177 protein-coding genes, 2 pseudogenes and 1 riboswitch (2 of these 180 cut by a window edge) are annotated in these 230686 nt (G+C 69.9%); of the genes and pseudogenes, 110 read left to right on the top strand and 69 right to left on the bottom strand.

Going from position 1 to position 230686, the window contains the following annotated elements:
• The 3 genes from zwf to BpN12_RS06510 form a co-directional block, all read right to left on the bottom strand.
• Positions 1-244: the beginning of a glucose-6-phosphate dehydrogenase gene (gene zwf, locus BpN12_RS06520; RefSeq protein WP_246794464.1), read on the bottom strand. The gene continues 1448 nt to the left of window position 1, outside the view; the window shows 244 of its 1692 coding nt (coding positions 1-244); the start codon lies at positions 242-244; its stop codon lies beyond the left edge, outside the window.
• 148 nt (positions 245-392) lie between these two features.
• Complete coding sequence (locus BpN12_RS06515; RefSeq protein WP_246794463.1) at positions 393-947, bottom strand: hypothetical protein; 555 nt, start codon at positions 945-947, stop codon at positions 393-395.
• Between the two features lie 368 nt (positions 948-1315).
• The gene (locus BpN12_RS06510) at positions 1316-3223 is read right to left on the bottom strand and encodes a DUF3857 domain-containing protein (RefSeq protein ID WP_246794462.1); all 1908 of its coding nucleotides are present in this window, start codon (positions 3221-3223) and stop codon (positions 1316-1318) included.
• A 239-nt stretch (positions 3224-3462) separates the two neighbouring features.
• On the opposite strand from BpN12_RS06510, the gene BpN12_RS06505 reads away from it, so the two are divergent.
• A complete protein-coding gene (locus BpN12_RS06505; RefSeq protein ID WP_425306294.1) occupies positions 3463-3942 on the top strand; it encodes a 2,4'-dihydroxyacetophenone dioxygenase family protein in 480 nt (159 codons plus the stop codon).
• A gap of 224 nt (positions 3943-4166) precedes the next feature.
• Here the strand turns inward: BpN12_RS06505 and BpN12_RS06500 are convergent, their stop codons facing one another.
• Complete coding sequence (locus BpN12_RS06500) at positions 4167-5849, bottom strand: acyl-CoA synthetase (RefSeq protein WP_246794460.1); 1683 nt, start codon at positions 5847-5849, stop codon at positions 4167-4169.
• Between the two features lie 128 nt (positions 5850-5977).
• Here BpN12_RS06500 and BpN12_RS06495 point away from each other — a divergent pair, with 128 nt between their 5' ends.
• From BpN12_RS06495 to BpN12_RS06470, 6 genes are all read left to right on the top strand, one after another.
• Positions 5978-6784, top strand: coding sequence for a Crp/Fnr family transcriptional regulator (locus BpN12_RS06495; RefSeq protein ID WP_246794643.1), 807 nt, complete (start codon positions 5978-5980; stop codon positions 6782-6784).
• 138 nt (positions 6785-6922) lie between these two features.
• On the top strand, positions 6923-10117 hold the full coding sequence (locus BpN12_RS06490; protein ID WP_246794459.1) for an efflux RND transporter permease subunit: 3195 nt from the start codon (positions 6923-6925) through the stop codon (positions 10115-10117).
• A 30-nt stretch (positions 10118-10147) separates the two neighbouring features.
• Positions 10148-11548 carry an efflux RND transporter periplasmic adaptor subunit gene (locus BpN12_RS06485; RefSeq protein WP_246794458.1) on the top strand — a complete coding sequence of 467 codons (1401 nt, stop codon included), beginning with the start codon at positions 10148-10150 and terminating at the stop codon, positions 11546-11548.
• A gap of 227 nt (positions 11549-11775) precedes the next feature.
• Complete coding sequence (locus BpN12_RS06480) at positions 11776-13314, top strand: efflux transporter outer membrane subunit (RefSeq protein ID WP_246794642.1); 1539 nt, start codon at positions 11776-11778, stop codon at positions 13312-13314.
• Complete coding sequence (locus BpN12_RS06475) at positions 13311-14006, top strand: heavy metal response regulator transcription factor (RefSeq protein WP_198253708.1); 696 nt, start codon at positions 13311-13313, stop codon at positions 14004-14006. The genes BpN12_RS06480 and BpN12_RS06475 overlap by 4 nt, the downstream gene beginning before the upstream one ends.
• A gap of 8 nt (positions 14007-14014) precedes the next feature.
• Positions 14015-15451 (top strand): heavy metal sensor histidine kinase, encoded by a 1437-nt coding sequence (locus BpN12_RS06470; protein ID WP_246794457.1) that lies wholly within the window; start codon positions 14015-14017, stop codon positions 15449-15451.
• A gap of 66 nt (positions 15452-15517) precedes the next feature.
• Here BpN12_RS06470 and BpN12_RS06465 read toward each other — a convergent pair whose 3' ends face one another.
• Entirely contained in the window at positions 15518-16987 is a 1470-nt protein-coding gene (locus BpN12_RS06465) for a GGDEF domain-containing protein (RefSeq protein ID WP_246794456.1), read from the bottom strand.
• Positions 16988-17096: 109 nt separating this feature from the next.
• Positions 17097-18086 carry a pca operon transcription factor PcaQ gene (pcaQ, locus tag BpN12_RS06460; protein WP_246794455.1) on the bottom strand — a complete coding sequence of 330 codons (990 nt, stop codon included), beginning with the start codon at positions 18084-18086 and terminating at the stop codon, positions 17097-17099.
• Positions 18087-18188: 102 nt separating this feature from the next.
• Between pcaQ and pcaH the strand changes: the two genes are divergently transcribed.
• From pcaH to BpN12_RS06425, 7 genes are all read left to right on the top strand, one after another.
• Positions 18189-18893 carry a protocatechuate 3,4-dioxygenase subunit beta gene (gene pcaH / locus BpN12_RS06455; RefSeq protein WP_246794454.1) on the top strand — a complete coding sequence of 235 codons (705 nt, stop codon included), beginning with the start codon at positions 18189-18191 and terminating at the stop codon, positions 18891-18893.
• Between the two features lie 2 nt (positions 18894-18895).
• A complete protein-coding gene (gene pcaG, locus BpN12_RS06450; RefSeq protein WP_246794453.1) occupies positions 18896-19486 on the top strand; it encodes a protocatechuate 3,4-dioxygenase subunit alpha in 591 nt (196 codons plus the stop codon).
• Positions 19487-19894: 408 nt separating this feature from the next.
• Positions 19895-20611, top strand: coding sequence for a response regulator transcription factor (locus BpN12_RS06445; RefSeq protein ID WP_246794452.1), 717 nt, complete (start codon positions 19895-19897; stop codon positions 20609-20611).
• Positions 20608-22056 (top strand): sensor histidine kinase, encoded by a 1449-nt coding sequence (locus BpN12_RS06440; protein WP_246794451.1) that lies wholly within the window; start codon positions 20608-20610, stop codon positions 22054-22056. The genes BpN12_RS06445 and BpN12_RS06440 overlap by 4 nt, the downstream gene beginning before the upstream one ends.
• 292 nt (positions 22057-22348) lie before the next feature.
• Positions 22349-23164 carry a MipA/OmpV family protein gene (locus BpN12_RS06435; RefSeq protein WP_246794450.1) on the top strand — a complete coding sequence of 272 codons (816 nt, stop codon included), beginning with the start codon at positions 22349-22351 and terminating at the stop codon, positions 23162-23164.
• A 94-nt stretch (positions 23165-23258) separates the two neighbouring features.
• Positions 23259-24074: a response regulator transcription factor gene (locus BpN12_RS06430; protein WP_246794449.1), complete on the top strand. Its 816-nt coding sequence runs from the start codon at positions 23259-23261 to the stop codon at positions 24072-24074.
• A 102-nt stretch (positions 24075-24176) separates the two neighbouring features.
• The gene (locus BpN12_RS06425) at positions 24177-25538 is read left to right on the top strand and encodes a sensor histidine kinase (RefSeq protein ID WP_246794448.1); all 1362 of its coding nucleotides are present in this window, start codon (positions 24177-24179) and stop codon (positions 25536-25538) included.
• 175 nt (positions 25539-25713) lie between these two features.
• On the opposite strand, the gene BpN12_RS06420 is transcribed toward BpN12_RS06425, so the two are convergent.
• A complete protein-coding gene (locus BpN12_RS06420) occupies positions 25714-26880 on the bottom strand; it encodes a serine hydrolase domain-containing protein (protein ID WP_246794447.1) in 1167 nt (388 codons plus the stop codon).
• A 257-nt stretch (positions 26881-27137) separates the two neighbouring features.
• Between BpN12_RS06420 and BpN12_RS06415 the strand changes: the two genes are divergently transcribed.
• Together BpN12_RS06415 and BpN12_RS06410 are read left to right on the top strand one after the other, a co-directional pair.
• The gene (locus BpN12_RS06415) at positions 27138-27467 is read left to right on the top strand and encodes a hypothetical protein (protein ID WP_246794446.1); all 330 of its coding nucleotides are present in this window, start codon (positions 27138-27140) and stop codon (positions 27465-27467) included.
• A gap of 201 nt (positions 27468-27668) precedes the next feature.
• Positions 27669-29294, top strand: coding sequence for an NYN domain-containing protein (locus BpN12_RS06410; RefSeq protein WP_246794445.1), 1626 nt, complete (start codon positions 27669-27671; stop codon positions 29292-29294).
• 141 nt (positions 29295-29435) lie between these two features.
• Here BpN12_RS06410 and BpN12_RS06405 read toward each other — a convergent pair whose 3' ends face one another.
• Complete coding sequence (locus BpN12_RS06405) at positions 29436-30548, bottom strand: zinc-binding metallopeptidase family protein (protein ID WP_246794444.1); 1113 nt, start codon at positions 30546-30548, stop codon at positions 29436-29438.
• A 53-nt stretch (positions 30549-30601) separates the two neighbouring features.
• Positions 30602-31825, bottom strand: a complete 1224-nt coding sequence (locus BpN12_RS06400; RefSeq protein ID WP_246794443.1) for a DUF2252 family protein — start codon at positions 31823-31825, stop codon at positions 30602-30604.
• A 554-nt stretch (positions 31826-32379) separates the two neighbouring features.
• On the opposite strand from BpN12_RS06400, the gene BpN12_RS06395 reads away from it, so the two are divergent.
• From BpN12_RS06395 to BpN12_RS06375, 5 genes are read left to right on the top strand one after another with little or no spacing between them, the layout of a single operon-like run.
• Positions 32380-32832 carry a MarR family winged helix-turn-helix transcriptional regulator gene (locus tag BpN12_RS06395; RefSeq protein WP_246794442.1) on the top strand — a complete coding sequence of 151 codons (453 nt, stop codon included), beginning with the start codon at positions 32380-32382 and terminating at the stop codon, positions 32830-32832.
• Complete coding sequence (locus BpN12_RS06390; RefSeq protein ID WP_246794441.1) at positions 32829-35027, top strand: FUSC family protein; 2199 nt, start codon at positions 32829-32831, stop codon at positions 35025-35027. The genes BpN12_RS06395 and BpN12_RS06390 overlap by 4 nt, the downstream gene beginning before the upstream one ends.
• Before the next feature lie 32 nt (positions 35028-35059).
• Positions 35060-35278, top strand: coding sequence for a DUF1656 domain-containing protein (locus BpN12_RS06385; protein WP_246794440.1), 219 nt, complete (start codon positions 35060-35062; stop codon positions 35276-35278).
• Positions 35275-36330 carry an efflux RND transporter periplasmic adaptor subunit gene (locus tag BpN12_RS06380; RefSeq protein ID WP_246794439.1) on the top strand — a complete coding sequence of 352 codons (1056 nt, stop codon included), beginning with the start codon at positions 35275-35277 and terminating at the stop codon, positions 36328-36330. Before BpN12_RS06385 ends, BpN12_RS06380 begins: the two co-directional genes overlap by 4 nt.
• Positions 36327-37946: an efflux transporter outer membrane subunit gene (locus tag BpN12_RS06375; protein WP_246794438.1), complete on the top strand. Its 1620-nt coding sequence runs from the start codon at positions 36327-36329 to the stop codon at positions 37944-37946. Before BpN12_RS06380 ends, BpN12_RS06375 begins: the two co-directional genes overlap by 4 nt.
• A 173-nt stretch (positions 37947-38119) precedes the next feature.
• On the opposite strand, the gene BpN12_RS06370 is transcribed toward BpN12_RS06375, so the two are convergent.
• From BpN12_RS06370 to BpN12_RS06355, 4 genes are all read right to left on the bottom strand, one after another.
• On the bottom strand, positions 38120-38971 hold the full coding sequence (locus tag BpN12_RS06370) for a hypothetical protein (RefSeq protein WP_246794437.1): 852 nt from the start codon (positions 38969-38971) through the stop codon (positions 38120-38122).
• A gap of 13 nt (positions 38972-38984) precedes the next feature.
• Positions 38985-41513 (bottom strand): TonB-dependent siderophore receptor, encoded by a 2529-nt coding sequence (locus BpN12_RS06365; RefSeq protein ID WP_246794436.1) that lies wholly within the window; start codon positions 41511-41513, stop codon positions 38985-38987.
• Positions 41514-41752: 239 nt separating this feature from the next.
• On the bottom strand, positions 41753-42745 hold the full coding sequence (locus BpN12_RS06360; protein WP_246794435.1) for a FecR domain-containing protein: 993 nt from the start codon (positions 42743-42745) through the stop codon (positions 41753-41755).
• 4 nt (positions 42746-42749) lie between these two features.
• Positions 42750-43259 (bottom strand): sigma-70 family RNA polymerase sigma factor, encoded by a 510-nt coding sequence (locus BpN12_RS06355; RefSeq protein WP_246794434.1) that lies wholly within the window; start codon positions 43257-43259, stop codon positions 42750-42752.
• Positions 43260-43423: 164 nt separating this feature from the next.
• Here BpN12_RS06355 and BpN12_RS06350 point away from each other — a divergent pair, with 164 nt between their 5' ends.
• Both BpN12_RS06350 and BpN12_RS06345 read left to right on the top strand, forming a co-directional pair.
• Positions 43424-44497 carry a helix-turn-helix transcriptional regulator gene (locus tag BpN12_RS06350; RefSeq protein WP_246794433.1) on the top strand — a complete coding sequence of 358 codons (1074 nt, stop codon included), beginning with the start codon at positions 43424-43426 and terminating at the stop codon, positions 44495-44497.
• A 227-nt stretch (positions 44498-44724) separates the two neighbouring features.
• Positions 44725-45438 (top strand): fumarylacetoacetate hydrolase family protein, encoded by a 714-nt coding sequence (locus BpN12_RS06345; RefSeq protein WP_246794432.1) that lies wholly within the window; start codon positions 44725-44727, stop codon positions 45436-45438.
• A 217-nt stretch (positions 45439-45655) separates the two neighbouring features.
• Here BpN12_RS06345 and BpN12_RS06340 read toward each other — a convergent pair whose 3' ends face one another.
• Together BpN12_RS06340 and BpN12_RS06335 are read right to left on the bottom strand one after the other, a co-directional pair.
• Positions 45656-46180, bottom strand: coding sequence for a GNAT family N-acetyltransferase (locus BpN12_RS06340; RefSeq protein ID WP_246794431.1), 525 nt, complete (start codon positions 46178-46180; stop codon positions 45656-45658).
• A gap of 96 nt (positions 46181-46276) precedes the next feature.
• Positions 46277-46927, bottom strand: a complete 651-nt coding sequence (locus BpN12_RS06335; RefSeq protein ID WP_246794430.1) for an FMN-dependent NADH-azoreductase — start codon at positions 46925-46927, stop codon at positions 46277-46279.
• 124 nt (positions 46928-47051) lie between these two features.
• On the opposite strand from BpN12_RS06335, the gene BpN12_RS06330 reads away from it, so the two are divergent.
• Both BpN12_RS06330 and BpN12_RS06325 read left to right on the top strand, forming a co-directional pair.
• Positions 47052-47903: a LysR family transcriptional regulator gene (locus BpN12_RS06330; protein ID WP_246794429.1), complete on the top strand. Its 852-nt coding sequence runs from the start codon at positions 47052-47054 to the stop codon at positions 47901-47903.
• 287 nt (positions 47904-48190) lie between these two features.
• Positions 48191-49054, top strand: a complete 864-nt coding sequence (locus BpN12_RS06325; protein ID WP_246794428.1) for a CPBP family intramembrane glutamic endopeptidase — start codon at positions 48191-48193, stop codon at positions 49052-49054.
• 22 nt (positions 49055-49076) lie between these two features.
• Here BpN12_RS06325 and BpN12_RS06320 read toward each other — a convergent pair whose 3' ends face one another.
• Entirely contained in the window at positions 49077-49745 is a 669-nt protein-coding gene (locus BpN12_RS06320; RefSeq protein ID WP_246794427.1) for a MarC family protein, read from the bottom strand.
• Between the two features lie 320 nt (positions 49746-50065).
• On the opposite strand from BpN12_RS06320, the gene BpN12_RS06315 reads away from it, so the two are divergent.
• The gene (locus tag BpN12_RS06315; protein ID WP_246794426.1) at positions 50066-51151 is read left to right on the top strand and encodes a calcium:cation antiporter; all 1086 of its coding nucleotides are present in this window, start codon (positions 50066-50068) and stop codon (positions 51149-51151) included.
• A gap of 106 nt (positions 51152-51257) precedes the next feature.
• Here BpN12_RS06315 and BpN12_RS06310 read toward each other — a convergent pair whose 3' ends face one another.
• Positions 51258-52214 carry a LysR family transcriptional regulator gene (locus BpN12_RS06310; RefSeq protein ID WP_246794425.1) on the bottom strand — a complete coding sequence of 319 codons (957 nt, stop codon included), beginning with the start codon at positions 52212-52214 and terminating at the stop codon, positions 51258-51260.
• A 298-nt stretch (positions 52215-52512) separates the two neighbouring features.
• Between BpN12_RS06310 and BpN12_RS06305 the strand changes: the two genes are divergently transcribed.
• The 7 genes from BpN12_RS06305 (at position 52513) to BpN12_RS06275 (ending at position 61356) form a co-directional block, all read left to right on the top strand.
• Positions 52513-53679, top strand: a complete 1167-nt coding sequence (locus tag BpN12_RS06305; protein WP_246794424.1) for an HPP family protein — start codon at positions 52513-52515, stop codon at positions 53677-53679.
• A 106-nt stretch (positions 53680-53785) separates the two neighbouring features.
• A complete protein-coding gene (locus BpN12_RS06300) occupies positions 53786-54199 on the top strand; it encodes a MarR family winged helix-turn-helix transcriptional regulator (protein WP_246794423.1) in 414 nt (137 codons plus the stop codon).
• Between the two features lie 33 nt (positions 54200-54232).
• Complete coding sequence (locus BpN12_RS06295; protein WP_246794422.1) at positions 54233-56029, top strand: chloride channel protein; 1797 nt, start codon at positions 54233-54235, stop codon at positions 56027-56029.
• 523 nt (positions 56030-56552) lie between these two features.
• Positions 56553-56906: a hypothetical protein gene (locus tag BpN12_RS06290; protein WP_246794421.1), complete on the top strand. Its 354-nt coding sequence runs from the start codon at positions 56553-56555 to the stop codon at positions 56904-56906.
• Positions 56907-57145: 239 nt separating this feature from the next.
• On the top strand, positions 57146-58468 hold the full coding sequence (locus tag BpN12_RS06285) for an IS4 family transposase (protein WP_246794420.1): 1323 nt from the start codon (positions 57146-57148) through the stop codon (positions 58466-58468).
• A gap of 242 nt (positions 58469-58710) precedes the next feature.
• Positions 58711-59892 carry a M20 aminoacylase family protein gene (locus BpN12_RS06280; RefSeq protein ID WP_246794419.1) on the top strand — a complete coding sequence of 394 codons (1182 nt, stop codon included), beginning with the start codon at positions 58711-58713 and terminating at the stop codon, positions 59890-59892.
• A 165-nt stretch (positions 59893-60057) separates the two neighbouring features.
• Complete coding sequence (locus BpN12_RS06275) at positions 60058-61356, top strand: UDP-N-acetylglucosamine 1-carboxyvinyltransferase (RefSeq protein WP_246794418.1); 1299 nt, start codon at positions 60058-60060, stop codon at positions 61354-61356.
• Positions 61357-61461: 105 nt separating this feature from the next.
• Here the strand turns inward: BpN12_RS06275 and BpN12_RS06270 are convergent, their stop codons facing one another.
• The gene (locus tag BpN12_RS06270; protein WP_246794417.1) at positions 61462-62571 is read right to left on the bottom strand and encodes a porin; all 1110 of its coding nucleotides are present in this window, start codon (positions 62569-62571) and stop codon (positions 61462-61464) included.
• A gap of 477 nt (positions 62572-63048) precedes the next feature.
• Between BpN12_RS06270 and BpN12_RS06265 the strand changes: the two genes are divergently transcribed.
• The 7 genes from BpN12_RS06265 to BpN12_RS06235 all read left to right on the top strand — a co-directional run bounded on the left by BpN12_RS06265 (position 63049) and on the right by BpN12_RS06235 (position 79510).
• On the top strand, positions 63049-69180 hold the full coding sequence (locus tag BpN12_RS06265; protein ID WP_246794416.1) for an alpha-2-macroglobulin family protein: 6132 nt from the start codon (positions 63049-63051) through the stop codon (positions 69178-69180).
• A 332-nt stretch (positions 69181-69512) separates the two neighbouring features.
• Positions 69513-71783, top strand: coding sequence for a penicillin-binding protein 1C (gene pbpC / locus BpN12_RS06260; RefSeq protein WP_246794641.1), 2271 nt, complete (start codon positions 69513-69515; stop codon positions 71781-71783).
• A gap of 610 nt (positions 71784-72393) precedes the next feature.
• Positions 72394-73116, top strand: a complete 723-nt coding sequence (locus tag BpN12_RS06255) for a glycine zipper family protein (protein ID WP_246794415.1) — start codon at positions 72394-72396, stop codon at positions 73114-73116.
• A 123-nt stretch (positions 73117-73239) separates the two neighbouring features.
• Positions 73240-74574: a caspase family protein gene (locus BpN12_RS06250; protein WP_246794414.1), complete on the top strand. Its 1335-nt coding sequence runs from the start codon at positions 73240-73242 to the stop codon at positions 74572-74574.
• Positions 74575-74620: 46 nt separating this feature from the next.
• Positions 74621-75610: a DUF4384 domain-containing protein gene (locus BpN12_RS06245; protein ID WP_246794413.1), complete on the top strand. Its 990-nt coding sequence runs from the start codon at positions 74621-74623 to the stop codon at positions 75608-75610.
• Between the two features lie 40 nt (positions 75611-75650).
• Positions 75651-78671, top strand: a complete 3021-nt coding sequence (locus tag BpN12_RS06240) for a tubulin-like doman-containing protein (protein ID WP_246794412.1) — start codon at positions 75651-75653, stop codon at positions 78669-78671.
• Between the two features lie 41 nt (positions 78672-78712).
• Positions 78713-79510 carry a TPR end-of-group domain-containing protein gene (locus BpN12_RS06235; RefSeq protein ID WP_246794411.1) on the top strand — a complete coding sequence of 266 codons (798 nt, stop codon included), beginning with the start codon at positions 78713-78715 and terminating at the stop codon, positions 79508-79510.
• Here BpN12_RS06235 and BpN12_RS06230 read toward each other — a convergent pair.
• The gene (locus BpN12_RS06230) at positions 79492-79683 is read right to left on the bottom strand and encodes a hypothetical protein (protein ID WP_246794410.1); all 192 of its coding nucleotides are present in this window, start codon (positions 79681-79683) and stop codon (positions 79492-79494) included. The two genes, BpN12_RS06235 and BpN12_RS06230, sit on opposite strands and share 19 nt — an antisense overlap.
• Before the next feature lie 89 nt (positions 79684-79772).
• Between BpN12_RS06230 and BpN12_RS06225 the strand changes: the two genes are divergently transcribed.
• Positions 79773-80795 (top strand): lipase family protein, encoded by a 1023-nt coding sequence (locus tag BpN12_RS06225; protein WP_246794409.1) that lies wholly within the window; start codon positions 79773-79775, stop codon positions 80793-80795.
• Between the two features lie 53 nt (positions 80796-80848).
• Here the strand turns inward: BpN12_RS06225 and BpN12_RS06220 are convergent, their stop codons facing one another.
• Positions 80849-81019, bottom strand: a complete 171-nt coding sequence (locus BpN12_RS06220; protein WP_246794408.1) for a hypothetical protein — start codon at positions 81017-81019, stop codon at positions 80849-80851.
• Between the two features lie 204 nt (positions 81020-81223).
• Positions 81224-83401: a hypothetical protein gene (locus BpN12_RS06215; protein ID WP_246794407.1), complete on the bottom strand. Its 2178-nt coding sequence runs from the start codon at positions 83399-83401 to the stop codon at positions 81224-81226.
• A gap of 585 nt (positions 83402-83986) precedes the next feature.
• Here BpN12_RS06215 and BpN12_RS06210 point away from each other — a divergent pair.
• Complete coding sequence (locus tag BpN12_RS06210; protein ID WP_246794406.1) at positions 83987-84700, top strand: glutathione S-transferase family protein; 714 nt, start codon at positions 83987-83989, stop codon at positions 84698-84700.
• Between the two features lie 377 nt (positions 84701-85077).
• Here the strand turns inward: BpN12_RS06210 and BpN12_RS06205 are convergent, their stop codons facing one another.
• On the bottom strand, positions 85078-85368 hold the full coding sequence (locus tag BpN12_RS06205; RefSeq protein WP_042627825.1) for an H-NS histone family protein: 291 nt from the start codon (positions 85366-85368) through the stop codon (positions 85078-85080).
• A gap of 633 nt (positions 85369-86001) precedes the next feature.
• Complete coding sequence (locus tag BpN12_RS06200; protein WP_246794405.1) at positions 86002-87801, bottom strand: methyl-accepting chemotaxis protein; 1800 nt, start codon at positions 87799-87801, stop codon at positions 86002-86004.
• 283 nt (positions 87802-88084) lie between these two features.
• Here BpN12_RS06200 and BpN12_RS06195 point away from each other — a divergent pair, with 283 nt between their 5' ends.
• Positions 88085-88960 (top strand): ProQ/FinO family protein, encoded by an 876-nt coding sequence (locus BpN12_RS06195; RefSeq protein WP_246794404.1) that lies wholly within the window; start codon positions 88085-88087, stop codon positions 88958-88960.
• Between the two features lie 87 nt (positions 88961-89047).
• Here BpN12_RS06195 and poxB read toward each other — a convergent pair whose 3' ends face one another.
• Positions 89048-90772 carry a ubiquinone-dependent pyruvate dehydrogenase gene (gene poxB / locus BpN12_RS06190; RefSeq protein ID WP_246794403.1) on the bottom strand — a complete coding sequence of 575 codons (1725 nt, stop codon included), beginning with the start codon at positions 90770-90772 and terminating at the stop codon, positions 89048-89050.
• A 316-nt stretch (positions 90773-91088) separates the two neighbouring features.
• Positions 91089-92111 (bottom strand): VTT domain-containing protein, encoded by a 1023-nt coding sequence (locus BpN12_RS06185; RefSeq protein WP_246794402.1) that lies wholly within the window; start codon positions 92109-92111, stop codon positions 91089-91091.
• A 613-nt stretch (positions 92112-92724) separates the two neighbouring features.
• Between BpN12_RS06185 and BpN12_RS06180 the strand changes: the two genes are divergently transcribed.
• Together BpN12_RS06180 and BpN12_RS06175 are read left to right on the top strand one after the other, a co-directional pair.
• Complete coding sequence (locus BpN12_RS06180; RefSeq protein WP_246794401.1) at positions 92725-95010, top strand: PAS domain S-box protein; 2286 nt, start codon at positions 92725-92727, stop codon at positions 95008-95010.
• A complete protein-coding gene (locus BpN12_RS06175) occupies positions 95007-95651 on the top strand; it encodes a response regulator (protein WP_246794400.1) in 645 nt (214 codons plus the stop codon). The genes BpN12_RS06180 and BpN12_RS06175 overlap by 4 nt, the downstream gene beginning before the upstream one ends.
• 142 nt (positions 95652-95793) lie before the next feature.
• On the opposite strand, the gene BpN12_RS06170 is transcribed toward BpN12_RS06175, so the two are convergent.
• The 4 genes from BpN12_RS06170 to BpN12_RS06155 all read right to left on the bottom strand — a co-directional run bounded on the left by BpN12_RS06170 (position 95794) and on the right by BpN12_RS06155 (position 99525).
• Complete coding sequence (locus BpN12_RS06170) at positions 95794-96069, bottom strand: DUF1488 family protein (RefSeq protein WP_246794399.1); 276 nt, start codon at positions 96067-96069, stop codon at positions 95794-95796.
• A 190-nt stretch (positions 96070-96259) separates the two neighbouring features.
• Positions 96260-96649, bottom strand: a complete 390-nt coding sequence (locus BpN12_RS06165) for a DUF488 domain-containing protein (RefSeq protein WP_246794398.1) — start codon at positions 96647-96649, stop codon at positions 96260-96262.
• A 245-nt stretch (positions 96650-96894) separates the two neighbouring features.
• A complete protein-coding gene (locus tag BpN12_RS06160) occupies positions 96895-98097 on the bottom strand; it encodes an amino acid aminotransferase (protein ID WP_246794397.1) in 1203 nt (400 codons plus the stop codon).
• A gap of 39 nt (positions 98098-98136) precedes the next feature.
• The gene (locus tag BpN12_RS06155; protein WP_246794396.1) at positions 98137-99525 is read right to left on the bottom strand and encodes an amino acid permease; all 1389 of its coding nucleotides are present in this window, start codon (positions 99523-99525) and stop codon (positions 98137-98139) included.
• 223 nt (positions 99526-99748) lie between these two features.
• Between BpN12_RS06155 and BpN12_RS06150 the strand changes: the two genes are divergently transcribed.
• The 13 genes from BpN12_RS06150 (at position 99749) to BpN12_RS06090 (ending at position 124156) form a co-directional block, all read left to right on the top strand.
• Positions 99749-100153, top strand: a complete 405-nt coding sequence (locus tag BpN12_RS06150) for a hypothetical protein (protein ID WP_246794395.1) — start codon at positions 99749-99751, stop codon at positions 100151-100153.
• A 285-nt stretch (positions 100154-100438) separates the two neighbouring features.
• Entirely contained in the window at positions 100439-102166 is a 1728-nt protein-coding gene (locus BpN12_RS06145) for a phospholipase C (RefSeq protein WP_425306293.1), read from the top strand.
• Positions 102167-102264: 98 nt separating this feature from the next.
• Positions 102265-103689: a cytochrome-c peroxidase gene (locus tag BpN12_RS06140; RefSeq protein ID WP_246794394.1), complete on the top strand. Its 1425-nt coding sequence runs from the start codon at positions 102265-102267 to the stop codon at positions 103687-103689.
• Between the two features lie 375 nt (positions 103690-104064).
• Positions 104065-104604, top strand: a complete 540-nt coding sequence (locus tag BpN12_RS06135) for a GNAT family N-acetyltransferase (protein WP_246794393.1) — start codon at positions 104065-104067, stop codon at positions 104602-104604.
• Between the two features lie 284 nt (positions 104605-104888).
• Positions 104889-105239, top strand: coding sequence for a DUF6916 family protein (locus tag BpN12_RS06130; RefSeq protein WP_246794392.1), 351 nt, complete (start codon positions 104889-104891; stop codon positions 105237-105239).
• A gap of 66 nt (positions 105240-105305) precedes the next feature.
• Entirely contained in the window at positions 105306-105920 is a 615-nt protein-coding gene (locus BpN12_RS06125) for a phage tail protein (protein WP_246794391.1), read from the top strand.
• Positions 105921-106014: 94 nt separating this feature from the next.
• Entirely contained in the window at positions 106015-115890 is a 9876-nt protein-coding gene (locus BpN12_RS06120; RefSeq protein ID WP_246794390.1) for a DUF4347 domain-containing protein, read from the top strand.
• Positions 115887-117533, top strand: coding sequence for a TolC family protein (locus tag BpN12_RS06115; RefSeq protein ID WP_246794389.1), 1647 nt, complete (start codon positions 115887-115889; stop codon positions 117531-117533). Before BpN12_RS06120 ends, BpN12_RS06115 begins: the two co-directional genes overlap by 4 nt.
• Positions 117530-118366, top strand: coding sequence for an efflux RND transporter periplasmic adaptor subunit (locus BpN12_RS06110; RefSeq protein WP_246794388.1), 837 nt, complete (start codon positions 117530-117532; stop codon positions 118364-118366). Before BpN12_RS06115 ends, BpN12_RS06110 begins: the two co-directional genes overlap by 4 nt.
• 4 nt (positions 118367-118370) lie before the next feature.
• Complete coding sequence (locus tag BpN12_RS06105; protein WP_246794387.1) at positions 118371-119825, top strand: efflux RND transporter periplasmic adaptor subunit; 1455 nt, start codon at positions 118371-118373, stop codon at positions 119823-119825.
• A 16-nt stretch (positions 119826-119841) separates the two neighbouring features.
• Entirely contained in the window at positions 119842-121956 is a 2115-nt protein-coding gene (locus tag BpN12_RS06100) for an HlyD family efflux transporter periplasmic adaptor subunit (protein ID WP_246794386.1), read from the top strand.
• A 630-nt stretch (positions 121957-122586) separates the two neighbouring features.
• Entirely contained in the window at positions 122587-123042 is a 456-nt protein-coding gene (locus tag BpN12_RS06095) for a hypothetical protein (protein WP_246794385.1), read from the top strand.
• Positions 123043-123064: 22 nt separating this feature from the next.
• Positions 123065-124156, top strand: coding sequence for a GNAT family N-acetyltransferase (locus tag BpN12_RS06090; RefSeq protein ID WP_246794384.1), 1092 nt, complete (start codon positions 123065-123067; stop codon positions 124154-124156).
• 13 nt (positions 124157-124169) lie between these two features.
• Here the strand turns inward: BpN12_RS06090 and BpN12_RS06085 are convergent, their stop codons facing one another.
• The 5 genes from BpN12_RS06085 to BpN12_RS06065 form a co-directional block, all read right to left on the bottom strand.
• Positions 124170-125252 (bottom strand): porin, encoded by a 1083-nt coding sequence (locus BpN12_RS06085; protein ID WP_246794383.1) that lies wholly within the window; start codon positions 125250-125252, stop codon positions 124170-124172.
• A 188-nt stretch (positions 125253-125440) separates the two neighbouring features.
• Positions 125441-127978 carry a glucose/quinate/shikimate family membrane-bound PQQ-dependent dehydrogenase gene (locus tag BpN12_RS06080; protein WP_246794382.1) on the bottom strand — a complete coding sequence of 846 codons (2538 nt, stop codon included), beginning with the start codon at positions 127976-127978 and terminating at the stop codon, positions 125441-125443.
• A 676-nt stretch (positions 127979-128654) separates the two neighbouring features.
• Complete coding sequence (gene cydB / locus BpN12_RS06075) at positions 128655-129662, bottom strand: cytochrome d ubiquinol oxidase subunit II (RefSeq protein WP_246794381.1); 1008 nt, start codon at positions 129660-129662, stop codon at positions 128655-128657.
• Positions 129663-129666: 4 nt separating this feature from the next.
• Positions 129667-131064 carry a cytochrome ubiquinol oxidase subunit I gene (locus tag BpN12_RS06070; RefSeq protein WP_246794380.1) on the bottom strand — a complete coding sequence of 466 codons (1398 nt, stop codon included), beginning with the start codon at positions 131062-131064 and terminating at the stop codon, positions 129667-129669.
• Positions 131065-131477: 413 nt separating this feature from the next.
• Complete coding sequence (locus BpN12_RS06065) at positions 131478-132815, bottom strand: chloride channel protein (protein ID WP_246794379.1); 1338 nt, start codon at positions 132813-132815, stop codon at positions 131478-131480.
• 329 nt (positions 132816-133144) lie between these two features.
• On the opposite strand from BpN12_RS06065, the gene BpN12_RS06060 reads away from it, so the two are divergent.
• From BpN12_RS06060 to BpN12_RS06045, 4 genes are all read left to right on the top strand, one after another.
• On the top strand, positions 133145-133855 hold the full coding sequence (locus tag BpN12_RS06060; protein WP_246794378.1) for a GntR family transcriptional regulator: 711 nt from the start codon (positions 133145-133147) through the stop codon (positions 133853-133855).
• 136 nt (positions 133856-133991) lie between these two features.
• Entirely contained in the window at positions 133992-134789 is a 798-nt protein-coding gene (locus BpN12_RS06055) for an SDR family oxidoreductase (RefSeq protein WP_246794377.1), read from the top strand.
• A gap of 59 nt (positions 134790-134848) precedes the next feature.
• Positions 134849-135781 carry a 3,5-dioxohexanoate:acetyl-CoA acetone transferase gene (kce, locus tag BpN12_RS06050; RefSeq protein WP_246794376.1) on the top strand — a complete coding sequence of 311 codons (933 nt, stop codon included), beginning with the start codon at positions 134849-134851 and terminating at the stop codon, positions 135779-135781.
• 179 nt (positions 135782-135960) lie between these two features.
• Positions 135961-137262, top strand: a complete 1302-nt coding sequence (locus BpN12_RS06045; protein WP_246794375.1) for an MFS transporter — start codon at positions 135961-135963, stop codon at positions 137260-137262.
• 53 nt (positions 137263-137315) lie between these two features.
• Here BpN12_RS06045 and BpN12_RS06040 read toward each other — a convergent pair whose 3' ends face one another.
• Positions 137316-138563 (bottom strand): porin, encoded by a 1248-nt coding sequence (locus tag BpN12_RS06040; RefSeq protein ID WP_246794374.1) that lies wholly within the window; start codon positions 138561-138563, stop codon positions 137316-137318.
• A gap of 283 nt (positions 138564-138846) precedes the next feature.
• Between BpN12_RS06040 and BpN12_RS06035 the strand changes: the two genes are divergently transcribed.
• From BpN12_RS06035 to BpN12_RS06015, 5 genes are all read left to right on the top strand, one after another.
• Positions 138847-139806 (top strand): LysR family transcriptional regulator, encoded by a 960-nt coding sequence (locus tag BpN12_RS06035; protein WP_246794373.1) that lies wholly within the window; start codon positions 138847-138849, stop codon positions 139804-139806.
• Positions 139807-139903: 97 nt separating this feature from the next.
• Positions 139904-140566, top strand: a complete 663-nt coding sequence (locus BpN12_RS06030) for a DUF4286 family protein (RefSeq protein WP_246794372.1) — start codon at positions 139904-139906, stop codon at positions 140564-140566.
• A gap of 49 nt (positions 140567-140615) precedes the next feature.
• Positions 140616-141956: an MFS transporter gene (locus BpN12_RS06025; RefSeq protein WP_425306292.1), complete on the top strand. Its 1341-nt coding sequence runs from the start codon at positions 140616-140618 to the stop codon at positions 141954-141956.
• Positions 141957-142135: 179 nt separating this feature from the next.
• Positions 142136-142843 (top strand): DUF2848 domain-containing protein, encoded by a 708-nt coding sequence (locus tag BpN12_RS06020; RefSeq protein ID WP_246794370.1) that lies wholly within the window; start codon positions 142136-142138, stop codon positions 142841-142843.
• A gap of 86 nt (positions 142844-142929) precedes the next feature.
• Positions 142930-144297, top strand: coding sequence for an amidase (locus BpN12_RS06015; RefSeq protein WP_246794369.1), 1368 nt, complete (start codon positions 142930-142932; stop codon positions 144295-144297).
• 69 nt (positions 144298-144366) lie between these two features.
• Here BpN12_RS06015 and codA read toward each other — a convergent pair whose 3' ends face one another.
• Positions 144367-145614: a cytosine deaminase gene (gene codA / locus BpN12_RS06010; RefSeq protein WP_246794368.1), complete on the bottom strand. Its 1248-nt coding sequence runs from the start codon at positions 145612-145614 to the stop codon at positions 144367-144369.
• A gap of 302 nt (positions 145615-145916) precedes the next feature.
• Here codA and BpN12_RS06005 point away from each other — a divergent pair, with 302 nt between their 5' ends.
• The gene (locus tag BpN12_RS06005) at positions 145917-146216 is read left to right on the top strand and encodes a DUF4148 domain-containing protein (protein WP_246794367.1); all 300 of its coding nucleotides are present in this window, start codon (positions 145917-145919) and stop codon (positions 146214-146216) included.
• Positions 146217-146226: 10 nt separating this feature from the next.
• Here the strand turns inward: BpN12_RS06005 and BpN12_RS06000 are convergent, their stop codons facing one another.
• Positions 146227-147243, bottom strand: coding sequence for a LysR family transcriptional regulator (locus BpN12_RS06000; protein WP_246794366.1), 1017 nt, complete (start codon positions 147241-147243; stop codon positions 146227-146229).
• A 222-nt stretch (positions 147244-147465) separates the two neighbouring features.
• Between BpN12_RS06000 and BpN12_RS05995 the strand changes: the two genes are divergently transcribed.
• From BpN12_RS05995 to BpN12_RS05980, 4 genes are all read left to right on the top strand, one after another.
• Positions 147466-149700 (top strand): FUSC family protein, encoded by a 2235-nt coding sequence (locus BpN12_RS05995; protein ID WP_246794365.1) that lies wholly within the window; start codon positions 147466-147468, stop codon positions 149698-149700.
• A 136-nt stretch (positions 149701-149836) separates the two neighbouring features.
• Positions 149837-150034, top strand: coding sequence for a hypothetical protein (locus tag BpN12_RS05990; protein WP_246794364.1), 198 nt, complete (start codon positions 149837-149839; stop codon positions 150032-150034).
• Between the two features lie 90 nt (positions 150035-150124).
• The gene (locus tag BpN12_RS05985; protein ID WP_425306303.1) at positions 150125-151696 is read left to right on the top strand and encodes a histidine-type phosphatase; all 1572 of its coding nucleotides are present in this window, start codon (positions 150125-150127) and stop codon (positions 151694-151696) included.
• A 221-nt stretch (positions 151697-151917) separates the two neighbouring features.
• Positions 151918-152106 (top strand): hypothetical protein, encoded by a 189-nt coding sequence (locus BpN12_RS05980; protein WP_198253897.1) that lies wholly within the window; start codon positions 151918-151920, stop codon positions 152104-152106.
• A gap of 94 nt (positions 152107-152200) precedes the next feature.
• Here BpN12_RS05980 and BpN12_RS05975 read toward each other — a convergent pair whose 3' ends face one another.
• Positions 152201-153610 (bottom strand): LLM class flavin-dependent oxidoreductase, encoded by a 1410-nt coding sequence (locus BpN12_RS05975; RefSeq protein ID WP_246794362.1) that lies wholly within the window; start codon positions 153608-153610, stop codon positions 152201-152203.
• Between the two features lie 563 nt (positions 153611-154173).
• Positions 154174-154431: pseudogene (locus BpN12_RS05970) on the bottom strand (hypothetical protein); the annotation flags it as partial.
• 408 nt (positions 154432-154839) lie between these two features.
• Here BpN12_RS05970 and BpN12_RS05965 point away from each other — a divergent pair.
• Positions 154840-155757, top strand: coding sequence for a LysR family transcriptional regulator (locus BpN12_RS05965; RefSeq protein WP_246794361.1), 918 nt, complete (start codon positions 154840-154842; stop codon positions 155755-155757).
• Here BpN12_RS05965 and BpN12_RS05960 read toward each other — a convergent pair.
• Both BpN12_RS05960 and BpN12_RS05955 read right to left on the bottom strand, forming a co-directional pair.
• The gene (locus tag BpN12_RS05960) at positions 155754-156977 is read right to left on the bottom strand and encodes a cyanate transporter (protein ID WP_246794360.1); all 1224 of its coding nucleotides are present in this window, start codon (positions 156975-156977) and stop codon (positions 155754-155756) included. The genes BpN12_RS05965 and BpN12_RS05960 overlap by 4 nt on opposite strands.
• A gap of 64 nt (positions 156978-157041) precedes the next feature.
• Positions 157042-157497 carry a hypothetical protein gene (locus tag BpN12_RS05955; RefSeq protein WP_246794359.1) on the bottom strand — a complete coding sequence of 152 codons (456 nt, stop codon included), beginning with the start codon at positions 157495-157497 and terminating at the stop codon, positions 157042-157044.
• Between the two features lie 222 nt (positions 157498-157719).
• On the opposite strand from BpN12_RS05955, the gene BpN12_RS05950 reads away from it, so the two are divergent.
• From BpN12_RS05950 to BpN12_RS05925, 6 genes are read left to right on the top strand one after another with little or no spacing between them, the layout of a single operon-like run.
• Positions 157720-158334: a thermostable hemolysin gene (locus BpN12_RS05950; RefSeq protein ID WP_246794358.1), complete on the top strand. Its 615-nt coding sequence runs from the start codon at positions 157720-157722 to the stop codon at positions 158332-158334.
• Positions 158331-159923, top strand: coding sequence for an AMP-binding protein (locus BpN12_RS05945; RefSeq protein WP_246794357.1), 1593 nt, complete (start codon positions 158331-158333; stop codon positions 159921-159923). The genes BpN12_RS05950 and BpN12_RS05945 overlap by 4 nt, the downstream gene beginning before the upstream one ends.
• The gene (locus tag BpN12_RS05940; protein ID WP_246794356.1) at positions 159895-160779 is read left to right on the top strand and encodes a TauD/TfdA family dioxygenase; all 885 of its coding nucleotides are present in this window, start codon (positions 159895-159897) and stop codon (positions 160777-160779) included. Before BpN12_RS05945 ends, BpN12_RS05940 begins: the two co-directional genes overlap by 29 nt.
• A 10-nt stretch (positions 160780-160789) precedes the next feature.
• Positions 160790-161935: an aminotransferase class III-fold pyridoxal phosphate-dependent enzyme gene (locus tag BpN12_RS05935; RefSeq protein WP_246794355.1), complete on the top strand. Its 1146-nt coding sequence runs from the start codon at positions 160790-160792 to the stop codon at positions 161933-161935.
• A complete protein-coding gene (locus tag BpN12_RS05930) occupies positions 161916-163244 on the top strand; it encodes an aspartate aminotransferase family protein (protein WP_246794354.1) in 1329 nt (442 codons plus the stop codon). Before BpN12_RS05935 ends, BpN12_RS05930 begins: the two co-directional genes overlap by 20 nt.
• Positions 163245-163252: 8 nt before the next feature.
• Positions 163253-164653 carry an amidase gene (locus BpN12_RS05925; RefSeq protein WP_246794353.1) on the top strand — a complete coding sequence of 467 codons (1401 nt, stop codon included), beginning with the start codon at positions 163253-163255 and terminating at the stop codon, positions 164651-164653.
• A gap of 136 nt (positions 164654-164789) precedes the next feature.
• Here the strand turns inward: BpN12_RS05925 and aptA are convergent, their stop codons facing one another.
• Positions 164790-166142: an omega-aminotransferase AptA gene (gene aptA, locus BpN12_RS05920; RefSeq protein WP_246794639.1), complete on the bottom strand. Its 1353-nt coding sequence runs from the start codon at positions 166140-166142 to the stop codon at positions 164790-164792.
• 103 nt (positions 166143-166245) lie between these two features.
• On the opposite strand from aptA, the gene BpN12_RS05915 reads away from it, so the two are divergent.
• A complete protein-coding gene (locus BpN12_RS05915; protein ID WP_246794352.1) occupies positions 166246-167328 on the top strand; it encodes a LysR family transcriptional regulator in 1083 nt (360 codons plus the stop codon).
• An 84-nt stretch (positions 167329-167412) separates the two neighbouring features.
• Here the strand turns inward: BpN12_RS05915 and BpN12_RS05910 are convergent, their stop codons facing one another.
• The 3 genes from BpN12_RS05910 to BpN12_RS05900 form a co-directional block, all read right to left on the bottom strand.
• Positions 167413-169314: a S9 family peptidase gene (locus BpN12_RS05910; protein ID WP_246794351.1), complete on the bottom strand. Its 1902-nt coding sequence runs from the start codon at positions 169312-169314 to the stop codon at positions 167413-167415.
• Between the two features lie 164 nt (positions 169315-169478).
• Positions 169479-170855 carry a hypothetical protein gene (locus tag BpN12_RS05905; protein WP_246794350.1) on the bottom strand — a complete coding sequence of 459 codons (1377 nt, stop codon included), beginning with the start codon at positions 170853-170855 and terminating at the stop codon, positions 169479-169481.
• Positions 170856-170982: 127 nt separating this feature from the next.
• Positions 170983-171942, bottom strand: a complete 960-nt coding sequence (locus tag BpN12_RS05900; RefSeq protein WP_246794349.1) for a LysR family transcriptional regulator — start codon at positions 171940-171942, stop codon at positions 170983-170985.
• A 290-nt stretch (positions 171943-172232) separates the two neighbouring features.
• On the opposite strand from BpN12_RS05900, the gene BpN12_RS05895 reads away from it, so the two are divergent.
• Positions 172233-172970, top strand: a complete 738-nt coding sequence (locus tag BpN12_RS05895) for a class I SAM-dependent methyltransferase (protein WP_246794638.1) — start codon at positions 172233-172235, stop codon at positions 172968-172970.
• Between the two features lie 78 nt (positions 172971-173048).
• Here BpN12_RS05895 and BpN12_RS05890 read toward each other — a convergent pair whose 3' ends face one another.
• Together BpN12_RS05890 and BpN12_RS05885 are read right to left on the bottom strand one after the other, a co-directional pair.
• A complete protein-coding gene (locus BpN12_RS05890) occupies positions 173049-174185 on the bottom strand; it encodes a branched-chain amino acid ABC transporter substrate-binding protein (RefSeq protein WP_246794348.1) in 1137 nt (378 codons plus the stop codon).
• Positions 174186-174507: 322 nt separating this feature from the next.
• On the bottom strand, positions 174508-174909 hold the full coding sequence (locus tag BpN12_RS05885; RefSeq protein ID WP_246794347.1) for a lysozyme inhibitor LprI family protein: 402 nt from the start codon (positions 174907-174909) through the stop codon (positions 174508-174510).
• Between the two features lie 563 nt (positions 174910-175472).
• Between BpN12_RS05885 and BpN12_RS05880 the strand changes: the two genes are divergently transcribed.
• The 9 genes from BpN12_RS05880 to BpN12_RS05840 all read left to right on the top strand — a co-directional run bounded on the left by BpN12_RS05880 (position 175473) and on the right by BpN12_RS05840 (position 184485).
• Positions 175473-176153: a CDP-alcohol phosphatidyltransferase family protein gene (locus tag BpN12_RS05880; protein WP_246794346.1), complete on the top strand. Its 681-nt coding sequence runs from the start codon at positions 175473-175475 to the stop codon at positions 176151-176153.
• Complete coding sequence (locus BpN12_RS05875) at positions 176150-176959, top strand: 2OG-Fe(II) oxygenase family protein (RefSeq protein ID WP_246794345.1); 810 nt, start codon at positions 176150-176152, stop codon at positions 176957-176959. Before BpN12_RS05880 ends, BpN12_RS05875 begins: the two co-directional genes overlap by 4 nt.
• Positions 176956-177954 (top strand): HpnL family protein, encoded by a 999-nt coding sequence (locus BpN12_RS05870; protein WP_246794344.1) that lies wholly within the window; start codon positions 176956-176958, stop codon positions 177952-177954. Before BpN12_RS05875 ends, BpN12_RS05870 begins: the two co-directional genes overlap by 4 nt.
• A 47-nt stretch (positions 177955-178001) precedes the next feature.
• Complete coding sequence (locus BpN12_RS05865) at positions 178002-178769, top strand: phosphocholine cytidylyltransferase family protein (protein WP_246794343.1); 768 nt, start codon at positions 178002-178004, stop codon at positions 178767-178769.
• Positions 178766-180451 carry a phosphoenolpyruvate mutase gene (gene aepX, locus BpN12_RS05860; protein ID WP_246794342.1) on the top strand — a complete coding sequence of 562 codons (1686 nt, stop codon included), beginning with the start codon at positions 178766-178768 and terminating at the stop codon, positions 180449-180451. The genes BpN12_RS05865 and aepX overlap by 4 nt, the downstream gene beginning before the upstream one ends.
• Positions 180448-181599: a phosphonopyruvate decarboxylase gene (gene aepY / locus BpN12_RS05855; RefSeq protein WP_246794341.1), complete on the top strand. Its 1152-nt coding sequence runs from the start codon at positions 180448-180450 to the stop codon at positions 181597-181599. Before aepX ends, aepY begins: the two co-directional genes overlap by 4 nt.
• Complete coding sequence (locus BpN12_RS05850) at positions 181599-182666, top strand: 2-aminoethylphosphonate aminotransferase (protein WP_246794637.1); 1068 nt, start codon at positions 181599-181601, stop codon at positions 182664-182666. The genes aepY and BpN12_RS05850 overlap by 1 nt, the downstream gene beginning before the upstream one ends.
• A gap of 290 nt (positions 182667-182956) precedes the next feature.
• Complete coding sequence (locus BpN12_RS05845) at positions 182957-184027, top strand: FUSC family protein (protein WP_246794340.1); 1071 nt, start codon at positions 182957-182959, stop codon at positions 184025-184027.
• A gap of 32 nt (positions 184028-184059) precedes the next feature.
• On the top strand, positions 184060-184485 hold the full coding sequence (locus tag BpN12_RS05840) for a DUF1801 domain-containing protein (protein ID WP_246794339.1): 426 nt from the start codon (positions 184060-184062) through the stop codon (positions 184483-184485).
• A gap of 110 nt (positions 184486-184595) precedes the next feature.
• On the opposite strand, the pseudogene BpN12_RS33360 reads toward BpN12_RS05840, so the two are convergent.
• Positions 184596-185153, bottom strand: a pseudogene (locus BpN12_RS33360) (outer membrane lipoprotein); the annotation flags it as partial.
• Between the two features lie 908 nt (positions 185154-186061).
• Here BpN12_RS33360 and pip point away from each other — a divergent pair.
• Positions 186062-186997, top strand: a complete 936-nt coding sequence (gene pip, locus BpN12_RS05830; RefSeq protein ID WP_246794337.1) for a prolyl aminopeptidase — start codon at positions 186062-186064, stop codon at positions 186995-186997.
• A gap of 125 nt (positions 186998-187122) precedes the next feature.
• Positions 187123-187743 (top strand): PAQR family membrane homeostasis protein TrhA, encoded by a 621-nt coding sequence (gene trhA / locus BpN12_RS05825; protein WP_246794336.1) that lies wholly within the window; start codon positions 187123-187125, stop codon positions 187741-187743.
• A 42-nt stretch (positions 187744-187785) separates the two neighbouring features.
• Here the strand turns inward: trhA and BpN12_RS05820 are convergent, their stop codons facing one another.
• Entirely contained in the window at positions 187786-188520 is a 735-nt protein-coding gene (locus BpN12_RS05820) for a FadR/GntR family transcriptional regulator (protein WP_246794335.1), read from the bottom strand.
• Positions 188521-188626: 106 nt separating this feature from the next.
• Positions 188627-189484 carry a LysR substrate-binding domain-containing protein gene (locus tag BpN12_RS05815; protein WP_246794334.1) on the bottom strand — a complete coding sequence of 286 codons (858 nt, stop codon included), beginning with the start codon at positions 189482-189484 and terminating at the stop codon, positions 188627-188629.
• A 117-nt stretch (positions 189485-189601) separates the two neighbouring features.
• On the opposite strand from BpN12_RS05815, the gene BpN12_RS05810 reads away from it, so the two are divergent.
• Positions 189602-190234 (top strand): LysE family translocator, encoded by a 633-nt coding sequence (locus tag BpN12_RS05810; protein ID WP_246794333.1) that lies wholly within the window; start codon positions 189602-189604, stop codon positions 190232-190234.
• 167 nt (positions 190235-190401) lie between these two features.
• Here BpN12_RS05810 and BpN12_RS05805 read toward each other — a convergent pair whose 3' ends face one another.
• The gene (locus BpN12_RS05805; RefSeq protein ID WP_246794332.1) at positions 190402-190926 is read right to left on the bottom strand and encodes a BON domain-containing protein; all 525 of its coding nucleotides are present in this window, start codon (positions 190924-190926) and stop codon (positions 190402-190404) included.
• A gap of 290 nt (positions 190927-191216) precedes the next feature.
• Here BpN12_RS05805 and BpN12_RS05800 point away from each other — a divergent pair, with 290 nt between their 5' ends.
• The 3 genes from BpN12_RS05800 (at position 191217) to BpN12_RS05790 (ending at position 193615) form a co-directional block, all read left to right on the top strand.
• On the top strand, positions 191217-191798 hold the full coding sequence (locus tag BpN12_RS05800) for a type 1 glutamine amidotransferase domain-containing protein (protein WP_246794331.1): 582 nt from the start codon (positions 191217-191219) through the stop codon (positions 191796-191798).
• Entirely contained in the window at positions 191798-192955 is a 1158-nt protein-coding gene (locus BpN12_RS05795; protein ID WP_246794330.1) for a DNA topoisomerase IB, read from the top strand. Before BpN12_RS05800 ends, BpN12_RS05795 begins: the two co-directional genes overlap by 1 nt.
• A gap of 131 nt (positions 192956-193086) precedes the next feature.
• Positions 193087-193195: riboswitch (SAM-I-IV-variant riboswitch) on the top strand.
• A gap of 42 nt (positions 193196-193237) precedes the next feature.
• On the top strand, positions 193238-193615 hold the full coding sequence (locus BpN12_RS05790) for a hypothetical protein (RefSeq protein ID WP_246794329.1): 378 nt from the start codon (positions 193238-193240) through the stop codon (positions 193613-193615).
• A 134-nt stretch (positions 193616-193749) separates the two neighbouring features.
• On the opposite strand, the gene BpN12_RS05785 is transcribed toward BpN12_RS05790, so the two are convergent.
• The 7 genes from BpN12_RS05785 to BpN12_RS05755 form a co-directional block, all read right to left on the bottom strand.
• A complete protein-coding gene (locus tag BpN12_RS05785) occupies positions 193750-194631 on the bottom strand; it encodes a PhzF family phenazine biosynthesis protein (protein WP_246794328.1) in 882 nt (293 codons plus the stop codon).
• Positions 194632-195099: 468 nt separating this feature from the next.
• A complete protein-coding gene (locus BpN12_RS05780) occupies positions 195100-196059 on the bottom strand; it encodes a transglutaminase family protein (RefSeq protein ID WP_246794636.1) in 960 nt (319 codons plus the stop codon).
• Positions 196060-196397: 338 nt separating this feature from the next.
• Positions 196398-199013, bottom strand: coding sequence for a circularly permuted type 2 ATP-grasp protein (locus BpN12_RS05775; RefSeq protein WP_246794635.1), 2616 nt, complete (start codon positions 199011-199013; stop codon positions 196398-196400).
• A gap of 206 nt (positions 199014-199219) precedes the next feature.
• Positions 199220-202711 carry a transglutaminase family protein gene (locus tag BpN12_RS05770; RefSeq protein ID WP_246794327.1) on the bottom strand — a complete coding sequence of 1164 codons (3492 nt, stop codon included), beginning with the start codon at positions 202709-202711 and terminating at the stop codon, positions 199220-199222.
• A gap of 313 nt (positions 202712-203024) precedes the next feature.
• Positions 203025-203969 (bottom strand): transglutaminase family protein, encoded by a 945-nt coding sequence (locus BpN12_RS05765; protein ID WP_246794326.1) that lies wholly within the window; start codon positions 203967-203969, stop codon positions 203025-203027.
• Between the two features lie 10 nt (positions 203970-203979).
• Entirely contained in the window at positions 203980-204921 is a 942-nt protein-coding gene (locus tag BpN12_RS05760) for an alpha-E domain-containing protein (RefSeq protein ID WP_042627735.1), read from the bottom strand.
• 76 nt (positions 204922-204997) lie between these two features.
• On the bottom strand, positions 204998-206413 hold the full coding sequence (locus BpN12_RS05755) for a circularly permuted type 2 ATP-grasp protein (protein WP_042627734.1): 1416 nt from the start codon (positions 206411-206413) through the stop codon (positions 204998-205000).
• Between the two features lie 529 nt (positions 206414-206942).
• On the opposite strand from BpN12_RS05755, the gene BpN12_RS05750 reads away from it, so the two are divergent.
• Positions 206943-207566: a nitroreductase family protein gene (locus tag BpN12_RS05750; protein WP_246794325.1), complete on the top strand. Its 624-nt coding sequence runs from the start codon at positions 206943-206945 to the stop codon at positions 207564-207566.
• A gap of 123 nt (positions 207567-207689) precedes the next feature.
• Positions 207690-208178: a hypothetical protein gene (locus BpN12_RS05745; RefSeq protein ID WP_246794324.1), complete on the top strand. Its 489-nt coding sequence runs from the start codon at positions 207690-207692 to the stop codon at positions 208176-208178.
• 143 nt (positions 208179-208321) lie between these two features.
• On the opposite strand, the gene BpN12_RS05740 is transcribed toward BpN12_RS05745, so the two are convergent.
• Together BpN12_RS05740 and BpN12_RS33290 are read right to left on the bottom strand one after the other, a co-directional pair.
• Entirely contained in the window at positions 208322-209041 is a 720-nt protein-coding gene (locus BpN12_RS05740; protein ID WP_246794323.1) for a YecA/YgfB family protein, read from the bottom strand.
• Positions 209042-209110: 69 nt separating this feature from the next.
• Positions 209111-209239: a hypothetical protein gene (locus BpN12_RS33290; RefSeq protein ID WP_280529129.1), complete on the bottom strand. Its 129-nt coding sequence runs from the start codon at positions 209237-209239 to the stop codon at positions 209111-209113.
• A 582-nt stretch (positions 209240-209821) separates the two neighbouring features.
• Between BpN12_RS33290 and ahpC the strand changes: the two genes are divergently transcribed.
• Both ahpC and ahpF read left to right on the top strand, forming a co-directional pair.
• Positions 209822-210385 carry an alkyl hydroperoxide reductase subunit C gene (gene ahpC, locus BpN12_RS05735; RefSeq protein ID WP_042627730.1) on the top strand — a complete coding sequence of 188 codons (564 nt, stop codon included), beginning with the start codon at positions 209822-209824 and terminating at the stop codon, positions 210383-210385.
• Between the two features lie 119 nt (positions 210386-210504).
• Positions 210505-212097: an alkyl hydroperoxide reductase subunit F gene (gene ahpF, locus BpN12_RS05730; protein ID WP_246794322.1), complete on the top strand. Its 1593-nt coding sequence runs from the start codon at positions 210505-210507 to the stop codon at positions 212095-212097.
• Between the two features lie 236 nt (positions 212098-212333).
• Here the strand turns inward: ahpF and BpN12_RS05725 are convergent, their stop codons facing one another.
• On the bottom strand, positions 212334-213317 hold the full coding sequence (locus tag BpN12_RS05725) for an aldo/keto reductase (RefSeq protein WP_246794321.1): 984 nt from the start codon (positions 213315-213317) through the stop codon (positions 212334-212336).
• Between the two features lie 168 nt (positions 213318-213485).
• Between BpN12_RS05725 and BpN12_RS05720 the strand changes: the two genes are divergently transcribed.
• Positions 213486-214391: a LysR family transcriptional regulator gene (locus BpN12_RS05720; RefSeq protein ID WP_246794320.1), complete on the top strand. Its 906-nt coding sequence runs from the start codon at positions 213486-213488 to the stop codon at positions 214389-214391.
• 19 nt (positions 214392-214410) lie between these two features.
• Here BpN12_RS05720 and BpN12_RS05715 read toward each other — a convergent pair whose 3' ends face one another.
• Positions 214411-214782, bottom strand: a complete 372-nt coding sequence (locus BpN12_RS05715; protein WP_246794319.1) for an MAPEG family protein — start codon at positions 214780-214782, stop codon at positions 214411-214413.
• A 255-nt stretch (positions 214783-215037) separates the two neighbouring features.
• Here BpN12_RS05715 and BpN12_RS05710 point away from each other — a divergent pair, with 255 nt between their 5' ends.
• From BpN12_RS05710 to BpN12_RS05685, 6 genes are all read left to right on the top strand, one after another.
• Positions 215038-215997 carry an AraC family transcriptional regulator gene (locus tag BpN12_RS05710; RefSeq protein ID WP_246794318.1) on the top strand — a complete coding sequence of 320 codons (960 nt, stop codon included), beginning with the start codon at positions 215038-215040 and terminating at the stop codon, positions 215995-215997.
• A gap of 142 nt (positions 215998-216139) precedes the next feature.
• Positions 216140-216706, top strand: a complete 567-nt coding sequence (locus BpN12_RS05705; RefSeq protein ID WP_246794317.1) for a carboxymuconolactone decarboxylase family protein — start codon at positions 216140-216142, stop codon at positions 216704-216706.
• A gap of 14 nt (positions 216707-216720) precedes the next feature.
• Complete coding sequence (locus BpN12_RS05700) at positions 216721-217836, top strand: acyl-CoA dehydrogenase family protein (RefSeq protein ID WP_425306302.1); 1116 nt, start codon at positions 216721-216723, stop codon at positions 217834-217836.
• Positions 217833-218612 carry an ABC transporter ATP-binding protein gene (locus BpN12_RS05695; RefSeq protein ID WP_246794315.1) on the top strand — a complete coding sequence of 260 codons (780 nt, stop codon included), beginning with the start codon at positions 217833-217835 and terminating at the stop codon, positions 218610-218612. The genes BpN12_RS05700 and BpN12_RS05695 overlap by 4 nt, the downstream gene beginning before the upstream one ends.
• Before the next feature lie 46 nt (positions 218613-218658).
• Positions 218659-219849: an ABC transporter substrate-binding protein gene (locus tag BpN12_RS05690; RefSeq protein WP_246794314.1), complete on the top strand. Its 1191-nt coding sequence runs from the start codon at positions 218659-218661 to the stop codon at positions 219847-219849.
• Positions 219842-220714 carry an ABC transporter permease gene (locus BpN12_RS05685; protein ID WP_425306291.1) on the top strand — a complete coding sequence of 291 codons (873 nt, stop codon included), beginning with the start codon at positions 219842-219844 and terminating at the stop codon, positions 220712-220714. The genes BpN12_RS05690 and BpN12_RS05685 overlap by 8 nt, the downstream gene beginning before the upstream one ends.
• Positions 220715-220822: 108 nt before the next feature.
• On the opposite strand, the gene BpN12_RS05680 is transcribed toward BpN12_RS05685, so the two are convergent.
• The 3 genes from BpN12_RS05680 to BpN12_RS05670 all read right to left on the bottom strand — a co-directional run bounded on the left by BpN12_RS05680 (position 220823) and on the right by BpN12_RS05670 (position 223884).
• Positions 220823-221893 carry an L-idonate 5-dehydrogenase gene (locus BpN12_RS05680; RefSeq protein ID WP_246794313.1) on the bottom strand — a complete coding sequence of 357 codons (1071 nt, stop codon included), beginning with the start codon at positions 221891-221893 and terminating at the stop codon, positions 220823-220825.
• A 57-nt stretch (positions 221894-221950) separates the two neighbouring features.
• Entirely contained in the window at positions 221951-222724 is a 774-nt protein-coding gene (locus BpN12_RS05675; protein WP_246794312.1) for an SDR family NAD(P)-dependent oxidoreductase, read from the bottom strand.
• A 143-nt stretch (positions 222725-222867) separates the two neighbouring features.
• Complete coding sequence (locus BpN12_RS05670; RefSeq protein ID WP_246794311.1) at positions 222868-223884, bottom strand: 1-aminocyclopropane-1-carboxylate deaminase; 1017 nt, start codon at positions 223882-223884, stop codon at positions 222868-222870.
• 193 nt (positions 223885-224077) lie between these two features.
• Between BpN12_RS05670 and BpN12_RS05665 the strand changes: the two genes are divergently transcribed.
• Positions 224078-224587, top strand: coding sequence for an Lrp/AsnC family transcriptional regulator (locus tag BpN12_RS05665; protein WP_246794310.1), 510 nt, complete (start codon positions 224078-224080; stop codon positions 224585-224587).
• A 223-nt stretch (positions 224588-224810) separates the two neighbouring features.
• Entirely contained in the window at positions 224811-224939 is a 129-nt protein-coding gene (locus BpN12_RS05660) for an HHHH-motif protein (protein ID WP_246794309.1), read from the top strand.
• Between the two features lie 166 nt (positions 224940-225105).
• Here BpN12_RS05660 and BpN12_RS05655 read toward each other — a convergent pair whose 3' ends face one another.
• The gene (locus BpN12_RS05655; RefSeq protein ID WP_342346200.1) at positions 225106-226005 is read right to left on the bottom strand and encodes a DMT family transporter; all 900 of its coding nucleotides are present in this window, start codon (positions 226003-226005) and stop codon (positions 225106-225108) included.
• A 113-nt stretch (positions 226006-226118) separates the two neighbouring features.
• On the opposite strand from BpN12_RS05655, the gene BpN12_RS05650 reads away from it, so the two are divergent.
• On the top strand, positions 226119-226970 hold the full coding sequence (locus BpN12_RS05650; protein ID WP_246794308.1) for a LysR substrate-binding domain-containing protein: 852 nt from the start codon (positions 226119-226121) through the stop codon (positions 226968-226970).
• A gap of 62 nt (positions 226971-227032) precedes the next feature.
• Here the strand turns inward: BpN12_RS05650 and BpN12_RS05645 are convergent, their stop codons facing one another.
• The 3 genes from BpN12_RS05645 to BpN12_RS05635 form a co-directional block, all read right to left on the bottom strand.
• Positions 227033-227884 (bottom strand): oxidoreductase, encoded by an 852-nt coding sequence (locus BpN12_RS05645; protein WP_246794307.1) that lies wholly within the window; start codon positions 227882-227884, stop codon positions 227033-227035.
• Positions 227885-228236: 352 nt separating this feature from the next.
• Positions 228237-229247: a hypothetical protein gene (locus BpN12_RS05640; protein ID WP_246794306.1), complete on the bottom strand. Its 1011-nt coding sequence runs from the start codon at positions 229245-229247 to the stop codon at positions 228237-228239.
• 666 nt (positions 229248-229913) lie between these two features.
• Positions 229914-230686: the 3' portion of a TRAP transporter large permease gene (locus tag BpN12_RS05635; protein ID WP_246794305.1), read on the bottom strand. The gene runs 580 nt beyond the window's last position; the window shows 773 of its 1353 coding nt (coding positions 581-1353); its start codon lies beyond the right edge, outside the window; the stop codon is at positions 229914-229916.

Below are 230686 nucleotides of genomic sequence, written 5' to 3'. Positions count from 1 at the left end.
GATTGACGCCGATGATCCTGGTACCGCCGTCGAGCAGGCCGTCCACCGCGAGGTTGTAGAGCGCGGGCATCAGCAGCCGGCTCGTCAGGTCGCCGCCGGCGCCGAAGATCACCAGCGTGCATGGCGGCGCGGGGTGCCGGCCGGCCGGCGACGCGGGTTCGCCGCGCGACGGCGCGGGCACTTTCGTGCTGGCCGGTTGACGCGATTCGTCGGAGGGTTCGCGGTTGGCATCGTTCATCGGCATGATCTCGTCCGTGTGGCTGAAACAGGATGAGGTAGCAAGCGCGATGCCTGTACGGCGAGCGGCGGCGGCCGACCGGTTGCGTCGGGTCGGCGGGGAGGGTGCGCGAAGCTGACGCGCATGGCGCGGGCGTGGCGGCCGCGCCGCCGCGCTAGCGCATCGCGAGCCGCCGCCGGCCGCCCGCCACGCCCGCGCCGTCCCGATCGCGCGGCATCACGAAGCGGCGCTCGCCCTCGCCCGCCGCCTCGAAATAGACCGGCGCGCTCGAACGCAGATCGACGATCCGGAACGCGCCGGACGGATTGAAGACGATCGCGTGCGCGATCAGCATGATGCGGCGCGAGCCGTCCTGGTAGGCCAGCGCGTCGGCGTCGTCGAGCGCCGGGATCGTCCAGCCGGCGAGATTGGCGCGCGCCATCGCGGCAAGGATCGCCGCGCGCGCCGCTTCGGCCGTGGCGGGCGGCGGGCTGATCCGCGCGAGTTCGGTGCGCAGCCGGCCGAGGCGCTCGCGCGTGGCCTCGCTGCGCACGGCGGTGAGCGCGCCACGCGTGCGCTTGCCGTCCGCCGTGATGGTCCGCAGCCCCGCGATCGTGCCGCCCTGCGCGCTCGCCGGGCCGGGCGCGTCCGCTGCCGGGCCGCGCGCGGGGTCGTCGGCCGCGGGCGGTGCGTAGGCGGACGGCAGGTTCGGGGGCGGGATTCGGGTCATACGCGTCGGATCGGAGAGAAGCCGACAGGCACGCTCGTCGCGGCGACGCCGCGCGCGCCCTGTCGTTGCGCGTTGGTATACGCCCGAACGCGGCGGCCGGGCGCGGCAAATCCGAACGCCGGGCGCACGAGGCGAAGCGGGCACCGGATCGGCCGCCGCGAGGCGTCAACCCGCCACCGGTCTCGCGCCTGGCGTCGGATCGGGCCCCGAGCGCCACCGGCGTCCTTATCCGGCCGCACCGGCGATCAGGTGATCCGGCAAGCAGGCGAGCCGCCGCCGTTACCGCGCGACGGCTTGCGCAAAACCTCGGCGGTCGGCCCCATCCACACCGGCAGCCATGCACCACGGCGCGCCGGCGCCGCCGCTGGTCAATACACGAGCTGCGTGCGCAGATCGCGCTTCACGGCCAGCCCCAGCTTGCGGAACGCCGGATAGTCGGCCGGCGTGATCACCGGCCCGGGCGGCGTGAGCCACAGGTCGCGCGTGACGGTCACGGTCGCCCCCTTCGCGCGATAGGTGGCCGTATAGGTGCCGAGCGGCGACGACACCGACACCGGCTTCGGCAGGCGCGGCACGCGGATCGCGGCCGGCAGCGTGATGATCGAGATCTCGGTCAGGTGGCGGCCCAGCACGGCGATCGGGAACTGCCGCGTGTCCGGCCCGGCCGCCATGAAGGTGCCGCTGATGCCCTCGAAGCTGCCGAGGCCCGGCGGCACCTTGAACGCGCCCGGCCCGGGAAACAGCGCGTAGTCGGGCAGCCTGAAGTCGGCGCCGTAGTCGAACGGCACGGTCAGGTCGCGCACGTCGCCATCGTGATAGGTGCCCGAGCCGTCCTGGCCGGTGACGAACAGCACGCGCTCGGCGAGCTGCTCCTCCATGCCGGGCGGCACGGACGCCATCAGCTGCCGCGCCGCCAGATCGAAATAGCCGCCGTTCTCGATCCGGGCGCTGCCGGTCACGGTGCCGTCGCGCGCGACGTTCATGCGCGTCGTCACGGTCACGCGCGCCGTATCCGGGTTCGCGAGCGGCAGCGTGCGCAGCCCGCCCGGGCTTGCCTCGCCGCCGGCCACGAGCGCCACCTTGCCGAGCTCGCTCGGCGGCAGCACGCCGAAGCGCGCGAACCCGGCGGTCGAATCGACGTACAGGCCGAACTCGGGCAGCCAGCTGATGGCGTGATCGAACACGCCGAGCGGCAGCGCCACCTTCGGCACCCAGTAGGCGCCGCCGAGGTTGATCAGCACCGGCTCGCTGCGAATCGACTTCGCGGCGAGCAGCGCCTCCAGCAGCGTGACGTGATCCTTGCAGTCGCCGTAGCCGGCGGCCAGGATCGCGTCCGCATCGTGCGGCACCACCCCGCCGAAGCCGAGATGGATCGCCACGTAGCGGATCTGCGTGCTGACCCAGTCATAGAGGATCTCGGCCTGCCGGCGGCGGTCGCTCACGCCCTGCGTGAGCTGCTCGGCGAGCGCGCGCACGCGCGGCGTCACGGCCGCCTTGTCGAGCGCGCGCTGCTGGTAGGCGGCACCGATCTGCGCATAGTCGGCGAAGCTCGTGATCGCCACGCGCGGGCTGTGATCGAGGTTGGCCGTCGCCGACAGCTCCGGCGTGCGTGCCGGCTGCCCGGACAGCGACCAGCGCCACACCTGCGTGTCGGGCCGGTCGGACCCGGCGCGCCCGCCCGGCAGGTCGACGGCGTCGACGTGCAGCGGCATGGCGGCCGGCGCGCGCACCGTCAGCTGCATCGATTCGCGGCGCACGTCGTCGGTGAAATAGTTGAGCGCCGAGAACTGGCCCGGGAAGATCGGCACCTTCTGCGTGAGCCGCGAATGCAGCACCAGCGTCGCGCCCACCTCGACGGCCGGGAACACCACGACCTTCACCTTGTTGTCGTCGAACATCGGTGCCCGCGCGCTCTCGGGGCTCTGCTGCTCGCGGATCTGCCCGGCACCGACGGCCACGCGCCGGCCGTCCTTCGTCAGCGTGTAGGCCTCGGTCACCTCGAGCGCCTGCAGCGAGGTGCTGTAGGAAAGCCGCCCCTCGCCGTCCTCGCGCACGCCCTTCTCGGTGTCGATCCGCCAGCTTTCGGTCACGTCCTTCGTGTAGGTGCCGTCGGCGTGGACGTCGTAGACGATGTCCTGCGTCAGCATCGTGGTGTCCGGGCGGTAGGCGGCCGCGTGCGCGGCCACGCACGATGCCGCCAGGGCGAACGAAACGAACGAAACGAACGAAACGCGTGGCACGGCTGCCGCCATCCGGCAGCGAGTGATTCGGGTCATTGTTGTCCTTGTTGGCTGAAGCCGGCACGCCGCCCGATGTTCTGCATACCGAAACATGAGGGCTGTGATGCGGGCCGGCCAGGCGCAGCCCGCGGGCTGCCTCGATGACGCGGCCGCCGCGCGCCGCGATGAGCCTGGCCAGGACGGAGCCGCGGCGCCGGCTCGCTCGCGGCGGGCGACGGTCTGCCATAATAGCCGCCCCGTGGCCGTTTCGCGCCATCGCTACAATGATCCCCGTCATGATTCCAGCCGATTCCGCGCTGCCGCCGATCCATTGCCTGCAACGCGACGATCTGCCCTGGCTGCCGATGGCCGACGCGCTGCCGGGACTCGCGATCCAGTATCTGCATATCGACGCCGCGCGCGACGAGCTGACCGTGCTGCTGCGGATGCCGGTGGGCATGGCGCTGCCGAGGCACCGGCACGAGGGCACGGTGTTCGTCTATACGCTGGAAGGCGAGTGGCGCTATCGCGAATACGACTGGATCGCGCGCGCCGGCAGCACGGTGCTGGAGCCGGCCGGCTCGGTCCACACGCCCGAGACGCTGGCCTCGCCGAGCGGCCAGGTGATCACCCTGAACGTGATGCGCGGCGACCTCGTGCTGCTCGACGACGACGGCCGCGACGTCGCGCGCGAGAACTGTCGCGTGGCGCTGCTGCGGCAGCGCCGGGCCGCGCGCGGCGCGCCGGCCGCCGGCACGCCGTTCGTCACGCGCTGAGCCAGGGAAGGCGGCCGGCTTTCGTCCGGCGCACCGCGTCACGCCGGACGGTATCCGTGTGGATCGGGCCACGCGCCGCCGCGTGGATACGTCCGTCGCTCCGCAAGCGAATCGGGCCATCCGAATCGCACCGGACCACGGATGCGAAGCCGGCACCTCGTCGCGCCGAAGCGAATCGCCCCGCCTCATCCGGCTTGCCTCGGCCGAACCGACGGCACCCCCGCTCAACCACCGCGCCCCGCCGCCAACGTCGCATCTCCCACCTGCCCGACCTCGCCCGCGTCCCACTCCGCCCGCACCTGCGTGCGCAGCTGGAACTTCTGGATCTTGCCGGTGGACGTCTTCGGCAGCTCGCCGAAGCGGACCGCCTTCGGCATCTTGTAGCCGGCCAGCAGCGTGCGGCAGTGCGCGAGGATCTCGGCCTCGCTCGCCTGCATGCCCTCGCGCAGCTCGACGAACGCGCACGGCACCTCGCCCCACTTCGGGTCCGGCAGCGCCACCACCGCGGCCACGGCCACCGCAGGATGCCGGTACAACGCATCCTCCACCTCGATGCTCGAGATGTTCTCGCCGCCGGAGATGATGATGTCCTTGCGGCGATCCTTGATGCGGATGTAGCCGTCCGGCGTCAGCACGCCGAGATCGCCGGTATGGAACCAGCCGCCCGCGAACGCCTCGTCGGTCGCCTTCGGATTCTTCAGGTAACCCTTCATGCAGAGGTTGCCGCGAAACATGATCTCGCCGAGCGTCTCGCCGTCGGCGGGCACGCTCTGCATGGTGTCGGGATCGAGCACGGTGGCGCCGGCCTGCAGGTGGTAGCGCACGCCCTGCCGCGCCTTCATCCGCGCCACCTCCTCGTCGGGCAGCGTGGCCCAGTGCTGCTGCTCGGCGCAGACGGTGGCCGGCCCGTAGATCTCGGTCAGGCCATAGACGTGCAGCAGCTCGAAGCCGATCGCCTTCATCTTCGCGATCACGGCCGGCGCGGGCGCGGCGCCCGCCACCTGCGCGTGGACCACGTGCTCGATGCCGGCGCGCCATTCGGCCGGCGCGTCGGCCAGCGCGCCGTGGACGATCGGCGCGCCGCTGTAGTGCGTGATGCGCTCGCGGCGGATCAGCTCGAACACGGTGCGCGGATCGAACCTGCGCAGGCAGACGTTCACGCCGGCGCGCGCCGCCACTGCCCACGGGAAGCACCAGCCGTTGCAGTGGAACATCGGCAGCGTCCAGAGGTAGACGGCATGCTTGGGCACGTCCCATTCGAGCAGGTTCGAGAGCGCCGCGAGATAGGCGCCGCGATGGTGGTAGACCACGCCCTTCGGCTCGCCGGTGGTGCCGGAGGTGTAGTTGAGCGCGATCGCGTCCCACTCGTCGGCGGGCGGCGCCCAGGCGTAGTCGGGGTCGCCGCCGGCGAGGAACGCCTCGTAGTCGGTCGCGCCGCCGAAGCTGGCGGGGTCGGCCGGCAGCGCGTCGGCCACGCAGACGATGCGCACCGCCGGCAGCTCCTGCGCCACGCGCCGCGCGAGTTCGGCGTATTCGGTATCGACGATCAGCAGCTTCGCCTCGCCGTGGCGCAGCATGAACAGGATCGAGGCCACGTCGAGCCGCGTGTTGATGGCGTTGAGCACGGCGCCCGCCATCGGCACGCCGAAGTGCGCGTCGATCATCGCCGGGATGTTGGGCAGCACGGCGGCCACCGTATCGCCGCGGCCGATGCCGGCGCCGGCCAGCGCGCCGGCCAGCCGCCGCGCGCGCGCGTAGGCCTCGCTCCAGGTGTAGCGCTGCGCGCCATGCACCACCGCGAGCCGGCTGCCGTACACCTCGGCCGCGCGCGCGATGAAATCGATCGGGGTGAGCGCTACGTGGTTCGCCTCGCGCCGGCCCAGCCCGGTCTCGAACAGCTGCGTCATGTCGTGTCTCCGTGTTGCTCGTTGGCGTCGGGCGGGGCCGCTCGTGCCGGCCGCGCCCGCTCGTTATTCGCGATTTCGATGTCGTTCGAATTGCGATAGGCTACCGCCGGCATTGTGGGCCGTCTGTCATCGAAACGACAGACTCGCCCGATTCGAACCCGCGTTATCCCTCTGCTCGCAAACCCTGCCCCATGACCGACGCCGCCCTCGCGACTCCTCCCGCCGGCACCGCGCCGCCCGCCGTGCCGGCGCTGCCCGCGCTCGCCGTGCTGTTCGGGCGCTGCGGCTGGTTCCGCGCGCTCGCGCCCGAGCATCAGGCGCGCGTGCTGGCCGACGCGCGGGCCGAGTGGCGCGAGGCGGGCGAGGCGGTGGCGCGCCGCCACGCGCCGTCCGGCGACTGGATCGGCGTCCACGACGGGCTCGTCAAGCTCGCGATCCACAACGCGCAGGGGCGCGGCTGCACGCTTTCGGGCGTGCCCTCGGGCGGCTGGTTCGGCGAGGGCAGCGTGATCAAGCGCGAGCTGCGCAAGTACGACGTGATCGCGATCCGCCGCTCGCTGATGCTGTTCGTGCCGTCGGACACGTTCCATGCGCTGCTCGACACCAGCCTGCCGTTCACGGGCTTCGTGATCCGCCAGCTCAACAACCGGATGGGCGAGTTCATCGCCTCGATCCAGAACGCGCGGCTGCTCGACGTGGACGCGCGCGTCGCGCAGGCGCTCGCGCAGCTGATGAACCCCGACCTCTATCCCGACACCGGCGCCACGCTGCCGATCTCGCAGGAGGAACTCGCGATGCTGGTGGGCGTGTCGCGGCAGCGGATCAACCCCTCGCTGCGGCAGCTGGAACGCGAAGGATTGCTGCGGATCGCCTACAACGAGATCGCCGTGACCGACCTGGCGCGGCTGCGCACGATCGGCACCGACCAGATCTGATGCCATGCCCTGCCACATCGCGCCGACCGCTTCCTGACAATTCAGCCATTTTGGTGTCAGGAATGCGCCCCGCGTGATTCACTATCATCCAGACCCGACCTCTCGCCCCGCCTCCCGAGCCGCCCGCCCCCTGCCTCCATGTGGATCGTCAATCTAGCGCTGCGCCGCCCGTACACGTTCATCGTGATGGCCATCATGATCCTGCTCGCGACGCCGCTCGCGCTGGTCAGGACTCCGACCGACGTGCTGCCGTCGATCGACATCCCCGTGATCAGCGTGATCTGGACCTACAGCGGATTCTCGGCGCGCGACATGGCCGACCGCATCACCTCGGTCCATGAACGCACGCTGACCACCACCGTCGGCAACATCGAGCACCTCGAATCGCAGACGCTGCCCGGCATCGCGATCGTCAAGGTGTTCCTGCAGCCGGGCGCGAATACGCAAACTGCGATCGCACAGACGGTCTCGTCGGCCCAGTCGATCGTGCGGCAGATGCCGCCCGGCGCCACCCCGCCGCTGATCATCAGCTATTCGGCGTCGAGCATCCCGGTGCTGCAGCTCGGGCTGTCGAGCCAGTCGCTGCCGGAAGAGTCGCTGGCCGACATCGCGCAGAACTTCCTGCGCCCGCAGCTGGTCACGGTGCGCGGCGTGCAGATCCCGGCGCCCTACGGCGGGCGCACGCGCGTGATCTCGGTCGACCTGGACATGCAGGCGCTGATGGCCAAGGGCCTCACGCCGTCCGACGTGGTCAACGCGGTGGGCGTGCAGAACCTGATCCTGCCCACCGGCACCGCGAAGATCGGCCCCACCGAATACCGGGTCGGCACCAACGCCTCGCCCGACACGGTGGCCGAGCTGAACCGCCTGCCGATCCGCACCCAGAACGGCGCCACCATCTACCTGTCGGACGTGGCCCACGTGCGCGACGGCTTCACGCCGCAGACCAACGTGGTGCGCCGCGACGGCCAGCGCGGCGTGCTGATGTCGATCATGAAGAACGGCGACGCCTCGACGCTGCAGGTGGTGGGCGCGCTCGAGGCGCTGCTGCCCTCGGTGGAGGCGACGCTGCCGGCCGACCTGAAGATCAGCGCGCTGTTCGACCAGTCGGTGTTCGTGAAGGCGGCCGTGCAGGGCGTGATCCGCGAGGCGCTGATCGCGGCGCTGCTGACCGCGATGATGATCCTGCTGTTCCTCGGCAACTGGCGCAGCACGCTGATCATCGCGGTGTCGATCCCGCTGTCGATCTTCACCTCGATCCTGGCGCTGGCCGCGCTCGGCCAGACCATCAACATCATGACGCTGGGCGGCCTCGCGCTGGCGGTCGGGATCCTGGTGGACGACGCCACCGTGACGATCGAGAACATCGAGCGCCACCTGCACCTGGGCACCGGGCTGCGCGAGTCGATCCTCGATGGCGCGGGCGAGATCGCGGTGCCGGCGCTGGTCTCCACGCTCTGCATCTGCATCGTGTTCGTGCCGATGTTCTTCCTCACCGGCGTGGCGCGCTTCCTGTTCGTGCCGCTCGCCGAGGCGGTGGTGTTCGCGATGCTGGCCTCCTACGTGCTCTCGCGCACGCTGGTGCCGACGCTCGCGATGCTGCTGTTCCGCGTCAAGTCGCCGGCCGGCGCGCACGCCGCGGGCCACGACGCCGCGCCGGCGCGCCGCCCGTCGCGCTTCGCGCGCATCCATCACGGCTTCGACCGCGGCTTCGAGCGGCTGCGGGCCGGCTACATCGTGCTGCTCGGCATGCTGATCGTGCGGCGCCGGGTGGCCGCGATCGCGTTCCTCGGCTTCTGCCTGCTGTCCACCGGCCTGGTGTTCGCGCTCGGCCGTGACTTCTTCCCGAGCGTCGATTCCGGCAACATCCGGCTGCACATGCGCGCCCAGACCGGCATCCGCATCGAGGAAACCGCGCGGCTCGCCGACGAGGTGGAAAAGGTGATCCGCGAAGTGGTGCCGCGCGACCAGCTCGACACCATCGTCGACAACCTCGGCCTGCCCTCCAGCGGCATCAACCTGTCCTACAGCAACGCCGGCACGATCGGCACGCTCGACGGCGAGATCATGATCGCGCTGAAGGACGGCCACCCGAGCGCGCACCGCTACGTGGCGGCGCTGCGCCGGATCCTGCCCGAGCGCTTCCCGGGCGTGGAGTTCTTCTTCCAGCCCTCGGACATCGTCACGCAGATCCTGAACTTCGGCCAGCCGGCGGCGATCGACGTGCAGGTGCAGGGCAACGACGCGGCCTCGAACATGCGGATCGCGAGCCAGCTGCTCAAGGCGGTGCGCACCGTGCCCGGCGCGGTGGACGCGCACATCCTGCAGCGCAACGACGAGCCGCTGCTGACCGCCTACATGGACCGCACGCGGATGCAGGAGCTGAACCTGTCGGCGCAGAACGTCGCGCAGAACATGCTGATTTCGCTGGCGGGCACCTCGCAGACCAGCCCCACGTTCTGGGTCAACCCGCGCACCGGCGTGCAGTACCCGCTGACGATCCAGACCCCGCAATACCAGATCCATTCGGTCGGCGACCTGCTCTCCACGCCGGTGGCCGCGTCCGGCAGCCCCGGCACGCCGTACCAGCTGCTCTCGAACCTCGCCGAGATACGCCGCGACGTCGATCCGGCGGTGGTCACGCACTACAACATCCGGCTCGTCACCGACCTCTACGTCAGCGTGGACGGCCGCGACCTCGGCGGCGTGGCCTCCGACATCGACGCGATCGTCGCCAAGGCGCGCGCGACGCTGCCGCGCGGCACCTCGGTCACGCTGCGCGGCCAGGTGGAGACCATGCGCAGCTCCTACTTCGGGCTCGGCGCCGGCGTGGCGATGGCGATCGTGCTGGTGTACCTGCTGATCGTGGTGAACTTCCAGTCGTGGATCGACCCGCTGATCATCATCAGCGCGATGCCGGCCGCGCTGGCCGGGATCGCCTGGATGCTGTTCGTGACCGGCACCCACCTGAGCGTGCCGGCGCTGACCGGCGCGATCATGACGGTGGGCGTGGCCACCGCCAACAGCATTCTGGTGGTGGCGTTCGCGCGGCAGCGGCTCGATGCCGGCGTGCCGGCGCTGTCGGCCGCGCTGGAGGCCGGCGCCACGCGGATTCGCCCGGTCATGATGACCGCGCTGGCGATGATCATCGGCATGATCCCGATGGCGCTCGGCTTCGGCGAGGGCGCCGAGCAGAACGCCCCGCTCGGCCGCGCGGTGATCGGCGGCCTGCTGTTCGCCACCGTCTCGACGCTGTTTTTCGTGCCGCTCGTGTTCGCGGGCGTGCATCATCGGCTGGCGAAGCGGCGCGAGCATCGCGCCGAAGCGTCCTGACCCCTGGATTCGTATAGACCGGTTGAACTCATGGAAGAGAAACGTCACAGCTCCGTCGGGCTCCACGTCGACGAATCGTCGGGCCTCGATCTGCCGGCCCGCGCGCAGGTCCGGCGCCGCGCGAAGCTCGCGCTGATCGTGGTGGGCGTGCTGCTGGCCGCGCTGGCGGTGCGCACGCTGGTGGCCGACCACCTGAACGACCACCAGCTGGAACAGCTCGCGCAGCAGAACGCGCGCCAGTACGTGAGCGTGGTGCGGCCGAGCCGCGCCACCGGCGACACGCGGCTCGCGCTGCCGGGCACGCTGCGCGGCTACGTGGAAGCGCCGATCTACGCGCGCGCGAGCGGCTACGTGAGCCGCTGGGACGTGGACATCGGCACGCGCGTGAAGGCCGGCCAGGTGCTGGCCGAACTCGACACGCCCGAGGTGGACCAGGAATTCGCGCAGGCGGTGGCGCAGCGCCAGCAGGTGCAGTCGACGCTGGCGCTGGCCAGGACCTCGTTCGATCGCGCCCAGCAGCTGCGCCAGCGCGACGCCGTCTCGCAGCAGGAACTCGACGACCGCCAGGGCGCCTACCACCAGGCCGTGGCGAACCTCTCGGCGGCCGACGCGAACGTGCGCCGCCTGACCGAGCTGAAGGGCTTCCAGAAGATCGTCGCGCCGGTGGACGGCGTGGTCACCCAGCGCAACCTCGACATCGGCGACCTCGTCAACGCCGGCAACGGCGGCGCCGGCCGCGCGCTGTTCGTGGTGACCCAGGCCGACCGGCTGCGCCTGTACGTGCGCGTGCCGCAGACCTACGCGCAGCAGGTCAGACTCGGCCAGCACGTGGCCGTCACGCAGTCGGAGCTGCCGGGGCGCACCTTCGACGGCACCATCACGCATACGGCGCAGGCGATCGACGTGGCCACCCGCACGCTGCAGATCGAGATCACGCTGCCCAACGGCGACGGCCGGCTGCTGCCGGGCGCCTACGTGAAGGCCACGCTGCCGATGGCGGCGGTCGGCACGCTGTCGATCCCGGCCAACACGCTGCTGTTCCGCGCCGAGGGGCCGACGGTGGCGGTGGTCGGCGCCGACGGCAGGATCACGCTGCACCCGGTGCGGATCGCGCGCACGCTCGGCAAGACGCTCGAGATCGACGAAGGCGTCGAGGCCGGCGACCGGCTCGTGCTGAACCCGAGCGATTCGCTCGCCAACGGCGACGCGGTGATCGTCAAGGCGGCGGCGCCGGCGGGTGGGGCTTCGGCTTCTTCGGCTTCTTCGGCTTCTTCGGCTTCTTCGGCTTCTTCGGCTTCTTCGGCTTCTTCGGCTTCTTCGGCTTCGGCAGCTTCTTCAGCTGCGGCGTCGGCTCGGGCGGCTTCGGCCACCTCGTCCGCCGCGCCGGACGCCGCCTCGGCCACCAAGGCCGGCCCGGGGGCCGGATCGTGATCCGGATCCGTTTCCCGGCACGGCGCGCCGGACGGGCGACCGCGGCCGTTGCCGGTTCGTCCGCCTGCGCGGCCCGTGCCGCTCAGGCCGCCGACGCCGGTCAGGCGAGCGGCGCGACGACGCTCGCCGTTCGCGGCACCTCGAACCCGGCCGCCTCTCATACGCCCGCTTGTTCCCAAGCACCACGCCCGCGGCGCGCCCCGCTCGCGCGACCCGCCGCGCTCGCGCTGGCCGCGTTCGCGCTGGCCGGCTGCGCGGTCGGCCCCGACTACCACCGCCCGGGCGTGAGCGACACGCCCGCCGCCTGGCAGCCGCCGCCCGGCGACGCCGACTGGCAGCGCGGCACGCCCTCGCACGCGCCGCTCGCGCCGGACTGGTGGCAGGCGTTCAACGATCCGCTGCTCGACGCGCTGGAGACGCGCGCGCTGGGCGCGAACCAGACGCTCGCCGTGGCCGCCGCGCACTATGCGCAGGCGCAGGCCACGCTGGCCTCGACCTCGGCCTCGCTGCTGCCGTCGATCGGGCTCGGCGCCAGCGCGGCGCGCGAGCGGATCTCGGCGGACCGGCCGCTGACGAACTACGCCCAGCGCAACATGTCGACGGTGCAGAACGACACGCAGATCGGCGCCAACGCCAGCTACGAGCTGGACCTGTTCGGCCGGATCCGCCGCACCGTGGAGGCCGCGCGCGCCAGCACCGAGCAGTCCGGCGACGATCTCGTCAACGCGCGGCTGGTGCTGACCGCCGATCTGGCCACCGCCTACCTGGCGCTGCGCGAGACCGACGCCGAGATCGACGTGCTGAACCGCTCGGTCGCGCTGCAGCAGAAAGCGCTCGATTTCGTCACCGCGCAGCACGAGCTGGGCGCCGTGTCGGGCCTGAACCTGCTGCAGCAGCGCTCGCAGCTCGACGCGACGAAGACCCAGGCGCAGCTGCTCCTCAATACGCGCCAGCAATACGAACACGCGATCGCGACGCTGGTGGGCACGCCCGCGCCGTCGTTCTCGATCGCGCCGCGCGTGCAGCCGCTCAGCGCCCCGCGGCTGCCGACCGGCGTGCCGAGCGAGCTGCTGCAGCGGCGCCCCGACGTGGCCTCGGCCGAGCGCGCGATGGCCGCCGCCAACGCGCAGATCGGCATCGCGCGCGCCGCCTATTTCCCGCGCATCACGCTGTCGCCCGACATCGGCTGGGAGGCCACGCGCTTCGCGAGCCTGTTTACGGTGCCGGCGCTGGTATGGTCGGTGGGCGCCTCGGTGTCCCAGCCGCTGTTCGAGGACGGCCGCCTCAAGGCCGGCGTCGAGGTCGCGCAGGCCGGCTACGACGCGGCGCGCGCCAACTACCGCCAGACCGTGCTGACCGCGTTCCAGGAAGTGCAGAACGCCGTGACCGGCCTGTCGGCGCTCGACGAGGCCGAACGGCGCGCGCGCGCGGCCGTGGACGATGCGCGCCAGCTCGTCTCGCTGGCCCAGGACCGCTACGGCGGCGGCCTGACCGCCTACATCGACGTGATCAGCGCGCAACAGCAGCTGCTCACCAGCGAGCGCCAGGAAGTGCAGATCCGTGGCCAACGGGCCGCACTGGTGGTATATCTCGCAAAAGCACTCGGCGGCGGCTGGTCGGGCGCCGCGCCCGTCGCGGCCAATGGCACGAACGGCGACGCCCAGGGCGGCGCGGCGCTCGCGCCCGCCGCCGCGCCCGCGCCCCGCCTGGCGGCCGACTCCGCGGCCCGGCCGGCCGCCGGCATCGCAACCGGAACTCGCGAATGAAAGTACTGATAGTCGAAGACGAACCGAAAGTGGTCGATTACCTGAAGAGCGGCCTGGCCGAGGAAGGCTGGGTGGTCGACACCGCGACCGACGGCGAGGACGGCGCCTGGAAGGCGGTCGAATACGACTACGACGTGGTCGTGCTCGACGTGATGCTGCCGAAGATCGACGGCTTCGGCGTGCTGCGCGCGCTGCGCGCCCAAAAGGACACGCCGGTGATCATGCTGACCGCGCGCGACCGCGTGGACGACCGCGTGCGCGGCCTGCGCGGCGGTGCCGACGACTATCTGACCAAGCCGTTCTCGTTCCTGGAACTGATCGAGCGGCTGCGCGCGCTGACGCGCCGCGCGCGCGTGCAGGAATCGACGCTGATCTCGATCGGCGACCTGCGGGTGGACCTGATCAGCCGCCGCGCCACGCGCAACGGCATCCGGCTCGACCTGACCGCCCAGGAATTCCAGCTGCTCGGCGTGCTCGCGCGCCGGCGCGGCGAGGTGCTGTCGAAGACCACCATCACCGAACTGGTGTGGGACGTCAATTTCGACAGCAACGCGAACGTGGTGGAAACCGCCATCAAGCGGCTGCGCGCCAAGCTGGACGGGCCGTTCTCCGACAAACTGCTGCATACCATCCGCGGGATGGGCTACGTGCTCGAGGTGCGCGACGAGCCGGAAGCCGACCTGCGCCGTTGAGGTCCGCGATGAAGCGCTCGATTTCGCTGCGGCTGTCCCTGATGTTCGGCATCACCTCGCTGCTGGTGTTCTCGCTGGTCGGCATCGGCCTGTTCGCGATGATGGAGCGGCAGCTGTTCGCCGAACTGCGCGCCACGCTGGAAACACGCGCCAAGGTGGCCGAGCTGATCGTCTCGCACGCCACCACCGCCGCGCGCTGGCACATCACGCAGGAGAAGCTCAACGACCTGCAGCCGCTCGACGGCTCGACGCGCTACATCGTGACGAGCCCCGACCCGGCGTTCCGGCTCGGCACGCCGGTGAAGGGCGAGACCGAGGGCATGCCGGTGGGCGCGTTCCGGCTGATCCACTGTGTCGGCAGCGGCTACGACGTGATGACCCGCACCACCGTGCTCCCGCCGAACGGCGTGCGACCCGAGCTGACGCTGGTGGTCGCCACCACCTGCGAGCGCACCCAGAAGATGCTGCGCTTCATCGCGCTGACGCTGGCCGGGCTGATCGGCGCGGCCACCGTGATCGCGCTGCTGCTGAGCCGCGCCGTCACGCGCTTCGGGCTCGAACCGCTGGTGCGGCTGTCGAAGGAGGCCGCCGCGCTGAGCCCCGCGAACCGCAAGCAGCGCCTGCGGACCGACGCGCTGCCGAGCGAGCTGCACGATCTGGCCAGCTCGTTCAACGGCGCGCTGGAACGGATCGAGCACGCCTACGACCGGCTCGAATCGTTCAACGCCGACGTCGCGCACGAGCTGCGCACGCCGGTCAGCATCCTGATCGGGCAGACCCAGGTGGCGCTGACCTCGCGCGACCGCAGCGTCGAGCGCATGCAGCGCACGCTGCAGTCGAACCTGGAGGAATTCGAGCGGCTGCGCGTGATCGTCAACGACATGCTGTTCCTGTCGCGCAGCGACCGCGGCGAGCGCGCCACCAACCTCTGCGACGTGTCGCTGGCCGTGGAGGTGTCGCGCATGCTCGACTTCCTGGAGATCTCGCTCGACGACGCGCAGCTGCGCGCCGAGCTGGCCGGCGACGCGCGCGCGAGCGTCGACACCTCGCTGTTCGGCCGCGCCATGACCAATCTCCTGATCAACGCGATCCAGCACTCGCGGCCCGGCGGCACCCTGCGCGTGAAGATCCGCGCGGCCGGCGAGCAGGTCGAGATCGCCGTGTCGAACCCCGGCGCGCCGCTCGATCCCGCCGTGCGCGCGCAGATGTTCGAGCGCTTCTACCGCCGCGAGGAAGCGCGCAGCAACAGCAACGAGAACCACGGGCTCGGCCTGTCGATCGTCAAGGCGGTGGCCGAGATGCATGGCGGCTCGGTGTTCGTGGCCAGCGAGGACGGCTGGAACACGTTCGGCTTCTCGGTGGCGGCCCAGCCGACCGCGCCGCCGGCCGATACGCGCGCGGCTGCCACGGGTATGCCGCACCACGCGGCGCTGCGGCCGTCTTGAGCCGCACGGGTTGCGCGTCCCGGCCGCCGACGAGAACGAAGGCGATATCGAAAAACCGCTGCGCGCTCAGGCCAGTTCGGCCTCGAACACGCGGTCGCGCCCGCTCTCCTTCGCGCGATAGAGCGCCTGGTCGGCCGCGTCGACCACCACCGCCACGTCCGAGGCGAAGCCCGCATCGGGCCGCCAGGTCGCCACGCCGACGCTGACCGTCACGTAACCCGACTCCGAGCCGGCATGGGCGATCGCCAGCTCGCGCACCGCGTCGCGAATCCGCTCGCCAATGGCGCGCGCGCCGGCGCTGTCGGTCTCGGGCAGCACCACCACGAACTCCTCGCCGCCGTAGCGCGCCACCACGTCGTGCGAGCCCAGCGCCTGCCGCGCGATGCTGGCCGACACGCTGGCCAGCACCTCGTCGCCGACCGTGTGGCCGTATTCGTCGTTGTAGCGCTTGAAGTGGTCGATATCGACGAACAGGATCGCGAGCGGCCGCCGCGCCCGCACCGCGCGGCGCCATTCGCGTTCGAGCGAGGCGTCCAGCGAGCGGCGGTTCGGCAGGCCGGTCAGGCTGTCGGTGCCGGCCAGCCGCGCCAGCGCGGCCTCGGCCTCCGACTGGCGCCACAGCGAATGCGCGAGGCAGGCGCTCAGCACCACGAACGCGATGCCGAACGCGCCCGTGAGAATCCCGAAGCGCCAGGCGCGCCGCCGCCATTCGGCGTAGACGTCCTGCTCGGCCACCGCCACCTGGACGATCACCGGCAGCCGCGGCAGGCGCTGGAACAGGTAGCTGCGGCGCACGCCGTCGATCGAGGCGACGTCGACGAACGAGCCGCTGCCGCCCGCCAGCATCCGCGTGTAGGGGCCGGTGCCGCGCAGGTCGCGCCCGATCAGCGTGGCGTCGCTCGGCGCGCGCATGATCAGCCGTCCGTTGGCGTGGATCAGCGCGATCGTGCCGTGCGCGCCGAGCGCGAGCCCCGCGAACAGCCGGCGGAAATACTCGAGCCGCACCGACAGCACCACCACCCCGGCGAACCGCCCGTCCGGGCCGTTGAGCCGGCGCGACAGCGCGATGCTCGGATCGTCGCCGTGCAGCACCGACGTGTAGGGGCTGCTGACGAACAGGCCGGTGTCGGGGTCGTCGCGCTGCGCCGCGAAGAAATCGCGGTCGTCGAAGCGTTCGTCGCCAGTGTCGAGGTCGGTGGAGGACACCATCAGGCGGCCGTCGGCGTCGAGCACGTAGATTCCGCCGATGTCGTTGGCCACCGCCGCGCGGTCGAACAGCAGGCGGCGGCGCAGCGCCGCCGGCAGCGCCGCCAGCGCCGGATCGCGCAGGCCGGCGGCCACGCCCTGCAGCGCGAGATCGTCGATGTGCAGGCTGCGCGCCACGTCGCGCTCGATCATCAGCAGCGTGTTGCGCGCGCTGTCCTGCGCGCGCTCGAACGCATCCACGCGGCTGTCCCGCAGGATCGCCGCGCAGATCGTCATCATCACCAGCGCGATCGCCACACCCGCGGCGATCACGAGATAACCCAACGGCATCCGGGGCGACGGATCTCTCCATCCGCGCCACCCGGCAGTACTCTCGTTCATCGTTGTCATGCGGACCGTGCCGCGGGCCGGTTCCGTGAAGTGTGCCGAGCGGCCATTATCACCGATGCGGCGCCGCGGAACCACGCCGTTTACGCGCCGCCGGGCGGCGCGGCGCGAAACTCGCGAAACGATCGCGCGCGACGTTGCGCACCGCGTCGATCAACGCCTGCGCGGCCGGCGACGGCCGCGCGTCGGTGCGCAGGACCAGCCCCACCAGTTCGTCGGCGCCCTCGGCCGGCAGCGCGAGCCGCACCAGCGTGCGCGCGGCCAGATCGTACTCGGCCGCGTAGCGCGGCACGAACCACACCGCGTCGTTCTCGAGCGCCAGCGCGCGGCCGACCGATACCGACAGTACCTCCACGAACGCCTCGAGCGGCGGCGCCCCGCAGGCCGCCAGCAGCTGCTCGGCCGACTGGCGGATCAGCGTGCCGTAAGGCGGCAGCACCACCGGGAAGCGGCCCAGCTCGCCGGCCGGCGCGGCATGCGTCGCGAGCGGATGGCCCGCGCGCACCAGCGCGACGAGCGGCTCGTTGTAGAGTTGCTCGAACGACAGCCCCACCATGCGCTCCGGCTCCGAGAGCCGGCCGATCGCGCACTCGATCTCGCCCGACTTGAGCCGTTCGAGCAGCCGCGCGTTGGCGTCGGTCGCGATCCGCACGATCACGCGCGGCAGCCGCGCCGTGAGCGCCTTGAGCACCGCCGGCGCGAGCGAGGCCGCCACCGTCGGCAGCATGCCGAGTTCCAGCGTGGCCGCCGCGCCGCTGCTCTCGCCGGCCAGCAGCCCCACGCCCTGGCGCAGCGCCAGCACGCTCGCGCTCGCGTGCGGCAGGAACAGCTGCCCCTCGCGGGTGGGCTGCGCGCCCTGCCGGCCGCGCTCGAACAGCTTCACGCCGAGGATCGATTCGAGTTCCGCGATCGTCTTCGACACCGCCGGCTGCGTGATCGACAGGCTTTCGGCCGCCTTCTGCACGCCGCCCAGCTGCGCCACCGCGAGGAAACACTGCAGGTGCCGGAACTTGACGCGGCCGTCGGCGATTCGGTTGGACATAACGAGCGGTTATACGAGATGAGAAGAAACGTCATTTTGCATAACTTTCCGGATTGGCTAAAGTCTTGCCATTCCCTCCAATACGAAACAGGAGACACCGCGATGGACGATTCCATCCTCAGCCCGCGCGACTGGCCCTCGCATCCCGCCTACGTTCACCCCGAATACCGCTCGTCGGTCAAGCGCGGCCCGACCCAGCCGCTCGTGCCGCTGAAGGAACGGCTGCGCAACCAGCGCGTGCCCGTGTACGGCAGCGACGATCTGGGCGCGCTCGACCACGACCTGACCCGCAACGCCGTGAAGAACGGCGAGCCGCTCGGCGAGCGCATCATCGTGACCGGCCGCGTGCTCGACGAAGGCGGCAGGCCGGTGCGCAACACGCTGGTGGAGGTCTGGCAGGCGAACGCCGCCGGGCGCTACGTCCACAAGGCGGACCAGCACGACGCGCCGCTCGACCCGAACTTCCTCGGCGCCGGGCGCTGCCTGACCGACGGCGAGGGCCGCTACCGCTTCCTGACCATCAAGCCCGGCGCCTATCCGTGGGGCAACCACACCAACGCGTGGCGCCCGAATCACATCCATTTCTCGCTGTTCGGCGACGACTTCGGCTCGCGCCTCGTCACGCAGATGTATTTCCCCGGCGACCCGCTGCTGCAACACGATCCGATCTTCCAGGGCACGCCCGAGGCCGCGCGCGAGCGGCTGGTGTCGCGCTTCTCGCTCGACGTGACCGAGGAAAGCTACGCGCTCGGCTACGAATTCGATATCGTGCTGCGCGGCCGCGACGCCACCCCGATGGAGCGCTGATCATGACGACCCTGAAACAGACCCCTTCGCAGACCGTCGGCCCGTACTTCGCCTACGGGCTGTGCCCGCAGCAGTACAACTTCGACATGAAGAGCCTGTTCTCGCCGGAGATCGCCGCGCCGCATACGCCGGGCGAGCAGATCCTGCTGGTCGGGCAGGTGTTCGACGGCGACGGACAGCCGATCCTCGACGCGATGCTCGAGTTCACGCAGGTGGACGCGGCGGGCCGGTTTCCCGGTTCGCGCGCGGAGATCGCCGAGAGCGGCTTCACCGGGTTCGCCCGCGTGGGCACCGGCACGGACCCGCAGCACTGCTTCGTGGTGCGCACCGTGAAGCCGGCCGCGACCGACGCCGGCGCGCCGCATGTGGACGTGACGGTGATGATGCGCGGCGTGCTCACGCACGCGTTCACGCGGCTCTACTTCGAGGACGAGGCGCAGGCGAACGCGGCCGACGCGGTGCTGGAAAGCGTGCCGGCGGCGCGGCGCGAGACCTTGATCGCGCGGCGCGAGGCATGCGGGAACGGCCTCGTCGTCTATCGCTTCGACATCCGCATGCAGGGCGATCGGGAGACGGTGTTTTTCGATCTGTGAGAGATCCCTGAGGCCGGATCGGCCGCTTCGATCGCCGTCACGAAAACGGCCGGAAGGATTTCCGGCCGTTTTTTTCGTCCATTTTTTTGTCCGCTGTACCGTCCGCTTTTCCGTCGCTCCCGCTCGCGATCGACTACCGCTGGTTTTCGCCGTTCCGACCATGCAAGGCATGCGCCGCCCTTTGGTAAGTGAACGGTAAGTCTCGGCACCTTAGAATCGCGATGCTTTCGGTCCCGTCGCTTCCGGCTGCCGCGCGATGATCAGACGAATCGACACTCGCACCGTCGCCCGGGACGGCTTCGCGCGCGCCGCCGATCGGCGCCGTCTCCCGGATGCCCCGCCCATGACTCCTGCGCCAGCCCGCTGCACCAGCCCATTACCCACCCATCCACCTATGACACCGCGATCATGTCGAGAGTAGCCGTCGTCGAGGATCATGAGCGGCTGGCCGCGATGGTCCGCCAGGCCCTGTCGGCGGCGGGCATCGAGGCCGACCTGTTCGGCAGCGTGTCCGCCGCCGCCTACGCGGTGGCACGCGAGGAATATGCGGTCGTGGTCGTCGATCGCGGCCTGCCCGATGCCGACGGCCTGACGCTGGTTCGCGACCTGCGCCGCGCCGGCGTGATGACGCCGTGCCTGATGCTTACCGCGCGCGACGCCCTGCACGATCGCGTGGAGGGGCTCGAAAGCGGTGCCGACGACTATCTCACCAAGCCGTTCGCGATGAGCGAGCTGGTTGCCCGGGTCCGCTCGCTGATGCGTCGCTCCGCCGTGCTCACCGACCTGACGCTGTCGCTGGGCGGGCTCGAGGTCGATCCGCAACAGCAGACCATGCGTTGCGACGCGCGCGTCACCCGGCTCGCGTCGGCCGAGCTGCAGATCCTGCTGAGCCTGATGCGGGCCGGCGGCCGTACCGTGCGGCACGGCGTGCTCGAACACGCGGCCTGGGGATTCGGCGAAAGCGTGACGCCGAACGCGCTGGACGTGACGCTGCACCGGCTGCGCAAGAAGCTGCAGGCCATGCAGGCGCCGGTGAAACTGGAAAACGTCCGGGGCGCCGGCTTCGTGCTGCGCGTCGGCCAGGCCGACGGCACGCCCGGCGCGACCGCGGAGGACACACCATGAAAGCGCCGGCCGATCCGACCGGCGGGCAGTCCGGCTGCCCGGTACGCGGCCCCTGGCTGCAGACCCTGTCCGGGCGGCTGTGGCTGACCAACGTGCTGGGGCTGGCCTTGAGCCTGGCCTGTCTGGCGAGCCTGGTGCTGTGGATCTATGACAGCAACCCCGAGCGCGCCCTCGGGCATATCGAGCGGATGGAGTCGGCCAACGACGTCGTGCGGGGCCTGCGCTTCGATGCCGGCGGCACGCCCGTGGCGGTCCACCTGTCCGAGCGCGAGACCTGGCTATACCAGATCGCGCCGACCGAGCTGCACTATCGCGTGTTCGACGCGAACGGCGCGATCGTGGCGGCCTCGGGCACGCACGCGTTCGACGGCGGCTGGCAGCCGGCACCGCTCGATACGGTACCGGACGGCTACCGGCGCACCGACATCGAGGGACGGCCGTTCATCGTCGCGACGCTGCGGGTGCCGTGCGGCGCCAGGACCTGTTTCGTGCAGACGGCCACCAGCGTGCAGTTCCTGGTGGCGCTGTCGAGCCTCAAGATGCGGCCGATCCCGCGCGTGGTCGCGGTGATCGTGGTGATCGCGACCCTCGTGTTCGGCCTGACGCTGCCGTTGACGATCCGCTACGTGCTGCGGCCGTTGCGCGACGTGTCGGCGGCCGCCTCGAACATCACGCCGCACAACCTGCAGGCACGGCTGCCGGTGGCCGCGGTGCCGGGCGAGATCCGGCCGCTGATCGACGCCTTCAACGACGCGCTGGCCCGCCTCGAGGCCGGCTTCAACGCCCAGCAGCACTTTCTCGCGTCGGCCGCCCACGAATTGCAGACGCCGCTGACGCTGCTGCGCGGCCAGATCGAGCTGCAGCCGGAGATCGCGGATCAGGCGCTGCTGATCCGCGAGATCGACGGCATGGCGCGCCAGGTCCGGCAACTGCTGCATCTGGCCGAAGTGCGCGAAACCCAGAACTTCAGCTTCGCGCCGATCCGGATCGGCGACGTGGTCCACGACGTGAAGGCCTATCTGGCGCGCAAGGCCGACGCCAGGCAGGTCGCGATCGGCATCGACGACGTGGACGCGCCGCGGCACACCCTGGCCGATCGCAGCGCGCTGTTCATCCTGCTGAAGAATCTGGTGGAAAACGCCGTCAACGTCTCGCCCGACGCCTCGGTCGTGCTGATCCGCTGCACGGCGGACGGCCTGCACGTGATCGACGAAGGCCCGGGCATCGATGACGCCCACCTGCCGAGGCTGTTCGAACGCTACTGGCGCGCGCCGGGCGCCGGCTACGAAGGCGCCGGCCTCGGCCTCGCGATCTGCCAGGAGATTGCCCAGGTGCATGGCTGGGCCATCTCGGTCCGCAGCTCGCCGACGGGCAGCTGCTTTTCCGTCCGCTTCGCCGCCGAAGCGCGGACCGAACGGCGCGAGACCGAACCGGCCCCGGCATGAACGCCGGGGCCGAGCGCGGCGGCGGCGCGGCGGGCGCGGTCACCAACGCGGCCGCCGCCATGCCTCGCAGCACGCCCGACCTCGCAAGGCTCGCCGGCGCACGTCGGTGGCGGGCCGGCCGCCGGCCTCGACGCTGCCGGGCCTGCGAGTTTCCAGTGGCCGTCGCGTGCTTCGCGCCCGGCGTCGCGCGGCCGGTTCGCGATCGACCCCGATCGCCCGACCGGTAAGTAGCGGGTAAGTGGACTCTTTTTACAGTCACGGTGTTGCCACTCGACACCATGGATACGACACCGTGACCGCCCTTTCCCTTCGTTCGATCAGTCTTCAATTCGGCGCGATCTGCTTCGCGCTCGCCACCCAGTCGGCCTCGGCGCAGTCCGCCCCGGCCGATGAAGACGACGGCAATGCCGGACTCACCATCCTCAACAACGCCACGAACGTCACGCATTGGGGGCTCGGCGCCGGCGTGGGCATCGAATCCTCGCCGTATCGCGGCGACGGCTCCAAGGTTTCGCCGATTCCGCTGCTGTATTTCGACGACAAGTGGGTGCATGTGCTCGGCACCACCCTCGACCTGAAGGCGGGCGAATGGCATCACGTCAGCGTCGCGCTGCGCGCCCGCTTCGGGCTGTTCGACGGCTACAAGGAGTCCGACGCGCCGGCCCTGAACGGCATGCAGAATCGCAACGGCGCGCTCTGGTACGGCCCGGCGCTGGCCTGGAAGACCGCGTTCGGCACCCTGTCCGGCGACTTCCTGCTGGGCGGCAACAAGGGCGAACAGGCGAAGCTCGAATTCGGACGCTCGTTCGAGGCGGGCCGGTTCTCGATCGAGCCTCACATCGGCGCGCAGTGGTACAGCAGCAAATACGACAACTATTACTACGGCGTCATGCCGTCCGAGGCGCGCATCGGGCGCCCGGCCTACACGAGCGGCGCGAGCTGGGCCTTCACGGTGGGCTCGCGGGTCAACTATCGGCTTACCGAACACCAGCGCATCCTGTTCGACGTCGGCGTGGCCCACCTCGGCAGCAACGTGACCAACAGCCCGATCGTCGGCAGGCGCTACGTGCCCGAAGCCAGCGTCGGCTACCTCTACCAGTTCAAGTGATGGCACGGCCGCGCGAGGCCCGCGCCTCGCTGCCTGCCTCGACCTTGGCGCTGGCCTTCCCGGCCCGGCCGCAACCTGACAAGGAAGGTACGACGTGAAGCACTCCATCCTGATCGTCGATGCCGACCAGGCATGGCAAACAGCCATGCGAGCCTGCCTGAGCGCGGTCGACTTCGAAGTCCGCGCGGTCGATTCGCCGGCCTGCCTGGTCCGGGAAGTGGCCGACCTCCCTCCCGATCTCGTGGTCCTCGCGAACGACACCGATCCAGCGCCCGGCCTCGCGGCGCTCGGCGCACTGCGCGAGGCCGGCATCACCGTGCCCGTGATCATGCTGGGCGGGAGCCTGGACGTGGACGAGTGCGTGGCCGGACTGCGGGCCGGAGCGGACGACTTCGTCTTCAAGCCCGTCAACCCGCGGGAGTTGCTGGCCAGAGTGCGACGCGTGATGGCGCGGACCTCCGGACCGATGCCGATCGACCCATGCGGGCGGCCGAACTTCGCGTTCGACCGCTTCGTGCTGAACTTCGCCGCGCGCGTGCTGACGCTCGACGGCAAACGCGTGCCGCTGAATCAGGGCGAATTCGCATTGCTGAACGTCCTGTCGCGTTCGCCGGGCCGGGTGGTGACGCGGGCCGCGCTGGCGGAACGCCTGTCGCCGCACGTCCTGCGCGAACCCGGGACCATCAACGTCATGGTGTCGCGCTTTCGCAAGCGGCTCAAGCAGCACTGGCACGGCCCGGAACTGATCGGCACCCGTTGGGGGCGCGGCTATGTCTTCCTGCCCGACTTCCACGAGTCCGACGTCTGGCGCGTCAAGCCGGCCGCTGCCCGGGGCGTGCGCGCCGAGGCGAGCCAGTCGAAGCGGGGATTCTCCGTGGGCCGCGGGTATGACGATGCGAGAGCACGATGATCGGCCGCCCGTTCGCGGCGGGCCGACGAGGTTCGACCACGACCAGACCGCCGCCCCGGCCGGCTTCATGAGCCTTGCACCGCAATCCGCGACGGGCGGGCCATGAGGGCGGTCTGGAAGAACAGTCTCGCCGCGAGGCTCTGGCTGATCAACGTCGCGGTGCTCGCGCTGAGCCTGGGGGGCCTGGCGGAAATGGTCGTCCGGGCCTACGACGCCAATCCCGAGCACATCATCACGCGGAACGAGCGCCTCGACACCGCCTACGACGTGGCGAACGGCCTGCGCTTCGACGAGGCCGGCATGCCCCGCGCGGTCTCGCTGACGCGGCAGCATGGCTGGCTGTTCGGGGTGGCGCCGGGCGAATTCCGCTATCGCGTCCTCGATTCGCGCGGCGGCGTGCTGCTGAGTTCGATGCCGGCGCAACCGCCGGGCGCGTGGCCGCTGCCGGCAAGCGGCCTCGCCGACGCCAGCACCGGACATTCGACCGTCGCGGGCCGGCCCTTTGCCGTCGCGACCGTGAAGGTCATGCACGGCGGCGTCCCGTACTTCGTGCAGACGGCGGCCAGCCTGCAGTTCATCGATGCGCTGGCAAGCCTGCGAATCCAGCCCGTTCCCCGGATCGTCGAAATCATCGTCCTGATCTCGGCACCGGTGTTCGGGCTTACGCTGCCGCTGACGATCCGGCACGTGCTGCGCCCGCTGCGCGACGTGTCGCGAGCGGCGGCCGGGATCACGCCGAAGCACCTCGAGGCCCGCCTTCCGCTGCGCAACGTGCCGGGCGAGATCCGGCCGCTCATCGGCGCGTTCAATGCCGCGCTCGCGCGCCTCGAGGACGGCTTCGAATCGCAACAGCAGTTTCTTGCCTGCGCGGCGCACGAACTCCAGACGCCGCTGACGCTGCTGCGCGGCCACATCGAGCTGCAGGCCGATATCGGCGGCAGGGCCGACCTGCTCGGCGAGATCGATCTGATCGCGCGACACGTTCGCCAGTTGCTGCATCTGGCCGAAGCCGGCGAGGCGCATAATTTCCAGTTCGAGGAGATCGACGCGCTCGACGTGATGAAAGATGCCGTCGATTACCTCGCGCAACGGGCCGACGAGAAAGCGGTGCGGCTGCATATCGTGGAGTGCGAGAGCCAGCCGACGGTCGTGGCCGACCGGGGCGCCCTTTTCATCCTGCTCAAGAATATCGTCGAGAACGCGATCGATGCCTCGCCGAAACGCGGCATCGTGCTGCTTCGGCTCGACGCCGACGGGCTGCACGTCTGTGACAGCGGCGCCGGAGTGCCCGCCGCCGACATCCCGAACCTGTTCCGCCCTTTCTGGCGCGCGCCGAATTCGGCCGGGCATGGGTCGGGGCTGGGGCTGGCGATCTGCGGTGAAATCGCGGCCGCTCACGGCTGGGAGATCGCGGTGCGGTGCAGCCTTGTGGGGACGAGGTTCAGTGTCGGGGTGTACGGGTAGGGATGGATTCCCGAGGCCACCCACCTCGTCACATGTCGTCTATCCGTTTAGCGTGAGCGCGCGGCATCCGTCTCGACATCGCACGTACCACAAACCGGCGCGGACCCAGCCCTGAACGGCCCGCCCGGTTCGCCGCCAACCGCACGCCGCGCGAAGATCTCACCCGGCCGGCCGCTCACCCCGCATAAACCGCCTCGCCAAACTCGACCTTCAACGCCCCGGACATCCCTTCATACGCGGTATTCGTCAGCAGCAGCACGCTCAACCCCCACGCCGGATCGACGAACCACGCATGCCCGTACACGCCGCCCCAGGCCAGCGCCCCGGCCGCCATCGGCGTCTGCGCCAGCGCCGGCTCGCTCAGCACCGCGCCGACGTACCCGAAGCCCCAGCCCGGCCCGCGCGTCTCGGCCGCGGCGCCTACCTGATCGCGCCGGGCCGCCGCGGCCAGCGCCTCGGGCAGGAAACGCCCGCCGTCGCGAATCGCCTCCAGCACTCGCAGCACGTCGTCGGCGCAGCCGTACATCCCCGCGCCGCCCGACGGATACGCGTCGCGCTCGAACACGCGCGAGGGCGCGAAGCGCACCGCCGCGCCGTGCCCGTCGGGCAGCGGCACGTCCACGCCGTCCGTCATCCGCACCGGCTCCGGGCTGCCGTAGTAATAAGGCGTCGCGAAGCGCTCGGGCTGGTTCGACACGAACCCGCTGTCGCGCAGGCCGAGCGGCTCGCCCACCAGCGTCGCCACCGCCTGCGCCAGCGTCGTGCCGGTGGCGCGCTCGATCACCGCGCCGAGCACGTCGAGCGCGAGCGAATACTGCCAGCCCGCGCCCGGCGCGAACGCGAGCGGCGCCGCGGCCAGCCGCTGCAGGTTCTCGTAGAGATCGAAATCGCGCAGGTCGAGCCCGTCGGAAATGCCGAGCCGGTCGTAAAGCGAGCCCGGCCCGTCGAGCAGCCAGTAGCCGAGGCCGGCCGTATGCGTGAGCAGGTGATGGATCGTCAGTTCCGGCGCCTCGCCGTTCGCCAGCGTCGGCCGGAACCCGGGCAGCCAGCGCGTGACGGGCGCGTCGAGCGCCAGCGCCCCGCTCGCCACGAGCCGCAGCGCCGCGAGCGCGACGATCGGCTTGGTCACCGAGGCGAGCCGGAACAGCGTGTCCTCGCGCATCAGCCGCCGCGCCTCGCGGTCGGCCAGGCCATGCGCGCGCCGGTACAGCAGCTTGCCGTGCTGCGCGACGACGCCCACCGCGCCCACCACGCGCCGCTCGCTCAGCGCCCGTCCGAACACGGCGTCGAGGCGGCCCGACAGGGCGACGGGATCGATCGAGGCGGGCGGGGTCTGCGTCATGGCAACGGTCTCGGAACGGGAAAAGACTCGATTCTAAACAGGCGCGTGCCAACCACGATCTGTTTTTGATATCTCGTTTCGGACGCGGGGCGACGACCGCCAAGCCGCTCGGGCTGACGAAGCCCGATGCCGCCCGCCTCGCGTCGCTTGCGTTTCCGGCACCGTCGCCGCTACAGTCTCGGCTGTCGGCGCTGTCCGTCGCCGCGTCGGCCTCCCACGCTTGTGCCGCCCTCACCGCTCCAGCCCGCCTCATCGCCATGCCCGCTTCCGCCGTCCTTGCCCAAGCCTCCCCCGTCACCGATCTGGTCGCGCTCGGCGTGCTCGCGCTGCTCTGCGTCTGCGGCCTCGGCTGGGCGGGCTGGCAGACGCTGCGCGCGACGCGCGGCCGGCTCTACTGGGTGATCTGCGTGGCGCTGCTCGTGGCCGGCGCGCTGGCGATGGCGATCGCGCGCCCCGACACGCCCGACAGCGGCGAGATGCCCGCCGGGTTCGCGCTCGGCGTGCTGGTGGCGTTCGCCGGCCTCGTCGCAACGGCGGCCGGCTGCGCGTGGCAGGCGATCCGCAAGCTGCGCGACCCGCGAAGCTGACGGCGCGCAGCCGCGCGCGCCAGCGCCCGCGGGCCGTGCAACGCGCGCTCGACACCGCGCCCTGGCCGATCGCAGCGCAACATCCGGTTACGCAAACGGCCCGCCGCCCGCCGCGCTTTTTCCGTTAGCGCGCCGCACAACCGCTATCATGTCCGCAATTTCAGCGCTCGCCGCCTTGGCGAGCCTTCGGTTGGAGAACTCATGGCCTTGCCTCAGGACAGCGTCAACATGGCGCTTTTTTGCGACTTCGAAAACATCGCGCTCGGCGTGCGCGATACGAAGTTCGAAAAATTCGACATCAAGCCGGTGCTCGAAAAGCTGCTGCTCAAGGGCAGCATCGTGGTGAAGAAGGCGTATTGCGACTGGGATCGCTACAAGACGTTCAAGGGCTCGATGCATGAAGCGAGCTTCGAGCTGATCGAGATTCCGCACGTGCGCCAGTCGGGCAAGAACTCGGCCGACATCCGCCTGGTGGTGGACGCGCTCGACCTCTGCTACACGAAATCGCACGTGGACACGTTCGTGATCATCAGCGGCGATTCCGACTTCTCCCCGCTCGTCTCGAAGCTGCGCGAGAACGCGAAGCGCGTGATCGGCGTGGGCGTGAAGAACTCGACCTCGGACCTGCTCGTGGCGAACTGCGACGAGTTTATTTTTTACGACGATCTCGCCCGCGAGCAGCAACGCGAGCTGGCCAAGCGCGATGCCCGCGCCGCCGCGGCGGCGGCGCCGGGCAAGCGCGCCGACGACGAGCGCCAGCGCAAGCAGGACGGCGACGCGCGCAAGCTCGAGGCAATCACGATCGCGGTGGAAACGTTCGACGCGCTCGCCTCGGAGCGCAGCGACAGCGGCAAGATCTGGGCGTCGGTGCTGAAGAGCGCCATCAAGCGCCGCAAGCCGGGCTTCAACGAGAGCTATTACGGCTTCCGCGCGTTCGGCAACCTGCTCGACGAAGCGCAGGCACGCGGGCTGCTCGAAATCGGTCGCGACGAGAAGTCGGGCACCTACGTGTCGCGCGGCGGCGTGGCCGTCGATCCGGCCTTGACGGGCGACGCGGCCAAGGGCAATGAGGAAGGCTTCACGGCGGATGCGCCGGCCGAACCGGCACGCGCCTCGCGTCATGGCGAAGGCAAGCACGGCTCGCGGCGCCGCGATCGCGACGCGCAACGCGGCGGCGACGAAGCACGCCACGCCGACAAGGTGGGCAAGCCGGACGAAGCGGCCGAGCCGGCGGAGGCAGTCGACGCGATCGAGGCGATCGACACCACCGCGCCGGCGCAGGCCGAAGCACCGGCCGCCGCGAAACCGCATCGCGACGGCCGCCAGCCGCGCCACGGCGACGAGCGCCGCCACGCGAAGCGCGACGACGCGAAACACGGCAAGGGACGCGGCTCGCGCAAACCCGAGCAGATGCCGCTGATCGACGACACGCCGGCCGAGGTCGATACGATCGCGCCGGCCATGCCGGCCGACGCGGCCGAACCGGCGGCGTTCGAACCCGCCGTGGCGCCCGAGGCAGCGGTGTGGGAAGTGGTGGATGCGCAGGCTGAGCCCGCGCGGAAAACCGCGAAGGCGAAGAAGACGCCGGCCCGCACGCGCAAGCCGGCGGCCAGGAAGGCCGGCGCCTCGGCCGATGATGCCGCGCATGACGCCGGACCGGCATCGGCACCCGCCGCCGATTCGTCTACCGCAGACGCGCCCGCCAGCCTGCTGCCGGCCGACGACGCACCGGCTCCCGCCGCCGCGAAACGCGCGCGCTCGCCCCGCAGCGGCGCCGCGCGCGCCCGCCGCCCGCGCGGCACGGCCGGCACCGCCGACGAGTCGTAACATTGCGGCGCACCGCTCCGGCGGTGCGCCGAACCAGCCTGTCTATCCCGATACACCCGCCGATACACCCGCCGGCACGCTCGCCACCCTGCGATCCGGCAGCGCCATCACCGCGCACCGCCGCCCCCGTCCCTCGCACGCTCACCCCGCTTCCCCTTCACTGCCCACGGCCCGCGCACCGGCGCCGTCGTCAGGCGTCACCTCGCGCGTGGCCGTCACCACGCGATGCACGAACCGCAGCTTCGCCACCACCGTCGCCGACAGCGCGAACGGATAGGCGTCGGCCACGCCCATGCTGCGGTTCAGGCTGTTCAGCGCATAGGTCAACGGGAACCAGCGCCGCATCAGGTTGCCGAACGAAGCCTCGTCCACCGAGGTCTGGTCGTCCAGGCGCGGCAGGCTCTCGTCGTCGGGATCGAGCACGAGCCCGCAGGCGTTGGCGGTGTCGAGCGTATCGACGATGTGCAGGTAATGCGCCCAGGTCTCGGCCCAGTCCTCCCACGGATGCATGGTCGCGTATTCGCTGACGTAGGCATCCTCCCAGCCGGCCGGCGCGCCATGCTGGTAGTGCGCGTCGAGCGCCGCCTGATAGTCGGCGCGCTCGTCGCCGAAGCGCTCGCGGAACGGTTCGAGCCAGGGCGTGCCGACGATCAGGCGATCGAAATAGTAATGGCCGATCTCGTGCCGGAAATGCCCGACCAGCGTGCGGTACGGCTCGCGCATCGCGGCCCGCACGCGCTCGCGTTCGGCGTCGTCGGCCTCGGCCAGGTTCAGCGTGACGAGGCCGTTCGCGTGGCCCGTCATCACCGGCTCGGTCTCGGTGGCGGCCTTGAACGCGAAGCTCATGCCGCGCTCGGGAAACGCGCTGCGCGATTCGATCGGCAGCCCCAGCATGGAAAGCGTGTAGAGCAGCCGCCGCTTGGCCACCTCGGTGCGATACCAGAGCGGGCGATTGTCGGGGTTCGACAGATCGGGAATCGTCTCGGTCAGCGCGCAGGCTTCGCAATAGGTGGCGTCGGACTCGGCCGGAATCATCCAGTTGCAGACGTTCTCCACCGCGTAGTTGTGGCATTGCCGGTAGCGCCGCCCGAGCGCGGCCGGATGCAGGCTGCGCCAGCTGCCCGACGCGTCGGGCTCGAACGCGCCGACCTCGCCGACGTCGGGCAGATAGCCGAGCGGCGCCTCGCAGCGCTCGCAGCGGACGTTTTCGAAGAACACCAGCTGCGTGCAGTTACCGCAATGAAACGTTTTCATGACCTGATCACCCTCGCGTCTTTACCGCCTTCCTTGCCCGCCTGCCGCCCGTCTCATGCCTCGCCGTGCTGCGCGGCCACGCGCCGGCAGTGTTCGAGGTAGCCGACCTCGTGGCTGCCCATCAGCTCGAGCACGCTGCGCCAGAGCCAGAACGGCGCGTCGATCGTCTTCGAGCGCACGCGCTTCAGTTCGGCATGCCAGCGCGTGCGCGTCGCCGTATCCATCTGCCGGGCATGCGCGACGCCCACCACGTAGGCCAGGTAGCGCGCGATGCGGCGCGCCTCCACCTCGTCGACGCTGCCGATCTCGAGCTTCAGGTCGGCCGGCAGCAGCTCGCGCACGATCACCGAGCGATCGGCCAGCGTGGCCGCGCACATCCGGTTGCCCAGATGCGGCGACAGGTGGCGCGCGCCTTCCACCACGCGCTTGCCGTTGTCGCGCGGCATCTCGCTGTCGCGGTAGCGCGGCGCGAGCGCGGTGGTGCCTTCCTTGATGTCGATGAGGCAGAGGTCGTCGCCGTCGGAGGCGGCGCCGTCCACGTCGAGCAGTACGGCGTAGCGCAGCCGCCCGAGCGAGCTGCAGCCTTTCACCCAGTAAGCCGCATCGAGCAGTTCGACATGCTCGCCGGGCCGGTGGCCGCGCAGCCCGATCGCGAGTTCGGCGACGGCGGGCGTGCCGACCAGCGACGCGATCCCGCGCGACTCGGCCGCCGACAGCGGCCAAAACCGCTTGCCGAGCGGCAGTTCGGGCTTCACGCCCATCAGCCGCTCGCGCGCGAGGTGCTTCCAGGTGCGTTCGAGCGCGTCGCGCATCACGATCCGCACCACGTCGGGCTTCTGGATCGCCGCGGCGCGCCGCTTGCCGCCCGCCAGCGCATGCGTATAGCCCTCGTGGACTTCCTCGATGATGCGGGCCGTGACGATGCCGGGCAGGTCGGAACTGCGCGCGGCGGTGGCCAGCGACAGGCTGAGCCGGATCAGATCGTGGACCGGGTTGCCGATCACGGTCTGGTCGAGATCGCGGATCTGGATTTCGATCTCGCCGGCATCGTTCGCCACCGGGCCGAGGTTGCCGGTATGGCAGTCGCCGCAGATCCAGATCGCGGGGCCTTCCGGCAGCGTGCCCACCTTGGCGTTCTCGAGCCACTCGTAATAGCGGGCCGTGTTGCCGCGCACGTAGGCGTGGACCGAGCGCGCCATCTTCCGGTTGCGCCGGGCGGCGAGTTCGCCGGCGCGACGGCGCGGGCGAACGAACATCGCAAGCGATTTCTTCTTCATTCTGTTGCCTCGATGCAGGGCGTCATGGGAAGGATCACATGCCGCGCGCCGACGGCGCGAAGCATCCGGAAATATAAGCACATCCGACCCGATTCGGCGGAGGGCGGCCGCGTGCGTGTGCCCGGCACCGAAGCTTGCGGGCCGGCGTTCGCCACGGCGGCACGCGTTGGCGCCGTGGCCGCCGCGCCAAGTGCCGTGGCGCGCGCTCGCCGCGCCGCAGCATCGGGGAGCAGCGATCGTGCCCGCACCGCCAAGGGTGGCAAGGTCCTGCCCGGCATGACGCGGCGCGGTGGGCCGACCGCACGCCGGCGGTATGCCGGCATGCCCGACGCGCGCCGGCGTGGGCCCGGCCAACCGGCCGCGCCGCGGCATCGAAGTGGTACGAAAACGACATCGCCCCGCCATCGGGCCGGCATCACCCTGCCGGCATGCGGCGGCCCGGACCGGCCGCCCGAGCCCGCCGCCCCGCTCCCGTCCCGCCCGCACGATCGCGTCATGCATCGACGAAAACAAGATAGTTTGCTATCGAATTGATTTCCGCTATCATGCCGGCCATGACAAATCTGCATGATCTGCGCCTTGCCGTCAGCAGCACGCTGACCATCGCCGCGCGCAAGTGGCGGCGCACCAGCGACTCGGTGCTGACCGCCTACAACGTGTCGGAGGCTTGCGCCACCCCGCTGCTGATCGCCGGCCGGCTCGGCGAGGCGGTGCGTCAGGTCACGCTGGCCGAGTACGTCGGCATCGAGGGGCCGTCGCTGGTGCGGCTGCTCGACCAGCTTTGCGCGGCGGGCCTCGCGCGCCGCGACGAGGATCCCGCCGATCGCCGCGCGAAGACGATCACGCTGACCGACGAAGGCCGCGCGGTCACGGAAAAGATGGAAGACGACCTGCGCGCGCTGCGCGGCAGGGTGCTGAAATCGGTCAGCCGCGCCGATCTGGAAGCGACGCTGCGCGTGTTGAACGCCTTCAACGAAGCGGGCAGCCAGGATCACGCCGCATCATGACCTACCCGTCGGTCCGCGACTGGCTGTTTTCGACCAAGACGTTCGCCGCGTCGATGCTCGCGCTCTATCTCGGCCTCTACTTCCAGCTGCCGCGCCCGTACTGGGCGATGGCCAGCGTCTACATCGTCTCGAACCCGTTCGTCGGCGCGACGCGCTCGAAGGCGCTGTATCGCGCGCTCGGCACCGCGCTCGGCGCGGCCGCGGCGATCCTGCTGGTGCCGCCGTTCGTCGAGACGCCGTTCCTGTTCAGCGTGATCGTCGCGCTGTGGACCGGCACGCTGCTCTATCTGGCGATCTCCGATCGCACCGCGCGCAGCTACGTGTTCATGCTGGCCGGCTATACGATGCCGCTGATCGCCTTGCCCACCGTGACCGATCCCACCACGGTGTTCGACGTGGCGATCGCGCGGACCGAGGAGATCACGCTCGGCATCGTCTGCGCGAGCGTGGTGGGCAGCGCGATCCTGCCGAACCGGCTCGCGCCGACGCTGATCGAGCGCACCGATGCGTGGTTCCGCGACGCCGCGTTCTACGGCCGCGAAACGCTGTCGGGCCATCTGGCCGGCAAGGCGCTGTCCGCCTGCCGGCAGCGGCTCGCCTCGACCATCTCGGCGCTCGAATTCCTGCTGAGCCAGCTCGGCTACGATCACTCGTCGCCGCGCGTGCTGGCGCGCGCCGAGGCGCTGCGCGGGCGCATGCAGCTGTTCCTGCCGCTGATGTCGGCGCTGGCCGACCCGCTCGTCGCGCTGATGCAGGAGCTCAAGCAGCTGCCGGCCGAGCTGGAGACGCTGCTGGCCGACGCGGCCCGCTGGTTCGACGCGCCGCTGCCGAACGCGTCGGATGCCGCCGGCGGCGTCGACGAGCCCGAGGCCGACCGGCTGCGCGCGCGGATCGCGGCGCTGCAGCCGCGTGGCGAGGCGCTCACGCGCTGGGACGGCGCGCTGCTGTCGAACGCGCTGTGGCGGCTGCGCCAGGTGATCGACGTATGGCAGGACTGCCGCGCGCTGCGCGCGCTGATCGCCAACGAAGCGGGCGTCTGGCAGCCGCGCTACCGGCACTGGCGGATCGGCGGCACCGAGCGCTATTTCGATCGCGGCATGATGCTGTTCTCCACGCTGACGGCGGGCGGCGCGATCGTGTTCGCGTGCTGGCTGTGGATCTCGTCGGGCTGGGCCGACGGCGCCGGCGCGGTCACGCTGGCGGCGGTGGCCTGCTGCTTCTTCGCCGCGCTCGACGAACCGGCGCCGATGGTGTTCCGCTTCTTCGCCGCGACCTGCGCGAGCGTGGTGCTGGCCGGGCTCTACCTGTTCCTGGTGCTGCCGCACGTGCATGACTTCGCGATGCTGGTGGTGATGTTCGCCGGGCCGTTCATCCTGATCGGCACGCTGATCCCGCGCCCGCAGTTCAATCTCGTGACGATGCTGGTGGCCGTCAACACCGCCACCTTCATCAGCATCCAGGACGCCTACCAGGCCGACTTCCTGATCTTCCTGAACAGCAACATCGCCGGCGTGGCGGGGCTGCTGTTCGCGTTCGTCTGGACCCGCGTGACGCGCCCGTTCGGCGCCGAACTCGCGGTGCGGCGGCTGCTGCGCTCGAGCTGGGAGGACGTGGCGAAATCGGCTTCGGCGCAGCCGATCCGCGACCAGCGCAACCACGCCTCGCGGATGCTCGACCGCGTCACCCAGCTGCTGCCGCGGCTGGCCGCCTCCGACGACCACCGCCACCCGTCGATCGAATCGTTCCGCGACCTGCGCGTGGCGCTCAACGCGCTCGATCTGCACCGTTCGCGGCGCCGGCTCGACGGCGACATGCCGGCCGCGATCGACCGCGTGCTCGACGGCGTCAACGCGCACTTCACCGCCTGCGCCGATGCGAACGCGCGCCAGCCGGTGCCGCCCTCGCTGCTCGAATCGATCGAGGAGGCGCTCGACCGCCTGTCGCTGCGCCAGCCGGCCCAGGGCGGCACGCCCGCCGGCGCGGAGAATGCCGACGCAGCCAGCGCCGGCGTTGAAACCGATACCGACGCCGACACCATCCCCGGCGCCGTACTGCCGCCCAACGACGAGCGCCCGGCCGCCGCGCTGCAGCGCGGGCTGCGCGACGCGCTGCATGCGCTGGTGGGCCTGCGGCTGTCGCTGAATCCCGTGCTGATGCAGCCGAAGCCGCCCGCGCCCGAGGCCGCGCAGGCCTGACCCGACGCTCCCATGTCCAACCTCACGCAACCATGATCGGCGAACTCGACATCTTCGGCGTCTACGTGCCCGCACCGCTAGTGCTGATGCTGATCGCCTATCTGCTCAACATCGTCGTGCGCGCGATCTTCACGCGCGTCGGCCTCTACCGTTTCGTCTGGCACCGCTCGATCTTCGACCTCGGCATCTACGTGTTCCTGCTGGCCGGCGTCGTGCTCGTCTCCCACCATTTCGTGGCTACCTTAACGTGAAAAGAACCTGGTTCTCGGCGGGGCAGATCCTGCTGACCCTGATCGTCGTCGTCGTCGCGGCTCTCGTGCTGTGGCGCATCGTCAACTACTACATGTTCTCGCCGTGGACGCGCGACGGCCACGTGCGCGCCGACGTGATCCAGGTGGCGCCCGACGTGTCGGGCCTCATCACCGACGTGCGCGTGGTGGACAACCAGGCGGTGCGTCAGGGCCAGGTGCTGTTCGTGATCGACCAGGCGCGCTACACGCTTGCGCTGCGGCTGGCCGAGGCCACGCTCGAACAGCGCCGCGCCACGCTCGCGCAGGCGCGCCGCGAATACGCGCGCAACCTGAAGCTCGGCAACCTGGTGGCCAGCGAGCAACTGGAGGAAAGCCGCACGCGCGTCGACCAGGGCGAGGCGGCGGTGGCCGACGCGCAGGTCAACGTCGATACCGCGAAGCTGAACCTGCGGCGCACCACCATCGTGAGCCCGGTGGACGGCTACCTGAACGACCGCGCGCCGCGCGTGGGCGAATACGTGCCGGCCGGCCGCGCGGTGCTGTCGGTGGTGGACCAGCATTCGTTCCGCGTCGACGGCTACTTCGAGGAAACCAAGCTGAGCGGCATCCACATCGGCCAGCCGGTGGACATCACCGTGATGGGCGAGCCGCGTCCGCTGCGCGGCCACGTGCAGAGCATCGTCGCCGCGATCGAGGACCGCGACCGCTCGCAGAGCGCGAACCTGCTGCCGAATGTCAATCCGGCCTTCAGCTGGGTGCGGCTCGCGCAGCGGATTCCGGTGCGCGTCGCGCTCGACGAGGTGCCTGACGATTTCCGCATGATCGCCGGACGCACCGCGACCGTGGCGATGCGCGCGCCGGGCTCGCCCGCGGCGCCGCGCCGGCTTGGCGGCGCGGCGTCGGGGGCATCGAGCGCGTCGGCGGCATCCGGTACGGCGAACCCCACGAACGCCACCAACACGGCTAGCGTCGCCGCGGCGCCCGGTGCCTCGGCATCCATCTCCCCCGTGGCGCCGGCATCGCACGCGGCCTCGGCCGGAGCCGCGCGATGAAGCGCCGCTTCGCGCTCGCGGCAGCTTCGGCGGCATCGGCATCGGCATCGATCTCGCGCCGCGCCGCCGCCCTCACGCCGCTTGCGGCCGCGCTCGTGCTCGCGGCCTGCACCACCGTCGGCCCGAACTACCAGCTACCGAAGCAGGCGCTCGTCAACGCGCCGCTCGCGAACGCCCCGCTCGACGGCGCCGGCAACGGCAGCGCGCTGGTCTCGCACGACACGGTCCCCGCCAACTGGTGGCGGCTCTACGACGACCCCGTGCTCGACGGCCTCGTGCAGCAGGCGCTCGGCTCGAACACCGACCTGCGCGTGGCGGCGGCGAATCTGGCGCGCTCGCGTGCGGCGCTCGACGTCGCGAACGCGCAGGGCGGCTTCGCCGGCAACTTCGAGGGCGGTGCGCAGCGCGCCCAGGAGTCGGCCGAACAATATCTGCTCTCGGGCAAGCTGCCGGTGGTCAACGAAGGCGCGTTCAACTTCAACGTGTCCTACGAATTCGACCTGTTCGGCAAGCTGCGGCGCGGCGTCGAGGCCGCGCGCGCCGACAGCGACGCCGTCAAGGCGGCCGGCGATCTCGCGCGCATCACGGTGGTGGCCGACGTGGTGCGCGCCTACGTGGAAGCATGCTCGGCGGGCGAGGAACTCGAGATCGCGAAACAGTCGCTCGACCTGCAAAGGCAGCGCGTCACGCTCTCGCGGCGGCTGCGCGACGCCGGACGCGGCAACCAGCCCGACGTCACGCGCGGCGTGACGCAGGTGCAGACGCTCGCCGCCGACATCCCGCGCTTCGAGGGCCGCCGCCGCGTCGCGCAGTACCAGCTGGCCGCGCTGCTGGCGCGCTCGCCGGCCGAGCTGCCGGCCGCCGCGCTCAGCTGCAGGAAACTGCCGCGCCTGAAGCAGGCGATCCCGGTGGGCGACGGCGCCGCGCTGCTGCGGCGGCGCCCCGACGTGCGCGAGGCCGAGCGCCAGCTGGCGGCAGCCACCGCGCGGATCGGCGTGGCGGTGGGCGCGATGTATCCGACGGTCAGCCTCGGCGCCTCGGTGGGCACCACCGGCATCTTCGGCGACCTGCTCTCGTCGGAGACCAACCGCTGGGCGTTCGGCCCGCTGATCAGCTGGACCTTCCCGGCCAACGGCCAGCGCGCCCGCGTGCGCGAGGCCGAGGCCGCGACGGGCGGCGCGCTCGCGCACTTCGACGGCGTGGTGCTGAACGCGCTGCGCGAGACGCAGACGAGCCTCGCCACCTACGCGGCCGATACGCAGCGCGCGGACGCGCTGCGCACCGCCTACCAGTCGGCGCGCGACTCGGCCGACGAAACGCACCGGCTCTACGCGGCGGGCCGCGAATCGTTCATTTCGGATCTCGATGCAACACGCACGCTGACCAGCGTGCAGGCGCAGGTCGCCGCCGTGGAAGGCCAGGTCGCGGCCGACCAGGTGCGTTTGTTCCTGGCGTTGGGCGGGGGTTGGGAGGATGAACCTGCTGCTGCGGCGGGGAATGCCGCCGCGTCGGAGGCGGTGGCTACCTCCGGTACCGAGGCAGCGACGGTGGGCGCGCCGATGTCGTCCAACACGCCGACCAGCACGACACTGCCGGCCAGGGCCGGCGCGCGCTGAACGGATCGGCGCGGCGTCGAACCAGGAATGACGCCCGGCGAAGGCGGCCATAACGGACGCCTCGCCGACCACAAGGCGCAAACCGCGCGAGAACCTTCCGGCGCCGCTGCTCAGCGTCATCGAACACGGCTTCACCCCTGCTTCCGCGCTCAGCGCGCCGCCCGCCCCTTCCCTCAACGCCGTCCTGCCGCCCAATCCACGGCCGCGTCGAACAGCGCGACACCGGCCGTCGACAGGTCCGGGAACGTGTCGTTGTCGAGGAACAGCATCACGCGGCGTGCCGGCGCGAGCGCTTCGTAGTCCATCGTCGCGCCCTGCTCGTAGGCGAAGATCGCCGCCTTTTCCGGCTGGCCGTAGACGGTGGCGATGATCGACGCGCCGAGGCCGGGCTTGCCCCAGCTCATCGGCGCCTGCTTGCCGTACACGTCGGTGGTGCCGGCCGGCAGCCCCGCCGCGATCGGATGCGGCGCGTTCACGAGCCACAGATGACGCTCCTTGCCGGTCTCGCCGAAATCGACGTCGTGGCGCTTGCCCGTCATCGCGAGATCGTCGAGCAGGTCGTTCTCCCAGGTCACGAGCGGCTTGGCCAGGTGACGCCAGTCGGCCGGCACCGCCTTGGCCGAGACCGTCGACGAGATCATCACGAGATCGGCGTCGTCCGCCGCCGACACCGGCGCGGCCTGATCGACGAGCCGCACCGCGTAGCCGCGCTCGCCGAGATGCGCGGCGATGCGCTGATCGACGGCGAGGTCGGGGCCGCCGGACTGCACCAGCATCGTCACGCACGTGGCGTCGCCCTGCACCGCCGCCGCGGCTTGAGTCGATCGAGCCGCCTCCGCGGCCCGCGCATCACCGGCGGCCACCGCGCCGCCGAGCCCGCAGGCCACGGCGCCCGCCGCCGCGCGCAGCCACGCGCGGCGCCGCGCGTCGTGCGCCGCGCCGGCCCCGCGCGAGCCGGCGGTCGGCTCCACGGCGTGCTCGACCACGCGGCCCCGCGCCGCCTCGTTTCGCCTGAACGTCGTCATCGCGGGCTCCGGATCAGAATTGCAGCGTGGTGGTCAGCAGCACCTGCCGCGCGTCGCCGAGCGAGACGAAATAGCGGTTCGCGCTCGACGGGTAATAGGTGCGGTTGAACAGGTTCTTCACGTTCAGCTGGAACGACAGGTTCTGCTTGCCGATGCGCGTGTCGTAGGTGGCGAACGTGTCGAACAGCACGTAGGACGGCAGCGTGAAGCTGTTGGCCGAATCGCCGGGCCGCGCGCCCACGTAGTGCGTCGCGCCGCCGATGCGCAGGTCGTCGCCGCCGAACAGCGTGCCGACGTCGTAGACGGCCGACAGCGACGCCGTGTTGCGCGCCACGTTCCAGAGCCGGTTGCCGGCGTAGAGCGGATCCTCGGTGGTCTTCGCGTCGATGTAGGCGTAGCTCGCGATCAGGTCCAGGTGCGCGCCGATCCGGCCCGACACGTCGAGTTCGACGCCGCGCGAGCGCGCGCGGCCCGAGGTGCGCCAGTCGGTCAGCTTGGTCACGTCGTTGAACTGCGAGACCAGCACGTTCTTCTTGTCGATGTCGAACAGCGCGAGCGTGCCCGTCAGGCCGCCCGGCATGTCGAGCTTCGCGCCCGCCTCGTAGGCGGTGGACTGCTCGGGCGGCGTGGCGCCATCGATGATGTAGCCCGACGAGAGCGCCGCGATCGACGAGGTCGGCCGCAGCGACTGCGAATAGCTGCCGTACAGCGAGAACGTGCTGGTGGCCTGGTAGACGATGCCGGCGCGCGGCAGCCACTTGGTGCCGTCGAGATCGGTGTTGGCGACGAACGGGCGGCCCTTGCCGGCCACCTGGTTGAAGCGCATGAAGCGCACGCCGCCGCTCACGATCCACTTGTCGGTCAGCTGCACGGCGTCCTGCGCGAACAGGCCGAGGCTGTGCAGCTTGTCGGTCTGGTCGCTGTCGGCGGGCGACACCGTGGAGGACGGCGGAATCAGGCCGTACACCGGGTTCAGGTAGCTGAACGGCGCGGACACGGCCTGGCGCAGCAGGTCGGCGCGATAGATGCGGCGGTATTCGCTGTCCACGCCGAACTGCAGGTCGTGCTGCATGCCGCCCAGCCGCAGCTTGCCGTTCACGTAGGCCACGCCGTAGCTGTCGGTGCTGAGCGAGCCGTGGGTGGCGTCGTCGCTGCGCGTGAGCGTGCCCGTGGCGGTGTTCACGCCGGCGATGCGCACCTGGTTCGCGTCGTAGGTCTCGCGGTTATAGCTGTAGCCCGCGTGGACGCTCCAGTCCGGGCTGAACTGGTGGTCGGCCTGCAGCTGGAACAGGTTCGAGGCGCCGACCATGTTGTTCCAGGGCTCGTCCAGCCGCTCGCGCGCGGGAATCGCGAGCGGCGTGCTGGTACGTGGATCGAGCGCCGTGCCGCGATCGAACGGATAGAGGAAATCGCGATGCTCGTAGGACAGCACCACCTGCGTGTCGCGGCCGTACCAGGCCAGCGACGGCGACACCAGCGTCTCGCGGCTGGTGCCGAAGTTGCGCCAGTAGGCCTCGTCGGAATGATCGACCACCAGCCGGTAGGCCAGCTTGGTGTCGCCGATCGGGCCGGTCAGGTCGAGCATCATGTCGCCGCCGTTCTTGCCGTGCCCGTAGGTCTCGCCGGTCACCGACACCGTGTTCGAACGCACCAGCTGCGGCACCTTGCTGACCACGTTGATCACGCCGCCCGGGTCCATGATCCCGTACAGCAGCGAGGTCGGCCCCTTCAGCACCTCGACGCTGTCGACGGTGGCGTTCAGCGCCCGGCCCTGCACCACCGGCATGCCGTTGCGCATGATCGAGCCGTCGCGGTTGTCGCCGAAGCCGCGCTTCATCACGGTGTCCTGCGTGCCGGCCAGCGTGTTGCCCTGGGTGATGCCGCTGACGTTGGCGAGCGCGTCGTCGAGGTTGCGCGGTTTCTGGTCGCGCAGCACCTGCGCCGGCACGATGTTGACGGCCTGCGCCGTGTCGAGCACCGGCTCGTTCGAGCGCGTGACGTTCGCCTCGCGCTGCGGCCGGTAGCTGTCGGCCTTCACCGCCTGCCGCTCGACCACGATGGTGCTGAGCGCGGTGGCCGGCAGCGGCGCCGCGTCGGCCGCGGCCCCCTCGGCATGCACCAGCGTGTAGCCGCCGCCCGGCTGGCGCACCGCGCTCAGGCCGCTGCCCGACAGCAGCTGGTCGAGCGCCTGCCGGACCTCGAAGCGGCCGTGCAGCCCCGGGCTGCGCAGGCCGGCCACCTGATCGGCCGGGAACGCGAGCAGGATGCCGGCCTCGTGGCCGAAGCGGTTCAGCGCGCCCTCCAGCGGGCCGGCAGGAATCTCGTAGCCGCGCGGCGCGGCGGCGGGTGCGTCGGACCGGGCGCTCGCGCCGGCGCTCGCGTCGGCGGCCATCGCGACGGGCGGCACCAGCGCCGTCAGCAACGCGGCGGCCGCGAGCCGGCCGGCCACGCGCCGTGGCACCCGCGCGGCGAAATCGGGCGCGCGGCACGGGGAGAAAACGGAGGAACGGCGCGGCGGCCGGGCGGTACGGGTCGGTTGCATGATCGGAGAATCGGAAACGAGGGCAAAGAGAGTGGCTTTCCTGTTTCCTGTCACGCGAGCCAGGCCAAACAGCTCAGGTTTTCTCGAAAATTTTTGCGAAGTGGATGAAAAGGCGGATGGCGGGATCGATCAGGGACCGCCGACAGGTGCCGATATCCGGCGACACGCGCCGCCGGGACCGGCTGAAACCGGCCGGCGGGGCCGCGCGGCAGGCCGGGCAGGCGCGTGTCAGGTACGTATCAAGCGCGCGACGGCACGATCCGCACCCAGTAACGCGTGACGTATTCGATGTCGATCGGCAGCGTCGCGCGCAGCGTCTCGAATACGCGCGCGGTGTCGTCGAGCGGATAGCTGCCCGACACGCGCAGCCCGGCCACGGCCGGATCGCACTGCACGTAGCCGTGCCGGTAGCGCGCCAGCTCGGCGACGAGGTCGCCCAGGCGCAGCTTCGACGCCACCAGCGTGCCGTCGGTCCAGCTGCCGGCGTAGGCGCCGAGCGGCTGCGGCTCGCTGACCGCCGTGAGCGTGACGGCCGCGCGCTGGCCGGCCGCGATCACGCGCGACGCCGCGCCCGGTTCGCCCGGCTGGGCGCGCACGGCGCCCTCGAACACGCCGACGCGCAGCGCGGCGCCGTCGAGCCGCACGCCGAAGCGCGTGCCGAGCGGCATCAGCTCGCCCGGCGCGGCGGCCACCACCAGCGCTCGCGCCGGCAGGCGCCGCTCGTGGCCGCTCGTCACCATGATCTCGCCGCGCAGCAGCACGATCCGGCGCGTGCTCGCGTCGAACCGCACGTCGATCGCGCTGTCGGTGTTGAGCACCACCTTCGTGCCGTCGGCCAGCGTCATGCGGCGCCGCTCGCCCACGGCGGTACGCGCGTCGGCGGTCCAGACGGCCCACTGCCGCGCCGGATCGAGCGTCCAGACGCCGCCGCCCGCGAACACCAGCAGCGCCAGCGCCTTGATCGCGGCGCGCCGCTTCGGCGAGCGCGCCGGCAGCAGCGCGGCGCGCGCGGCGCCGGCGTCGAGCCCGGCGGCCAGCTGCGTGAAGCGCCCCTGCACGGTTTCGATATGGCGCCACGCGGCGTCGTGCAGCGGATGTTCGGCGCGCCAGCGGGCCAGGCCCGCGCGGGCCGCCGCGTCGGCTGAAGCACCGGCGCCCTGCATTTCCACCCACCACTGCACGGCGCGCTGGGCGACTTCCGGCGGAATCGCCGGTTTCGGTTCGGATTGCATCGGGTCAGAGCGCCAGCGCGAAGAAACACTGGGCGGCGGCGCGCGTCAGGTGGCGCTTGACCGTGGACAGCGACACGCCAAGCTCGGCGGCGATCTCGGCCTGCGAGAGCCCGTCGAGCTGCGAGAGCAGGAACGCGCGCCTGGCGGCCACCGGCAGGCCGTCGAGCAGCCGGTCGATCTCGACCAGCGTCTCGAGCAGCAGCGCGCGTGTTTCGGGCGACGGCGCATAGGGCTCGGGCTGCGCGGCCAGCGCCTCGAGATAGGCCTGCTCGATGCGCTCGCGGCGCCAGTGGTTGTAGAGCACGCGCTGCGCGACGGTGGTCAGGAACGCGCGCGGCTCGTCGGCGCCGATCGGCTCCTCGCGGGCCAGCAGCCGCATGAACGTGTCGTGCGCGAGGTCGGCCGCGCGGTGCGCGCAGCCGAGCCGGCGGCACAGCCAGCGCTGCAGCCATGCATGATGGCCGCTGTAGAGCGCATCGATTTCGCGGTGTTGAAGCAGTGTATTGGCCGACATCGAACCTTCTCCCCGGCGCTCACGCCGGGTTTCTTCATCTAAATGAGAATGATTATTATAAACAACAACAAAAACATTTCATGTCCTTGCGAACGATCCGTGACACCCTCCGCCCCAACCGCTGTACCATCCCGGCTCGACCAGCAAGACCCCGCTTCACCGCCATGCCAGCCAATCCGCAGCCGCGCACCTACGCGATGCCCGAGCGCAGCGACCGCCTCGATTTCTACGTTCGCGACCAGACCACCCGGCAGCCGATCACCGAGCCGCACCGGCACGCGTATTTCCAGATCCAGTTCAATCTCGGCGGCGACACCGAGCAGCGCATCGGCGGCGTGACGCGGCCGTTTCCGCGCGGCGCGCTGGCGTTCATCCTGCCGTTTCGCGAGCACCTGATCCCGCACCCGCCCGGCGCGCACTTCATCGTCATCAACTTCTCGCAGACGTTCCTGCGCGCCGATCTCGACGTCGATCCGCTCGACCTGGACGAGGTGCCCGTGCAGCGCGTGCCGGAACTCGCGCCGTTCCGCTTCCAGGAGCGGCTCGACTACATCCTGACCGGCGACGCGTTCGACGACGCGCGCCGCCTGGCCCAGCGCATGCTCGACACCGACCGCGAGCGCGGCTTCGGCTCGGCCACGCTGCTGCGCGGCTACCTGCTGCAGCTGATCGGCCTGGTCAGCACGCTGTACGCCGGCGCGCTCGGCCGGCTCGCGCACAGCCACGGCGCGCAGAAGGCCGGCCGGCGCGATGCGCTCGCGCGCGTGATGCGCCACATCCGCGCGAACCTGACGAGCGGCGAACTCACGCTGACCGGCACCGCCGAGGCCGCGTTCCTGTCGCCGAACTACCTCGCGCACCTGATCCGCAAGGAAACCGGCAGCACCTTCACCGAACTGGTCACCGGGCGCCGCATCGCGCTCGCGCAGTCACTGCTCGCGCATACCACGCGGCGCATCGCCGACATCGCGCACGAGGTCGGGTTTCGTGACGAGGGGTATTTCTCGCGGCGCTTCCGGGCCTGCGTGGGGATGTCGCCGAAGGACTATCGCGAGGCGAACGGCGAGGCCGGGGCGCCGCGTGGCGAGCCGGCGAACGTGGCGGGTGCGCTGAGCGCGGCGAGTGGTGCGGGGGGGGTGGCGGCCGGGCCGGCGGTGGACGGCGGCCCGGCAGTAGACTGCGGCCCGGCGGGTAATCCGGCCGGAAACGGCATGTCCGAAGCCGGCGGCGAACGGTAAGACAAAAACGGCAGGACGGCGCGGCAGGCTGAAACGGCAGGAGAAAGCGCCGGCCGCGAACCAGGCCGCCCCCGCCGCGATGGCGCGGGTAGGCAGGCAGCGTAGATTTGTCCAGAATGTCGACAGCTGCGTCGCATCGCGACACGGCCGCGCTTGTTATCTTGTCATCGGGCCGTGCCGACACGGCCGCCGGTTTCCGCTTCCCCGCCTTCGACCCGAGTTCCGACATGACCGATCATTCCGCTTCCTACGCCATCCAGCCGCCCGCCGTCGCCAGCATCGCGATCGCCGGTTCGCCGGCGCGCTTCCCGCTGCGCCGCGTGTTCTGCGTCGGCCGCAACTACGCCGAGCACGCGCGCGAAATGGGCGCCGATCCGACCCGCGAGCCGCCGTTCTTCTTCTCGAAGCCGGCCGACGCCGTGGTGCCGGCCGAAGGCACCGTCCCCTACCCGCCGCTGACCTCGGACCTGCACCACGAGATCGAACTCGTGATCGCGGTGGGCACCGGCGGTACCCACATCGACCCGGCTAAGGCGCTCGACCACGTCTGGGGCTACGCCGTGGGCGTCGACCTCACGCGCCGCGACCTGCAGGCCGAGGCGAAGAAGCTCGGCCGCCCGTGGGACTGGGCCAAGGGCTTCGACGCGTCCGGGCCGGTCACGCCGCTGCACCCGGCCGCCGCGGTCGGGCACCCGAAGGGCGGCCGGATCTGGCTGTCGGTGAACGGCACGGCGCGCCAGCAGGGCGACCTGGCCGACATGATCTGGCCGGTGCCGGACATCATCGCGTATGTGTCGCGCTCGATCGAACTGCAGCCGGGCGACCTGATCTTCACCGGTACGCCGGCCGGCGTCGCGGCGCTGCAGCCGGGCGATCGCGTGGAAGGCGGCGTGGACGGCATCGCGTCGTTCGCGTTCACGGTTGGCGCGAAGCCGGAGTAAGGCTGGCGAGCGCGGCGGGTTCGGGTGAACGATTGCGCGTGCCCGTGCGCGGGATTCCAGGCGGCCGCCCGAACGCGGCCCGCGCCGCCGACGCCTGACGCGTCTTGCCGCGCATCAAAACAAGGCAGCGGCACGCCAGTTCGGCGGTGCGTTCCATGCAGGCGGCCTGGCCCGCCATCGCCGGGCGCCACGCCGAACGGAATCGTCGAAGCGCCGCTCAGCAATTGCGCCGGTCCCACCCGTCCCGACTCAACACGAACGCCACCTCTTGCGCTCCGTCCGTGCCGACGGGTTTCCGTCCGCTCTCACGCATGCCGAGTCTTTCGGCTATTTTTCTCGACGCCATGTTTTCGGCCAGGCAGTGCGCCGTGACCTCGCCGGCGTGGCGGATCTCGAAACACCAGACCAGCAGCCGTCGCGCCGCCTCGGTGGCATAGCCGTTTCCTCGAAACGGCGCGGCCAGCCACCACCCGATATCGATCACGAGGGGATCTCCCTCATGAACGAATCCCCCGACCTCGCCGATCATGTCGTCGTGGCCGTCGCGGCAAATCGTAAACATGCGCCAGCCGGGATCGGCGTCCGTTTTCACGGCCTGCGCCTCGAGCAGACGCGCCGCGTCCTCCCCGGACATGAGGTCGGTTGAATCGGGCGACAAGCCCGTATTTCGACAAGCCAACAGCCCGCGCAAATCATGGAGGGACGGCTGTCGTATCTGGATTCGTTGAACGCTTTCGCTCATGCGTGTCGCGACCTGGCTGTTGATTAAAAACACACCGATTGAACCACCCCAAAAATCGCGGCGGCAGGCAAACGAGCGCGGCGGCCACGCCGTCTGTCATTGCCCGGCCGGAACGGCCGCCTTCGCAGCCAGCCTCACGGCGAGATCGCGCGCGGCCTGCCTGGCCGCCTCATCGATCTCGGGGCCAAGCAGCGTTTTCTCGACGACGATCGATTCGATGTCCGTCACGCCGACAAAACGCAGCCACGCTTCCATGAACGGCCGCTGAAAATCGAACGAATGGGCCGGTGTGCCCGACTCCATTGAATAGTCGAGGCCTCTCGCATAGACCAGCACCGCGTGCTTGCCGTTCAGCAATCCCGCGCTGCCCCGCTCATCCAGCGAAAACAGGACGTTGCGCTGCGAGACGGCATCGATGAAATGCTTGAGCCGGTAGGGAATGGAAAAATTCCAGAGCGGCACGGAAAACAGCAGGGTATCGGCGTCGTGCAGCCGCTGCGCGAGGCTTCGGATCGCCGCCCACGCCTGCTGTTGTCCGGCGTTCAGCGCCGTGCCGCTCAGTTCCGCATATTTGGCGTCGAGCGCGTCGCCGTCGAATTCCGGCAATGCGACGGCCCATAGATCGAGCACGTCGATCCGATGATCCGGATGTGCCTTCCGGTATGCGTCCAGATACGTGCGCGCGACGTCGAGCGACGCCGACCGCAGTTTCCGCGGCGACGCTTCGATATGCAGCAAAGTGGGCATGGCTGACTCCTGCGTGGTGGATGAGTCGCCATCACAACATATTTCAATTCAAAATATAAACAAAGTATCATCGCGAGATTCAGTGCTTTTCGCACTTAAATGATTCAACGAACGGAAACCTCGCGTGTTCGATACCGTCCTGCTGCGCTCTTTCGTGGCGATCGTCCAGGAGGGCGGCTTCACGAACGCCGCCCTCCGTCTGAACCTGACGCAGTCCGCGGTCAGTGCGCATCTGCGGCGCCTGGAAAAGCAAATCGGCCGCGATCTGCTCGCGCGCACGACACGTTCGGTCGCGCTGACCCCGGACGGCGAGTTGCTGCTGGGATACGCACGCGCGATCCTGGCGCTCAATCACGATGCGCGCGCGCAGCTATCGCGCGGGCCGAGCGAGGGCGTGGTCCGCGTCGGGCTGTCGGAAGATCTCGCCGGCCCGCGGCTCATGAACGTCATGCAGGCATTCGCCGTTCGGTATCCGCGTATCGAGTTCAGCGCCCGGGTGGGTATCCCGGCCGAACTGCTGCATTCGCTGGACCAGCTCGAGCTCGACGTGGTGATCGGCGGACGCTGTCACGACGCCCGTCCCGGACGTGTCATGTGGCGCGAGCCGCTGGTATGGGCCGGCGCGGAGTGGGCATCGCTCGCGTCCCATCTGCCGGTGCCGCTCGCCCTGTCTCCCGAGCCCTGTCCGTATCGCGAGGCGGCACTGGCCGCACTCGCGCGCGCCGGCGTCGATTACCGGATCGTGCTGGTGTGCGCGAGCGGTGCCGGCCTCTGCGCGGCCGCGCAGGCCGGCTTCGCGGTGACGCCGATCACGCAGACACAACTGATCAACGGCCTGCGCGTGATCCCGCCGGATGCCGGCTTGCCGGCGCTGCCCGATGTCGAATTCACGATGTTCGCCGCGGCGGGGGCTTCGGCGGATGTCGTCGACGAACTGGGCGACGCGATTGCGCTGGCATTCGCTCACAAGGGATGACTCGGTGAGGCCAGCCGGATTTTTCATGGCGCCGAGCTCGTGGGACGACGCGGGCCAAACGGCCCCTTGACCGATGCGGCGCCCGTTGCCGGCATCGATGCGATCGAACCACGCGGCGCCCACGCGAGCCATGCTCGCGATCCGGCGACGCCTCGAATCCGCGCCGCAACGACCGATGCCGGCAGCCCTGTCCATCCGCCCCGCCTCCCTTTCACGACGATGACATCCGCGCATCACCATCCAGCCCAAGCTATGATGTGCGCCCGTCGGCTCCGTCGCCCCCCGATATGTCCAACCTCCCGCCCCTGCTGCCCTGGGCCGCGATCTTCGCCGCCGCGCTGCTCGTCTGGTGTCCCCGCCTTCGCTTGGCCAGCGTCGCGCTGGCCGCGATCGGCTACGCCGCCGCGTTCGCGGCCGGCCAGCTCGCCCCGATCGCGCTCGCCCCGCTCGCGGGCCTCGCGCTGGCCGCCTGGGCGATCCGCCCGGGTCGCGCCTGGCCGCTGCGCATCGCCGGCGGCGTGCTGTTCACGATGCTGGCCGTGGCGCTCTCGCTGCACCTGCTGCCCGGCTTCCACAACCCGCGCGTGATCGCCGCGATCCGTTTCACGCCGGACGCGGTGCCGTTCACGATGTATCTGAACGCCGACAAGGCACTGGTCGGCTTCTGGCTGCTGTGGGTGCTGCCCTCGGCCGTGCGGCCGGTGCGCTGGAGCAAGTCGCTGCCGATCGGCGCGGCGGCCGCGCTCGGCACGGCGCTGGTCTGTCTCGCGCTGGCGGCCGCGCTCGGCGCGGTGGGCTGGGCGCCGAAATGGCCGGCGGCCGGCTGGCTCTGGCTCGCCAACAATCTGCTGATCGTCGCGCTCGCCGAGGAAGCGCTGTTTCGCGGCTGGCTCCAGCGCGGCCTCGAGATCGGCCTCGCGCGCGCGCCGGGCGGCCAGTGGCTCGCGCTGCTCGCGGCCTCGCGCGTGTTCGGCGCGGCCCACGCGCAGGGCGGCGCCGCGTTCGTCGCGCTGGCCACGCTATCGGGCCTCGGCTACGGCCTCGCCTACCGCTTCGGCGGCCTGCGCGCGGCCTGGATCGCCCACGCCGGCCTCGACATCGTGCATTTCGCGCTATTCACCTACCCGCTGCGCGCGGCGACGGGCGCCTGAGCGTCAGGCACGGCGCGCGGTCTCACTTCGCCTGATCGGCCAGCGGCTGCAGGAACGCGGAGAACCCGGTCAACATGATCTGCACGCCCACGCACAGCAGCAGGAACGCCGACACGCGCTGCGCGACCTTGGTGCCCTCGGCGCCGAGGTAGCGCGCGAGCACTTCGGCGCGGCTGTAGGTCTGCCAGATCACGAGCGCGGCCAGCGCCGACACGGCCACCGAGACGATGCTCGACATCAGGAACTCGGAGAGCTTGTGGGTGCGGTTCGCGTTCAGCGCGATCGCGGTGGCGACCGAGCCCGGCCCGACCGTCAGCGGAATCGTCAGCGGGAAGAAGGCGCGCGCCATCACGTTGTGCGGGTTGAGCGGCTTGACCTCGGCCTCGCCGCCGGGCACGTCCGGCGCGTTCAGCATCTGCCAGCCGGACACGGCCACCGCGAAGCCGCCGCCGATGCGCAGCGCCTCCATCGAGATACCGAAAAAGTGCAGCACCGGCGTGCCGAAGAAAAACGCCACCATCAGCACGATGAACGCGTTGATCGCCACCTTGCGCGCGAGCGCGGCGCGCTGGCGCTCGTTGAGCGAATCGGTGCGCTCGAGGAACAGGAACGCGATCCCGAACGGATTGAGGATGCCCATCAGGCCGGTGAAGCCGAACAAGATTTCGGAAATCAGACGGTGGAAGATCATCGGTCGAAAAAGAAAGACGACGGCGTCCGGGCACGCGGACGGGATCGGGCCGGCGCCATTGTAGTGCAGCCGTTCACGCTCGCGGCGGCGGTGCGAACGAATCGATGACGAGGCCGGCACGGCGCCCGCTGCCGCCCCCGTTCATGCATGTCTTTACACGTCCCGGCATGCGCCGCCACGCGGGCCGCCGCGCCAATACGCGGCGGCCACCAGAAGGGCCGGAACGACCCGCCCGCCTGCTAGAATCGGGCACGCGCGAACCCGCCCGGGCCGAGCGCCGGGACAGAACACCCGATCAACAAAGCAACCATGGATCGCCGATGCCGAACTCCTCTCACGCCCTGCCCCGCTGGACGCTCGTGGCCCCGATCGCGGCCTGGCTGGTACTCGCGGTGGCGGGCTTCATCCCGTTCGAGTGGCTCGCGATCACGCTGATCGCGGTGGCGCTGGCCGGCGCGGTGTTCGCGGCGGTCCATCACGCCGAGGTGGTCGCGCATCGCGTCGGCGAGCCGTTCGGCACGCTGGTGCTGGCGATCGCGGTGACCGTGATCGAGGTGGCGCTGATCGTCTCGGTGATGCTGTCGGCCGGCCCCGAGAAATCGGGCCTCGCGCGCGACACGGTGTTCGCGGCGGTGATGATCGTCTGCAACGGCATCGTCGGGCTCTGCCTGCTGGTGGGCGGCTGGAAGCACGGCGAACAGGATTTCCAGGGGCGCGGCGCGAGCAAGTCGCTGGCGGTGCTGGCTTCGCTGTCGGTGCTCTCGCTGGTGATGCCGAACTACCTGAACGCGGCGCCCGGCCCGCAGTTCTCCACCTCGCAGCTGGCCTTCGCGGGGGTCTCCTCGCTGGTGCTCTACGGCGTGTTCGTGTTCGTGCAGACGGTGCGCCACCGCGATTACTTCCTGGTGGCCGAAAGCACCGACGAATCGATCCACGCGGCGCCGCCCACGGCGCGCGTCGCGCTGACGAGCGTGGTGTTCCTGCTGATCGCGCTGGTGGCGGTGGTGCTGCTCGCGAAGCTGCTGTCGCCGGCCGTCGAGCGCGGCGTGGCGCATCTGGGCGCGCCCGAGGCGGCGGTGGGCATCGTGATCGCGGCGCTGGTGCTGCTGCCCGAGGGGCTCGCGGCGGTGGGCGCGGCGCGTGCGAACCGCCTGCAGACGAGCCTCAACCTCGCGCTCGGCTCGGCGCTCGCGAGCATCGGCCTGACGATCCCGACCGTGGCCGCCGTGTTCATCTGGACCGGCCAGCCGCTCACGCTCGGCATCGGCTCGATGGAAACGGTGCTGCTCTCGCTCACGCTGCTGGTCAGCACGCTGACGCTGAGCGCGGGCCGCACCACCGTGCTGCAGGGCGTGGTCCACCTCTCGCTGTTCGCCGCCTACCTGTTCCTGTCGGTCACGCACTGAGTCGCGCAGCAGGTCGCGCACCGACGGCCGCACGCCGGTTCCGGACCGGCCGGCGCGAACGCGCCGGCCACATCACCCGACTCACTCCAGATCGCTGAGACTACGCTCAGGCGCCGGCCGGCACCGTGCCGGCCAGCCGTTCCAGCTCGACCAGATCGTTGGCGAGCGCCGGCGTGAGCGTCGTGCGCAGATGGTCGAGGAAGGTGCGCGTCTTCGCGTCGAGATAGCGGCGCGTCGCATACACGGCATAGACGTGGATCGTGTGCAGCCGGTAGTTCGGCAGCACCCGCACGAGCCTGCCGGAGCGCAGGTCGTCGAGCGCCGTGTAGAGCGCGATCGAGCCGATGCCGCGGCCGAGGCGCAGCGCCACCGCGAGCGCGTCGGGCACGTTGACCTGGAACGGCGAGGTCGGCAGCTCGAAGCGCCGCTCGTCGCCGTCGTCGCTCTCGAGCCGCCATTCGCCGCCCGGCGACGACGGCGTGTCGAGCCGCAGGCAGGTGTGCTTGAGCAGATCGTCGGGCGTCTTCGGCACGCCGTGGCGCGCCAGGTAATCGCGCGACGCCACCAGCACGCTGCAGCTCTCGCCGCAGGTCTGCGCGACGTAGCCGGAATCGGGCAGCTGCGAGGCCGTGACGATCGACACGTCGTAGCCCTCTTCCACCAGGTTCGGCATGCGCTGCGCGAGCGTCAGCTCGATCGACACCTCGGGGTTGTCTTCCTGGTAACGCGCCACGGCCGGCACCACGTGGCTCTGCCCGAGCCCCGTCATCGCATGGATGCGCATCCGTCCGCTCGGCTTCAGCAAGGCGTTGCGCGCCTCGGCGTTGGCGTGGTCGATCTCGGCCAGGATCGACTTCGACCGTTCGAAATAGCGCTGTCCGCTTTCCGTCAGACCGAGGTGGCGGGTGGTGCGGTGCAGCAGGCGCGTCTGCACGTGGGCCTCGAGATTCGAGACGGCACGCGACACCTGCGCGGTCGTGGCGGCGATTTCCTTGGCGACGGCGGTGAAGCTGCCGGCCTCGACGACGCGCACGAACAGCCGCATGTTTTCGAGCATGTCCATGGGGGATCAGGGATACGGAGGAGCTGGCGATGCCGCGGCCCCTCGGGGCCTGGCGGCGCAGGCGGCAGACGCGCGATCCCGGCCGGAAGCTGGACTGGGGATCGGCATCGCGCGCGGCATCTTGTCGGATTCGAATTTGATTTGAAGCAATCGGGGCTGCGGCGAATTGTACGCCCATGATCGGTCGAACGCTCGTTTGAATCGCACGCCCCTACACGCAATACAGGGATGCATCATGATAAATATCATATTGCGATATAATTCGCGGCCATCCGATCGTCGCACCCCAGATCCGCTCATGTCGCCGCTGCCGTCGCACTCCTCCCTGTCGTTCGCCGCCCGCCTGCGCGCCTGGCTGCTCGGTTTCGCGCCGGCCCCGGTCGTGCTCAGCTCGCGCGAGCGGCTGCGCTCGTGCCTCGGCGCGCTGGTCGGCATCGCCTGCGTGGGCCTGACGATGAGCATGCTGCCGGGCATCCCCGACGCGGTTCCGCTGCTGGTCGCGCCGATGGGCGCGTCGGCGGTGCTGCTGTTCGCGGTGCCGGCCAGCCCGCTCGCGCAGCCGTGGTCGCTGATCGGCGGCAATCTGGTGTCGGCGGTGGTGGGCGTGGCCTGCGCGCGGTGGATTCCGTCGCCGGTCGCGGCCGCCTCGCTCGCGATCGCCTGTTCGGTCGGCGCGATGCTGGCGCTGCGCTGCGTCCACCCGCCGTCCGGCGCGGTGGCGCTGACCGCCGTGGTGGGCGGGCCGTCCGTCCACGCGCTCGGCTTCGGTTTCGTGTTCGAGCCGATCGCGCTGCAATCGGCGGCGCTGCTGGCCGCCGCGCTCGGCTATCACGCGCTGACGGGCCACCGTTATCCGCACCGTGGTGCAGCCCAGCGCGAGGCCGACCGGCCGACCGCGCGCGGCTTCTCGCGTGAAGACCTGGAGGCGGCACTCGAACGCCGGACCGAATGGCTCGACGTCTCGACCGACGATCTCGACGCGCTGCTGCGGGAAACCGAACTGCACGCCTACGCGCGCACGTTCGGCGCGCTGAGCTGCGCCGATCTGGTCGCGCATCCACGCGTCGGGCTCGACGCCGGCACGCGCGTCTCGGCCGCGCTCGCGCTGCTCGACCGGCTGCGCACCGACGCACTGCCGGTGGTGGACGCGGCGCGTCGCGTGCTCGGCGTCGTCACGCGCGCGCGGCTCGCGCCGCTGGCCGCCGCGGCGCAGCGGCCAGGCGCCCGGCACGCCAGCCCCATCGTTGATGCGCGACACGATCCGCCGATCGCCGACGCGATCGTGGCGGGCGCACCGAGTATCCTGTCCACCGAGCCGATCACCGATCTCGTGCCGCTGTTCGCCGAGGCCGGCGAGCCGGTGATCGTGGTGGTCGACGCGGGCGAGCAGGTGGTCGGGCTCGTCACGCAGGCCGACCTGATCGCCGGGCTGTACCGGGGCACGCGGGAGCGCAAGGCGGCCTGAGCGGCGCCCGGCAGACACGATGCGAAACCTCAATATTTCCGCTGTCTCACGGCCATATATGTCACGACGTGATATATTTATCGATTCCGCCCGACCTGGAATCATGATGACCGACTCGCCCCAACTCCTGCAGAAATCCGATTTCGAACAGCTGTCCGAGTTCCGCTACCAGATGCGGCGCTTCGAGCGCTTCTCCGAGCGCGCGGCGCAGAGCGAGGGCGTGACGCCGCTGCAATACCTGATGCTGCTGCACATCAAGGGCTACCCGGCACGCGAATGGGCCACTATCGGCGAGCTGGCCGAGCGGCTGCAGGCGCAGCATCACGGCGTGGTCGCGCTGGTCTCGCGCTGCGAGGCGGCCGGGCTCGTCAAGCGCCGGCCCAGCGCGAGCGACCGGCGCCAGGTGGAAGTCCATCTGCTGAAGGCCGGCGAGACGGTGCTGGCGCGGCTCGCCGCGCTGCATCGCGCCGAGATCAAATCGCTGCGCGGCACGTTCCAGGTGCCGCAGATCGACTATTAGCCCCGTTTTCCCACTCTTCTTCCCCCGACCATCATGCATGCCGCCCCGCCGCACCAGCGCGATTTCGCGCCGAACCTCCGCCTGCCCCGCATCGCCGTGCTCGCCGCCGCGATCGGCGTGACCAGCACGCTCGCGGCGGTCGTGCTGCTGAACCTGATCCACCTGTTCACGAACCTGTTCTTCTTCGGCCGCTGGTCGTTCGCCGACCGCGCGCCGGCCGGCCACGCGCTCGGCGCCTGGGTGATCGCGGTGCCGGTGATCGGCGGCCTGATCGTGGGCCTGATGGCGCGCTTCGGTTCGGAGAAGATCCGCGGCCACGGCATTCCCGAGGCGATCGAGGCGATCCTGTTCGGCAAGAGCCGCATGTCGCCGAAGGTGGCGATCCTCAAGCCGCTCTCGTCGGGCGTCGTGATCGGCAGCGGCGGGCCGTTCGGCGCCGAGGGGCCGATCATCATGACGGGCGGCGCGCTCGGCTCGCTGATCGCGCAATGCTTCAAGGTGACGGCCGCCGAGCGCAAGACGCTGCTGGTGGCGGGTGCCACGGCCGGCATGACCGCCGTGTTCGGCACGCCGGTCGCGGCGGTGCTGCTGGCCGTCGAGCTGCTGCTGTTCGAATGGCGCCCGCGCAGCTTCCTGCCGGTGGCGCTGGCCTGCGCGGTGGCCGGCTTCGCGCGCGCGCTCTGCTTCGGCACCGCGCCGCTGTTCCCGCTGACGACGGCCGCGCCCTCCACCTCCGCGCTGTTCGTCTGCCTGCTGGCCGGGCTGCTGTCGGGCGCGCTCGCGAGCGGCCTGTCGGCCGCGCTCTACCGCACCGAGGACGCGTTCGGCAAGCTGCCGCTGCACTGGATGTGGTGGCCCGCGCTCGGCGGCGTGGTAGTGGGCATCGGCGGCTGGCTGGAGCCGCGTGCGTTCGGCGTCGGCTACGACGTGATCGGCGACCTGCTGCACGGGCACCTCGCGCTGCACGTCGTGCTCGCGCTGCTCGCGGTCAAGGCGGTGATCTGGGTGGTGGCGCTCGGCTCGGGCACCTCGGGCGGCGTGCTGGCGCCGCTGCTGATGCTCGGCGCCGGGCTCGGCACGCTGCTCGGCGCCGCGCTGCCGGGCACCGATCCCGCGCTGTGGCCGCTGGTCTGCATGGCGGCGACGCTCGGCGCCACGCTGGGCGCGCCGCTCACGGCCGTGGTGTTCGCGTTCGGCCTGACCCACGACGCCACCGCGCTGCTGCCGCTGCTCGCGGCCACGCTGGTCGCGCACGGCTTCTCGGCGGTGGTGATGCGGCGCTCGATCATGACCGAGAAGATCGCGCGGCGCGGCTATCACATCTATCGCGAGTACGGCGTCGATCCGCTCGAACGGCACGAGGTGGCCGACGTGATGACGCGCGAGACGATCGCGATCGACGCGGCCATGCCGCTCGCCGAGGTGCGGCGCGCGTACTTCGGCGCGGACCAGAAGCATCGCGCGTACCCGGTGCTGCGCGACGGCCTGCTCGTGACCATGCTCGACCGCGCCGCGCTCGAACGGCTCGACGCCGAACACGGCCCGCACGCCGGCCTCGGCGCAGCGCTGCGCGGCGTCTCGCGCGGCGCCTGGGCGCTGCCGCACGAGACCTGCCGGCTGGTCGCGACGCGGCTCGCCGTGCATGGGCTCGAGCGGTTGCCGGTGATCGCGGACGAGGCCTCGCCGCGACTCGTCGGCCTCGTCGCGCGCAGCGATCTGGTAAAGCCGGCGCTGCGCCACTTCGACGAGGAACACAAGCGCGAGCGCTTCCACGGCATGCGCCTGCCGCGCGCCTCGCGCTCGCGGCGGCGCATCGTGCGGCCCGGTTGACGGCCTCCACGGCCTCGATAAATGCGGGGTTCGGAGTGATCCGCCAGGCTCGCGGCGAAACCGCCGCTGTCACAATCCGTCACGAATTTAAATCTGCTTAACAGATTTCGGCCGCGTTTTGCGCCATCATGAAGGCAAATGCGATGGGGCCACCGCTCAGCACGCACACTACGCCAGCGGTCATAGAACCGCGGCGTAGGCTGACGGCTACCTCGCTCGAGCAGTCCGATCGTGCCGGCCCCGTCCGCGCCGATCTCGTCACCCGCCGCCCCGCGACCGCGTCGCGAAGCGGTCTCCCATGCCACGTCGCAAGACCAGCGATCAGGGCAAGCGCCTCGTCGGACGCGACCGGATACACCCGGGAACGTCTCGACACGTTTCGCCACGCAACGCGATGACCGTTGCGCAATCGCCGGAACCCCGGCGCGAAACAGGCGATCCGACATTTTCGTAGCTCTCGCCGGCATCGGCATCGCAGGTGCCCGGCATGTGTTTTTACTGAAGACCGAAGAAGGAGATAAACGTGAAGAAACTGCTGCCGCTTATCGCACTGACCGTCGCTGCTTCCGCTTTCGCGCAACAGCAACAACCGCAGTGGACGATCCAGAACGTCGGTCAAAGCCAGAAGCCCGCTCCGCAGGTTGCCGCCTGCATCGCCAAGAGCTGGGCCGACAAGTCCCAGCAACAGGTGATCTCGCAGGACGTGCTCGCCAACGACATGGCGATGGACGTCTACGTGCCGGGCCAGCAGCCGCCCAATGGCGCGGCCGCGATGGTACGCCCGGCCCGCTCGGCCGGCGCCACCACCTGGGTGGGCTTCCGCTCGGTCGGCGACGCCGCGAACCCGGCCGCCGCGGACCTCAGCACCTGCCTGTAAAGCCGCAAGCGAAGCACCCGGGCGCGCCGGCGTCTGGCCACGACACGCACCGCTCTCCCCTGGCCGGTGCGCGTCGCGGCCGGACGCCGCCGCCACGGATCGCTTCGGTCCGCTGCGTCGGACATCCCGCACCCCGCCCCGGCGGGGTAATGCCGTTCAGTTAAGCAACTGAACGGCATTTTTGTTTTGGGGAAGGAGTGGTTGTAAACGCTGCGCTGAAGTGTTAACTTTTCGGCGCGATGCTGACCGACCACCTGACCTTCATGCTGGATACCGGACCAACCGAGTTGAGCCGGTTGGCGGAGCATCTGCCGCATGCATGGATCGAGCAAGCCATCGAAGCGACCGGCACGGCGAGCATTCGTCGCCGTCGCTTGCCGGCTGAACAGGTGGTCTGGCTAGTGATTGCGCTGGCGATCTATCGTCATTGGTCAGTCAGCGAAGTGGTGGACAGTCTGGAACTGGTGCTGCCCAACGAATCCGCGTTCGTCAGCAAGAGCGCCGTCACTCAAGCCCGGCAGCGCTTAGGCCAAGCCCCGATAGCTTGGCTGTTCGAGCAAACCGCGCAGGCATGGTGCAAGCAGGACGCGGTTCGTCATGGCGTCAAAGGCCTCAGTCTATGGGCCATGGATGGCACCACGCTACGCACGCCGGACAGTACCGCGAATCGGGAACATTTCGGGGCCCAAAGCTACGCGAGCGGCAAGGTGGCCAGCTATCCGCAGGTGCGTGCCGTCACGCTGAGCTCGATCCCGACGCATCTCGTGGCGAACATCGCGTTTGGCCGCTACGACACCAACGAGATGATCTACGCCAAGAGCCTGTTGGCGCAGATCCCCGACCATTCGCTCACGGTCTTCGACAAAGGCTTCCTGGCTGCCGAGATCCTGTGGGGCCTGAGCTCGGGCGAACGCAATCGCCACTTCCTGATTCCGGCAAAGTCCAATACGCGTTGGGAGGTATTGTCGGGCAAACCGGACGATGCACTGGTGCGCATGCGCGTCTCGCCTCAGGCTCGGCAGAAATGCCCCGATTTGCCGGAGTGGTGGACCGCGCGTGCAGTGCGCATTCAAGATGCACGAGGGCGCGAGCGGGTACTACTGACATCCTTGACCGATCGGCGTCGCTTCAAGTTGGCCGATCTGGCTGCGTGCTACGAGCGGCGCTGGCAGATCGAGACCAGCTACCGCGAACTGAAGCAGTCCATGCTCGGTAGCGAGCTGACGCTACGCAGCCGAACCGTCGATGGCATCTATCAGGAGATCTGGGGTGCGCTGATCGCCTACAACCTGATTCGTCGCGAAATGGCTAGCGCGGCCTTTGAGGCCAAGTGCGAACCGACCGAATTGAGCTTTGTTCGCTCGTTCCATCTCATCCAGCACGAGATGATGTGGGCCGCGCGCACGCCCGCCTTCGCCAAGCTGCCCACCGTCCTCAAGCGACTTCGCGAACACCTCAAACTGCTCATCAATGTAAAACGGCCCGACCGCAAATGCGATCGGGCCGTCAAGTCCCGTCCTGCTCGTTATGCCGTTCGGTTCCTCAGAAAGAACCTTAACTGAACGGCATTAGCCCCGGCGGGGTGTTTTCCTATCGGCGGGCCATTCCTGCATCCGGCCACTCTTCCGCCGTGCCGCCGTCGCGCGTCACGCCCACTGCCGTCCAACGCGTCGCGCAGGCGATCCTCCAGCATGGCTGGCGGGACAATTTAACAACTTATGGCGAGCGGCAGCACGGCCTATGCTGGGCTGAACTTGCGCCCCACGGGCTCCGCGTTCGCGAGCCCCGCTAACCAGGAGTTGTCATGTCCGCCACCCAGCCCGTCATCGCCGGCATCGCCGAGCTCGCGCCCGAATTCATCGAACTGCGCCACCGCCTTCACGCCCACCCCGAACTCGCTTTCCAGGAAACCCGCACCAGCGACCTGGTCGCGCAGCTGCTGACGCAATGGGGCTATGCCGTCCATCGCGGAATCGGCAAGACCGGGCTGGTCGGCGTGCTGCGCGAGGGCCGCGGCGGCAAGACCCTGGGCCTGCGCGCCGACATGGACGCGCTGCCGATCCGCGAAGCCACGCGCCTGCCCTACGCGAGCGTGAACGAGAACACCATGCACGCCTGCGGCCACGACGGCCATACCGCGATGCTGCTTTGCGCCGCGCGCCACCTCGCCGCCACGCGGCGCTTTTCCGGCACGCTGAACCTGATCTTCCAGCCGGCCGAGGAGAACTTCGGCGGCGGCAAGGCGATGCTCGACGACGGCCTGTTCGAACGCTTCCCGTGCGACGCGATCTTCGCGCTGCACAACATGCCGGGGCGGCCGGCCGGCGACATGGCGTTCCGCGCCGGCCCGGCCATGGCCTCGTGCGATCGCGTGACGATCACGCTGCGCGGCATGGGCGGCCACGGCGCGCTGCCGCATCTGGCGCGCGACCCGATGTCGGCGGCCGGCGGCCTGATGGTGGCGTTGCAGACCATCGTCGCGCGCGACATCGATGCGCGGCAGGCGGCGGTGATCACGGTCGGCAGCGTGCGCGCCGGCGAGACCTTCAACGTGATTCCCGAGACGGTCGAGATGAAGCTGTCGGTGCGCGCGCTCGACGCCGAGGTACGCAGGCAGCTGGCCCTGCGCATCACGCAGCTCGCGCAGGGCCACGCCACCGCCTACGGCCTCACCGCCGTGGTCGACTACGACTACGGCTACCCGGTGCTCGTCAACCACGCGGCGCCCACCGAATTCGCGCGCGGCATCGCCCGCGAGCTGCTCGGCGACGCGCGCGTGGAAGCGCAGGCGCCGCCGCTGATGGGCAGCGAGGATTTCGCCTACATGCTGGAGGCACGGCCCGGCTGCTATGCGCTGCTCGGCAACGGCGTGGAAGGCTGCCACGGACGGATGGTCCACCACCCCGGCTACGACTTCAACGACGAAATCCTCGCGATCGGCGCGAGCTACTGGGTGAGGATCGCGCAGGGCTGGCTCGCCGCTTGAGACGCGGCACGGCGCCCGGCAAGGAACGGCGCGGCGCCCGCCGACGAGGGCCGGATACGCGAACGCCGCGTGAAACCGCGGCGCCGGGCGGTCCGGCTCGCGCCCGCCCCGCAAACGATGGCATGATACGAACTTGCGCCACCTTCATCCCTACCGCGCCGAACCATGTCGAATCTGATCGTCCACGGCGGCACCCCGCTACGCGGGGAAATCACGCCGTCCGCCAACAAGAACGCCGTCCTCCCGATCCTCTGCTCCACCCTGCTGTCCGACCAGCCGCTGCGGCTCGTCGGCGTGCCCGACATCACCGACGTGCGCAAGATCCTCGAGATCTTCCGCACGCTCGGCAGCGACGTGTCGATCGATTTCGCCACCGGCGTGCTCGATCTGCATCACCGCGCGACGCAGTTCGATCCGGCCGTGCATCGGCTGCCCGAGGAAATGCGCTCGTCGATCATGCTGGTGCCGCCGCTGCTCGCCCGCTTCGGCGTGGCGCGGCTCGAGAACGACGTGAAGGGCTGCACGCTCGGCGTGCGCGAGATCGATCCGCACGTGGAAGTGTTCGAGCGTTTCGGCGCGAGCATCGAGCGCACCACCGATTCGCTGATCGTGCGCGCCACCAAGCTGACGCCGAACGACCACTGGCTCGACTACGCGTCGGTCACCACCACCGAGAACTTCGTGCTCTGCGCGGCGGCGGCCGGCGGCGTGTCGACGCTCGTGAACGCCGCCTCGGAGCCGCACGTGCAGGAGTTCTGCCGCTTCCTCGCGATGCTCGGCGTGCCGATCGAAGGCATCGGCACCTCGCACGTGCGCGTGCAGGGCGGCGTGAAGCTGGCGGGCGGCGAGCACCGCTTCGCCGAGGATTTCCACGAGATCGCCACGTTCCTCGCGCTCGGCGCGATCACGGGCGGCGATATCGCGGTGCGCAACAGCGGCCCCGAGCAGTTCCCGCTGATCGACCGCACGTTCGCCAAGCTCGGCGTGCAGGTCACGCACGCGAACGGCTGGTCGCGCGCCACGCGCGACGGCGCGATGAAGGTGAAAAAGCCGTTCACGCAGAACATCCTGACCAAGATCGAAGCCGCGCCGTGGCCGTACCTGCCGGTCGACCTGCTGCCGATCTTCATCGCGCTCGGCGTCAAGGCCGAGGGCAGCGTGATGTTCTGGAACAAGGTGTACGACGGCGCGATGGGCTGGACCGGCGAGCTCTCGAAGTTCGGCGCGCACGTGTTCCAGTCCGATCCGCACCGGCTGATCACGTTCGGCGGGCTGCCGCTCACGCCGGCGCGCGTCGAGAGCCCCTACATCATCCGCGTCGCGATCGCGCTGCTGATGGTGGCCGCCAGCATCGAGGGCCGCTCCGAGATCCTCAACGCGCAGCCGATCCGCCGCGCGCATCCGCACTTCGTCGAGAACCTGCGCTCGGTCGGCGCGAACGTCGAGTGGACGGCCGGCGACTGATGCGCCGGCGCTGAATGCGCCACCGCCCGGGACGACGCGAGCCGTTCCGGGCGGTGCTGCGATGTTCGGGTGATGGCCGGCCGCGCGCGGCGGCCGGCTCCCGCATCAGAAGTTGTGCATGATGCCGACGTAGGCGCCGGTCTGCGACTCGCCCGTCAGCGGGTTGGTGCCGCTGGTCGAATCGCGCGAGGTCGCGATCAGCGAGAAGTCCGAGTTGCCGCTGTTGCGCATGTAGGCGACCGTGCCGTACAGGAACGTGCGCTTCGACAGGTTGTAGGTGGTGCCGAGCACGTACATGATCGCGTGGCCCGACGGATCGTGCGTGGCGTCGCCGCCGCCGCTGCCCACCCGCACGTAGAAGCCGCCGGCCGTGACGGCCCAGGCCGGCGTCGCCGTGTAGGTCGCGCCGAGCCAGACGTGATCGGCGCGATCGGCGAGGCCGGTGGGCGTATCGGGCGCCGAGTAGTGCGTGTAGGCGGCCTGGATCTTGAACTTCTGCACGTAGACGTTGGTGCCGACGAAGTACTCGCGCGAGGCCGTGAACACGTTGTCCATCTTGCCGTTGCTGTTGCGCAGTTCGTCATAGATGCCGCGCACGTCGAACAGCGGCGAGTGGTACGACAGCATGATGCCGTCGGAGCGGCCGAAGTCGTTGTTCGGGCCGGTGTTGAAGCTGGTCTGGTTGCCGAACGCGAACTGCCCCTGCACGTCGAAGCCGTTCCACACCGGGCTGTGGTATTCGATGTTGTTGCTGGTCTGCTGCCAGTTGCGGCCGCGCACCAGCGAGGCCGACGAGAACGCCTGCTGCACGAACGGATCGAATTCCCACACGCCGTCGCTGTCGATGAACAGGTTGCGCCCGGCCTGCAGCGTGCCCCAGTCATTGTTCTTCAGGCCCACGTAGGCGCGCCGCGAGAACATCCGGCCGCCACCCGTGGTGCCGTTCATCACCTGGAACGCGGTCTCGAGGTCGAAGATCGTCGACGTGCCGCCGCCCAGGTCTTCCACGCCCTTCAGGCCGAACATGCTGGTGCCCCAGTCGCCGCCTTCCGCGCTCCAGAGGTTGCTGGTGCCGGTGCGCGTCGCGTTGGCGACGTGGTTGATGTACTGGATGCCGCCGTCGATCCGCCCGTACAGCGTGACGCTCGACTGCGCGAACGCGGCGGCCGGCATGGCAAAGCTCAGCGCCGCGATGGTTCTGATTCGAAGTTTCATATCCCCTGCCTGTATCTCTCTCAGATTGACTGGCACTTCCGGCGCGCCGCCGCGCTGCTGGATGCGGCCGTGAAGCGTCCCGGGCCCGCACCGCCGGCGCAGCGAAGCCGCCCGCGGATACGGTGTTCTTGTGTGGTCGGCGAACCCATCGCCGGATGCCGCGTGCGTGGGCCGTCTCGCTCGAGGCCGCCCGGATCGTGATGCAACGGGGCGGCCGGATCGTTCAGAGGGTTGACCGTTTGCGCGGACCGGCAATGTACGCGTTCGCGGCCTGACGGACAATCTCTTTATAGTGCATGAAGCATTCGCCGATTCGCGATAATCCCGCGCCTGGCCCGAGATGTCGGATCGGCGCGACAGCGCTTCCCAGCGCGGCCCAATCGTGTTATTGCACGGCAAAATCCCGTCTGACCGTGAAAGGGCTCGGTTAGAATCGCAGGCATTCCGAAATGCTTCCCCCTCCAGGAACGGCCAGCGATGAAGCAGATCACATCAAAAAAAATCGTGCGTTGGAGTGCCCTCTCGGCACTCGTCGTGGGCCTTGGCGCCGGCTTCGGCTGGCGCGCCGATGCCGCCAGGACGGTCAGCGTCTCGCCGCAGGGCACCTCGCCCCAGGTCAGCCAGGCGGTGGTGAAGTTCGACGAGCCGATGGTGGCGTTCGGCTCGGCCGCGCAGCCCGACCCGGCGCACCTGAGCTGCAACGATGCCGCTGCCGCGAAATACGACGCGAGCTGGAGCGACGCGCGCACCTGGCTCGTCAATTTCCGCCAGGACCTGCCGCCCGGCGTGTCCTGCACGATCGAACTCGACGACACGCTGCGCTCGGTGGCCGGCCACGCCGTCACCGGCCCGCGCCGCTTCACGTTCCAGACGGGCGGCCCCTACCCGGCCACGGTGCGCCCCGGCGGCGGACGCATCGAGGAGCGCCAGCTGTTCGTGCTGAAGCTGACCGGCCCGGCCACCGAGGCTTCGGTGCGCGAGCATGTCTGGTGCGAGGCCACCGGCATCGGCAACCGGATTCCGGTCACGCTGGCCGATGCCGATACGCGCAGCAAACTGCTCGATCATTTCAAATGGAAGGCCGACGCGGCCCGCGTGCTGGTGCTCGGCTGCGCGCAGGCGCTGCCGCCCGGCGTGAAGATGCAGCTGGTGTTCGGCAAGGGCGTGGCGAGCCCGAGCGGCATCGCCAACGACAACGAGGCGCGCTACGACTACGAGGTGCGCGAGCCGTTCGCCGCCTCGTTCAGCTGCGAGCGCGAGAACGCCAAGGCGCCCTGCACGCCGCTGCGGCCGGTGCGCATCGAGTTCAACGCGCCGATCGCGCGCGCCGACGCCGAAAAGCTGCGCCTGCAGGGCCCCGGCGGCGCGCTCGCGCCCACCTTCAAGCCCGATGACCAATCCGCCCAGACGCGCACCGTGGAGTTCGCCGCGCCGCTGCCCGCCAGCGCCGACCTGACCGTCACGCTGCCGGCCGGGCTGACCGACGACAGCGGCCGGCCGCTCGACAACGCCGACCTGTTCCCGCTCAAGACCCGCACCGCCGCGATGCCGCCGCTCGCGAAATTCTCGTCGTCGACGTTCGGCATCATTGAGCGCTACGCGGAGCCCGATTCGCCGGCGCTGGTGCCCGTCACGCTGCGCAACGTCGAGGCCGACCTGAAGATCGCCGGGCTCGACGCCGGCCGTGCCGAGTTCGCGAACATCCGCGTCGAGGACGACAGCGCGATCCGCGACTGGATGCGCACCGTCGAGCGGCTCGACGGCATCGCGATGTCGGTGCATGAGCTGGACGCGGTGCGCCCCGGCCTGTTCGAACACGCGGCGCACCCGGTGTTCGTGCCGCCCGCCGAGGGCGAGAAGCCGCCCACCGGCCAGCACCGCATCGTCGACCTGCGCTCGCTGTCGCTGCTGGCCGGCGAGCCGAACCAGCAGCGGCTGGTGCTGCCGAAGGCCGACCCGGCCACGCTGCGGCCGTTCGAGGTGGTGGGCGTGCCGATCGCCAAACCCGGCTTCTACGTGCTCGAACTCGCCTCGCCCGCGCTGGGTCGCTCGCTGATGGCCAAACCCGCGCCGATGTACGTGCGCACCACCGTGCTGGTCACCAATCTCGGCGTCCATTTCAAGCAGGGCCGCGACAACAGCCTGGTGTGGGTGACCACGCTCGACAAGGGCAAGCCGGTGCCGAACGCGGAGATCCGCGTGTCCGACTGCAACGGCGAGACGATCGCCTCGGGCCGCACCAACGCGCAGGGGCTGCTCGCCATCGACGGCACGCTCGCCGCGCGGCGCTCGTGCGACTACGAACACGGCTATCGCAATACGTTCGTGTCGGCGCGCGTGAACGACCCCGTCACCGGCCCGGACATGGCGTTCGTGATCGACGACTGGAACCGCGGCATCGAGCGCTGGCGCTTCGACGTGCCGACCGAGTACGGCAGCGGCTCGCGCGCGATCGCCCATACCGTGTTCGACCGCACGCTGGTGCGCGCCGGCGAGACGGTTTCGATGAAGCACTACCTGCGCGTCGAGCAGCTCGCCTCGCTCGGCTTTCCGAAGCAGTATCCGAACCGCGTCACGATCCGCCATCTCGGCAGCGGCGACACCTATCACCAGCCGCTCGTCTGGGCCGCCGACCACACCGCCGATTCGTCGTTCACGCTGCCGCCCGCCGCGAAGCTCGGCGAATACGCGGTGACGCTCGACAACGGCAGCGCCGATGCCGACAAGGACGACAAGGACGGTGACGGCGGCAGCGACGACGACGCCTCGCGCGCCAGCTACGACAGCGGCTCGTTCCGCGTCGAGGCGTTCCGCCTGCCGGTGTTCAAGGGCGCCGTGGGCGTGCGCGACGCGAAGACGAGCCCGCTCGTCGGCGCGAGCGAGGCGCCCGTCACCGTGCAGCTCGACTACGTGTCGGGCGGCCCGGCGTCGAACCTGCCGGTGCGCGTATCGGCGCTGGTGCGCCCCGCCACGCCGGCCTTCCTCGATCGCTATCCCGACTTCTCGTTCAACCCGTATCGCGCGCAGCAGCCGGGCGCCGATGCCGGCGCGAGCGACGACGACGACGGTGACAGCAACAGCGCCGACACCGCGTCCGCGCCCGATCCCGACGCGCCGAAGCTGGTGGCCGACAAGCTGCCCGTCACGCTGGACCGCAACGGCGCCGGCAATCTCGCGCTGAAATCGCTGCCGAAGGTGGACACGCCGCGCCAGCTCTCGCTCGAGGCCACCTTCGCCGATCCGAACGGCGAGATCCAGACAATCCGCGGCGACACCACGCTGTGGCCCGCCGCGCTCGCGGCCGGCATCAAGGCCGGCCACTGGGTCGCGGTGGGCGACACGGTGCCCGTCACCGCGCTCGCGATCGACCTCGACGGCAAGCCGCACGCCGGCGCCGAAGTGGAGATCCACGGCTACGCGCGCGTCACCACCTCGTCGCGCAAGCGCATGGTGGGCGGCTTCTACGCCTACGACGACCGCAGCGAAACCAGCGACCTCGGCACGCTCTGCAGCGGCAAGACCGACGACAAGGGGCGCCTCGCCTGCGACGCGAAGCTCAAGACCGCCGGCGAGATCTCGCTGGTGGCCGTGGTCAAGGATGGCGCCGGGCGCGCCGCCACCGGCAGCACCTCGGTGTGGGTGGTGCGCGAGGACGAACTCTGGTTCGGCGGCAACAACACCGATCGCATCGACCTGATTCCCGAGAAGCCCGCCTACGAGCCCGGCGAGACCGCGCGCTTCCAGGTGCGCATGCCGTTCCGCTTCGCCACCGCGCTGGTGGCCGTGGAGCGTTCGGGCGTGATGGAAACGCACGTGGTGCAGCTGAACGGCCGCGATCCGAGCGTCGAGCTGAAGGTGGAGCCGGACTGGGGGCCGAACGTCTACGTGTCGGTGCTCGCGCTGCGCGGGCGGCTGCGCGAGGTGCCGTGGTACTCGTTCTTCACCTGGGGCTGGAAGACCCCGATCGAATGGGCGCATGCGTTCTGGAACGAGGGCCGCCACTACGTGCCGACCACCCCGCTCGTCGATCTGTCGAAGCCCGCGTTCCGCTACGGCGTGGCCGAGATCAAGGTGGGCATCGCCCCGCACCGGCTCGGCGTGACGGTCACGACCGACGCGGCCAGCTATCCGGTACGCGGCACCGCCCACGTGAAGGTGGCCGTCAGGCTGCCGGACGGCAAACCCGCGCCGGCCGGCACGCAGGTGGCCGTGGCCGCGGTGGACGAGGCGCTGCTCGAACTGATGCCGAACGACAGCTGGGACCTGCTCGGCGCGATGCTGCAGCGGCGCGGCTACGGCGTGGAAACCGCCACCGCGCAGATGGAGATCGTCGGGCGCCGCCACTTCGGCCGCAAGGCCGTGCCGGCCGGCGGCGGCGGCGGTGCCGCGCCCACCCGCGAGCTGTTCGACACGCTGCTGCTGTGGAACCCGCGCGTGACGCTCGACGCGCGCGGCGAGGCCACGCTCGACGTCAAGCTCAACGACGCGCTGACGCGCTTCTCGATCGTCGCGATCGCCTCGACCGGCGCCGACCGCTTCGGCACCGGCCGCGCCAGCGTGCGCAGCACGCAGGACCTGCAGCTGATCTCGGGGCTGCCGCCGCTCGCGCGCGAGGGCGACGCGCTGGTCGCGCCGTTCACGCTGCGCAACACCACCTCGCGCGCGATGAAGGTGGTGGTCACGCCGAACGCGCCGGGGCTCGCGCTCGCCGCGCAGACGGTCGATCTCGCGGCCGGCGCCTCGCATGAAGTGTCGTGGCGCGTGGCGATCCCCGACGGCATCGCCGACGCGGGCGGCGCGCTGCCGTGGAGCGTCGCGGCCGTCGAACAGGGTGGCGCGCATGCCGCCGACGCGCTGAAGATCACGCAGCGGATCGTGCCGTCGCTGCCCGTCACCGTGCAGCAGGCCACGCTCACCCAGGTGGACGGCAGCTTCTCGCTGCCCGTCGCGGCACCGGCCGGCGCCGCCGCCGATCGCAGCGGCGTGCCGCGCGGCGGCATCTCGGTGGCATTGCAGGCACGGCTCGCCGACGGCCTGCCCGGCGTCACGCGCTGGTTCGAGCGCTATCCGTACCGCTGCATCGAGCAGCAGACCTCGCGCGCGATCGGGCTGCACGATCCGAAGATGTGGCAAGCCGTGGTCGCGCAGATGCCCGCCTACCTCGACCGCGACGGCCTCGCGAACTACTTCCCGGCCGACGCCGACAGCGGCCCGACCGGCAGCACCGCGCTGACCGCCTATCTGCTGTCGGTCACCGACGAGGCGGCCAGGCTCGACCCGCGCTTCGCGATCCCCGACGCGCTGCGCTCGCAGCTCGAGGCCGGGCTCGCGAGCTTCGTCGACGGCCGCATCACGCGCGACAGCTGGGCGCCGCGCCAGGATCTCGAACTGCGCAAGCTCGCCGCGATCGAGGCGCTGTCGCGCCACGGCGCGGCGCAGGCCCGCATGCTCGGCTCGCTGACGATCGCGCCGGAACGCTGGCCGACCTCGGCGCTGCTCGACTATCACGCGATCCTCTCCCGCGTGGCCGACATCCCGCAGCGCGACGAGAAGCGCGCGCAGGTCGAACAGCTGCTGCGCGCGCGCATCACCTATCAGGGCACCCAGCTGGTGTTCTCGACCGCGCGCGACGACGATCTCTGGTGGCTGATGAGCGGCACCGAGACCAACGCCGCGCGGCTCGCGCTCGAGTTCAACGGCGACGCGGCCTGGAAGGACGAGATGCCGAGGATCCTGGCCGGCCTGCTCGCGCTGCAACGCAACGGCGCGTGGCAGACCACCACCTCGAACGCGCTCGGCCAGCTTGCCGTCGAACGCTTCTCGAAGACCTATGAAAGCACGCCGGTGACGGGCCAGACGCTGCTGCAGTTCGGTGACACGCAGCGACGCATCGGTTGGGGCGGCGCCGCGGTGTCGGCGGCCGCCGCTGCCGCGCCTGCTTCGGGCGCATCGTCCTCGACCGCTTCGGCAACGGCGGCCGCCGCGCCGTCGAACGCGGCCTCCTCGGCCTCCGCCACGCGCGCGGCCGGCGCGCGCCAGGCGCTGCTGCCGTGGCCCGCCGCGCAACCGGCACCGGTCACGCTGGCGCTGACGCAGGACGGCACCGGCAAGCCGTGGGCGACGATCCAGAGCCTCGCGGCGGTCGCGCTGAAGGCGCCGTTCGCGGCCGGCTATCGCGTGGTGAAGACGGTCACGCCGGTCGATCCGGCCGTCAAGGGCGTGCTCACGCGCGGCGACGTGCTGCGCGTGAAGCTCGACATCGACGCACAGGCCGACATGACCTGGGTGGCCGTCAACGATCCGGTGCCGGCCGGCGCGACGATCCTCGGCTCGGGCCTCGGCCGCGACTCGGCCGCGGCCACGCAGGACGAGAACGCGCCGAAGGGCAGCTGGCCGGTGTTCGTCGAGCGTGACTTCGACGGCTATCGCGCCTACTACGACTACCTGCCGAAGGGCCACGCGACGCTCGAATACACGGTGCGGCTCAACGCGGTCGGCAGGTTCGGCCTGCCGCCGACGCGCGTCGAGGCGCTCTACGCGCCGTCGGCGTATGGCGTGACGCCGAACGTGCCGGTGGTCGTGCAGCCGGCGCCGGACGCGCGGCCGTGAGCGGTTCGCGTTCGGGGGCACGGGCCAGGCTGTCGGGCGGGTTGCCCGAAGGCCTGCCCGGGCGGGCGCCCGGTGGGCCGATCAGCGGATTGATCAGCGGGTCGCTCGGTGAGCCGCCTGGTGAGCCGCTCGATCAGTCGATCGACGCGTCGTTCGATCGGCCGCTCGCGGCACGGCAGCCGCCGCGGCTTGCCTCGGCGGCACCCGCCTCGCCGAACGCGGCCGGCCGCGCAGGCGCCGGCTGGCGTTCGCCGACACCCGACGCATTCCCCGCAGCGTCCGGCCGCCCGCCGCGCGAGCCGCATCCCGGCGCTGCGCCCGGCCTCGCGCGCCTGCTGCGCGTGATCGCCGGCGCGCTGTGCCTCGGCACGGCCACGCTCGCCTGCGCGGTGCCGAGCTACGATGCCGTGCGCCGCGACTGGCGCAGCTCCGACTGGATCCTGCTCGCGCGCGACGGCACGCCGTTGCAGCGCACGCGGATCGACGACGGCGAGCGGCGCGGCGACTGGGTCGCGCTCGCCGACGTCTCGCCGGCGCTGCGCGAGGCCATCGTGGTGTCCGAGGACAAACGCTTCTACGCGCACAGCGGCGTGGACTGGCGCGGCATCGCCGGCGCCGCCTGGGCGAACCTCTGGAACGCGCGCACGCGCGGCGCGTCCACCGTCACGATGCAGCTGGCCGGCCTGCTCGGCGACGGCGCGCGCCACTCGGGCCAGCGCTCGCTGCCGCAGAAGGCCAGCCAGGCGATCGACGCGCTCTGGCTCGAACGCGGCTGGCGCAAGGACCAGATCCTCGAGGCCTACCTGAACCTCGTGCCGTTCCGCGGCGAGACGGTGGGCCTCTCGGCGCTGTCCTACACGCTGTTCGGCAAGGCGCCATCCGGCCTCGACGAGCGCGAAGCGGCGGTGGCCGCCGCGCTGATCCGCGCGCCGAACGCGCCCTATCCGAAAGTGGCCGAGCGCGCCTGCCGGATCCTGCGCGACATGCAGGCCGCGCCGCGCTGCGCCGGCCTCGACGGCTTCGTGCAGCTCGCGTTCGCGCGGCCGGCCACGCCGTCGTCGGCGTTCCTCGACGGCGAGGCGCTCGCGCCGCATTTCGCGCGGCGCGTGGCGGCGCAAGCGCGGCCGCAAGCCGGCGCGCGCGTGCGTTCGACGCTCGACGCCGGCCTGCAGCGCTTCACGCGCGACACGCTCACGCGCACGCTGACCGAACTGAACGCGCCGCCGCAATCGCGCGACGTGCAGGACGGCGCCGCGATCGTGATCGACAACCGCAGCGGCGAGATCCTCGCCTGGGTCGGGTCGTCGGGCGCGCTGTCGGCCGCGCGCGAGGTGGACGCCGTGCTGGCGCTGCGCCAGGCCGGCTCCACGCTCAAGCCGTTCCTCTACGCGCAGGCGATCGACGAGCGGCGCGTGACGGGCGCCACGCTGCTCGACGATTCGCCCGTCGATCTCGCCGCCGGCGGCGGCCTCTACGTGCCGCAGAACTACGATCACGACTTCAAGGGCTGGGTCAGCGTGCGCAGCGCGCTCGGCTCGTCGCTGAACGTGCCGGCCGTGCGCACGCTGGTGCTCGTCACGCCGCACCGCTTCTCGAAGACGCTGACCGCGCTCGGCCTGCCGCTGACCGAACAGGGCGACTACTACGGCTACAGCCTCGCGCTCGGCAGCGCCGACGTCTCGCTGCTCACGCTCGCCAACGCCTACCGCGCGCTCGCCAACGGCGGGATCGCGCGGCCCACCTTCGACCTGCCGCGAGGCCCCGCACCGGGCACCACACCGGCCGGCCGGCGCGTGTTCAGTGCCGACGCGAGCTTCATCGTCACCGACATGCTCGCCGACAACAACGCGCGCACACGCACCTTCGGCTTCGACAGCCCGCTCGCCACGCACGCGTTCTCGGCCGTCAAGACCGGCACCAGCAAGGACATGCGCGACAACTGGACGGTCGGCTTCACGTCGCGCTACACGGTGGGCGTGTGGGTGGGCAACGCCGACGGCACGCCGATGCGCAACGTGTCGGGCGTGACGGGCGCCGCGCCGGTATGGGCCGCGATCGTCGCGCGGTTGCATCGCGCCGGCGGCAGCGTCGCGCCGCCGGCGCCGCCCGGCGTGGTGCGCGAGCGCGTGAGCTTCGAGCGCGCGATCGAACCCACGCGCGACGAGTGGTTCCTGCGCGGCACCGAGACGGCCGAGGTGCGGCTCGCGGCCGGCGCCGGCGGCGAGCCGGCCGCGCCGGCACGCGGCGACGCGATGCCGGCGGGACGCCTGCACGCCGTGTCCGCCGGCACGGCGCCGCGCGCGCCGCTCGCGATCGCCGCCCCCACCGACGGCACGATCTTCGCCGTCGATCCCGACATCCCGCCGCGCAACCAGCGCGTCTGGTTCGAGCGCGTGGCCGGCAACAGCGGGCGCGGCAGCTGGCGGCTCGACGGCCGCGTGATCGGCCGCGGCGAGCGCGTCGCGTGGCTGCCGTGGCCCGGGCGGCACGAGCTGGCGCTGCTCGATGCCGGCGGCAAGGTGGCCGACCACGTGGCGTTCGAGGTGCGCGGCGCGGTGGCGAAGCCCGGTGCGGGAGCGGCGGCGGCGCGCCGCGCGCCTTGACCGGGCACCATGCCATGCCGCGCGCGGCCCGCGGATAAACGGCGGGTCCGCCGACTGCCATCGATACGCCGCGGTCGGGCGGTCGGGCGGCCGGCCATCGCCGCCCGCGAATGACATGTTGCCGGCGTGCCCGGACGCGCCGGCAATACCGCCCCCGGACCATTCGTTTTCATCGCTCCGAACCGGGGATCGCACGCCCGCCGACTCGTGCGACAGTTCGATGAAAATTCGATGTTCATATTTAATAAAGCGAATTCATTTTGATATCGTCATTAAATTACAACATCCCGGCATCGCTCGCCCGGTGATTCCGTTCATTTTTCCTCGATTTACTTACAGGGCAAACGATTGCATTGCATAAATTAATTAACCCGACTTCCCCGCCTGCCGCGAGCACGCTTCCGGGTATTTAAAAATTCATCCGGTGAACGGAAGCCTGATGCTAAAGTTTATCAGCGGCGCGTCGAGAATATCTTGACGGCGGAGCGTCCGGAGGGGCCGGACGTTGCTTCCGCAGGCACGCGCGGTGGGGTCCGCGCGTCACGCCGGTGCGATCAGAAAGACGTATCTGCCACGACCAAGAAGCGAGACCATGAAAACACGAGAGAAAATGACTGCAACGGTCTGCATGACCGTTGCCGCGGGGTTGCTATTGTCATCTTCCGGCGCACTGGCGCAGGAGTCGGCCAACGGCGATTTGAATTCCTGCGTGAAGAAGGAGCAGGTCCTGACCACCGTCAAGGGCGTCGGCATTGGCGCATTGGCCGGCGTTTCAGCCATGTTCGTCGCGCACAAGAGCCAGGATGCCGGCAAGGCCGCATTGATCGGCGCGGTGGCAGGCGGTATTGCGGGATTCGCCACCGCCTATTACACCGCCGTCGATACCTGTTTCAAGAAGAACCCGTCGTGGCTGCCCGAATCGGATATTCAGCGCACCAGGGATTACGACAACGTCCGCAACGCCATCCACTACAAGAAGAGCCAGGGCGTGGTGACGCGCGTCGAGTCCGTCGATGTCGCCGGCCCCGTGAAGCCCGACAGCCAGGCCGAGGTCAACAGCACCTTCATCCTGATGACGCCGGACGGCGCCGAGGCGCCCGTCACGGTCGAGCGCAAGCTCTACGTGGTCGACAAGGACAAGCAGACCGAACTGCCCTTCCCGGGCCGCAACGCCGAGCAGCGCACGTTCGAGCCGGGCGAGCAGAAGGACGTCGTGCATATCCCGATCCCGCACGACGCCAAGCCCGGCAGCGTCTACCGCGTGGAGTTCCGCGTCACCGCGAACAACCTGCCGCCGGCCTCGGCGTCGAGCCAGTTCACCATTGCGGAGTGAGTTCCGGCCGGGTGCCGCTCCGCGCGGCATCCGGCTGCCCGCATGTTCGCCCCCGTTGAAACAGGCGGTGGACGGCATGCGCCTGCCGGGCGCATGCCTCACCGTCACGCGCCGCTCCATTCGATGAACACGATTCTTGCACGCCTCGCCATCCTGGCCGGCACCCTGTTGCTCACGGCCTGCGCGGCCAGCGACCTGCCGGGATACCGTAACGCCTATCACGGCTACGACGTTCCGCAGCCGCTCGTCGAGCAAATCAAGGCCAAATTCCGCCAGCACGGCCTCGATGGGGCCAGCGTCGCCCGGGACAGCACGGGACGCATCGAGCTGACCGGCACGTACCGCAACGAGGACGAGGTCGACGACGCGTTCACGATCGTGCAGTCGATCGTCGGCATCAAGTCCACCTCGCCGTTCTATCCCGAACATATCCTGCAGAAGCGTTGGGAAGCGGCCGCGGGCAAGGCGCTCGCCAGCTACGCCCACGAGCGGCGCAAGGCGGCGGGCGCACCGGTGAAGCGCGCGCTGGTGATCGGCATCAATCATTTCGTCGACCATGTCCATACGCCCGACATCCAGGGCGCCGACGACGCGGTGGTGGTGCAGAACTACCTGCAGCGCGCGGGCTACCGGGTCACGGCGCTGCTCGACGAGCGCGCCACCCAGGCGGCCGTCAAGGCCGCGATCGCCCGGCTCGACAGCGAGATCGGCCCGAACGACGACGTGTTCCTCTACGTGTCGAGTCACGGCAACCTGCCGGTGCCGACGCCGGGCGGCCAGGACCAGCGCAGGATGTCGATCCTCGTCTACGACTCCGGCAGCGCGCAGACGATGCGCTCGCACGACCGCGCCGACGTCATGCTGTATTACCAGCGCCACTCGGTACCCGACACGCTGGTGCAGAACCTCGCGAAGAAGCCGAGCCACACCACGCGCGTGGTGATCGACACCTGCTACAGCGGCGACATGCTCGACGACATCCACGACGAAAGCAGCACCTACATTCGCGCCGCCAACGGCGGCAGGCGCGAGGAACAGGGCATTTCGCTCGCGTCGTGGACCGGGCCGGCCTACACCACCAAGGGCATCCGGTTTTCCGCCGACGACGCCGACGACGCCGACGCCCCCGCCGGCGCGAAGGGCGTGCACGCCGCGATCGACCGCAGCCGCAGCGGCTACATGCTGATCACCGCCACCAGCCCGGACGAGGAATCGCTCGCGCCGACTTCGGGCACGTTCCGCAGCCCGGTCTCCGCCGATCGCGTGCTGAAGGGTTCGTACTTCACACAATCGCTGTTCGATTATCTGGGCCACTACAACGGCCAGCTCGACCCGGCGTTCAACGACGCGCGCAGCTTCACGTCACGCATCGCGATTCAGGTGTCGGACGGTCAGGCGCATCAGATTCCGCGCCAGTACTCGACCATCCCTTCGCAACAGAACGATCTGCTGCGGTAAGCCCCGGATCGCGTCCGACCGACCCAAGTTCATTTGGAGAACCACCATGCGATACCCCCTCGCCGCCCTGACCGTCGCCGCTCTCGCCAGCCATGCGTGGGCCGGAGAAGGTTATACGGCGAAATCCCTGTTCTTCGCGCAGGACGACTCGCTGGTCACCGTCAGCACGGCCGGCGCCAAGGAGGCGAGCCCGCTGGTGGCCTCGCGCGACACGACCGCGACGCATGCCCCGAGCCAGGACGCCGGCAGGATCGTCAAGGCGGCCCACAAGCGCAAGGCCACCGCCCTCGGCGCGAGCTATTTCGTGCGCCTGAAAAACGCCGACGGCACCACGCAGGACGTGCTCGCCAAGCGGATTTTCCGCAGCGGCGATCGCTTCCAGCTCGGCGTGAAGGTGAATCGCCCGTCCTATGTCTACATCCTGAACCAGGCACCCGACGGCAAGGTCACGCAGATCTACCCGCAGCCGTCGCAGGACAACTTCGTCGACGCGATGGGCGTGGTGTTCCTGCCGGCAAAGGGCGCGTTCCAGTTCGACGACCAGCCCGGCATGGAAAAACTGCTCGTGTTCGTTACCTCGCAGCGCGAGCACGACGACGTGTCGCGACGCCTCGACCACCTCGCACCGGACCTGATTTCGACCGCCCCCGCGCAGAAGTCCGCCGACGCGGGCGCATGCCCGGCCGCCTCGAACCTGACCGCCGCTACACCCGCGGCGGCGTCCGCGCCGGACGGCGGCGAACCGCTCCGGCTGACCGACCAGCCGGCATCGGCACCGGCCGGCGGCGAGCCGCTGCAACTGGCCGATGCCGGGACCGGTTACGTCAGCAAGGGCATCGCGTTCGCGCCGGACCAGGACGCCTCGTGCGCGGCCAGCCTCGCGCAGGACCCGTCGCCGGGCTACAAGGCGAAGGGCATCGTGTTCACGGACGATGCGGCGCCGGCGGCCGGCGGCCAGGTGGCCTCGTATGTCGTCAAGCCGACCACGCGCGCCGACGCCGACCTGTACCTGAAGATCAACCTCTTGCACGAGTGAGCATGCCGGTACGGCTCTCTGAACAGACAGGATCCCGAACATGGAACACAACAACCACCTGATCATCGGTCTCGGCGGCTCCGGCGGCAAGATCATCCGCAACCTGCGCAAGATCCTCGAGCGCGGCCGCGACGCCCGGGGCGGCAGCGCGTCGACGGCGCGCTTCGAATACCTCTACGTCGATACCTCCAGCGACGAGATGGACAAGCGCGACGAATGGAAAGTGCTCGGCAAGGACATCGATCTCGCGCGCAGCCAGTACCTGATCAACACGGCCAGCAACGTGCGGCCCGTGCTCGACGATCCGGCCTCGTTCCCGGGACTGCGCGACTGGATCGAGCCCAAGAGCATCTTCGATTTCGTCAAGCCCGGTATCGCCGGCGCAGCGCAGCGCCGCAAGCTCGGCCGCCTCGTGTTCGCCCAGAACGCCACGCAGTTCGTGCGGGCCCTCGAGGATCGCATGCACGTGCTCGAACAGAGCCCGGGCCGCAAGGGCGCCGTCATCCATGTCGTCTGCGGGCTCGCCGGCGGTACCGGCAGCGGCTCGGTGGTCGACGCGGTCGCGCTGATCCGCAACAAGTACACGGACCCGGACCTGCACCGCATCGTGATCTACGCGCTGCTGCCGGAGAAGGACTCGCGCCGCGTGCGCGACGTGGCGGGCTTTTCGAACTACTACGCGAACGGCTACGCGGCACTCGCCGAACTCAACGCGATGGCGGTCGGCAAGTACCATCCGGCGAACGTGCTGGACGGTTCGCGCATGAATCACGACATCTACTTCAACGGCTGCTACCTCGTCAGCAACGTCAACGAGCACAACCTGCAGTTCGACATCGAATCGGAAACGCCGCGCATCGTCTCCGAATTCATCTATCAGAAGACCCTCAACCAGCAATGGGAAGGCCTGAACCGGGCCGAGAAGGGCGAGAATGACATCAAGAACTTCGAGAGCGAAGACGATGGCGGCAAGGCGCGCGCGAAGCTGTTCCTGTCGTTCGGCGTCGAGCGCATCGTGGTGCCCGAGGAGGAGATCAAGGAATACCTCGCCTACGGCTTCGCCGAGCAGGCCACCCGCCAGCTCATGTTCAACAACTTCCGCCAGGGCGAGGGCTACGCCGACGAGCCGGTCCAGAAGGACTGGGGCTCGGAGGTGCGCAAGCCCGAGGTGGTGCAGCAGTTGCTGGTCAGCGACGCACATCTGATGCTCGAGGCCGGCATCCTCGACGAAGACGCGCAGAACGCCATGTGGAAGCCCGCGCGCGAATACTGGAAGCAGGTCGTGAGCGGACTCGGCCCGGAGATCCAGGCCGACCAGACGCTCGAGCAGACCCAATGGAGCCACGCGCTGAACACGCGGTTGTCCAAGATTTTCGACGAGACCTATCGCCGGATGGGCGGCGTGCGCAAGTTCTACGAAATCAAGGGCAACGCGCGACTCGAGATGGCACGCCACATCAGCCGCCGCATCGAGAAGGAGCTGTTTGCGCAATGGAAGGTGGGCCAGCGCTCGCTGATCCAGTTGCGCCTGTTCATCGACGCGCTCGTGATCTCGCTGGACGAACGGCTGGCGGTGTTCAACGAGGAGCTCACCAAGGCGCCGGCCACCGAACAGACCGTGCTCGCGCGCATCGATGCCTTGACCAAGGAATTCAACGACGTCGGCTTCTTCCGCCAGCATCTGACCGACAGGCGCGGCTCGCTGTTCGCGAACGTCGCCACCCACTACCAGGATCTCTACGCGCTGCGCACCCTGGTCGAAGGCCAGCGCTTCGCCGCCGGCCTGATCCCGTTCGTCAAGGACGAACTGGCCTCGCTGCGCGGACACATCGATGCGCTGCACCAATACCTCGCCGCGGCCGCCGAGAAGGTGCATCAGGAGCAGGCAGCGCGCCTCGCCGGCAAGGACGCCGTGTACCAGCAGCGCATCTTCGACCGCGGCGCGATCGAGAGCGTGATGAAGTCGGTGATCGTGGACGAGCAGGCACAGATCACGCGCACGCAGAGCGTGCGCCAGTCGATCATCAATCTGGCCGGCACCGAGGTCGATTCGTTCGACAAGCTCGCCCGCAGCGTCTCGCTCGGCTCGATCCTCTCGACCATCTCGCAGGCGTCCGCGACGATCGTCGAGATGGCGCACGCCGAGATCGCGAAGTCGCTCGCGCCGGTGCTGCACGTGAACATCGTCGAGCGCCTGCAGAAGCAGTACGACGCGAACCCGAGCGGACTGAAGGACTTCGTCTCGCAGCTCTACGAGAAGTCCGGCACGATGCTGCAGTACAACAAGACCGAGGTGGATCGCACGGTTTCGAACAACGAGGGCGGCTCGCGCGGCACGGAGAAGACGATCGCGGTGTTTCTGCCCGAGTGCGAGAGCCAGAAGAATTTCCATGCCTCATTGACGGCGATGTTCGAGGAGCAGAAGGACCCCGCGTCGAACACGGTGGTGGCAACCGGCCGGCTGTCCAACGAGATCGTCATCATGAAGGTCGCCTCCCTGATGCCGGTGCGCTTCATCGAGCCGCTCGCGCTGCTCAAGCGCCACTACGACGGCCTGCTCGGCGACCGCAACGAATCGTTCCTGCTGCATGGCGACGGCAACGGCAAGCAGCTGCCGCCGCTCTTTGCGCGCACCGCGACCGAGATCGCGATACAGGCGAGACGCAAGCCGTACCGGCTCGTGGCGCGCCTGCTCGGCATGCTCAAGGGGCGTGCGAACCGGACCACCGGCGAACCGGAATGGGTGCTGACCTACGAGTCCGATGGCCTGCCCGCCTCCAAGGCCCTGAGCGGGGGCACCTGGGATCGCGTGTTCGACGGCGATCAGCCCGAGGCGCTCCAGGCGCTGCTCGAGAAGGAAGTGACGCGCCGGCTCGGTGCCGACTACCAGCATCTCGAACGGAAGAACGCGCTGCTAGACGAGTTCAATGCCTTCGCGCGCGCGCGGCTCGAGGAGCTCGGCGACGATACCGACCACCCGGCCTACCAGGAGCTCGTCCGGATGAAGGTAGCGGTACGCGAGATCGTCGGGCTGCCGGCCGCGTCGACCGAATACGCCTGAACCGGGCCAGGAAACATCCATCCATAGGGAACAGCAAGACCATGGCGAACTACAAATGCCGCGCCCGCGGCGACTGCGATCGTGCCGAGCGCGGCGAGGTTTTCGTACTCTCGCCGGGCGAGAACCTGAATTGCCCCGGCTGCGGCTTGCCGCTCGAACTGCTGGACACCGAGACAAGGAAGCCGACCAGCAAGGTACCGATCGCGGCGGCCGTGGCCGGGATCGCGGTGCTGGCCCTCGCGGGCGGCGGCTACTACTACAGCGCTCATCGCGCCGAAACCCGGGCCGACACGCGGCAGGCGTCCACGGCCGCGATGCCGGCATCGACGCCCGCCGCCCCGCTCGCTTCCGCTCCGGTCGTGCCGGTCGTGACGGTCGCGGGCCAGGCACCGGCCGCTCCCGCCGCGCCGGTCATCGCCTCGGGGCCGAGCGGCATCGCGCCGACCGACGCGGACATCGCCGCGCTGCGCAAGCAGGGCGACGAGAAGCTGGCGAAAGCCGACGCGGCCGGCGCCGAAACCGCCAGCAACGACGCCGCCGCGAAGGAGATGATCAAGGTGGCGATCGCGGACATGACGCAAGGCAAGCTCGATGACGCCGACAAGGCCTTGAGCGATGCGGCCACGCGCGCGCCGAAGCAGTCGCTCGTCTATTACAACCTGGGCGTGCTGCGGCTCAAGCAAGGCCGGACCGACGACGCGCTGAAGGCGCTGGACGAAAGCTTCCAGCTCGGCTTCGCCTACTTCGACCAGATGGCGAAGGACACCGACCTCGACAGCATTCGCAACGATCCGCGCTTCGTTGCCCTGCTGAAGAAATATCACCCGGCGACGGTGTGATGCGGCTCGCCGGCGTCGCGGCGACGGCTGGTTGCGCGAACCGCAGCCACCGGCGCCCGGAGCGCCTCGCGTTTGTGGTAAGCGGCGAGCCCGATCGGGTGTGAAAAGGCGGCGTGGGCATCGGTATTGAGCGGTGGTTCTATCCGGATCAACGTGATTTTCAATGCGAGCATTTTGGCATGGACGATGACAGCGCCATGCGCGATCGCTAGTTCTCTCTCCCAACAGGCGCAGTTGCCGTATCGGCAATATCGACTCGAAGATGACGAAAGATCCGGCAGTGGAAAACGATGTCTACGAACGATATGGATTGAAGTGGGCTGACTTCCCACATCTCATTACCCCCTCGGCACATAGCGATGAAGCAGAACTGTTTTGCGCCAAGCAATCGCTGGCCGTCTATGCTGCCTATCCGAACTCGCCGCATGCGCCGGGCCAAGATTACATCCCCTGCCGCCAGCGAAACGCCATTGCCAGCCGCACCCTCGCAATCGAGAGAATGATCGAGGGCGGTGCCGATGGCCAGTCTCGAAGCTTCGACGCGGAGCGCGGTTATCGCGTCGTCGTCACTGATCAGGCAAGCGCACTGCTGACGTGGAAAAACGATCATCTCGTCATTGCGTTCAGAGGGACTGCCAATTGGCAAGATTGGATTCACAACTTCACCGGCGGCACTATCGATATGGAGGCCGCCTTCTCGAGCCACGGCGCGCAGCTACACAAAGGATTCACCGGTCTCGCCGAAAATCTCGCTCCCGCGATCCTGGAACTCATCATCGAGTTTCTGCAATACCGCGAAAGCAACGAGCCGGCACCGCCATTGACCCTTTGCGGCCACAGCCTCGGCGGCGCGCTGGCTCTCAACTTTGCCGCTTGGCTGCATCGCCACGCTAAGTACAATCATTGGCCCAACGCCCGGCGCGCCGATCGGCATGACTTCCGCTTGGGGGCGACCTATACCTTCGGGGCGCCGCGCATCGGCAAAGGGGAGATCTGGCAATACATCCACCGCCCGCATTATCGGCTGATCGTTCAAGGAGATCCGGTTCCCTCGACCCCACCCGGATTCGCGTCTGATTTCCAGGCCACCTATCTTTCGAAACCGGGCGGATCGGTGCAGCAGTCCGGGAATTCCGTCCGGAAACTATTGAAGGGGGCGTGGACGAGCCTCAAGCCGAATCTGGATTTTGGTGCTCACGACATCGAGTCCTACATCGATGCGATCGGGTCGAAGATCGAAGAAAAAAAGAAGCCGACCGTGGCGCCGCCCAACCGCGAGCGATGACGCAGTGCCGCGAGACGCCTGCCTGCAGGACAGCCTCGCGGCAGTTCCACCACCTACCGCCCGCGCCCCATCCGCACCCACAGCATCCGCCCCGCGATCACGCCGGCCACCACCGTCGCCGCATAGCCGGCCGCGAGCACGACGCTCACGTCGTCGCCCGCACTGCGCGCGGCCACCGCCGCCGTGCCGACCAATCCGATCAGCAAGATCACCAGCCACTTCATCGCGGGCCTCCCCGTCCGAACGACGTTCCCGACGTTATAGCGGCTTGCGGCGCCTCGTGCATACCGGGAAAACACCGCGTCGGTCGCGAATCGCCAAGCGGCTGTCGCGTCATGACCACTCGTGCCGCCCGCCGACGGCACATGCCCGGCGAGACGCGATTCATCGGACGGATCGAGGCCCGGGCGCTTCGGATCAGCCCCCCGTCACGACCCGCGCGCCCCCGCCAGCGCAACAGCGCGCGCCGCCCCCGCCCCCGCCCGCGCCGACGCATCGCTCGCACCGCCCGCCGCCTGCCACCAGAACTTCCCGGCCCGCAGCCCCGGATCCTGAATCGCCAGATACGTCGTGCTCCAGAGCTGCGCGGCGTTCGCCTCGGTCGCGTCGGCGCTGCGCGTGCCGAACGCGTCGGCCTGGTACTGACCGTTCAGATAGGACCAGGTCCACATCTCCTGCGTGCGCATCTCGCGCGCGTTCGAGATCACCTGCCAGATCTGCTGCCGCGCCTGCGTGAGCAGCGTGCGCGTGGTGTCCGACAGATCCTGCCGCGCCAGCTGCCGGTCCAGCCCGGCCACCCACATCGCCTGCTGCCACGACCACACCACGGTGCCGTGATAGGCCGAACTCGTGAACTTCGGCCACAACGACGGATCGGCATACGCCGGATTCGCGATCAGCATGCCGACGTCGGTGATCAGCCCGTTCGGAAACGGCCGCGTGGCGTCGGTCACGATCCGCTGCAGCGCATCCTCTGGCGGCGTGCCGAGCAGCAGCGCAAACCCGCCATCGGAATTCATCACCGGAATCGGCGCGCCGTTCGCATCGAGCGACAGCGCGTAGAAATCGAGCGGCGCGGTGGGCGCGCTGCCGGCCGGCACGCCGGCGGCCGCAGCGTAGGTGGACGCGTCGGCGGCGGCCTGCGCGGCCGGCACGCTCACCTGGAACAGCGGCGGCGCCTGCTGCTCCCAGGCCGCGGCCTCGGCGGTCGCGTTCTGCAGCACGGCGCGCTGGTCCGCGCTCAGGTACGGATCGAGCAGCCCGCGCGCGAGGAAGTTGCCCGCGGCGCGCAGCGCGGCCGGCACCAGCACGGCGTTGACGTCGTAGGGCACCACGCCGCCCGCGAGCCCGTCGGTGCTGTCGCGCCAGTTGCCGACGATCTCGCCCGGCCGCAGGTGGATCAGGTTCGCGGCGGACGGCTGCTGCACGAACGGCTGGGCGGTGTTCACCACGTGCAGCAGGTTGGTCACGAACAGGCTGCCGTTGGTCGCGCCGCCGCCGGCGGCCTGCGCGAGGAACGCGGCGGCGCGCGCCTGGCCACGCGTGTCGTCGAGCAGCCAGGCGGCCATCACGGGCGCGAGCAGATAATCGCCGTCGATCATCTTGTAGTCGTAAGTGGGCGTGGGATCGTTGGGCCGGCCGTTCTTCGCGTTGTCGATCAGCGCGAATTCGCCGATGCCCTCCTCGTGCGCGACCTTGCCGTCCGACGACAGGCGGTCGAGCACCGAACGCAGGCCGGCCTCGATCGCGGGCGGCTGCAGCACCGGCATCAGCATCTGCACGGAGATCAGCGTGTCGCGTCCGAAGTAGGTGTCGTACTGCCACGAGCCGGCCAGCAGCTTGTCGTCGAAGCTGAGGAATTCGACCACGTTCTGGCTCACCGGATCGGCGCCCGCCTGCGCGTCGAACAGCGCGTCGTGCGCGATCGGCGAGAGCGGCGTCTCGCCGGTCAGCGCCTCGACGTGCAGTTTCAGCGTGCCGGCGCCGGATGCCGCCTGCAGCACGACCTTGCCGTCCGGCGTGGCGGTGACGGTGCCGCCCTGGCGCAGCGAGATCCGCAGCGCATAGCCGGGCGCGCCGTCCACTCGGTCGCGCTGCCATTGCGCGCCGGCGTCGCGCACCACGGGCGCCGTGATGATCTGCTGCGGCACCGTCGCGCCGCCGTTGTAGTCGCGCAGGAAGCGCACGCTGCTGGCCAGCCCCTGATGGATCGTCAGCGTGCCGGTGTCGACCGACACGTCCGACGCGATCCCGTAGAGCGGGCGCCCGAGAGGGTCCTGCTGCGAGATCGGCGCGGGCGGCGTGTCGATGCTCCAGTTCACGGCCTGCGCGGTGTCGTCGAACCAGAGGCCGGTGCCGCTGTCGCCGGCCGGGAACACCACCAGCAGGCGCGGTTTGGTCGACGAACGCATCAGCAGATGCGCGGCCACCTTGTCCTGCCGCAGGAACGCGTTCACCTGCCCGCCCGCGTCCATGCGGAACGCGAGCGCCGAGGCGCTGGCCGGCGTGCCGCCCGGCGGCGTGCCGTCGTCGTCATGGCAGGCGGCCAGCAGGCCCGCGCAGATGCAAGACGCGATCAGCGATTTCACGAAACGGCGTGCTGTCATGCCCCCTCCTGTTGGTGGTGTTATCGAGCGGACTGGCGCGCGCCCGGCGGTGACGGCCATGCACCGCGCAACATGGGACGCAAGGCCCGGCAACGTGATTTGCCGGAGCAGCCCGCGAGGCGACCCGGGCAGGATCGCGTGAGGAGCGTAGAGCAAACGACGGCAGATGGCGGCCGGAGGTTGTGGCGGTGTAAGCGGGCAAAACGGCGGCCGTAAGCTTCGCGGCCGCGCCGCATGCGGCACCGCACACGGCACAGGCCGAAACCGGGAACACCGGCCGGCGGCACGGCGGCGGTCATGCCCGCCCTGCCCGGCGCCACCGTGTGCGGCGGCGCAGCGAGCCGCGCGCCTAGCAAGCCCTGTTCCGCTACCGGCGCAGCCGGCACACGAACATGGCGGCCACGATCACCGCCACGATTGATGCGCCGGATCGATCACTGATATCCGCCCATCGGGATAGGCAGCCCGCCGACACCTGATTATAGTCGCGTCATCCGTGGCCGCCATGCCGGCCCGGCCGTGCAGCCGGCGCTCACCCGATGCGCTCGGCGCATGAATCGCCAAACCGGAACCCCAGGAGCTGAAGTGAAGATCTACGATTCAGAAGGTGCCCCGAACGCCGCCCGCATCCGCATCGTGCTGGCTGCGAAAGGCCTCGAGCCGGGCGTCGAATTCATCCCCGTCGACCTGCTGTCCGCCGGGCAGAAGCAGGACGGCTATCTCGCGAAGAACCCGATCGGCAAGATTCCACTGCTCGAGCTCGACGACGGCCTCGTGATCTCGGAATCGACCGCGATCACCGAATACCTCGACAACCTCGACGGCCGCCCGCTGCTCACGGGCACGACGCCGCGCGAGAAAGCGCTGATCCACATGATGCAGCGGCGCGTCGAGCAACTGCTGCTGGAACCGATCGACGACTACTTCCATTACGGCACGCCGGGCCTCGGCCGCGCGCTGGCGCCGTGGCGCATGCCGGACTGGCCCGGTCGCGGCGAATGGGGCAAGCGGCGTGGCGAGGCGGCGCTGCGCGGCCTGCGCTACTGGGACGAGGTGCTGCAGGAACGCGCGTTCCTGGCCGGCGACACGTTCTCGATGGCCGACATCACGCTCTATGCGGCGCTGCTGTTCCTGCCGTTCACGGGCCTGCAGATCGCACCGGAGCTGAGCGCGCTCACGGCGTGGCAGGCGAAGGTGGATGCGCTGCCGGCGGTGCGCTCACGCAGCGGGCAGTCGCCCTCGGCGCATGACATCGAGCGCTTCACGGCCGAGTGGGAAGCGGCGGCGCAGGCGGCCTGACGGTCGATCGGCAGCTGGATGGGTCATCACGCCTGCAAGGCGGCCGCGGTCAAATCGCGGCCGCTTTTTATCGTCGTCGGCGCGGCCTCGTATTTTTTGCGATTGACGCAATCCGTTGACGCAATCCGGATGCGCAAACGTTTGATCTGTGTTTCAAACGCGGCCGCGTGCGAATTCGCGCCAAAAACACCACTCCCGTGATCGGTCGATCACATTTTTTTCAGGCTGCCGCGGCAGCCCGGCTACCGCTACGTGGCGCCGGTATCGCGACCGCCGTCTGGCACGGCGCCGGTCGCATCCGGTTCAGCGCCCCCACCCGGCCCGGTGCTGCCTCGGCCCGGTGTGGCGCGGTCTCCCCGCCCCGTCGGCAATCCCGCTCAGGAGATCAGGAAGCGCTCGCGATCCTGTCCGGCGATCCAGCCCGGCACGCGGCCGCGGCCCGTCCACGTCGCGCCCGTCTCCGGGTCGCGGTAGCGGGGCTTCGGCTTCTGGTCCTCCTTGCGCGGACGGCCGAGCCGCGGCGGGAACAGGTCGCGTTCGGTCAGCCCGTATTCGGCGATCGCGCGACGAATGTCGGCGATCACGGCCTTGAGCTCCGTTTCGCGGGCCTCGCTGGCCTGGCGGGTCAACTCGTTCAGTTGAGCGAGCAGCTCGTGGTAATTCGACATGACAGCTTCCTCGTAGGACACCGAAGTCCCCGCGCGATCGACCGGCAACGATGCGCCGCTTGAGGGCGAAACGCTCGATCCACGCATGGCAACGGTTTATAACGCTCAAACAGGTCTCAACCCACTATTCTGAGATAGTGGCTCGCTTTTTTACATGCTCCCGTTCCCCACCTTCGTCTCGCCGGCAGCGCGGGCGAGGCGCTCCCGGCACGAGGAGCACCACGACGAACGGCTGAACGGCCGGCGTCGCGCTGCGATACGCGACACGGGTTCAACCGGAGTGGCCGCGGCGATTATGCGCCGCGCGCGGTGCGATCGCATCAGGCAGGCGAACTCCCATGCAAGCGAACCGAACTCTTTAGGTATACGGCAGGCGCGGCGCGGCCTGAAGCGCCCGCTCCCATCATTTTTGAAATGACGGGAGAAAGCGTCGCCGGGCGGCCGCGCCGCACCCTCACGTCCCTGCTCCTGACGCGCCCGCCGCGCCTTGCCGTCCCGGCCGGCCAAGACGGCCGGCACGCCCCGGAGGCGCCGCCGTCCTCGCACGTCGCCAAACCGCCCGCCCGCCGCGCCGCGGCTGCGCGACCGTCACGGCCGGCGCACGCGCCCGCCATGCGTTCCGTTCCGCGCCGCTCAGGCGACCCGGAAGCGCCCGACCGTCGCCGTCAGCATCTTCGCCTGCGATTGCAGCGCGGCCGCGGCGGCCGTGGACTGCTCGACCAGCGCCGCGTTCTGCTGGACCATCTCGTCGAGCTGCGTGACGGCGCGATTGACCTCCTGGATGCCGCGCGTCTGCTCGCCCGACGCGTGGCGGATCTCGGAGATGATGGTCGTCACGTTCGCGACATTGCCGACGATCTCGTCCATCGTCGCGCCGGCGGTGCGGACCTGCGCGGCGCCTTCGCCGACGCGCTCGACGGTCGTTTCCACCAGCGTCTTCACTTCGCGCGCGGCCTGCGCGCTGCGCTGCGCGAGGCTGCGCACTTCCTGCGCGACCACTGCGAAGCCGCGTCCCTGCTCGCCGGCGCGCGCTGCTTCCACGGCCGCGTTCAGCGCCAGGATGTTGGTCTGGAACGCGATGCCGTCGATCACGCCGATGATGTCGCCGATCCGGCTCGAGGCGCCCTCGATCTTCTCCATGGTCGCGACCACCTTCGACACCACTTCCCCGCCGTGCGAGGCGATCTGCTGCGCGGCGCCCGCGCGTTCGTCGGCCTGCTGCGCGGCGCTGGCCGACTGGCCGACGGTGGCGGTGATCTGCTCCATCGAGGCGGCGGTCTGCTCCAGGCTCGCGGCGGCCGATTCGGTCCGCGACGACAGGTCGACGTTGCCGGCCGCGATCTCGTCGGCGGCCGCGCGCACCGATTCGGCCGCGTCGCGCACCTCGCGCATCACGTCGTGCAGCTTGCCCACGAACGCATTGAACGAACGCGCGATGTCGGCCACCTCGTCGCGGCCGTCGGCGGGCAGCCGCTGCGTGAGGTCGCCCGAACCCGAGCCGATCGCCGTCATCGCGTCGCGCACCTGCGAGAGCCGCCGGAACGCGGTGCGCGTGATCGCCACCACGATCACCGAGGCCAGCAGCACGATCACCACGAACACGATCGCGAACGTCACCAGCAGCGAGCGCGTGGCGGCGGTCGCCTCCTCCTCGTCGAACGCCACCACGAGCCGCCAGTCGGTGCCGGCGATCGGTTGCGCGCGCAACCACTCGTCACGCCCGCCGATGCGGGCCACGAACGGCCTGCTCGCGTCGTCGAGCGTGGCGAGCGGCACGTTCGCGAGATCGGGCGAGAGGTCGGCCAGCGGCTTGCCCACCAGCGACGCGTCGGGGTGCGCGACCAGGTGGCCGGTGCCGTCCACCAGCATCGCGAAGCTGCCCGGCGTGGGATGGATCGATTTCACGTTCGCGACCACGTCGTCCATCGTCACGTCGCCGCTGACCACCGCCTTCAGCTGGCCGTCGCGCAGCACCGGCACGGCCACCGTCACCACTACCTTGGAGGTTCGCGCGTCCACGTAGGGCGTGGTGACCACGGTGTGCCCGGCCTCGGCCGCCTGCCGGTACCATGGGCGGGCGGTCGGATCGTAGCCGGCGGGCACGCCGTCCGCGTCCGAGAACTTCCAGCTTTTGTCCGGGTAGCCGGCATAGACGTTCAGGAAGCCGCCCGCCGCCACGATCTGCCTGAACGTCGGCACCGGGTCGGCCGACGTCGCCACGTCGGTCAGCGATTCGATCATGCGCCGCTTCGAGGCGACCCAGTCGCGCACGCCGCTGCCGTTGTCGGCGGCGGTCGCCGACAGGTTGACGTTGAGGTTGTCGAGATTCGAGGAACGGGTGACGACGTAGCCGATGATCGTGCTGGCGCAGAGCGCGAACGCCACGATGGCGACGCTGGCGGCGACGATACGGGTACGGAGGGACGAAAGCATGGTGAAAGCTCGGTCGAGCGGGCTTGTGGCCCACGGTTTTTCAGCCCTGGATCAGGGGCTGGAACGGTAAACGGCGTGCGCTCAGAAAACTTGAGGGTTACTGGAAAAAATTGAGGATCGGGCCGGATAAATCCACGCGGATACCGGTATGGGCACGGCCCGTGGCGCCGTCATGACGTTTTCGCGCGGCGGCGGCGTGCGCGGTAAAGTTCTTTCAACGGCGACCGGCGAAACCCGATGCCGGGCTGTTACAATCGCCGTCCAACCTGAATGATCGTGCGAAATGGGTTTCGAACAACTCGCAGAATTGAAGAAGCAACTCGCGAAGCAGCGAGCCGATGCCAAACCGCAGGGCCGGCAGGGCAAGCCGTCTGGCCAGCCCGCCGCGAAACCGTCCGGCGGCAAGCCGCCGGCGAAATCGTCGAAGCCGGCGCATCACCAACAATCCACCGGCAAGCCGGCAGCCGCGCATGGCGGCGGCAAGCCGTCGTCGGGCAAGCCGCAGCAGCATGCGCGCCGCCCGGCCCCGGCCCCGGCCGCCGACGCGAAGCCGGTCAATCCGACCGTGCTGGCGATCGGCAAGCTGCAGCGCCGTTTCCCGGTGGCGTTCCCGAAGAGTCCCGCGCCGAAGGTGCCGCTGAAGATCGGCATCTTCAAGGATCTGGTCGCCCACACGGCCGAACTCGGCCTGGACGAAGCGCAGCTGCGTGACGCCATCAAGGAATGGTGCCGCGGCAGCCGCTACTGGGCCTGCCTCGTCGACGGCGCGGCGCGCGTCGACCTGACGGGCGCCGAAGCCGGCACCGTGACGGCCCAGCAGGCGGCCGGCGCGGTCCGCCTCGACGCGGCACGCCGTTCGCGCGCGTCCGGCAGGGGCAAGGCCGGCGACGCGAAGCGCGGCGACGGCGCGAACGCCAAGGGCGTCCCGGAGTCGAACGCGGCCAGCGAGCAGGACGCGGCCGCCGCCGCGCTGCCCGAAGCGGCCGAGGCCACACCCGAAGCCGAAGCGCCGGCAGCCGAGGTGACGGCGGACGCCGCCGTGGCTCCAGCCGCGCCGGCACCGGACGCGACCGAAGCCGTCGAGACGGCCGCCTCGGGCACCGACGCGGGCCAGGCCGACCACGGCGACCACGCCGGGCACGACGCCGAACCGAAGTAAACCGAAGCGGGCCGGCACGCCTCGCGCGTGCGGCCCGGCCTCGCGCCGGCGGCCTTCGCCGCCGGCCACCCTCTCCCGCCGTCCGCTTCAGCGGAACATCGTCGTCGCCAGTTCCACCACCTCGTTGCCCTTCGCATTCAGCACCGCCTTCAGCATGTAGAGGCTGAAGCCCTTGGCCTGCGCCCATTCGATCTTCGGCGGCAGCGCGATCTCCTGCCGTGCCGTCACGACGTCGACCAGCACCGGCTTGCGTAGCGCGAACGCTTCCTTCAGCGCGCCCTCCAGATCCTCGGCCTGCTCGACGCGGATCGCCTCGATCTCGGCGCCGCGTGCGATCGCCGCGTAATCGGTGTCGGCGAGCCGCGTATCGTCGTCGAGATAGCCGCCCGCCTTCATCTCCATCGACACGAAGCCGAGCGAGCTGTTGTTGAACACCACCAGCGTGAGCGGCAGCTGCTGCTGGCGCGCCGTGAGCAGCTCGCCCATCAGCATCGAGAGCCCGCCGTCGCCGCACAGCGCGACCACCTGGCGGTCCGGCAGCGCGGCCTGCGCGCCCAGCGCCTGCGGCAGCGCGTTGGCCATCGAGCCGTGGTTGAACGAGCCGAGCAGGCGCCGCTTGCCGTTCATCTTCAGGTAGCGCGCGGCCCACAGCGTGGGCGTGCCCACGTCCACGCTGAAGATCGCGTCGTCGTCGGCCAGCTCGCTGACCAGCTTCGTCAGGTATTGCGGATGGATCGGCCGGCCGGCCGGCGACGGCCGCGCGAGGCTGTCGAGCCCCTCGCGCGCCTCGGCGTAATGGCGCCGCGCGGCATCGAGGAAATGGCGGTCGGTCTTGCGCGCGAGGCGGCCGTGCAGCGCCGCGAGCGTCGCCTTCACGTCGCCGACGAGCCCCAGGTCGACGGCCACGCGCTTGCCGATCGCCGAGCCGCGCCGGTCGATCTGGATCACCTTCGCGTCGGTCGGATAGAAGTTGCGGTACGGGAAATCGGTGCCGAGCATCAGCAGCGTGTCGCACGATTTCAGCGCGTGGTAGCCGGAGCTGAAGCCGATCAGCCCGGTCATGCCGACGTCGAACGGGTTGTCCCATTCCACGTGCTCCTTGCCGCGCAGCGCGTGGACGATCGGCGCGCCGAGCGTGTCGGCCAGCGCCACGATCTCGTCATGCGCGCCCGCGCAGCCGCTGCCGCACAGCAGCGCCACCTTGCGCGACGCGTCGAGCAGCTTCGCGAGCGCGTCGAGCTGCGACTCGGGCGGCACCGCCGCGCCGGTCTCGTAGCTGACGTGGCCGGCCACCGCGGCGTCGGGCACCACCTCGAGCGCGACGTCGCCAGGCAGCACGATCACGGCCACGCCGCGCTCCTCCACCGCGGTGCGGATCGCGCGGTCGAGCACGCGCGGGAACTGCTTCGGGTTCGATACGAGCTCGACGTAATGGCTGCATTCGCGGAACAGCTCCTGCGGATGCGTCTCCTGGAAATAGCCGAGTCCGATCTCCGAGGACGGGATGTGCGCGGCGATCGCCACCACCGGCACATGGTTGCGATGGCAGTCGAACAGGCCGTTGATCAGGTGCAGGTTGCCGGGGCCGCAGCTGCCCGCGCAGACCGCCAGCCGCCCCGTGACGGCCGCCTCCGCGCCGGCCGCGAACGCCGCGGTTTCCTCGTGGCGCGTATGTGCCCACTCGATCTTGCCGAGCCGCCGCAGGCTGTCCGAGAGGCCGTTCAGGCTGTCGCCCGTCACCCCCCAGATGCGTTCGACACCGGCTTCCGCCAGCGTGTGGGCCAGATAATCTGCGATGGTTTTGCTTGCCATGGGCGCTCCGTTCGAAGTGAAGGGAGTCCGCGCGCCGCCCTCGTGAGGCAGACGCGCGAACGTCGGGATACGCGACGGCGCGACGCCGCGCGGTCGCGCGTTCGGATGAGGCAGAACGGTCGATTGTGCCCGGTTGTGGCGGAACGTGTATTTAGGCGGGGATGGCGGCGGCGGCGAGATGGGCGCGAAAGCTTGCGCGGAGGCGCGGTGACCGGAGCGGGTAATCGGGCCGTGTGGCGGGTCGGCGGCGCGTGCCAAACCGAGGTTCGTCATCGCATCGGATGCGCGAGGCGCCGGGCAGCGCCTCGCTGGCGTATCAGGTATCCGACAGCCGCGCCCGCACCGTATATTCCCCCTCCATCTCCAGCTCGGGCTTCACCGTATACCGCGCCGCGTCGAAATCCACCGGCAGCGGCTCGACCGGATAGCCATGCTTCTCCCACGCATCGAGCCCGCCCTTCAATGCCCGCACCTGGTGGATGTTCTTGCGCTGCAACTGCTGGATGATCTTCTTGGCCGTCGCCTCGTTCGGGCACACGCAGTACACCACGAGCGGCCGGTTCAGCAGCGCCGGATCGAGCTGGTCCGACGAATCGAGATCGAGCGGGTAGGCGCCGGCAATCCGGTACGCATCCTTCTGGCGAATCGCGCGCGGCCGCGCGTCGAAGATCAGCGGCGGCTCGGTCGACCTCATCATCGCGTCGAGCTGGGCCGGCTCGATGCGCACCTTCGCGAGCCAGCGGCGGAACTGGATGCGCCGCACCCAGCGATAGAGCAGGAACGTGATGAAGATCGCCGCGAACGCGTCGAAGATCGTGCCGCCGCTGCTGCGCACCCACAGCACGATGCGCACGATCTCATGGTCGAGCGCGGCACCGCCGAGCAGCCAGACGCTGGCCCACGTCGTCGCGCCGGCCAAATCCCAGAGCAGGAACACGGGCACCGCGATCGAGGTGGTGCCGAGCAGCGGCGCCGACATCAGCCCGAGTCCGGGCAGGAACTTCGCGACGATCAGGATCGGCGCGCCGTAGCGCTCGAACACGTTGCGCGCGATGCGCAGCGTGGTGTCGAGCGACAGCGAGTAGCGCACCAGCCCGTTCAGCAGCCGGCGCCCGCGCAGGCGCCCGGCGCTGAACCAGAGCGAATCGGCGAGCAGCGTCGCGCTGATCGCGGCCACGAACATGCTCGTGTACGACGCCTGCCCCATCGCCGCCATCGTGCCGCCCAGGATCAGCATCGGCGCAGCGGGCACGGGCAGGCCGAGCTGCGTGACGAGCACGCTCAGAAAGACGGCCCACGGGCCGAGCGACGAAGGGATTGCAACGGGAAAGTGCCACACGGCGCCGCTCCTGAATCACGATCAGCCGGGCTGCGCGGGTCGGAACCGCCCGGCGGCGGCGTGCCGACTGCGGCGCCCGGCCGCACGACCGGGATGGCGCATTTTAGACGGTTTCGGTTACAGAACGTTAGCAAAGGATCGTTGCAGATTTCAGACGGCATGCGTGCGGGCCGTGCATCGCAGGCGGCGTGCCCGGCCCGCCGCGTCGGTCGAGCGGCGAAGCGGCAGCCGGATCGCTTCCGAACACATCCTCGGTTCACGGCCGCCGTTCACGCATCGCTCGTTCATCGACCGCAGGATTTCCGGATGCGACCGGTATTAAGCGATCGCGCCATTCCGTTGCCCCACGATCGAACCCGGCAAGCCGCCCGGAAATCACAGCGCCGCGTTTTCCCGATGCACCGCCCCCGGGCGCGCGATGCGTCAATATAATCTGACAACCGCACCAACTGCGCTCGATTGTCTCTTCCCATTAGCCAAAGGCAGGGAAACCGATCACAATTTCATCTCGATAAGAAAGAACGTAGATCACCGCAACGGACCGTTCGATGGACGCGTGCGCGATTCGCGCACACGGATACGCTCCGGCACGCGACGCCAACGACAACTCGCCATGATTGCTAGCGGCTCTTCCCGCTTTCCTTCCGGCCAGCCGCGCGCGCCCCGCTCGCGGCTGGCGGCTGCGCTGGCCCGCCCGGCCGCCGCCGGCTTCGCCGCGTTCGCCGTGGGCGCGGTGCTGTCCGTCGGTGTCGCGTGGTTCGTCGGCCAGGCGTGGCAGGACTCGATGACGGCGCGCTTCGAGCGCCGCGCAAGCCTCGTCACCACCAACCTGCGGCGCGAGCTGCAGGCGAGCGGCGCCGTGCTGAGCAGCGCGCGCGGCGTGCTGCAGCTGGCGCCGGGCCTCGCCCCTGCCGCGTGGCGCGACTACGTCGCGACGCTCGATCCGGACGGCGCCCGAGCGCCGCTCGCCGCGCTCGGCTATGCCGCGGCCGGCGCCGCGAGCCTTGATGCTGGCCCAAGCGCCGGCCCCGGTACCGGCTCGGCGAGCACGGCGATCGTGCCGGACGTGACGCGCGCCGGCCGCGTGAGCCTCGAACAGGCGCGGGCCCCGCTCGCGGCAAGCGATGCGCAAGCCGTTCTCTCCGCTCCAACGGCAGCGGCCTCGTCTGCCTCCGTCGCCTCATCCACCGCCTTTCCCCCGCCCGCCTCGATCACGCTGTTCGCGCCGATCACGCGCGGCGCGCAGCCCACGCCGCCGGCCGCCGATGCCGGCGCCCTGCAGCGCGCGCGAGAGAGCGGCCAGCTCGCGCTCGCCGCGCGCCCCGCGCAAGGCGGCCGGCCCGCCGCGCTCACGCTCTATCTGCCCGTGGACGCCGCGCCTGCCCCCGACGACGCCACGCCCGCGCCGGCTCCCGGCACCACCACCGCCGCGCGCCGCGCGCCGGCCGGCTACCTGTTCGCGCCGCTCGACGTCACGCGCCTGTTCGAACTGGCCAGCGCCGACGATCGCAACCTCGGCCTGCAGGCCTTCGCCGCGCCCGGCACCGCGCCGCTCTACGCCACCGATACGCCGCCCGCCGACGATTCGCCGCTCGCGCGCGCGAACTTCCGGCGCACCGACACGCTCGCGTTCGGCGGCGTCACGCTGACGCTCGCCTACACGGCGGTGGACGCCACCGCCGGCGCCCGCACGCTCGCCTCGATCGTGCTCGCGGCGGGGCTGGTCGCCTCGCTGTCGCTGGCCGCCGCGCTGGCCGGCTGGTCGCGCGCCCGCGCGGCGGCCCGCACGGTGCCGAGCGGCAGCCGGCTCAACGAGGCGCGCATGATGGGCATCATCCGCTCGTCGATGGAGGCGATCATCACGGTCGACGAGGAGCAGAAGATCGTCATCTTCAATCCGATGGCGGAAAAGGTGTTCGGCGTCTCGGCGATGGACGCGATCGGCGCGCCGCTCACGCGCTTCATCCCGCCGCGCTTTCGCCACGCGCATTCGAGCCACATCGCACGCTTCGGCGTGACCGGCCAGTCCGAGCGGCACCTGGGCAGCCAGCGGCTGCTGTACGGGCTGCGCGCGAACGGCGACGAATTCCCGATCGAGGCCTCGATCTCGCAGATCCACGACGGCGACGGCAAGCTCTACACGGTGATGATGCGCGACGTGACCGAACGCGTGCAGGCCGAGAACGCGCTGAAGGCTTCGCGCGAGGAGCTGCGCGAACTGTCCGCGAACCTGCAGCGCGTGCGCGAGGAGGAAAAGACCCGCATCGCGCGCGAGCTGCACGACGACCTCGGCCAGCAGCTGACGGCGCTGAAGATGGACCTCTCGGCCGTCGAGCACCGGCTGCTGCGCGACGGCACCGGCGACGCCCACGCGAGCGTGGTGGAGCCGCTGCGCGAGATGCGCCGCCTGATCGACGCGACGGTGGCCTCGGTGCGCCGCATCGCGGCGGACCTGCGGCCCGTGATGCTCGACGATCTCGGCCTCGTGCCGGCCATCGAATGGCTCGCGAACGACTTCACGAACCGCTACGGGATCGACGTCGAGCGCCGCATCGAACCGGGCGACGTGCGGTTCCCGAACGCCACCGCCACCGCGCTGTTCCGCATCGTGCAGGAAGCGCTGACCAACGTCGCGCGCCACGCGGAAGCCTCGCGCGTCGAGCTCACGCTCGGCATCGAGGATCGCCAGTGCCTGCTGCGCATTGTCGACGACGGCGTGGGCGCCGATCACGCCGACGGCCGCCGCGCGCCCGACGACAAGTCGTTCGGCCTGCTCGGCATCCGCGAGCGCGCGCACATGCTGGGCGGCACCGTGCGCATCGAGACGGCGCGCGACCGCGGCTACGCGCTCACGATCACCATCCCCCTGCCTTCGACACAGGACCCGAACCTGCCATGATCCATGTGCTGATTGCCGACGATCACGCGCTCGTGCGCGACGGGCTGCGCCACATCCTGCGCGACGCCACCGGCTTCGAAGTGGCCGGCGAAGCCTACGACAGCGCCTCCACGATCGCCCTGATCCGCGCCACGCCGGCCCAGGTGCTGGTGCTCGACCTGTCGATGCCGGGCCGCAACGGCGTGGAGCTGATCCGCCAGATCAAGGACGAGAAGCCGACGCTGCGGATCCTCGTGCTGACCATGCACGCCGAACAGCAATATGCGCTGCGCGCGTTCCGCGCCGGCGCATCCGGTTATCTCACGAAGGAAAGCGCGAGCGCCGAACTGGTGGGCGCGGTCGCGAAGGTCGCCTCGGGCGGCGTGTACGTGAGCCTGTCGATGGCCGAGCGATTCGCGCAGAGCCTCAACGAGCCGGCCGACACGCTGCCGCACCAGCGGCTGTCGGACCGCGAGTTCGACGTGTTCCGCCGCATCGCGGCGGGCCAGACGCTGACCGAGATCGCCAACGCGCTATGCGTGAGCGCGAAGACGGTCAGCACCTACAAGACGCGGATTCTGGAAAAGATGCAGATGCCGCATGAAGCGGCGCTGGTGCGCTACGCGCTGCGGCACCGGCTGGTCGACGACCCGGACGATTGACGCGCCCGCGGCACGAAGCCGGGACAGGAAACGAGGAACGGAGAGCAAGCGAAAACATGCGGGGCTACCGTGCGCAGCGCACTCGTGAAACCCGAAGACGGCCGGCGCGGCGGCCGAACGCCACCGGCCGGCGCGGCGCGACTCAGCCGCAGAAGCGGAAATAGCCGCTGTTCAGCTTCACGGGCTTGCCGCCCGCCGCCTCGATCATGCGCCGCGCGGCTTCCTCGATTTCGTCGCGATGCGCGCTGAACGCGTGGCGCAGGTCGCCCTCGCCGGCCGACGCCGCGCCGAAATGGCTTTCGAGCGCCTCGGCACTGATTTCGCAACGCAGGCGCGTGGTGTCGATCAGCACCGGAAACGCGATGGCGGGATCGGCCGGCGTGTACTGCGGGAGTTCCTGCGGAAACGAGATGTGCATGGCAGCCTCCTGATCTGGCGATGCGGCACGCATCGACACTCCAGAATAGTCGGCGGATCGCGCCGCCGCTTGCGCACGATCAAGGCGCCACGTCGTACCGTGAACCACGCACCGCTGCTTACACCGGCGCCTCATCGCACCGCTCGCAAGCGCCGTACCGCCTCGGCCGCCCACCGGAGCGGCGCGCCGCTCAGGGCAGCACCGCCGCGCCGCGCGATTCGAGCAGCCGCCGCAGCACGCTGCGATGGCAGTGCGCCTCGTTCTCGCAATAGCAGCCGACCGAGAAGTCGCTCGTGTGCGACAGCGCGGCGAGCAGGTCGAGCACCTTGCCGGCATCGCCCCTGGCCATCTCGGCGCGGAAGCTGCGCTCGCAGGCGTGCCACTGCGCGTCGGTGGTGACGGCATGGATCGCCTTGACGAGCGTGTCGCTCGGCGCGAGCACCGGCAGCCAGACGTCGTAGTAGTCGCGCGTCGCGAATTCGGCCTTCGGCACGCCGCGCGGCGGGCGCCGCACCGTGCCGATGCGCACGCCCTCGTCAGGCGCGCGCGGCGCGCCGAGCCGAACCACACGAATGCTCATCCGGACCTCCAGGCAGCGTGCCGGCCGCACGGCGGCGGCATCGGCACGAGAGACGTCATGAAGAAATCGCCGCGAAAAAAGCAGGCATGAAAAAGGGCCGCCGTGCGCCATTCGCCTGAAGCGAACGACCACGGCGACCCCGCCGACGATACGACAATCCTCCCGGCCCGGCGAGCGCCGGCTGCGCGACGAAACCGCACCGCGGCCCGTCACCGGCGCCGTCTCATGCGCAATCTACAAGCCGCTTACACGCCGCTCGCGATCACCTCGCCGATCGCATCGGCCACGATCGAGACGTTCGACTCGTTGAGCCCGGCCACGCACATGCGGCCCGAGCGCAGGATGTAGACGCCGTACTTCTCGCGCAGCACGTCCACCTGCGTGCCGGTCAGGCCGCTGTAGGTGAACATGCCGCGCTGCTTGACGTAGCGCGACAGCGCCTCGGCCGGCACGTGCTCGCGCAGGCCGTCGTGGATCGCGGTGCGCATCCGGGCGATGCGGCGGCACATCGAGGCCAGCTCCTCCTCCCACTGCGCGCGCAGCTCCGGCGAGCCCAGCACCGCCGTGACGATCTTCGCGCCCTGCGTCGGCGGGTTGCTGTAGATCGCGCGGACGTTGCTGGCCAATTGGCCCAGCACGCGCCCGGCGATGGCCGCGTCGTCGCAGATCACCGACAGGCTGCCGCAGCGCTCGCCGTAGATCGAGAAGTTCTTCGAGAACGAGGTGGCGACGAGCGCCGGCATCCCGCGCCGCGCCAGCTCGCGCACCGCGAACGCGTCGGCGTCGAGGCCCGCGCCGAAGCCCTGGTAGGCCATGTCGATGAACGGCAGCAGCTCGCGCGCCTGCAGCACGTCGATCACCTTGAGCCATTGCGCGTCGTCGAGATCCACGCCGGTGGGGTTGTGGCAGCAGGCATGCAGCAGCACCGCGCTGCGCGCCGGCAGCGCGTCGAGCGCCGCGAGCATCGCCTCGAAGCGCAGGCCGCCCGTGGCTTCGTCGTAGTACGGGTAGGTTTCGACCGTCAGGCCCGAGCGCTCGAACACGAAGCGGTGGTTTTCCCAGCTCGGGTCGCTGACCCAGATCGGCGTGTCGGGGAAATAGCGCTTGATGAAATCGGCGCCGACCTTCAGCGCGCCCGAGCCGCCCACCGTCTGCACCGTGGCGATGCGGCCCGCATCGCGCACCGCGCAATCCTTGCCGAACACGAGCGTCTGCACCGCGTCGCGATAGCCGGCGATGCCTGCCATCGGCAGGTACGGCTTCGGGCCGACCGAGGCCGCGAGCTGCCGCTCCGCCTCGCGCACGGCGCCCATCACGGGAATCCTGCCGGCTTCATCGAAATAGATGCCGATGCTCAGGTTGACTTTCCGCTCGCGCGGATCGTGCTGGAAGTTCTCGTTCAGCGAGAGAATCGGGTCGCCCGGGAAGGCATCGATGTGTTCGAACATGGTGAGTCCTGGTCAATCGGAGGAAGCGGGAAAGCTGAACTATTGCATGGAAATGCCGGACGCCGCATCGTTCGCGCGCCGCCCCCGCAGACGATACCCGATTCCGAGCACGACCAGCCACACCGGGATCAGGTAAACCGACAGTCGCAGGTCCGGGTCCAGGTACATCACGACCAGGATCGCCGCCAGGAACGCGAGGCAGAGCCAGTTCGTGAGCGGATAGCCGAGGCTGCGGAACAGCGTGGTCTGGCCGGCCGCGCGCTTGGCCTGGCGGAAGCGCAGGTGGATGTAGCTGATCATCGCCCAGTTGATGATCAGCGCCGACACCACCAGCCCCATCAGGAAGCCGAACGCCTTGCCCGGCATCAGGTAGTTGATCAGCACGCAGATCCCGGTGGCCACCGCCGACACGCCCAGCGCCGCGAGCGGGATGCCGCGCCGGCTCACCGACAGCAGCGCGCGCGGCGCGTTGCCTTGTTGGGCGAGGCCGAACAGCATGCGGCTGTTGCAGTACACGCCGCTGTTGTAGACCGACAGCGCGGCCGTCAGCACCACCACGTTCAGCACGTTCGCCACCAGGTCGCTGCCGAGCGCGTGGAAGATCAGCACGAACGGGCTGCCGCCCGTGACCACCTTCTGCCACGGGAACAGCGAGAGCAGCACGCCGAGCGCGCCGATGTAGAAAATCAGGATCCGGTAGATCACCTGGTTGGTCGCGCGCGGGATGCTGCGGGTGGGATCGTCGGCCTCGGCGGCCGTGATGCCCACCAGCTCGAGCCCGCCGAACGAGAACATGATGACCGCCATCGAGGTGACGAGGCCGCCCACGCCGTTCGGGAAGAAGCCGCCGTTGCGCCAGAGGTTGGTCACGCTCGCCTGCGGTCCCGCGCCACCCGACAGCAGCAGCCAGGCGCCGAAGCCGATCATGCCGACCACCGCGGCGACCTTGACGATCGCGAACCAGAACTCGGTCTCGCCGTAGGACTTCACGCTGACCACGTTGAGCAGGTTGATCAGCGCGAAGAACACCAGCGCCGACACCCAGGTCGGCACGCCCGGCCACCAGTACTGCACGTAGATGCCGACCGCCGACAGCTCGGCCATGCTGACCAGGATGTAGAGCACCCAGTAGTTCCAGCCGGACAGGAAGCCCGTGAAGTGGCCGCAGTATTTGGCGGCGAAGTAGCTGAACGAGCCGGCGACGGGCTCGTCCACCACCATCTCGCCCAGCTGCCGCATGATGAAGAACGCGATGATGCCGGCCACGGCGTAGCCGAGCAGCACGGCCGGCCCGGCCGTTTGGATGGTCTGCGCGATACCGAGGAAAAGGCCCGTGCCGATCGCGCCGCCCAGGGCGATCAGCTGGATGTGGCGGTTCTTGAGCCCGCGCTTCAGGCCACCGTTGTCGTTGTCAGTTGGTTCTACCATGTTGTCTCCGTAGCATGCGCGTCTCCGCTCCGTGGATGGATGGATCGGCCGCACCTCTCTCGCCCCCATCGACGACGCCGGTTCGCGGGCGCTCCCCGGCCCTCGGGGTGGCGCGCCGCCGGCGCGTCGGCAATCCGCAATTGTAATGGTTTGCGGCTCGGCGACTTTGCCGTTCGCGCCGACCCGCGCAGGGAACACATAAAAATCTGGCAGGCGCTGTGGCGTGGGCGCGACGAAACCGGCGCGTTCGCGGCATGTCACGCACGCATGCAACGTGATCGTGCGGGAGGCCGCGCTCGCGGCGCCGCGGATTGCACATCGGCGGCGCGCGTCAGCGGCCGGCGTCGCCGCGAAAACCGCCGCGCGGGCCCACCTTGCGACTCGAATCGTGAATCGTCACGCGCCGCGGCTTTCGTCAGACCACGGCTTTCGTCCGACTTGTCGCCAGCCTTCATTTTGTTATCGACGCGCGGCACGCCATCGTGCCGCCGATCGTCCGCCGCGCGGCGGCACCCGCCTAGACCGGCCTTTCATCATCACGAGAATGATTTCGACAGCATCGAAAAATGGAATCGAAACCATTTCTTCGCATGATTTTCATCTGGCCGTCGAGTTTCCGTCATGGTGAAGAAATCCGCTCCATCGGCCCTGCGCGCCGGCCCGGCACGCCGCGCCTTTCCATGCCTTCATGATTCTTTCTTTATCAAATTTCGCGTAATGCTTCAGATACACATGCGTAACTATTGCGAAAGTAACTCTTCCCGCCAGCTTCATACCGACCTGTTCCAATGCTCGCACTTCGAAGCTCGGGGGGGTATCCCGCTTCGAAGACCCCGCCCGCTACCAAAAATGGTCCGCGCCGTCCCGCACGGGGAATGAAACAACCGACGGCCTTCCAATGGAGTCTCACACAATGCTGCTTCGTCGAACCTTGATTGCCACTGCATGCGCCGCGTCCGCGATCGCGCTGTACGCCTGTGGCGGCAATGATGATAGTTCCCCGTCCACCTCGACCTCGACCACGCCGCCGACGACCACGACGGTCTCGGCTCAGGACGCCCTGCAGACCAAGACGCCGATCAAGCATCTGGTCGTGATCTACGGCGAGAACGTCTCGTTCGACCACTACTTCGGCACCTACCCGAACGCTACCAACCTGCCGGGCGAACCGGCCTTCACGCCGGCCGCGAACACGCAGACCGACATCGACAACCTCGGCGTCGCCACCAGCACGCTGCGCACCGCCAACGGCAACCAGACGAACCCGGCCAACGGCGCGAACGCCTCGGGCCCGTTCCGCCTGGACCGCACGCAGGCCGCCTCAGCCGACCAGAACCACTCGTATACGCCGGAACAGCAGGCCTACGACAACGGCGCGGCCGACCTGTTCCCGCTCTACACCGGTACGGCGACGCCGGGCGGCGTGGGCGGCTTCGGCACGAAGGGCCAGGTGATGGGCTACTACGACGGCAACACCGTCACGGCCCTGTGGAACTACGCCTCGCACTACGCAATGAGCGACAACGCGTTCTCGGACACCTATGGTCCGTCGACGCCGGGCGCGCTTGAAGTCGTGTCGGGCAACACCAACGGCATGCAGATCGTGAAGACGTCGAAGTCGCCGTCGACGCTCGCCGCCAGCTCGTACTACATCAACGACGGCCAGAGCGGCTACACGATGATCAACGACGTGGACCCGGGCTATGACACCTGCTCGAGCACGACCGATCAGGCGATGATGCAGGGCAAGAACATCGGCGACCTGCTGAACGCGCAGAAGATCACGTGGGGCGGCTTCATGGGCGGCTTCAACCTGTCGACCAAGAACGCCGACGGCTCGACGGGCTGCACGCGCAAGACGACGGCCGTGGCCGTCGGCGCCGCGACGAACGACTACGTTCCGCACCACAACTGGTTCCAGTACTTCGCTTCGACGGCGAACCCGAACCACACGCGCCCGAGCTCGGTCGCCGCAATCGGCTCGAGCCTGGAAACGGATGGCAAGACGGCCGAGCCGGCGAACCACCAGTACGATTCGGACGACTTCTTCGCGGCCGTCCAGGCCGGCAACTTCCCGTCGGTCTCGTTCCTGAAGGCACCGGCCGCGCAGGATGCGCACGCCGGCTACTCGGACCCGCTCGACGAGCAGCTGTTCGTCACGAAGGTCGTGAACTTCCTGATGCAGCAGCCGGACTGGAAGAACACGGCCGTGGTCGTCACGTATGACGATTCGGACGGCTGGTACGACCACAAGTACGCCACGCCGACGCACGCTTCGTTCGACGCGGTCGACCAGTTGAACGGCAACGGCATCTGCGGCACGGGCTCGACCACGGCACCGCTCGGCGTCACGGGCAAGGCCGTCAACGGCCGCTGCGGTCCGGGCACGCGTATCCCGTTCGTGCTGATCTCGCCGTGGGCCAAGACGAACTACGTCAGCCACGTGCAGATCACGCAAGCATCGGTGGCGCGCTTCATCGAAGACAACTGGCTCGGCGGCGCGCGCCTTGGCGGTGGTTCGTTCGACGCGACGACCGGCGACATGAGCGACATGCTGAACCTGACGGGTACGGCCAACACGACGGCGCTGTTCCTCGATCCGTCGGCGGGTACGCAGTTGAGCGCAGCACCGGCTAACTGATCCGGCACGATGTAACGAAACCGGCCGGCGCGCACGCGCCGGCCTTTTGCCTGTGCGGCCGCCTTCGCGGGCGGCCCTCCCGAATCGACCACACCAGCATGAACGAGCTTTCCGCCACGCCTGTCGTCCCTCCCTCTTCCCCGGCGCCCCGCCGCCCTCTGTTGCGCACGATCGTGCTGACGATCGTCGGCGCCGCCGCGCTGGCCGCGGTGGGCTATGCCGGCTACGCGGTCGCGTTCCCGGCCGACGTGCCCGACGCCGTGGGCGAGATCGTCGAGAACCTGACGGGCGCGAATCCGCACCCGGTCGTGCTGAAACGTCCGGTCGATCACCCGCTTTCCACCGTCGCGCTGCTCGGCAAGTCGCTGTTCTTCGACCCGATGCTGTCGGCCTCGGGCAAGATGTCGTGCGCGTCGTGCCACAGCCCGGCGCACGCCTTCGGGCCGCCGAACGACCTAGACGTGCAGCTCGGCGGCAAGAACCTGGACCAGCAGGGCTACCGCCCGCCGCCCTCGCTGATGTACCTGAACCGCCAGCCGAACTTTAGCATCGGCCCGGACGCGGGCGAGAACGACGCCGCGCCCACCGTGCAGCAGCTCGCCGCGCAGAACGCGGGCGTGGTGAAGGCGCAGAAGACGGCCGGCGGCCCGGCCGCGGTGCAGATGGTGCCGCAGGGCGGCCTGTTCTGGGACGGCCGCGCCGACACGCTGCAGCAGCAGGCATTCGGGCCGCTGCTGAACTCGGTCGAGATGGCGAACCCGAAAATCGAGGGCGTGGTCACGCGCGTGGCCGGCAGCAAGTACGCGACGACGCTCAAGCAGATGTTCGGCGAGAACGTCTTCAACGATCCGCGGCTGGCCGCCTCCGAGATCGTGTTCGCGATCGCGCGCTACCAGTTCGAGGACCCGTCGTTCCATCCGTACAACAGCAAGTACGACCGCTGGCTGGAAGGCAAGGCGCGCCTGAGCCATGCCGAGTTGAACGGGCTGCGGCTGTTCAACGACCCGAACAAGGCGAACTGCGCGGGCTGCCACCTCTCGCAGCCGAGCCCGGAAGGCCTGCCGCCGATGTTCACCGACTACCAGTACGAGGCGCTCGGCGTGCCGCGCAACCACGCGCTCGCGCAGAACAAGGACCCGGCGTTCTACGATATCGGCGTGTGCGGCCCGTTCCGCACCGACCTGAAGGACCAGTCGCAGTACTGCTCGATGTTCCTCACGCCGACGCTGCGCAACGCCGCCACGCGCCAGGTGTTCTTCCACAACGGGGTCTACCACGACCTGCAGCACGTGATGGACTTCTACAACGCGCGCAACACGGACCCGGGCAAGTTCTACCCGCGCGGCCCGGACGGCAAGATCGAGAAATACGACGACGTGCCGGCCAAGTACCAGGCCAACGTCGACGTGACCGATGCCCCGTTCGACCGCAAGTTCGGCGATACGCCCGCCATGACGCAGGCGGACATCCAGGACATCATCGCGTTCCTGCACACGCTCGACGACGATCCGAAGCCGCAGTAACCGCGCCGGCGACCCGCCCCGGGGCCGGCCGCATCCGCATCCGCATCCGCGACGCCCCTGGTCATCCAGGGGCGTTTTTTTCTCCGCCTATACTTTCAATTAGCTTTCGCAAAAAGACACACATTTTCACAATTTCCGTTTTCTACCTGATTCACCAGAGAAAGCATATGAAAAAGAATCGGAGAATGCGCGCGCAAACGTATTCGTGCAATTACTGAATTCCCCCGAATAAAATCCTGTTGCCGCTCATCTGACATTTGGTTAGGATCTCGTCTGTCATTTTTTTTCCAACCATTTCAACTATTTGGTTCCATGACAGCCGAATTGGTGCCAGCCTCGGAAACCGCGGCCGCAAACATTTGCGCGAGTCCCGAATTGACATTGCGCGCCGCCTTGCCGGCTGATCGGTCGTTTCTGCGCGAGGTATTCGCCAGCACGCGCCGTGAGGAATTCACGCGCGCCGGCCTTGGGGCCGAACAGGTCGAGGCACTGCTGCGGGACCAGTTCCAGCTTCAGCATCAGCACTATCACGAGCATTATCGGCAGGCGCATTTCGAGGTGGTCGAGTCCGGCGGCACGCCGGTCGGACGGCTTTATCACGCCTGGCGCCCGCCTCAGCTCGGCGACGAGGTGCGCGTGATCGACATCGCGCTGCTGCCCGCCTGGCGCGGCCGCGGCATCGGCACGCGGCTGCTGCATGCGCTGCTGGCCTCGGCCGCGGCCGAGGGCCTGCCGGTGAGCCTGAACGTGGAAGCCAATAATCCGGTGCAGCGTTTATATCAACGGCTCGGCTTCGTGAAAATCGGCAGCAGCGGCATCTACGACACGATGCGCCGCGCCGCCGCGCGATTCGATTTGCCGGCCACCCCGCTGGACCAGTTGCGTCGCGAGCCGCTGGTCGTGCCGGCAGCTTAAAAGCAGCCTATATAAGTCAAGCTCGTATACCCTGCCTTCAGAAAACCGGGACAGTGTCGTAAACACGGCCAGCAGCGGGATGGGGATACGGTTTTTGTTTAAGTCTTAATTAAATCCGGCATGGCAGGTGAATTCCGTGCCGCGGGTTTAAATATGAATCCGGGCGCGGCGCGTGGAATCCATTCCGCAGCCCGGCGATGAAATAACGAAGGATCGGCCGTTCGCGCGGGTAGAGGTGGGGCGCGGCGGACGGGCGTACAGACCAACGCCAAGGAAAATCAGACGTGTCAGTTCTACCTTCCCATGAAGAGTTGCAGGCGCTGGTCGGCCAGATGCTGATCATCGCGACGGCCGACGATGCCGCCGTGCCGCTGACCCAGACGCGTCTCTTGAGCGCGCCGGCAGGCCGCTCCGCCGACGACGAACACACCTGCTATCGCGCCAACTTCGAACTGCCGGAGAACCTGCGGCTGCCCCAGGACACCTATCGCTTCTGCGCGCCGGACGGCCGCGCGTGGCTGCTGTTCGCCGCGCCCGCGCGCCCGCTCGAAAGCGGCGCCGGCGTGCTCTGCGTCGTGATTCATCGCCGCCTCGACGACGCACCGGCCACCGCCGGCGCCTCGACGGGCGAATAACGACAAGCGGCCGCGTTTCGAGCCGCGTGACCGCTTTCCCCCACCTGACCTCTCTCAGGAGTCAACATGTCTGAACCGTACATTGGCGAAATCCGGACCGTCGCATTCGATTTCGCCCCTCCCGGCTGGGCATTCTGCCGTGGCCAGTTGATGTCGATCGCGCAGTACACCCCGCTGTTCGCGCTGCTCGGCACCAACTTCGGCGGCAACGGCGTCTCGACCTTCGGCCTGCCCGACCTGGCCGGCCGCTCGGCGATCGGCACCGGTACCGGCCCGGGCCTCGCGCCGGTCTCGATCGGCCAGAATTCGGGCGCCGAGACGATCACGCTGCTGCTCTCGCAGATGCCGGCGCACAACCACCAGGCCGTCGTGAGCGCCCCCGGTGCCGCCCACGCGTCGATCGCCGTGCCGGCGACCTCGAGCGTTGCCGGACCGGAGTCGGTGCCGACCACCGCCACGGTGCTTGGCCCGGGCGCATCGGGTGGCCACACGGCGACGATCTACAGCACGTCGGCCTCCACCACCACGCTCAAGCCGTTCGACGCGGCCGTGGCGTTCACCACCAACCCGACCGTCATGATCGGCGTGTCGGGCAGCAACATGCCCGTCAACATCCGTAATCCGTACCTCGGCCTGTCGTTCATCATCGCGCTGGAAGGCATCTTCCCGTCGCGCGGCTGACCGTTTCAAGGCTTCAATCATCACGCCGGGGGCCGGTACGGCCCCGGAGCCGCAAGCGCGGCATCGGGCAGGCAGCAGCAAGGAGAATATCGCCATGAAGATCGTCAAGCAGTGGTTCGCGCGCCAGAAGCAAAGCGCCAATCGGCCCGGCCCGCGCGTCGCGGCCTCTCCGCTGTTGCTCGCCCTCGAGCCGCGCGTCGTCTACGACGCATCGGTGGCCGCCGTGGCCGCCCAGCCGCACGCGCACGAACACGCGCACTCGGAAATCCATCGCACCGAGACGCATACCGACACGTCCACGGCCGCGACGTCGAACAACGCCGGCAACGCCCCGGTCGACAAGCCGGTGCGCAGCGCCTCGCGCGCGGCGAGCGACCCGACCTCGACGGCTGCGGCCGCGCAGAACCAGCAGCCGACGCAGGCAACGCAACAGGACACGCAGCATGCCACCGCGAACGACATAAGCGTCGCGATGCCGGCCACGCAGACCCAGGTCGTGTTCATCGACCCGAGCGTCGCGAACTACCAGGTCCTGATCGCGGGCCTGCCCGCCGGCACGCAGTACGTGGTGCTCGACGCGAACACGGACGGCCTTGCGCAGATCGCGCAGTACCTGCAGGCCCACCACGGCGTCGAATCGATCAGCCTGATCTCGCACGGCAGCGACGGCATGATCCAGGTCGGCTCGACCTGGCTCACCAACAACGACCTGTCCGCCTACACCACGCAGCTCGCGCAGATCGGCGCGGCGATGAACGCCGGCGGCGACTTCCTGATCTACGGCTGCGACGTGGCCCAGCAGGCCGACGGTCAGGCGCTGGTGCAGAAGATCGCCGGCATCACGCATCTGAACGTGGCGGCCTCCACCGATGCGACCGGCGCGACCGCGCTCGGCGGCAACTGGACGCTCGAATACCAGGTCGGCAACGTCCACACCGCGCTGAACGAATCGGCCAGCGCCCAGGCGCAGTTCAACGAACTGCTCGGCGTGACGACGGAGACCTACGACGACGCGGCCGCCAACAATTTCCAGGCGGTCGGCCAGTCGCAGTTCGTGCTCGACGGCATCGTCTACTCGATGGACCAGACCAACAACACGTTCGCCTACAACGCGTCGAACTGGCCGGCCCCGAGCGACATCTCCGTCTCGCCCACCGACGGCGTGCTGGAGATCAACGCCGACGGCGCCTCGACGCTGCGCAACGTCACGATCTCGCTCGCGAACGGCCACCTGTTCAGCCTGCAGAGCTTCGACCTCAGCTCGTTCAACGGCGACCTGTACATCCAGGCCAACTACGCGGACGGCTCGAAGAGCCAGCTGATCCAGCTCGCCACGGCCACCGTGGGCGGCTTCGAGGGCAGCGTGTCGAACACGAACCAGCTCGGCACCGCGTTCAACAACATCGTCTCGTTCTCGCTGATCGACCAGAACGACACCGGCAGCTTCGAGCCGACGCTCAACAACCTCGCCTACATCGACAACGGCCCGACCGTGACCACCAGCAGCGGCAGCGCGTCGTGGACCTCGGGCAACAACGGCGTGGGCGGTACCCCGGTGGCGGTCGACTCGGGCATCACGCTGACCGACCCCGGCTCGGCCTCGGCGGTCACCGCCACGGTGCGCATCACCAACGTGCAGACCGGCGACCTGCTGTCGTTCTCGGCGCAGAACGGCATCACCGGCAGCTACGACGCCACCACCGGCATCCTGCTGCTGACCGGCTCCGGTTCGCCGACCATCGCCCAATGGCAGACCGCGCTGCGGTCGATCTTGTTCTCCAGCGAAGCCACGCCGGGCCTGAACACCGCCACGCGCTCGGTGACCTTCTCGTTCAACGACGGCATCGAGTCGAGCAACATCGCGACGCGCACCATCACCATCACGGCCACCAACCAGACGCCGCAAGTGACCGAGGGCGGCGCGGCCAGCACCGGCTACATCGCCGGCACGGCCGCGGTCGCGGTCGACGCGAACCTGCACGTCAGCGACGCCGACACGCCGAAGCTGACCTCGGGCACCGTCTCGATCGCGAGCGGCTACAACGCCGGCGACACGCTCGCGTTCAACAACTCGAACGCGACGCTGTACGGCGACATCGTCGGCAGCTACGACCCGACCTCGCACCAGCTCACGCTGACCTCGGTGAGCAACAATGCCACCGCCGCGCAATGGCAGAACGCGTTCGAGGCCGTCACGTTCTCGAGCGCGACGGGCACGCCGGGCGGCACGCGCGACATCACGTTCGCGGTCAGCGACGGCAGCACTACCAGCGCGCTGCTGCACCACAGCATGGTGGTCACGCTCGGCCCGACGGTCAGCACCGACGTCGGCTCGGCGCAGTTCGTGAGCGGCGACAACGCCACCTCGACGCCGGTCGCGGTCGATGCGGGCGTCCTGCTCGCCGACGGCAACAGCTCGACGCTGGTCAGCGCGACCGTCTCGATCACCGGCAACTTCCAGATCAACCATGACGAACTGGTGTTCATCGGCAACCCGTCGACGATGGGCAACATCAGCGGCGTCTACGACAGCGGCACGGGCATCCTGACGCTGACCGCGGCCGGCGGCGCGTCGCTGCTGCAGTGGCAGAACGCGCTCGCCTCGATCAAGTTCACCAACGACCTGGTGGTGCCGTCCACCCTGACCCGCACGGTCAGCTACCAGATCAACGACGGCACGCTGACCAGCGCGGTAGCCACGCGCACCGTGGCCGTGACGGCCACCGACCAGACCCCGTTGCTCGGCGGCGGCGGCAACACCGCCGCGTTCGTGGCCGGCGACAACGCGGCCTCGACGGCGGTCGCGGTCAACAGCGCCATCGCCGTCACCGACCTGGACGGCGGCCCGCTGCAGCAGGCCGTGATCAGCATCACGGCCCACTACGAGGCAACCGACGTCCTCGCCTTCAACAACAACAACACCGCGCTGTACGGCAACATCTCGGCCACCTACGTGAACGGCGTGCTGACGCTGACCTCGTCGGGCAACCAGGCCACGCTCACGCAGTGGCAGAACGCGCTGCAGGCCGTGACCTACAACTCGACAGCCGTCACGCCCGGCAACGGCGCGCGTACCGTCACTTTCTCGGTCAGCGACGGCACCAAGACCAGCACGGCGATCACCTCCACCGTGACGGTGACCGACACCGACCAGACGCCGATCATCCACGGCTCGACGGGCAACGCAACGTTCACGCAGGGCGACAACGCCTCGTCCACGCCGATCGTGATCGATCCGGCCATCACGCTCTCGGACCTCGACAACACCACGCTGGCGCAGGCCCACGTCGTGATCTCGTCCGGCTACGACTCGAACGGCGACTTCCTGCTGTTCACCAATGACGGCTCGACGATGGGCAACATCGTGGGCTCGTATTCGAACGGCATACTGGTGCTGATCTCGCAGAACAGCACGGCCACGCTCGCGCAATGGCAGGCCGCGCTGCGCTCGCTCACGTTCACGGACGCCGCCTCGAGCCCGAGCACCACGCAGCGTGTCATCAGCATCACCGTCAGCGATGGCGTGGAATTTAGCGCCAGCTTCAACCGCACGGTCAACGTCCTGCTGACCGAGCAGTCGCCGATCGTCACCGACAGCGGCGGCACCGTCACCTTCACCTCGGCCGATAATGCGCCGTCCACGCCGATCGTGGTCGATGCCGGCGTGACGCTGACCGACACCGACTCGTCGACCATGGCGTCGGCCTCCATCGCGATCACCGGCAACTACCAGAACGGCGAGGACGTGCTCGCGCTCGGCGGCGGCTCGTTCGGCGACATCCAGGCAAACTTCGACGCCAGCACCGGCACGCTCACGCTGACCTCGGCCGGCGAGTCGACCATCGCGCAGTGGCAGGCCGCGCTGCGCTCGGTCACCTACACCGACACGGCCGCCGTGCCGCAGACCGCGAACCGCACCATCAGCTTCAGCGCCAATGACGGCTTCAAGTCCAGCATCGGCTCGAGCAAGGTCATCACGGTGAACGCGACCCACCAGACCCCGGTGCTCGGCGCCTCGGACAACAGCCTCACCTACCTGCCGGGCCAGGCCGCCACCTCGATCGACAGCGGCATCACGCTGACCGACCTGAACGTCAGCGGCTCGACGCTGGTGTCGATGACGATCACGGTGCAGTTCACGTCCGGGATGCAGATGGGCGACACGCTCGGCTTCAGCCTGCCGACGTCGACGCTGACCAACGGCATGAACATCAACTACGACAGCACCACCGGCACGCTGACGATCAGTTCGACCGGCGGCACCATTGCGCAATGGCAGACGGTGCTCGACAACCTGCAGTTCTCGGGCGCCGCCGACGCCCCGCTCGGCACGCGCACGCTCGCCATCGTCATCAACGACGGCGTGAAGGCCAGTTCCCCGATCAACTACAGCGTGGACGTGATCAGCTCGGCCCCGGCGCTGGACACCACCAGCACCGGCAGCGTGAGCTTCGTGGCCGGCGACAACGCCAGCTCGACGCCGGTGGCGGTCGACTCGAACCTGACGGTCGCGGACCCGCTCGGCAACGTGGTCGACAGCGCGGTGGTCGCGATCACCGGCAACCTGCACAGCGGCGAGGATCAGCTCTCGTTCATCAACGACGGCCTGACGATGGGCAACATCACCGGCAACTACAACCAGTTGACCGGCGTGCTCACGCTGAGCTCGAGCGACGGCTCGGCCACGCTCGCGCAGTGGCAGGCCGCGCTGCGCTCGGTCACCTACACCGACACGCTCGTCACGCCGAACAGCGCGACGCGCACCGTCGCCTTCTCGCTGAACGCCGGCGCGCAGTTCAGCAACGTGCTGACGCGCACCATCACCGTCACCGACACCGACCAGACGCCGCTGCTGTCCACCAGCAGCACCGGCAGCGCCGCGTTCGTGGCCGGCGACAACGCGCCGTCCACGCCGGTCGCGATCGACGCCAACATCGTGGTGGCCGACCTCGACACCCCCACGCTGAGCACGGCCACCGTGCAGATCGGCACCGGCTTCAACGCCGGCGAGGACGTGCTCGGCTTCATCAACGACGGCACGATGGGCAACATCACGGCCACCTACGACGCCGTCCACGGCACGCTGACGCTGAGCTCGGCCGATTCGAGCGCGACCCAGCTGCAATGGCAGAACGCGCTGCGCGCGGTCACCTACACCGACACGGCCGTCACGCCCGACAACACGCAGCGCTCGATCCAGTTCACCATCAGCGACGGCACCAAGTCGAGCACCGCGCTGACACGCACCGTCAGCGTGACCGACACCGACCAGACCCCGGTGATCTCGACCAACAGCACCGGTGACGCCGCGTTCGCGGCCGGCGACAACGTCGCCTCCACGCCGGTCGCGATCGACGACGGCATCACGCTGTCCGATCTCGACAACACCACGCTGGCCTCGGCCACCGTGCAGATCGGCGCCGGCTTCCATGCCGGCGAGGACGTGCTCACGTTCATCAACGACGGCACGATGGGCAACATCACGGGCATCTACAACCCCTCCATCGGCACGCTCACGCTGACCTCGCAGAACCACTCGGCCACGCTCGCGCAGTGGCAGGCCGCGCTGCGCTCGATCACCTATCTCGACACGGCGATCACGCCCGACACGACCACGCGCACCATCAATTTCGCCGTCAACGACAACGTGAAGACGAGCGCCGTCTACTCGCGCGACGTGACCGTGGCCGGCACCGACCAGACGCCGCTGATCTCGAGCAGCAGTACCGGCAGCGCCGCGTTCGTGGCCGCCGACAACGCGCCGTCCACGCCGGTGGCGATCGACGCCGGCATCACGCTGAGCGACGCCGACAACACCACGCTGGCCACGGCCGTCGTGCAGATCGGCACCGGCTTCCACGCCGGCGAGGACCTGCTCACGTTCACCAACGACGGCACGATGGGCAACATCACGGCCAGCTACGATGCCGCCACCGGCACGCTCAGGCTGACCTCGCAGGACGGCACGGCCACCGTCGCCCAATGGCAGGCCGCGCTGCGCGCCGTAACCTACGTCGACACGGCCGTCACGCCCGACACGGCCACCCGCACCGTCAGCTTCCTCGTCAACGACGGCACGAAGGACAGCGTGGCGTACACGCGCACCGTCACCGTGGCCGACACCGACCAGACCCCGATCACCAGCAGCACCAGCACCGGCCCGGCCGCGTTCGTGGCCGGCGACAACACGGTGTCCACGCCGGTCGCGATCGACAGCAACATCGTGCTCGGCGATCTCGACAACACCACGCTGGCCTCGGCCACCGTGCAGATCGGCGCCGGTTTCCAGATCGGCGAGGACGTGCTCGGCTTCATCAACGACGGCACGATGGGCAACATCACGGCCACCTACGACGCCGTGCACGGCACGCTCACGCTGACCTCGGCCGACGCGACGGCCACCATCGCGCAATGGCAGGCCGCGCTGCGCGCCGTCACCTACACCGACACCGCCATCACGCCCACCGCGGTGTCGCGCACCATCAGCTTCACCGTCAACGACGGCACCAAGACCAGCGCGCCGCTCACGCGCGACGTCAGCGTGGCCGACACCGACCAGACGCCGATCGTCGATTCCACGAGCGGCGGCCCGGCCGCGTTCGTGTCGGCCGACAACGGCCCGTCCACGCCGATCGCCGTCGATACGGGCATCGTGCTCAGCGATCTCGACAACAGCACGCTGGCCTCGGCCACCGTGCAGATCGGCGCCGGCTTCCATGCCGGCGAGGACGTGCTCGGCTTCATCAACGACGGCCTGACGATGGGCAACATCACGGCCAGCTACGACGCCACCACCGGCACGCTCACGCTGAACTCGTTCGGCGCCAGCGCCACGCTGCTGCAATGGCAGAACGCGCTGCACGCGGTCACCTACCTCGACACGGCCGTCTCGCCGAACCCGGCCACGCGCACCATCGGCTTCACCGTCAACGACAACCTGAAGACCAGCGCCGTCTACTCGCGCGACGTGACCGTCACGGTCACCGACCAGACGCCGCTGATCTCGACCGGCAGCACCGGCAGCGCCGCGTTCGTGGCCGGCGACAACGTCGCCTCCACGCCGGTGGCGGTCGATACCGGCATCGTGCTGTCGGACGCCGACAACACCACGTTCGCCTCGGCCACCGTGCAGATCGGCACCGGCTTCCATGCCGGCGAGGACGTGCTCGGCTTCATCAACGACGGCACGATGGGCAACATCACGGCCAGCTACGACGCCGCCGCCGGCACGCTGACGCTGAGCTCGGCCGATGCGACGGCCACCATCGCGCAATGGCAGGCCGCGCTGCGCTCGGTGACCTACACCGACACGGCCATCACGCCCGACACCGCCACCCGCACCATCGGCTTCAGCGTCAACGACGGCGTGAAGAACAGCACGACGATCACGCGCACCGTGACGGTGGCCGACACCGACCAGACGCCGGTGATCTCGACCGGCAGCAGCGGTGACGCCGCGTTCGTCTCGGGCGACAACGTCCCCTCGACGCCGATCGCGATCGACGCCGGCATCACGCTCGGCGATCTCGACAACGGCACGCTGGCCTCGGCCACCGTGCAGATCGGCGCGGGCTTCCACGCCGGCGAGGACGTGCTCGCGTTCACCAACGACGGCACGATGGGCAACATCGCGGCCAGCTACGACGCCGCCACCGGCGTGCTCACGCTGAGCTCGCTGGACGGCACGGCCACCGTCGCGCAGTGGCAGGCCGCGCTGCGCTCGATCACCTACCTCGACACGGCGATCACGCCCGACACGGCCACCCGCACCATCAACTTCAGCGTCAACGACGGCGTGAAGACGAGCGCCGTCTACACGCGCGACGTGAGCGTCACGGCCACCGACCAGACCCCGCTGATCTCGACCAGCAGCACCGGCGGCGTCGCGTTCGTGGCCGGCGACAACGTCGACTCCACGCCGGTCACGATCGATACCGGCATCACGCTGTCGGATGCCGACAACACCACGTTCGCCTCGGCCACCGTGCAGATCGGTGCGGGCTTCCACGCCGGCGAGGACGTGCTCGCGTTCACCAATGACGGCACGATGGGCAACATCACGGCCAGCTACGATGCCGCCACCGGCACGCTGACGCTGAGCTCGGCCGATGCGACGGCCACCATCGCGCAATGGCAGGCCGCGCTGCGCTCGGTGACCTACACCGACACGGCCGTCACGCCCGACACGGCCACCCGCACCATCGGCTTCAGCGTCAACGACGGCGTGAAGAACAGCACGGCGATCACGCGCGACGTGAGCGTGGCCGACACCGACCAGACGCCGGTGATCTCGACCGGCAGCACCGGCAACGCCGCATTCGTGGCCGGCGACAACGTCACCTCGACGCCGGTCGCGATCGACGCCGGCATCACGCTGTCCGACCGCGACAACGCCACGCTGGCCTCGGCCACCGTGCAGATCGGTGCGGGCTTCCACGCCGGCGAGGACGTGCTCGCGTTCGCCAACGACGGCACCATGGGCAACATCACGGCCAGCTACGACGCCACCACCGGCACGCTCACGCTGAGCTCGGCCGATGCGACGGCCACCATCGCGCAATGGCAGGCCGCGCTGCGCTCGGTGACCTATACCGACACGGCGATCACGCCCGACACCGCCAACCGCACCGTCAGCGTCAGCGTCAACGACGGCACCACCACCAGCGCCGTCTACTCGCGCGACGTGACCGTCACCGCCACCCACCAGACGCTCGTCGTCGGCGTGAGCGACACGGCCCCGCCGCTGACCTACACGGGCGACGGCAAGGCCACCACGGTGGCGCAGATCGGCGACGGCATCACGCTGACCGACCGCAACGGCACGCCGCCGACCCTGGCGACGGTGGCGATCGGCGCCGGTTTCGATCCGGCGCACGACCTGCTGGCCTTCAACGCCAGCGCCGCGACGGGCGACATCACGGCCAGCTACAACGCCGCCACCGGCACGCTCACGCTGAGCTCGGCAAGCGGCACGGCCACGCTCGCGCAATGGCAGGCGGCCATCACGGCCGTGACCTACCGCGACACGCAGATCCAGAACAAGTCCGGCTCGCGCACGCTGACCTTCACGCTCAGCGACGGCACCACCACCAGCCAGCCGCTCACGCGCACGCTGCATATCCAGGCCGGCCAGGACCAGGTCGGCACGCCGATCCTGCCGTGGCCGCAGCCGAACCGCCTGGAGCCGCCGGTGATCGCGCCGCCGCCGCTGTTCTCGGGCCGCGGCAACCCGCTGATCGTCACCGACGTCAACGGCCATAGCGACGGCATCTCGAACCCGGTGATCGTGCTCAACGAACTCGTGGCGCCGGACGGGCTCGGCGCGATCGCGCCGCGCACCACCTTCACGTTCGCGCCGCACGGCCATCGCGACGATTCGCTCGGCGACACCCATGTGAGCGCGCTCGATTCGATCGTGCCGCGCGGCGTGGAAGCCGCGCCGGCCGTCACGCACACGCTGCCGACGGCCGACGTGCATCCGCTGCAGCAGGCGGGCAGCCGCTTCGCTCTGCCGGTCGCGCCGCTGCTGCGCGCGCCGGCCGGCCAGGACGTTGCGCACGGCGAAGCCGGCAACGTGGCCGTGACGCTGGCCGGCGGCGCGCCGCTGCCCGCCTGGCTGCACTACGACGCGGCACGCGGGGTGCTGACCGGCACGCCGCCCGCCGGCGTGCATTCGGTACACGTCACGCTGCTGGTGCGCGACGCGGCCGGCAACGTCACGCGCCGCGACGTGGTGGTGCGCTTCGACGCACCGGCCGGCCAGCGCGCGAACGGCCACGGCCACGACGCGGCGAAGCCGTCGCCGCGCCCGGCCAACGGCCCCGCCGCGCCGCAGCCGCATGCCGCGCTGCCCGCCTCGAAGGCGTCGCTGGCCGCGCAGTTCGCCAGCGCGCACGCCGTCTTGCACGTGGCCCGCCATGACGCGGTGCCGTTCGAAGCCCTGCAGGCCACCACGGAGCGCCGCTCATGAATTCCGGTTTCCTTACCCAACTCGCCCAATCCAACAAGAGATCCGCCGAAGTGAAAACCCTGTCGCTCCGTGGACGCGCACCGCGTCCCGCCCTGCTCGCGGTCGCGCTCGCCGTCGTGTGGCTGTCCGGCTGCGCGGTCAAGCCCGCCCCGTTCTCCGACGCCGAACGTGCCGAAACGGCACGCACCGACCGCACGACGATGTTCGCGAACCAGCAGCCGGTGAGCGGGCCGATCACGCTCGACGAGGCGATGGCGCGCGCGATCCGCTACAACCTCGACCATCGCCTGAAGATGATGGAAGAGGCGCTCGCGCAGCGTCAGCTCGACCTGTCGAACTTCGACCTGCTGCCGAAGCTGACCGCCGCGGCCGGCTACACGAACCGCAACCACGAGCTCGCGTCGGCCTCCGAAGGCCTCTATACGCACGAGGAATCGTTGATTCCCTCGTACTCGACCGACAAGAACAGCCGCACCGCGGACCTGAACCTGTCCTGGAACATCCTCGACTTCGGCGTCAGCTATTTCGAGGCCAAGGAGCAGGCCGACCACGTGCTGGTGCTCGAGCAGCGCCGCCGCAAGGTCGTGCAGTTGATGATGCAGCAGGTGCGCGAGGCGTACTGGCAGGCGGAGGGCGCGCAGCGCCTGCATGACCGCATCGGGCCGCTGCTCGACCAGGCGAAGGGCGCGCTCGACGATTCGCGCGCGGCCCAGCAGCAGGGCCTGCGCTCGCCGGTGGAAACGCTCAACTACCAGCGCTCGCTGCTCGACCTGATGCGCCAGCTCGAAGCCGTGCGCGACCAGCTCGAGGAAGCCAAGCCGCGCCTCGCCTCGCTGATGAACCTCGAACCGGGCAAGGACTTCACGCTCGCCGCGAGCGACGACTTCCGCGTGCCGAACTTCGACATGGCGATGCCGCAGATGGAAGACATGGCGCTGCAGCGCCGCCCGGAACTGGTCGAGGCCAGCTACAACGAGCGCATCAGCGTCAACGAAACGCACAAGGCGATCGCCAAGCTGCTGCCCGGCATCGAGTTCAGCCTCGGCGCGCACTACGACAGCAACAGCTTCCTGGTCTACAACGCGTGGCGCTCGGCCGGCATCAGCGTGAGCTGGAACCTGCTGAACCTGCTCAACGAGCGCAACATCCGCGGCACGGCGAAGGCCCAGCTCGACGTGGCGAAGATGCAGCGCATGGCGCTCAGCATGGCCGTGCTCACGCAGGTCCACGTCGCGCGCAGCGAACTCGGCGCCAAGACGCGCCAGTTCGACCTGTTCAAGCAGCTGAACGACATCGACCAGCAGATCCTCGAACACACGCACAACGCCACCGTGGCCAACGCCCAGGGCAAGCTCGAGGAAATCCGCGTGGCCACCGCCGCGATGATGTCCGAACTGCGCCTGTACCAGAGCTACGGCGAACTCGAAAGCGCCTACGGCCAGATGCTGGCCACGCTCGGCCTCGATCCGGTGCCGGCCAAGCTGAACGGCAACGACATCGCCTCGCTGACGCGCTCGATCGGCGAGGAGCAGAAGCGCTGGGACGACATCGCCCAGCACGGCATCCAGGCCGCCGCCCTCGCGCAACCGGGTCCGACGATCGCCGCGGCAGCGGCATTGCCGGCGGGAGCCACGCAGAAATGACGCAGTTCATGAAATACCGGGCAGCGGCCGCAGTCGCGCTGCTCGTCGCAGCACAGGCCGCCTCGGCGGCCACGGCGGCGGCGCCCGCCGCGCCGCCCGCGCGGCCGGCTCCCGCCCCGGCGCCGGCCGCCGCCCCCGCGGCACCGGCCGCCGCGCCGGCGAGCCCGGACGGCAACGATTCGCGGATCCGCATCCAGCTGGTCTCGCGCGACCAGGTGGACGTGTCGAGCGAAATCTCGGCGAAGATCGCGTCGCTGCCGTTCCGCGACGGCGACACGTTCCGCGCCGGGCAGACCCTCGTCACGCTCGACTGCTCGCTGTTCACCGCCCAGCTGCGCAAGGCCCAGGCCGACGCCGAAGGCGCACGCGAGCTGCTCGACACGAACCGCAAGCTGCAGGCGCTGCATTCGATCGGCGAGCTGGAAGTGCAGCAGGCGCAGGCCAAGCAGAAGGCCAGCGCCGCCGACGTCGCCTACATGCAGACCACCGTCCACAAGTGCGCGATCTCGGCGCCGTTCGACGGCCGCGTCTCCAAGCGCAGCGCCTCGCCGCAGCAGTTCGCGGAACCCGGCAAGCCGCTCCTGACCATCATCGACACCAGTCATCTCGAACTGAAGATGATCGTGCCGTCGAAGTGGCTCGCCTGGCTCAAGCCCGGCCATCCGCTCAGCGTGCAGGTGGACGAGGTGGGCAAGACCTATCCGGCCAAGGTCGCGCGGATCGGCGCGCGCGTCGATCCGGTCACGCAGACCGTGGACGTGACCGCGGCGCTCAACGGCAGCGCGCCGGAACTGCTGCCGGGCATGAGCGGCTGGGCGACCTTCGCGCGGTGATGCAATGACGCAAACGCATAGGGCCGACGACGCGGCGCAACAGGTCCGCATCGACGGCCAGCAGCTCGCGCTGCTGTGGCAGCTGTCGACGCGCGCGCGGGCGGCCGCGAGCGAAACCACGCTCGGCTTCACGATCGTCAACGAAACGCTCGCGCTGGTGCCGTACCGGCAGGCCGCCTGGTGGCGCGGCGACACGCCGGGCCACGTCGCCGCCGTCTCGGGCCTGCCGCAGAGCGACCCGAACGCGCCCTACGTGCAGTGGCTCGGCGCGCTCTGCAAGGCGCTCGCGCACGGCCTGCGCGGTGCGCCGCCGAAGGACGCCGCCGCGCACGTGGAAGGCCACGGCGCGCCGGTGCTGCCGGCGCGGCCGAAGGTGCAGACCTTCACCGCCGCCGACCTCGAGGCCGAGGCGCCCCACGTGGCCGCCGAATGGGAGGCCTGGTGGCCCGCGAACGGCGCGTGGCTGCCGCTGACCGACCGCGCCGGCCACCCGGTGGGCGGCGTGGTGTTCGCGCGCGACACCGCCTGGAGCGCCACCGATACCGCGCTGTTGACCGAACTCGGCCAGGTCTGGGCGCATGCGTTCGAGGCGTTCTCGCCGCGCGCGAGCTGGCTCGAACGCGCGCGCGCCGTGCTGCGGCCCGGCCGCCAGCAGCGCCGCGTGCTGATCGGCCTGGCCGTGGTCTGCGTGATCCCGATGCGGCTGACCGTGCTCGCGCCGGCCGAAGTCACGCCGAAGGATCCGTTCGTGGTGCGCTCGCCGCTCGACGGCGTGATCGACCGGCTCTACGTGAAGCCGAACCAGGTGGTGCAGGCCGGCACGCCGCTGCTCGGCCTCGACGCCACCACGCTGCAGTCGCGCTATGCCGTGGCGCGCAAGGACTACGACACCGCGCAGGAAGAATTCCGCCAGACCGAGCAGCTCGCCGTCACCGACGACCGCACGCGCCTGGACATGGCCGAACGGCGCGGCAAGCTCGACCAGAGCCGCGTCGAGCTCGACTACACCGCGCGCCAGCTCGCTCGCGTGAGCGTGAACGCCGCGCGCTCGGGAGTGGCCGTGTTCAGTGATCCGAACGAATGGACCGGCAAGGCGGTGGCCGTCGGCGAGAAGATCCTGGTGCTGGCCGATCCGGCCCACGTCGAGGTGACCGCCTGGCTGCCGGTGGCCGACAACATCGACGTGCAGCCCGGTACCGCGCTCACGCTCTATCCGAAGAGTTCGCCGCTCACCAGCTACGACGCGCGCATCGATTCGATCGCCTGGCGCGCCGAGCCCACCCCCGAGGGCGTGCTCGCCTACCGCGTGCGCGCCAGCTTCGACACGCGCGACCAGGATGCGCGGCAGGCCCCGCTCGGCGCGATGGGCACCGCGCGCATCCGCGGCCCGTGGGTGCCGGCGATCTATTACGTGTTGCGCCGCCCGCTGACGCTCGCGCGTCAATGGCTCGGCTGGTGACACCGCGCCTTCCGCCATGCCACGACTTCCGCAACTTCGCCAGGAGCTGACGCTCTCGCCCGGCGCGGCCACGCCCGACGGCGCGCCCACCTGGATGCTGCACGACCCGGCCGCCAACCGCTTCTTCCAGATCGGCTGGCCGGCCTTCGAGATGCTCTCGCGCTGGCCGCTCGACGACGCGCAGGCGATCGTCGATGCCGTCAATCGCGAAACCACGCTGACCGTCACGCTCGACGACCTGGAAGCGCTCGCGCGCATGCTGCGCCAGCAGAGCCTGCTGGTGTCCGCGAGCGCCGCCGACACCGCGCGGCTCGAACAGCACGGCGCCGCGCAGCAGACCTCGCGCGCGATGTGGCTGCTCAAGCACTACCTGATGATCCGGATTCCGCTCTGGCATCCGATGCCGCTGCTGCGCGCCACCGAGCGCTACGTGCGTTTCGCGTTCCGGCCGGCGTCGTGGATCGTGGTGGCCGCCGTCGCGCTGATCGGGCTGATCCTCGCCTCGCGCCACTGGGACGAGTTCGTCCACACCTTCCACGGCTACGCCGACTGGCGCGGCCTGATCGGGGTGGGCATCGCGCTCGGCTTCGCGAAGATCCTGCACGAGTTCGCGCATGCCTACACGGCGCAGCGCCACGGCTGCCGCGTGCCGACCATGGGCGTGGCGCTGCTGGTGATGCTGCCGGTGCTCTACACCGACACCACCGAGGCCTGGAAGGTGCCGGCGCGGCGCGACCGGCTCTGGATCGGCGCGGCCGGCATGCTGAGCGAGATCGCGCTGGCCGCGTTCGCGACGCTGGCCTGGAGCCTCTTGCCCGACGGGCCGCTGCGCGGCGGCGCGTTCATGCTCGCCACCACCACCTGGGTGGCCACGCTCGCCATCAACGCCAGCCCGTTCATGCGCTTCGACGGCTACTTCCTGCTGTCGGACTGGCTCGACATGCCGAACCTGCACGACCGCGCGTTCGCGCTCGGCCGCTGGTGGATGCGCGAGTGGCTGTTCGGCTTCGGCGATCCGCAGCCCGAGCCGTGCCGCGCCTCGCGGCGGCGCTTCCTGATCGCGTTCTCGTTCGCCACCTGGCTGTACCGGCTGGTGGTGTTCATGTCGATCGCGCTGGTGGTCTATCACGCGTTCTTCAAGCTGCTCGGCATGCTGCTGTTCTGCGTCGAGTTCGGCTGGTTCATCGTGCGCCCGGTCTGGCGCGAGGCCACGCTCACCTGGCAGCGCCGCGACGAGCTGCGCTGGTGCCGCGAGACGCGCCGCAGCGCGATCCTCGGCGCCGTGCTGCTGGGCTTCTTCGTGCTGCCGTGGCATGCCGGCGTGAGCGCGCCGGCCGTGCTCGCGCCGCAGCGCGCGCAAGGGCTCTACACCGTGGCGCCGGGCTACCTCGCCGCCAGCCCGGCGCCCGCGCGCGACGGCCAGCAGGTACGCGCCGGCGAGACGCTCGCCGTGCTGGTGTCGCCCGACCTCGACGCCAAGCTGGCCGCCGCCAACGCCGACGAAGCGATGCTGCACTGGGAAGTCGACCAGCAGCCGTTCGACGAGCGGCTGCAGAAGCAAGGCACCGCGCTCTCGCATCGCTGGGATTCGGCGCGGCAGACCGTGGCCGGCCTGCAGGCGCAGATCGCGCAGCTGACGATCCGCGCGCCGTTCGACGGCACCGTGCAGGCCAACGATGACGCGCAGGCGCCCGGCACCTGGCTGCCGCGCGGCGAGCGGCTCTACGACCTGATCGCGCCCGGTGCCGTGAAGGGCGACGCCTACGTGGGCGAGAACGACGTGGCGCGCCTGAAGGCCGGGCAGTCGGCCAGCTTCGTGGCGAGCCTGCCCGAACTCGCGGCGCGGCGCTGCCGGATCGACGCGATCGACAAGGTCAACCTGGCGACGCTCGACGCGCCGTCGGTGGCCAGCACCTACGGCGGTCCGATCCCGGCCGAGCAGGACGCGAGGACGCATCAGCTGGTGCCGCTCGCGGCCACCTGGCAGGTGCGCTTCGGCGAATGCAGCGGCGGCGACGGGCTGGGGCGCGAGGTGCCGGGCACCGTGCAGCTCGGCGCGGGGCGCGAGAGCTATGTCGGCAAGGGGATTCGCTTCGTGGCGGCGGTGCTGCAGCGCGAAGTGGGGTTTTGAGCGGGCGCGCCAACGGCTCGGCGCGCGAGCAGGCCGAGCCGGCACGGGCCTGCGTGAGGTTCGCTCGCTACTCGCCTGATACGCGCTTGCTTGATGCATCCCGGCCGGATCGGCCGGATCGGCTCGCCCGCTCCGGCTTGTCGTGTCCGCCGACCCACGCCGCCCCGCGCCACGTTCGCGAGTCGATATCGACCCACCCCTCCGCGCTCCCGTCCCACCACGGCCGTCGATCGCCGCGAGCCAGCACCGACGCGGCCCACGGCGCTGACGCGTCATCCCGGCAGCTCGAGCCGTGAGGTGCGATCGCACCCAGTCCGCCTCCCCCGCACATTCCACAGCGCGCCCGGGAGCCGCTTGGCGGCTGGTCCGGCGGCACCGGGCTTCGTCCTAGCACAAAACTTGCGTGAAACCCGCCACGGAGGCGTCGTCACGCGCCCCATCGGCCGGTATCGACGAATTTCGTGCGATGCCGGCGGCGCGCGCTCCCGGCGAAGCGGGAAGCGCGGCTCGGTCGCGGTCTGGCGCCCCGCCCGTTCCCTTCGATGCCGGCACCTGGCTGCCGGCCTGCGCGAAGGGAACGGTCGTCGAGGCGACTCGACAACCTCCTCCACACCACGCAAGGAAACCAGCATGAGCGACAGCAACAGCAGCAGACGCTTCCAACACGGCCCCGAAGGCCCGCGCGCAGGTCTATACGAAAAGAGCGACCATGGCCTTAGCCTTGGCTTCAACTTCAATCTCATGAGCTACAACGGAACCTACGGACAACACAAGCTCAGCGCCAAGATGATCGATATCGAGGCCGGCGTGAAATACGAAAACGACAACGTGCGGGCGTTCGCCGCCTTCAGCACGTTCGGGATCGGTTATGAGAGTCCCAATGGCAATTTCAAAGCGGACTACAGCCACTCCTATGGAGCCGGCTTCGGGCTCCAGAACGACCACGCGAAGGGAACCTCGACGTTCAGCCTCTCCCCGCCCAGGCGAAAGGAAGCGGCGGAGCTCACGCTGACGCATACGGCGATGAAAACCATCCGCGAGAATACGTTTCTGGACGAACATTCCACCAACAACCCGTTCGTCTGATCCGCAGGAAGACCACCTCGACATGCCCACCGTGCCACCCGGGCCCGACGCCGCTTCGCACGACGCGATGCCGGCCGGCGGCGACCCCATCGCGCTCGCGCGATGGTTCGCCGAGCTGGCGGACGGCGGCTGGCCGGTCGCGCTGCTGGCGCGCCGGCTGCCGGACCTGCTGCGGCACGCGCCATGGCTCGCGCCGCAGCAGCGCGGCGCCTGGCTGGGCGGCCTGCACGCGGCCTGGCGGCAGGCCGGCCCGGCGCTCGCGGACGACGGCAGGCTGGCGCTGCTGGAACTCGCGGCGGCCTGGCAGGCGTGGCCGCTGGTCGGCTCGGTCGGCGCGGCGCTCGAACGGGAGCGCCGTCTTCCGGCCAGCGCCGCGCCGCACGTGATCGAGGCCCATCGCCGGCTCGGCGACGGCGAGGCCGCCGTCGCGCTGGCGATCCGGCTGCAGCTCGCGCAGCCGCGCGAGCACGCCCATGCGGCACGCCACGCGCGGTTGCGGCACTGGCTGCGCTGGCGCGACGGCCTGCCGATCCGCGATGCCGCGCGCTGGGCGACGGCCGAACTCGTGCTGGAGCCGCTCGCGCATCACCATCTGGCGGACTTCGCCTGGCAGTACCACGACCCCGCCATCGCGCGGCTGTGCTGCATGCCGCGCTTCGAGAGCAACGAGCACTGGCACGACTGGCTGGCAAGCGGTTACCAGGCCGGCAAATCCATCCTCGCGGTGCTGCACCGCGAGTGGGGCTTCATCGGCTGCGTCAGCCTCGCCCTGCATGATTCCGTCGGCTTCTTCTACTACTGGCTGGGGCCCGACTTCCAGGGCCGGGGGCTCGGGCCGCGCGCGGTCGCGCGGCTGCTCGAGCTGGCGCGGGCGCGCCATGGCATGCGCGCCTGCTATGCGAAGGTGTTCGACTACAACACGCCGTCGCGCAGCGCGCTGGGCAAGCTCGGCTTCGAGCCGCTCGGCATCGCGGGCGCCGCGCCGCACGAGGATCAGCTGTTCTATCGCCAGGGCGAGCCGTGTACGCCGCGTGCCGTGGCGCACGAACTGCACGCGCTGCTCGATCGCCTCGGTTCGGACGTGAGGGCGGCCGTGCCGCTGAGCGCGGGCTGAGCCCGAGCCGCGCTCAGAACCGCTCGATCATTCCCAGCTGCACGCCCTTCACGGTCGCGCCCGGATACGCGGGCGTGAGCCCCGTCACGTTCACGCCGCGCAGCGTGAAGGTGGCCGCGCCGCGATTGCGCAGCCAGCCGGCGCTCGCGTAGAGCAGCACGCGCGGCGAGAGATCGTACTCGGCCGCAGCGCTGAACTGGTCCGCGTCGTCGCCGCCGCCCGAGCGGTCGCGCAGATAGGTGTAGCCGAGCGAGGCGCGCAGCCGCGCCGTCATCGCGTAGCGCATCGACACGGCCATGCCGTCGTCGTGATAGCGCGGCGTGCCGCCGTCGCCGTTGAACATCGAGACGAACGCCGTGAGCCGCCCGAATGCCCAGGACAGGCCGCCGAGATTCGCGCGCAGCGCCCCCGCATCGTTGGTCTGCTGGTGCGCGAACGCGATCCGCAGCGGCCCGTGCCGGTACGCGAAGGTGGCGATGCTGCCGCCCAGCCCATTCGCGCCGCCGCCCGCCGGATCGCGCAGCGACACCATCAGCGTGGTCGTGAAGCCGTGGAAATCGGGCGACAGGTAGGTGATCGCGTCGCTCTCGTAGGGCGTGATCTTCGACAGGTTGTTGAGGCCCGAGGCGATCGTGCCTGCGCCGAACGCATCGATCTGGCCTTTGAACGGGATGTAGATCGGCGAGTACTGCCGGCCCACGCGCAGCTCGCCCCACGGCGCGCCGAGCCCGACCCAGGCCTGCCGGTTGAACAGCGTGCCGGCCGTGGAAAGCATGCCGTCGCTGGAGCCGAAGCCGCTCTCGAGCGCGAACAGCACGCGCAGCCCGCCGCCGATCGGTTCGCTGCCGCGCACGCCGATGCGCGAGCCGCGATAGGCGCCCGAATCGAGCCGCGGCACCCAGCCCGAGCCGGGGTTGGTCACCTCGATGCTGGTGTCGAGCAGGCCGTACAGCGTGACCGAACCCTGCGCGGCACAGGCGCCCGCGTGCAGGCCGAAGCCGAGACACGCCACTACTGCGGCGGCACGCCGGACGGCACGCGGCCCCGGTCCGGCGGCGCCGCTGAAAGTTGCGTTCGCAACGAAATGGGAAAACATCGATGAACGGCTCCGCCGGCCCGCGGGCGCGGGCCGAAACGAACGGAAAGGAAAATCTCACAGTAAAAAGCCGGTGCGACGGCAAGCCGTTCGCACCGGCATCGGTGGCATCGGCCACCGCGGCGGGACACGGCGCGAATCGCTCGCGCCGCGTCCCGCCATGGCCGGATCGCGGCCTCGCGGCCCGCTTACTTCGTGTCCGGCAGCGCGTAGGCGATGATGTAGTCGCCGAGCTTGGTGCCGAACGAGCCATGGCCACCCGCCGAGATCACCACGTACTGGCGGCCGTTGACCTCGTAGGTCATCGGCGTGGCCTGGCCGCCGGCCGGCAGGCGCTGCTGCCACAGCAGCTTGCCGTTGTCGGTGTCGTAGGCGCGGATGTAGTTGTCCGCGGTCGCGCCGATGAAGAACACGCCGCCCGCCGTGGTGGCCGGGCCGCCCAGCATCGGCATGCCCATCCGGAACGGCAGCGGCACCGGCGAGCTGTCGCGCACCGTGCCGATGCGGCGCTTCCAGACGATCTGGTTGGTCTTCAGGTCGATCGCCGACACGTAGCCCCAGGCCGGCTGCTTGCACGGCAGGCCGAACGGCGAGAGGAACGGGTTCAGCGTCACGCCGTAGGGCACGCCGTATTGCGGCTGGATGCCCGACTCGGTGCCGCTGCCCTTGGCGCCGGCCTGCGGCTCCATCGGGTTGCCCGGACCGCGCGGGATCAGGCGCGAGACGAACGGCAGCGCGATCGGGTTCGCGATCGCGATCTGGCGGTCGGTGTCGACGGCGATGCCGCCCCACTCGAACATCCCGAGGTTGCCCGGGAACACCAGCGTGCCCTGCTCCGACGGCGGCGTGAAGGTGCCTTCGTAGCGCAGCTGGTGGAACATCACACGGCACACGAGCTGGTCGAACATCGTCGCGCCCCACATGTCGGCGTCCGTGAGCTTCTGCTTCGGACGGAACGTGAGATCGGAGAACGGCTGCGTCGGCGAGAGGTGGTCACCCTTGGCGGCGCCCTGCGGCACCGGCAGCTCCGGGGCCGGCACCACCGGCGCACCGGTGCGGCGGTCGAGCACGAAGATGTTGCCGGTCTTGGCCGGCGCGTACACCACCGGCACCGTCTTGCCGTCCTTGTCGGTGATGTCGGCCAGCGTGGGCTGCGCCGGCTGGTCCATGTCCCACAGGTCGTGGTGCGAGGTCTGGTAGAACCAGGCCAGCTTGCCGGTGGACGCATGCAGCGCGAGCACGCCGCTCGCGTAGCGCTCCTGTTCCGGCGTGCGGTTGCCGCCCCAGATATCGGGGGTGGTCACGCCCATCGGCAGGTAGACGATGTCGAGCTTGGCGTCATAGGCCGACGGCGCCCACGAGTTCGGCGAGTTCCAGCTGTAGTGCTCGCCCGGGCCGGGGATGTGGTTCGGGTCCTTCGCGCCCGGGTCGAACGCCCACACCAACTGGCCGGTGCGCACGTCGAAGCCGCGGATCACGCCGGACGGCTCGCGCGTCGAGAAGTTGTCCTCGACCGAGCCGGCAACCACGATCACGCTGTTCGTGATGACGGGCGGCGAGGTCGGCTCGTACATGCCCGGCGTGGTCACCGGCTGGGCGTGCTGCAGGTCGAGGTCGCCGTTGTTGCCGAACCCGGCACAGCGTTCGCCCGTCAGCGCGTCGAGCGCATAGAGGTGGCCGTCGTTGACGGGCAGGTAGATGCGGCGCGTGCAGGCGGCCGGCGAGGCTTGCGCGGTGGTCGCGGCCGGGGCCGGCGCGGCCGGCGCGCTGGCGGCGGCATCGGTTGCGGCGCTCGTGGCAGCGGCGGCGGTGGCGTCGGAAGCAGCAATCGTCGTGCCCGAAGCCGGTGCGGCGGCGGCCGTCGTGGGCGCGCCGGCGGCGGGCGCGGCGCCGGCCTGCGCGTCGGCCGACAGGTCGTGATACGACACGCCGCGGCAGGTCACGTGCTGGAACGACGGGTCGTTCTTCAGGCGCGGGTCGAACTTCCAGGCGAGCTTGCCGGTGGTCGCGTCGAGCGCGAACAGGATCTGGTGCGGCGAGCAGAGGTAGAGCAGGTTGCCGACCTTGATCGGCGTGACTTCGGCCGTGATCTCGCCCGGGTCATTGGGGCCCTTCATGTCGCCGGTGCGGAAGGTCCACGCCACCTGCAGGTTCTTCACGTTCTCGGGCGTGATCTGCTTGAGCGGCGAATAGCGCGTGCCGTCCTGGGTGCGGCCGTAGGCGGGCCAGTCCGCGTCGGCGATGCCGGGGATCGGCGAGGTCTGCGCGGGCGCGGTGGCCGCTAGCGTGCCGTTCAGTTCCTGCGGATCGTTGAAGTTCGCGTACACCAGCACGCCGGCCCAGATCACCAGCGAGGCGGTCAGGGCCCAGCCGTTCGCGGCGCGCGCGCCGTCGAGCTTGCGCGTGACGAGCACCAGCAGCCAGACGCCGAACACCACCAGCACGCCCGAGCGCGGCGCGAGCGCCCAGAAGTCGAAACCGGATTCGCCGACCGCCCAGATCGCGGTGCCCACCAGCAGCAGCGCATAGAGCGAAAGCGCGACGGCGCGGCGGCCGCGGATCAGCCAGGCGAACACCAGCAGCACGATGCCGGCCACCACGTAGTAGGCCGAGCCGCCGATCGCGGCGAGCCAGACGCCGCCGACCAGCAGGTAGAGCCCGGCCAGCACGGCGAACAGCAGCGTCAGCCCGCCGATGACACCGAGCGACGAGGATTGTCTTGTCATGATCCCAACCTTTTTTTGAGATGGTTAATCCACAAAACTGCGCAGCCGAGGCGCGCAGGTCATCCTCCATCGTTTTTTTTATATCGACCACGAAACCGCGTGCCATGCAACGGCCGGTGCATGGCACGCGCCGGCCGCGGCCGTCATGACGACGGCCGCGGCGCCTGCTACACGACATGCCGACAGCGGCGCGAGCCCGCACGGGCGGGCGCGAACGCAACGGCGAAAACTGGGGAACCCACTACGCGGCATGCGAGGCGCCGGGCCGCGTGACGCCGCCCATGCCCGATTCGGCAAGGCGAAGCACGGCGGCAGCGCGTGCATCCTGTCGGCGGCAGCCGTCCCTCGTGCGCGCGACGCGGCACGAGACACGGCTGCCCGAAGAGACATCCGGAACGCCCACCCGATTTGCCTGATTGTCATGTCCTTCCCGTCACGTGAATGCATGGCATGCACATCGAATGCAGCACCGCCACGGCATGCCGTGCCTCACTGCATGAAAGACTTCTGAAACATCCGGCTCGTTTCAATAGGGTCGCAAATATATCGTCTTTTGCGCGACCCTGCACGTTCGCGACCCTGCGAATCCGGCGCCGGTGCACGGTTTTGCGGCGCTGCACGGCAATCTCGCGTCGGGTTGCGCGCGCTCGCGGGGCGCGCTGCCGCCCGCCGCCGTTCAGTGATAACCGGCGTCGCCCTCGCGCACCTTGCCGTGGAATACGCGGTACTGCATGAAGTTGTAGACGAGGATGATCGGCAGCACGATCACCGTGCCGACCAGGATGAACCACTGGCTCCTGGCCGGCGAGGACGCGTCCCAGATGCTCAGCGAGGGCGGCACGAGATTCGGCCAGATGCTGATCACGAGGCCGGTGTAGCCGAGGAACAGGATCGCCAGCGTGAGCACGAACGGATGCGTGTCGCGGCGCCGGTTTACGGCGCGCACGATGCCCGCCGCGCAGGCCAGCACCAGGATCGGCACCGGCGAGAACACGATCAGGCGGCTGCCGCCGAACCAGCGATCGGCCACGGCCGGCAGCCCGATCACGGTCCAGGCGCTGACCAGGAAGATCGCGCCGAGCAGCAGCAGGCAGAGCGGCTTCATCAGGAAATAGGCCTTCGCCTGCAGCGCGCCGTCGGTCTTCCAGATGATCCAGCCGCAGCCGAGCGTGGCGTAGGTGATCAGCAGGCAGAAGCCGCAGAACACGCTGAACGGCGAGAGCCAGCCGAACGGGTCGCCGGCGAAGCTGCCGTCGACGATCTTCGTGCCCTGCAGCAGCGAGCCGAGCACGACGCCCTGGCAGAAGGTGGCGAGCATCGAGCCGCCGATGAACGCGAGATCCCACAGGTTCTGCGTGCGCACCGCCTTCGCGCGCAGCTCGAACGCGGCGCCGCGGAAGATCAGCCCGATCACCATCAGGATCAGCGGCAGGTAGTTGGCCGGCAGCAGCGTGGCGTAGGCCACCGGGAACGCGCCGTACAGCACGGCGCCGCCCAGCACCAGGAAGGTTTCGTTGCCGTCCCACACGGGCGCGACCGTGTTGAGCATCACCTGGCGCTCGCGCTCGGCGTCGAAGAACGGAAACAGCAGGCCGATGCCGAGATCGAAGCCGTCGAGCATCACGTAGAGGAATACGCCGAGCCCGACGATGCACGCCCACAGCACGGGAAGATCGAGAACCATCGTGTCACTCTCCGTCGATCGAATCGAGCGGGCGCGACAGCGCCCGGGCATGCAGCGCGGGATGGGCGGCCTGGGCTTCGTCGTGGCCGGCCGAGGGGCCTTTCCTCATCAGCTTCAGCATGTAGTAGACGCCGGTACCGAAGACGAGAAAGTAGACGATCACGAACAGCAGCAGCGTGACGCCGACCTGCTGGCCGGTGAGCGGCGACACCGAATGCTCGGTGCGCAGCACGCCGTACACGGTCCACGGCTGGCGCCCCACCTCGGTGGTGATCCAGCCGGCCAGCAGCGCCACGATGCCCGACGGCCCCATCCACAGCATGAAGCGCTGGAACACGCGCGACTCGTAGAGCCGGCCGCCGCGCCGCAGCCACCAGCCGAGCAGCACCGCGAACAGCATCAGGAAGCCGAGCCCCGCCATCACGCGGAAGGTCCAGAACAGGATCGGCGAGTACGGCCGATCCTCGGGCGGGAAGGTCTTCAGGCCGCGGATCTCGCCGTCCCAGCTGTGCGTGAGGATCAGGCTGCCCAGATGCGGCACGCGGATCGCGTAGCGCGTGACCTCGGCCTGCATGTCGGGCAGCCCGATCAGGTTCAGCGCGGTGCCGCCCTGCTCCGTTTCCCACACGCCTTCGATCGCCGCGATCTTGGCCGGCTGGTATTCGCGCGTGTTCAGGCCGTGCGCGTCGCCGATCGCGATCTGGATCGGCACCAGCGGCAGCAGCAGCCACAGCGCCATCGAGAAGCTGCGCTTGATGGCCGGGTCGCGCCGCCCCTTCAGCAGGTGCCACGCCCCGCAGGCCGCGACCAGGAAGCCCGCGACGATGAACGCGGCCGTGGTCATGTGCAGCAGCCGGTACGGGAACGACGGATTGAAGATGATCTTCCACCAGTCCACCGGCACGATCCGGCCGCCCTCGATGCCGAAGCCCTGCGGCGTCTGCATGAAGCTGTTCGAGGCGAGGATCCAGAACGTGGAGATCAGCGTGCCGAGCGCCACCATCAGCGTGGCGAAGTAATGCGCGCGCGCGCTCACGCGCTGCCAGCCGAACAGCATCACGCCGAGGAACCCGGCTTCGAGAAAGAAGGCTGTCAGCACTTCGTAGGTCAGCAGCGGGCCGGTGACGCTGCCCGCGATGCGCGAGAAGCCGCCCCAGTTGGTGCCGATCTCGTAGGCCATCACCACCCCCGAGATCACGCCCATGCCGAAGCCGACCGCGAAGATCTTCGACCAGAACAGGAACATGTCCTTGTACGACGAATCGCCGGTCTTCAGCCACATCCCTTCGAGCACCGCGAGAAAACTGGCCATGCCGATGCTGATCGCGGGGAACACGATGTGGAACGACACCGTGAACGCGAACTGCATGCGCGCCAGATGCAATGCGTCGAAGATTTCCATTCGGCCTCCATCGGCCATGGGCAGGAACCGCAGTTCGTTGTTCGCGCATCGATATCGAGCGCGGGCGGCGGGCGGGCGCTTGCGTGGGCCGGAGCGCCCGCGCCGGAGTGACGACACGATACGTCACGCGCCGCTTGCCGTGCAACAGCGAATACGCATCAACAATAAACCATTCATATGAAAGGTAAAGCACGCCACGCGGCCCGCTGCCGGCGACGACACGCGCCATTCGCCGGAACGCCGCGCATGCGCCGTCCGTGAATGCAGGCCGCACGCTCCGTACCTGGAACGGCGGCCTTGCGGCATGGGCGTGCGGGCGGCGGCCCACGCCTGACCGGAGCCTCGAGACAATGATTTGTAAAAACCGCTCCCGGCGCGAACGCGCCCGCGCCGGCAACGGCGCGCTCGGACGCTCAGGCGCCCAGCCGCCGCGACACCAGCCGGTACGCGGCGATCGACCCGCCCACCGCGATCAGCATCGGGATCAGGAAGTCGTGGCCGACGCGCGTGAACTCGGCGATCAGCACGATCGCCGTCAGCGGCATCTGCATCGACGCGGCGAGGAACGCCGCCGCGCCGACGATCGCGAACGCGCCGGGCGCCGTGCCCGGCCACAGCAGCTGCCACGCGCCGCCGAGCACGATCGCCAGCAGCGCGCCGTTGGCGAGGCCCGGCGTCAGCAGCCCGCCTTCGGCGCCGGCCCGCAGGCTTCCCCACTCGATCGCCACCTTCAGCACCAGCAGCGTGGCGGCCATGCCCACCGTGAGCGCGCTGTCGAAGCCGAGCGAGGCCGGCCCCTTGCCGTTGCCGAGCAGCGCCGGCAGCGCGATCGACAGCCCGCCGATGATCGTGAAGTTCAGCACCGACAGCAGCGGCAGCCGCCAGCCCCTCGGCGCGTTCGCGCGCGCGGCCGTGGTGAGGCGCGTGAAGCCGCAGGCGGCGAGCCCGAACAGCGGCCCGCAGACGGCGGCCCACACCACCAACGACGCGTCGATCGCGAGCGGCGCGACCGTGTACTGATGCTCGTTGCCGAGCCCGACCCAGGCCACCACGGCGGCGATCGACGAGGTCACGAGCGCCGGCACCGCGGCGCGCCAGCCGAACGTGCCGAGCAGCACCTCGAGCACGAACACGGCGCCGCCGAGCGGCACGTTGTAGACGGCCGCGAGCCCCGCGCCGGCCCCGCAGGCCACCATCAGCCGCTGGTCGGCGGCCGGCAGTCCGGCGCGGTGCGCGATCCAGCCGGCCCACAGCGAGCCGATCTCGCGCGGCGCCACCTCGCGGCCGAGCGGCGAGCCGAGCGCGACCGTCACGATCTGCAGCAGCGCATGCGCCAGCGTGCTCGCCACCGGCATGCGCGGATCGGCGGCCTGCACGGCGCGCTTGATGCTGACGAGCGGCTGGCCGTAGCGATACACGGCCCACCAGCCGAACCCGGCCACGAGCCCGCAGCCCGCCATCACCGCCACGCGGCGCGCCGGCGCGGCGTGCGAGACGCCGTCGAGGAAGGTCTGGCCGCTGATCACGTGGGCGAGGCTGTAGCCATAGGCGAGATGCTGGATCGCGTGCAGCAGCAGCGCCAGCAGCATGCCGCCGATGCCGGCGCCCACGCCCGTCAGCAGCGTCACGACCGCGAACCGCGCGAGCGGGCGCAGCGCGGCGGATGCGGATGCGGATGCGGCGGACGGCACGACGAGGCCCGGCGAAGCGGCCGGGGCGGCGGAAGGAGTCGGCGTGGCGGGCGAGGACATGGTGAGCGCGGCAGTTCAGGGAGTCGTGAATCGGGGCGGCGGCCGCGGCGGGCACGCATCGACACGAATGCGTCGCATGTGCGTCGAGCCGCCGCAGTGATGACATCGTAGACAGCACCGACTCATGAAACAAATGGATTTTTCTTCTCGATTCATTTCATGAGCGCATGAATTGGATCGCGGCGCGAATCCGCCCACGCCGCGCCCGGCGGGCGACACGCGGCGCCCCCGCGTTTTCCCTGACGCCGTGCGCCTTGACGCCCGCGTATCGATCGACAACACTGCCAGACATCGCAAGTGTGATCACACCAGATTCAGGAGACCCCGCCTTGGCACCTCGCATCGTGGCACCCGGCCTGCCCGTCATCGAGGCCGAAACGATGGCCGATCAGGTCTATCGGCAACTGCGCGAGGCGCTGATGAGCGGCCGTTTCGCACCGGGCCAGGCGCTGAGCCTGCGCAGCGTGGCCGAGGCGGTCGGCTCGTCGACCATGCCGGTGCGCGCGGCGCTCACGCGGCTGCGCGCCGAGCGCGCGCTGGTGGACGGCCCGAACCGCGCGATGGTGGTGCCGCCGATGACGGTGGAGATGCTCGACGAGCTGCGCGACGTGCGGATCGCGCTCGAAGGCTGCGTGGCCGAGCGCGCCACCGCGCGCATGAGCGATGCGCAGATCGCCGAGGCGCGCGCGCTCTGCGACGCGATGCACGTGCATGCGGAGGCCGGCGACGCGCGCGCCTACCTGCAGCGCAATTTCGCGTTCCACCGCGCGATCTACCAGCACGGCGCGAGCGAGAACACGCTCGCGATCATCGAGAACCTCTGGATGCGGATCGGCCCGTTCCTGAACATGGTGGCCCCCGACATCCCGCACATGCGGCGCTCGATGGACGCGCACCGCGCGATCGTCGACGCGCTCGCACGCCGCGACGGCGCCGGCGCGCGGGCCGGCATCGCGCTCGACATCGGCGGCGCCGCGCACGATCTGGCGGCGACGCTGGCGGGCGCGCCGGCCCGGCGCAAGCCGGCACTCGCGTCCTGAGCGGCGCGCCGCGCCCGTGAACGTCCACGGTGACACGGCGCGCAGCAACGGCAGCAACATCGGCAGGACAGCAACCCGAACGCGCCACGGCGCGTCGCGACAACCCTCAGTACAACGAAACAGGAGACACACCGGCATGGCCATCCTCGATCTGCTCAAACCACCCGGCGGCCTGCGCGTGCTCGTGACGGGCGGCGCGTCCGGCATCGGCCTCACGATCGCCGACGCGTTCGCCGAATGCGGCGCGCGCGTCCACGTCTGCGACGCGTCCGAGGCCGCGATCGCCGCGCTGGCCGACCGCCCCTCGGCCCCTGCCATCAGCGCGACGCTGGCCGACGTCTCGGACCCGGCCGCGGTCGAGCGCGTGTTCGACGACCTCGGCCGCACGCTCGGCGGGCTCGACGTGCTCGTCAACAACGCCGGCATCGCCGGTCCCACCGGCGGCATCGACGAGATCGATCCGGCGCAGTGGCAGCAGACCATCTCGATCAACCTCGACGCGCAGTTCCGCTTCGCGCGCCGTGCCGTGCCGCTGCTGCGCGAGGCGCCGCACGGCGGCGCGATCATCGCGCTGTCGTCGGTGGCCGGCCGGCTCGGCTATGCGTTCCGCACGCCCTACGCGGCCACCAAGTGGGCCATCGTCGGGCTCGTCAAGAGCCTCGCGATCGAACTCGGGCCGACCGGCATCCGCGTCAACGCGATCCAGCCCGGCATCGTGCGCGGCCCGCGCATGCGCGGCGTGATCGAGGCGCGCGCGAAGCAGCTCGGCATCGGCTACGACGAGATGGAGGCGCGCTACCTCGAGAAGATCTCGCTGCGCCGCATGACCGACCCGGCCGAGATCGCCGCCACCGCGCTGTTCCTCTGCTCGCCGGGCGGCCAGGGCATCTCGGGCCAGGCGATCTCGGTGTGCGGCAACGTCGAGGTGCTGTAGCGCGCCGCCCGCCTCCGCCGAACCCGCCATCCGAACCCACCGAACCAGGAGCCCAACCCATGGCTACCGCCCGCAAAGTCATCATCACCTGCGCGCCGACCGGCGCGATCCATACGCCGTCGATGTCGCCGTACCTGCCCGTCACGCCGCGCGAGATCGAGGAGGCCGCGGTGGCCGCCGCCGAGGCCGGCGCCGCGATCCTGCACCTGCACGCGCGCAACCCGTCCGACGGCAAGCCGACCCAGGACCCCGCCGTGTTCAGCGAGTTCCTGCCGCGCATCAAGGCCCGCACCGATGCCGTGATCAACCTGACCTCGGGCGGCAGCCCGCACATGACGGTGGCCGAGCGGCTGCGCCCCGCGCACCACTTCCAGCCCGAGGTGGCGTCGCTGAACATGGGCTCGATGAATTTCGGCCTCTACCCGATGCTGGAACGCTTCCCGGACCAGAAGCACGCCTGGGAGCGCGAGCATCTCGCCAACAGCCGAGACCTGGTGTTCAAGAACACCTTCGCCGACATCGAGACGATCCTGACGAGCTGCGGCGCGAACGGCACGCGCTTCGAATTCGAGTGCTACGACATCTCGCATCTCTACAACCTCGCGCACTTCGTCGAGCGCGGGCTGGCCAAGCCGCCGTTCTTCATCCAGAGCGTGTTCGGGCTGCTGGGCGGGATCGGCGCGCATCCCGAGGACCTCATGCACATGCGGCGCACCGCCGACCGCCTGTTCGGCCGCGACTACGTCTGGTCGATCCTCGGCGCCGGGCGCAACCAGATTCCGCTCGCGACGATCGGTGCGGCGCAGGGCGCGAACGTGCGCGTGGGCCTCGAGGATTCGCTCTGGATCGGGCCGGGCAAGCTCGCCGAATCGAGCGCCGCGCAGGTGCTGAAGATGCGCCAGGTGCTGGAGGGGCTGTCGCTCGAGATCGCGACGCCGGCCGAGGCGCGCGCGATGCTCGCGCTGAAGGGCGGCGACGCGGTCAACTTCTGAGCCCGCGGCCTACCGCCCCCGTAACGGATCGATCCACCCACGACACGCAGGCGCCGGCACCGCGCCGGCGCGCGAGCCGGCCATGCCGCCCGCCCGGGCCGCCACGGCCGCCGCGCGCGGGCCGCCCGCCTGTCGAAACAACCGATGCGGCATGCCGGCCCGCACGATGGAGACCCACGATGTCGACCCAACCCGCCACCCTGTCCGCCGTCGAAGGCGACGCTCGCGCGTCGCTGAACCGGCTGCTGTTCCGCAAGCTGATGCCGATCCTGATCGTCGCCTACGTGATCAGCTTCCTCGACCGCACCAACATCGCGTTCGCGAAACACGCGATGAGCCTCGATCTCGGCATCTCGTCGGCCGCCTACGGCCTCGGCGCCGGCCTGTTCTTCCTGACCTACGCGGTGCTCGAAATCCCCAGCAACCTGGTGCTGCATCGCGTGGGCGCGCGTTTCTGGATCACGCGCATCATGGTCACCTGGGGCCTGCTGTCGGTGGCGATGGCATTCGTGCGCGGCGAGACCTCGTTCTACCTGATGCGGCTCGCGCTCGGCGCGGCCGAGGCGGGCCTGTTCCCGGGCGTGATGCTGTACCTGACCTACTGGTTCGGCCGCGAGGAACGCGCGCGCGCCACCGGCTATTTCCTGCTCGGCGTGTGCGTGGCCAACATCGTGGGCGGGCCGCTGGCCGGCGCGCTGATCGAACTCGACGGCACGCTCGGCCTGCACGGCTGGCAGTGGCTGTTCGCGATCGAGGGGATTCCGGCCATCCTGCTCGCGTTCGTGGTCTGGGCGAAGCTGCCGGACCGGCCGAGCCGCGCGGCCTGGCTGCCGGCCGACACGGGCCGCGCGCTCGAGCGCTCGCTGGCCGCCGAGCAGCAGGCCGCCGGCGCCGCCCAGGGCGGCCATTCGTTCGGCCTCGCGGTGCGCGACCCGCAGATCTGGCTGGCGATCTTCGTCTACTTCTGCCACCAGCTGACGATCTACACGATGATCTTCTTCCTGCCCGGCATCATCTCGGCGTCGGGGCAGTTCTCGCCGTTCGCGGTCGGGCTGCTCAGCGCGATGCCGTGGGTCGCGGCCGCGCTCGGCGCCGCCACGCTGCCGCGTTTCGCGCGCGACTCGAAGCGCTCGCGCGCGCTGCTCTGCGCCGGGCTCGCGGTGATGGCCGCGGGCCTCGTCTGCGCCGCCTACGCGCCGCCCGCGCTGGCCATGCTCAGCGTCTGCGTGGCCGCCGCGATGTTCTTCGTGGTGCAGGCGATCATCTTCACGTTCCCGGCGTCGCGGCTGTCGGGTACCGCGCTGGCCGGCGGCCTCGGCCTCGTGAACACCTGCGGCCTGCTCGGCGGCTTCGTCGGGCCGACCGTGGTGGGCGCGATCGAGCAGGCCACCGGCAACGCGAAGAACGGCCTCACGCTGCTCGCGGTGGCGCTGGCCGTCGCGGCCGTGGCCGCGCTGCGCCTGAAGCACGGCGGCGAGTGAGCCGGCAGCCGGCGGCCTGCGGCGCCGGCAACACCGGCCCGCGCCGCCCGGACTCAGAAGCGATGCGTGATGCCGGCCAGCACCGCCAGCTGGTTCGGCGTCGACGCGGCGCTGAGCCCGTTGATGTTGGCCACCGCCGCCTGCCCGCTCGAATCGATGCCCGACGCGTGCTGGTAGAGGCCGATCAGGTACACCTGGGTGCGCTTCGAGAAGATGTAGGTGGCGCCGAGATCGCCCTGCTGGTAGTTCACGTGATTCACGCCGTAGCCGCGCGTATAGTCGTAGGCGGCACCGAGCAGCCAGACCGGCGTCAGGTAGTAGCGCAGGTTCAGCTCGGCGTTGTGGAAGCTCGCGGAGCCGCGATAGCCGGCCGGATCGAGGCTCGCGTGCGCGCCCAGATCGCCGAAGCGCGTGTTGGTGTAGACCGCGCCGACGATCGCCGGGCCGGCCGTGTAGGTGCCGCCCAGCGCCACGATCTGCTCGCTGCCGGCCGAGGCGTAGCCCGAGTAGACGCGGCTCGCCGCCATGTTGCTGCCGGTCGCGCTCGAGGTCGCGTTGTTGCCGAAGTACGAGAAATTCGGATCCTTGACGTTGACGTAGGCCGCGCCGAGCACGAACGGGCCGGCCGTGTAGCCGGCGCCGAGCGACCAGATCGCGTTGCGGCCCATCTGCCCCGGCACGCCGCCGAAGCTGTACAGGCCGCTCAGGCGCAGCCCCGAGAAGGTCGGCGTGGTGTACTTGACCGAGTTGTTGGAACGGTAGTCGTTGTTGGTGTTGTCGAGGTCGCCCGGATGGCCGCCGAGATAGGTGGCCCACTGCGTGCCCGCGATCATCGGCCCGATGAAGTCCACCACCGCGTCGTACTGGCGGCCCATCGTCAGCGTGCCGGCGCGCGGCGAGGCGAGCCCGACCCAGGCCTGGCGGCCGAACTCGTCGCCGCCCTGCTGGAAGCCGCCGGTGGTCGACGAATAGCCGTTCTCGAGGTCGAACACGGCGCGCAGGCCGTTGCCCAGATCCTCGTAGCCGCGCAGCCCCCAGCGGTTGCCGAGCACGTTGCTGCTGTTCATCTCGAACTGGCGCTTGCCGCCCGCGTTGTTCGCGTAGACCAGCGCGGTGTCGATGGTGCCGTACAGCGTGACGCTCGACTGCGCCTGCGCGGCGCAGGCGACCAGGCCGCCGGCCAGCCCGGCCGCCACGCCGCGCGCGAGCCGGCGGGTGGCGAAAGCGGTGCGCGGCGCGGGGCGCGGCACGGCCGCAAGACTCGGGAAACGTGAAAGACGCGGGTGACGCTGGGGTATCATGCGGGCTCCTCGTGAATCGATTCAAATCGTCAGGACTGCCATTCTTCGTATGCCGGCATGCGGCTCCCGGCGGCGGCGCCGCGAGGCACGGCCACCGCCATGCCGGCCGGCGTGAACGGATGCCGAAGTGTTGCCCGGCCGGCCCGCTTCGCTCCAACAAGAAAATAAATTCGCGCCAAACAGTTTTTGCTATCGCCGGCGCCGGGCGCGGCCTTCGCGGTATTCCGGCGAAAAATGGCCGCGTTATCATCGGGCTCGATCCCTGCCCGCGGCCCCCGCCCCAATGAACATCCGCTTCCTCGAAACCTTCATCTGGCTCGCGCGCCTGCAGAACTTCCGCCTGACCGCCGAGAAGCTGCACACCACCCAGGCCGCCGTGTCGAGCCGCATCGCCGCGCTGGAGGAAAGCTTCGACGTGCGCCTGTTCGACCGCAATTCGCGCTCGGCCACGCTCACGCCGGCCGGGCGCAAGATGCTGATCTACGCGGAGCGGATCGTGCGGCTCGGCGACGAGATGCGCCGCGAGGTGGAGGACACCGGCGGCGACGCGGGCCTGATCCGCATCGGCGTGATCGAGTCGATCGTCCACAGCTGGTTCCCGGCGCTGATGGCGCAGATCCGCGAGCGGTTCCCGCGCCTCGAGGTGGAGGTCACGAGCGATACCACGATCCATCTCGTGCAGTGGCTGCGCGCCGACGCCGTCGACCTGATTCTTCAGACCGATACGCTCGCCGACCGCGATTTCGCCAACGCCGCGCTCTGCGAATTCCCGATGCGCTGGGTGGCGAGCCCCTCGCTCGGCCTGGGCGGCGCACCGGTCACGCTCGGCACGCTCGCCGAGCACCCGGTGCTGAGCTTCTCGCGCCATTCGGGGCCGCATACCGCGATCGAACGCGAATTCGCGCGCGCCGTGGAGCGGCCGGTGCGGATCAACTGCATCAGCTCGGTGGCCGCGATCGTGCGGCTCGTCTCCGACGGCTTCGGCGTGGCCGCGCTGCCGCCCGCGATCATCCAGCGCGAATTGCGCGACGGCTCGCTGGTGGTGCTCGACGCCGACAGCTCGTTCGCGCCGATGCCGCTGGTGGCCTGCCACCGGCTGCCGAACCCGTTGCCGGCGAAGATCGCCGAACTCGCGGCCGAGACGGCGCGCGCGTTCACGGCCACGCTCGGCGCCGATCTCGACGGCCGGCCGCCGCGCCCCACCCTCCCGGCCAGCGAGCGCGGCACCGGCCCGGCCCGATAAGAAAACCCGTTCACTGCGTATTTTTTTTCTTGTTGGACCGGATCCGCCCGCGATCGCCACACTGCGCCTGTCCGAAACCTTACGCAGGAACGCCGCGATGAGCGAACAGCCGACCAGGCGCCCGGGCCAGCTTTGCATCTGGACCGACACCGACTCCCGAACCGAAGACGATTTCAACGCGTGGTACGACCGCGAGCACATGCAGGAGCGCGTCGCGATCGCCGGCTTCCGCCATGCGCGGCGCTTCCTCGCCAACGACGGCGGCGCGCGCCGCTATCTCGCGCTCTACGAGACCGAGACGCTCGCGGTGTTCCGCAGCGACGCGTACCGCCAGGCGTTCACGGTGCAGACCGACTGGTCGCTGCGCAGCTTCGCGCGCATGCACGACACGCAACGCCGCGTCGGCGAACTCGCGTTCGAGGCCGGCGAAGGCGAAGGCGGCCGGCTCGCGCTGTTCGTCGCGCCGCCCGCCGCGATCGCGGCAGCGGCCTGGCGCGAGGCGGCCGGCGCCGCGGCGCACGGCACGCCGGGGCTGCATGCGATCCGCGTGTTCGCCACCGACGCCTCGCTGTCGGCGCCGCTCGCGACCGGCGGCGATCTGGCGGCAAGCAACGCGGCGGCGCCCGGCGACGCGCTCGTGCTCGTCGAGGGCAGCACGAACCAGAGCGTCCGCACGGCCGCCGCGCGGCTCGCCGCGCTGGCCGACGTCGACCCGGCCGGCGTGCGCGGCTTCGACCTGCTGTGGCGCCTCGCGGCCTGAGGCCGCCGCCACCGGTACGGCCCCGCCGCCTCATCTGATGGAGAACCCCATGAATTCACTCGCCCGCCCGTCGGAATCCCACCTGCCGGCAACCCGCCCGTCGGAAGACACCAGGCCCCCGCGCGCCGGGCGCGGCCGGCTCGCCACCGCCAGCATGATCGGCACCTCGCTCGAGTGGTACGACTTCACGGTCTACAACACGCTCGCCGCGCTGGTGTTCAACCACCTGTTCTTCCCGTCCGTCGATCCGCTGGCCGGCACGCTGCTGGCGTTCTCGACCTACGCGGTCGGCTACGTCTCGCGGCCGCTCGGCGGCTTCGTGTTCGGCAATCTCGGCGACAAGCTGGGCCGCCGCGCGGTACTGATGCTGACGCTGCTGCTGATGGGCCTGACCACCGCGCTGATGGGCGTGCTGCCGACCTACGAGGCGGCCGGCATCGTCAGCCCGATCCTGCTGGTGAGCCTGCGCTTCGTGCAGGGCATCGCGCTGGGCGGCGAATGGGCCGGCGCGGTGCTGCTGGCCGTCGAGCATGGCGACCAGAAGAAGCGCGGGCTGAACGCCTCGTGGGCGCAGGTCGGGCCGTCGTTCGGCACGCTGCTCGGCACCGGCTTCATCGCGCTGATCACGCTGTCGGTATCGTCCGACTCGTTCCTCGCGTGGGGCTGGCGCCTGCCGTTCCTGGCCAGCCTGCTGCTGGTGGGGTTCGGGCTGTGGGTGCGCCGCGGCGTCGGCGAGACGCCGGCCTTCGAGAAGCTCAGCGAGGCGCACGCCACCGTCAAGGTGCCGGTGGCCGAGGTGTTCTCGCGGCACTGGCGGCGCCTGCTGGTAGCGGGCGGCTCGCGGATCGGCTCGGACGTGCTCTACGCGCTGATCGTGGTGTTCACGCTGACCTACGTGACCACGGTGCTGAACCTGTCGCGTTCGCTCGCGCTCACTGCCGTGCTGTGCGGCACCGCCTGCAACGCGCTCACCGTGCCGCTGTTCGGCGCGCTGTCGGACCGGCTCGGGCGGCGCCCGGTCTACCTCGGCGGCGTGCTCGCGGCGATCGTCTGGGCCTTCGCGTTCTTCTCGCTGGTGAACACCTCGAAGCCGGGCTGGATCGTGCTGGCGGTGGTGGTCGGCCTGGTGATCCACGCCGTGATGTACGGGCCGCAGGCGGCCTTCGTCACCGAGCAATTCCCGACCCGCGTGCGCTATGCCGGCTCGTCGCTGGCCTACACGCTGGCCGGCATTCTCGGAGGCGGCTTCGCGCCGCTGATCATCGTCGCGCTGTTCCGCCACTGGCACACCACGCTGGCCGTCTCGTGCTACGTCACGCTCGCGCTCGCCATCACCGCGATCGCGCTGCTGGCCGCGCGCGAGACCGCGCATCGCACGCTCGAGGACTGAGCCGGCCTTTCCCGCGGCTCGCGCCGCGCCCCGGGCCAGCCCGCGCCAGCGCGCAACGTTCGCCGTCCGCCTTCGCCACCTGCCGCCTTCCGCCACGTCCGGCGGCGCGGCGGCGAAGGCGAGGCACGGCGCAACGGCACGCGCGGCACGAGCCGACCCCGCACTTCCCGCCATCGATCATGACCCAGCTTTCCTTTACCGTTTCGCCGCTCGGCGGCACCGCGCGCACGCTCGACGTCACGCTCGACACGCTCGTGATCGCCGGCTGGGCCGGCCGCGACGCCGCCGCGATCCAGGCCCACATCGACGAACTCGCCGCGCTCGGCGTGGCCCCGCCCACCAGCACGCCGTGCTTCTATCGCGTGGCCGCCCAGCAGCTCACGCAGGCCGAGGCCGTGGAGGTGCTCGGCACCGATACCAGCGGCGAGATCGAGTGCGTGCTGCTCGACAGCGCGCTCGGCACGCTCGTGACGATCGGCTCCGACCACACCGACCGCAAGACCGAGGCCTACAGCGTGGCCGTGTCGAAGCAGGTCTGCGCGAAGCCGCTCGCGCGCGAGGCATGGCGCTACGCCGAGGTGGCCGCGCACTGGGACCGCCTGGTGCTGCGCTCGACTTTCGTGGCCGCCGACGGCACGCGGCGGCCCTATCAGGAAGGTCCGGTGGACGGCCTGCTGCCGCCCGCCGAACTGTGGCGGCGCTACGCCGATCGCGACGCCGGCACGCTGCCGGCGCGCAGCGCGATGTACAGCGGCACGCTCGCGGTCCACGGCGCACTGGCGGCGATGGCGAGCGGCGACGCATTCGAACTCGAACTGCACGACCCGGTACTCGACCGGCGCCTGCGCCACCGCTATCAGGTGACGGCGCTGCCGGTGGTGGCCTGAGCCACGCGGCCGGCCACCGCAACGCCGCCACGGGCGCCGGCGATCCGGCGCCCATCCTCTGAATCCAGTCCGCAGGAGACGCCCCGATGACCTTCCCGCCCGCCGCCCCGCTGCTCTCGCTCGCCGCGCAACTCGATGCCGGCACCACCACCAGTCGCGCGCTCGTCGACACCGCGCTCGAGCGCATCGCCGCGGCCGGCGGCGACGGCATGCACGCGTTCTGTCATGTCGATGCCGACGCCGCGCGCCGCCAGGCCGATGCACAGGACGCGCTGCGCCGCGCCGGCGTGCGCCTCTCGCCGCTGGCCGGCCTGCCGGTCTCGGTCAAGGATCTGTTCGACGTGGCCGGGCAGCCCACGCGCGCCGGTTCGCGCGTCCTCGACAGCGCGCCGCCCGCCGCGGCCGACGCACCCGCGGTCGCCCTGATGCGCCGCGCCGGCGCGGTGCTGGTCGGGCGCACCAACATGAGCGAATTCGCGTTCTCGGGGCTCGGCGTCAATCCGTGGCACGGCACGCCGCGTTCGCCGTGGGGACCGGACGAGCCGCGCGTGGCCGGCGGCTCGTCGTCGGGCGCCGCGGCCTCGGTCGCGCAAGGGATGGCCGCCGCCGGGCTCGGCAGCGACACCGGCGGCTCGCTGCGGATCCCGGCCGCGTTCTGCGGGCTCACCGGCTTCAAGCCCACCGCGCGACGGATCACGACGCGCGGCGTGTTCCCGCTCTCCACCACGCTCGACTCGACCGGCGCGATCGCTCCGACGGTGGCCTGCTGCACGCTGCTCGACCGGCTGCTGGCGGGCGAACCGGTCGAGGCCGGCGGCGTCGCGCAGCCCGCCGCGCCGCTCGCCGGCCTGCGCTTCGCGGTGCTGGCCAACTACGTGACGGACGGCATGGACGAGACTGTCGCGCGCGCCTGGGACGACACGCTCGGCCGCCTGTCGCGGGCCGGCGCGCGGCTCACGCCACTCGCGCTGCCGCTGCTCGATACGCTGCCGTCGGTCAACCGCTTCGGCTTCTCGCCGATCGAGGCCTACGCCACCCATCGCGCGACGCTGGCCACGCGCGCCGGCGACTACGATCCGCGCGTGCTGGCGCGGCTGCGCGTCGGCGAGCCGGCCGGCGCCGCCGACTATCTCGACCTGCTCGCGGCGCGCACCGCCGCGATCGAGACGGCGCGCGCCGCGCTCGACGGCTTCGACGCGTTCCTGATGCCGACCGTGCCGATCGTGCCGCCGCCCGTCGCGCCGCTCGAAACCGACGCGGCGCGCTTCGCGGCCACCAACGCGCTGGTGCTGCGCAACCCGTCGGTGGTGAATTTCCTCGACGGCTGCGCCGTGTCGCTGCCCTGCACACCGGCCGGCGCGGCGCCGGTCGGACTCAGCGTCGGCGGCCTTGCGCTCGACGACGCGCGCGTGCTGCGCGTGGCGGCCGGCATCGAGCAGCTGCTGCGCGGCTGACGGTGTGGCGCGAGGGTTGGGTCGACGGCATGCCCGCCGCGCCGAGGCGCTACCGCAATCGGTGCCGCCTCAGCCCACCGACGGATAACTGATCCGCTCCGGCTCGCGCCGCAAAATCACGCGCCCCGCCCGCACCGACACGAGCGGCTTCACCTGCCGCCGCAGCGCGTCGTAGTCGCCGCTCGCGTCGAGCACCACCAGGTTCGCGGGCCGCCCCGCCTCGAGCCCGTAGCGCTCGCCGAGCGAGAGCACGGCCGCGCTGTGGTCGGTGACGAAATCGAGGCAGCGCTGCAGGTCGTCGTAGCCCATCATGTGGCAGATGTGCATTCCCGCATCGAGCACGCGCAGGATGTTGCCGTTGCCGAGCGGATACCACGGATCCTGGATCGAATCCTGCCCGAAGCAGACGTTGATGCCGGCGCGATCCAGTTCGCCCACGCGCGTCACGCCGCGCCGCTTCGGAAACGTGTCGAAGCGGCCCTGCAGGTGGATGCTCTCGGTCGGACACGACACGAAGTGGATGCCCGAGCGCTTGAGCAGCCGGAACAGCTTCGAGCAATAGGCGTTGTCGTAGGAGCCCATCGCGGTGGTATGGCTGGCCGTCACGCGCGAGCCGATGCCGCGCACGCGCGCCTCCTCGGCCAGCACTTCCAGGAAGCGCGAATGCGGATCGTCGGTCTCGTCGCAATGGACGTCGACGAGGCAGCCGTGCCGCTCGGCCAGATCCATCAGGAACTTCACCGAGCTCACGCCCTGCTCGCGCGTGTTCTCGAAGTGCGGAATCCCGCCCACCACGTCGGCGCCCATCTCGATCGCGCGCGCCATCAGCGCGCGGCCGCCGTCGAACGATTCGATCCCCTCCTGCGGAAACGCCACGATCTGCAGGTCGATCAGCTCGCGCGCCTCGTCCTTCACCTCCAGCATCGCGGCCAGCGCCGCCAGCGTCGGGTCGGTCACGTCCACGTGCGTGCGCACGTGCTGGATGCCGTGGTCGCGCAGCATCGCGATGGCCGCGTGGGCGCGCGTCTTGGTGTCGGCATGCGTGATGGTGGCCTTGCGCTGGCCCCAGCGCTCGATGCCCTCGAACAGCGTGCCGCTGCGGTTCCATTCGGGGTCGCCGGCCGTCAGCACCGCGTCGAGATGGATGTGCGGCTCGACCAGCGGCGCGATCACGAGGCGGCCGTCGGCATCGATGTCGTCGGGCGAGGCCGGCGCGACGCGCGCGGCCTGCGCATCGATGCGCGCGATGATCGCGCCGTCGAGTTCGAGGGTGTGCAGCCCGCTGCGCCGGCGCAGCGTCGCGTTGACGATCTTCATGGTCGTTCCTGTCGTGGCGGCACCGGCCGTGTGGGGCGGCCGGGCCGGGCGTGGCGATGGGTGAGACGCCGTGACGGCGATGGATGCCGGACGCGCCGGCTCGCCTTCATTCTAATCAAACGCCGTGCTTGCCAAAATGCGCGCGCGCGAGGGCACGGCGAGCACCGTGCCGACTGTTGCGTGATCCGGAAAGCTGCCTGCCGGGCCGCCCGATGTTTTCCCGAGCACCGGCTCCCTACACTTCAGTCATCGGTTCGATCGTTGCAGACACACCGATCCCGATCACTACCAGGAGTCACATCATGAATGCCAGATCGCTCGTCGTTTCGACCACCGCCGCGCTGCTGATCGCCGTGCCGGCCCTCTCCCACGCTCAGGCTGCCAATCAAGGCCTGACCCGCGCGCAGGTCGTGCAGGATCTCGTCGATCTCGAATCGGTCGGCTACCAGCCCTCGCACGGCAACGATTCGTCGTATCCGAACGACATCCTCGCGGCCGAACAGCGGCTGGCCGCGAAGAAGCTGGCCGCGAGCGAAGCGGCGCGCAACGCCTACGGCCCGAACGCCGCGGCCGGCGCCGACGCGGGCAAGCGCGCGCAGTGAGCGCGGGCGCTCAGCGCCCGGTCGCGGCCCCGGCCTCGCCCGCCACGTCGGGCGCACCGGAGCGCCGCGTCGAGGCCAGCGCGGCCCGCATCCGCGCGTCGAGCGAGGCGAGCAGCGCCTCGTCGCGCGCGATCCGGTCCGGCAGATCGGCGCGCAGGAACTCCACCCAGGTGCGCACCTTCGCATCGACGAAGCGGCGCGACGGATACAGCGCGTAGATGCTCATGCGCTGCAGCGTATGCGCGGGCAGCACGCGCATCAGCGAGCCGTCGCGCAGCAGCCCGATTGCCGCGTACAGCGGCAGCATGCCGATGCCGATCCCGTCGCGAATCGCGATGGCCAGCGACTCGGCCGTATTGGTCTGGACCGGGCCGCTCACGCGGATCTGCTCGATCTGGCCGGCGCGGTTCTCCAGCAGCCAGTCGTGGGTCGGAAACGCCGGCGTCTGCAGCATCAGGCAATCGTGATCGACGAGTTCGGCCGGGCTGGACGGGGCGCCGCGCTCGCGCAGATAGGACGGCGACGCGCAAAGGATGTTGAAGGTTTCGCCGAGGCGATGCGAGACGAGTTCCGAATCGGGCAGCGACGAGGCGGTGACCACGGCCATGTCGCTGCTGCCGTCGAACAGGTCGGGCATGCGCTGCCACAGCGTCAGCTCGACCGATACATCCCGGTGCTGCTCGCGGTAGCTGGTCAGCGCCGGCAGCACGTAATGCTGGCCGATGCTCGCGAAGCTGTGCAGCCGCAACACGCCGGACGGCCGCTCGTGCGCGCAGCTCGCCTCCTCCTCGGCCGCGTCGACGTCGGCGAGGATCTGCCGGCAGCGCAGCAAATAGCTCTCGCCGGCGGGCGTCAGCGACAGCCGGCGCGTCGAGCGGTTCATCAGCCGGGTGCGCAGCCGCGCCTCGAGTTCGGTGACGGCGCGCGAGGTAGCGCCGGTGGTCGAGTTCAGCGACAGCGCGGCGGCCGTGAAGCTGCCGGCTTCCACCACGCGGGCAAATACCCGCATGTTCTGCAACGTATCCATGGGTGGGGAACGACTTCGGTACGAAAGGAAGGCGCCATTGTCCTCCGCGTCGCTTGCACGATTGTTACCTGCGCGGCAACTCTGGTTTCCCCGCATTTGCGTTAATGAACGCGCGCCGCGCCCCTACAATCTGCGCCGCATCGGGTCGCCATGCATCGCGGCGCGGCGCCTGCCGGCTCGTGCCGAATCCCTCGTGCCGCCATCGTCCCCGCGTGTTCCGTGATGAAACTTCCGTCAGCGTCCGTTCGCAGTGCCGCCGAAATCCGCCGCTGGCAAGGCCGGCTCGCGCCGGCCGGCCATGCGCTGCGTGACTGGGCGAGATCCGACGCGCTGGTGTGGGTGCATCTGGCGAAGACGGTGGGCGCCGCGCTGCTCGCGATGGGCATCGCGATGCGCCTCGAACTCTCGCAGCCGCGCATCGCCATGACCACCGTGTTCGTGCTGATGCAGCCGATGAGCGGGATGGTGTTCGCCAAGAGCTTCTACCGCGTGATCGGCACGGCGGTCGGGCTGGTGGCCGCGCTCGCACTCGGCGGGCTGTTCGCGCAGCAGCCCGAGCTATACATGGCCGGCATCACGCTGTGGATCGGCGCGTGCATCGCGGCGGCGGTGCGCAACCGGCATTTCCGCTGGTACGGCTACGTGCTGGCCGGCTATACGGCCGCGCTGATCGGCATCCCCGCCGTCGAGACGCCGAACGCGCTCTTCATCTCGGCGCTCACGCGCGCGGCCGAGGTCGGCGTCGGCATCGTCTGCTCGGCCGCCGTCAGCGCGCTGGTGCTGCCGCTCAGTTCGAGCCGCACGCTGATGCGTTCGCTGCAGGCGCGGCACCTGCGGTTCTGCGCGTTCGCGGTGGCCGCGCTCGACGGCCGGCTCGCGCGCGGCGAGTTCGAGCGGCGCTTCGCCGACTTCATCGACGACATCGTCGGCTTCGACGCGATACGCGCCTACGCGTCGTTCGAGGACCCACGCATTCGCGCGCGCAGCCGGCGGCTGGCGCGGCTCAACGAGGAATTCGTCAGCGCCAGCACGCGGCTGCATGCGCTGCGCCAGCTGCACAAGCGGCTCGTGCATCGGCGCGCGTCAGCGGTGCTGGCGGCGCTCGCGCCGCTATTCGGCTCGCTGGCGGCCACGCTCGGCCGGCTGCACGGCGGGGCGGACCAGGACGCCGCCATGCCGAGCGCCCGGCGCCACGCGCGCGACCCGGCCGACGCGCTGGCCGGTCTGCAAGCACTGCTCGCGACGCTGCCGGCCGCGGCACGCGCCGCGCGCCGGCGCATCGAGGCCGAGGCGCCCGGCGACCTGCTCGACTTCGACACCGCGATCGAGCTGCTCACGCGCTTCGCCGCCGAGTTCGCCGGCTATGCGCGCACCCACGCGTCGCTGGCGCACGACACCGGCGCGCTCGACAAGGTCGCGCCGCGCTACGAGGTGCGCACCAACGGCGTGTTCGTGGCCTTCACGTTCGTGCGCAGCCTCGTCGTGATCGGCGCGGTGAGTGCGTTCTGGCTCGCCACCGCCTGGCCGAGCGGCGGCCTCGCCACGATCGCCGCCGCGATCGCCTGCGCGCTCAGTTCCACCTCGCCGCGCGCGCCGCGCTTCGTCGCGCAGATGGGCGCCGGCGCCGCGCTCGCGACGCTGGCCGGCTATCTGTACCTCTGCTTCGTCTATCCCGCCATCGACGGCTTCACGCTGCTCTGCGCGGCGCTCGCGCCGCTGCTCGCGGCCGGCGTGTTCGTGACCACACGGCCGCGGCTGTCGGGCTACGGCGTCGGCTTCATCGTGTTCTTCTGCCTGCTGGCCGGCCCCGACAACCGGATCGTCTATGCGCCGGACCTGCTGCTCAACAACGGCCTCGCCGTGGTGGCGGCGATGCTCACGGCCGCGCTGGTGTTCGCGGTGATCTTCCCGACCGAGATGCCGTGGCTCAGCGAGCGCATCCAGCGCGACTTGCGCGGGCGCATCCGGGTGGCCTGCGAGGCGCCGCTCGACGGGCTGCACGCGCGCTTCCAGTCCAGCGCGCACGAACTGACCTCGCACCTGCGCCAGCTGCTGCTGAAGCGCTCGGCGCGCCACCGCATCGCGCTGCGCTGGCTGCTCGTCACGCTCGAGATCGGCCACGCCGTGATCGACCTGCGTGCCGACCTGCAGCCGTTCGCGCGCTCGCGCGCGGCGGGCGAGGCGCGCTGGCAGGTGCCGCTGCGCCGCGTGCTGCGCCTGCTGCCCGAGCTGTTCGAGGCGCCCGATCCCGTCGATCCGGCCAGGCTGTTGCGCACGCAACGTTCCGTCGAGCTGGCGATCCGCGCGATCCAGCGCGCGCGGCCCGCCTGGGAGGCGGCGCCCGAGCCGCGCGAGCGGATGCGCCGCGTGCTGGCCGGCCTGCATTTCGTGCGCAGCGCGCTGCTCGATCGCGACGCGCCGTTCGTGCGCGCGCGGCGCCGCCGCCACGGCGGCTGACCGGGCCGGCGACGTTTCGATCCCTTCGCGGAATGGAAAGATGCTATCCGTCGCGATGGCTTAATCGATCGAAGGGGCGCTCCTATAGTGACGACACCGCTGCAACAACAACGGCACTCACCCAGGAGAACCCAACATGAAATCGCTGCAACTCGCGCTCGCCGTCCTGCTCGTTTCCACCGCCTGTATCGCCCAGGCACAGGCCGCGACCGGCGGCGCCGACCAGCCGGCGCCGAAGGCCCACGCCCCGCAAACGTCGCGCCAGGCACCGGCGCAGAACCCCGATGCCTGCGTCGGCCCGGTCAGCTTCTGCAACATCTACTTCGGCAGCTGAAGTCCGGCGCGCCGCGCCAGCAGGGACGCGCACGCATTTTGAGATTGTGCAAGCCGCACGCCGGCCATCGCGCCACCAGCCGGCGTCGGACTGCTAGACTTGGCGGCAAGGCTCGCGCTTCGCGCGCGGCCCGATTCCTTCACCGCCGGCTCGCGCACGACTGGTTCGCAGCAGCCAGCTAGCCAGCCCGCCGCCGACATGATTGCCCGCACCTCCCTCACCTCCCCCTCCCGCGAACGCCCGGCCGACCGCGCCGACGACGGCTTCTATCAGACGAAAACGCCTTACCAGCCGCAACAGGATGCTTCGCGCTACGAAGCAATACCGTCCGGCTATCTACCGCTCAGCACGCAGCTGGTCGCGCGACACGGCTCGCGCGGGCTCGCGAGCCTCAAGTACGACGGCGCGCTCCACGCGATGCTGATGAAGGCCGAGGCGGACGGCGCGCTGACCGAACTCGGCCGGCAGCTGCAGGCCGATACGCTCACGCTGATGCGAACCAACGCGCTGCTCGGCCACGACATGGCCGGCGTCGCGAAGCCCGGCTACGGCAACCTGACCCGCGCCGGCATCCGCGAGCATCAGGGGCTGGCCGGGAGGTTGCTGCAACGCATGTCGCCGCTGTTCGACGGCACGCGCACGGTGCGGGTGCTCCATTCCGGCAAAGGGCGCGCCGTCGACAGCGCGCGCCATTTCGCCGACGCGCTGGTCACGGCGCGGCCCGCGCTCGCCGCGTCGGTCGCGCCCGCCACCGCCGACCGCTTCCTGCTCGACTTCCACGCGTTGAAGGCCGACACCGATCTCGTGACGGACCCGCATGACCCGCGCTACGCGACCTGGCAGGACAGCCTCGCGTATCAGGCCCACGCGGCCGATCCGGCGATCGGCGCGAAGCTGGCCGCGCTGCACGCCTCGCCGGAGGCCAGCGAGGTCGCGCGGGCGGTGCTCGCCAGGCTCGTCACGCCCGGCTTCGCCGCGAAGCTCGGCGGCGACGGCTACCGGTTCGCGAACCTCGGCACCCACACGTTCACGGCGCCCGGCACCGGCTTCAGCAACACCGTGCGGGGCGACGGCCGGGCGACGCTCCGCTCGGCCGTCGACGCCGTCCACCTGCTCTACAACCTGCTGCTGGTCGCGCCCGCCCTGACGGCCGAAACCAACGGCGTGGCGATGGAGACCTACCTCGCCGCGCCGCATGCCCGCTATCTGGCCTACCTGCGCGACGCGGCCGACTTCTATCGCAACGGCCCCGGCATCCGCGAGGCCAACCCGGTCACCTACCGCGTGGCGACGATCCTGCTCGACGATTTCTTCGCGCAAATCGAGGCGAGCGCGTCCGGCCCCGCCGCGACGCTGCGCTTCACGCACGGCGAGGAGATCATGGCGTTCGCGTCGCGGCTGCAGCTGGAAGGCGTGTTCGTGCCCGAGCCCGCCGCACGGACCTACGCCTACGACACGAATCCGTGGCGCGGCAGCCGCGTCTCGCCGATGGCCGCCAACCTGCAATGGGACGTGTTCCGCAACGGCACGCACCGGATCGTCCGGATGCTTTACAACGAACGCGAGACCGACTTCCCGGCCGCCTGCGACGGCGCGCGGATCGCGCCGGGCAGCCATTTCTACGATTACGACGGGTTGCGGGCGGCTTACGGCTATCGCTAAGCGGACCGGGCCGGAAATTGGTCGAACGGGGCCGGGTGCGCCGCTCTTCACCAGGGTCGCAACGGAAAACGGCCAGTCTCCTGCACCGATCGCGGCGTTTTCGCAACGATCAGATCGTCGCCTCGCGGCTTCCCTCGAAATCCTTTGACATTGGGCAAGCCGAGGTCTAGATTAGGGTTAACACCTAAGCAACAACCCTAATCCACTTTCTGCACACGATCATGTCGAATTTCCGCCAAAACCAAGCTGCTTCGCGTCAATCGTCCACCTCGTTCCTGTCGAAGATCGGCGCCATGCTGCGCGACGTCTGGGCTCTGTTCGAGCTCCAGTCGCAACTGCAACTGAAGGCCGCGACGAGCTATGCGCGTGGTCCGGTGCGCGTCTCCGCGCGCCGCGATCGTCGTATCTGAGCGCAGCAGGAGACAACCCGGCCCACGGTCCGTCACCGTGGGCCGGGTTGTTTCGTTCCGGCTTCGCGTCACGCCGATACCCGCCTGACGCGCCTCAGGCGGCCGTGACTTCGCCCGCCGGCGCCGAGGTGCCCTGCACGAAGCGCGACAGGTCGCGGTACGCGGCGCCGGGATGCCCCTCGCCGAGCCGCGGCCCCTCGCCGAACAGCTTCTCGCGCAGCGTACCGGGCCGATAGGCGGTCGGATACGCACCGCGCCGCTGCAACTCGGGCACCAGGTACTCGACCACGTTCTCGAAGGTTTCGTGCGCGAGCGCGTAGGCGAGGTTGAAGCCGTCCACGCCGGTGTGTTCGCGCCATTCCTCCAGGATGTCCGCGACCGTCGCCGGCGAGCCGACGAACACCGGCCCCAGCCCGCCCACGCCGCCGAAGCGCGCCAGTTCGTCGATGGTCCAGCGCTTGTCGCCGCCCGCCAGATGCTCGACGGCCGACACGATCGCGTTGGTCTCGACGTGCCGCACCAGATCGGTCGGCGCGTACTGGCCGAAGTCGATGCCGGTCCAGCCCGACATCAGCACCAGCGAGCCGTCGTAGGACACATGGCGCTGGTAGTCCTCGAACCTGGCCTGCGCCTTCTGGTCGGTTTCGTCGACCACGATCGTCACCAGCGTGTAGATCAGCAGTTTGTCCGCATCGCGTCCGGCCTCGGCCGCGCGCCGCCGGATGTCGGCCACGTAGTCGCGCAGCGTGGCGCGCGTGGGCGCGGCCACGAACACGCACTCCGCGTGCTGCGCCGCGAACGCCTTGCCCGCCCCGGAAGCGCCGGCCTGATACAGCACCGGCGTGCGCTGCGGCGACGGCTCGCACAGGTGATAGCCCGGCACGTCGAAGTGCCTGCCGTGGTGGCGGATCTCGTGGATCTTCGCGGGATCGGCGAAGATCCGGCGCTCGCGGTCGCGCAGCACGGCGCCGTCCTCCCAGCTCCCCTCGAACAGCTTGTACAGCACCTCCAGGTACTCGGCCGCGATCTCGTAGCGGTTCGTGTGATCGGCGAGCCCGGTCTGGCCGACGTTGCGCGCGCCGCTCTCCAGATACGACGTGACGATGTTCCAGCCCACCCGGCCCTTGGTGTGGTGATCGGCGGTGGAAAGCCGGCGCGCGAACGTATAGGGATGCTCGAACGAGGTCGACGCGGTGATGCCGATGCCGAGATGCTCGGTGACGAGCGCGATCGGCGCGGCGAGCTGCAGCGGATCGTTGACGGGAATCTGCACGCCCTGATGCAGGGCATGGTGGCTGCTGCCGTGGTAGACGTCGTAATAGCCGATCACGTCGGCGATGAAGATGCCGTCGAAGATCCCCTTCTCGAGCGTCTTCGCGAGATCGGTCCAGTATTCGAGATCCTTGTACTGCCACGAACGGTCGCGCGGATGCGACCAGAGCCCCGGCGACTGATGTCCGACGCAATTCATCTCGAACGCGTTGAAGCGGATGGGCTGGCTCATGCTCGATGTCTCCGGTCGGAAAGTGCCGCGCGAGGCGGAACCGGCGGATCGCGAGCGGCCGCTGCCCGCGATCCGCCGGACGATCCGTCGACTCTATCGGACCGGTCGCCACGCCTCCAATAACGTTTCCGGCAAAGGTAATGAGTGCGTTGCGCGAATGCTTATCGGCGCGCGCGGATACCCTCGCGCGACGCACTGCCGGCGCGTTCCCTGCATGGTTTCGTCGATTGCGGATCCGCCCCGCCGTGGTACCGATTCGTGCGTGTCGCGAAACGCCGACGCGCGCGCGGCGGCCAAGGCGTCGTTCTCGCCCCGCCTTTCTCGACATTCCTCAGCAAACCCACACTTTTTCTCACCGCCCGGGCAGGTCCGGCAAGGCCGTGCGGGAACCGCATCGTCGCGCGCGGCGCGCCCGCGCGCGATGCGCCGCGCGGTACGTTTCGGGGGCCGGACGGGCTGGATCCGGCGCGATCATTTCGATAGCACGCTCACGCACCGACTTCTTGTATTCTGCGTGTGATCCTTGGATTACGGTCACGCTTCCGACACAGTGCCATTCGTCGTCAACGCGCCGGAGCCGCCTCACGAAGGCGGCTTCGCGGACCGGCGGATATCCCGGCCGATCGGGCGGGAGGCAACCGGATAAGGATTGCGCCATGGATGCCAGCACGGCGCTCGAAATGGATACGGAGGCGACCGAAGTGATGCAGCCACGCATGCGTGCGTTCAACGGCCCGACGGCATTCGCCTCGGCCCCCTTCCGGTTCGGCAAGGCGCTTCGCAATCGCGGAAACGCGCCGGCGGCCCCGCGCCGCGCGCCGCTCCATTCCGGTGCATGCGGCCTCGCGCCGGCCCCCTCCGGTCCCGACCGCCCCCTCGCTCTCCACCCGCGCGGCACGCTTGGGCACGCCCGCGCGACGGCCCGCAACCCGCGCGCGCCCCGGCCCGGCTGAGGCAGGCCGCCAGCCGGTCGCGGCCCGCGCTTCACGGCCGGCGACCCGCGCGTGGATCGCGCCGCCCGGCGATTTCCGTGCCGGCGCGATCCGCGCTCGCGGCACGGGTCCACCCCAAACTGCCGCGCTTCCAGCCGCAAATCCAGCCGCAAGGCGGCCCCGCCGGGCCGGCTCGCCGCTCGTTCCGATCGCTTCCCGGCATGCGTGGGCGGTGCCGCTTGAAAAACGATCGTCGTTCGCCCCGTCACACGGATATCCATCAGGGATCGGCCAACCATGTTGCTCAACAATCGCGTCCGCAAGCTGGACTTTCAGGATCTGATGATCTTCCAGTTGATCTACAAGCACCGCAGCGCCACCGAAGTGGCGGAACGGCTCAGCGTCAGCCAGTCGACCATCAGCTATTGCCTGAAGCGCCTGCGCGGCTGCTTCCACGACGAGCTGTTCGTCAGTTCCCGCTTCGGCATGAGTCCGACGCCGAAGGCCGAGGCGCTGACCTCGCGGATCCAGAGCATCCTGAACCAGATGGCCGAGTGCGTGCAGGAGGAGACGGTCTTCAATCCCAGCGAGAACGGCGCCGCGTTCACGATCTATGCGCCCGATTATTTCGAAATCCTGATCATGCCGGCCCTGATGAAAAACATCCTGGAGGCCGGCTATCACGTCTCGATCAACATCAAGAAGCCGGAAAAGGAGCTGCCCTACGCGGACGTGCTCGAAGGCAGGATCGATCTGGCGATCGTGTTCGGCCCGGGGCGTCCCTACCCGGGCCTCGCCACCCGGCAGCTGCTTCGCGACCGGCTGCTGGTGGTGCGGGAAGGCCCCGACGAGGCGCGCCCGCTGCCGCTCGACGAGATGCTGGCGCGGCGGCACGTATTCCCGACACCATGGATTTCCGACGCCAACATGGTGGACGACTGGCTGCGCTCGCAGGGCCGCCACCGCACCATTTCAGCGCGTGCCAACAGCTACTTTTCCGCCATCGAGCTGCTGTCCGGCACCGACCTGCTGCTGATGCTGCCGCAGCGGGTCCACGAACGGGTCCGGCGCCAGTATCCGAACATCGGCGCGCGTCCGGTGCCCGAGGGCATGCCCGACTTCACGCTGGAGATGGTCTGGAGCGCGGCGCTGGCGAACCATCAGGCCAATACCTGGCTGCGCCAGCAGCTGATCCGCGCCTGCGCCGCCGTCTAGCGCTCGGCCGCGGCCGGCGCGGAGCGCACCGCGAAATGGCGCGGATAGTCGGCCGGCCGGAAGCGCTGCACCATGAACGTCATGCCGGCCGACACCACGGCCAGCAGCAGCCACGCCTCGGTGAAGCTCGACGAGACGTCCTTGATGAAGCCGGCGATCAGCGGCGACAGCGCCGCGATCAGGTATCCCACGCCCTGCACGAACGCGGTGAGCTGGCCGGCGCGGCGCGGCGCGTCCATGTGGTCCATCGCCACGATCAGGCTGAGCGGGAACAGCCCGCCGATGCCGATGCCGAGCAGCCCCGCCCACACCACCGGATAGGCGACCGGCGCGAGGATCAGGCCGACGAAGCCGGCGATCACCGAGGCCAGCACCAGCAGCAGCACCGGCCGGCGGTCGGCATGGCGGCTGGCCAGCGCCGGCATCACGAGCCCGGACACCACTTCCATGCTGGTCAGGTAGGCGAGCAGCAGCCCGGCATGCGTGTCCGGCCAGCCCTGCTCGACGTAGAAGGGCGGCAGCCAGGCCAGCACGCAGGTGTAGGACGCCGTGCCGAGCCCGAAGAAGATGCCGAGCAGCCAGGCCCGCGGGCGCGCCGCGAGCGATTCCTCCTGGAGCGCCGCGCCGGCTTCGACCGCGTCGAAAGAAACGATGTCGCCGCGGATCGCGTACCACGCCGCCAGCGCCACGGCGGCCAGCGCCGCCCAGGCCGCCAGCGCGTGCTGCCAGTCGCCCAGCCAGGCGCCGATGAACGGCGAGGTGGAGGCGGCCAGCGCCGCGCCGCCCATGATCGCGGTGACGTACACGCCCATCAGCAGCGCGACCGCGTTCGGGAAGCGGCTCTTGATGATGCCCGGCATCACCGACTGGATGATGGCGATGCCCATGCCCGCCACCACGGCGCTCAGGATCAGGTCGAGCGCGGTCGACGCATAGAGCCGGGCCAGGCTGGCGAGGCCGATCACGAGCAGCGCGACCGCGATCACGCGGTGCTCGCCCCAGCGCGCGGCCAGCCGGGCGCCGCGGAACATCGCGAAGCCCATCGCCAGCACCGGCAGCATGGTCAGCAGCGACACCACGGTGTAGCTGAGCGGGATGGTGCTGCGGATCGAGGTCAGCAGCGGACCGATGGCGGCCATCGACGGTCGCAGGTTCAGGCCGACCAGCACCAGCGCCAGGATCAGCGGCACGCGGCGGGTCGTGCGGGAGGATTGCGTCATGCTTTCGCTCTCTGCTTGGAGGAATGATTGCGCATTAGATCGCGCCTCGACGCTGAAAAGCAATTCAAAATTTCATACCCGTGATCGGCTTTTTCGCAATCGCCCGAACGTGAAATCGGCGGCGGCGTGATTTTTCACCGTCTTGTTCATTTTTCGCGGCGTGGCTGATCGACATATTGCCGGGCCTGCGCGGATCGGCTGCCTGATGGGCTGCCTGACGCACACGAAGCGGGATATCCGGAGCGGAGTCGATTTTATCAAGGTTTGATATTTCACGACGGGACCAGGATACGAAACCATCGAGCCGGCCATTCACCCAACCGCGCCAGTGGCCGGCAAGCCATTCGATCGATACGAATATCGAAGCGCTGAATCGTTGATTCGCGATTCCGCCATCGCGAATTGGCCATGCATCGACATATTTCGCATGTTTCAAACCGGCAGAAAAGACCGGACCGTCCTCCGCGATTCGCCATGAATTGCCGATCCGGCCTTGCCTCAGCTCCTTTTCACGAAACAATCCACGGCGCCATCGCGAGATCCGGCGGTTAAATCGCCCCATTCATTACGCGGCATTTTCCATTCCGGTAATTCCACCCATTTCGTTAGCCACGAATTGCGCAAAATATGGGAAAAATAATTTTAAAATTCAAATACAAAAATCGAATTAATGCGCCACAGGAATTTGGCCGCCGGTTCATCATGGCCCCCGTCGATTTTCAGCAAACTCACGGGAGATGTGATGAAGATCCGAGTGGCAAAGCAGGGGACGGCCTTATGGACGATTGCAGCCGATGCAGTGAAGAAAAAGTACCGTATCGCCTACGAAGCGCAGGTCGAACCCAATCCTGAAAATTTCGTCGTTGCGATCGACGATGCGCAACGGATTCTCGCGTGCGCCGGCATCACGTTTGCCGGGCCGACGCCGCTGTTTTCCGAACAATATCTGGAAAAGCCGATTGAATCCGTCATTCACGATGCCTGGCGCGTCGAGTATTTCCGCAGCGAAATCGCGGAAATCGGCAACCTGATCTCGAACGACATCAGCGCGTCGGCCAGCGTCATCAAGCTGGTGCCGTTGCTGGCCTGGTGCATGGGCGCGCGGGCGCTGCTCTGCACCGTCACCACCAAGGTCGCCGGCCTGCTGAAGAACTACGACATCCAGTTCGAGCCGATCTGCGAAGCCGATCCCGCCCGCGTGGCCGGCGCCGAACACGCCTGGGGCAGCTACTACGCGAACCGCCCCGTCACCGGCCTGATCCACGTTGCCGATCATCGCGCCCTGCTGCGCCACATGACCACCTCGATGGACTTCATCAGCCGCAGCCAGGCCGACCAGCTGGAGACCGTGTCGTGAGCCTGAGCCACCAACTGCACCGGCAGCTGCTGGGCGACCCGGAGCGGCTCGCCTGCGTCGACCACGACGCCGACGGCGGCGTGCGGCGGCGCCTGACCTGCCGCGAGCTGGCCGACGCCGCCTACACGCTGGCCGCGCGGCTGCTCGCGCAGGTGCTGCCGGCGAGCGCCGCGACGCGGCCGGTGGTCGGCATCGTGATCCGCAACAGCAGCGACTGGGTGATCGCCGACCTGGCCTGCCTGTTCGCCAATCTCACGAGCCTGCCGCTGCCGCAGGCCTTCACGCGCGCGCAGGCCGAACACCTGGCCGCCAAGTGCGATTTCTTCCTGCTCGACGAGTCCGGCGAAACCACGCTCGAACGGCGCTGGGGCCTGCGCACGGCGGACTCGCGCAAGCTGCGGGTGGACCAGCTGGCGCCGTCGCGCGGCGCGGCCCCCACGGCGCCACGCGCAGCGCCCGACGCGGACTGGATCTGCAAGATCATCCATACCTCCGGCACCACCAGCCGCCCCAAGGGCGTCTGCCTGCACGAGCGCGCGATCGCCGCGACGCTGCTGGGGCTGCGCGATGCGCTGCCGCCCGGCTGCCATCACCGCTATCTGTCGCTGGTGCCGCTGAGCCTGCTGCTGGAACAGGTCACCGCCGTGTATCTGCCGCTGCTGTCGGGCGGCGCGGTCCACTTCCTGCCCGACAGCGTGCCGCTGCTGGGCGAGCCAGGCGGCAGCGCCGACAGCATGATCGACTGGCTGAGCCGCGTGCGCCCCGGCGCCAGCACGGTGCCGCCGATGATCGTCAACCGCCTGCTGGCCCGGCTCGAGCACGGCGACGCCGAACTCGCCGCCTATCTCGGCGGCGCCGACGCGCCGCACATCACCTGCGGCGGCGCGGCCGTGAGCGCCGAGGTGCTGGCGCGGCTGGCCGCCGGGCACGGCGTCGAGATCTTCCAGGGCTATGGCCTCAGCGAGAACGCCTCGGTGGTCAGCGTCAACACGCGCGCGAGCAACCGCCACGGCAGCGTCGGCCGCCCGCTGCCGCACGTCGAGGTGCGCATCGGCGGCGACGGCGGCGTGCAGATCCGCAGCGCGTCGCTGTTCAGCCACTACTCGGGCGAGGATCCGAGCGCCTGCGCGCATACCGACGACGGCTGGCTCGACACCGGCGATCTCGGCGCGCTCGACAGCGACGGCTACCTGTTCATCAACGGCCGCAAGAAGAACGTGCTGTGCCTGCCGAACGGCCGCAACGTGAGCCCCGAGCAGGTCGAGCTGGCGCTGCGCCAGCTCGACGGCATCCACGACGCGGTGGTGTTCCTCGACGAGGAGGACGGGCTGGTCGCCCTGCTGCACACCGCGCCGGCCAGCGACGCCGCGCCGTGGCTGGGCTGGATGGCCGACCACCTCTCCGACATCGAGCGCCCCGCCCGGCTGTGGCTGCTGCCGCGCGGCAGCGCGTTGCTCGGCAGCCTCTACACCGTCACCGGCCGCCCGCAGCGCCACGACATCGCCCAGGCCTACGCGGCCCGCCGCGGCACCCCTTCCCGTTCCGAGGAGAACCATCATCATGAGCAAGGCCGTCTCGTTGCCGTCTGAGACCACCATCAAGCATCTGTCCGCCGCCGACATGCCCGCGCTGCGCACCGGGGACCTGCTGACCGAACTGGCCGAAACCGGCATCGTGCTGTTCCGCGAGGGCGCGCAGTCGGTCGAGGCGTTCTGCGATTTCGTCAAGCGCCACAGCTCGCGGCTGAGCCTCGACCCGGCGCGCGCGATGGAAGGCGGCGCCGCCCAGCTGGTGGACGCCGGCACCGACGCGGTGGGCCTGCATTGCGAGAACGGCAACTCGCCGTTCTGGCCGGACCTGACTTGGTTCTACTGCAAGGAGGCGCCGCGCCGCGGCTCGCAGACCACCGCCTGCGACGGCGTGGCCGTGCTCGAACGGCTCTCGGCGCCCACCCGCGAGTTCTTCCTGAACCACGAGATCCGCTACTCGCGCAACGTGCAGGCCGACAAGTGGAAGCGGCTGGTGCTGCACTACACGCCCGATCTCGACGATCCGGCCCAGGTCAGCGTCGAGCATCTGTCGCGCATCGTCGGCGACGATCCCAACACGCGCATCACCTATCACCCGGACGACGAATCGATCGGCTACGACTTCACGGTGTCGGCCGTGCTGGTCTCCGCCGTCGGCCGCCAGCCGGCCTTCGCCAACAGCATCCTCGGTCCTTCGTACAACTACGAGAAGCCGCGCATCACGGTGGCGGCCAGCGGCGAGCCGATCCCCGCCGCGATGATGGACGAGGTGATCCGCGTGACCGACGCCGTCACCATCCCGATCGAATGGGACGACAACGACTTCGTGATGATCGACAACCGGCGCGTGATGCACGGCCGGCGCGCGATCGTCGATACCCGGCGCACCATCTTCAACGCGCTCAGCTACCTGTGAGGAGACTGCCATGACGGCACGCGACGCCCTGCCCCCCATCGCCGGGCAGATCCAGAGCGCGGAAGGCGAAATCCTGATCGACGGCGGCGGCCGCCGCATCGTCGACCTGGCCAGCGGCGGGCTCGGCTTCGGCCTGCCCGACATCATCGGCAAGGTGCGCGAGCAGGCGGCGCTGATGGGCCTGTCGAACCGCGTGATGATGTCCGAACCGCTGCTGCGGCTCTGCCGCGAGCTGGCCGCGCAGCTGCCGCCGACGCTGTCCAACGCCTACGTGTGCAGTTCCGGCGACGAGGCGTTCGAAGGCGCGCTGAAGCTGTGCAAGGGGCTGCGGCCCGAGCTGCGTGGCCTCGCCCACGTGCGCGGCAGCGAATTCGGCTCGCTCAGCTACGGCCGCTGCCTCGAGGATCCGGACGGACAAGTTGAGCTGCGGCGCTTCCTCGGCCTCGAGACACTGACCATCGAATGCGACGGGCTGCTGCCGTCGGCCGCCGAGCTGGGGCGCTGCTTCGCGCTCTGCTACTCGCCGCTGGTGCGCCGGCCCGACGGCGCGCTGGTGCCGCTCGCGGCCGACCGGCTGCGCCGGATCGCGGCGCTGGCGCGCGCCGCGAAGGTGCCGCTGGTCTGCCAGGCGAGCGAGATCTGCCTCGGCGCCAGCGGCGTGATGTTCGGCCACGAAGCGGGCGGCACGGACCCCGACATCCTGGTGCTGGGCGGCGCGCTGGGCGGCCGCGCGATTCCGGTCGGCTGCTACCTGACCTCGGCCGAACGCGCCTACCGCGTCTATGGCCGCAGCTCGCCCGCCAAGCACGGCAGCACCACCGGCGGCAACCCGCTGTCGTGCGTGGCCGCGCTGGCCGCGCTCGAACACGCGACGCGCCACGACGCGCCGGCCCGCTTCCGGGCGCTCGGCCAGCGCATCGCCGACGGGCTGGCCGGGCACGTGTCGAGCGTGACGGGCGGCATCGTCAATCTGCGCCTGCCGGACGGCATCGATGCCGCAAGCCTGCCGCAACGGCTGCTCGCGGCCGGCGTGCTGGTGCGCGCGCCGCGCGGCCGGACGCTGACCCTCTACCCGTCGGCCGTCACCCGGACCCCGACGCTCAACGACGCGCTCGACGCCATCAGGAGAAGCTTCGATGAACACCGCAACGCTTGACCGCCGGCAGCTGCTGGACACCTGCGAGAAACACTGGGGCGCGTCGGCCGCCAAGCTCTACCGCATCGCCGGCAGCCAGATCGAGGCGCAGGCGTCCGGCTGCGAGGTACACGACCAGACCGGCCGCAGCTATCTGGATTTCGCCTGCAGCTACGGCGTGTTCATCGTCGGCCACCGCCATCCGCGCGTCCAGCAGCGCATCGACGCGCAGCTGGCGCGGCTGGCCTGGCTGCCGCGCGGCACCGTCGATCCGCTCCAGCAGGAGCTGACGGCGCGCCTGAAGGCGCTGGCGCCCGGCGAGTGGGGCGAGGTGCGCTACATGGTGTCGGGCGCCGAGGCGGTCGAGCATTCGATCCGCTACGCGCTCGCCGCCAACGCGCCGCGCCGGCGCATCGTGATCACCGCCGGGGCCTATCACGGCAAGACGCTGGCGGCCATGAGCATTCTCGGCCAGCGCCAGCACGAGGCCAGCTTCGGCCGCTTCGGCGACGACGTCACCATCGTGCCCTACGGCGACATGGCGGCGATGCGCGAGGCGGTCGGCGACGGCGCCTGCGCCGTCTACCTCGAACCGATCCTCGGCGGCGCCCATCTGCGCATGCCGCCGCTCGGCTATCTGGAGGACATCCGCGCGCTGTGCGACCGCACCGGCACGCTGCTCGTCGCCGACGAGATCCAGACCGCGTTCGGCCGCTGCGGCAGGATGTTCGCCGTGGAATACGGCGGCATCGAGCCCGACATCCTGATCCTGTCGAAGGGGCTGACGGGCGGCTACGCGTCGATCGCCTGCGTGATGTACCGGCAACAGACGCTGGCGCGCCTGCCCGCGCCGCCCGACGACCACGACAGCTGCGGCGGCCATCCGTTCGCCTGCGCGGCGGCGCTGGCCTCGCTCGACGTGATCGAGGACGAGCAGCTGGTGCAGGCCTCGGTCGAGCGCGGCCTGCAGCTGCGCCAGGGGCTGATGGCGCTGGCGAGGCGCTTCCCGCGGATCATCGAGGACGTGCCCGGCATCGGCCTGATGACGGGCCTGCGGCTCAAGGGCGCCGTCTACGAATCGCTGCTGTCGATGGAGCTGGGCAAGCGCAACGTGCATGCCGGCCATTCGATGAACGAGCGCGCCGAGCGGCCGGTGCTGCGCTACTACCCGCCGCTGACCGTGAGCGCCGCGACCATCGACGAGGTGCTGGCGCGCTCGCGCGAGGCGCTGGAGGCGGTGGCCGCGCTGCCGGCCTGGAAGATCGCCGTGATGCGTCGCGTCACGCGCTCCATGTACCACCTGCCCAACGCGCTGCTGCGCAAGCTGTGACGATGCCCATGATCCCCATCGATACCCTGCCCCTGCGGGAACTGGTCGGCCTGCAACGGCGCGGCCGCCTGAGCAGCCGCGCGCTGGCCGAGCATTACCTGGCGCGCATCGCCGAGCGCAATCCGCGCCTGAACGCCATCATCGAGCCGGCCGCGCCCGGCCAGGTGCTGGCCGCGGCCGACGCCGCCGACGCCGCGCTGCGGCGCGGCCGGCTGCACGGCCCGCTGCACGGCGTGCCGCTGACGCTGAAGGACGCCTGCCACGTGCGCGGCTTCCATCCGAGCCGCGGCGTGCGCGAGCTGCACGGCCAGCCCAGCGAGGCCAACGCCACCGTGGTGCAGCGGCTGTTCGACGCCGGCGCCGTCGCGCTCGGGCTCAGCAACGTGCCCGAGATGTGCATGGCGTTCGAAACCGACAACCTGCTGCACGGCCGCACCCTCAATCCACATCATCCGGACCGCTCGGCGGGCGGCAGCAGCGGCGGCGAGGCGGCCGCGATCGCCGCCGGCATGAGCCCGGGCGGCCTCGCGTCCGACGCCTGCGGCAGCGTGCGCGTGCCGGCCCACTTCAACGGCGTGTGCGGCCTGAAGCTGACGCAGTGGCGCGTGCCGCTGACCGGCCAGTTCCCGCAGGATCGCTCCGGCCTGTTCCATCTGTGCTCGTCGTTCGCCGTGATGGGGCGCGGCGTGGACGACGTCGCGCTGCTCGGCGAGCTGATCAGCGGGCCGGACGGCCACGACCCCGACACCGTGCCGGCCCCGTTCGGCGATTACCGCCACCAGCCGCTGGCGCCACTGCGGGTCGGCATCTGGCACGACAGCGCCGGGCCGGCGCGACCCTCGGCGGCCGTGCGCGAGCGGCTCCAGCACGCAGCGGCGCTGCTCGACGGCGCGGTGGCGTCGGTGGTGGAGCGCGCGCCGCCGATGGTGGACGAGGCCTGCGAGGTGCTGTGGAAGGTGCTGATCCTCGGCGGCGACGGCGGCCGCGGCTGGCGGCAGCTGTTCGGGCGGATCGGCAAGCAGGCGTTCTCGCCGCCCATCGCGGCCCTGCTCGAGTGGAGCGCCGAACTGGAAATGAGCGTCGACGAACTGCGCGCCGCGCTCGTGATGCGCGACACGGTGCGCTACCAGCTGGCCGCCTGGTTCCGCGACGTCGACGTGCTGATCTGCCCCGTCTACCCGGACGTGGCGTTCGGCCATGGCGAGTCGCTGCGCGAGCCAGCCGCCTACCGCTACGTGTTCCCGTTCAGCCTGAGCGGCTCGCCGGCGGTGGTGATCCCGGCAGGCCGCTGCCCCGACAGCGGGCTGCCGATCGGGCTGCAGCTGGTGGGACGGCACTGGGACGAGCACCAGTTGCTGGCGGTGGCCGCGCATCTCGAACGCAGGCTGCCGGCTTGGGAGCCGGCTTGAGGGGCGTGAAATCCGGGGTCCGGGGCGGCGTGAAGGTGACGCGGCGCCATGAAAAACGCGGTACCGGCGCAATCGTCCGGTACCGCGTTCGGGCATCCACCGCGAGCGGATGCGGATCCCGTTGCCGGCCGCGGGCTCAGGCCGTCGCGTTCAGCGCGTCGGCCAGCGCCCCGACCAGGTTGTCGATCTCGCGCGGCTCGGCGATGAACGGCGGCGCGAGCTGGATCGTGTCGGCGCCGTAGCGCACGTAGAAGCCCTTCTCCCAGCAGCGCATCGCGATCTCGAACGGGCGCCGCGCCGGCTCGCCCGGCAGCGGATCGATCGAGATGCCGGCGGCGAGGCCGAAGTTGCGGATGTCGGCCACGTGGCGCACCCCCTTCAGGCCATGGACGGCGTTCTCGAAATGCGGCGCGAGCGCGCGCACGCGGCCCACGCCGTCCTCGCGGCGCAGCAGCTCCAGCGCCGCGTTGCCGGCCGCGCAGGCCACCGGATGCGCCGAATAGGTATAGCCGTGCGGAAACTCGACCAGATACTCGGGCCCGCCCGCGGCCATGAACGTGTCGTGGATCTCCTTGGTGGCCACCACGCCGCCGAGCGGCTGCGTGCCGTTCGTGACCTGCTTCGCGAAGTTGAGCAGGTCCGGCATCACGCCGAACGCGTCGGCGCCCGTCAGCGCGCCGGCGCGGCCGAAGCCCGTGATCACCTCGTCGAAGATCAGCAGGATGTCGTGCGCGGTGCAGATCTCGCGCAGCCGCTTCAGGTAGCCCTTGGGCGGCACCACCACGCCGGCCGAGCCCGAGAACGGCTCGACGATCACCGCGGCGATGTTCGACGCGTCGTGCAGCGCGATCAGGTCGAGCAGCCGGTCGGCCAGCTCGACGCCATGCTCGGGCAGGCCGCGCGAGAAGCGGTTCTGCGCGAGCAGCGTGTGCGGCAGGAAATCGGCGTCCACGCCCTGGCCGAACAGCTTGCGGTTCGCGCCGATCCCGCCCACCGAGATGCCGCCGAAGTTCACGCCGTGGTAGCCCTTCTCGCGGCCGATCAGGCGCGTCTTGGTGCCACGGCCCTTGGCGCGCCAGTAGGCGCGGGCCATCTTCAGCGAGGTGTCGGCGGCCTCCGAGCCCGAACTCGTGAAGAACACGTAGTCGAGGCCGGCCGGCGTCAGTTCCTTGATCCGGTTCGCGAGTTCGAACGACTGCGGATGGCCGAACTGGAAGCCCGGCGCGTAGTCGAGCTTGGCGATCTGGCGGCTGACCGCCTCGGTGATCTCGCTGCGGCCGTGGCCGAGGCCGCAGCACCAGAGGCCCGACAGGCCGTCGAAGATCCTGCGGCCGGCCGCGTCGGTGTAATAGGCGCCCTTGCCCTCGACGATGATGCGCGGATCCTGCTTGAACTGGCGGTTGCCGGTGAACGGCATCCAGTGGGCGTCGAGCCAGGCGGCGTCGGTGCGGATCGCGTCCGCTTGCTGGGGGGCGGTCAGTTCGGTCATGTCGGCAGGCGCGGGGCGCTCCTCGTGGTTCGGTGTGTTGCGCATTGTTGGGGCGCCGGATAGTCTTTTGAATATCGCAATATCAATGTTGACTTGAGCATTCATGCAAGTAAGAGCCCCCAAGCATCGCGCGCTGCTTGGCCAGTTGAGCGACATGGACCTGCGGCTGCTGCGCGTCTTCAAGGTGGTCGTGCAGTGCGGCGGGATGGCCGCCGCCGAGCTGGAACTCAATATCGGCATCTCGACCATCAGCCGCCACGTCAAGGATCTCGAGACGCGGCTCGGCATGGTGCTGTGCCGGCGCGGGCGCGCCGGCTTCACGCTGACGCCCGAGGGGCAGACCGTCTACGAGGAAACGCTGCGGCTGCTCGCCTCGCTGGAGGCGTTCCGCAGCCGCGTGGACGGCATCCACGACCGGATGGGCGGCGAACTGCAGATCGCGATGTTCGACAAGACCGCCACCAACCCGGCCGCGCGCGTCGCCGACGCGATCCGCCGCTTCGCGCAGGCCGCGCCCGACGTGGGGCTGAACCTGCACGTGGGCTCGATCCAGGAGATCGAGCGCGGCGTGATCGACGGCAGCTACCAGATCGGCATCATCCCCGAGCACCGCAGCTCGAGCAGCCTCGTCTACACCGGGCTGTTCGACGAGCGGATGCTGCTCTACTGCGGCGCCGGCCACCCGCTGTTCGGCGCCTCGCACCGGCGGCTCGGCTGGGAGCGGATTCGCGAGCATGCGTTCGCCGGGCTCGGCTTCCATTCGCCGAACCTGCAGCTCACGCACCGCGCGAAGCTCACGCGCAGCGCCACCGCCTCGGATCAGGAATCGATCGCCACGCTGATCCTCTCGGGCCGCTTCCTCGGCTTCCTGCCCGATCACTACGCCGAGAGTTTCGAGCGCGCCGGCCGCCTGCAGGCGATCGCGCCGCACCGCTTCCAGTACCGCTGCCGGTTCGTCAGCCTGCACCGGCGCTCGCCACAGCCGTCGCGGGCCGCGCTGCTGTTCCAGGAATGCCTGAGCGCCGCGCACGCGGGCGGCGCGCCGGAACAGGCGGTGGCGAGAAAGGAGAAAGGCGGGAATGCGGTGCCGGCGGGAGAAAGGGAGGTGGCGGAGGCGACGCAGGCATCGACCGCGCCCCGGGCGCCGGCGGCCCGACGCGCGACGCGCAAGGCCGGCACGACCTGAGCGGCGCCAGCGGCCAGCGCGGGCGGCCCGACAGCCACCGCCCGTCGCCCGGGCGCGCCGCCGGCCGCCCGCTGCCGGCTGCCTTCAGCCCGCCCGCGCGGCGCCGAGATGCGCATCGAGGAACGCGATCATCGCCTCGTAGAACTCGTACTGGTTCTCCTCGTTGGCGAAACCGTGCCCTTCGTCGGCCTTCAGCATGTACTTGACCTCCACGCCGCGCTCGCGCAGCGCGGCCACGATCTGGTCGCTCTCGGCCTGCTTGACGCGCGGATCGTTGGCGCCCTGCGCGACGAACAGCGGCGTGACGATGCGATCGGCGAAGAACAGCGGCGAGGCGTCGTGCAGCGCCTGCCGCCCGGCCTCGGTGTTCGGGTTGCCGATCTGCTCGTACATCATCTCGAGCAGCGGCTTCCAGTACGGCGGCATCGATTCGAGCAGCGTGAACAGGTTCGAGACGCCGACGTAGTCGACGGCGGCCGCGTAGCGCTCGGGCGTGAACGCCACGCCGGCCAGCGTCGCGTAGCCGCCGTAGCTCGCGCCGTAGATCGCGATGCGCGCCGGGTCGACGAGCCCCTGCCCGACCAGCCAGTCGACGCCGTCGTCGATGTCGTCCTGCATCGCGCGGCCCCACTGGCCGAAGCTGGCCTCCCAGAACGCGCGGCCGTAGCCGATCGAGCCGCGGAAGTTCATCTGCAGCACCGCGTAGCCACGATTGGCCAGCAGCTGCACTTCGGGATTGAAACCCCAGTGGTCGCGCGCCCACGGCCCGCCGTGCGGGTTCACCACCAGCGGCAGCTTTTCGGCGCCGGGCGCATCGGGCGCGACGCCGGCCGGCAGCGTCAGGTAGCCGTGGATGCGCAGCCCGTCGCGCGAGGTGTATTCGATCGGCCGCATCGGCGCCATGTCGGCGGGGTCGAGCCACGGCGTCAGGTTCTCGATCTGCGTGAGTTCGCGCGAGCCGACGTCGTAGAACCAGACCGCGCCCGGCGACAGGTCGCGCGCGTTGCGCACCAGCATCCGCGATTCGTCGCGCGTCAGGCTGGCGATGCTCGATTCGCCGCCCGGCAGGCGCGCGTCGAGATCGGCGTAGAGGTTGGCCACCTGCGCGTCGAAGTGATGCGCGCGGACCCGGTCGTCCTCGTACCAGGCGGTGGTCAGCACGCGCCGCTCGCGCGAGAAGCTCATGCCCTTCACGTCCACCTCGGGGTGCTCGAACAGCAGCGTGCCTTCCAGCCCCGTCTGCGGATCGAACTCGAAGATCGCGACGCGGTCGCGCCCGCGATTGGACAGCACGTAGAGCCGGCGGTCGTCGAACGTGAAGAAGATCGGCGCGAGCATCTCGCGGAAATTGGTGGTGGCGAGCGCGCGGAACGGCTCGCTCTCCTCGTCGCGATAGAGCAGCGTCTGGTTCACGCCGTCCGACGACACGGCCACGCGCAGCCGCCCCGCGTGGTCGGTCATCCAGCCGAGGATGTTGCCGGGATTCTCGGCGATCACGCTGGCCTCGCCCGTCGTCACGTCCACCCGCAGCACGTCGAACACGGTCGCGTCGCGGCGGTTGTGCGACAGCAGGATGTGGCGGTCGTCGTCGATCAGCCCGTCGACGATCGAGGCGCGCACGCCGTCGTAGGGCGTCAGGTCCACGGCCGGGCCGCCGTCGATCGGCACCGACAGCACGTGGTAGTTCTCGTCGCCGCCGAAGTCCTTCACGTACAGCACGCGGTCGTTGCCCTTCCAGACGTGGCCGGGCACGTCGCGCGCGGATTCGTTGGTCAGCACGCGCGGCTCGCCGTGGACGCGGCCCTGCTCGTCGATGGACTGCACGAACAGGTTGAGGCGGCCGGCGTGGCGCGCGAGGAACGACAGATGGCGGCCATCGGGCGAGAGCTGGAAGCCGGTGCGTTCGGGACGGCGGAAGAAATCGCGCACGTCGTGGCGTTTGACGGCGGGCGTCGCGCCGGCGGCGCGCTGCGGGGTTGGTTCCATGGGCTCACCTGTTCGGTTGGTATCCAGGGCGCGACGGCCGGTGCCGGCGTGCCGGGCGGGCCGGCAGCCGGCGCCCGGCGGCGGTCGCGGGCGGACCGGCCATTCTAGCGTCGCCGCGCGATCGGGATCTTTTCCACGGTGCCGCGGCACGCGGCCGTGCGCCGTCAGCCCCCGGCCGCGCGGAACCTGAAGCGCCCCTTGTTGCGCTCGAACACGTAGACGGCGCCGAGCGGCACCGCCGTGACGATCACCTCGGTCAGCACCGCGGCCACCTTCTCGCTGTACAGGCTCAGCAGCGGCACCACGGCCACGCCCTTGGCGATCGCGTCGGCCACGTGGATGCTCATCACGCCGCTGGCGGTGCCGCCCACGATCATCCGCAGGTCCTCGAACTTGCGCTCGCCGTCGCCCACCATCACCCGCGTGCAGCGCACCATCGACTGGGTGCAGACGCGGATCACCGACAGCATGTGCAGCGGCGTCTTCACGAGATGCGTGATCAGGATCTGCTGGACCGCGCCGAGCACGCCGTCGATGCCGCCCTCGAAGCCGATCGCGCGGGCGCGCGCCCAGATCTGGTGTTCCTCGAAGCGGCTGCCGAGCTGGCTCGCGATGCGCTCGCGCCGCGCGTGGATGCCGGCGATCAGCCCGTGCTCGTCGCCGAACGTGCCGCGCACGGCGATGTCGTGGATCTCGTCGATGAACAGGTCGATCGTCTCCAGCAGGATCAGCCCGACCAGCTGCTGCGCGAGCCGGCGCGTGTTCGCATCGAGCGGCGACGTGGCCATCGGATTGGCCAGCCCGGTGTGGGCGGCCTCGGGCGGGACGGGTGCCGGGGATGAGGCGGGCAGCGCGGACGGCACCGGCGACGCGTGCAGATCAGGCAACGCGGACGGCGCGGATGACTCGGGCAAATCGGGCAAGACGGGCGCGGCCGGCAGCGCCGGTACCGCCGCCGGCTCGACGGGCGCCGGCGGCTCGCCGATCACGAGCCGGCCGCTCGCCGCATCGACGTGGATCCGGCCCGAGCTGGCCTCGCTCGCGGCCGCCGCGGCGCCCCCGGCGGCTTCGCCCGGCTCGTGGAAGAACTCCTCCAGCGTGCGCTGGAACGCCTCGCGCTTGCACTGCTCGAAGATGTCGTCGACGCTCGCGGCGGGAATCGGCCGGCGCGAGCGCATGTCCTCGATCATCTGCGCGGTGGTCTTGTCGACCTCGAAGGTCGTCTTGAAATAGCTGGCGAGCTTCTCGCCGCCCTGCTCCGCGTGGTCGCGCAGGCGCCGCAGATCGGCCTCGAGCCGCGCCCGCACCTCGTGGTCGAGCCCGGCGAGCCGGTCCCCGGCCTGCTGCGCGAGCCGCCCCGCCTGCTCCCGGCCCGCCGCCGCGACCCCGCGCGCCTTCGACGCCACGTTCTGCGTGAGCCCGGTCAGCGCGGCCGGCACCTCGACCCGATCGGCCAGCTCGCGCGCCTTCTGCCGCGCCTCGGCGAGCGAATTCCTCAGCCCCTCGCCAAGCGTCGAGGCCGGTTTCCCCTGCGTGCCCATGTTGGTCCCCCGTCGTCTGTTTTTCGTTTTCCTGACGACGCATTAACGGCAGCGGTCCGCCGCCCCTTTAGGCGGTGCGGGCAGTGTGGAGACAAGCGTTTTCCGGCGCGGGCCAACGCGCCGCGCCTCACCGCCCCTGACGCTGCACGGGATCGCGCTCGCAGGCCACGGCGACGGCCGCGCCGAGCCGCTCGCGCAGCGTCTCGACGGCGCGCGCCATGCGGCTCGACAGCCCCCATTCGGCGCGATGGATCAGCCAGAGCGTATCCACCACCGGCGCGCCGCACTCGATCACGCCGATCGCGTCCTGGCGCGCGAACGCCTGCCGCGCGTAGCGCGGAATCACCGTGAAGCCGAGCCCGCGCGCGACCGGCTCCAGGATCAGGCCCACCTGGTTCGTGAAGGCGCGGCGCGGCAGGCCGCGCACGCCGGGATTGTCGGGAAAGCGCCGGCTCAGCAGGCGGTTGGCCATCGCGATGCCGTCCGGATGGTCGATGAAGCCGAGCCGCTGCAGGTCGCTCCACTCGTGCGCCTGCTCGCCGGCCGGCACCACGAGTTCGAGCGGCTCCTCGGCGAAGCGGCAGGCGGCGAGCCGTTCGTCGTCGGGCTTTAGCGTGACGAGCCCGACTTCGTAGAGGTTCGACAGCACCGCGTCGAGCACCTCGCGATCGGGCGCAAAGCGGTGCCGCACCACCAGGCCCGGCGTTTCGAGCTGCATGTCGATCAGCCAGGGCGCCATCGCCAGGCCGATGCTGCCGGGCGTGATCAGGCTGATCTCGCCGCAGTCGGCGTCGGCCTCGGCGAGCCGGCCGCGCAGGCGCCGGTCGGCGCGCGCGAGTTCGGCGCAGTAGTCGAGCACCACGCGGCCGGTGGGCGTCACGTCGATGCCGCGCGGACGGCGGATCACGAGCAGCCCGAGCTGGTCCTCCAGATGGCGCAGATGCTGGCTGACGGCGGCCTGCGTGAGCCCGAGCCGTTCGGCCGCGCGCGTGAAATTGCCGGTGTCGACGAGGGTTTCGAAGGTGCGCAGCCACTGCGGGTTCAGCAGCGTGTTGCCGGCGACGAAGCCGGACGACGCGGTGGTCATGATCGGGAGCTTGATGGGGATTCGGAGCGATTCAGTGTAGCAGCCGGGCGGTCGGCGCGGCGGCCTCCGACACGAACCTGCCGCCCGCCCCGCAAGTCCGCCGGCCGCGCTTTTATCACACCCAAACCGCGCACAAAAAGACCTGTCTCGAGCCTTGGCTCGCCAGTGCTTGCGTTACGCGCTACGATCTCCGAGCATTCATGACATCGCCGCCGCCGCGCGGCGGGCCGAGCGCGCCCGCCTGGCGCCTGGGCGCGGGGCGCGGCGAATCGATCTCGGGAGCCCCACCGGTGACACAGAACATCTACGACGATCCGGCTTTCTTCGCCAGCTACGCGAAGCTGAACCGCTCGATTCACGGGCTCGACGGCGCCCCGGAATGGCCGGCGCTGCGCGCGCTGCTGCCCGACCTGCGCGAGCTGCGCATCGCCGATCTCGGCTGCGGCTACGGCTGGTTCTGCCGCTGGGCCGCCGAACACGGCGCGGCCAGCGTGCTCGGCATCGACGTCTCGGAGCGCATGCTCGAACGCGCCGCCGCCGCCACCCACGACACGCGCATCGCCTACCGCCGCACCGACCTCGAACGGCTCGACCTGCCGGCCGCCGCGTTCGATCTCGTCTACAGTTCGCTGGCGTTCCACTACGTCGAGAACCTGCCCGCGCTGATGCGCGCGATCCACCATGCGCTGGTGCCGAACGGCCGGCTGGTGTTCTCGATGGAGCATCCGGTGCTGACCGCGCCGGCCCGACCCGGCTTTCGCAGCGACGCCGACGGCAACCGCTTCTGGCCGCTCGAGGGCTATCAGCGCGAGGGGCGACGCGAGGTGGACTGGCTGGCCGAGGGGGTAATCAAGCAGCACCGCACGCTCGGCACGCTGCTGAACCTGCTGGTGGAATCGGGGTTCGTGTTCGAACACCTGAACGAATGGGGGCCGACGCCGGCGCAGGTGGAGGCGCAGCCCGAGCTGGCACTGGAGCGCGAGCGCCCGATGATGATGCTGGTGGCGGCGCGGCGGCGCGCCCGCTGAGCGTGGCGGCATGGCGGCGGCGCGGCGGACTTCGACGCGCCGCCGCCCCCGGGCAGCGATTGCCCGGGGCCTCGCCGGTTACATCTTCACTTCGTCGACGAAGGTCTTCTTGCCGGCCTTGTAGCCGTACAGCGAGATCACGCCGTGCTTCAGGTCGCCCTTCGCGTCGAACACGGTCTCGCCGATCACGCCCTTGTGGTCGGTGGCCGGCATCGCCGCGAGGATCTTCGCCGCGTCGGTCGAGTTCGCGCGCTTCATCGCGTCGACGATGATGTAGACCGCGTCATACGAGAACGGCGCGTCGAACTTGATGATCTGGCCGAAGCGCTTCTGGTACTTGGCCTGGAACGCCGCGCCGCCCGGCATCGTCTCGATCGCGGCGCCCGGCTGCGAGCAGACCACGTTGTCGGCGGCCGGGCCGGCGAGGTCCGAGAGCTGCTCGGTGCAGACGCCGTCGCCCGAGAACAGCTTCGCGCGCAGGCCGAGCTGCTTGGCCTGCTTGGCGAGCGGGCCGCCCGTCGCATCCATGCCGCCGTACATGATCGCGTCCGGGTTCTCGCCCTTGATCTTGGTGAGGATCGCGCGGAAATCGACCGCCTTGTCGTTGGTCGCGTCGTGCGAGAGCACCTTGATGCCGAGCGCCTTGGCCTTCTTTTCGAACTCGTTGGCGAGACCCTGGCCGTAGGCGGTCGAATCGTCGATCACGGCGACCGTCCTGATCGCCTTGGCCTGCGCGTAGCTCGCGAGCGCCGGACCTTGCTGCGCGTCGGTGGCGACCATCCGGTAGGTGGTCTTGAAACCCTGCTGCGTGTAGACCGGGTTGGTCGACGACGGCGAGATCTGCACGATGCCGGCATCGCTGTAGATCTTCGAAGCCGGGATCGAGGTGCCCGAGTTCAGGTGGCCGACCACCGCCACGACCTTCTCGTCGACGAGCTTCTGCGCGACCTGGGTGGCCGTGCGCGGGTCGCCCGCGTCGTCCTGGCCGTCGAGCTGCAGCGTGATCTTCTGGCCGCCGATCGTCAGGCCCTGCGCGTTGATCTCCTCGATCGCGAGGCGCGCGCCGTTCTCGTTGTCCTTGCCCAGGTGCGAGGCGCCGCCCGTCAGCGGCTCGACGCTGCCGATCTTCACGACCTGGTCCGCCAGCGCGCCGGTCGCGGCCGCGAGCGAAAACAGCGCGGCGACGCCGAGCCGAATCATGGATGTCTGCTTCATGTGAATGTGCTCCTCCGGATACATGTTGGTGAAACGCGGGGGTGACGCGGGGGTGAAGCGCGGAGCCCGGCGCCGTCGGGCGTCCGGTCGCGGCGCGCGTCCCGGAGCGCGCGCGCCGGCCGTGCCCGACGTGATTGCGGCACCACCGCGCCATGAGCCGCGCGCGGGGTCGGACCGCAAGGTCGGACAGTCTACTTGGATCGAAAGGAAAACCCTATGCCCGAGGCGTTTTTTTTGTTATCCGGCTATACAGCCGGCGGCGCGGCGCCGGCGCCGGACGTGCGGCACGACGCGCGCCCCGGCTCAAGCCCCGGCTCGCGCCTCAGTTCGCGCAGGCGAGGTCGCCCTCGGGGCAGTGCAGATGGCTGTCGAGGCGCCGCGTCTGCGCGCGCGTGAGCGCGTCCAGGCACTGGCTGGCCACCATCGGCGCGGCGCTGCCGCCCGCCACGCCGCTCGCCTCGAACGCGCACTGGGCGTCGCGCCACGCCACCCAGCGGCGCTGCGCTTCCTTCAGCCGGCCGCGGGCCGGCTCGGCGACCTTCGCGACGAGCGCCTGATAGGTGCGGTTCAACTGCAGGTCGGACTGCCGGTAGCGGCTCGCCGCGCAGTCGTTGATGGCGGTCTGGGTGGTCGCATCGGCCATGCAGCCGGACGGCGCCGCGAACGCGGGGGCGCTCGCCGCCGCCATCGCGAGCAGCGCCGCGCGGATTGTCAGGTCTTTCATCGTCGCCAGGAAAAATGGAAGGAAGTTGAAACGATCCGCGCGCACTGCATCGAACCGGGCGGCGCGCGCACCCGACTGGCAAAACGGCGCGCGGCACGCCTTTATTCCATGTCCGTTCGTGACGCCACGCCTTTCTTTCAATTTGCCGACTGCACGAATGGCCCACCGCGCCGGCGCCGCGCGAAATTCCGGCCGGCGCGCCGAAGCCGGCGCAGGTCGGGCCGCCGGTCACTGCGCGGCACGCAACACCGCGCAACACATGTCGCCGCTCGCCAACGGCTCGAAATCGGTCTTTACGGCGCCGTCCGGCACCACGGAAAACCGGCCACGCCCCCCGCCGGCTCCCCGCTCTCGCCCGCCCCGCAAGCCCGAGGCGCCCGTCCGCGGCGCGCGCGATGCCACGCCGGCGCCACGAATCGCGACTAAACGCCCCAAAATTCGTCTCGCCATCCACCGTGGCGCGACATCGATCCCTTTTTGGTCGAACCCCGGCGAGACATCGTCATGTCAAAATCGAGCCCTGCCAAAAAGCAAATCGTTACAAATCCGTATATATTCCGCCGATGGACCAAAGAAAACTCATCGTGCCGCCGCCCCCACGCACCTGGGACGCACGGCTCGCGCGCCGGCTCGTCACGCCGCTCGTCGATACGCCCGTTACCCCGAATCACCTGACCACGCTGCGCCTGCTGATCGGCCTTGCCGGCGCGGTCTGCCTTGCGCAGGGCGGGTTCGGCTGGATCAACGCGGGGGCCTTCCTGATCGTGCTGTCCAATTTCGTCGACCACACCGACGGCGAGCTGGCGCGCATCAGCGGCAAGACCAGCAAGATCGGTCATTTCTACGACCTCGCGAGCGACGCGGTGATCACCGTGGCGCTGTTCGTCTGCATGGGCGCGGGGATCGTCGCCCAGGGCGGCCGCATGTTCGCGCCGCCGGTGCTGCTCGGCACCGTCGCCGGCGCGGCCGTGGCGCTGATCTTCTTCCTGCGCATGCGGATCGAGTCGCTGGCCGGCAAGGCCGGCACCAGGCAGGCGTCGATCGGCGGCTTCGAGACCGAGGACGTGCTCTACCTGCTGCCGCTCGTGACGCTGTTCGACGGCGTCGAGCGCTTCGTGTTCGCGGCCGCGATCGGCGCCCCGCTGTTCGCGGCCTGGGTCGTGATCGACTACTGGCGCGTCGTGCGCCGCGGCGCCGCCCCGGCCGCCGCCAGCAATCCCACCGAAATCCAGCCGACGAAATGAGTACCCCCATCGAAGCCGGAACCGCGCCGCGCGCTGCCTCCGCGGCCGCCGGCGCGAGCGCGCCCGTGAGCGCCGACCGGGCCGTGGCCGCCGCCGTGGCCGCGCTCGACACCGACCGCCTGCGGCAGGACTTCGAACGCCAGGGCGCGTTCCTCTACCTCGACCGGTTCCTGCCGAAGGACGCCGCCGCGCAGCTCGCCGGGCTCGCGCGCGCGCTGCTGCCGGACCTGAACCGGAACTACCTGCCGGGCCACAAGCAGGGCGGCAGCGTGAGCCGCCACACGATCGACGAGAAGGCGCCGTACATCGCCGAGCTGTACCGCTCGAAGGCGCTGCTCGGCCTGCTCGAAAAGCTCACCGGCGACACGCTGCAGGTCTCGCCCGCCGACGATCCGCATGCCTACGCGCTCTACTACTACACGAAGCCGGGCGACCACATCGGCTGGCACTACGACACCTCGTACTACGACGGCCGCCGCTACACGCTGCTGATCGGCGTGATCGACGAATCCTCGTGCCAGCTCGAATACGAGCTGCACACGCGCAACCCGGCCGTGCCCGACGAACCGGGCGCGGTGCAGATCGCCGACGGCGGCATCGTGCTGTTCGACGGCGACAAGCTGCGCCACCGCGTGACGCCCGCGCGCGAGAACGAGATCCGCGTCTCGCTGACCTTCGAGTACGTGACCGACCCGGGCATGCGGCCGTGGAAGCGCTTCATCTCGAACATGAAGGACGCGATCGCCTACTTCGGCTTCCGGCAGGTGTTCAAGCAGCTCGCGACGCGCCGCCCCACCCGCTCATGACGCGCGCCGGCCTCATCCTGCTGTCCATCGGGACGGCATTGTTCATCGCGTTGCTGTCGTGGCAAGGCTTCGGCGCCGTGGTGTCGACGCTCGCCACGGCCGGCTGGGGCCTCGCCCTGGTCGCGCTGTTCCACCTCGTGCCGATCGTGTTCGACGCGCGCGCGATCGCGGTGATGTTCCCGCGCGGCACGCCCGGCGTGTCAATGCTCGATTCGCTGTGCGCGCGCTGGGTGCTCGAATCGGTCAACAGCCTGCTGCCGGCCGGCCAGATCGGCGGCCCGGTGCTGATGGCGCGCTACCTCTCGCAGAAGGGCGTGCCGATGCCGCGCGCGGCCGCGGCCGTGACGGTCAGCACCACCATGCAGGCGCTCGCGCAAATCCTGTTCGCGCTGGCCGGGATCGCCACCTTCAGCCTCGGCACCAACAGCGAGGCGGCCGCGCACCTGCGCACGCCGGCGCTGATCGCCACCGCGCTGCTCGGCATCTGCGCGGCGGGCTTCTATCTCGCGCAGCGGCGCGGCCTGTTCGGCCGCGGGCTGCGGATGGTCTCGAAGGCGCTCGGCCCGCGCGACTGGCCCTCGCTCGCCACGCGCGCCGACGCGATCGACTCGGCCGTCGGCGAGCTGTACGGCAAGCGCGACCGCGTGATCCGCACGTTCTGGTTCAGCTTCGCCGGCTGGGTGCTCGGCACCGGCGAGGTGTGGCTCGCGCTGCACTTCCTCGGCCATCCGGTCGGGCTCGTCGACGCGCTGCTGCTGGAGAGCGTCGGCCAGGCGATTCGCGGCGCCGCCTTCATGATTCCCGGCTCGCTCGGCGCGCAGGAAGGCGGCTACCTGCTGCTCGCCCCGCTCGTCGGGCTGCCGCCGGACGCGGCGCTCGCGCTGTCGCTCGCCAAGCGCGCGCGCGAACTCGCGTTCGGCCTGCCCGGCATCCTGTACCTGCATTTCATTGAACGAAACTGGCAGCGGCGCCGCGCGCCGCAGCTCGCGGACTAAAGGCCCGCTCCGGGCCACGTAGCAACCAACATTGCGTGGAGTATTCAATGCGAGCCATCATCCTCGCCGCGGGCCTCGGCCTGCGTCTGCAACTGCCCCCCGAGGCGCAGTACCCGAAGTGCCTGCTGCGCTTCGACGAGCTCAGCCTGCTCGAACGGCACCTGCGCCTGCTCGAGTCGCTTGGCGTGACCGAGATCGTGCTCGCGCTCGGCTTCCAGTCCGAGAAGGTCGAAGCCGAACTGGCGCGCCTCGGCCGCCGCGCCGAGATCGTCCTGAACCCGCGTTTCGACCTCGGCAGCGTGCTGACGGTCCATACCGCGGCCGACGCGCTCACGCGCGGCGGCGACGTGCTGCTGATGGACGCCGACGTACTCTATGACGACAGCATCATGCAGGCGCTGGTCGCGAACCCGAATGAGGCCGTGGACCGCCTGCTGATCGACCGCGACTTCGAGGCCGGCGACGAGCCCGTCAAGCTCTGCGTGAAGGACGGCGTGCCGGTCGAACTGCGCAAGCAGCTCGCGGTGGACCTGCAGTACGACACGATCGGCGAATCGGTGGGCTTCTTCCGCTTCAGCGAAGCCACCGCGAAGCGCCTGGCCGAGATCGTCGCCGGCTACGTCGACTCCGGCCGCGCCAACCTGCCCCACGAGGAAGCCGTGCGCGACCTGCTGCTCGAAGGCGGCCGCGCATTCGACGTCGCCGACGTGACCGGCGCCCCGTGGATCGAAATCGATTTCCCCAACGACGTCGCGCGTGCCCGCGACGAAGTTCTGCCGCTGATTCAGCGCAATACCGTAGGAGCCGCACGATGAACGCACGCGAACCCAACTTCACCGAATCCCGCGCCGCGCGGCTGCGGCGCATGCTGACGAGCAACGAGCTCGAATTCCTGATGGAAGCGCACAACGGCCTGTCCGCGAAGATCGTGCGCGAGGCCGGCTTCAAGGCGATCTGGGGCTCGGGCCTGTCGATCTCCGCCGCGCTCGGCGTGCGCGACAACAACGAGGCGAGCTGGACCCAGGTGGTCGACGTGCTCGAATTCATGGCCGACGCGAGCGACCTGCCGATCCTGCTCGACGGCGACACCGGCTACGGCAACTTCAACAACATGCGCCGCCTGGTGCGCAAGCTCGAGCAGCGCGGCATCGCCGGCGTCTGCATCGAGGACAAGCAGTTCCCGAAGACCAACAGCTTCATCGACGGCGAACGCCAGCCGCTCGCCGAGATCGACGAGTTCGCGGGCAAGATCAAGGCCGGCAAGGATTCGCAGCACGATCCGGACTTCTCGATCGTGGCGCGCGTCGAGGCGCTGATCGCGGGCTGGGGCATGGACGAGGCGCTGCGCCGCGCGCATGCCTACGCCGATGCCGGCGCCGACGCGATCCTGATCCACAGCAAGCTGTCGCGCCCGGACGAGATCCTCCAGTTCGCGCGCGAATGGGGCAACCGCGCGCCGCTCGTGATCGTGCCGACCAAGTACTACAGCACGCCGACCGACGTGTTCCGCCAGGCCGGCATCAGCACCGTGATCTGGGCGAACCACCTGGTCCGCTCGTCGGCCGCCGCGATGCAGGCCACCGCGCGCGAGATCTTCGAGAGCGAGACGCTCGTCAACGTCGAGGATCGGGTGGCCACCGTCAACGAGATCTTCCGCCTGCAGGACGCCGACGAATACTCGGCCGCCGAGCGCCTCTACCTGTCGTCGTCGTCGCGCTCGTCGAACTCGGCGCTGGTGCTCGCGGCAAGCCGCGGCTCGGGCCTCGAGGCCATCACCGAGGACAAGCCGAAGGTGATGCTGCCGATCGCCGGCAAGCCGCTGCTGCGCTGGCTGGTGGACGGCTTCAAGAAGGAAGGCGTGAACGACATCACGGTGGTGGGCGGCTACCGCGCCGACGCGATCGACAAGTCGGGCGTGAAGCTGGTGGTCAACGAACGCCATGCCGAGACGGGCGAGCTGGCCTCGCTGGCCTGCGCGGCCGGCAAGATCAGCGGCGACACCGTGATCTCCTACGGCGACCTGCTGTTCCGCAGCTACATCCTGCGCGACCTGGCCGAGAGCGACGCCGAATTCACGGTGGTGGTGGATTCGTCGCTGACCGATTCGCCGAACCAGAGCGTGCGCGACTTCGCGCTGTGCTCGGCCGCCGACGACCGCGGCCTGTTCGGCCAGAAGATCACGCTGCAACGCGTGGCGAGCGATGCCGGCAACGGCGCGCCGCACGGCCGCTGGGTCGGCCTGCTGAACGTGCGCGGCGCGGGCGTGGAACGCCTGAAGGCGATGATCGCGACGCTGCAGGCGCGCCCCGACTTCGACCAGCTCGACATCCCGGCGCTGCTCAACGCGCTCGTGGAAGCCGGCGAGCAGATCGCGGTGCAGTACGTGCATGGCCACTGGCGCGGCGTGAACGACCTCGACGAATTCCGTCGCGCGGGCGACTTCGCGCACGGCCAGACGCCGCTCGCGAGCGGCACGGCGGTCGGGGACGCGCAATGATCGAGGCGGCACAGTTCGTCGAGGCCGCGCGCGAGCGCGGTTTCGACTGGTATGCGGGCGTGCCCTGCTCGTATCTGACGCCGTTCATCAACTACGTGCTGCAGGACCCGACGCTGCACTACGTGTCGGCCGCCAACGAGGGCGACGCGGTCGCCATCGTGGCGGGCGCGACGCTCGGCGGCAAGCGCGGCATCGCGATGATGCAGAACTCCGGGCTCGGCAACGCGGTCAGCCCGCTGACCTCGCTGACCTGGACGTTCCAGCTGCCGCAGCTGCTGATCGTGACCTGGCGCGGCAAGCCCGGCGAGCACGACGAGCCGCAGCACGCGCTGATGGGGCCGATCACGCCGCAGATGCTCGACACCATGGAGATCCCGTGGGAGCTGTTCCCGACCGAGGCCGACCAGATCGCCCCGGCGCTGGACCGCGCGATCCGCCACATGGACGAGACCGGCCGCCCCTATGCGCTGGTGATGCAGAAAGGCAGCGTGGCCGCCTATCCGCTCAAGGACGCCGCGATGCCGGCGCCGCGCACGCACGCCGTGGCCGCCTCGGCCCGGCCGGCCGCGGCCGAGCTGCCGACGCGCCACGACGCGCTGGCCGCCGTGATCGCGCGCACCCCGCTCGACTCGAGCGTGGTGCTGGCCTCCACCGGCTTCTGCGGGCGTGAACTCTACGCGCTCGACGATCGCGCCAACCAGCTCTACATGGTCGGCTCGATGGGCTGCGTGACGCCGCTCGCGCTCGGCCTCGCGCTGGCGCGCCCGGACCTGACCGTGGTGGCCGTGGACGGCGACGGCGCCGCGCTGATGCGGATGGGCGCGTTCGCGACGCTCGGCGCCTACGGGCCGAACAACCTGGTCCACGTGCTGCTCGACAACGGCGCGCATGAATCGACGGGCGGCCAGTCCACCGTCTCGCCGTGCGTGTCGTTCGCCGGCGTGGCGGCGGCCTGCGGCTACGCGTCGGCGCGCGAAGGCGGCGATCTCGGCGTGCTCGACGCCGTGTTCGCCGAGCCCGCCGACGGCGTGCGCTTCGCCGGCGTCACGATCCGCACCGGCGTGCCCGACGGCCTGCCGCGCCCGACCGTCACGCCGGTCGAAGTGAAGACTCGTCTGATGCGCCACATCGGCGCGGGAGCCCAATGATGCTGCTGCTGAACCCCGGCCCGGTCACGCTCACCGAGCGCGTCCGCCAAAGCCTGCTGCAGACCGACCTCTGCCACCGCGAAAGCGAGTTCTTCGATCTCCAGGACGAAGCGCGCACGCGGCTGGTGGCCGCCTACGCGCTCGATCCGGCTGAATGGCAGGCGGTGCTGATGACGGGTTCGGGCACCGCCGCCGTCGAAAGCATGATCGCCGCGCTGGTCCCCGAGGACGGCAAGCTGCTCGTGATCGAGAACGGCGTGTACGGCGACCGCATCGCGCAGATCGCGAAGCAGTACCGGATCGCGCACGAGGTACTGAAGCACGAGTGGATGGAAGCGCCGGACCTGGCCCGCGTCGAGGCCGCGCTGGCCGCCGACCGTGCCATCACGCACGTCGCCGTGATCCATCACGAGACCACCACCGGGCGCCTGAACGCGCTCGGCCCGATCGCCGGGCTGTGCCGCAAGCACGGCGCGCGGCTGCTGGTGGACGGCGTCAGCAGCTTCGGCGCCGAGGCAATCGAGTTCGGCGACGACGTGCTCGACGCGGTGGCCGCCACCGCCAACAAGTGCCTGCACGGCGTGCCGGGCGCGGCGTTCGTGATCGTGCGCGGCGCAGCGCTGGCGCGTGCCGCGAGCCGCACCTATTACCTCGACCTGGCGCGGCTGGCAAAGCTGCAGGCGCAGCGCAACACGCCGTTCACGCCGTCGGTCCACGCCTACTACGCGCTCGTCGAGGCGCTGCGCGAGTTCGAGGACGAAGGCGGCTGGCAGGCGCGCCACGCACGCTACCGCGCGCTCGCCGACCAGGTGCGCGACGGGCTCGCCGCGCGCGGCATGTCGCTGGTGCTGCCCGACGGCGAATCGTCGGTGGTGCTGCGCGCCTACACGCTGCCGGCCGGCGTCGGCTACGAGACGCTGCACGACGGGCTGAAGGCGCGCGGCTTCGTGATCTACGCGGGCCAGGGCGGCCTGTCGGCCTCGCTGTTCCGCGTCTCGACGATGGGCGCGATCACGCCGGCCGACATCGACCGGCTGCTCGAGGGCTTCAGCGCGCTCACGCGCTGATCCCGGCGGCCGCGAACCGCCGCTCCCCCATCGAAAACGGCCAACGGGCAGGCAACGCCCGTTGGCCGTTTTTTCTTGCCGGCCGGCTCCGCTCGCGCCGGGCGCGGGCATCGACATCGGCTCCGCATCGATATCAACAAGCGGCCCGCGCTCGCGTTTGCCCGGGCTCGCGGCGCGCCGACGATCCTTTAGAATCGCGAAACGTATCGGCTGCTCCGCGCCCCGCCCTCCGGCGGCCGGCCCGCGCCGACGCGCCGCCGCGCGAGCGCTCCGTTCTCCCACTGCCCGTCATGACCGCTTCCCCGTCGCTCCGTCTGCCCGCCGCGCTGCGCGCGCTGTTCCGCCCGCTGCTCGACCCCTATCGCCGCTACCGGCACGCGAAGCTGATCCATGCCGCGCGCGTCGCGCTCAGCATGCTCGCGTCGATCGCGCTGTCGACGGGCCTCGACATCCCGCACGGCGAGTGGTCGTCGATCACGGTGCTGATCGTGATCGGCGGGCTCCAGCATCACGGCAACATCCGCAAGAAGGCCGCCGAACGCGCGCTCGGCACCACCATCGGCGCGCTGGCCGGGCTCGCGCTGATCGTGCTGCAGTCCACGCTGCACGTGTCGATCCTCACCTACCTCGTGATGAGCGTGCTGTGCGGGATCTGCGCCTACCATGCGATCGGCAAGGCCGGCTACATCGCGCTGCTCTCGGCGATCACGCTCCTGATCGTGGCCGGGCACGGCGACAACGAGATCGTCGACGGGCTCTGGCGCGCGGTCAACGTGATCGTCGGCATCGGCATCGCGCTGGCGTTCTCGTTCGCGCTGCCGCTCTACGCCACCTACTCGTGGCGCTACAAGCTCGCCGACGGGCTGCGGGCCTGCGCCGTGGTCCACGCGCGCATCGTCAGCGACAAGACCGTCAGCGACACCGCGCACCTGAAGGAGATGGCCGCGCTGAACGCGCTGCTGGTGCAGATGCGCTCGCTGATGCCGTGGGTGTCGAAGGAGACCGACATCACGATGGCGCAGCTCGACGCGATCCAGCGCTCGCTGCGGCTCGTGATCAGCTCGCTCGAAATGCTCGCCAGCGTGCAGCCGGCCGACGGCGACGTGGTGGGCCGGCGTTACGTGCAGACCGCGCTGCGCGGCCTCAACCGCCGCATCCACGGGCTGCTGATCGGGCCGAGCCGCGCGCTGAAGTTCGGCACGCTCGCGCGGCTGCAGCCGCTGCCGGCGGTGAGCGGGCCGCGTCCGGCCGAGGTGCCGGCGCAGCTGTCCGGCTACGTGTCGATCAACGAGAAGATCGAGCGCGAATGCGATCTGATGCGGCAGCGGCTGCAGGACGTGTCGCCGCAATGGAACATCTAGCAGGCCCCGCGGCCCGCGAGGAGACACCACACATGACCACCATGCAACCGGCCGAAGGCGGGGCCGCCTTCGCGCGGATCGACCGGCGCACCGCCGCGCTGGGCGACTGGCGCGGCGACACGCTGCGCCGGATACGCGCGCTGATCCGGGAAGCGGACCCCGGGATTGCCGAACAGTGGAAATGGATGGGCGCGCCGGTCTGGTCGCAAGACGGCATCGTCTGCACCGGCGAATCGTACAAGGCCGTCGTCAAGCTGACGTTCGCGCGCGGTGCCTCGCTGCCGGATCCGGCCGGCCTCTTCAACGCGAGCCTCGACGGCAAGGTGCGGCGCGCGATCGACATCCGCGAGGGCGAAACGGTCGATGCGCAGGCGTTCGTCGCGCTGATCCGCGCGGCGGTCGTGCTCAACGCCTCGAGCAAGGCCGCGACAGCGAGACGGGGAAAATCGGCGCAGTAGGCATCGCACGGGTCGATGAGCCGACGGGCCGATGTGCGTGGCCGCTGATGCAATTCGTCGGCAACGCGCCTCGCCCGGCATCCGCCGGCCGCACCCGCGCTCACTCATGCTCAATCATGCGAGAGGCGATTGCCCGCGTCGATCCGCACGCGGTCTCCGGGCCGCCAGTCGCCGGCATCCGGCAGGTCGAACGAGCGCAGTTCGCCGTCGTCGAGTTTCAGGTCGAGGCGATAGCGGGCCGGTGCGCCCATCTGCTGGCCGATCTGATTGCCGACCGCCGCGCCGCCGAGCGCGCCGATCACGGTGGCCGCGCTGCGTCCGCGACCATGCCCGACCTGATTGCCGAGCACGCCGCCCACCAGCGCGCCGACCACCGTTCCCGTCACGCCGGACGGGCTCGTCGGGCCGCCGATCGGACGCACGCCGAGGACCATCCCGAACTGGGTCGCATAGGGCGCGGGCTGCGGCTGCGCGGCACCGCCCGGCTGGCCGTAGCCGGGCGGCGGATACGGGCTGTCGCCGTCATCGGACGGGTTGAGATAGATGGGCCGGCTTTGCGAGCCGGGTTGGTCTTGATAGCCCGGCGGGTTTTGATAGCCCGGTTGACCTTGGTAGCCCGGCTGGCCTTGATAACCCGGTTGACCTTGGTAGCCCGGCTGGCCTTGATAACCCGATTGACCTTGATAGCCCGGCTGGCCTTGATAACCCGGTTGGCCTTGATAGCCCGGTTGGCCTTGATAGCCCGGTTGACCTTGATAGCCCGGCTGGCCTTGATAACCCGGTTGGCCTTGGTAGCCCGGTTGGCCCTGTTCATCCGGCTGACTCTGGTAGCCCGGCTGACCTTGATAGCCCCGTTGACCTTGGTAATTCGGCTGCCCGCTCTGCTCGGGCGGCGCATCCTCATCGTCCTCGGACTCCTGCGGCCCGTAACCGGGCTGGCTGTCGCCCGGCTGCGCTCCGCCGCCATAAGCGGGCGCCGCGTTCGCCGGCGGGCTCGACGCCGGCGGATAGGCCGGCTGCGCGCCCGGTTGCCCATACAACGGCGGCACGCCATATCCCGTCTGTCCGTCCGTCGCGCCATACGGGCCGGCGGCGACACAGGCCGTCATCGGCAGCGCGACGCCGGCGACGAACGGAACGAACCAGACGGCAGCTCGGCCAAGCGCCGGGCGAAACAGGGAACGGGCAGGCATCGTCGTGACGAGGATCAAAAGGATGGGCGCGGAAACAGGAAAAAAACGGAAAAACCGGGAGCGAAGACTGGAAAAACGACGCGAAAAATAAACGGAAAGCCGGCAAAAAAAACGGTACGAGAGCCGCACGGAAACGCCACGAGTATAGGGAACGCGCACCCGCGCTCGCGCATGGATTCGGGTAACCGTCTGTAAAGTCTGTTGCGGCAGGCCCGGCGCCGCCCCGCGCGCTTCGGCATAATGTGGGGACGCCCGGCGCGCGCCCGGCCCGCCGCCGCGGCATCCCGCAACGATCCCGGCACGCCACGCCGGGCAGCGCACCGGAACGGCATGGCGGCTGCATCGCGCCATCGCATCTGGCCCCTCCCTCCGGAGTTCGCAGCATGTATCCACCCGTCGAACCCTACGCCCACGGCCATCTCGATACCGGTGACGGCCACCGCCTCTATTGGGAACGCTGCGGCACGCCCGGCGCGAAGCCGGCGGTGTTCCTGCACGGCGGCCCGGGTGCGGGCTGCGGGCCGAGCCATCGGCGGCTGTTCGACCCGGCGCGCTACGATGTCCTGTTGTTCGACCAGCGCGGCTGCGGTAGATCAACTCCGCACGCCAGCCTGCGGAACAACACCACCTGGCATCTGGTCGACGATATCGAGCGCTTGCGCGAAATGGTCGGTGTCGATCGCTGGCTCGTGTTCGGCGGCTCGTGGGGCAGCACGCTTGCCCTCGCCTATGCCGAAACGCATCCGCAGCGCGTCAGCGAGCTGGTCTTGCGCGGGATCTTCACGCTGCGCCACGCCGAGCTGCTCTGGTATTACCAGGAAGGCGCCTCGTGGCTGTTCCCGGATCTGTGGGAGTCGTTCCTCGCGCCGATCCCGGAAGCCGAGCGCGGCGACCTGATCACCGCCTATCGCCGCCGCCTGACGGGCGACGACGAGGCGGCAAAGCTCGAGGCCGCGCTCGCCTGGAGCCTCTGGGAAGGCCGCACCATCACGCTGCTGCCGAGCCCGGAGCTGGCCGAGCAGTTCGGCGAGGCCCACTACGCGCTGGCGTTCGCGCGGATCGAAAACCACTATTTCGTCAATCGTGGTTTCATCGAGGAAGGCCAGCTGCTGCGCGATGCGCATCGGCTCGCGTCGATCCCCGGCGTGATCGTGCAGGGCCGCTACGACGTCGCGACGCCGGCCAGGAGCGCCTGGGATCTCGCCAGGGCCTGGCCGGACGCGAGCTTCGAGATCATCGCCGATGCCGGCCATGCGTTCGACGAACCCGGCATCCTGCGCGCGCTGCTGGCGGCCACGGACCGCTTTGCGGCAACTTGAGCGAGCCACGCGGTCCGCTCAGGCCGCGGCCCCGAAAAGCGCCACGGCAAGTACGTCGGCCCCGGTTTCACGCCGGATGGCCGGCGATTTTTCAACAACAGTCAGGCAACAAAGAGGTTCGAGTCGTGGTGGTCGGTGAACGTTTCAATAGCATCACGCATCTGGTCGGCGCGCTGATGTCGGTGGCGGGGCTCGCGACGCTCGTCACGATGGGCGCGCTCGCGGGCGATGCCTACAAGGTGGTCAGCGCCGCCATCTACGGCGCCGCGCTGCTGGTGCTCTACGCGGTCTCCACGCTCTATCACAGCGTGCATCGGCCGCGCCTGAAGGCGATCCTGCAGAAGTGCGACCACTCGGCGATCTATCTGCTGATCGCCGGCAGCTACACGCCGTTTACGCTGATCACGCTGCGCGGCCCGTGGGGCTGGTCGCTGTTCGGCGTGATCTGGGGGCTGGCCGTGTTCGGCATCGTCCAGGAGCTGACGCTCGGGCGCCGCACGCGGATCGTCTCGATGGTGCTCTACGTGCTGATGGGCTGGCTCGCGCTCGTCGCGGCCCAGCCGCTGCTCGCGGCGCTGCCGCTGGGCGGCACGGTGTGGGTCGTGGCGGGCGGCATCATCTACAGCGCCGGCATCTACTTCTTCATCAACGATGAACGGATTCGCCACGGGCACGGCATCTGGCATCTGTTCGTACTCGGCGGCAGCCTCTGCCAGTTCGTCGGCATCGCCTGCTACGTCATCTGAATCGCGGCCGGACGCGCCGCCACGTCGGCGCATCCGGCACGTTCATCCCGTCATCTTCACGCGCAACAGCGAACCGCACCACGCGCAGGTCGATTCGATATGCGCGATCGCTTCCTCGCGGGCCCGCGCCGCGTCGCGCGCGAGCAGCGCGCGCACCAGCGGCGCGTGATCCATCGACGCCGAGCCCACCGCGTGCCGGACGATCGGCAGCGACGCGTAGACCGCGTTGAACGCCTGCTGGATCGCCTCCTCCTGCTCGACCAGATGCCGCGAGCCGGTGGCCTCGGCGATCCGCACGTGAAAGCGCGCGTCGGCGGCGCGACGCGCGTCGATGTCGGGGAACTCGTCGACGAACATCCGCGCGGCGGCCTCGATCCCGGCCAGCTGCGCATCGGTGGCGCGCAGCGCGGCCAGGAAACACGCCTCGCCGGTGATCGCGCGGCGCCAGTCGGTCAGGCTGCGCAGCGCCGCCGCGTCGATGCTGGCCTCGGGCGCCATGTTGCGCAGCCGCTCATGCACGTCGGCAGCAACGAACGTGCCGCCAAAACGGCCGCGCGCGGTATCGACGAGCCCCAGGTCGCGCAGCACGATGAGTGCGTTGCGCAGCGGCAGGCGCGCCGCGCCGAAGGTTCTTGCCAGCTGCGCCTCGTCCGGAAGCCGGTCGCCGGCTTTCAGGTCACCCGCGCTCAGCGCATCGAGGATGCGTTCGACGATCACTTCGGGAGGCGCGTGGCGTTCGGTCGGCTGGCCGAATGCCGCCTGAGGTCGATCGGGCATGGGTCGGATCGGATGTCCATGGTTCAGGAGAAGCGGCAAGTATGGCACGCCCGAAACATCGGAGTACGCAGCCGGCAGGGGCCGGCGCGCCGCTCCCGCCCTGCCGCTACGACGCCCGGCGCAGGTCGGCCAGCATCTGCTCGGCCAGGAAATCGCAGGGCGGCCGCGCGGACTTGGCGCTGCGCGCCAGCACCACCTCGTGTTCGCCGAGCGACGGCAGGCCCTCGGCCTCGCCCACGTGCATCAGGTGCGCCGGCACGCTGCAGCGCGCGAGCGGCGCGAGCGCGAGGCCGGCTTCGACCATCGTGATCAGGCCGAGCAGGCTCGGGCTTTCGTAGGACATCCGGTACTTGATGCCGGCCTGGTTGAGCGCGCCGATCGCACGCACGCGCGCGGCGCTGCCATGCTCGAACACGGCGATCGGCAGCGGCCGCTCGTTCCAGATCGGCTGGCCGCCGCGCAGCGCCGCCCATACCACCGGCTCGTGGCGGATGAACTCCGCCGACACGCCGCGCGTGCGCGTCATGCAGGCCAAATCGACGGTGTTGTCCTTGATCAGCGGCACCAGCGCGCTGCTCGGCAGGCCGATCACGCGGATCTCGACGCGCGGATGCGCGATCGCGAACTTGCGCAGCACCGAGGGCAGCAGCGACGACGCGTAATCGTCGGGCACGCCGATCGTCACGCGGCCGCGCACTTCCGGGCGCACCACCGAGGCCCAGGCTTCCTCGCGCATCGCCAGCAGGCGCCGCCCGTAGTCGACGATCATGCGGCCCTCGTGCGTGATCGCGAGGTTGCGCGTGCTGCGCGCGAACAGCGGCTTGCCGAGTGCATCCTCGAGCCCCTTCACCTGCATGCTGACCGCCGAGGACGAGCGGTGCACCGCCTCGGCCGCGCGCGCGAACGAACCCGTGTCGGCAATCGCCACCACCATTTCCAGCACGTCGAGATCGAGTTTTTTCATGTTCTTCAGAAAATCTGAGCAATCTTTTCAGTTTAATCCGTTTTACTGGTGAGCCGGCACGCCCGATACTCGGTTTCATCGCGGTCGATGACGGCCTGGACGGGAACGGTGAACGCAATGGGAACGATGCTCGAATTCGTGGCGGTGGGCGGCATGCTCGCGGTCACGCCGGGGCCGAACATGGTCTACGTGATGTCGCGATCGGTATCGCAGGGGCGCAAGGCCGGCCTGACCTCGCTGGCCGGCGTGATGCTCGGCTACCTGATCTACATGTTCGGCGCGGCGTTCGGGATCACCGCGCTGTTCCTGACGATTCCGGGCGCGGGGCGGCTGCTGGCGGCGGTGGGCGCGCTGTATCTGTTCTATCTCGCGTGGCAGGCGGCGCGGCCGGGCGGGCGTTCGCCGTTCGAGCCCGGCGCGCGGCGCGCCGAGCAGCCGGGGCGGCTGTTCGCGATGGGCACCGCCACCAGCCTGCTGAATCCGAAGCTCGCGATGCTGTTCCTGTCGCTGCTGCCGCAGTTCATCGACTATCAGGCGGGCAACGTGTTCCGGCAGTCGATGCTGCTGGGCACCTCGCTGATCGGCGCGTTCGCGGCCGTCAACGCGGCCGTCGCGGTCTCGTCGGCGTCGCTGGCCGGCTTCCTGGCCACGCGGCCGCGCTGGCTGCTCGCGCAGCGTCGCGTGATGGGCGGCATGCTGTTCGTGCTGGCCGTGAAGATGGCGCTCGATGCGTGGCGGTGGGGGCACTGAGCGGCGCGCGGGGCGATTCGGGTGACGTTCTCGGACGGCTGATCATCAGTTGTCCGGAATGTTTTATCGATCGGCCACCCGCCGCTTGCAAAGGCAGCCCCCTTCCCGCCTCGGCGGGCCGATCGGCGCGCGCCTGAACAGGCCGGCGCGCCGGCCGGCCCTGTCCGTCACGGCGCCGAGCCGATCCCGCCGCCCGGCAGCAGGTCGTCGCCGGCATCGGGCTCGCGCCGCTCGAAACGATCCTCCACCGAGCGCACGCCGTTCACGTCGGCGACGCCGTCGAGCACGAGGCGGCGCTCGTCGTCGGCGATGCGGCCGCCCAGCCAGGCGCGGCCGTGCTCGACGCCCACCTCGATATCGCGCGGATGGCTGGCCATCAGCGCGAGCGCGGCGCGAATCCGCTCGACGATCCGTGCGTCGTCGAGCGCGTCCGCATCGTGGTCGCCATGGCCGCCGTGGCCTGCTTCACGGCCCGCGTCGCGCCATTCGGCCCGCAGGTCGGCGGCCACGCCGCGCGCCTGCTCGGCCACGCGTCTGGCCCCGGCGCTCGCGTATTCGCTCACGCCGTGGCGCGCCTCCACCGCCTTGTCGCGCACGTAGGCGCGGCGCCGACGGCCCGCCTGCGGGTCGAGGAAGTACATCGCGGCCGCGCCGCAGGCGGCCGCCGCCGCGATATTCAGCAAGGGTTTCATGAGGTTGATCGGCTCCATGTCGGTCAGCACCGTAAGCGGCGGTCCGGACCACCCGGACCATTCCCGTCGACAGCATCGAACGTGCCTCGCACGCGGGCGGCGCCCATCACCACACATGGCGGCGGGGCTTGCATCACAAATGACAGTCGCTTGAAAAAACTACCGCTCCGGACGAGCCGGATCGACGGCAGCCCGGCGCGCCAAGGCATGCCACCGTGGCGGCACGGTGCTTGCTGATTCCCTTCATCCCCGGCATGAACGATGCCGCCCCATCGATGAAGGAGGTTTCCATGAGTGGCAAGCTGAATGACTGCAGGATCGCGATTCTGGCCGTAGACGGTTTCGAGCAGGTCGAGCTGACGGAGCCGCAGCGCGCGCTGAAGGCCGAAGGCGCGACGGTCGAGGTGATCTCGCAAAAGCCCGGCGAGATCCAGGGATTCAAGCACGTGGACAAGGGCGATTGCACCAAGGTCGACCTGACGTTCGAGCAGGCGAAGGCCGGCGACTACGACGCCGTCGTGCTGCCGGGCGGCGTGGTGAACGGCGACGCGATCCGGATGATCCCGGCCGCGCGCGAGTTCGTCACCGCCGCGCACCAGGCCGACAAGCCGATCGCCGTGATCTGCCACGGCGGCTGGCTGCCGGTGTCGGCCGGCATCGTCGAGGGCCGCCGCATGACGAGCTGGCCGAGCCTGCAGGACGACATCCGCAACGCGGGCGGCCAGTGGGTGGACGAGCGCGTGGTGAAGGACGGCAACCTGATCACGAGCCGCAAGCCCGACGATCTCGATGCGTTCGTCTCGACGCTGATCGACAGCCTCGCCGCACGGCCCAAGGCCGGCAAGAGCGGCAGCGCGGGGAAGCCGGCCTGATGGCGACGCGGCGGCGCAAAGCGGCCGGGCCGCGGGCGCCCCGCGTGGCGCCGACGCCGGTGGCAGCGGCGGGCGCCGCGCTGCGGCACGTCGACGACCGGCGCCCCGGCTACACGCGGCGCCGCACGCGTGCCGGCTTCGCCTACTACGACCGCGACGGCGCGCGGATTCGCGACGCCGGCGAAATCGCGCGCATCAACGCGCTCGCGATCCCGCCCGCCTACACCGACGTCTGGATCTGCCCCGACGCGCGCGGCCACCTGCAGGCGACCGGACGCGACGCGCGCGGCCGCAAGCAGTATCGCTATCACCCGTTATGGCGCGAAATCCGCGACGCCAACAAGTACGCGAGGATGGCCGCGTTCGGCCGCGCGCTGTCGAAAATACGCGCGCGCGTCACGCGCGATCTCGCCAAGCCGGGCATGTCACGCGACAAGGTCGCGGCCACCGTGGTGCGCCTGCTCGACACCACGCTGGTGCGGATCGGCAGCCCCGAATACGCGCGTGACAACGACTCCTACGGGCTCACCACGCTGCGCAAGCGCCACCTGAAGGTACGCGCCGCCAGCGTGCGGCTCTGCTTCACCGGCAAGAGCGGCATCGCGCACGACGTGAGCATCGAAGATCCGCGCGTGAAGCGCATCCTGCTGCGCTGCGCCGAGCTGCCCGGCCACGACCTGTTCCAGTATGTCGACGACGACGGCACGCGCCACGCGGTCGGTTCGGCCGACATCAACGATTACCTGCGCGAGGCCAGCGGCGCCGATTTCACCGCCAAGGACTACCGGACCTGGGCCGGCAGCGTGCTCGCGCTGACGGCGCTGCGGCGCATGGAGTGGCGCGACGCCACCAGCGCGCGCAAGCAGATCGTCGAGACGGTGCGCGCGGTCGCGACGCTGCTGCGCAACACGCCGGCGGTCTGCCGGCGCTGCTATATCCATCCGGTGGTGCTCGACAGCTTCGAGGCCGGCGAACTGTGCCTGCTCGGCCCCTGCCCGGTGCCGCGCGGCCTGCGCAGCGACGAGGCGCGGTTCGCGGCGCTGCTGCTGCTCACGGCGCGGCGCGCGAAGGCCGGTGCCACGGCGCGCCGGCCGCCGCGTGGCGCACCGGCCACCGTCCGCCCCTCGCGCGCCGTCGCGGCCGCCCTGCACGGCTGAACGCGGCCGGCGAGCCCGTCGGTACGCGGTATGACGACGGGCGCGCGCCGGTTCCCGACCGATACGGAACGGCACACGCGAGTCCGCCCCCAGTTCCCGGTTGGCAGGCGCGCGGTTTTTTCCTATCATGTCGCATGCATCAAGAGTCGGAGGTCTGTTTTCCGACGCCAACCTGCCTACCCGGGCAAGGTGGAAGCCATCAGGCGATGCGGCCGATAGTCGGCAACGAAACGGGACGGCATGGCTGGCACCGGTTCGAACACCCCTCACCCCGGAGCCCTCATGCACCACCCCAAGCCTTGCCCGCAACCCGTCGCGGAGCTCATCGCGGATTCCTCGTTCTATCTGCCGGGTTTCAGGCTGACCCACATCCTCCATCTCGTCTCCGTTGCCGACCGGCAGGTCGCCGCGCGCGTGCAGGGCCATCTGCGGGAGCAGGACGCGCGGGTCGGCGACATCGTCGTGGTGCGCTGCCGGCAGGTGGACGCCCACCGGATCGTGCTCGAGGGCATCGGCGAACGGCGCGCCCGGGCGCTGCGCGAACAGCTGCTGGGGCTCGACGGCGTGCTGCGGATTCGTCTCGAGCATCATTTCGTGCGCGCCGCCGCCGCCGACGAACTGCCCGCGCCGGCCACGCGCTCGCGCTGCACAACCGAGTGACCGAATAAGCGGCCGGCGGAACTCAAGGATTCAGAGAACGGTTCGGCGCGGCGGGACTGCGCCCGGGCTCCGAAGGGGAATGGATACAGAGCGCGGCACGGCGCGCGGGTCGCCCCGGCACGCCGCGCGCCGCCTCAGGACACCGTGCTGACGATGCCGACGAGCGGCGCCTCGGGTCCGATCACGCATTCGCCGGCCACGCGCCGCGCGGTGCCGAACATCGCGGCGGACACGAACAGCCGCGCGTTGTTGCAGCCGGGGCCGCCCTGGTCGATCACGACGTCGCCGGTCTCGCCCGACAGCCCCGCGTGGCGCACCACGGTGGGCGCCACGCTGCCGGTGGCCATGTCTTCCTGCGTGCCGACCCGGATCGCGAAATGGCGCGCGGCCAGGCGCGGCTGCTCCCGGTCCTTCACGGCGAACGCGTAGATGCCGGTCGTCCCGAGCCGCTCGCACAGCGCGTCGCGACGCGCCGGATCGAGGTCGATCTCGCCCAGCAGCAGCGCATCGGGCAATTCGAGCAGCAGCTTCTCGCGCGGCGCGCCCACCGTGCGCGAGAGCTTCGCACCGCCCGCGCGCAGGGCATCGGTGTGGGTCAGGCCGAGCGCGCGCAGCGCGTCGTCGAGCAGCCAGAGATCGACCGACTCCGAGCTGCCTTCATCCTGCAGATAGAACCAGCGGCCCGCCCCGTCACGCTTGACGGAGACCGCCGCGCCGCTGACCTCGAACGCGTGGCTGGCCCGCTCGCCGTCGAACGCGTCGAGCCAGGCGGCCGACGCCAGCACGCCGTGGCCGCAGAACGCGATCTCGCCGCCCGGCGTGAAGAAGCGCAGGCCGAGGCCCGGCACGCCCGGATCGCGTCGCAGCCACGCGACCTCGCTTTGCAGCTGCGCCGACAGTGCGATGCAGGCGTCGATATCGACGCGCTCGTGTGCCTGCGTGGCGAACACGAACGCGGCGTTGCCACGCTCGCCGTTCGCCGTGAATGCCTGGACTCCCGCCCCTTGCCTGATCATGCGCCTATGACTCCTATGCCTGTGATGCTGCCCGGCCAGCAGCGACGATGCGGCCGGGAACGCGCGCGTGCCATGGCGCGGCGCGCCGTGATACGTCCGGATTGGCCGCGCGGGCACGAGCCGGCCCGCGTGGCGACGGAGCCGGTCGAAGCGGTCTGCCAGCGAGGCGGCGCGGCGGGCTTTCATCAGTCGGATACCGCGCCAGTCGCGCCTTCGAGACCGACCGTCCGCTCCGGCAGGCGCCAGTATCGCACCACGCGGGAAGCTCGGCAAAACACGCCATCGGGTGCTGTCGCGGCGGATTGACGACGGGGAGACCGGACGTTTCATTGCCGGATGCATGACGGCGCCGGTGAACGGCGAATCGGGGCGGCGCCGCGAGTGCGGCGTGATGTGTCGGGCATTCGTCAGGTCGGCGCGGGCATGCGGGCGGCCATGCGCGCTACGCGAAAGGAAACGCGCCGGATCTCAGCCGGCCGCCGGCGATTCGTCGAGCGGCTCGACCGTGACGCCCACCTCGAGCACCTGATCGGCGCCGCCGCCGCGAATCACGCCGCGCAGCGGCGTGACGTCGGCGTAATCGCGGCCGACCGACAGCATCACGTAGTCGTTGCCGGGCGCGCGATCGTTGGTCGGATCGAGCTGCAGCCAGCCGCCGTCCTCGGGCCATGCCGGGTCGTACGCCTCGACCCAGGCATGCGAGGCGTCGGCACCGATCAGGCGCGGCTGGCCAGGCGGCGGCTGCGTCAGCAGATAGCCGCTGACGTAGCGCGCGGCGAGCCCGAGCGAGCGCATCGCGCCGATCATCACGTGCGCGAAGTCCTGGCAGACGCCGCGGCGCAGCGCGAGCGCGTCGAGCGCCGTGGTGTTGACGTCGGTGCTGTTCGGCGTATAGGCGAACTCGGCGTGGATGCGGCGCATCAGGTCCCAGGCGGCCTGCACGAGCGGCCGACCCGGCGTGAAGCTGCGCGCCGCGTAGGCGGCCAGGTCGGCGTGGCAGGCCACGTGGGTGGACGGAAACACGAATTCGCTCGCGGCGTCGTAGGCTTGGCCCGCGCGGAACGTCAGCGTCTCGCGCACGGTCTCCCAGGCGCTCGCGGTGCCCGGCGCCGGCCTCGCGATCGCGGGCGGCGGCTCGCCGCGCTTGCCGGCCGTCAGCGTCGGCGGGCTCACGCGCACCAGGCTGCGGCTGCGCACGAACAGTTCCTCGTGCGGCTGGTTCAGCGCGAACGAGGTGCGCTGGTTGCCGAACGCGTCGATCCCGGCGCCCATGTCCTCCGGACGCGGCTCGATCTCGATCGCGAACTCGAGCAGCTGCTGGCGCGGCAGGTCGAGCGGCCGGAGCCGTGCCTGATGCTGGGCCGACTCGACGCGCGCCGCGTAGCGGTAATGCGTGTCGTGCGTGACGCGCAGCGTGCGCGGCGCCACCGCCGAGGCGGCCGGCTGCGCGCTCGCGACGGCCGTGGCCGTGGCCGCGGCGGCCGTCGTGCCGGCAGCCGCCCCCGCTACCGGCGCCGCGGCCGTGCTCGAGGTCCCCGAAGCGCCCGAGGCCCGCGCCGCGCCACCGGCCGGCGCCGCGTCACGCGACGCGCCGGCCGCCGACACCGCCGTCGCCTCGGCCGTCACGGCCCGCGCCGGGCCGGCCGCCGCGGCATCCTCGGGCCGGCGCGCGCCGGCCTGCGCCGCGCCCGCCTCGCCACCCGGCCAATTTCCGCCGTCCAGCCCCTCGCGCTGCGCGTGCCGGACCGCGTCCGCGCCGTTCGCGTTCATCCCCATAACGACCTGCCTGCTTCCCGCACATGACTGAAGTAGCGTTCGCCGATCCGGTTCGACAGATCCCAGGCAGCCCGGCCGAGCGTCTGCAGATGCTCGAGCAGCACTGCGTGGCGGCCGTCCGCGTCGGTTTCGCACAGCGCGTGCAGCGACCAGTCGCCGGGCACCGGCAGCGTCTCCGACAGATCCGACAGCGCATAGCCCTCGCCATGCTCGACCTTGGTCAGTCGGCCCTGCATCTTCTGCACGACCCAGGCGAGCGAGCGCGGGTTGTCGCCGTCGAGCACCACCAGCGAGATCAGCGGCGCGACGTCGAAGCAGCGCTGGAACTGCGAGCGAAACGTGATGGTGCTGTCGAACAGCTCCAGCACCAGTTCGAAGCCGTCCTGCTTGGTCACCGCGCCGTCCTCGAACGCGAAGCGCAGCACGCCCGACAGGAAATCGATCCGGTCGATCTGGCGGCCGATCGACAGCAGGCGCCAGCCGTCGTCGCGCGTCATGTTGTCGGTCTGCGCGCCGGTGATCGCCGAGAGCAGCAGGTTCAGGCGGTCGAGCATCTGCAGCGCGGCGTTGCCGAGCTGCTCCTCGGGCTCGTCCTCGGCGCCGGCGCTTTCGTCGAACCATTGCGTCGCGTCGTCGATCAGCCGCCACTGGTCGCGCGAGAGCCGCTCGCGGATCGCGGCGGCGGCCCCGCGCATGCCGAACACGCAGGCGGCGATGCCCGAGCCGGGGTCGGCGCGCCGCGACAGCGCGCGCGCCAGCGTCTGCTGGAACTCGCGCGGCGAGGTGGCGGCCGAGCGCGTGCCGGACGGGATCAGGCCGTTCTCGCGGCACAGCGCGTCGAGCAGTTCGAGGTGCGCGGGGCTGTCGAGATCGTCCTCGCCGCGCAGCCGCTCGAACGCGGCGCGCGCGAGGCGCGTGAGGTTCGCCGCGCGCTCGGTGTAGCGGCCGAGCCAGAACAGGTTCTCGGCGGCGCGGCTCGAAATGGTGCGCGGCCGCGCGATCAGGTCGTCGGGGCCGAGATGGGTCTGCAGCAGCGTGGTCGGATCGATCGCGCCCTCGGTCATCACCCAGGTGTCGACGCTGCTGCCGCCGCGCGGCATCGGCGCGTTGAACAGCTCGTCGCGCGTGCCCACGCGCGACAGCCCGCCCGGCAGCACGCGCCACGAGCCCGCCCCGTCGGCCAGCGCGAACACGCGCAGCAGCAGCGGCTTCGGCACGATCCGCGCGCCGCCCTCGTAGGCATGCGCGCCGCTCGCGCTGGGCCAGGTCGGCGCCTGCGACGGCGGCAGGTCCGACTGGATCACGTAATGCGCCGGATGCGCGGCGATCCGCGCGCGCCAGTCGGCGAGCTGCTGCGAGGTGAGCCGCGCGCCGATCACCGGATCGAAGCGCCCGCCCGCCTGCGCGCCGGGCGGATAGGCCGGCTTGATGATGGCGCGCGAGAGCTGCGGCAGCGCGTCGGCGCAGGCGGCCGCCTCGCCGCACCACCAGGTCGGCAGCGCGGGCAGCGCGAGCGTCTCGCCGAGGATGCGCTCGGCGAGCTTCGGCATGAAGCCGAGCACGCCCGGCGATTCGAGGAACGCCGAACCCGGCGCGTTGGCGATCAGCACGTTGCCGGCGCGCACCGCCTGCAGCAGGCCCGGCACGCCGAGCATCGAATCGGGGCGCAGTTCGAGCGGATCGAGCCACTCGTCGTCGACGCGGCGCAGGATGCCGTGTACCGGCTCCAGCCCGCTCAGCGTCTTCAGGTAGACATGGTTGTCGCGCGCGGTCAGGTCGCCGCCCTCCACCAGCGTGAGGCCGAGATAGCGCGCCAGATAGGCATGCTCGAAGTAGGTCGGCGCGTGGCGGCCCGGCGTCAGCAGCACGATCCGCGAATTTTTCCCGGCCGGGCTCAGGTCCTGCATGCTGTGCAGCAGCGCGCGATAGCTGGCCGCGAGCCGCTGCACGCGCAGCCCGCGGAACGCGCGCGGGAACAGCCGCGAGACGATCAGCCGGTTCTCCAGCAGATAGCCGAGCCCGGTCGGCCCCTGCGTGTGCTGCGCGACGAGCCGCCATTGGCCGTCGGGCATCCGCATCAGGTCGAAGGCGGCCAGATGCAGCCAGGTGCCGCCCGGAATCGCCGCGCCGCGCATCGGCCGCAGATAGCCGGGGTGGCCCGTGACGAGCGCGGGCGGCAGCAGCCCTTCCTTCAGGATGGTCTGTTCGCCGTAGATGTCGGCGAGGATCGCGTTGGCGAGCCGCACGCGCTGCAGCACGCCGCGCTCGATGACGGCCCAGTCGGCCGGCGCGACGATCATCGGCAGCAGGTCGAGCGACCAGGGCCGCGCGGCGCCGCCGGCCGCGTGCTGGTCGTGCAGCTGGTAGGCCAGCCCGTTCTCGCGCATGCGCCGTTCGAGCGCCTCGGCGCGGCGGTCGAGGTCGGCGAAGCCGACGCTGCCGAGCTGCATGAAGAATTCGCGCCAGACGGGCGCGAGCGCGGCCGTCTGCAACGCGGCGGCGCCGCCGCGCAGCTCGTCGTAGCGGCCCGTCACCGCCGGGGCGGCGAGCGCCGCGCCGAGCTCGGCGGCGTCCTGTGTCGATCCCGTGTCGAACAGCGTATGCATGGCGTCGTCGGCGGCCAGGTCGTCGGTAATTTGGAGAAGCACGATGTCGTTTCGTCAGTCCAGGGCGGCACGCCGGCGCGACCGCGGCCCCCGAGGCCGCGACGCGCGCCGCCCGTCGAGCCCGCATCCTATCATTCCCGCCGTGACGTTCCCGACGCATCGCAGCATGCCGGCCTCCGCGCCCGCGCGCCTGCCCGCGCCGCCCCTCATTCGCGCCGCAAGTCGAGCGTGAACGGGAACTCGCGGCTCGGCGCGGCCGGCGCGACGTCCATGCGCCCGGGCGTGTGGCCGATCGAGACGAAGCGCGCGAGCCGCCGGCTTTCCGCCTCGTAGGCGTTGACCGGGAACGTCGCGTAGTTGCGCCCGCCCGGATGCGCGACGTGATAGCGGCAGCCGCCGAGCGAACGCCGCATCCAGGTGTCGACGATGTCGAACGTGAGCGGCGCGTGGACGCCGATCGTCGGATGCAGTGCCGAGGGCGGCGCCCAGGCCTTGTAGCGCACTCCGGCCACGTACTCGCCGGCCGCGCCGGTGGGCTGCAGCGGCAGCGCGCGGCCGTTCACGGTCACCACGTGGCGGTTGTCGTTGAGCCCGCTCACGCGCACCTCGAGCCGCTCCAGCGAGGAATCGACGTAGCGCACCGTGCCGCCCGTCGCGCCCTCCTCGCCCATCACGTGCCACGGCTCCAGCGCGCCGCGCAGGTTCAGCTCGATGCCGCGCACCGCCACCTGCCCGAACAGCGGGAAGCGGAACTCGAAATGCGGCGCGAACCAGGCCGCGTCGAAGCCGAAGCCGGCCTCGCGCATCTCGGTCATGACGTCGTCGAAATCCATCTTCACGAACGCGGGCAGCATGAAGCGGTCGTGCAGCGCGGTGCCCCAGCGCGTGAGCGGCGTGGTGTACGGCGCGTCCCAGAAGCGCGCCACCAGCGCGCGCAGCAGCAGCTGCTGCACGAGGCTCATGCGTGCGTGCGGCGGCATCTCGAACGCGCGCAGCTCCAGCAGCCCGAGCCGACCCGTGGACGAATCGGGCGAATAGAGCTTGTCGATGCAGAACTCGCTGCGGTGCGTGTTGCCGGTCACGTCCACCAGCAGGTTGCGCAGCACGCGGTCGACCAGCCAGGGCGGCATGTCCTGGCCGTACAGCAGCTTGTTGCGCGCGATCTCGCCGAACGCGATGTCGAGCTCGTAGAGCTGGTCGTTGCGCGCCTCGTCCACGCGCGGCGCCTGGCTGGTCGGCCCGATGAACAGGCCCGAGAACAGATACGAGAGCGACGGATGGTTGTGCCAGTAGCCGATCAGGCTCGCGAGCAGGTCCGGGCGGCGCAGGAACGGGCTGTCGGCCGGCGTCGCGCCGCCCAGCACGAAGTGATTGCCGCCGCCGGTGCCCACGTGGCGGCCGTCGATCATGAACTTCTCCGACGACAGCCGGGTACGCCAGGCCGCGTCGTAGAGGAATTCGGTCTGCTGCACCAGTTGCGGGAAATCGTGCGCGGGATGGATGTTCACCTCGATCACGCCGGGGTCGGGCGTGACCTGCAGCACCAAGAGGCGCGGATCGCGCGGCGGCGGGTAGCCTTCGAGCACCAGCTTCACCTCGAGCGCGCGCGCGGTCAGCTCGATCGCGCCGAGCAGGTCCAGATAATCCTCGAGCGCGGCCAGCGGCGGCATGAACAGGTAGAGCACGCCGTCGCGCACCTGCGCGCACATCGCGGTGCGCGTGATCCAGGACGCCGATTCGAAGCGCCCGGGCTCGCGCGAGCCGGCGGCGTCGCGCGCGGGCGCCGCGTCGAACGCACGCGGCGCGCCGTGGCCGACGGCGCCGCTGTCGAAGCCACCGTCGGGAGCGCCGAATGCGCGCCCCTGCCCGTCGAGCCGCGACTGCAGCGTGGTGCGCGGCGTGCCCGCCAGCCACGGATCGGGCTGCCCGGTCAGGTAGCGCGGCGCGTCGGCGGCGGCCAGATAGCGCGCACGCAGCGCCTCGGCGCCCGGCAGCGGCTCGCGCGGCGCGAACGGATCGCGATCGACCAGATACGGATAGTCGGTCCCGCTGACCCACGGCAGCGAGTCGAGCGGCAGCCGGTAGCCCATCGGCGAATCGCCGGGAATCAGGTACATGCGCTCGTCGCGGAAGAACCACGGGCCGGTCTCCCAGCGCGGGCCGGCCAACGACGGCGACGGCGGCAGCGCCTTGAGCGGCAGCACGTAGCCGATCACGGTGTCGAGCTTCTGGTCGAACACCTTGCGCAGGCGCGCGCGTTCGAGTTCGTCGTCGAGGCGCGAATCGAACGGATCGACGTTCACCGGCAGGCGGCGTTCGCGCCACAGGTAGTACCAGACGTCCTCGAAGCCGGGCCGGATGTGCTCGCCCGACAGCCCGAGCCGTTCGGCCAGCGCGCGGATGAAGCGCTCGGCGTCGGCGCTGGTATAGGCCGACGGCTCGCGCTCGTCGGCGAACAGCGCGGGATCGTGCCAGACCGGCTCGCCGTCCTTGCGCCAGCACACCGACAGCGCCCAGCGCGGCAGCTGCTCGCCCGGATACCACTTGCCCTGGCCGAAATGCAGGAAGCCGCCGGCGCCGTATTCGGCGCGCAGCTTCTGCACCAGCGAGGTGGCGTAGCCGCGCTTGGTCGGCCCGAGCGCGTCGGTGTTCCATTCGGCGCCGTCGCGGTCGTCGATCGACACGAAGGTCGGCTCGCCGCCCTGCGTGAGCCGCACGTCGCCGGCCGCGAGCCGCGCGTCCACCGCCGCGCCCAGCTCCAGCACGCCGGCCCACTGGTCGTCGGTATAGGGCTTGGTCACGCGCGGCGATTCGTAGATGCGCGTGACCCTCATGTCGTGTTCGAACTCCACCTCGCAGTCGTCGATCATCCCCTCGACGGGCGCGGCGCTGGTGGGCTGCGGCGTGCAGGCGAGCGGGATGTGCCCCTCGCCCGCCAGCAGGCCCGAGGTCGGGTCGAAGCCGATCCAGCCGGCGCCGGGCAGGTAGACCTCGCACCACGCGTGCAGGTCGGTGAAATCGACCTCGGTGCCGCTCGGGCCGTCGAGCGCCTTGACGTCGGGCGCGAGCTGGATCAGGTAGCCCGACACGAAGCGCGCGGCAAGGCCCAGATGCCGGCACAGCTGCACCAGCAGCCAGCCGCTGTCGCGGCACGAGCCCGAGGCATGGCGCAGCGTCTCGTCGGGCGTCTGCACGCCGGGCTCCATCCGCACCAGATAGCGGATGTCGTTCTGCAGCTGCTGGTTCAGCGCGACCAGGAAATCGATGGTGGCGACCGGCGTGCGATCGATGCCGGCGAGATAGTCGCGGAACACCGGCGAGGCGCCGGTGGCCGCGTCGCAGGCCAGATACGGCGCCAGTTCCTCGCGCAGCGCCGCGTCGTAGTCGAACGGGAACTGGCCGGCCGACTCTTCCAGGAAGAAGTCGAACGGGTTGTAGACCGACATCTCGGCGACCAGATCGATGGTGATCTCGAACTCGCGCGTGCGCTCGGGGAACACGAGCCGCGCCAGATAGTTCGCGAACGGATCCTGCTGCCAGTTCACGAAGTGCTGCGCCGGCTCGACCTTCATCGAGTACGACAGGATCGGCGTCCGGCAGTGCGGCGCCGGGCGCAGCCGCACGATCTGCGGCCCGAGGCCGACCAGCCGGTCATAGCGGTAGCGGGTGGTGTGGTGAAGCGCGACGTGGATGGACATGTCTGGATCGATCGGTTCGGTTCAGGTCGGCGATGCGGCGGATCGGGTTCGGGGCGGCTGCGTTCGAGGTCGTTGCGTTCGGGCGATTCGGTTCGGAGCGGTCAGGTTCGGCGTCGGGCGGCTAGGAGTCGGACGGTTCGAGGCGGTACGGTCGGGTTCGGGCGATGCGGTTCCGGGCAAGACGGTTCAGGCGGCGGCGCGGATCCGGGGCGCGGCGTTCGACATCCGGCGGCCTCGGCATGCCCTCGGCCCACGCAAGCGCGGCGCGCGCCGGCTCACGCGCCGTCCGCGCCACGTCCACCACCGCGCCGGCTCAGACGAGTTCGGGCGACTGGATCACGCTGATCTCGACGGCCACCGGCACCGCGCCGATTCCCGTCACGGGCCGCGCGTCGGTGTGGTCGAGCCCGGCGGCCACGCGCACGTAGCGCTCGTCGGGGCAGCGGTTCATGAACGGATCGAAGCCCACCCAGCCGAGCCCCTCGACATAGGCCTCGGCCCACGCGTGACCCGACGGCGGATAGGTCGTGACGCTGGTCTGCTGCTGGCGCGCCACCGCTTCGGGCGCGTCCGCGGCGGGATGGCGAATGCCGTCGGCGTCGAGCTGCATGCGCTGCGACTGCTGCGCGCCGCCCGACTGCTGCATGGTTTCGGCGATCCGCTGCAGCGGGCCGTCCGTCAGCAGATAGCCGGCCACGTAGCGCGCCGGAATCTTCAGCGCGCGCGCCACCGCGATGAACGCATGCGCGTGGTCGCGGCTGGTACCCTCGCCGGCTTCGAGCGCGCGCTCGGCGTCGGTGTCGGCATCGGCCAGCTCGGGCACGTAGCGGATCCGCGCGTGGACTTCCGACATCAGCCAGTGCAGCGCGTCGAGGCTGTGGTGTTCGAGCGGCAGCGCGGCGGCGATCTCGCGCACGCGCTCGCCGGCCTCCGTGAAGCCGGTGGTGCGCTCGAAGATCCACGGCACGGCGTAGTCGTCGGCGCCGCCGACGATGCCGGCGCGGTCCTGCGTCTCGACCACGCCGGCCGCGATCACGACCACCTCGGGCCGCTCGCCGCGATCATGGCGCACCAGGTCGATGCGGTTGCCGAGGCCGTCCGCGTAGCCGACGGTCGGCTCGACCCCGTCGATCGTCACCTGCCAGGCGCGCACCGTCTGGCCGGGGCCGCTCGGCGGCCGCAGGCGCAGGCGCTGCAGCGCGTGGGTGGCGTGATCGTCGAATCGAAAGCGTGAAATATGGCGGATCGCAAGTCGCATGGCAGCGCTCTCAGTCGAAGTTGTAGGCTTGGGCGATTTCGATGCCGAGGCTGTTGTTCCGGCCGATGAAGTCGGTCAGGAACTCGTGCAGCCCGCTCTTGAAGATCCGTTCGACCGAATTGTCGGACAGCATCTGCAGGATTTTCGCGGCGGTATCGTGACATTCGTGGGTCACGCCGTAATCTCTCCCGAGCCGGTTCAGGCTCGACATCACGCGCCCCGCGCAATAGCGCAGCGAGCGCGGCATGCGGCCGTTCAGGATCAGATAGTCGGCGATGTTGATCGGCTTGTACTGCACGTCGTAGACCCAGCGGTACGAGCGGTGCGCCGCCACCGAGCGCAGGATCGACTCCCACTGGTAGTTGTCGATCATGGTGCCGACGTGCGAGACCGACGGCAGCAGCAGGTGGTACTTCACGTCGAGGATCCGCGCGGTGTTGTCGGCGCGCTCGATGAACGCGCCGATCTCGGCGAAATCGAAGATCTCGTTGCGCAGCATGGTGCTGTAGAAGCTGCCGAGCATCAGCGCGGTCTCGCGCTTGATGTGGTCGAGGATCGCCGGCAGCTGGCTCGACGTGAACGGTCGCGCCAGCAGGCGCTTGACCGACTGCCACGCGTCGTTGACGGTCTCCCACAGCTCGCGCGTGAGCGCGATGCGCACCATGCGCGCGTTCATCCGCGCGTATTCGATGCACGACAGCACGCTCGACGGGTTGTCGCGATCGCGCAGCAGGTAGTCGGCGACGTTGTCGACCGTGTATTCGTCGTATTTCTGCCGGAAGCCGTCGTCGGCGCCCGAGCTGACCAGCACCGACGACCATTCCGCCGGCGCGTCGGCGGTGCGCGTCAGCGCCATGCGCAGGCCCGCGTCGACGATCCGCGCGGTGTTCTCCGCGCGCTCGATGTAGCGGTACATCCAGTAGAGACCGCTTGCAGTGCGTCCAAGAAGCATTTCCCGTTGACTCCGATCGTTGTTTCTTTCGCGCGCGGCGCCCGCCAGGTGAGCTGCGCCGCGCGAGCCGGGCGGCTCAGTCGGCCAGCACCCAGGTGTCCTTGGTGCCGCCGCCCTGGCTCGAATTGACGACGAGCGAGCCTTCCTTGAGCGCCACGCGCGTGAGCCCGCCCGGCGTGATGCGGATCCGGTCCGAGACCAGCACGAACGGGCGCAGGTCGACGTGGCGCGGCGCGAGCCCCTTCTCGGTCAGGATCGGCGTGGTGGACAGCGCGAGCGTGGGCTGCGCGATGTAGTTGGCGGGCCGCGCGCGCAGCTTGGCCGAAAAGGTCTCGCGCTCCTCGCGCGTCGAGGCCGGGCCGACCAGCATGCCGTAGCCGCCCGAGCCGTGGACCTCCTTCACCACCAGCTCCTCCAGGTGCTCGAGCACGTACTTGAGGCTGTCGGCCTCGCCGCAGCGCCAGGTCGGCACGTTCTCGAGCAGCGCCTTGCGGCCGGTGTAGAACTCGACGATCTCGGGCATGTAGGAATAGATCGCCTTGTCGTCGGCGATGCCGGTGCCGGGCGCGTTGGCGATCGTGATGTTGCCGGCGCGGTAGACGTCCATGATGCCGGCCACGCCGAGCACCGAATCGGGGCGGAACGTGAGCGGATCGAGAAACGCGTCGTCGAGGCGCCGGTACAGCACGTCGATCGGCCGGAAGCCCTCGGTGGTGCGCATCGCCACGCGCCCGTCGATCACCTGCAGGTCGCTGCCCTCCACCAGATGCACGCCCATCTGGTCGGCCAGGAACGCGTGTTCGTAGTAGGCCGAGTTGTGGATGCCGGGCGTGAGCACGGCCACCGTCGGATTGTCGGCGTTGCCGCCGGGCGGGCAGACCGCCGCCAGCGACTGGCGCAGCAGCTGCGGATAGGTCTCGACGGGCCGCACCTTGACGCGCTGGAACAACTCGGGAAACAGCTGCATCATGGTTTCGCGGTTTTCCAGCATGTACGACACGCCCGACGGCGTGCGCGCGTTGTCCTCCAGCACGTAGAACTGGTTCTCGGCGGTGCGCACGATGTCGACGCCGATGATGTGCGTGTAGACGTTGCCGGGCGGCCGGAAGCCGATCATCTCGGGCAGGAACGCCTCGTTGTGCGCGATCAGGTGCTTCGGCACGATGCCGGCGCGGACGATTTCCTGGCGGTGGTAGATGTCGTCGAGGAACGCATTGAGCGCCATCACGCGCTGCTCGATGCCCTGGGACAGGCGGGTCCATTCCTGACCGGAAATGATGCGCGGCACGATGTCGAACGGGATCAGCCGCTCGGCGGCCTCCGCGTCGCCGTAGACGGCGAACGTGATGCCGGTGCGCCGGAATACGCCTTCGGCATCATGGGCCTTCTGCGCCAGGCTCGCAGGGTCCTGCGTATCGAGCCATTGCTTGAGGCGCTCGTAAGGTGCGCGTACCGAGTCGCCGGATTGCAGCATTTCATCGAATGGCTTCATTCAGGATCTCTCCATCTCTCTTCTTCTGTTCGGCATCCACGATGCCGGACCGGCGTGATGCAGTATCCAGCAAGGTCCGTGCCTTGCGCCAGCCTGAGACTTTCACCGATATGGCACCGTTTGACGGCATCACGCACCGCGGCGGTGCGGGCCGCCGCGCCGCGCGCGCCGGCATGCGCCGCGACGAGGCAGGCGGCCCGGCAACGCGAGTCGGGCCAGCGGAACGAGGGGCCTCGACGACAGACCCGGCGACCGTGGCGAGCATGCCGGCCTGCGTCGATCATGCGCCAGTTGGCGCCGCTTGCCCATCGGCGCGCGACGGCGGTGAGCGCGGCGCGAAGCGGGACCGGGAAGCGGCGGGACTCGCACGCAGGGCTGGCCGAACGGCCACTTCGGACAGCAGACGTGGCACCGCCACCGCATCGGCCGAACCGTTTTCTCAAATCAATAAATGAGAATCATTTGCATTAAAGAAGAAACTGGCCGATCATTCGTCCATCGCCCGAACCGACGAACCGCACCGATTCCCATGACGACCGCCACGCTCTCCCGCCTCGGCGCCCCCGACGCCGCCACCGATCCCGCCGCCGCCCTGGCCGGCCTGCTGTCCCGCCAATCCTGCTGGCCGCTCGCCGAGCCCGGCCCGAACGACCGCGAACTCGACGCGATCTTCGCGGCCGCGATGCGCGCGCCCGATCACGGCAACCTGAAGCCGTGGCGCTTCGTGCTGATTCGCGGCGAAGCGCGCCGCGCGCTCGGTGACGTGCTGGTGGGCCTCGCCGACGCGCGCGAGCCCGACGCGCCGCCGGGATCGAACGCGCACCGCGCCGGCAAGGCGCTGGCCGCCCCCGTGCTGATCGCGATCGGCGCGGCCCTCGTCCCGCATCGCAAGGTGCCCGAGACCGAGCAGCTGCTGGCGGCCGGCGCCGCCGCGATGAACCTGCTGAACGCCGTCCACCTGCTTGGCTACGGCGGCTTCTGGTCGACCGGCGTCGATTCGCGCGAGCCCGCGCTGCACGACGCGCTCGGCTTTGCGCCGAACGAGCGGCTGCTCGGCTTTCTCTACGTCGGCACGCCGGCCGCCGACATGCCGGCCACGCCGCGCCCGGCCGCCAGCGCCTACGTGCGCGAATGGCGCTCCGCCCAGCACTGATCCACGGCTCATCGACCGTCAAGCCGCCGCCGCGCCGCCGCGCGGGCGCGGCCTGCGTCTTCCCGCGGAGCGGCGCGCGCGCCCGCCCCGCCCCAACCGAATCACCGAATACCTGGAGGTGCCATGAGTGACACGCGACTCGCCACACGCCGCGCTTCGTTGATCGACGACCCGCTCGCGGGCGATCCCGATACCGCCGAACGCGTCATCCTCACCGCCGTGCGGACCTGGCTGCATCCCGCCTGCGCCAGCAACGCGAACCCGCGGCTGCCGCATACGTGGCGCGACGTGCTGGCCGAGGCCGGCGTCCATCCCGACGGCCTCGACCACTTCGACATGATGATGTGCGTGCTCGCCAGTTCGGCGGCGCGTCCGCTCGACATGCGCTGCCGCTGCGCGCGCGAACTCGCCTACGACGAAGCCTCGCTGCTGCAGGCCATCGCGCATCTGCAGTCGACGCGCGGCGAGGCCGCGATGCGCGTGCTGAACGACTGGCTGCCCGCGTTCTCGGTCAGCGGCGTGCTGAAGCTCACGCGCTGGTTCTCGATCTCGCTGCTCGACGCCGGACTCGAGATCCGCGCGCGCGAACGCAGCGTCACCTACATCCACTGAGTTGAGCCGCGGGCGAGGCCGGCATGGCACCGCCCCCACCCGTCACGGCCCATCACGGCCGCCACGGCCGATTCCGACGGCGCATCGCGCGCCCGCTCACCGCCTGATCGCGACCGATCCGCAGCGAGCGGCGCCGCGCCGCGTCAGTCCTGCGCATCGTCCGTGCCGTGGCACTTCTTGAACTTCTTGCCGCTGCCGCACGGGCAGGGATCGTTGCGGCCGACCTTCGGCGCGTCGCGCTGGATCGTCTGCGCCAGCAGCCGCTCCTGCGTCGAGCCGCGATGCGGCAGCCAGAATGCGTAGATTCGCGCGACCGCGGGCGGCACCTGCTCCGACAGCGTCTCGCGCTCGGCCGGCTGGCTGACCAGCTCGCGCTCCTCGTCGTCGAGATCGTCGCTGCCGAGCAGGCGCAGCGGCCGCAGCCATTCCTCGGCATCGGGATGGTCGAGCAGCGGCTGCCAGTCGTCCCAGCACAGCCCCATGCCCTGGAAGAAACCGTTCGCCCACGCTTCCGCGTCGATGTACTCGCGCGGATCGTCCTCGTCGTCCACCTCGTTGACGCTGAACAGCGGCGCGATCGACGCGGGATCGGCCTCGAAGGTCTGCAGGATCGCGTTGTAGTGGCGCATCATCAGGCCGAACACGTACTCGGCCTGTTCGTAGGATTCGAAATCGGGCGCGTCGTCCTCGGTCGGCCCCCAGACGTCGGCGAGCCATTCGGTCGGCTGGATGGTGGTCGGGCCGATCGCGATCGCGGTCAGGTAACCGTCGAGCATCTCGATCGTCATGGTGTTTTCCGACATGATGTCGGACATCAGGAACCGGTCGAGCTCGTCGAGCGTTTTGTCGTCAGTGTGGGTCATCGCGCTTGGGGGACGCTCCGCGCGCGCGAACCGGTCGCGGCGGCGCGGAGGAAATGGAAAACCGGCATTCTACCGCCGCTCGCGCGCGCCGCCGTGCGCCTCGGCGCCGTGCCACGCGCGCGGCCGGTTCACGAACGTCACGATCACGTAGCTCATGATCGTCAGCATGAACCACGAGCCGAGCTTGCCCGGCGACACCAGGGTCCAGCCGTCGCCTGGCCGCCGCCCGCGCCTTGCTCCTGGCCCCGCTCCGGGGCGCCGTTTCGTTATCGTTGTCGCCACCGATTCCCGCATCGCCGTCGCGCCCCGCTCCACTCGAATCCGCCCGAATCCGCACCGAAATTGCGCGGCAGTATGGCGGCATCGGCCAGATCGAAATGCGCTTCGTCACGCCTACGTCAAATCGATCCGCTAATGATTCGCCAGGTGCCATTTCGTTTTCCCACGGGGCTGGACGGCCACGCACGAATCGGCGAAAATCCGGATATTCGCGTCATTTAGACGCGTCGTCGCATCTCGCGCCGAGCGCCTCGGCGCAGCCCGCCCCGCGACCTCCGGCGAGGCATCCGAAGCTTACGCGGCAAGGCTCTCCGCCTGCCCACCGTCGCTCCGCTTGCGCCGGCGCCCGGTCTCCCGACCCGGCCCGAGCTTCGGGCTATCTAAAATTCGGGGTAGATAGAAAATCTCGATCCCCGTGATTGAAACAAGCAATTTCACATTCCCTCCCCCAATCGTCATACTGGCTGCTCCTGATCACCCATTGACCAAAGGAAGACCCAAATGCCGATCATCAACAGCCAGATCAAACCGTTCAAGGCAACCGCATATCACAACGGCGAATTCGTTCCCGTCAGCGAAGAGTCGCTGAAGGGCAAGTGGTCGGTCGTCGTGTTCTATCCGGCCGACTTCACGTTCGTGTGCCCGACGGAGCTGGGCGACCTGGCGGATCGCTACGAAGAATTCCAGAAGCTGGGCGTGGAAATCTACGGCGTGTCGACCGACACCCACTTCACGCACAAGGCATGGCACGACACGTCGGACACGATCGCGAAGATCAAGTACCCGCTGGTCGGCGACCCGACGGCCACGCTGGCACGCGCATTCGACGTGCTGATCGAGGAAGAAGGCCTGGCGCTGCGCGGCACGTTCGTGATCAACCCGGAAGGCGAGATCAAGATCGCTGAAATCCACGACAACGGCATCGGCCGCGACGCAGGCGAACTGCTGCGCAAGGTGCAGGCTGCTCAATACGTCGCGTCGCACCCGGGTGAAGTCTGCCCCGCCAAGTGGACGCCGGGCGCCGAAACGCTGACGCCGTCGCTCGACCTGGTCGGCAAGATCTAAGCTTCGTTCGCATCAGACGGTACCGGGGCGCCGCAAGGCGCTCCACCGTGCGGCCCTCGCGCCGCACGCCTCCTCGCCCTCCGGCGAGGTGCCAAAAACATTACGGAATCCGAATCATCATGCTCGACGCCAATCTCAAGAACCAGTTGAAGTCGTACCTCGACAAGATCACCCGCCCGATCGAACTCGTCGCTTCGCTCGACGACGGCGCCAAGTCGAAGGAGCTGATCGAGCTGCTGAACGAGATCGGCTCGCTGTCGCCGCGCGTCACCGTCGTGGAACGCCGCGACGATGCCGAACGCAAGCCGTCGTTCTCGATCGGCGAGCCCGGCAAGCCCACCGGCATCCGCTTCGCGGGTATCCCGATGGGGCATGAATTCACCTCGCTCGTGCTCGCGCTGCTGCAGGTGGGCGGCCATCCGCTCAAGCTCGACGACGCGACGATCGAACAGATCCGCAACCTCGAAGGCGATTTCTCCTTCGAAACGTATTTCTCGCTGACCTGCCAGAACTGCCCGGAAGTCGTGCAGGCGCTGAACGTGATGGCGCTCTTGAACCCGCGCATCCGCCACGTGGCGATCGACGGCGCGCTGTTCCAGAACGAGGTGGACGAACGCCAGATCATGGCCGTGCCGACCATGTTCGTGAACGGCGAGCATTTCGGCCAGGGCCGCAGCAGCGTCAAGGAAATCCTCGCGAAGCTCGACACCGGCGCCAGCGCCCGGGCCGCGAAGGAACTGGACAAGAAGGACGTGTTCGACGTGCTGATCGTCGGCGGCGGCCCGGCGGGCGCGGCGGCCGCGATCTACGCGGCGCGCAAGGGCATCCGCACCGGCGTGGTGGCCGAGCGCTTCGGCGGCCAAGTGCTCGACACGATGGCGATCGAGAACTTCGTCTCCGTGCAGGAAACCGAAGGGCCGAAGTTCGCGGTCGCGCTCGAACAGCACGTCAAGCAGTATGAAGTCGACATCATGGACGTGCAGCGCGCCACCGCGCTGGTGCCGGGCGCGATCAACGAGATCCGCCTCGAAAGCGGCGCGACGCTGAAGGCGAAGTCGGTGATCCTCTCGACGGGTGCCCGCTGGCGCGAACTGAACGTGCCGGGCGAACGCGAATACCGCAACAAGGGCGTGGCCTACTGCCCGCACTGCGACGGCCCGCTGTTCAAGGGCAAGCGCGTAGCCGTGGTGGGCGGCGGCAACTCCGGCGTGGAAGCCGCGATCGACCTGGCCGGCATCGTCCGTGAAGTGACGCTGATCGAATTCGGCGACGCGCTGCGCGCAGACGAAGTGCTGCAACGCAAGCTGCGCAGCCTCAAGAACGTGACCATCATCACCAGCGCGCAGACCAAGGAACTGCTCGGCGACGGCCAGAAGCTGAACGGCCTCGTCTACCTGGAGCGCACGACCGGCGAAACGAAGCGCATCGAACTGGAAGGCGTGTTCGTCCAGATCGGCCTGGTGCCGAACACGGAATGGCTGAAGGGCACGATCGAGCTGTCGAAGCACGGCGAAATCGTGGTCGATGCGCGCGGCGCCACCTCGCTGCCGGGCGTGTTCGCCGCCGGCGACGTGACCACGGTGCCGTACAAGCAGATCGTGATCGCGGTCGGCGAAGGCGCGAAGGCCTCGCTGTCGGCCTTCGATTACCTGATCCGCCAGGACGTCGAGGCGCCCGTCGCCGCGAAGGCCGGCGAAGCCGTCGCCGCCTGACGCGCGGCCCCGGCAGGCAAGCATTGCAGTCGTAACGTTCTACCCTTGACCCTCGCCCGCCATGCCCCCATGGCAGCGAGGGTGCTTTTTCCCCAACCCGCATCAGGCGGGCGCAGGCGTTGATGGCCGCGTGAATCGCGCGGCCGCTCAGGCGCCCGACACGACAAGGCCCCGTCGGCAGCGAACGGGGCCTTGTCGTTTTCAGGCTCGGGGCGCCCGCGCCCCTGCCCGGCCGTTCAACGATCGATGCGCTGCTGGAACTGCGCCGGATAGCGCTCGCCCACCACCTCGATCTCGCGCAGCATCGCGCCGATCCGGTCGAGATCGGCGGCGTCGAGCGTCACCCCGGCCGCGCCGACGTTCTCGTCGAGCCGATGCGATTTCGTCGTGCCCGGAATCGGCACGATCGACGCACGCTGCGCGAGCAGCCAGGCGAGCGCGATCTGCGCGCGCGTGGCGCCCTTCCGATCGGCGATCGCGCCGAGCGCCGCGACGAGCCCCGCGTTCGCGGCACGGTTCGCCTCCGAAAAACGCGGCACGACGTTGCGGAAATCGCTGGCGTCGAACCTTGTGGTGGTATCGATCGCGCCGGTCAGGAAGCCCTTGCCGAGCGGCGAGAACGGCACGAAGCCGATGCCGAGTTCGTCGAGCACGGGCAGCACGGCCTGCTCGGGCTCGCGCCACCACAGCGAGTATTCGCTCTGCAGCGCCGCCACCGGCAGCACCGCGTGCGCGCGCCGGATGGTCTGCGCGCCGGCCTCGGACAGGCCGAAGTGCGCGACCTTGCCCTCTCGCACCAGTTCCTTCACGGTGCCGGCCACGTCCTCGATCGGCACGGCAGGATCGACGCGATGCTGGTAGAACAGATCGATGCGCTCGACGCCGAGCCGCGCGAGCGACGCCTCGCAGACGGCGCGGATCGTCTCGGGCCGGCTGTCGACGCCCTGCCGTGGATCGCCGTCGATGAAGCCGAACTTGGTGGCGATCACCACCTGCTCGCGAAACGGCGCGAGCGCCTCGCCGACCAGCCGCTCGTTCTCGCCCTGCGCATAGGCCTCGGCGGTGTCGAAGAAGGTGACGCCGCGCTCGAACGCGCTGCGGATCAGCGCGATGCCGTGGGCCTTGTCGACGGCCGGGCCGTAGCCGAAGCTCAGGCCCATGCAGCCGAACCCGATCGCCGAAACCTCGAGCCCGCCGTTGCCCAGTGTGCGTGTCTGCATGCTTCATCCTCCTGTTCCAATGCCGGCCGGCGCGGCGCGGAACGCCCGGCCGGCCGCCGTCGCGACGGCCCGATGCCGTCGTCGTGCGAGACAGGAAGCAGTCTAGGGTGCTACGCTACGCGCAACAATACGAATGATTTTGCACGCGTTACTGAGGAATTTTCATCTATGTTGCGAGCCGGGCTCTCCGAACTGACGGCGTTCGTCGCGATCGCCGACCAGCGCAGCTTCCGCGCGGCGGCACGCTCGCTGGCCGTCTCGCCGTCGGCGCTGAGCCACGCGATGCGCAGCCTGGAGGCGCGGCTCGGCGTGCGCCTGTTCAACCGCACCACACGCTCGGTCGCGCTGACCGAGGCCGGCGAGCACCTGCTGCGCCGTGTCGGCCCGGCGCTGAGCGACCTCGAGAACGCCGTGGACGAAGTCTCGACCGCGCAGAACCGGCCCACCGGCTCGGTCCGGATCAACGCGTCGGAAACCTCCACGCGCCTCCTGATCCGCCACGTACTGCCCGATTTCCTGCTGCGCTATCCGGAGATCCACGTCGAGTTCGTCACCGACACGCGGCTCATCGACATCGTCGCGGAAGGCTTCGATGCCGGCATCCGCGTGCTCGACGACGTCCCGCGCGACATGATCGCGGTGCGCTTCGGGCCGGACATGCGCTTCATCGCCGTGGCCTCGCCCGCCTATCTGGCGCGCCATCCGAAGCCGGAACGGCCCGCCGACCTGATGCAGCTCCGCTGCATCCGCTACCGGTTCGAGAGCGGCGCGATGTTCCGCTGGGATTTCCAGCTCGACGGCAAGACCAGCAGCCTCGACGTACACGGCCCGATGACGCTCGGCAACCTGAATTCGATGATCGAGGCCGCGCTGGCCGGCATCGGCGTGGCCTGGGTGCCCGAGAGCCAGATCGAGGAGCATCTGGCGAGCGGGCGGCTGATCGCGCTGCTCGACGCCTGGAGCGTGCCGATGCCGGGGCTCGCGCTCTATTACCCGGCCAACCGCCATCCGCCCGCGCCGCTGCGCCTGTTCACGCAGGCGGTACGGGACTGGGTGGCCGGCGGCCCGCTTTGAGCCCGGCGGCTCTCGGCACTCAGGGCGCGACGAAGAACAGCCAGACGATGCAGACCATCCCCGCGAACCAGACCAGCGAGCGCAGCGCCGCCCAGTTCGCGACATAGACGACGCCGTGCAGCACGCGGATCGCGACGAACGCGGTGGCCAGCTGATCGACGCGCGCCGCGTTCGCTCCATCGTGCCACGCCACCACCAGCGCCGCCGTGAACAGCGCGAGCGCCTCCCAGGCGTTCTGGTGCGCGGCCGCCGCGCGGCGCCGCCAGCCTTCGAGCTTCGCGAGGTAGTCGCGCGGCGCGCGGTTGTCGTAGCTCGCGCGCCCCTTCGCGCAGACGGTCCAGACGAACGGCAGCAGCGCGACGATGGTCAGGCAGAGTTGCGAACGGATCATCTCCGGGTCTCCATTGTTGACATTGAACGATGACAAGATGGTGCGGAGCTTAGCATCGGCACGCCCCCGCGCCGCGCCGGAAAACTAGACGGCTTCCTCTGCCGCGGCGCACGATCGGCACGTCAGCGAGCGCGCGCTTATCACCGCATCGCATATGTATCCTGCCAATGCTTCTTTGGCGCCGCGCGCGCCGGGGCTTAAGCTGCGTCTCTTTTCTCATTGTGTTTTCGGCCCCGGCCGCATCCTCGTCGCCCCATGTTGACCACCGCTGAACGCGCCGCCGACTGGCTGCTCTCCGGCCTCGAATTGCGCAGCACCCTGTTCCACGCCGGCCAGTATTGCGGGACTTACCTCGCGTCCACGGCCGGCCACCAGCGCGCGAGCTTCCACCTCGTGCTGCAGGGCGAATGCTGGCTGCACCTGCGCGCCACCGACACGCGCCCGGCGCGCAGCCAGCGGCTCGTGGCCGGCGACGCGGTGTTCCTGCTGCACGACATCGCGCATTGCCTGTCGCCCGACGCGGCCGCGCCCGACGATCGCCAGTTCGGCGCACGCGCCGGCACCATGACCTCGCTCGAAGCCGACGCGTCGGCCGGCACTGTGGGCCTCGCCTGCGGCTTCTTCGAGTTCCGCTCCGACCTCGGCGATGCCATCCACGGCCTGCTGCCCGACCACATCCTCGCCAGCCACGACGATCCGCGCCTGGCCGGCGCGCGCGTGGTGTTCGACCTGATCCGCGAGGAGGCGCGCCGCACGCCCGACGCGCCCTCGCCGCTCGTCGACCGCCTGACCGACGTGCTGTTCTTCTACGCGCTGCGCACCGTGGCGAGCGCCGACGATTTCGCGCCCGGGCTCTGGTCGGTGATGCGCCGCGCCGAATTCGCGCCGCTCGTCAACGCGATCGTGGCCGAACCGGGCCAGGCCTGGACCACCACCTCGATGGCCGATTTCTGCCACATGTCGCGCGCGCGTTTCTGCAAGCAGTTCGCCGATGCCTGCGGCCAGCCGCCCGCGCAATTCCTCGCGCTGCTGCGCATGAAGGTGGCCGCCGAGATGCTGCGCCACGGCGCCTCGACCTGGAACGCGGCCGAGCACGTCGGCTACCGCTCCGAGTCGGCGTTCGCGCAGGCCTTCAAGCGCGTGACGGGCCTGCGGCCCGGCGCCTGCCGGCGCGAACGGCGCCACGACGCGTCGGTCTACGCGCCAATCCACTGACGGCGGCGCATGCGCCGCCCGGCGTCATGCACACGGCGCGCGAGACGAATCCGCAGGAAACACGGACGGCGCCGCATTGCCCGCCCGCGCCGCCGCCGGCAACAATGCAGCTTCGAACCTGCCCCTTCCTGCCGAGGACATCATGGCCCGTCTGCCGTTGCACACCGTCGAAAGCGCTCCCGAAGCGAGCCGCCCGTTCCTGGAAAAAGCGCTTGCCGCGAACGGCTATCTGCCGAACCTGGTCGCCTCGCTGGCCAACGCGCCCACCGCGCTCGAAGCCTATCTGACGGTGGGCGGCATCAACGGCCGCGCGGGCCTGACGCTGGCCGAACGCGAGGTGGTGCAGATCACGGCCGCCGCGATCCACGGCTGCGGCTTCTGCGTGGCCGGTCACACGGCCGTCGCGCTGAAGAAGGCACAATTGCCGGCCGAGGTGGTCGAGGCGATCCGCGAGCAGGCGACGATTCCCGACGCGCGGCTCGACGCCGTGGCCGTGCTCACGCGCGCCGTGATCGCGACGCGCGGCGCGGTGCCGGACGCGGCGCGCGCGGCGTTCCTCGCGGCCGGCTTCAGCGACGCGAACGCGCTGGAAGTGATCCTCGGCGTAAGCCTTGCCACGCTCTGCAACTTCGCGAACAATTTCGCCGGCAACGACCTGAATCCGCAACTCGCCGACTACCGCTGGGAACCGAAGGCCCGCACCGCATGAACCCGACGATTCCGATGCCCGACACCACGCCGGAAACCGGCGCGCCGGCCCAGAACTTGTCCGCCCGCGCCGAACTCGGCGCGTGGCTCGACGCGCATGCCGAATCGCTCGACACCGAACCGGTGCTGGCCGCCGAACTGCTGCCGCGGCTCGCGCGCGGCGGCGTGTTCGGCCTCGGCGTCCCGGTAGCCGACGGCGGCGCGGGCGGCAGCATCGCCGACGCGATCGAGGCGGTGGCCGAGGTCGCCACGCACTCGCTCGCGGCCGCGTTCGTGCTGTGGGGCCATCGCACCTTCATCGAATACGTGCTGCGCGGCGACCAGGACGCGCTGCGCGAGCGCTGGCTGCCGCCGCTGCTGCGCGGCGAGATCGCCGGCGCCACCGGCCTGTCGAACGCGATGAAGTACCTGTCGAACATCGAATCGCTGCAGATGCGCGCCACCCGTCATGCCGACGGCTACGCGCTCGCGGGCAGCCTGCCGTGGATCACCAACCTGCGGCCCGAGGGCTTCCTCGCGGCCGCCGCGTTCGAGCACGACGACGGCGCCGCGCCGTCGATCTTCGCGCTGCCGCACGCGGCGCCCGGCGTCGTGCGCAGCGACCACCTCGACCTGATCGCGCTGCGCGGCAGCAACACGGCCGCGCTGCGCGTGGACGGCACCGTGCTCGACGCCTCGTGGCGGATCGCGGCCGACGCGCCGGCGTTCCTCGCGCGCGTGCGCCCGTCGTTCCTCGGGCTGCAATGCGGGATGTCGGTGGGCCTCGCCGAGCGCGCGCTCGCGGCGGCGGCCGACACCGGCCACGCGACGCAGGACGTGATCGCCGACGAGATCGAGGCGACCCGCGCGACGCTGGCCGCGCAGCGCGAGCATCTGCTCGCGGGCGTGCTGGACGGCAGCTTCCTCGCGCGCCCGGCCGCGCTGTTCGAGCTGCGCATCGCGCTGGTGGCCAGCGTCGAGGCGGCCGTCGCGCTGGAAGTGCAGGCGGTGGGCGGACGCGGCTACCTGCGTGGCCAGGGCGGCACCGCGCGCCGCGTGCGCGAGGCCTCGTTCGTGCCGATCGTCACGCCGAGCCTGGTGCAGTTGAAGACCCAGCTCGCCCGCCACCGCCAGCAGGCGGCGACGGCATGAGCGGCGGCGCGCGACTCGAGACCGAGGGGCTCGCGCTCCGCTATCCGAACCGCGAGGTGCTGCGCGAGGTCGCGCTGCAGGTCGCGCCCGGCGAGATCCTCGCGCTGCTCGGGCCGAGCGGCTGCGGCAAGTCCTCGCTGCTGCGCGCGCTGGCGGGACTCGTGCCGCCCAGCGCGGGCACCGTGCGCGTCGACGGCGCGCCGGTGAACGGCCCGCGCGCCGACATCGCGCTCGCGTTCCAGCATCCCGCGCTGCTGCCGTGGCTCAGCGTCGAGCGCAACGTCGCGTTCGGCCTCGACTTCGCGCGCCAGCCGGCGCTGCCGCGTGCCACGCGCCGCGAGCGCACCACCGCCGCGCTGCGCGCGGTCGGCCTCGAACACGCGCGCCACTGGCGCCCCGCGCAGCTGTCGGGCGGCATGGCGCAGCGCGCCGCGCTGGCCCGCAGCCTCGCGCGCGAGCCGCGTGCGCTGCTGCTCGACGAACCGTTCGGCGCGCTCGACGAAGTCACGCGCGCCGGCATGCAGCAACTGCTGGTCGAGATCGTGCGCCGCACCGGCGCGACCGCCGTGCTCGTCACGCACGACATCGACGAGGCGCTGCGCGTGGCCGACCGCATCGTGCTGCTCGGCAACGGCGGCCGGCTCGCCGGCGAATGGCGCGTGGCGGTGCCCGCGCCGCGCGACGGCCAGCTCGACGCGCTCGGCGCGCTGCGCATCCCGATCCTGCAGGCGCTGCACGACGCGATGCAGCCGGCCGCGGCGCGCGACACCGCTTGAGCCCGGCCGCGAAGAATCCCGACGAACCCACCGTGGAACCCTGACGATGTGCCAATTCCCGATGTCCCGCCGCGAGTGGCTGAAGCTCGCGACGCTGTTCTCCGTGGCCGGCGCCGCGCCGCTGCTCGGTTCGCTGTCGGCGCGCGCCGCCGCCGAGCCCGACGCGCCGGTGCGGATCGGCTATCTGCCGATCATCGACGCCGCGCCGCTGCTGGTCGCGCACAACAACGGCTACTTCGAGGCCGCCGGCCTGCACGCCGAGAAGCCGACGCTGCTGCGCAGCTGGGCGCAGCTGGTCGAGGCGTTCCTGTCGGGCCAGGTCAACGTCGTCCACCTGCTCTCGCCGATGACGCTGTGGGCGCGCTACGGCAGCCGCGCGCCGGCCAAGGTGGTGGCCTGGAACCACGTGAACGGCTCGGCGCTCACGGTCGCGCCCGAGGTCAACTCGCTCGCCGACCTTGGCGGCAAGACCGTGGCCGTGCCGTTCTGGTACTCGATCCACAACGTGATCCTGCAGGACCTGCTGCGCGCGCAGGGGCTGCGCCCGGTGCTGAAGAAAGGCGCCGCGCCCGGCCCGAAGGAAGTCGCGCTGATCGTGATGTCGCCGTCCGACATGCCGCCCGCACTGGCCTCGCGCCAGATCGCCGGCTTCATCGTGGCCGAGCCGTTCAACGCGGCCGCCGAGCAACTGAACGTGGGCAAGGTGCTGCGCTTCACCGGCGATGTCTGGCGCAACCACGCCTGCTGCACGATCTTCATGCACGAGCAGGATCTGACGCAGCGCCCGGACTGGTCGCAGAAGGTGGTCGACGCGATCGTCAAGGCCCAGCTCTGGACCCGCGCGCATCCGCAGGACGCGGCCAGGCTGCTGTCGAAGGAAGGCCCGAACCATTACACGCCGCACGCATCGGCGCTGCTCGGCCGCGTGCTCGCGCCGCCCGCCAGCGACGAGGGGCGCTATCTGGGCGACCGCGCGATCCAGCACGCCGACTGGCACGAGAAGCGCATCGACTTCCAGCCCTATCCGTACCCGAGCTACACCGAGGAACTGGTGCGCCGGCTCAAGAACACGCAGACCGAGGGCGCGAGCGATTTCCTCGGCAAGCTCGATCCGGCGTTCGCGGCGCGCGATCTGGTGGACGACCGCTTCGTGAAGAAGAGCATCGAGGCGCTGGGCGGGATGGCCGCGTTCGGGCAGCCGGCCGGCTACACGCGGCAGGAGACGATTCTTGTCTAGCGTGCTGCCGACCGGGCACGAGGAACGCGACGCGCGCGACGCCCTCGCCCCGCCCGACGGCGCCGCCGCGGCCGACCTCGCACGCCGTCGTGCCGCGCGCCGCCGGCGCGCCGTGCTGCTCGGCGTGGCCGGTCTCGCGGCGACGCTGGCCGTCTGGTGGCTGGCCGTGGCGCTGCTGGCCGGCGGCAACGCGATGCTCGCGCAGTTCTCGCCACAGCGCGCGTGGCAGGCACTGCCGGCGCTGATCGGCGAGGATCAGCTGCTGCTGCACGTGGCCACCAGCCTGCGCCGCATCGCGGTGGGCCTCGGCGCGGCGCTCGTGATCGGCGTGCCGGTCGGCTTCGCGATCGGCCGCGTGCGCTGGCTCGAGCACGCGCTGTCGCCGACGCTGCAGTTCCTGCGCATGATCTCGCCGCTGTCGTGGATGCCGGTGGCGGTGATGTCGCTCGGCGTCGGCGATCGCGCCGTCTATTTCCTGCTCGCGTTCGCGGCGGTATGGCCGCTGATCCTCAGCACCGCGGCCGGCGTCGCGCAGCTGGACCGGCGCTGGATCGAACTGGGCCGCAGCCTGGCCGCGACGCGCGCCGAAATGCTCTGGCACATCTACGTGCCCGGCGTGGCCGCGCACGTGCTGACCGGCGTGCGGCTCGCGATCGGCATTCTCTGGATCGTGCTGGTGCCGGCCGAGATGATCGGCGTCAGTTCGGGGCTCGGCTACCTGATCCTCGACACGCGCGACCGGCTCGCCTACTCGGAGCTGACCGCCGTGATCCTCGTGATCGGCGTGCTCGGCTTCCTGCTCGATCTGGCCGCGCGCACGCTGGCCGCGCGGCTGAACGGCGGCGCCGGCGACGAGGGGCATTGAGGCGCGACGCGCCCTGCCCCGCGGATCCAGGACCCAGGACGAAAGGCCCGATCGTCGCGATCGGGCCTTCGTCGTGTCAGGCGGCGAGGCAGCCGCCCACCCAGCGCATCAGGCCTCGGCGTCGGCCAGCGCGTCCTGGAAATCGATCAGCACCTTCATCGCGCGGCGCCGGTCGCCGGCGAGCGCGAACGCCTCGCTCGCCTCGCGCGCCGGGAACACGCGCGTGATGGCGGGCGCCAGATCCACGCGCCCCTCGTTGATCAACTGCACGGCCAGCGCGAACTCGGCGTGGAAGCGGAACGAGCCGCAGATCGTCAGCTCCTTGGCCACCACCACGTTCTGCGGGATCGCCACGTCGCCGCCCAGGCCGAGCTGCACCACCACGCCGCGCGGGCGCAGCACCTCGAGCCCGTCGCGCAGCGCGCGTTCGTTGCCCGAGCACTCGATCATCACGTCGAAGCTGCCCTTGTCGGCCGCGAGCGGCTTCGTCCATTCGGGATCGGCCGCGACGTTGATGGTGTGATCGGCGCCGAGCGCCTTCGCCACCGCGAGCGGCTCGTCCACCACGTCGGTAGCCATCACCTCGCGCGCGCCGTGCGCGCGGGCCGCCGCCACCACCAGCGCGCCGATCGGCCCGCAGCCCGACACCAGCACGCGCCGGCCGATCAGCGCGCCGGCGCGCGTCACGGCATGCAGGCCGACCGCGAACGGCTCGGCCAGCGCGGCGAGCGAGAACGGCACGTGATCGGCCAGCTTCACGCACTGCGCCGCATCGCAGACCAGCGCGCCGCGAAACGCGCCCTGGATGTGCGGCATGCGCATCGCGCTGCCGTAGAAGCGCATGTCGAGACACTGGTTCGGCAGCCCTTCGAGGCAGTACTTGCACCGGCCACAGGGCCGGCTCGGGTTGACGGCCACGCGGTCGCCCACCCGCACGCCGGTCACGCCCTCGCCGGTCTCGACCACCGTGCCGGCCACCTCGTGGCCCAGAATCATCGGCTGCTGCAGCCGGATCGCGCCGAACCCGCCGTGGCGGAAGTAATGCAGGTCCGAGCCGCAGATGCCGCCCATCGCAACCTGCACGCGCACCTGGCCCGCGCCGGGCGCCTCGATGTCGGCGGCCTCGTAGCGCAGGTCGTTCGGCGCGTGAATGACGAGACACATGCAACGCAGTCTCATGGATGTTTCCTCCTGATCTTCAATGCTGGAACACCGGAATGCCGGAGCGCCCGGCGCTCAGACCACGCTCGTCAGGCCGCCGTCGACGAACAGCGTCTGGCCGTTGATGAAATCGGCCGCCGGCGAGGCGAGGAACACCGCCGCGCCGCACAGCTCCTCGACGCGGCCCCAGCGGCCGGCCGGCGTGCGCTTGCAGATCCAGTCGTTGAACGCGGGATCGGCGACCAGCGCCTGGTTCAGTTCGGTCTCGAAGTAGCCCGGCGCGAGGCCGTTGGCCTGGATGCCGTGGCGCGCCCAGTCCGCGCACATGCCCTTGGTCAGCATCCGCAGCGCGCCCTTGGTGGCCGCATACGGCGCGATCGAGGGCCGCGCGAGTTCGCTCTGCACCGAGCAGATGTTGATGATCTTGCCGCGACCGCGCCCGATCATGTGGCGCGCGAGCGCGCGCGAGACGATGAACGCGCCGTCGAGGTTGACGCGCATCAGCGCGTGCCAGTCGTCGTCCTCGAACTGGTCGAGCGGCGCGCGGCGCTGGATGCCGGCGTTGTTGACGAGGATCTCGATCGGGCCGACCTCGGCCTCGAACGCGTCGATCGCGGCCGTGGCCTGCGCCGAATCGGTCACGTCGAACACCGCGTGCGAGGCGTCGAAGCCTTCGTCGCGGAAGCCGGCCGCGAGCGCGGCGGCCTTCTCGGGATTGCGATCGTTGATCACGATGCTCGCGCCGGCTTGCGCGAGCCCGCGCGCAAGTGCGAGGCCGATGCCGCGTCCCGACCCGGTCACGAGCGCGCGGCGCCCGTCGAGCCGGAACAGGGTGGTCACGTCTGCCATGCCTGTCTCCGAATACCTGAGCCGCGCGCGCCGGAAATCGGCGCGCTGCGGCGGGCGCTCAGTAGACCGCAGGCGGCCGGGCCTTGCCAATGGTGATTGTTGATCGCGTAATCATGAAACGTGATCACCTGCCGGCCGTGGCCTCAACCGTCGCGGAACAGGTAGCTATAGGCGCTCAGCGCCGGCACGCCGCCCAGATGCGCATAGAGCACTTTCGAGCCGGCCGGGAACTCGCCGAGCCGCACCTTCTCGATCATGCCGTGCATCGACTTGCCTTCGTAGACCGGGTCGGTCAGCATGCCCTCGAACTTCGCGCTCAGGCGGATCGCCTCGAGCGTGCCGTCGCTCGGCAGGCCGTATTCGGGGCCGCCGAAGCGCTCGTCGAGCACCACGTCCGCCTCGCCGATGTCGCGGCCCAGCTCGACGCGATCGGCCGTGCCGCGCGCGATCCGCAGGATCTGCTCGCGCGTCTGCGCCGGCTTGGCCGAGGCGTCGATGCCGATCACGCGGTCGGCGCGCCCGTCGGCCGCGAAGCCCACCACCATGCCGGCCTGCGTGCTGCCCGTGACCGAGCACACGACGATGTAGTCGAAGCGAATCCCCAGCTCCGCCTCCTGCGCGCGCACTTCCTCGGCGAAGCCGACGAAGCCGAGCCCGCCGAGCGGATGCTCCGAGCAGCCGGCCGGAATCGGATACGGCTTGCCGCCGGCCGCGCGCACTTCGGCCAGCGCCTCCTCCCAGCTCTTGCGGATGCCGATGTCGAAGCCGTCCGGCACCAGCCGCACGTCGGCGCCCATGATGCGCGACATCTGGATGTTGCCGACCCGGTCATAGACCGCGTCCGCATAGTTGACCCAGTTCTCCTGCACCAGCACGCACTTCATGCCGAGATGCGCCGCCACCGCCGCCACCTGGCGCGTCTGGTTCGACTGCACGCCGCCGATCGACACCAGCGTGTCCGCGCCCTGCGCGATCGCGTCCGGAATCAGGTATTCGAGCTTGCGGGTCTTGTTGCCGCCGAACGCGAGCCCGCTGTTGCAATCCTCGCGCTTCGCGTACAGCTCGACCTTGCCGCCCAGATGGGCGCTGAGCCGCCGCAGCGGCTGGATCGGCGTCGGCCCGAAAGTCAGCGGATAACGCGGGAACTTCTGAAGATTCATGCCTCGCTCCTTGAACGGATGGATGGATACGTTCCGCACGACGCCCACGGTGCCGGCCCCCGCGCCTGTCGTCGAAACGATGCGACTATGTTAGAAACGACGGCACGAATCAGGGTTGCGAATCAATTGCTGATTTCAGATGTTTCGAAGGCTCGATTCATTTTTTGATTAATTTCGTTAGGAAATCTGGTCCATGTGCGCAACAAAAAAAACAGCGTCCGTGGCAGCCGCCGTGGCCGCCGGCGCGGAACTCGACCGCGTCGATCGCGCGATCCTGCGCGCGCTGCAGCGCGACGCGTCGATCTCGAACGTGGCGCTGGCCGGGCGCGTGAACCTGAGCCCGCCGGCCTGCCTGCGGCGCGTGGAAAAGCTCAGGGAGGCCGGGCTGATTCGCGGCGTCGTCGCGCTGCTCGAACCGAAGGCGCTGAACGCGGGCATGCTCGTGATGATCGGCGTGGTGCTCGACCGCTCGACGCCCGAGTCGTTCGCCGCGTTCGAGAAGGCCGCGCAGAAGGTGTCGGGCTGCATGGAATGCCATGTGGTGACCGGCGAGTTCGACGCCTTCATGCTGGTGCGCACGCGCGACAGCGAGACCTTCAACCGGCTGCACGCGGAACAGTTGCTCTACCTGCCCGGGGTCCGGCAGATCCGCACCTTCGTGGTGTTGAAGGAGATCCTCTCCACCACGCAGTTTCCGGTGTGAGCGGCGCGACGCGTCATGCATGCGGCAGACATGGGCCGTCACATTGAAAGCGGAATGAATGCTGTTTTAAATGCGCGGTTACAAACCGTTGCACCTGAAATGAAGCGCATTCGTATGATCGTGTCGTTCGACCACGAACCCGGACGCCAGGCCGCAGCGGATCGCATCCGACGCGGCGATGTCGGCCCCGGTTACAACCACACCACTCCGCTCAGGACACTCCATGAAAGCTCTGCTCGCTTCGGCTCTGGCCGTGACGCTCGCCCTCCTCGTGACGAACGCGGAAGCCCGCCCGCACAAGGTCTGCCACGTCGACCATCACCACCACCGCAGCTGCCACTGGGTCCACTAAGCCTCACGGTCCCGGCTGGCCGGCGGCACGCGCCGCCGGCGGGTTCGATGGCCGGCTCCGGCCTCGAACCCGATGCTTCGTTTCTGCTTCATTCCCCGTCTGAGTCCCCTTCCGCTTCGTTGCGCCTTTGCACGGCGTTCCGTCTTGCGCATCGCCCGCGACGCGTTCAATGCGCGCTGCCCCCGGCACTGCGCCCCGCCATCAACAGCACCCCGAGCCCCGAGATCGCCGTGCCCACCAGCATCAGCCACGACAGCGGCTCGCCGAACATCGCCCATGCCCAGATGAACGTGACGGGCGGGCTCAGGAACAGCACGCTCGTCACGCGTGACGGCGACGAGCGCCGCAGGCAGGCCCAGTAGAGCCCGCAGCCGCCGAGCGTGGCAAGGATCACGGTCCACGCGACGCTGGCCGCGAAGCCGGCCGAGGCGATCGGCAACAGGCGGCCCTGCGTGGCTTGCAATCCCACGAACACCGGGCACGACGCCGCGCACTGCAGCCACAGCGTGCCGAGCGGGCTCAACCCGGCGTGCCGGCCCGACGCGCGCTGCTGCCAGACCGTGGCCACCGCCAGCGAGGCCATGCCGGCCACCGGCAGCGCGTAGGCCCAGACCGGCGCGGCGCCGAGCGCGACCGCGTCGCGACACACCACCAGCGTGCCGGCCAGCCCGAGCGCCAGCCCCGCCCAGACGCGGCGCGGATGCCGCTCGCGCAATGCGAACGTGGAAACGAGCACGGTGCCGAGCGGCAGCAGATCCGCGATCAGCGCGGCGAGGCCGGCCGGCACGCCGAGCGCGATGCCCTTCGACACGCCGATCAGGTAGCCGGCCATCGCCAGCACACCGATGCCCGCCTGGCGGAGCAGCACCGCCGCGGGCGCGCGCCCGATCTCGCGGGCCACGAACGGCAGCAGGCAGACCGACACGGCGATCAGGCGCCACAGCATCACGAGGAAGATCGGCGCCTGGCCGGCCGAGAACCGCATGCCGACGAAGCCGGAACTCCAGGTCACGACCATCAGCGCCTCCAGCACCGGAAGCGGCAGGCGGGGAAGCTTGCGGAGCACGGCGGCTCCGCCCGGGTTCGATGTCGATGCGCGGGTCATGCCTGAAGGCTAGTGCCGCCGCGTCGATTCGAAAATCAAAATATACTGATCGAGTCGTTTAGCGGAACGAAACCATGAGCACGATCCTCGACATCGAGATATTGCGAACTTTTCACGCCGTGGCGCGACTCGGGCGGTTCCGGCTGGCCGCCGAATTCGTCAACAAGAGCCCGGCCGCCGTCAGCATCCACATCCAGCGGCTCGAGGCGATCGTCGGCGGCCGGCTGCTCGATCGGGACAACCAGACGGTCACGCTGACCGCGCTCGGCAAGCGGCTGCTCGCCAGCAGCAGCGACGTGCTGGCCGCCCACGACCGCGTGGTGGACGAGATTCACGGCAAGACGCTGGCCGGACGTGTGGTGCTGGGCATTCCCGATGAATATGCCGCGCACGTGATTCGCGATATCCTGCCGCGCTTCTCGGCCCAGTGGCCCAACCTGATCCTGGAAATGAGGACCGCGCCGAGCCTGAAGCTGCGCGACCAGATCGCGCGCGGCAAGCTCGATCTCGCGCTCGTGGTGCAGCCCGCGCACGACAGCCGGCCCGCCGATTTCCTGACCATGACGACGCCGGTGTGGGTGGCCGGCCCGAGCTTCGTCCACGACGAGTCGGCGCCGCTGCCGCTGGCGCTTTACGGCGAGCCCTGCCCGTACCGGATGGCGATGATGAGCGTGCTCGAATCGATCGGACGGAAGTGGCGCGTGATCCTGGACAGCGCCTCGACGCAGGCGATCCGCGCCTGCGTCGAGGCCGGCCTGGCGGTGACGCTGGTCGATCGCGCGCGGGTGGGCGCCGGGATGCGGGTGCTGGACACGCTGCCGGGCGTGGCCGACCACGAGGTGGTACTGATGCGCGGCGCGCGCGGCAAGGCAAGCGAGGCGACAGAGGTGCTCGCCACGGCGCTGCGGCAGCAGTTCAGGCTTTGATCGAGGGCTGACGAGGGCGGCCGGGCCTGATGCCCTCGTTCAGTGACTCGGTGTTGCGTCGATCACTCGGGAAAATCAGCGCTGCGCGTCACGGCTTCCCACGCGGCGATCTCGGCACGCAGCGTGTCCAGCTTCGCCTTGACACGTTCCAACCCGTTGCTGCCGAGGATCAGGTGCGCCGGCGGCGTGGGCGACTCCACCGCGGCGATGATCGCGAGCGCCGCGCGCGCCGGGTCGCCCGGCTGCTTGCCGCTGTGGGCCGAGATGGCCGCGCGACGCTGGCCGGCGATCGTGTCGTAGGCGTCGATCGGCGTCTTCGTCTGTTTCAGCGAACGCCCGGCCCAGTCGGTACGGAACGGCCCCGGTTCGACCGCGATGACCTTGATGCCGAGTTCGGCCGTCTCGGCACCGAGCGCTTCGCTCAGCCCCTCCACCGCGAACTTGCTGGCGCCGTAATAGCCGCTGCCCGGGTTGCCGATCAGGCCACCCACCGAGGTGATGTTGACGATGTGGCCGGCACGCTGCTTGCGCATCACCGGCAGCACCGCCTTGATCGTGTCGGCCAGTCCGAAGAAATTGACTTCGAACATGTCGCGCACGTCCTGGTCGTCGCCCTCTTCGATCGCGCTCAGATAGCCATAGCCGGCGTTGTTGACGAGCACGTCGAGGCGGCCGAACTGCTGCAGCGTCTGCTGCACCGCGTGGTCGATCTGTTCGCGCCGCGTGACGTCGAGTTCGAGCACGAGCGCGCGCTCGCCGTAGCGCTCGCCGAATTCCGCGAGCGAGCCAGGCTGGCGGGCGGTGACGACGGCGCGCCAGCCCTTGTCGAGCACGGCGAACGCCAGCTCGCGGCCGAAGCCGGTCGAACAGCCGGTGATGAACCAGACGGGGGTGGATGCGGGCGTGGATGACATGGGGAGTTCCTTGTTGGCGGGGGCCGCGCGAGGGAATGCGTCACGCGGTGGGGGAACGGGCCGGGAAGTATCGCATGTCGCGATGCGGCGTGCAGTCGGGGGGGCGCGCTGGTTTTACCGGCTGGGTGGTAATGATGCGGATGGCTTTCGGCTGTCTGTCGGATGCATTTCGGAACGCCGGCATTCGTGAAAAAGCGCGGGATTTTTTGGGCTCGCCGGCTTGGTCCGCCGGGCGCATGGTCACGACCAGTCGAGCCGACACGATCTCCCGCAGGCGGACCTTGTGTTTCCGTGCCGCTGAAGTCCAAACCATGCCGTCGTGTAACGGGGCGCCGCCCGACCGATCGGCTTCTCAGGTTTTACTCACCACCGTAAACGTCAGCACATCGCTGTAATCCCCCTTCTTCAGCAACGGCCTCACGTAAGTCCTGAAGGTCGGCGCGAAGCAGGTTCTGCCGGACGGGTTCAGGCGGATCGATGATTTCACCTGATTCGGAAGCGTGAATTCGGTACTGCCGTCGTCCAGCGCCATGCTGTACGGCACCACTTGAGTCGGATCGGCCAGCGCTTTCAGCTGGTACTGATTGTCGATTACCCCATTCTGGCTGTCGGCATCGAGTACCACGTCGAGGCCGTCGCCGCTCAATCCCGAATACGCAAAACAGAGCTGGTCGGCCGCCGCCGTGAAGCGCTTTTCCCCATGGTCCATCGGTAGTTCGCCCAGATCCCAGTCGGGTGCGGACATGCGGATCGTGACGGGCGGCTTCGGCGGATTGATCGGCGAGACGACCTGGCATCCGCTTCCGTCGGAATCGGGATACAGATAGGCTGCGCCCGTCTGCTCCTGCGAGAACCCGGTGAGAAAATATCCGACGTTGCCGGCCGTGACGCTGATCGCGCGCCACCGTTCTCCACGAAAAGTCACCTCGACGCTGGCGGAGAAAGCATTGGCATTGTGCCAATTATCATCGGGACGGCGGCCATTTATTTTGAAATCGATCATGCCCGGCCAATCCGTATAGGTGACCCTCAGTCCATAATCGCGTCCCACGCCGTTTATTTTCTCCCCCGCATTGAAGCCGCCAATAGAGATGTCATTGCTATAACTCTTCCCGTCCTTGTCATAGGCCAACGTCATCAACGATCTCGAATGCAGGCTCGTTCCACCACCCAGATTTTCACGCGTGGCAGCCTTGAAATTGATGATCAGCGATGCTGTTTTCGTACCGTCGCCGTTTTCACGCCATGTGCAATTGCCGTAACTGTCGACCACCGACTGCTTCAACATCGACTGAGCAGATACCGGTTTGCAAACCAGGCATCCCGACAGAATCATGACCCAGGCCAGCCGGACGTTCCTCATCGCGCCCGAGCTCCGCCAACGCCTACCCGCCATCCATCACGATGGATGTCTTCCTTGAAAAACCAACTCATGGATACCTCGCCTCTTTTCGACCAAATCGAGATCCCGCCGGTCGCATCGACGATCAGCGGATATTCGACTTTTTTTTAATCAGAAACCGCGCGACTCCCGGCTTGTTCGGTCAGCGTCCCGGAAAACCGAACGCTGTGGGTAGTCCGATCGAAAAATAGACTCGTGCAATGCTGCGCAGGCCGGGCGGACTTCACCGGATTCTTGAACGACGACTGGAAATTCAGAAGGATAACGAATCAACACGCAGCCACCTCGACATGGAGATCCGACGGCGTTTGCCGACGGCGTTTGCCGACGGCGTTTGCCGACGGCGTTTGCTTTCAAACAAGGATTTTGGCCCGATGACCGGCCCGCGTCTTGATTCAACGCATCGATATGGCAACCCGCCGATGCGGTTTCTTGATTCGCGCTCGTTGCGCGCCATCCCGAACCTGCCCCGGCCCTCGCCTCGCCCGGTGAATTCGCCCGCCCTCGCCCACGCTCGCTTGCGCGCGCCAATAAAAAAACGGCGGCCGTGGAATCCCACGCCGCCGTCGAAGCTCACGCGACCGACTGGCCAAACCATCGTCCACGCTACATCAAACCCTCACCGCATCAGAACACCGGATGCCCGCTGATGATGCTGGGCAGCCAGGTCGAAAAGAACGGCATGTACGTCACGATATTGATCGCGCTGAAGATCGCCAGGTAATACGGCCAGGCGGTCTTGGTGGTCTCGCCGATCGACACCTCGCCGATCGCGCAGCCCACGAACTGCACCGAGCCGATCGGCGGATGCACGAGGCCGAGCGAGCAGTTCAGCAGCAGCATGATCCCGAACTGCACCGGCCCCACGCCGCAGGCCATCGCGAGCGGCAGGAACAGCGGCGTGGTAATCAGGATGTGCGCGGCCATGTCCACGAACGTGCCGAGGAACACCTGCAGGATGTTGATGTACAGCAGCATCAGCCACGGCGCGGCGTTCGACTGCTGCAGCAGGTGCTCGATCGCGTCCGGAATCTCCAGGTACGACATCTGGAAGCGCAGCATGTTCGACACGGCGATCAGCAGCAGCACCACGCCGGTGGTACGCGAGGCGTGCGACAGCGCGCGCCACAGCTTCTTCATCGTCAGCGTGCGATAGACGAACAGCGTCAGCACCAGCGAGTACACCACCGCGATCGCGGCCGCCTCGGTCGCCGTGGCGATCCCCTTGGCCACGCACACCAGGATGATGGCGATCACGCCCAGGCCCGGCAGCGCGCCCACGAACGAACGCGCCACCGCGTACCAGCCCGGGAACTTCAGCAGTGCCGTGGAGCCGTCGGCGCTGCGCGGGTAGCCGTAGCGGCGCGCTTGCCAGTAGGCGGCGATCAGCACGAAGCCCA

The sequence above is a fragment of the Burkholderia perseverans genome, assembly GCF_022870505.1.
Taxonomy (GTDB): Bacteria; Pseudomonadota; Gammaproteobacteria; order Burkholderiales; family Burkholderiaceae; genus Burkholderia; species Burkholderia plantarii.
Note: the sequence above shows the minus strand (reverse complement) of the source record. Positions and strands in the feature narration are given on the sequence as shown.

Bases quoted from the DNA above. Each gene is read 5' to 3' on its own strand.
- BpN12_RS06515 (WP_246794463.1), bottom strand. From the start codon at position 947: ATGACCCGAATCCCGCCCCCGAACCTGCCGTCCGCCTACGCACCGCCC.
- BpN12_RS06510 (WP_246794462.1), bottom strand. From the start codon at position 3,223: ATGACCCGAATCACTCGCTGCCGGATGGCGGCAGCCGTGCCACGCGTT.
- BpN12_RS06505 (WP_425306294.1), top strand. From the start codon at position 3,463: ATGATTCCAGCCGATTCCGCGCTGCCGCCGATCCATTGCCTGCAACGC.
- BpN12_RS06500 (WP_246794460.1), bottom strand. From the start codon at position 5,849: ATGACGCAGCTGTTCGAGACCGGGCTGGGCCGGCGCGAGGCGAACCAC.
- BpN12_RS06490 (WP_246794459.1), top strand. From the start codon at position 6,923: ATGTGGATCGTCAATCTAGCGCTGCGCCGCCCGTACACGTTCATCGTG.
- BpN12_RS06485 (WP_246794458.1), top strand. From the start codon at position 10,148: ATGGAAGAGAAACGTCACAGCTCCGTCGGGCTCCACGTCGACGAATCG.
- BpN12_RS06475 (WP_198253708.1), top strand. From the start codon at position 13,311: ATGAAAGTACTGATAGTCGAAGACGAACCGAAAGTGGTCGATTACCTG.
- BpN12_RS06470 (WP_246794457.1), top strand. From the start codon at position 14,015: ATGAAGCGCTCGATTTCGCTGCGGCTGTCCCTGATGTTCGGCATCACC.
- BpN12_RS06465 (WP_246794456.1), bottom strand. From the start codon at position 16,987: ATGCCGTTGGGTTATCTCGTGATCGCCGCGGGTGTGGCGATCGCGCTG.
- pcaQ (WP_246794455.1), bottom strand. From the start codon at position 18,086: ATGTCCAACCGAATCGCCGACGGCCGCGTCAAGTTCCGGCACCTGCAG.
- pcaH (WP_246794454.1), top strand. From the start codon at position 18,189: ATGGACGATTCCATCCTCAGCCCGCGCGACTGGCCCTCGCATCCCGCC.
- pcaG (WP_246794453.1), top strand. From the start codon at position 18,896: ATGACGACCCTGAAACAGACCCCTTCGCAGACCGTCGGCCCGTACTTC.
- BpN12_RS06445 (WP_246794452.1), top strand. From the start codon at position 19,895: ATGTCGAGAGTAGCCGTCGTCGAGGATCATGAGCGGCTGGCCGCGATG.
- BpN12_RS06440 (WP_246794451.1), top strand. From the start codon at position 20,608: ATGAAAGCGCCGGCCGATCCGACCGGCGGGCAGTCCGGCTGCCCGGTA.
- BpN12_RS06425 (WP_246794448.1), top strand. From the start codon at position 24,177: ATGAGGGCGGTCTGGAAGAACAGTCTCGCCGCGAGGCTCTGGCTGATC.
- BpN12_RS06420 (WP_246794447.1), bottom strand. From the start codon at position 26,880: ATGACGCAGACCCCGCCCGCCTCGATCGATCCCGTCGCCCTGTCGGGC.
- BpN12_RS06415 (WP_246794446.1), top strand. From the start codon at position 27,138: ATGCCCGCTTCCGCCGTCCTTGCCCAAGCCTCCCCCGTCACCGATCTG.
- BpN12_RS06410 (WP_246794445.1), top strand. From the start codon at position 27,669: ATGGCCTTGCCTCAGGACAGCGTCAACATGGCGCTTTTTTGCGACTTC.
- BpN12_RS06405 (WP_246794444.1), bottom strand. From the start codon at position 30,548: ATGAAAACGTTTCATTGCGGTAACTGCACGCAGCTGGTGTTCTTCGAA.
- BpN12_RS06400 (WP_246794443.1), bottom strand. From the start codon at position 31,825: ATGAAGAAGAAATCGCTTGCGATGTTCGTTCGCCCGCGCCGTCGCGCC.
- BpN12_RS06395 (WP_246794442.1), top strand. From the start codon at position 32,380: ATGACAAATCTGCATGATCTGCGCCTTGCCGTCAGCAGCACGCTGACC.
- BpN12_RS06390 (WP_246794441.1), top strand. From the start codon at position 32,829: ATGACCTACCCGTCGGTCCGCGACTGGCTGTTTTCGACCAAGACGTTC.
- BpN12_RS06385 (WP_246794440.1), top strand. From the start codon at position 35,060: ATGATCGGCGAACTCGACATCTTCGGCGTCTACGTGCCCGCACCGCTA.
- BpN12_RS06375 (WP_246794438.1), top strand. From the start codon at position 36,327: ATGAAGCGCCGCTTCGCGCTCGCGGCAGCTTCGGCGGCATCGGCATCG.
- BpN12_RS06370 (WP_246794437.1), bottom strand. From the start codon at position 38,971: ATGACGACGTTCAGGCGAAACGAGGCGGCGCGGGGCCGCGTGGTCGAG.
- BpN12_RS06365 (WP_246794436.1), bottom strand. From the start codon at position 41,513: ATGCAACCGACCCGTACCGCCCGGCCGCCGCGCCGTTCCTCCGTTTTC.
- BpN12_RS06360 (WP_246794435.1), bottom strand. From the start codon at position 42,745: ATGCAATCCGAACCGAAACCGGCGATTCCGCCGGAAGTCGCCCAGCGC.
- BpN12_RS06355 (WP_246794434.1), bottom strand. From the start codon at position 43,259: ATGTCGGCCAATACACTGCTTCAACACCGCGAAATCGATGCGCTCTAC.
- BpN12_RS06350 (WP_246794433.1), top strand. From the start codon at position 43,424: ATGCCAGCCAATCCGCAGCCGCGCACCTACGCGATGCCCGAGCGCAGC.
- BpN12_RS06345 (WP_246794432.1), top strand. From the start codon at position 44,725: ATGACCGATCATTCCGCTTCCTACGCCATCCAGCCGCCCGCCGTCGCC.
- BpN12_RS06340 (WP_246794431.1), bottom strand. From the start codon at position 46,180: ATGAGCGAAAGCGTTCAACGAATCCAGATACGACAGCCGTCCCTCCAT.
- BpN12_RS06335 (WP_246794430.1), bottom strand. From the start codon at position 46,927: ATGCCCACTTTGCTGCATATCGAAGCGTCGCCGCGGAAACTGCGGTCG.
- BpN12_RS06325 (WP_246794428.1), top strand. From the start codon at position 48,191: ATGTCCAACCTCCCGCCCCTGCTGCCCTGGGCCGCGATCTTCGCCGCC.
- BpN12_RS06320 (WP_246794427.1), bottom strand. From the start codon at position 49,745: ATGATCTTCCACCGTCTGATTTCCGAAATCTTGTTCGGCTTCACCGGC.
- BpN12_RS06315 (WP_246794426.1), top strand. From the start codon at position 50,066: ATGCCGAACTCCTCTCACGCCCTGCCCCGCTGGACGCTCGTGGCCCCG.
- BpN12_RS06310 (WP_246794425.1), bottom strand. From the start codon at position 52,214: ATGGACATGCTCGAAAACATGCGGCTGTTCGTGCGCGTCGTCGAGGCC.
- BpN12_RS06305 (WP_246794424.1), top strand. From the start codon at position 52,513: ATGTCGCCGCTGCCGTCGCACTCCTCCCTGTCGTTCGCCGCCCGCCTG.
- BpN12_RS06300 (WP_246794423.1), top strand. From the start codon at position 53,786: ATGACCGACTCGCCCCAACTCCTGCAGAAATCCGATTTCGAACAGCTG.
- BpN12_RS06295 (WP_246794422.1), top strand. From the start codon at position 54,233: ATGCATGCCGCCCCGCCGCACCAGCGCGATTTCGCGCCGAACCTCCGC.
- BpN12_RS06285 (WP_246794420.1), top strand. From the start codon at position 57,146: ATGCTGACCGACCACCTGACCTTCATGCTGGATACCGGACCAACCGAG.
- BpN12_RS06280 (WP_246794419.1), top strand. From the start codon at position 58,711: ATGTCCGCCACCCAGCCCGTCATCGCCGGCATCGCCGAGCTCGCGCCC.
- BpN12_RS06275 (WP_246794418.1), top strand. From the start codon at position 60,058: ATGTCGAATCTGATCGTCCACGGCGGCACCCCGCTACGCGGGGAAATC.
- BpN12_RS06270 (WP_246794417.1), bottom strand. From the start codon at position 62,571: ATGAAACTTCGAATCAGAACCATCGCGGCGCTGAGCTTTGCCATGCCG.
- BpN12_RS06265 (WP_246794416.1), top strand. From the start codon at position 63,049: ATGAAGCAGATCACATCAAAAAAAATCGTGCGTTGGAGTGCCCTCTCG.
- BpN12_RS06255 (WP_246794415.1), top strand. From the start codon at position 72,394: ATGACTGCAACGGTCTGCATGACCGTTGCCGCGGGGTTGCTATTGTCA.
- BpN12_RS06250 (WP_246794414.1), top strand. From the start codon at position 73,240: ATGAACACGATTCTTGCACGCCTCGCCATCCTGGCCGGCACCCTGTTG.
- BpN12_RS06245 (WP_246794413.1), top strand. From the start codon at position 74,621: ATGCGATACCCCCTCGCCGCCCTGACCGTCGCCGCTCTCGCCAGCCAT.
- BpN12_RS06240 (WP_246794412.1), top strand. From the start codon at position 75,651: ATGGAACACAACAACCACCTGATCATCGGTCTCGGCGGCTCCGGCGGC.
- BpN12_RS06235 (WP_246794411.1), top strand. From the start codon at position 78,713: ATGGCGAACTACAAATGCCGCGCCCGCGGCGACTGCGATCGTGCCGAG.
- BpN12_RS06230 (WP_246794410.1), bottom strand. From the start codon at position 79,683: ATGCTCGCATTGAAAATCACGTTGATCCGGATAGAACCACCGCTCAAT.
- BpN12_RS06225 (WP_246794409.1), top strand. From the start codon at position 79,773: ATGACGAAAGATCCGGCAGTGGAAAACGATGTCTACGAACGATATGGA.
- BpN12_RS06220 (WP_246794408.1), bottom strand. From the start codon at position 81,019: ATGAAGTGGCTGGTGATCTTGCTGATCGGATTGGTCGGCACGGCGGCG.
- BpN12_RS06215 (WP_246794407.1), bottom strand. From the start codon at position 83,401: ATGACAGCACGCCGTTTCGTGAAATCGCTGATCGCGTCTTGCATCTGC.
- BpN12_RS06205 (WP_042627825.1), bottom strand. From the start codon at position 85,368: ATGTCGAATTACCACGAGCTGCTCGCTCAACTGAACGAGTTGACCCGC.
- BpN12_RS06200 (WP_246794405.1), bottom strand. From the start codon at position 87,801: ATGCTTTCGTCCCTCCGTACCCGTATCGTCGCCGCCAGCGTCGCCATC.
- BpN12_RS06195 (WP_246794404.1), top strand. From the start codon at position 88,085: ATGGGTTTCGAACAACTCGCAGAATTGAAGAAGCAACTCGCGAAGCAG.
- poxB (WP_246794403.1), bottom strand. From the start codon at position 90,772: ATGGCAAGCAAAACCATCGCAGATTATCTGGCCCACACGCTGGCGGAA.
- BpN12_RS06180 (WP_246794401.1), top strand. From the start codon at position 92,725: ATGATTGCTAGCGGCTCTTCCCGCTTTCCTTCCGGCCAGCCGCGCGCG.
- BpN12_RS06175 (WP_246794400.1), top strand. From the start codon at position 95,007: ATGATCCATGTGCTGATTGCCGACGATCACGCGCTCGTGCGCGACGGG.
- BpN12_RS06170 (WP_246794399.1), bottom strand. From the start codon at position 96,069: ATGCACATCTCGTTTCCGCAGGAACTCCCGCAGTACACGCCGGCCGAT.
- BpN12_RS06165 (WP_246794398.1), bottom strand. From the start codon at position 96,649: ATGAGCATTCGTGTGGTTCGGCTCGGCGCGCCGCGCGCGCCTGACGAG.
- BpN12_RS06160 (WP_246794397.1), bottom strand. From the start codon at position 98,097: ATGTTCGAACACATCGATGCCTTCCCGGGCGACCCGATTCTCTCGCTG.
- BpN12_RS06155 (WP_246794396.1), bottom strand. From the start codon at position 99,525: ATGGTAGAACCAACTGACAACGACAACGGTGGCCTGAAGCGCGGGCTC.
- BpN12_RS06145 (WP_425306293.1), top strand. From the start codon at position 100,439: ATGCTGCTTCGTCGAACCTTGATTGCCACTGCATGCGCCGCGTCCGCG.
- BpN12_RS06140 (WP_246794394.1), top strand. From the start codon at position 102,265: ATGAACGAGCTTTCCGCCACGCCTGTCGTCCCTCCCTCTTCCCCGGCG.
- BpN12_RS06125 (WP_246794391.1), top strand. From the start codon at position 105,306: ATGTCTGAACCGTACATTGGCGAAATCCGGACCGTCGCATTCGATTTC.
- BpN12_RS06120 (WP_246794390.1), top strand. From the start codon at position 106,015: ATGAAGATCGTCAAGCAGTGGTTCGCGCGCCAGAAGCAAAGCGCCAAT.
- BpN12_RS06115 (WP_246794389.1), top strand. From the start codon at position 115,887: ATGAATTCCGGTTTCCTTACCCAACTCGCCCAATCCAACAAGAGATCC.
- BpN12_RS06110 (WP_246794388.1), top strand. From the start codon at position 117,530: ATGACGCAGTTCATGAAATACCGGGCAGCGGCCGCAGTCGCGCTGCTC.
- BpN12_RS06105 (WP_246794387.1), top strand. From the start codon at position 118,371: ATGACGCAAACGCATAGGGCCGACGACGCGGCGCAACAGGTCCGCATC.
- BpN12_RS06100 (WP_246794386.1), top strand. From the start codon at position 119,842: ATGCCACGACTTCCGCAACTTCGCCAGGAGCTGACGCTCTCGCCCGGC.
- BpN12_RS06095 (WP_246794385.1), top strand. From the start codon at position 122,587: ATGAGCGACAGCAACAGCAGCAGACGCTTCCAACACGGCCCCGAAGGC.
- BpN12_RS06090 (WP_246794384.1), top strand. From the start codon at position 123,065: ATGCCCACCGTGCCACCCGGGCCCGACGCCGCTTCGCACGACGCGATG.
- BpN12_RS06085 (WP_246794383.1), bottom strand. From the start codon at position 125,252: ATGTTTTCCCATTTCGTTGCGAACGCAACTTTCAGCGGCGCCGCCGGA.
- BpN12_RS06080 (WP_246794382.1), bottom strand. From the start codon at position 127,978: ATGACAAGACAATCCTCGTCGCTCGGTGTCATCGGCGGGCTGACGCTG.
- cydB (WP_246794381.1), bottom strand. From the start codon at position 129,662: ATGGTTCTCGATCTTCCCGTGCTGTGGGCGTGCATCGTCGGGCTCGGC.
- BpN12_RS06070 (WP_246794380.1), bottom strand. From the start codon at position 131,064: ATGGAAATCTTCGACGCATTGCATCTGGCGCGCATGCAGTTCGCGTTC.
- BpN12_RS06065 (WP_246794379.1), bottom strand. From the start codon at position 132,815: ATGTCCTCGCCCGCCACGCCGACTCCTTCCGCCGCCCCGGCCGCTTCG.
- BpN12_RS06055 (WP_246794377.1), top strand. From the start codon at position 133,992: ATGGCCATCCTCGATCTGCTCAAACCACCCGGCGGCCTGCGCGTGCTC.
- kce (WP_246794376.1), top strand. From the start codon at position 134,849: ATGGCTACCGCCCGCAAAGTCATCATCACCTGCGCGCCGACCGGCGCG.
- BpN12_RS06045 (WP_246794375.1), top strand. From the start codon at position 135,961: ATGTCGACCCAACCCGCCACCCTGTCCGCCGTCGAAGGCGACGCTCGC.
- BpN12_RS06040 (WP_246794374.1), bottom strand. From the start codon at position 138,563: ATGATACCCCAGCGTCACCCGCGTCTTTCACGTTTCCCGAGTCTTGCG.
- BpN12_RS06035 (WP_246794373.1), top strand. From the start codon at position 138,847: ATGAACATCCGCTTCCTCGAAACCTTCATCTGGCTCGCGCGCCTGCAG.
- BpN12_RS06030 (WP_246794372.1), top strand. From the start codon at position 139,904: ATGAGCGAACAGCCGACCAGGCGCCCGGGCCAGCTTTGCATCTGGACC.
- BpN12_RS06025 (WP_425306292.1), top strand. From the start codon at position 140,616: ATGAATTCACTCGCCCGCCCGTCGGAATCCCACCTGCCGGCAACCCGC.
- BpN12_RS06020 (WP_246794370.1), top strand. From the start codon at position 142,136: ATGACCCAGCTTTCCTTTACCGTTTCGCCGCTCGGCGGCACCGCGCGC.
- BpN12_RS06015 (WP_246794369.1), top strand. From the start codon at position 142,930: ATGACCTTCCCGCCCGCCGCCCCGCTGCTCTCGCTCGCCGCGCAACTC.
- codA (WP_246794368.1), bottom strand. From the start codon at position 145,614: ATGAAGATCGTCAACGCGACGCTGCGCCGGCGCAGCGGGCTGCACACC.
- BpN12_RS06005 (WP_246794367.1), top strand. From the start codon at position 145,917: ATGAATGCCAGATCGCTCGTCGTTTCGACCACCGCCGCGCTGCTGATC.
- BpN12_RS06000 (WP_246794366.1), bottom strand. From the start codon at position 147,243: ATGGATACGTTGCAGAACATGCGGGTATTTGCCCGCGTGGTGGAAGCC.
- BpN12_RS05995 (WP_246794365.1), top strand. From the start codon at position 147,466: ATGAAACTTCCGTCAGCGTCCGTTCGCAGTGCCGCCGAAATCCGCCGC.
- BpN12_RS05990 (WP_246794364.1), top strand. From the start codon at position 149,837: ATGAAATCGCTGCAACTCGCGCTCGCCGTCCTGCTCGTTTCCACCGCC.
- BpN12_RS05980 (WP_198253897.1), top strand. From the start codon at position 151,918: ATGTCGAATTTCCGCCAAAACCAAGCTGCTTCGCGTCAATCGTCCACC.
- BpN12_RS05975 (WP_246794362.1), bottom strand. From the start codon at position 153,610: ATGAGCCAGCCCATCCGCTTCAACGCGTTCGAGATGAATTGCGTCGGA.
- BpN12_RS05965 (WP_246794361.1), top strand. From the start codon at position 154,840: ATGTTGCTCAACAATCGCGTCCGCAAGCTGGACTTTCAGGATCTGATG.
- BpN12_RS05960 (WP_246794360.1), bottom strand. From the start codon at position 156,977: ATGACGCAATCCTCCCGCACGACCCGCCGCGTGCCGCTGATCCTGGCG.
- BpN12_RS05950 (WP_246794358.1), top strand. From the start codon at position 157,720: ATGAAGATCCGAGTGGCAAAGCAGGGGACGGCCTTATGGACGATTGCA.
- BpN12_RS05940 (WP_246794356.1), top strand. From the start codon at position 159,895: ATGAGCAAGGCCGTCTCGTTGCCGTCTGAGACCACCATCAAGCATCTG.
- BpN12_RS05935 (WP_246794355.1), top strand. From the start codon at position 160,790: ATGACGGCACGCGACGCCCTGCCCCCCATCGCCGGGCAGATCCAGAGC.
- BpN12_RS05930 (WP_246794354.1), top strand. From the start codon at position 161,916: ATGAACACCGCAACGCTTGACCGCCGGCAGCTGCTGGACACCTGCGAG.
- BpN12_RS05925 (WP_246794353.1), top strand. From the start codon at position 163,253: ATGATCCCCATCGATACCCTGCCCCTGCGGGAACTGGTCGGCCTGCAA.
- aptA (WP_246794639.1), bottom strand. From the start codon at position 166,142: ATGACCGAACTGACCGCCCCCCAGCAAGCGGACGCGATCCGCACCGAC.
- BpN12_RS05915 (WP_246794352.1), top strand. From the start codon at position 166,246: ATGCAAGTAAGAGCCCCCAAGCATCGCGCGCTGCTTGGCCAGTTGAGC.
- BpN12_RS05910 (WP_246794351.1), bottom strand. From the start codon at position 169,314: ATGGAACCAACCCCGCAGCGCGCCGCCGGCGCGACGCCCGCCGTCAAA.
- BpN12_RS05905 (WP_246794350.1), bottom strand. From the start codon at position 170,855: ATGGGCACGCAGGGGAAACCGGCCTCGACGCTTGGCGAGGGGCTGAGG.
- BpN12_RS05900 (WP_246794349.1), bottom strand. From the start codon at position 171,942: ATGACCACCGCGTCGTCCGGCTTCGTCGCCGGCAACACGCTGCTGAAC.
- BpN12_RS05890 (WP_246794348.1), bottom strand. From the start codon at position 174,185: ATGAAGCAGACATCCATGATTCGGCTCGGCGTCGCCGCGCTGTTTTCG.
- BpN12_RS05885 (WP_246794347.1), bottom strand. From the start codon at position 174,909: ATGAAAGACCTGACAATCCGCGCGGCGCTGCTCGCGATGGCGGCGGCG.
- BpN12_RS05880 (WP_246794346.1), top strand. From the start codon at position 175,473: ATGGACCAAAGAAAACTCATCGTGCCGCCGCCCCCACGCACCTGGGAC.
- BpN12_RS05875 (WP_246794345.1), top strand. From the start codon at position 176,150: ATGAGTACCCCCATCGAAGCCGGAACCGCGCCGCGCGCTGCCTCCGCG.
- BpN12_RS05870 (WP_246794344.1), top strand. From the start codon at position 176,956: ATGACGCGCGCCGGCCTCATCCTGCTGTCCATCGGGACGGCATTGTTC.
- BpN12_RS05865 (WP_246794343.1), top strand. From the start codon at position 178,002: ATGCGAGCCATCATCCTCGCCGCGGGCCTCGGCCTGCGTCTGCAACTG.
- aepX (WP_246794342.1), top strand. From the start codon at position 178,766: ATGAACGCACGCGAACCCAACTTCACCGAATCCCGCGCCGCGCGGCTG.
- aepY (WP_246794341.1), top strand. From the start codon at position 180,448: ATGATCGAGGCGGCACAGTTCGTCGAGGCCGCGCGCGAGCGCGGTTTC.
- BpN12_RS05850 (WP_246794637.1), top strand. From the start codon at position 181,599: ATGCTGCTGCTGAACCCCGGCCCGGTCACGCTCACCGAGCGCGTCCGC.
- BpN12_RS05845 (WP_246794340.1), top strand. From the start codon at position 182,957: ATGACCGCTTCCCCGTCGCTCCGTCTGCCCGCCGCGCTGCGCGCGCTG.
- BpN12_RS05840 (WP_246794339.1), top strand. From the start codon at position 184,060: ATGACCACCATGCAACCGGCCGAAGGCGGGGCCGCCTTCGCGCGGATC.
- pip (WP_246794337.1), top strand. From the start codon at position 186,062: ATGTATCCACCCGTCGAACCCTACGCCCACGGCCATCTCGATACCGGT.
- BpN12_RS05820 (WP_246794335.1), bottom strand. From the start codon at position 188,520: ATGCCCGATCGACCTCAGGCGGCATTCGGCCAGCCGACCGAACGCCAC.
- BpN12_RS05815 (WP_246794334.1), bottom strand. From the start codon at position 189,484: ATGAAAAAACTCGATCTCGACGTGCTGGAAATGGTGGTGGCGATTGCC.
- BpN12_RS05810 (WP_246794333.1), top strand. From the start codon at position 189,602: ATGGGAACGATGCTCGAATTCGTGGCGGTGGGCGGCATGCTCGCGGTC.
- BpN12_RS05805 (WP_246794332.1), bottom strand. From the start codon at position 190,926: ATGAAACCCTTGCTGAATATCGCGGCGGCGGCCGCCTGCGGCGCGGCC.
- BpN12_RS05800 (WP_246794331.1), top strand. From the start codon at position 191,217: ATGAGTGGCAAGCTGAATGACTGCAGGATCGCGATTCTGGCCGTAGAC.
- BpN12_RS05795 (WP_246794330.1), top strand. From the start codon at position 191,798: ATGGCGACGCGGCGGCGCAAAGCGGCCGGGCCGCGGGCGCCCCGCGTG.
- BpN12_RS05790 (WP_246794329.1), top strand. From the start codon at position 193,238: ATGCACCACCCCAAGCCTTGCCCGCAACCCGTCGCGGAGCTCATCGCG.
- BpN12_RS05785 (WP_246794328.1), bottom strand. From the start codon at position 194,631: ATGATCAGGCAAGGGGCGGGAGTCCAGGCATTCACGGCGAACGGCGAG.
- BpN12_RS05775 (WP_246794635.1), bottom strand. From the start codon at position 199,013: ATGCATACGCTGTTCGACACGGGATCGACACAGGACGCCGCCGAGCTC.
- BpN12_RS05770 (WP_246794327.1), bottom strand. From the start codon at position 202,711: ATGTCCATCCACGTCGCGCTTCACCACACCACCCGCTACCGCTATGAC.
- BpN12_RS05765 (WP_246794326.1), bottom strand. From the start codon at position 203,969: ATGCGACTTGCGATCCGCCATATTTCACGCTTTCGATTCGACGATCAC.
- BpN12_RS05760 (WP_042627735.1), bottom strand. From the start codon at position 204,921: ATGCTTCTTGGACGCACTGCAAGCGGTCTCTACTGGATGTACCGCTAC.
- BpN12_RS05755 (WP_042627734.1), bottom strand. From the start codon at position 206,413: ATGAAGCCATTCGATGAAATGCTGCAATCCGGCGACTCGGTACGCGCA.
- BpN12_RS05750 (WP_246794325.1), top strand. From the start codon at position 206,943: ATGACGACCGCCACGCTCTCCCGCCTCGGCGCCCCCGACGCCGCCACC.
- BpN12_RS05745 (WP_246794324.1), top strand. From the start codon at position 207,690: ATGAGTGACACGCGACTCGCCACACGCCGCGCTTCGTTGATCGACGAC.
- BpN12_RS05740 (WP_246794323.1), bottom strand. From the start codon at position 209,041: ATGACCCACACTGACGACAAAACGCTCGACGAGCTCGACCGGTTCCTG.
- ahpC (WP_042627730.1), top strand. From the start codon at position 209,822: ATGCCGATCATCAACAGCCAGATCAAACCGTTCAAGGCAACCGCATAT.
- ahpF (WP_246794322.1), top strand. From the start codon at position 210,505: ATGCTCGACGCCAATCTCAAGAACCAGTTGAAGTCGTACCTCGACAAG.
- BpN12_RS05725 (WP_246794321.1), bottom strand. From the start codon at position 213,317: ATGCAGACACGCACACTGGGCAACGGCGGGCTCGAGGTTTCGGCGATC.
- BpN12_RS05720 (WP_246794320.1), top strand. From the start codon at position 213,486: ATGTTGCGAGCCGGGCTCTCCGAACTGACGGCGTTCGTCGCGATCGCC.
- BpN12_RS05715 (WP_246794319.1), bottom strand. From the start codon at position 214,782: ATGATCCGTTCGCAACTCTGCCTGACCATCGTCGCGCTGCTGCCGTTC.
- BpN12_RS05710 (WP_246794318.1), top strand. From the start codon at position 215,038: ATGTTGACCACCGCTGAACGCGCCGCCGACTGGCTGCTCTCCGGCCTC.
- BpN12_RS05705 (WP_246794317.1), top strand. From the start codon at position 216,140: ATGGCCCGTCTGCCGTTGCACACCGTCGAAAGCGCTCCCGAAGCGAGC.
- BpN12_RS05700 (WP_425306302.1), top strand. From the start codon at position 216,721: ATGCCCGACACCACGCCGGAAACCGGCGCGCCGGCCCAGAACTTGTCC.
- BpN12_RS05695 (WP_246794315.1), top strand. From the start codon at position 217,833: ATGAGCGGCGGCGCGCGACTCGAGACCGAGGGGCTCGCGCTCCGCTAT.
- BpN12_RS05690 (WP_246794314.1), top strand. From the start codon at position 218,659: ATGTGCCAATTCCCGATGTCCCGCCGCGAGTGGCTGAAGCTCGCGACG.
- BpN12_RS05680 (WP_246794313.1), bottom strand. From the start codon at position 221,893: ATGAGACTGCGTTGCATGTGTCTCGTCATTCACGCGCCGAACGACCTG.
- BpN12_RS05675 (WP_246794312.1), bottom strand. From the start codon at position 222,724: ATGGCAGACGTGACCACCCTGTTCCGGCTCGACGGGCGCCGCGCGCTC.
- BpN12_RS05670 (WP_246794311.1), bottom strand. From the start codon at position 223,884: ATGAATCTTCAGAAGTTCCCGCGTTATCCGCTGACTTTCGGGCCGACG.
- BpN12_RS05665 (WP_246794310.1), top strand. From the start codon at position 224,078: ATGTGCGCAACAAAAAAAACAGCGTCCGTGGCAGCCGCCGTGGCCGCC.
- BpN12_RS05660 (WP_246794309.1), top strand. From the start codon at position 224,811: ATGAAAGCTCTGCTCGCTTCGGCTCTGGCCGTGACGCTCGCCCTCCTC.
- BpN12_RS05650 (WP_246794308.1), top strand. From the start codon at position 226,119: ATGAGCACGATCCTCGACATCGAGATATTGCGAACTTTTCACGCCGTG.
- BpN12_RS05645 (WP_246794307.1), bottom strand. From the start codon at position 227,884: ATGTCATCCACGCCCGCATCCACCCCCGTCTGGTTCATCACCGGCTGT.
- BpN12_RS05640 (WP_246794306.1), bottom strand. From the start codon at position 229,247: ATGAGGAACGTCCGGCTGGCCTGGGTCATGATTCTGTCGGGATGCCTG.